Below are 225,832 nucleotides of genomic sequence, written 5' to 3' on the forward strand. Positions count from 1 at the left end.
GCGATGAGTTTATCGACCGCGCGGCCTTCGACGCCTGGTATCAGCAATATCGTCAGCGTTTGCAGCAGGAGCAGGTCAGCGACGCGGAGCGACAACGGGCGATGAAGGCGGTGAACCCGCGGCTGATCCTGCGCAACTACCTGGCCCAGCAAGCGATTGAGGATGCGGAGAAAGACGACGTCGGCCGTTTGCAGCGGTTGCATCAGGCCTTGCTGCGGCCGTTCGACGATGCGCCGGAGTATGACGATCTCGCCGCGCTGCCGCCGGACTGGGGCAAACATCTGGAGATTTCCTGCTCCAGCTGAGATGAAAAAAGGGCGCCTCATGGCGCCCTTGAACGTTTTATTGGCGCAGATAGACCTGCGGCAACGACACTTCGGGATGATGAATCACGCCGAGATCGGCCTGGTACCAGCGGGTGAGGATTTCCGTCTGCAACACTTCCTGCGGTGTGCCGCTCGCCACCAGGCGCCCCTGATGCAACAGCAGGATACGGTCGGCGTACAGCGCCGCCAGATTGAGATCGTGCAGCACACAGCAGACGCCCAGCGGCTGTTGGCGCGTCAACGAGCGCAGCAGGCGCAGGGTATGCTGCTGGTGGTAAAGATCCAGCGCCGAAGTCGGCTCGTCGAGGAACAGCCAGGCGGGGGACGGCTGCGGCTGCCACAGCTGCGCCAATACCCGCGCCAGTTGCACCCGCTGCTGTTCGCCGCCGGACAGCTGACGATAGTCGCGCTGCGCCAGCGCCAGGCAATCGGTCTGCGCCATCACCTGTTGGATCGCCTGGTGCTCGTCGCGTTTGCCGTGCGGCGCGCGTCCCATGCTGACCACTTCTTCCACGCTGAAGGGAAACGCCAGATCGCTGTATTGACGCATCACGGCTCGGACTTTGGCCAACTGCTGCGGCGCCCAGTGTTCCAGCGGGCGGCCAAGCAGCCGGCATTCGCCGCAGTCCGGCGTCAAATAGCCGGTCAGCAAACGCAGCAGCGTCGATTTGCCGGCGCCGTTAGGGCCGATAATCGCCACCATTTCACCGCCGGCGAGGCTGAGCGAAACATCGTTGATCAAGCGGCGCGTACCGAGGCTGTAGCGCAGCTCCCGGGCCGTGAGGTTGGCGGCGTTATCCACCGGTTCGCTCCCGCTGGCGCATCACCAGCCACAAGAAGTAAGGGCCGCCGATCAGGCTGGTCATCAATCCCACCGGCATTTCGGCCGGCGCCACCAGCGTGCGCGCCAGCGTGTCGCTGACCAGTAACAGGCAGGCGCCGCCCAGGGCGGAGCAGGGCAACAGCCAGCGGTGATCCCCGCCGAGGCGCATGCGCACCAGATGCGGCACTACCAGACCGACGAAGCCGATCACGCCGCTCATCGCCACCGCCGCGCCGATCAACAGGGCGCTCAACAGCAGCAGCTGCAGCTTGGCGCGCTGAACGTTCACCCCGAGGTAGTGTGCCTCTTCGTCCCCCAGCTGTAACAGGTTCAGACGACGCGCCTGCAGCAGCGTCAGCAGCACCGTGGGCAGGATCAGCGAGGCGGAAACGGCCAGCGTCGGCCATTGCGACTGGCTGAGGCTGCCCATCATCCACAGCGAGAATTGGCGCAGCTGTTGATCGCTGCTGATGTAGGAGAGCACGCCGATGGCCGCCATGCACAGGGCGTTGATCGCGATGCCCGCCAGCAGCAGCCGCGACAGATTGCCGTGCCCGCTGCGGCTGATGCCGTAGATCAGCAGTGATACCAGCAGGCTGCCGAGGAACGCCGCCAGCATGTGGCCATACAACGCGATCGTCACCGGCAACGCCAGCGGCATCACGATGAACAGCGCGACAAACAGCGCGCCGCCGCTGCTGATGCCCAGCAGGCTCGGATCCGCCAGCGGATTGCGGAACAGCCCCTGCATTACCGCGCCGGATACCGCCAGCGCACAGCCGATCACCACCGCCAACAGCACGCGCGGCAGACGAATGTTGAGCCAGATGTGCCAGGCGGCGTCGCTAAAGGGTTCGCGCCACAGGGTGCCAAACGACAGCGTGAGCGCGCCCAGGTTAGCGGCGACCAGCGCCAGCAGCGTCAGCAGCACCAGCAGGCCGATGATGGCTAACTGAGGTGAGGTGCGACAGCGCATTACTTTTGCTCCGCCGAGTGGCGCAGTTTGGCCAGCGCCGCCGGCGTTTCCAGACCGAAGCCCAGCAGCGTCATGTCATCGACGATCAGCACGCGACGCTGCTTGCCTGCCGGCGTCAACGCCAGACCCGGCAACGTCCACAGTTGCTGTTCGCCGCCGAGGGTGCGTACGCCGTCGGTGGTGACCAGCAACAGATCCGGCGCGCTGGCGATGACGCCTTCCTGCGACAGCGGACGGTAGCGGTCAAAACCCTGCATGGCGTTTTTCAGTCCGGCGGCGGCGATCACCGCGTCGGCGGCGGTGTGTTGCCCGGCCGCCATCGGCGTAATGCCGCCGTGGCTCATCACAAACAGCACCTTGACCGGCAGCGGAGTGGTATCGACCGCCGCCAGCTGCTGTTGATAGCGCTCGCTCAACTGCTTGCCTTGCTCATCACGCTGCAGCGCGGCGGCGATCGCGGCGATTTTTTGCGGCACCGCCTGCAGGGTGGTGTCACCCGGCACGCTGACGACCTTGACACCGCTGTCCGCCAGTTGTTTGAGCACCAGCGCCGGCTGCGCCAGCTCGGTCGTCAGCACCAGCGTCGGTTTCAGCGCCAGAATGCCTTCGGCGTTCAGCTGGCGCATGTAGCCGACGTCCGGCAGCTTTTTCACCGCTTCCGGATGCAGGCTGGTGCTGTCGCGGGCGATCACGTCGTCGCCGGCGCCGAGCGCAAAGGCGATTTCCGTCACGTCGCCGCCGATCGAGACGATGCGCTGTGCGGCGGCGGCGGTGAGCGGCAGCGTCAGCGTCACCATCAACGCCAGGCGGCGGATCAAGGAGGATTTCATGCGGCGATGTCCTTGGCGGCGAGCGCGGCGACCTGCTCGCGCCACTGGGTTTGTTCCGGTTGGCCTTCGGTGCGCTGGCCATACAGCTGCGCGATCTGCGTGCCATCTGCGGCGAACAGCTCCAGGCTGGTGACGATGCCGTCTTTGGTCGGTTTGCGGGTGATCCAGCTTTCGGCGATGGCGTTTTCAATCAGGTGCAGCGTGAAGCGGCGGTTGAACACGTTGATCCAGCCTTCCTGCGGCATCAAGCGTTCGATCTGGCCGGTGAAAATCTGCACGCAGCCACGGTTGCCGACGAAGATCATGATCTCATTTTGCTGTTGCTGCGCCGCCTCCAGCAGTTGCGACAGCGCGCTGTTGTCCACCTGATAGGCCAGATCGTCGCCGACGGCGCGGAAGGCCTGCTGGCGCGTCAGCTTATTGCGGCTCAGTAGCTGGAAGAACTGGTGGACGTCGGTCATCGCGCGCCATTCAGCGTCGATTTTGGCCTGATCCTGCGTGGCTTCATCGGAGGTGGCCGCCTCGGCGGGCTGCAGCGCCAGCGCCGGGTTTTCTTCGCTCAGGTGGCGTTCCACCAGCGCCATCCAGGCCGGCAGATCGGTTTCCTCGGTGGTGTAGACCTTGTGCAGCGCATCGCCCTGCGGGTCAAAGAACTGAATGCTGTGGCGCACGCCGCGTTTGTTGGTTTCGCTCATGGCGAAGACGCTGGTCCAGTGGTTGAGGAACAGGCGCAGATCCAGCTCGCGCGGGTTGAGGATCAGCCCGGCGTGGCCGTTGAGGTGCTGGTTGCGGTAGCGGCCCATCTGCTCATGCACCGCATAGCTGTTGCGGGTGATGGACTTGGTGACGCCCACTTGCTCGAGTTCGGTCAGCAACGTGCGGGCGTCGGCCTGCAGGCGGCGGGCGTCGTGGCCAACGCGGGCGTGCGTCAGTTCCGCTTCGCTGACGCCAAGGATCGCCGCCAGGTCGCGGGCGTATTTGCCGGGATGGTCGATTTTAGCCTGTTGGTAACGTTCGTACAGGGTGTTGCTCATGCGGGATTCTCCTGCGCTGTGATGCGAATGGCGGACACACCGGATGTCCGCCAGATAGTCAAATGATCACCACTGGTAGCTGACCAGCAGTTTGGCGTTGCGGCCATCCTGCGGGACGCCCTGCGGCGAGTAGTACTCTTTGTCGAAGGCGTTGCCCAGCACCACGGTGGTGGTGACGCCCTGCAGACGGTCGCGGCCTTTGTAGCTCAGATAGAAGTCGTTAACCCCGTAGCCGCCTTGCTCCGACGTCCCCGTCTGCACGCGGGTGGCGCGTTCGGCGAAGGTGGCGACCCAACCGGCGGACAGACCGGTTTCGCCCAGCGGCACATCCAGCGAGCTGGTGACGGTGTCCGGATTGATGCTGCTCAACCAGTCACCGGTCGCTTCATTTTTGCCGCGGGTGCGGTTATAAGCCAAATCCCAGCCGAACCAAGAGGTTTTATAGCTGAGCGTAGCGTCCCATCCCCAGATTTTTGCGCGATCGATATTGGTCGAGAAGGTGGTGCAACTGATGCAGTAAGGGCCGCGCGGGCCGCGTCCCAGCTCCATGGTGACGTCGGTTGTGATGTAATCCTTGGCTTTGGTATCGAAATAGCTCGCTTTGAACTGCAAGCTATCATCGGCGAGCAGCAGATCGTCGAAACGCAGGCCAAATCCGTACTCTTGAGTTTCATTGGTTTCCGGTTTCAAATTAGGGTTCGGCACCCAATAGTTGGTGATGGTGGTAGGCCCCATTGGGATGGAGAAGTGTTTGGAGTCGTTGTACATCTCACCCATCGTCGGTGCGCGGAACGCCTGAGAATAGGAGCCGAACAGCATCAGCCAGTCGGTGGGGGTAATGCTGACTGCGCCGCGTGAGGACCATTTGTTCGCATCCACATCGGCATAGCCGTCACTTGAGCCCTTGTAATTGTCATAGCGGGTGCCGGCGAGCAGGGTGACGGGCAGATCGCGCAGCGTGATTTCGTCCTGCAGCCAGCCTGAAGCGAAGTTGATTTTTGCGTGCGGGAAACTTTCGGTCGCTCCGCCCGGCGTTTGCTCCTGTTTGTAAGCCTCGGTGCCGTAGGTCAGCAGGTGCGAAGCGAAAGTATCTGCAAACAGGCGTGTGCGGTTTTCGAGTTTGGCGCCTTTAGTGGTTTGTTTGCGCGCTTCATCTTCGCTGCCGCTGGCGTGCGCGTTAATTTTCACGTCCGAGTAATACACTTTCGCTTCAGCATCCAGCCAATCCTGGCCGACCGGCTTCAGTTTGTAACTCAGAGCCGCGTCGCGTTGGATCGTCGAACGATCGGTCATTAAGTTTCCAGCGGAGCTGGCTGGCGTTTGTGGGTTTTTCGGCTCTTGGGCGCTGTTGTTGTAGTAACGAAGGTTGCCGCCCAGCGACTGGTTGTCGTCGATCTTCCAGGTGCCTTTGGCCAGCACGTTGTTGATGGTTTCGTCGTTGGGGGCATCGAAGCCATTGCCCTGGCGCAGATTGCCGACGTCGCGGGTGCCGAACGACAGCAGGCCGCCGAGGTTATCGGTCTTGCCGTAGGCGCTGGCGCCCATGCCCAAGCTGTGATCGCCGCTGCCGGCGGTGCCGTAGACGCGGAACCCGCTGTCGTGGCCTGGCAACAGCAGGTCGGCGGCGTCGACAGTTTCATAAGACACTACGCCACCCAGCGCGCCGCTGCCGTACAGCAGGGCAGAAGGGCCGCGCACGATTTCGATGCGTTTCACCAACGCAGGATCTAAAAATGTGCCGTTAATATGGCCGGTATCGGTGCCCTGGCGGATGCCGTCGACCAGCGTCAGCACGCCGCGTCGGTCGTAACCGCGCATCATGAGATCCTGCCCATTGCTGCGGCCGGAGCCCGTGACGGTAATACCCGGCACGCGGCGCAGCATATCGGCAGCGGTCCCCGCAGTTTGGCTTTCCGGCGAACTGCCTTCGATGACCGTCACCATCATCGGCGCTTCAAAGCTGCTGCGCTGATTGCCGGTGGCGACCACGGTCATGGTTTCGTCAGCGGCTTTGGCTTTTTTGGCCGGCGTCGCGGGGGAAGAAGAGGGGGTCGTGCTGGTGTTTTGTGCCAAGGCCACCGTAGGCAGAGCGCAGGCAATCGCCAGACTCAACGCGGAAAAACGCAGCCGGGTGGAAAATGTCAGAGGCATGGTGCAACTCTCCGTATGTAATGAAACATATCAATAGATTTGCTGGCTGCCTGGATCACAAGATCGGGGTGGCTGGCGTTTGAGGATTCTGTGGTTATTTGGTCAGGATCAATTTCCCTGCCTTGGTCTGCCGCAGTTGATAGCGCTGGCCCTGATGGGTAATGAACGCGATGCCGTCGGCGCCGAGCAGCTGTGCGCTGTCGTAGCTGGGCGGCGCGTTTGCGCTGTGCTCGGTCGGGGCCGCGGCGGCGGGAGTTGGCGTGTTGGCAGTATCCATCATCTTTGTGCTTATAAAACAGACCATTAAATGGTAATTAATATCAAATTGAGAATCATTATCATGTGATGGAAAGGTTACATCAAGGAAAATTTTCTTACCGATGGAACCTTTTTGCCGAACGGACATCCGGCGACGGGCCGAACGCGCTCGGCCCGTAAAAAAGAGGGGATTATTTCAGCAGGGTTTCGATACGGTCGAACAGACGCTCAGGTTTGGTGATCGGCGCAAAGCGCGTGACACGTTGACCATCGGCGGTGAGCAGGAATTTGGTGAAATTCCATTTGATGCGGCGGCTGCCCAGAATGCCGGGCGCCAGGCGTTTCAGTTCGTTGAACAGCGGATGGGCGCCGGGGCCGTTGACCTCTATTTTGTTGAACAGCGGGAAACTGACGCCGTAGTTGAGGCTGCAAAAATTGGCGATCTCAAGCGGACTGCCCGGCTCCTGAGAACCAAACTGGTTGCAAGGGAAGCCGAGCACCATCAACCCGCGTTCGCGATAGTATTGCCACAAATTTTCCAGCCCGCGGTATTGCGGGGTGAAGCCGCACTTGCTGGCGGTGTTGACCACCAGGTAAGCGCGCGCCGGGAAATCGCCCAGCGTTTTTTGCTCGCCCTGCAGCGTGACGCAGGGGATGGATAACAGAGAGTGAATCATGCCGGGGCTCCCAGTGCGTTGCGGCGGGTATTAAAGGATTGCGATCAGTATAGATGAGCGAAACAGGGGAGATAAAGCCGGGGCGTGGCCCCGGCCTGCGATAGGCTAGAAGCGGCTATCGATGGCATCCGCCAGCATTGCCAGCAGCTGTTCGCTGTCGGACCAGCTCAGGCAAGGATCGGTGATCGACTGGCCATAGGTCAGCGGCTGGCCGGCGACGATTTTCTGCGTGCCTTCCACCAGGAAGCTTTCCGCCATCACGCCGGTAATGGCGGCAGAGCCGGCGCGGATCTGCTGGCAGACATTGTCGGCCACTTCCAACTGACGGCGATGCATCTTCTGGCAGTTGCCATGGCTGAAGTCGATCACCAGGTGCTCCGGCAGATCGAATTCACGCAGGCTGTCACAGGCGGCGGCGATATCGCTGGCGTGGTAGTTCGGCGTTTTGCCGCCGCGCATGATGATGTGGCCGTACGGGTTGCCGCTGGTCTGGTAGATGGTCATCTGACCATGTTTGTCCGGCGACAGGAACATGTGCCCGGCGCGCGCCGCGCGAATGGCGTCGATGGCGATGCGGGTGTTGCCGTCGGTGCCGTTTTTGAAGCCGACCGGGCAGGAGAGCGCCGAGGCCATTTCACGGTGGATCTGGCTTTCGGTGGTGCGCGCGCCGATGGCGCCCCAGCTGATCAGATCGGCGATGTATTGGCCGACGACCATGTCCAGGAATTCGGTGGCGGTCGGCAGGCCGAGCTGGTTCACCTCCAGCAGCAGGCGGCGCGCCATTTCGATGCCGCGGTTGACCTGGAAGGTGCCGTCCAGCGCCGGATCGGAGATCAGGCCTTTCCAGCCGACAACGGTGCGCGGTTTTTCGAAGTAGGTGCGCATCACGATCTCCAGGCGATCCTGGTAGCGTTCGCGCAGGGCGTTCAGCCGGCCGGCGTAATCGACGGCGGCGTCGAGATCGTGGATGGAGCAGGGGCCGATCACCACCAGCAGGCGGCGGTCTTCACCGGTAAGGATTTTTTCAATGCGTTTACGTGACGCTGTCACGTTATCGGCGACGGCCGCCGAGATCGGCAGCTTATCCGCCAACGCTTGCGGCGTGACGAGGCTGTCGATGCGCGCGGTCCGCAGTTCATCTGTTTTGTGCATGTTGTTCCCTGGAAACTGTTCTTCTCTGCGGCAGGAGCGCCGGGAAGTGATGGCGATCACAATAACGCAAAAAGCGCTGAATTCAACCGTAGAGATTGCGTTCTGTTGATCAAAGCCGCGAAAAAAAGCACAAAAAAATCAGCTGCTGCTGAAATAAACGGCAGGCGGCGGGGCGCGATGGCCCCGCGGGGAAAGATCAGAACATGCGGCGGCTCATGCCGAGGATATCGAGGATTTTGGTGGAGATCTCTTCGACCGAATAGTTGGTGGTGTTGAGGTAGCGGATCTGGTTTTTGCGGAACAGCGCCTCGACCTCGGCGATTTCCATGCGGCACTGGCGCAAGGAGGCGTAACGGCTGTTTTCGCGCCGTTCTTCACGGATCGCCGCGAGGCGCTCCGGATCGATGGTCAGGCCGAATAATTTATGCTGAAACGGTTTCAGCGAGGCCGGCAGATGCAAATTGTCCATATCGTCGGCGATAAACGGGTAGTTGGCGGCGCGGATGCCGAACTGCATCGCCAGATAGAGGCTGGTGGGGGTTTTGCCGCAGCGCGAGACGCCGAGCAGGATCACCTGCGCCTGATCGAGGTTGCGCAGCGAAATGCCGTCATCGTGCGCCAGGGTATAGTCGATGGCGGCGATGCGGGCGTCGTACTTGCCGAGATTGCTGGCGGTCAGGCCGTGGGTGCGGTTCGGCACCGGCGTCGGTTCCACATCCAGCTCGCCCTGCAGCGGGCCGACCAGCGCCTGCACGATATCCTGGCAGAAGCCCTGGCTCTGGACGATCACATCGCGCACTTCCGGCGAGATAATGGAGTAAAACACCAACGGGCGCACGCCGGTTTCATGGTAAATATCATCGATTTGCTGGCGAACTGCGCGCGCGCGGGCCTCGGTTTCGACAAACGGCAGGGTATAGGTGGTCGCCGTGACCGGGAACTGCGACAGCACCGCGTGTCCCAGCACTTCGGCGGTGATCGCCGTACCATCCGAAATATAAAAAACGCTTCTTTCCACCCGAGGCTCCTTACCTGAAAACGGTGTTCCTGCTGTCATCACTGTCAATATCATGGGCCGCAGACGATCCGTCGGTAAAGGGGCGAGAGAAAAAATTGTGACGGCGGGGCGATAAACCGCCATGCGGCGGCGCTGGCGGAAAGCGCGATTAGCGGCCATAAAAAGTGCGGCCCAGCGGCGCTTTTCCACCTGAAGCGCGAGTTTGCCGTTATTTTCACCAAAAACGGTAGCGTTTGCGCGGTCATTAAAAAAGAAGTTTAAAAAGAACGTAATTTGTTGATAACTAAGCTTTTCGTGCGTTTGGGAACGGTTCCCAGGCAAATCAGCCGGTTAGGACATTCTCTTAAAAACCACTTTCTTCAGTGGGTTGATCGATTCACCTTTCCATTTTCCCCGGATCAGTGTGCTAGTCTGATTCGGCTCCGCGTTTAGCGGCGCCGTAAAGCAAGCGAATTAAATCCGTCTTTACCCTACTGATAGCAATAAGGATTGTCTCGATGTCCAACAATGGCCCAGACTTGCGTAATGTGCTTTGGTACAACCAGCTTGGCATGCACGACGTTGACCGTGTCGGCGGCAAAAACGCTTCCCTCGGTGAAATGATCACCAATCTTTCCGATTTGGGCGTGGCCGTGCCGAACGGTTTTGCCACCACCGCGCAGGCGTTTAACGATTTCCTCGAACAAAGCGGTGTTAACCAGCGCATCTATCAGTTACTGGATCAGACTGACGTTGACGACGTTGCACAACTGGCCAAGGCCGGTGCCCAGATCCGCCAATGGGTGATCGACACGCCGTTCCACGCCGAGTTCGAGCGTGAAATTCATCAGGCTTACCAACAGCTCGCCGACGGCGAACCGGAAGCCTCCTTTGCGGTGCGCTCCTCCGCCACGGCGGAAGACATGCCGGACGCTTCCTTCGCCGGCCAGCAGGAAACCTTCCTCAACGTGCAGGGCATCGACGCCGTGATGGTGGCGATCAAGCACGTGTTCGCGTCGCTGTTCAATGACCGCGCCATCTCTTATCGCGTGCACCAGGGTTACGACCACCGCGGCGTCGCGCTGTCGGCGGGCGTACAGCGCATGGTGCGCTCCGATCTGGCCTCCTCGGGCGTGATGTTCACCATCGACACCGAGTCCGGCTTTGATCAGGTGGTGTTCATCACCTCCGCCTTCGGTCTGGGTGAGATGGTGGTGCAGGGCGCGGTGAACCCGGATGAGTTCTATGTGCACAAGCCGACGTTGCAAAAAGGCAAGCCGGCGATCGTGCGCCGCAACCTGGGCTCGAAAAAAATCCGCATGGTGTACGCGCCGTCGCAGGATCACGGCAAGCAGGTGCGCATCGAAGACGTGCCGGAAGCGCAGCGCAGCCGGTTCTCGCTGACCGATGACGAAGTGCAGGCGCTGGCGCATCAAGCGATCCTGATCGAAAAACATTACGGCCGCCCGATGGATATCGAGTGGGCGAAAGACGGCCATACCGGCAAACTGCTGATCGTGCAGGCGCGCCCGGAAACTGTTCGCTCCAACGAACAGACCATGGAACGCTATCAGCTGAACGGCTCCAGCCCGGTGCTGGTGGAAGGCCGCGCCATCGGTCATCGCATCGGCGCCGGTCCGGTGAAAGTGATTCACGATATCAGCGAAATGGATCGCATCCAGCCGGGCGACGTGCTGGTGACCGACATGACCGACCCGGACTGGGAGCCGATCATGAAGAAGGCCGCTGCGATCGTCACCAACCGCGGCGGGCGCACCTGCCACGCGGCGATCATCGCCCGTGAGCTGGGCATTCCGGCGGTAGTGGGCTGTGGCCACGCCACCGACGTGCTGAAAGACGGCCAGAAAGTCACCGTATCCTGTGCGGAAGGCGACACCGGCTTCGTTTACAGCGACATGCTGGACTTCAGCGTGCAGAGCTCCGAAGTGACCGAACTGCCGGATCTGCCGCTGAAGATCATGATGAACGTCGGCAACCCGGATCGCGCTTTCGACTTCGCGCGTTTGCCGAACGAAGGCGTGGGCCTGGCGCGGCTGGAATTCATCATCAACCGCATGATCGGCGTGCACCCGCGCGCGCTGCTGGAGTTCGATCAGCAAACGCCGGCGTTGCAAAACGAAATTCGCGCGTTGATGCAGGGCTATGACCACCCGGTCGAGTTCTACGTCGGTCGTTTGACCGAAGGGATCGCGACGCTGGGCGCCGCCTTCTGGCCGAAGCGCGTGATCGTGCGTCTGTCCGACTTCAAATCCAACGAGTACGCCAACCTGGTGGGCGGCGACAAGTATGAACCGCACGAAGAGAACCCGATGCTGGGCTTCCGCGGGGCCGGCCGCTACGTGGCCGACAGCTTCCGCGATTGCTTCGCGCTGGAGTGCGAAGCGGTGAAACGCGTGCGTAACGAAATGGGGCTGACCAACGTCGAAATCATGGTGCCGTTCGTGCGCACCGTGGCGCAGGCGGAAGCGGTGGTGGCCGAGCTGGCGCGTCAGGGGCTGAAGCGTGGCGAAAACGGGCTGAAAGTGATCATGATGTGCGAGATCCCGTCCAATGCGCTGCTCGCGGATCAGTTCCTTGAGCACTTCGACGGCTTCTCCATCGGCTCCAACGACATGACCCAGCTGGCGCTGGGGTTGGATCGCGACTCCGGCGTGGTGTCAGAACTGTTCGACGAACGCAACGACGCGGTGAAAGCGCTGCTGTCGATGGCGATCCAGGCGGCCAAACGCCACGGCAAATACGTCGGTATCTGCGGCCAGGGGCCGTCCGACCATGAAGACTTCGCCGAGTGGTTGATGGAGCAGGGCATCGATAGCCTGTCGCTCAATCCGGATACCGTAGTGCAGACCTGGATCAACTTGTCGAAAAAGAAATAAGGCTTCGGCGCTGCTAAGGCATTAATACCCGGCCGCAGTTTACGCTGCGGCCTTTTTATTTCTGAATGTAAATAACGGCGCGTTAAATAATCAATTTGGTGAAAAAAGAATAAAAAAAAGCCCATCGTAGGAGATGGGCAAAGACTACACACAGCAATTCACATGTATGGCATTACATTGTTCAGAAAGGTTGCTTTAAAATCAGTGATTTGAAGCAATAGATGGCCATAATACTAGATATTTGAACGCGACTAGTCATTAAGAATCATCCTAATCGATAGCGGTATCACCATTTATTTGCGGGCGTTATCTCTTTTTGCATTTTGCAGCAAACACGGATTTACATTGCACCTTTCCATTTGCCGCGCCTTAATCAATAAACAACGGCATTATATTTGGCGAAGATATTACCCGAATGAGGTAGGCGTAGTGAGAGGGGAAACTCTTCCGCCCGGCGATGCGGGCGGAAGGGAGGGCGATTAACGTTTTTCCAGTTCTTCGATCACTTGCTCCGGCGCGGTGGTCGGCTCCGGCGCTTCATCCATCCAGGCGGTCAGCAGGCGATAAGACACCGCCAACACCACCGGGCCGATGAACAGGCCGATCATGCCGAAGGCCAGCAAACCGCCGATAACGCCGGACAGGATCAGCAGCAGCGGCAGATCGGCGCCCATGCGGATCAGCACCGGGCGCAGCACGTTATCCAGCGTGGCCACCACGCAGCTCCAGACCAGCAGCACAGTGCCCCAGGTGGTGTCGCCGTGCCAGTACAGCCAAATGATGGCCGGCACCAGCACCAACAGCGGCCCCAATTGCGCCACACAGCAGATGAAGATCAGCATCGTCAACAGGGTGGCGGCCGGAATGCCGCTTACCGCCAGACCGATGCCGCCCAGCACCGACTGCACCAGCGCCGTCACGACCACGCCCAGCGCGACCGCGCGGATCGCCTGGCCGCCCAGCAGCACCGCCGCATCGCCGCGCGCGGAACCGAGGCGTACCGCAAAGTGACGGATACCCAGCGCGACCTGTTCGCCGCGCGCGTACAACAAGGCGCTGAACAGCAGCATCAGCGCGCAGTGCAGCAGCAGGCGGCCGATATGCGCCGCCTGCGCCACGAACCAGGTGGCGGTCTGGCCGAAGTATGGCTGTACCTTCGCCAGCAGCGCGGCGCCGCCGGCGTTAACCAGCGTATGGTAGCTGGTATAGAGCTTGTCGCCGATCATCGGGACGGATTGCAGCCAGGCGAGATCGGGAATATGCAGCTTGCCTGGCGAGCTGGCCCAGGCGATCAACGGCGCGCTGTTATCCACCACGCTGCTGATCAGCAGGGAGATGGGCAGAATGAACAGCAGGATCAACAGCAGGGTCATGACCAGCACCGCCAGCGAGCGGCGGCCCCACAGCAGCTTTTGCAGTTTGAGCAGCAGCGGCCAGGTGGCGATGACCACCATGCCCGCCCAGGCGAAGCCGAGAATAAACGGTTGGATCACCCAGAAACAGGCGACGATCATGATGGCGATAAACAGCACGCCGAAAATAATTCGCGGTAAGTCGTAACGCGATTGCGGGAGTGGCATCAGTGGGTTCTCATCCTGGTCAATTAAATCCCTGGCACCGGCGAATCGGGGTGCCTGTCTGTCGGTTTATCACCGCCGGGCGGCCGCCTGTGGCGGCGCTCGCAGGGCGGTAATAATGTGAATGCCTTCACTAAACGAGTATGTTAGTTTTTAGTGTCACTAAAAAATAGGGTGGGTCTGAATTAAAGGCCCGATTCAGCGTACATCAGCGCATAAAAAATAGACGGACAGGGTCAAAAAAGCGAATGATCCCACAGATTTCTCAGGCGCCCGGCCTCGTTCAACGGGTGCTCGACTTTTTGGAAGCACTGAAGCAAAACGGATTCAACGGCGATACCGCCACCAGCTACGCCGACCGGCTGACGATGGCCACCGACAACAGCATTTACCAGCTGTTGCCCGATGCGGTGGTGTTTCCCCGTTCCACCGCCGACGTGGCGCTGATCGCCCGCCTGGCGGGGGAAGAGCGTTTCAATACGCTGACCTTCAGCCCGCGCGGCGGCGGCACCGGCACCAACGGTCAGTCGCTCAATACCGGCATCGTGGTCGATATGTCGCGTCATATGAACCGCATTCTGGAGATCAACGTCGAACAGGGCTGGGTGAAAGTCGAAGCCGGGGTCATCAAGGATCAGCTGAATCAATATTTGCGGCCGTTCGGCTACTTCTTCTCGCCGGAACTGTCCACCAGCAACCGCGCCACCTTGGGCGGCATGATCAACACCGACGCCTCCGGCCAGGGCTCGCTGGTATACGGTAAAACCTCCGATCACGTATTGGGCCTGCGGGCGGTGCTGCTGGGCGGCGAGATGATCGACACCCGCGCCATGCCGACGGCGCTGGCGGAAACGATTGCCCTGGAAGAGACCGCTGAAGGGCGCATCTACCGCACGGTGCTGAATCGCTGCCGCGAGCAGCGCGCGCTGATCGTGGAAAAATTCCCCAAACTCAACCGCTTCCTCACCGGTTACGATCTGCGCCACGTGCTGAGCGACGATCTGCAAACCTTTGATCTGACGCGCATCCTCACCGGTGCGGAAGGCACGCTGGCCTTTATCACCGAAGCGCGGCTGGACATTACGCCGCTGCCGAAGGTGCGTCGTCTGGTTAACGTGAAATACGACTCCTTCGACTCGGCGCTGCGCAATGCGCCCTTTATGGTTGAGGCCAAGGCGCTGTCTGTGGAAACCATCGACTCCAAGGTGCTGAATCTGGCGCGTGAAGATATTGTTTGGCATTCGGTAAGCGAACTGATCGCCGACGTGCCGGACAAAGAGATGCTTGGGCTGAACATCGTCGAATTCGCCGGCGACGATCGCGCGCTGATCGACGGCCAGATGGAGACCCTGTGCCAACGGCTGGATGAACTGATCGCCCAGCGGCAGGCCGGCGTGATCGGGTACCAGATCTGCGGCGACCTGGCGGGCATCGAGCGCATTTACAACATGCGCAAGAAGGCGGTCGGGCTGCTGGGCAATGCCAAAGGGCGCGCCAAGCCGATCCCGTTCGCCGAGGATACTTGCGTGCCGCCGCAGCACCTGGCGGACTATATCGTCGAGTTCCGCCAACTGCTCGACGACCACAATCTGAGCTATGGCATGTTCGGCCACGTCGATGCCGGGGTGCTGCACGTGCGTCCGGCGCTCGACATGTGCGACCCCCAGCAGGAAGTGCTGATGAAGCAGATCTCCGATCGGGTGGTGGCGCTCACCGCCAAATACGGCGGCCTGCTGTGGGGCGAGCACGGCAAGGGGTTCCGCGCCGAGTACAGCCCTGAATTCTTCGGGGAAACGCTGTACGAGGAGCTGCGCCGCATCAAGACGGCGTTCGATCCGGATAACCGTCTTAACCCGGGCAAGATCTGTGCGCCGCTGGCGGTGGATGCGCCGATGATGCAGGTGGATGCGGTCAAACGCGGCACCTTCGATCGCCAGATCCCGGTCGAGGTGCGCACCTCGTTCCGCGGCGCGCTGGAGTGTAACGGCAACGGCCTGTGCTTCAACTTCGACGTGCGCAGCCCGATGTGCCCGTCGATGAAGATCAGCGGCAACCGCATTCATTCGCCGAAAGGGCGGGCGACGCTGGTGCGCGAGTGGCTGCGTCTGTTGGCCGAGCAGGGCGTCGATCCGTTGGCGCTGGAGAAACAGCTGCCGCAGCAGCGCCTCAGCTTGCGCGGTCTAATCGAGAAAACCCGCAACAGCTGGCATGCCGGCAAGGGCGAGTACGACTTTTCGCACGAAGTGAAAGAGGCGATGTCCGGCTGTCTGGCCTGCAAGGCCTGTTCCACCCAGTGCCCGATCAAAATTGACGTGCCGGGGTTCCGTTCGCGCTTCCTGCAGCTTTACCATACCCGCTACCTGCGCCCGGTGAGCGACTACATGGTCGCCGGCGTAGAGAGCTATACCCCGTTGATGGCCCGCGCGCCGAAGGTGTTCAACTTCTTCTTCCGCCAGCCGTGGCTGCGGGAGATGAGCCGCAACGCCGTCGGCATGGTCGATCTGCCGCTGTTGTCCAGCCCGACGCTGCGTCAGCAGCTGTCAGGCCACCGGGCGACCACGCTGACGCTGGAACAGTTGGAAGGGTTGAACGCCGAGCAACGTGAAGAACACGTGCTGATTGTTCAGGATCCGTTCACCAGCTATTACGACGCCAAAGTGGTGGCGGATTTCGTCCGGCTGGTGGAAAAGCTCGGTTATAAACCGGTGCTGCTGCCGTTCTCGCCGAACGGCAAGGCGCAGCATGTGAAGGGCTTCCTGACGCGGTTCGCCCGCACCGCGCGCAAAACCGCCGATTTCCTCAACCGCGTGGCGCAGCTCGGCATGCCGCTGGTGGGCGTCGATCCGGCGCTGGTGCTGTGCTATCGCGACGAATACCGCGAGATCCTCGGCGCCGAGCGCGGCGATTTTCAGGTGCAGCTGGTGCATGAATGGTTGCAACAGCGGATCGCGGATCGCGCCGAACAGCCGGCGACCGGCGAACCCTGGTATCTGTTCGGTCACTGCACCGAAACCACCGCGCTGCCGGCCAGCGGCCAACAGTGGGCGGCGATCTTCGCCCGCTTCGGCGCCAAACTGGAGAACGTCAGCGTCGGCTGCTGCGGCATGGCCGGCACTTACGGCCATGAAGCCAAGAACCTGCAAAACTCGCTCGGCATTTATGAGCTATCATGGCATCCGACGCTGCAGCGTTTGCCGCGTCAGCGCTGCCTGGCGACCGGTTATTCCTGCCGCAGCCAGGTGAAACGCATCGAGGGCAATGGCGTGCGCCACCCATTACAGGCACTTCTGGAGATGATTGAGTGAAATTGTGGAAACGTGAAACATCGCTGGAGCAGCTGAACCGCGCCGGCGACGGCTGCATGGTCAGCCATGTGGGCATCGAGTTTACTCAGCTGGGCGAGGATTTCCTGGAGGCCACCATGCCGGTGGACGGCCGCACCCGGCAGCCGTTCGGGCTGTTGCACGGCGGGGCGTCGGTGGTGCTGGCGGAATCGATGGGATCGATGGCCGGCTACCTGTGCAGCGAAGGCGAACAGAAGGTGGTGGGGCTGGAGATCAACGCCAACCACCTGCGGGCGGTGTTCGATGGCCAGGTGCGCGGGGTGTGCCGCGCGCTGCACGTTGGCCGCCGTCATCAGGTGTGGCAGATAGAGATCTTCGACGCGCGCGATCGGCTGTGCTGCACCTCGCGTCTGACCACGGCGGTCATCGACTGATCCCCGCCGGTTTCCGCAGGCGATCGGCCTGCGGAGCGCTTCGTTTTACAGCTGAAACGGCACGCGTTTGACGAAGTCCTTCTGAAACGCGTTCGCCTTCTCCCAGGTGCCTTCCATCGCATATTTTTGGCAGATCAGCGTCAGCGTGTGGCGGGCGAAGTGGTAGCTTTGCACCCGAAACAGCTGGCAGCGCTGCGGATTGTTGATCTCGACGATCAGCCGGTTGTGCAGCTTGCTGAGCGCGTGCAGATAGCTGTCATCATCGCCGTTCTCCAGGCACAGATTGGCCATGGTGAGGCTGACGCTGTTGTACCGCTTCAGATGATCAATATTGCATTCCGGGCGGCGCAGCGCCGCTTCGGCCATATAAAAGTCCACCGTGGCGTCGCGCACGCTGAATTTGTAGTCATCAATCTTGCCCAGCAACCATGCGTTGATCGAAAGAGTCATTGGCTTCGCGCTCAAATTCAAATTGAATGATAATCATTATCATATAAACTGCCGCGTTGCCGATCAATCCCCGTGGCGGCGTTTTTTCATTCCATGGGGGGTAAAAGGCCATCGACGGCCCAACTTAACCCAGAGCGACTAAACTTTAACTTAAAGGCCGCGCCTTGCGCCGCGGCGCAAAATGCCGATAAACGCACATTTACGACAGACAGAATGCAGAAATAGGTATTTTCTATGAATGTTTAGATCGGCAACGCACGGCGGCGCTGTAACGCTGACGGGCCACCGGGGAGTGCGGTACGGTGATGCAGGATAAAGAACAAATTCATAGGGATAGCATGCACGCCTTGCCGCCACACGCCGCAAGCCGCCACGGATGTCCCGCTGGCTTGCCGCACGCCGCAGCGAAAAACCGCGCTCGCGGCGGATACCCCCGCAAAACAAACGGTTGAAGTGATAATCGTTATCACTAACATATAAGTAACCCAGATTGGCTGTGGCCAAACACGAGTGTGAGGTAAACCCTATGCAAACGGAAAATGTCGGCACTTTTTCTTTGGACGAGAATGTCTGGCAAGGCATTTCGCTCAGCGACAGCGCCGTACGACAAATAACGAAACTGATGCAGCAGGATCCGCAGGTGAAAGGGCTGCAGCTAGGGGTAAAACAATCCGGCTGCGCCGGTTTTGCCTATGTGCTGGATCTGACCCGCGAACCCGCCGGTGACGATCTGCTGTTTGAGCGCGACGGCGCCAAACTCTATGTACCGCTGAAGGCGATGCCGTTTATTGACGGCACCACGGTAGATTATGTCCGCGAAGGGCTGAATCAGATATTCAAATTCAATAACCCTAAAGCTCAGCATGCCTGCGGGTGCGGCGAGAGTTTTGGCGTTTGAGCGATGCAATCAACATGACACGAAGCAATGTAGAAATGCCTAATGAAGTGCAGGCTTGGGTCAGCGAAGGTCGCTACAAAGAAGGTTTCTTCACCCAGCTGGCAACCGATGAGTTGGCCAAGGGCATCAACGAAGAGGTGGTGCGCGCCATTTCGGCCAAGCGCAACGAACCCGAGTGGATGCTGGAATTCCGCCTCGAGGCCTACCGCGCCTGGCTGCAGATGGAAGAGCCGCACTGGCTGAAGGCCAATTACGAACGCCTTAACTACCAGGACTACAGTTACTATTCGGCGCCGTCCTGCGGCAGCTGCGACGACGCCTGCGGTTCGCAGCCCGGCGCCGAGCAGCAACCGGGCGCGGCGACGGAAAAAGATTACCTGACCAGCGAAGTGGAGCTGGCGTTTAACCAGCTCGGCGTGCCGGTGCGCGAGGGCAGCGAGGTGGCGGTGGACGCTATCTTCGACTCGGTCTCGGTCGCCACCACTTACCGTGAAAAACTGGCGGAGAGCGGGGTGATCTTCTGCTCGTTCGGCGAAGCGATCCAGGAATACCCGGATCTGGTGCGCCAGTATCTGGGGCGCGTGGTGCCGTCCAACGATAATTTCTTCGCCGCGCTGAACGCCGCGGTGGCCTCCGACGGCACCTTCGTCTACGTGCCGAAGGGCGTGCGCTGCCCGATGGAGCTGTCGACCTATTTCCGTATCAACGCCGCCAAAACCGGCCAGTTCGAGCGCACCATTCTGATCGCCGACGAAGGCAGCTACGTCAGCTACATCGAAGGCTGTTCCGCCCCGGTGCGCGACAGCTATCAGCTGCACGCGGCGGTGGTGGAAGTGATCCTGCATAAAGACGCCGAAGTGAAATACTCGACGGTGCAGAACTGGTTCTCCGGCGGCGAGAGCAAGGGCGGCATCCTCAACTTCGTCACCAAGCGCGCGCTGTGCGAAGGCGCCGGCTCGAAAATGTCCTGGACCCAGTCGGAAACCGGCTCGGCCATCACCTGGAAATACCCGAGCGTGATCCTGCAGGGCGACAATTCGATCGGCGAATTCTTCTCGGTGGCGCTGACCAGCGGCCATCAGCAGGCGGACACCGGCACCAAGATGATCCACATCGGCAAAAACACCAGGTCGACCATCATCGCCAAAGGCATTTCCGCCGGCCACAGCGAGAACACCTATCGCGGCCTGGTGAAAATCCTGCCGGGGGCGGAAAACGCCCGTAACTTTACCCAGTGCGACTCGATGCTGATCGGGCCGGACAGCGGCGCCCACACGTTCCCTTACGTTGAAGCGCGCAACAACAGCGCGCAGCTGGAGCACGAAGCCACCACCTCGAAGATTGGCGACGACCAGCTGTTCTACTGCCTGCAGCGGGGCATCAGCGAGGATGACGCCATTTCGATGATCGTCAACGGTTTCTGCAAGGACGTTTTCTCCGAGCTGCCGCTGGAGTTCGCCGTCGAGGCGCAGAAACTTTTGGCCATCAGCCTGGAACACAGCGTGGGCTAATCGCCGCATTTTTAGCGCCGTCGGCGCTATCTGAGGACACAGCATGTTAAGCATCAAGAATTTGAAAGTCAGCGTGGAAGGCAACGAGATCCTCAAGGGATTGGATCTGGAGATCAAACCGGGCGAAGTGCACGCCATCATGGGGCCGAACGGCTCGGGCAAGAGCACGCTGTCCGCCACGCTGGCCGGGCGTGAAGAGTACGAAGTGACCGAAGGGGAAGTCACCTTCAAGGGCAAGGACCTGCTGGAGTTGGATCCGGAAGATCGCGCGGGCGAAGGCGTGTTCCTGGCGTTCCAGTACCCGGTGGAGATCCCCGGCGTCAGCAACCACTTTTTCCTGCAGACGTCGGTCAACGCGGTGCGCAAATACCGCGAACAGGAGCCGCTGGATCGCTTTGACTTCGCCGATTTCATCGAAGAGAAGATCGCACTGCTGGATATGCCGGCCGATCTGCTGACGCGTTCGGTCAACGTCGGTTTCTCCGGCGGCGAGAAAAAGCGCAACGACATTCTGCAGATGGCGGCGCTGGAGCCGGATCTGTGCATTCTCGATGAAACCGATTCCGGTCTGGATATCGACGCGCTGAAAATCGTCGCCAACGGCGTCAACTCGCTGCGGGACGGCAAGCGCGCCTTTATCATCGTCACGCACTACCAGCGCATTTTGGACTACATCCAGCCGGATTACGTACACGTGCTGTCCCAGGGGCGCATCGTCAAATCCGGCGATTTCTCGCTGGTGAAACAGTTGGAGGAGCAAGGCTATGGCTGGCTTACCGACCAACAGTAACGCCAACGCGTTGCAGCAGCTGTATCGTCTGTTCGAAGGCCGCGGCGGCGAGCGTTCGCCCCATGCGCTGGCGCACTGGCAGCAGGCGCTGAGACTCGGCTGGCCGACGCGCAAACATGAGAACTGGAAATACACGCCGCTCGAGGGGCTGCTGGAGCAGCAATTCCTTGAGCCGCAGCCCGCATCCGTGAACGCCGCGCAGCTCGAGGCGCTGGCGCTCGGTATCGACGCCTGCCGGCTGGTGTTTATCGATGGCCGCTACAGTGCCGCGCTCAGCGATGGCGATCTGGGCGACTACCAGTTCGAGCTGACCGCCTACGGCACGCCGCAGGCGCTGCCGGAGCCCATTCAGCCCGAAGTCTTCCTGCATCTGACCGAAAGCCTGGCGCAGGAAACCAGCCTGATCCGTCTGCCGGCCGGCAAAGCCCCCACACGGCCGCTGTACCTGCTGCATATCAGCAGCGGCCGCGGCGTGACGGGGGAAGTGAATACCGTGCATCATCGTCATCATCTGGAGATCGGGCGCGGGGCCGAGGCGGAAGTGATTGAACACTATGTCAGCCTGGGCGAGGCCGCGCACTTTACCGGCGCGCGCCTGACCGCCAACGTGGCGGACAACGCCGGGCTGTTGCACTGCAAGCTGGCGTTTGAAAGCCGGCCGAGCTACCACTTTGCCCATAACGATCTGGTCATCGGCCGCGACGCGCGGGTGAAAAGCGACAGCTTCCTGTTGGGCGCAGGCCTGACGCGCCACAACACCAGCGCGCAGCTGAACGGCGAAGGCGCCAATCTGGTGATCAACAGCCTGGTGCTGCCGGTGGGCAAGGAGATCTGCGATACCCGCACCTATCTGGAACACAACAAGGGCTACTGCGAAAGCCGCCAGCTGCATAAAACCGTGGTCAGCGATCGCGGCAAAGCGGTGTTCAACGGCATGATCAAAGTGGCCAAACACGCCATCAAAACCGACGGGCAGATGACCAACCACAATCTGTTGTTGGGGAAAGTGGCGGAAGTGGATACCAAGCCGCAGCTGGAGATCTACGCTGACGACGTCAAGTGCAGCCACGGCGCCACCGTGGGGCGTATCGATGAAGAACAGCTGTTTTATCTGCAGTCGCGCGGCATCGACAAACGCGCGGCGCAGCAGATGATTATCTTCGCCTTCGCCGCCGAGCTGACCGAAGGCATCGCCAACGACACCATCCGGGAACGGGTGCTGGCGCGCATCGCCCAGCGCCTGCCGGGGGAGGCTGCATGAGTTATCCGATTGAACGCGTGCGTGGTGACTTCCCGCTGCTGGCGCGCGAGGTGAACGGCCAACCGCTGGCCTACCTCGACAGCGCCGCCAGCGCGCAGAAACCGCAGACGGTGATCGACCGCGAACTGGATTTCTATCGCCACGGCTATGCCGCGGTGCATCGCGGCATCCACACCCTGAGCGCCGAGGCGACTCAGCAGATGGAAGCGGTGCGGGAACAGGCGGCGCGCTTTATCAACGCCGCCTCGGCGGAAGAGATGGTGTTCGTCAAGGGCACCACCGAAGGCATTAACCTGGTGGCCAACAGCTTTGGCCGCCACCGGCTGCAGCCGGGCGACGCGATTCTCATCACCGAGATGGAGCACCACGCCAACATCGTGCCCTGGCAGATGCTGGCGCAGGAGCGCGGTCTGCAGCTGCGGGTTTGGCCGCTGCAGACCGACGGCACGCTGGATCTGGCGCGGTTGCCGGAACTGATCGACGCGTCCTGTAAACTGCTGGCGCTGACCGAGGTCTCCAACGTGCTGGGCACCGTCAACCCGGTGCGCGACATCATCGCCCGCGCCAGAGCCCTGGCGCCGGATCTGACTGTGCTGGTGGACGGCGCGCAGGCGGTGATGCACCAGCGCGTCGATGTTCAGGCGCTGGACTGCGATTTCTACGTGTTTTCCGGCCATAAGCTGTATGGCCCTTCCGGCATCGGCATGCTGTATGGGCGCCAGGCGCTCCTGCAGCAGATGCCGCCGTGGGAAGGGGGCGGTTCGATGATCCGTCAGGTCAGCCTGACGGCGGGCACCACCTTCGCCGATCCGCCCTGGCGCTTCGAGGCCGGTTCGCCGAATACCGCCGGCATCATGGGGCTGGGCGCGGCGTTCGATTACGTCGAAGCCCTGGGGCTGAATGCGATCCGCGATTATGAACAGTCGCTGATGCATTACGCGCTTGAGGCGCTCAAGCAGGTGCCGACGCTGAAAATCTATGGTCCGGCGCATCGGGCCGGGGTGATCGCCTTCAATTTGGGGGAACACCATGCCTATGACGTCGGCAGCTTCCTCGATCAATACGGCATCGCCATTCGCACCGGCCACCATTGCGCCATGCCGCTGATGGCGTTTTATCAGGTGCCGAGCATGTGCCGCGCGTCGCTGGCGTTATATAATACCCGCGAAGAGGTGGACCGGCTGGTGGCCGGGCTGCAACGCATTCATCAGCTGTTAGGCTAGCCGGGGCGCGTCCTCGGCGGTACAAAAGGATCCCCATGGCGAATTTGCCGGACAAAGACAAATTGGTGCGTAATTTCTCCCGCTGTTTGAACTGGGAGGAGAAATACCTGTACGTGATTGAACTCGGCGCCAAATTGCCGCCGCTGGACGAGGCCGAGCGGCAGGCCGAGAACCTGATTTCCGGCTGCCAGAGCCAGGTGTGGATCGTGATGCGCCGCGATGAGCAAGGGCAGGTCGAATTCCATGGCGATAGCGACGCGGCGATCGTCAAAGGGCTGCTGGCGGTGGTGTTTATTCTTTATCGTCAATTAACACCACAGCAAATCGTCGAGCTCGACGTGCGGCCGTTTTTCACCGAGCTGGCGCTCAGCCAACATCTGACGCCTTCGCGCTCACAGGGGCTGGAGGCGATGATCCGCGCCATTCGCAGTAAAGCCGCTCAGCTGGCCTGATCCTTAACGCCACTGCTCTTTAAAGGCTCATTGATATATTCGCTTTGTCAATGAGTCTTTACAATCCGCCGTTTTCCCCAGGAATCACCCCCCAATTCAGTGATATTTCAGCAGCTTACCCATTGACGTTTCGTTGACAATCGACGACGGCGATTACGTTATAACGTGTTGATTTTTAGAGAACTTATTGCCTTTGATGCCAGCGTTGCTAGTATTAATCAGGTATTGTCTGATTTACCCACCGCCAGGCGCTCGTTAGCCTTGGGGGCGAACCGTCATAAAAAATATAGGGATGATAATGAAACGTGCGTTGAGTTTAATGGGCATGGTCTTCGCCACCGTACTGGCCGGCACGCAGGCCGCCAGTGCGACCGAATACCCGCTGCCGCCGCCGGACAGCCGTCTGATCGGCGAAAACACCACTTATACCGTGCCAAACGACGGCCGTCCGCTGGAGGCGATCGCCGCCGACTACAAGATTGGCCTGCTGGGCATGCTGGAAGCCAACCCCGGCACCGATCCGTTCCTGCCTAAGCCGGGTACGGTGCTGACCATTCCGACCCAAATGCTGCTGCCTGACACCAAGCGTGAAGGGATCATCGTCAACCTGGCAGAGCTGCGCCTTTACTACTATCCGAAAGGCGAGAATAAAGTGATCGTCTATCCGATCGGTATCGGCCAGACCGGGATGCACACGCCGCTGGAGGTGACTTCCATCAGCCAAAAGATCCCTAACCCGACCTGGACGCCCACCGCCAACATCCGCAAGCGCTATCAATCCCAGGGCGTGACGCTGCCTGCGGTGGTGCCGGCCGGCCCTGAGAACCCGATGGGGCTGTTCGCCCTGCGTCTGGCGATGGGGCGCGGTGAATACCTGATCCACGGCACCAACGCCAACTTCGGTATCGGCATGCGCGTCAGCTCCGGCTGTATTCGCCTGCGTCCGACGGATATCGAGGCGCTGTTCAACATGGTGCCGCGCGGTACGCGGGTGCAAGTGATCAACGATCCGGTGAAGATTTCGGTCGAGCCGGACGGCAAACGCTATGTGGAAGTGCACCAGCCGCTGTCGCGTGTGGAAAGCGACGATCCGCAGACCATGCCGATCGCGTTGTCTAAAGCGGAGAAAGCCTTTGCTGCCGATGGGCAAACCGATCGCGCCGTGTTCGATAGCGCGGTTGTACGCCGCTCTGGCATGCCGGTGCTGGTCAACGTAGGGGAGAGCCCGTCTGAGGTGAGTTTAACGCCTGCAGCGGCTCCTGCGGCGAATAAGAGCCCATTCAAGGCAGCGCCAATCAGCTCGGTGAACTAAGTTTGCCGGATTGAGCGGTCGAAGAGGGGGTTCAGCGTGCTGAACCTCTTTTTTTTGCCTGCCGCGCTGGAAAGCCCAGGCCGACAAACAGACAAAAAAAACGGCGCACAATGTGCGCCGTTTTCAATAACCAAAGCTATCTTACTTTTTGTAAGCGTGAGCTTGGTTGTCCAGACGCTGGTTAGCGCGTGCTGCGTCGTCTTTAGCCGCTTGAACGTCAGAACGCATTGCGTTCACGTCGTTGCTCAGCTGATCAACTTTAGCGTTCAGAGTCTGAACGTCAGAAGACAGTTGATCGATTTTAGCGTTGCTAGAGCAGCCAGCCAGCAGAGTGGAACCCAGGATTACCGCGCCCAGTACCAGTTTAGTACGATTCATTATAACACCCTCTAGATTGAGTTAATCTCCATGTAGCGTTACAAGTATTACACAAACTTTTTTCGAAAGAGAATAATTTTTTAGTGTTGAGGTGCTTTATTTTGATCGTTCGCTCAAACTTGCATCTGGTTTTACAAATTAGTTAAAAAAACGAGGGAAAACAGCCGGCTTCCATGGGACTACTCCGATTTGTTATTAGCTAAATAATGAGCAGTTCGCGGTTGCGTTTTGAGAAAAATAGTTTACTGCCGATAAAAAAAACGCCGCAAAGCGGCGTTTTGATCAAGATAATTATGTCACGTTTTATATTACAGCACGTGTACCGAGGCGGTATTGGTGGTGCCGCTCGGCACCAGCGCGCCGGAAACCATCACCACGACGTCGCCTTTTTGCGCCAGGCCGCTGGCCAGCGCGGCTTCTTTACCGATGCGGTAGAAGTCATCGGTGGAGGCGATTTCTTTGACCATCTGCGGGATAACGCCCTTGCTCAGCACCAGCTGATGCGCGGTGGTCTGGTTGGTGGTCAGCGCCAGGATCACGGCGTTCGGGAAGTATTTACGCACGGATTTCGCTGACTTGCCGCCGCTGGTGGCGACGACGATCAGCGGCGCGTCCAGTTTTTCGGCGGTTTCAACCGCGCCGCGGCATACCGCTTCGGTGATGCGCAGCTTGCGGCGATCGTTCAGGGTATCGATGCGGCTTGGCATCACGCGATCGGTGCGTTCGCAGATGGTCGCCATGATGTTGACCGCTTCCAGCGGGTATTTGCCCTTGGCGCTTTCGCCGGACAGCATGACGGCGTCGGTGCCGTCCAGAATGGCGTTGGCGACGTCACCGGCTTCCGCACGGGTAGGGCGCGGGTTCTTGATCATGGAATCGAGCATCTGGGTGGCGGTGATCACCACTTTACGCGCACGGTTGCATTTTTCGATCATCATCTTCTGGGCGAAGATCACTTCTTCTACCGGGATTTCAACGCCCAGATCGCCGCGGGCAACCATGATGCCGTCGGACGCTTCGAGAATTTCGTCGAAGTTGTTCAGGCCTTCCTGGTTCTCGATCTTGGAGATGATCTGGATCTGCTCGCCGCCGTGCGCTTTCAGGTGCTCGCGGATCTCCAGCACGTCGGAGCGTTTACGGATAAAGGACGCCGCCACGAAGTCGACGCCTTGCTCGCAGCCGAAGATCAGGTCGCGTTTGTCTTTCTCGGCCAGCGCAGGCAGTTGGATGGACACGCCCGGCAGGTTGACGCCTTTGTTCTCGCCCAGGTCGCCGTTGTTCAGCACCTTGCAAACGACTTCGTTCTCGGTCACGTTGGTGACTTCCATGCCGATCAGGCCGTCGTCAACCAGCACGGTGTTGCCGATCTTCAGGTCGGCGGCGAAGCCGGCGTAGGTCACCGCCACGCGTTCGCTGTTGCCGATCACGCTCTGGTCGGTGGTGAAGGTGAAGGTTTGGCCGGCGACCAGAGAGGCGTCTTTGCCGCCTTCCAGTTTCATGGTGCGAATTTCCGGGCCTTTGGTATCCAGCAGGATGCCGGCGTTGATACCGGTTTTCGCCATCACGGCGCGCATGTTCTTGATGCGGTTGCCGTGCTCTTCATAGTCGCCGTGAGAGAAGTTGAGACGCATCACGTTCATGCCCGCATTGAGCAGGTTGGTCAGCATTTCTTCCGATTCGGTTTTTGGACCGATGGTACAAACAATTTTGGTCTTTTTCATGGCGGAGTTTTCTACAAGTTGTGATGGATAAAAAAACGAATTTGACCGGCGTTGTTTACGCCGATAGGGAATTTGAGCCGTGCCTGGTGGTGAAAAACATAGTTAAGGATAGGTGACGACAGTTGATGTGGGGCGGAAAAATTCAGCCCGCGCGGGGGCGCGGGGATGCTGCGCAACGGGGTGAGATTAAATCGTGTTGTTATTGCGTTTTCGCAGATCAAGGGCTGAAACCATTCAACTGATAGACGTTGCGCATTATAAAGGCTAAGCGGCGGGAAACAAAATAAAAAACCGCGGCGGTGCGGCGGATATGTCAAAACGAGGGCAAATGTGGCGCAAATGCAACGCGTTGCGTACAGCTTGTTGCGCAAATAACCTTGCTGTAAATGCGGCTTAGCGCGTTTGCGGGATTTCCAGCAGCACACCGGCGCTCAGGCAGAAGCAGCCGCTGGCGACGTTGGCCGGCAGGGTCAGGCTCTCGCCGGCCCGCACTGTCCGCGTGTCGCCGCCGAGGGTGAACTCGAATTCACCCGATATCACCCGGGTTTGCAGCGCGTGCGCGGGTTTTTGCAGCTGGCCGAAGGCCCCGGTCTCGAAACGCACTTCCGCTGCCGGCGAACCGTCGCTCATCACGCCTTCACGACGGGCAAGGCCATTGTCGAGCGGTAAAAAGGCGGTGTTGGCGGTGAAGGTGGTCATGTGGCGTTCCTGATGGCTGATGGCGGTAGTTCGGCGCAATCGACATGAAAAATCGAGCGGTCGGGCAGAGACGAAACAGCGAGAATTATAACGCGATAGGGGGAGAGGTGAATCAGCAATATGGTGCGTCCGAGTGGACTCGAACCACCGACCCCCACCATGTCAAGGTGGTGCTCTAACCAACTGAGCTACGGACGCACTGCACTGCTTGTGAAATTTGGTGCGTCCGAGTGGACTCGAACCACCGACCCCCACCATGTCAAGGTGGTGCTCTAACCAACTGAGCTACGGACGCACTGTACTGCTTCTGGAATTTGGTGCGTCCGAGTGGACTCGAACCACCGACCCCCACCATGTCAAGGTGGTGCTCTAACCAACTGAGCTACGGACGCATCTTTTCCTGTCTGTCATGGCTGACAGCGGGGACGAATATTAACGAGCTACCCGCGTGCTGGCAAGGGGAAAAACGCAATTTTATTCGGTATTTCACGCGATTGCTGAGGTTGTGCGCAGACAGGCGTTTTTTTCCGCAACCCGCTGCCCGGCCGGGGAGAAAACCGGCCGGGAAGGGACTCAGCGGGTAGAACGCTGCAGGATGACGGTGGTCGGCTGTTTCTGCAGCCAGCGCATGCGCAGCGCCATCATGATGGCGGCGAAGGTCAGGCCGATGATAAAGCCGATCCAGAAACCGCTCGGCCCCATCGCCGGCACCACCGCATCGGTCAGCGCCAGCAGATAGCCGCTCGGCAGGCCCAACACCCAGTAAGCGATGAAGGTAATGAAGAAGATCGCGCGAGTATCTTTATAACCGCGCAGCACGCCGCTGCCGATCACCTGGATTGAATCCGAGATTTGATACAGCGCCGCCAGCAGCATCAGCTGCGAGGCCATCGCCACCACCGCCGGGCTGTCGTTGTACAGCAGGGCGATCGGTTCGCGGAAGGTGGCGGTAAACAGCGCAGTGCAGACAGCCATGGTGATGCCGACGCCGATGGCGGAGTAAGCGGCGACGCGCGCGCCTTCCACCGACCCTTCTCCCAGACGATAACCGACGCGAATGGTGGCGCCGACGCCCAGCGACAGCGGCAACACGAACATCAGCGCGCTGAAGTTAAGCGCGATCTGGTGGCCGGCGACCGCGACGATCCCGAGCGGCGACACCAGCAGAGCCACCACGGCGAATAGGGTGACTTCGAAGAACAGCGCCAGCGCCACCGGCATGCCGATGCCGATCAGGCGCTTCAGCGCCGCCCAGTCCGGGCCGCCGAGATCGCCTGCCTGGCGCTTGATGTCGCGCTGCGACGGCGCGCGCTTCACGTACCAGCGCATCATCAGGAACATGATCCAGTAGACGCTGCCGGTGGCGACGCCGCAGCCCACGCCGCCCAGCTCCGGCATGCCGAACTTGCCGTAGATGAAGATGTAGTTGATCGGGATATTCACCAGCAGGCCGAGGAAGCCGATCACCATGCCGGGCTTGGTTTTGGACAGCCCTTCGCACTGGTTGCGCATCACCTGGAAGAACAGATAGCCCGGCGCGCCCCACATGATGGCGTGCAGATAACCGACGGCTTTATCCGCCAGCTGCGGATCGATGTTGTGCATCATGTCGATGACGAATTTGCAGTTATACAGCACGACGATCAACAGCACGGAAACGCCGGAGGCCAGCCAGAAGCCCTGACGCACCTGATGGGCGATACGATCGCGACGGCCGGCGCCGTTTAACTGGGCGATCACTGGGGTCAGCGCCAGCAGCAGGCCGTGGCCGAACAGGATGGCCGGCAGCCAGATAGAGGTGCCGACCGCAACCGCCGCCATATCGGTGGCGCTGTAAGCGCCGGCCATGATGGTATCCACCACGCCCATGGCGGTTTGCGAGATTTGCGCGATGATCACCGGGATAGCGAGAGCCAATAAACTACGCGCTTCAATTAAGTACTTCTGCACGCATACACCTTTCTATTTTATATATGTGGGAGGGAGGGCTGCCGCGAGAGGACAACAATTAAAATAGCGGAATTTTGTCAAAAATATTGTACCTGCTCGGCGTCGTTAAGCAAACGCCGCAGATAAATAGTTATTAAATGCGCAGGGACGCGTTTTTTGCCGTCGCGGATTTGGTTTTCAGCGCCAACTGGGGCAAACTGCCGGAAGCGTTTTAATCTATTGAGTAAGAAGAGGCACATATGTTCACCGGTATCGTACAAGGCACCGCGCCGCTGGTCGCCATTGATGAGAAACCCAATTTCCGCACCCATGTGATCGAGATGCCTGCAGAACTGCTGCCGGGGCTGGAGCTGGGCGCGTCGGTGGCCCATAACGGCTGCTGCCTGACCGTCACCGCGGTGGAAGGCAACCGCGTCAGCTTCGATTTGATCAAGGAAACGTTGCGCCTGACCAACCTCGGTGATCTGGCGTTGGGCGACATCGTCAATATCGAGCGCGCGGCGAAATTCAATGATGAAATTGGCGGTCATTTGATGTCCGGCCATATTATCTGCACGGCGGAAGTGGCCAAAATTTATACCTCGGAAAATAACCGTCAGGTATGGCTGCGCATGCCGAATGCGGAATTGATGAAATATGTGCTGCACAAAGGTTTCATCGGCATCGACGGCATTAGCCTGACCATCGGCGAAGTGGTGAATAACCGTTTCTGCGTGCATCTGATCCCGGAAACCCTGGAGCGCACTACGCTGGGTAAAAAACGCCTGGGCGATAAGGTGAACATCGAGATCGATCCGCAGACGCAGGCGGTGGTGGACACCGTCGAACGCGTGCTGGCCATTCGGGAAGCGACGCTGGCGGCGGCGGTGGCGCCGGCGCACAAAGACTGACAGCGATTCGGGCGTTGCCGCCGGAGTCGAATCATAAGCAGAGAGGAGAAACGCGTGAAGTTTTATGGGAAAACGTTGTTGTTAACCGCGTTGCTGGCGCTGAGCGCCTGCAGCAGTTCACCTGAGCAGGGCGGCGGCGCGCAAGTGGCCGATGCGGACGATACCTGCGGCGCTTCGCAGTATCAAAACTACGTCGGCAAGCCGATGACGTCGCTGGAAGGCGTGCGGATCGAATCCAAGGTGCGCGCCATTCCGTACAACTCTGCCGTCACCATGGATTTCAACCTGCGCCGTCTGAACTTCCTCGGCGATAGCAACGATAAAATCATCCGCGTTTACTGCGGCTAAGCCGCCTGGTTCGAAAGAGCAAAAAAAGCCCCGGCGATGAGGTTGCCGGGGCTTTTTTTATTAGGGGAGCGTTCAGCGTGCGACGCGGATGCCGCCTTCAACGCCTTTCGGGCTGAACACCACCTGCCACAGCTGCAGATCGCGCGCCCGAAACGCGCCGGCGCAGGCGTTCAGGTAATAGCTGAACATCCGCTCGAAGCGCTCGGAATAACGTGGAGCAAGCTGCGGCCACGCCTGCTTGAAGCGCTCGAACCAGGCCATCAGCGTGCGATCGTAGTCGGCGCCGATGTTGTGCCAGTCTTCCATCACGAAATGGCCTTCGCTGGCCTCGGCGATATGCCTCACCGAGGGCAGGCAGCCGTTCGGGAAGATATATTTGTTGATCCACGGATCGACGTTCATGTCGGTCTTGTTGGAGCCGATGGTGTGCAGCAGGAACAGGCCGTGCGGCGCCAGATTGCGCTCTACCACGTTGAAATAGGTGCGATAGTTTTTCGGCCCGACGTGCTCGAACATGCCGACCGAGACGATGCGATCGAACTGCTGATGCAGATCACGATAGTCCTGCAGCAGGATCTGCACGTCCAGCCCGGCGCAGCGTGCCTGAGCCAGCTTCTGCTGCTCGGCGGAAATGGTCACGCCGACCACCGACACGCCGTAATTTTTCGCCGCATAGGCGGAGAGGCCGCCCCAGCCGCAGCCGATGTCCAGCAAGCGCATGCCCGGCTGCAGCTGCAGTTTTTCGCAGATCATCCGCAGTTTCGCTTCTTGCGCTTCCTCCAGCGTGGCGGCGTCTTTCCAGTAGCCGCAGGAGTACTGCATGTAAGGATCGAGCATCAGCGTAAACAGATCGTTGCCAAGATCGTAATGCTCTTTGCCGACGATCCAGGCGCGCTTTTTCGATTGCAGATTGGTCAGACGCGCCGCGGCGATACGCAGGGTATCTTTCAGGTGGTGGGGGAGCTTCTTCTCCAGCCCGGCGCTGACCACGCGCTGGAAGAATATATCCAGCCGCTCGCATTCCCACCAACCATCCATATAGCTCTCGCCTAGACCCAGGGAGCCTTGCTGCAAAACGCGTTTAAAGAATTCGGGGTTTTTAACCTGAATATCGAAAGGGCGCGATCCGTTAATTTCGATACCGGCCAGACCGAGCATTTCGTGCGCGATACGGTACCACTGGTTATCCTGGATGCTCAGATCTTCTATACACGATGAACTCATAGCTTCTCCATCACCTTCTTCTGACTGATGACCCGTTAGGAAACAGCTTAGACAATTTCTGCGGGTGCATACGTATACCGACGGGAAATAAGCCCGCGGCGTCTGATATCCGACTATGAACAGAGGAAATTTAAAGAAGCGACCCGACGCAAACGGCGCAGGATAAACGCCTCTTCAAAAAAAGAGTGTGACGCAAGACGCGTACACAACAGCTAATTGAGATATAGAGATTATAAGGTGTTACTTTACAAGGTTGTTTTTGAGTATAGGCGCGCCGAGGCATTGACTCAACTGTAAATCGCACTCGGCACGCATATTCTTTAAGTGATTATTTAGCTTGGCAATTATGACGCTGAGTTAGCATGTTCGCGCGGCGTTTCTTGCGGCGCCTTGGCCGCTTTTCCCCGCTGCATGAAATACCCCAGCGCGGCCAGTATCACCGTGGACACCATCACCGTCACCGTCGCCAACAGCGGCTGCGCAATAAACGTCGATACCAGCATGCTCGCCACGAAACACAGCCCCAGCTGCAGCGTATTTTGCAGCGCGGCGGCTTTGCCGCTGCTGTCCGGGAACGGCATCAGCGCGTTGGCCACCATGATCGGATAGCCGGCGCCGTTGACCAGCGCCATCACGCAGAACGGGATCAGGAGCGTGGTGAGCGTCGGATTGGTCAGGGTTGCCACCAGATACAGGGCCACCATGCTGACAGCATAAGCTACCAGCAGCCACGGCAGCAGGGTTTTGCCATTGATGCGCTTGAGCGCGGCGCGGCACCCGTAACCGCCCAGCAGGAAGGCCAGCGTCTGCGGCACATAGCTCAGGCCGATGTCGCTCGGGCCGTAGCCCATATCACCGAGGATAAACGGCGAGCCGGTCAGCCAGGCGAAGAAACCGGCCGAACAGGCGGCGTACATGGCGACATTGCCGCTGAATACCGGGGATTTCAATAATTGCCAAAAACTGACGCTGCTTTTTGGCGCGTCGACGGCGGGTTTTGGCCTGGCGTTCTCTTTGAGCAGCAGCGTCGGCAGCAGCAACAAGGCGGTGATGGCCAGCAGCACGGCGAAGATCGCGCGCCAGCTGGCGTGGTTCAGCAGCCAGGCGCCCAGCAGCGGCGCCAGCGCCGGCGATAGCGCCACCAGCGGCATGATGGTGGCGAATACGCGGTTGGCCTGGCCTTCACGATAGCGGTCGACCACCAGCGCTTGCCAGATGGCGGCGGCGGAACAGACGCCTACGGCCTGAATAAAGCGCAGTATCCAGAGCTGCGCGGCATTTTCCACCCACAGCATGCCTAGGCAGCCGAGCGCGAACAGCGTCAGGCCAATCAACAATACCGGTTTGCGCCCCAGACGGTCGGAGAGCGGCCCCCACAGCAGCTGCGCGAAGGCGAAGCCGGCCAAAAAGATGCTCAGGCTGGCGCTGACCGCGCCGGCGGAAATTTGCAGTTCCTCCCGCATGGCGCCGAAGGCGGGCAGGTACATATCGGTCGCCAGATAACCCAGCATGCTCAGGCCGGCGAGGTAGAACATAAAACCAAAGGAATTTCGCATGGTATTTCTCGTTAATATTTTAGTGTCGCAGGTTTTTAGCGCCGGCCAGTGTATCCGGCTGGATCTCTGCTTGTGAAACGGTAATATTTGCAAAGTGCTGTTAAAAAAATTGAAGGCAAAGCGATGTGGTCTGAATATTCTCTCGAGGTCGTTGATGCGGTGGCGCGCACCGGCAGTTTCAGCGCGGCGGCGCAGGAGCTGCACCGGGTGCCGTCGGCGGTAAGTTATACCGTGCGGCAGCTGGAGCAATGGCTGGCGGTGCCGCTGTTTGAGCGGCGTCACCGAGATGTGGAACTGACGCCGGCCGGCGCGCTGTTTATCAAGGATGCGCGAGCTGTTATCAAAAAAATGCTCGACACCCGCCGCCACTGTCAACAGGTGGCCAACGGTTGGCGCGGTCAGCTGAATATCGCGGTAGACATCATCGTCAAACCGCAGCGCAGCCGCCAGCTGGTGCTGGATTTCTACCGCCATTTCCCCGACGTCGAGTTGATGCTGCAACCCGAGGTGTTTAACGGCGTGTGGGATGCGTTGGTGGACGGCAGGGCGGACATGGCGATTGGCGCCACCCGCGCGGTGCCGGTCGGCGGCGGCTTCGCTTTCCGCGACATGGGGGATATGAACTGGCTGTGCGTAGTCAGCCCACAGCACCCGTTGGCGCAGCTGGCAGGGCCGTTGAATGACGATCGGTTGAGGCCGTACCCTGCGCTTTGTCTGGAAGACACCTCGCGCAATCTGCCCAAGCGCGTCACCTGGACGCTGGATAACCAGCGGCGGCTGGTGGTGCCGGACTGGACCTCGGCGCTCGACTGTTTGTGCGCCGGATTGTGCGTCGGCATGATGCCGGCGCATCTGGCGCTGCCGCGGGTGCAGCGCGGTGAGCTGAAGGCGTTGCAGTTGCAGCAGCCGTTTCCCGCCAGCCCCTGCTGCCTGACCTGGCAACAGGATAAACCGTCACCGGCGATGAGCTGGCTGCTGGCGTATTTGGGCGATGGCGAGACGCTGAATCAGGAGTGGCTGAGTGAGGCGGCACCGGAAGCCGCGCCGGCTTCCGGTAGGGAGGACGATCAGCGGCGGTAGTCGATGAACGGACCGTCGGCGACCGAACGGCGTTCGACCAGCTTCGGATGCACTTCGATCACCTGCGATTCTTCGCGCTTGCTGATGATGCGATCCAGCAGCATGGTGAAGGCCATTTCGCCCAGACGCTCTTTCGGCTGATGAATGGTGGTCAGCGCCGGGGTGAAGTAGCGGGCGTTGCGCACGTTGTCGTAGCCGATCACGGAAATATCCTGTGGCACCCGCAGCCCCAGTTCGTCGGCGGCGCAGATGGCGCCCATCGCCATGATGTCGCCGCCGCAGAATACCGCGGTCGGTCGCTGTTTCTGCGACAGAATTTGATGCATCGCCTTGTAACCGGACTCCGGCTCGAAGTCACCCTGGACTATCCACTCTTCGCGAATATCGATATGCGCTTCCTGCAGCGCCTTCATGAACCCCTGATGCCGACCGCCGCCGGTGTTGCGCGACAGTTGGCCCGGGATAGCGCCGATATCGCGGTGGCCGCGTTCGATCAGATAACGCCCGGCCAGATAGCCGCCCTCAAACGCGTTATCGATGATGGTGTCGGTGAAGTCGCCGCGCGCGGCGCCCCAGTCCATTACCACCATCGGGATGTTGCGGTAGTCTTCCAGCATGCCCAGCAGCTGATCCGGGTATTCGGAACACATGACCAGCAGGCCGTCGACGCGCTTTTGCGCCAGCATCGCCAGGTAGGCGCGCTGTTTGTCCAGATTGTTGTGCGAGTTGCACAGGATCAGGGTATAGCCTTTGCTGTAGCAGCTGTTTTCCACCGCCTCGATCACTTCGGCAAAGTAGGGCGCTTCGCTCGAGGTGGCCAGCAGACCGATAGACTTGGTGTGATTGACTTTCAGGCTGCGCGCCACGGCGCTCGGCGAGTAGTGCAGCTCTTTGATGGCGGCCCACACGGCCGCTTTGGTCTCTTCGGCGACGAAACGAGTCTTATTGATGACGTGCGAAACGGTGGTGGTGGAAACGCCCGCGCGTTTGGCCACATCTTTAATCGTTGCCATGTAAGGAATGACTCCTGAACTCACATGTTTACAGCATGTAAGTGTGATGTTAATCGTTTGCCTACGTAGATCCTTCTCCAGAGAAGCGAAAACTGAGTTTTTAGTGTTGAAGTCGTCAGCGCTTAATCAGGAGGGGCATGAATGCCGGTACGCAGTTGTGAACTGCGAATTTTGTCGCATATTGAACAAAAGTGGAAGAGGTAATCGAGATTATAAACCGGGAAATGATAACAAGATTTTATCGGCGAACTGTGGGAAAATGATTTGACGTACTAATTGTGCGCCTTTTATCCTTAGGAAAGCCCATTTTAAAGGAGTTGTCATGGATACCGATCTGAAGATGTCGCTGTTCACCACCGTTTGCGCATTGGCGATGATCATCGCTTTCAGCTTTGTCGCCGCGTTGAACTGATTTCCCGCCAGTTTTAAAAAAGGCGCAGCCAAGCTGCGCCTCATCACTCAGGCAAGGCCTGCGCTTACGCCAGGTTTTCCGCCGCGAAGGTCCAGTTGACCAACGCCCAGAAGTTTTCCAGGTATTTTGGACGCGCATTGCGGTAATCGATGTAATACGCGTGTTCCCACACGTCAACGGTCAGCAGCGGTTTGTCTTCGCCGGTCAGCGGGGTTGCCGCGTTGGAAGTGTTGACGATCGCCAGCGCGCCGTCCGGTTTTTTCACCAGCCAGGTCCAGCCGGCACCGAAGTTTTTCACGGCGGCATCGGTGAACTGCTCTTTGAACGCAGCGAAAGAGCCGAAGGATTTGACGATCGCCGCCGCCAGTTCGCCCTGCGGTTCACCGCCGCCCTGTGGCGACAGGCAGTGCCAGTAGAAGGTGTGGTTCCACACCTGCGCGGCGTTGTTGAACACGCCGCCGTTAGAGGTCTTGATGATCTCTTCGAGCGATTTGCCTTCGAACTCGCTGCCTTTCACCAGGTTGTTCAGGTTAACCACGTAGGTGTTGTGGTGCTTGCCGTAGTGGTATTCCAGGGTCTCGGCGGAGATGTGCGGCTCGAGCGCGTTTTTCTCATACGGTAATGCAGGTAATTCAAACGACATTGCTTCCTCCTTTACAGCGCCATTCAGCTTCTCGCCGGGGCGAACGCCGGATGGGCCGTTTTTTATTGTGGTCATTCAATCTTAACAATTTTCATCATAAAAAACAGGAGGAAAAGCGAGAAATGCGCGTGGGGGAGTGCGATGGGCGATAGCTTGAGCAGGCGGTTGCGGCCGAGGCCGCAACCGCGCAGAGCAGGGAATTAACGGATGGTTTTCGGCGTCACTACGCGGCGAGCGCCGATGTAGTGGTTCTGCCAATAGTCGTTGTCGAGCTGGCTGATGCGGATCTCTTCGCCGGTGCGCGGCGACTGGATGAATTTGCCGTTGCCGAGGTAGACGCCGACATGATCCGCCACGCCGCGGTTGTTAATGCGGAAGAACACCAGATCGCCGCTTTCCAGTTCGCTTTTCTTGATCGGCGCCGCGTCGCGCAGGTGATACATTTCGTTGGCGGTGCGCGGCATCTTGATTTTCACCACGTCTTTATAGGCGTAATAGATGAGGCCGCTGCAGTCGAAGCCGGTGCGCGGCGAGCTGCCACCCCAGCGGTAAGGCTTGCCCATCTGATCCATCAACTTGGCCATCGCGGTCTGCTTGGCGTGCTGGTAACGCTTTTTGTGCGCCGGGCTGAGTTTCAACGGTTTTTCATCACGCGCCAGCTTGGCGGTGGCCATACCGGCTTCGCGGTGGCGGCCATAGCCTTTTTTGTAGCCCTTTTTCGGCGGGGTGACTTTAATTTTGGCGGTTTTCTGCGCTTTGGCCTTGGGTTTGGCGCTGACGATCTTTTTCGCGCTTTTCTCGCTTTTGACCTTGGCGGTCTTGGTTTTTTTCTCGGGGGCCGTCACTTTGGCTTTTTTGGCGGCTTTATCCGCTTTCTTTTTTCTGCGGTCATCGGGCCGCGCTTCATTGGCATGGCTTTTACGCTGCTCGGCGGCAACACGCGCCTGTGGCGCAGCGTGCGCCAAATTGAAGAAGAGCTGCGTAAACAGCAGCGCAAAGAGCGTAAGAATTAAACGCATGTCGACGTCACCAACCTTGGCCCCGAAACGGATATCGAAAGAGTTACAGTATTCCCGAATTTCGCCATATAAAACAGCGAAGAACTCATAAATAATAATCCATATTGTGAGAAAACGTTAATGACATTTTTTTTGGTTTAAAATCAGCCTGTTGATGTATAAAAAAGCGCCAGGCGGCGGTAGCGGATATAATTAAGCCGCGCCGTCATCGCGGCGCAATATATTAGTGAAATGGTCGGATTAAAAATGTTATTCTCAACGTATGTTTTGACCGGAATGACGTGGCCGGTGAAACGCGATCGGCGGCGGGCGAATATCCTTGCAAAAGATGGCGTTTTCTTGCGACTGTTCCAGCCGCTACAATAGCCCGCGTGATGCATGTTGTAGCCATGAAATGTGGCTTGAGGAAGCAATAAATGACGACGACACTTGAAAAAATTCAGCACCAGATCGCTGAAAACCCGATTCTGCTGTACATGAAGGGTTCGCCAAAGCTGCCGAGCTGCGGCTTCTCCGCGCAGGCTGTGCAAGCGCTGTCCGCCTGCGGCGAGCGTTTCGCCTATGTGGATATTCTGCAAAACCCGGACATCCGCGCCGAGTTGCCAAAATACGCCAACTGGCCGACTTTCCCGCAGCTGTGGGTAGACGGTGAGCTGGTCGGCGGTTGCGATATCATCATCGAAATGTATCAGCGCGGCGAATTGCAGCAGCTGATCAAAGAAACGGCAGAAAAGTATAAAGCGCAGGAAGACCAGCAGTCTTAATCGACAGACTTGCGGTTATCGCGTAACGGGCGGCGCCAGTGCAAACTGGGCCGCCTTTTTTATTGGGCTTATTCGGCGAGATCGCCGGCGGGCAGCGGCCAGCCGCCGAGACGCTTCCAGCGGTTAACCAGCTCACAAAACAGCAGGGCGGTTTGTTCGGTGTCGTACAGCGCGGAGTGCGCCTGGCTGCTGTCGAACGGCATGCCGGCGGCGATGCAGGCTTTGGCCAGCACCGTTTGCCCCAGCACCAGGCCGCTCAGCGCAGCGGTGTCGAAGGTGGCGAACGGATGGAACGGATTACGCTTCAAACCGGCGCGTTCGGCCGCGGCCATCAGGAAGCTGTGATCGAAGTTGGCGTTGTGCGCGACGATAATGGCCCGGTTGCAACCGCGATCCTTGAGCCCTTTGCGCACCGCTTTGAAAATGGCGTGCAGCGCGTCGTATTCGCTGACCGCACCGCGCAGCGGGTTGTGCGGATCGATGCCGTTAAACGCCAGCGCTTCCGGTTGCAGGTTGGCGCCCTCGAAAGGCTCCACGTGGAAGTGCAGGGTTTCGTCGCGCTGCAGCCAGCCGTCTTCATCCATTTTCAGCGTCACGGCGGCGATTTCCAGCAGCGCATCGGTATTGGCGTTGAAGCCGGCGGTTTCAACATCTATTACTACGGGATAAAACCCACGAAAACGACCACTCAGGGCGTTAAGATCACTTTTTTCGGCCATCAGTTTCTTATCTTCATCGAATGCAGCGCGCATTATGGCAAATTTTGCGCCCGGTTGCAGGCGCTATCGCGCGGAGAATCAGCGGGGCGCAGGCGCGCCCCGAGAGAGGCTTAGTGGCCGAGGCCTTGGCCGGCGTGTTTGTTTTCGATCAGCTCGATTTTATAACCGTCCGGATCTTCGACGAACGCGATCACCGTGGTGCCGCCTTTCACTGGGCCGGCCTCACGGGTGACGTTGCCGCCGGCGCGGCGGATGTTGTCGCAGGTGGCGGCGACGTCGTCCACGCCCAGCGCCAGGTGGCCGAAGGCGGTGCCCATGTCGTAGCTGTCGGTGCCCCAGTTATAGGTCAGTTCGATAACCGCGCCTTCGCTCTCTTCCGTATAGCCGACAAAAGCCAGCGAGTATTTGTACTCCGGGTTTTCGCTGGTGCGCAGCAGGCGCATGCCTAATACCTTGGTATAGAAGTCGATGGAGCGTTGCAGATCACCGACGCGGATCATGGTATGGAGTAAGCGCATAATTCCTCTGAATTGACTGTGCCGTGGCAGACGGCGGGTGGATTGAAGCACAAGCGAGTATAGCCTTGTCCCGCAAGGGAATTCAACGTGACGAGTTGGTGACGATGTCACTTTTTGCCCCCTCGCCATGGGTGTTTAAATATTGATCGAGTGTACCGATCGATACGAAGTAATTGATCTGCACAATCAATTATCAATTCCGCGCGTAACCGTGTAGAAATTGACCTGTAGCAGATAACAACACCAGGGAACGTCGGCCCGCCTTGTGCGGGCCTTTTTGCGTGCATAAAAAAACGGCCAGGCGGTTGCGTGGCCGTTTAGGGTCAGGACGGGTTACTTCGTCAGAAACGGATAGTCGGTATAACCTTCGGCGCCACCGCCGTAGAAGGTTTCCGGCTTAGGTTCGTTGAGCGGGGCGTGCTGACGGAAACGCTCGACCAAATCCGGATTGGCGATGTAGCTGCGGCCGAAGGCCACCGCGTCGATGAAGCCTTTTTCGATCAACGCTTCGGCTTTTTCAGCGGTGTAGGCGCCGGCGCCGACGATCACCCCTTTAAAGTGGGCGCGCACCGAGTCACGGAAGGCGTCGGAATACGGTTTGCCGCCGGCCCAGTCCGGTTCGGAGATGTGCAGATAGGCGATGTTGCGTTTGTTCAGCTCTTCCACCAGGTACAGCGCCGCTTCTTCCTGATCTTCACCGTTGTCCAGGCCGTTGAACGGCCCCAGCGGCGAGATGCGGATGCCGATGTGCTCGGAGCCCCATTCTGCGATGGCGGCGTCGACCACTTCCAGCGTCAGGCGGGTGCGATTCTCGATGCTGCCGCCGTATTGATCGGTACGCTGGTTAGACGCCGGAGACATGAACTGGTGCAGCAGATAGCCGTGAGCCGCATGCAGCTCGATAAAGTCGAAGCCGGCTTCACGCGCGTTGGCGGTCGCCTGGCGGAAATCGTTGACGATGCCCGGGATCTCGCTGGTTTCCAGCGCGCGCGGCGTAGAGGTCGGTACGCGCACCCAGGCGCCGGTTTCGTCACGCACGGTGGTGCGGGTGTCTGCGTTGATCGCTGAAGGGGCGACCGGCGCTTGTCCGCCCGGCTGGAGGCTGGTGTGGGAGATGCGGCCTACGTGCCACAGCTGTACGGCGATGTGGCCGTTTTTGTCGTGTACCGCCTGCGTGATGTGTTTCCAAGCGGCGATCTGCTCCGGGGTATGCAGGCCCGGCGCACCGGCGTAGCCTTTCGCCTGGAAGGAAATCTGCGTCGCTTCGGTCACGATCAGACCGGCGCCGGCGCGCTGCGCATAATACTCCGCCATCAGCGGCGTGGGAATGTCGCCCGGTTCGATGCTGCGCAGACGCGTCAGCGGAGCCATAAACACGCGGTTGGGCAGGGTGACTGCGCCAACTTTCAGCGGAGAGAGCAATTTTTCAGTCTTCATAGTGCATCCTGTATTTAATAGACCGGTCGTCTAGTTATGGGCGATAAAAAAACACGAACTGCATTTTCACGAAAAAAGACGGTGGTGTTACGGCTGCGGCGGGCGCAGCAGCAACTCGATGCTTTCCAGCGCGCTGGTCAACGGGGCCAACGATCGCCGGATCTTGGCGCGCAGCGAGGCGCCGAGCCACAGGGCATACAGCGTCTCTGCGGTTGCCGCCGGGCTCATGGCTACCGACAGCGATCCCTCGGCGATGCCGCGCTCAATGGCCGCCTGCAGGTGGCCGATCACCCGGGCGGTCCCGGTTTCCAGCGCATGGCGCATCGGCTCCGACAGGTCGCTCACCTCGGCGGAGAGTTTCACCGCCAGACAGGCGTTATGACATTCGCTGCGGCAGTGGTAACTGATGGCCTGGGCGTAATACCCCAAGAGCTGGTGGCGGGCATCGGTGTGCTCGTCGGCAAACAGCTTTTGCATTTGCGCATCATAGTGAGCGAAATAGCGTTGCAGCATCGCTTCGCCGAAGGCTTCCTTCGAGCGGAAATAGTGGTAGAACGATCCTTTCGGCACGCCCGCCGTGGCCAGCAGTTCGCTCAGCCCCATGCCGGTAAAGCCCAGGCGCAGGCTGAGGGTTTCGCCGGTGGCGAGCAGATGTTCACGTGTATCCACGTTGCAATGCGTTGATTTGGTCATCATGGCGCCGAGCATAATAGACCGATTGGTCTAGGTCAATGGGAATAAAAAAACCGGCGCACAAAACGCCGGTTGGTCTCAGGCATTGTGCCTCAGCGGCACGCGCAAGTTAAGCGCTTACGCCGCGTTGCGGCAGCGTTGCAGAATATCCAACTGGGATTGATATTCACGCGTCTGCACATTCAGCATGCCCAGCAGGGTGTGGAACAGATTGTCCTGCGACACGTCGTCCTTTTCCGCCAGCGCGCTCAGGCACTGGCGATCAATGCCGAAATTGCGCTGATAGTCGGCCGACATCCACATCAGGAATGGCACGTGAGTTTGCTGGCTCGGCGCGAAGACATAAGGCGTGCCGTGCAGATACATGCCGTTTTCTCCCAGCGATTCGCCGTGATCGGACAGGTAGACCAGCGCGGTATTGAACCGGTCGTCATACTGCTGCAGCAGCTTGATGGTGGCATCGAGCATCGCGTCGGTATACAGGATCGAGTTGTCGTAGGTGTTCACCAGCTGTTCATGGCTGCAATCCTGGATCTGATTGCTGTTGCAGGTCGGCGAAAACGTCTGGAACTGCGGCGTGCTGCGGCGGTAATAAGCCGGGCCGTGGCTGCCCATCTGGTGCAACACGATCACGCCGTCGTCTTTCAGGCTATTGATGTAGTCGTTCAGTTTGTACAACAGCACATTGTCCATGCAAACTTCGCCGTCACAGTCCTGCGGCAGTTTCAGTTTGGTCATGTCGATGTGCGGCACCCGATCGCAGGCGCCTTTGCAGCCGCCGTCGTTATCGCGCCACAGCACGTTGACGCCGGCATGCGCCAGCACGTCGAGCATGCCTTCCTGGTGCGTCGCCTGAGTTGCGTCGTACGCTTTGCGCGGCATGTTGGAGAACATGCAGGGGACGGAGATCGCCGTTTCGGTGCCGCAAGAGCTGGCGTTCTTGAAATAGACCACGTTGTCCTGCTTGAGGCGCGGGTTGGTCTCGCGATCGTAGCCCCCGAGAGAGAAGTTTTCGGCGCGGGCGGTTTCGCCCACCACCAGGATCACCAGCGTTTTCTTGGCCTGTCCGGCGATCAGCGGCCCTTTGCGCGCGTCTTCACCGATCTTCACCAGCGGCAGATTGCGCGTGAAGTAGCGCTGCTCGGTAAACTTGATGGTGCCGGCGACGAAGTTGGAAGGCGTTAACATCTTCACCACGCTTTTATTGTTGCGGATCAGCGAAGCGTAGTCTTTGTAGAACAGCGCGGCGATGATCAGGATCACCACCAATGACAGCATGACGTTGGCGGCGCGCAGCCCAACCATGTACCACCAGGGGCGGGTCTGGCGAATATGGGTGAAGCAAACCGCCGCCGCCGGCAGGACGCCGAGCAGCGCCAGCCACAGCCCCATGCGCGGCGTCAGCAACGCCGTCGCTTCGTGGGTGTTGGTTTCAAAGGCGTTTTGCATCATGTTGCCGTCGATCACCACGCCATAGCTGTACATGAAATAGTTGGCTGCGGCGCTGCCGAGCAAGAAAAAGACGATCAGCGGTTTGCGCAGGTAGGGCACGGTCAACACGCTGAAGATAATATTCAGCGCACAGAAGATCACCACCGGCATGCTGGCGGCGAATATCACGCTGTGGACGCTATCGAAGGTGATATACGACCAGGCGCGATGCAGGAATAACGCGTTTTGGAACAGAGTGAAGAACAGGGCGGTGGCGAGGATAAAACCGAGGCTGTTGCACTGTAAGCGTTGACGTAACCACATTGCCAAATCTGGATCCTGAGAGTAGATAATGCCTTGAAATCTACCTGATGAAACTTAAGAAAACCTTAGAAATTCAGAATACTGGCGGCGGCGAACGCGGGAAAACGCCAGGCCGGTGGCCTGGCGGTGAGGGGAATTAGTAGGCGGCGGTGAATTGGGCGCGAATAAACTGAGGTTTTTCAATCTCATCGACGATAGCCACCGCCAGATCTTCCACCGAAATGCTGGCCGGCGCGTCGCCGTTCATCAGCAGCTGCGTGGTGCCGAGGCGGAACTGGCCGGTGCGTTTGCCCGGTTCCAGCAGGGCGGCCGGAGAGAGATAGGTCCAGTCGAGCGCTGATTCGTTGCGCAGTTTATTGCGCAGATCGCGCACCGCCTGCGCGCCGGGGCGGATATTTTCCGGGAATTGCGGCGTATCCACCAGTTCAACGCCCGGCGCCACTTCCAGGCTGCCTGCGCCGCCCACCACCAACAGGCGCTTGACGCCTGCCTGCTCGACCGCGGTAAGGATCTGCTGGGCGCCGCGCGTAGTCTTCTCATACAGGTTGTCTTCGCCCCAGCCGGGATTGTAGGCGCTGATCACCGCATCCTGACCGTGCAACTGCCCCGCCAGCCAGGCGGTATCGGCGACGTCGCCCAGCGCGACGGTCAGATTGGCGTGGTCCGGCAAATCTTTTTTCTGACGGGCGATCGCCGTTACCTGAATGCCGCGAGCCAGCGCTTCATCCACCACACGGCGGCCAACAAAACCGGTTGCTCCAATAATGGCTACTTTCATCTGTATGCTCCTTCAGGGATGGGTCAGTATCGTAAGGCAGGCCGATGTGCCTGCTGCGTGGGATCTACTCTAGTCCTTAACAATAGCCGTGATTAGTGCCATATTCATGCTTTCTTGATTAAGTAAAACTTCATAATCGTGGATAAACTCAATCGAATGGCGGTGTTCGCCACCGTGGTGGCGGAGGGATCGTTGGCCGGTGCGGCGCGGCGGCTGGGCATGACGCCGTCGGCGGTCAGTCAGCATATGCGCTCGCTGGAGAAGGCGCTCGGGGTGCCGCTGTTGCACCGCTCCACCCGCCGTCTGGCGTTGACCGAGGCGGGGGCGGCGTTTTATCCCGGCTGCGAGGCGATGTTGCAACAGGCGCAGCAGGCGGAGCAGCGGCTGGCGGAACTGCGGGACACGCTGGTGGGCGAGCTGCGCATCGCCACTCCGGTCGGCATCGGCGGCCGCTCGTTGGCGGAGGCGCTGGCGCCGCTGTTGCAGGCGCACCCCAAGCTGACGCTGCGGGTGCTGGCGGACGATCGCATCGTCGACATGATAGAACAGCGGGTCGACATTGCGCTGCGCGCCAATCGTCAACTGGCGGACGCCAATATGATCGCTCACCCGCTGACGGCGTGGCCGATGGTGCTGTGCGCGGCGCCGCGTTACCTCAGCCAGCATGGGGTGCCGGAAAAGCCGCAGGATTTGGTGCAGCACCGCTGGATCTCCAGCGGCTACAGCGGGGCCCATCTGGATTTGCTGCATCAATCCGGCCAGCAGGTCAAGCTGCGGCTGGCGGAGGGGCAGATCGTCAGCGAGAGCATGAACGTGATGCGCGCCTTTACCCGCGCCGGCCTGGGCATTTCCGTTCAGCCGCTGTATGAAATTGGCGACGAGCTGCAGCGCGGCGAGCTGTTGCTGCTGTTGCCGGAGTGGCGGCCGGCGCCGCTGCGGCTGCACGCGCTGACGCTGGAACGCACTATGCCGGAGAAAAGCCGCCAGGCGCTGCGCTATTTGCGCGACTATTTTCGCCGCAATGGCGAAAAGGGACTTGCCAGCGGCGGCGATGACGTCTTCAATTAGCAGGAGAATGCAGGAGGGCCTGTGGCACAGCAGCTTGAATTTTTCGACATCCCCAGCCCGTGTCGCGGCATTTGCCAGGCCGACGATCGCGGTTTCTGCCGTGGCTGCCTGCGCAGCCGCGAGGAGCGGTTCGGCTGGATGAGCATGAGCGACGCGCAAAAGCGCGAAGTGCTGCGTCTGTGTCGCCAACGTTTCCTGCGCCTGCAGCGCGCCAACAAAGCCCCCGACGAGCCGCTGCCGGAACAGCCTTCGCTGTTTTGACCCTTTCCTGATCTGCCGCACGTTCATGCGCCTTTGCGCTTCCCTGCGCCTCACCGGCTTGTGTATGCTGGCTGACAACTAATGTCATGAGGTTTTCGCAATGGTAGAACGCATTCGTCTCGCGCCGCAGGGGCCTGAATTTTCCCGCATGATTTGCGGTTACTGGCGGTTGATGGAGTGGGGCATGTCGCCGCAGCAGCTGCTGACGTTTATCGAACAGCACGTCGAACTGGGCGTCACCACCGTCGATCACGCAGATATCTATGGTGGTTACGCCTGCGAGCAGGCATTCGGCGACGCGCTGCGCCTGAAGCCCGCGTTGCGGCAGTCGCTGGAGCTGGTGAGCAAGTGCGGCATCGCCACCACCGCCAAGCCCGGCAACCCGATCGGCCACTACATCACCGATCGCGATCATATCGTACAGAGCGCGGAACACTCGCTGCGCCATCTGCATACCGACTACCTCGACCTGTTGCTGATCCACCGCCCGGATCCGTTGATGGACGCTGACGACGTGGCCGAAGCCTTTGTCGCGCTGCACAAAAGCGGCAAGGTGCGCCATTTCGGCGTCTCTAACTTTACGCCCGCGCAGTTCCAACTGCTGCAGTCGCGTCTGCCGTTCTCGCTGGTCACCAATCAGGTGGAAATTTCGCCGATTCACCAACCGGCGATCCTGGACGGCACGCTCGACCAGTGCCAGCAGCTGCGCATCAAACCGATGGCCTGGTCCTGCCTGGGCGGCGGCCGCTTGTTCAACGACGCCGAGTTCCAGCCGCTGCGCGACGAGCTGCAGCGGGTGGCGCAAGAGATCGGCGCCGAGACCATTGAACAGGTGGTTTACGCCTGGGTGATGCGCCTGCCGTCTTCGCCGCTGCCGATTATCGGCTCCGGCAAGATCGAGCGGGTGCGTTCGGCGTTGAAGGCGCAGAAACTGGCGCTGAACCGCCAGCAGTGGTTCCGCATTCGCAAGGCGGCGTTGGGGTATGACGTGCCCTGAGACGGGGTAGAAAGAGGAAAGCCGGGCGGCGAAAGCGCCCGGCTTTTTTTACGTCGCTCTTTAGGCCAACACCACCTGATCGGGGTTGAAATGATCGAGCGAGACGCCGATCAGCGTGACCTGGCTGTGGCCGAAGGCCAGCACCAGATCGTCGTTTTGCTGCGTGGCATAGTCGCGGATATTCCCGCTGGCGCCCTCGGTGCCGATAAATACCAGTTTGTCGGTGGCGTTGAAACCATACAGCTGGTCGCGGCCGAAATCGCCGCTGAACAGGAAGGTATTGCCGTTGCCGACCCCCTTCAGGATGTCATCGCCGCTGCCGCCGACGAAGGTCAGGTTGCCGCCGGCATGGCCGATCAGCGTATCGTTGCCGGCATTGCCGAACAGCCAGGCGTCGTGGCTGCGAGCCTGCAGGACGTCATCGCCGTCGCCGCCGGTGGTGGCAGCCGCATAGGCTTTGAGGCCCGAATCCGATTTCAATCCGGCGGCGGTCACCTGATGATCCACCTCTTTGCTGAAAATCAGCCAGGAGGTTTCTTTGCTGCGCAGGGTGCTGATGTCGTCTGCCAGCGTAATGCCGCCTTTGGCGTCGCGCAGGTAAAGCGTATTGCCGTCGTAGGCGACCTCGGTGTTTTTCAACGCCTGCTGGGTATCGAAGATATTGTGGCCTTTGCCGCCGGCGATCAGGTTATAGCCGCCGGCGTCGCGGAAGATATCGTCACCGTCGCGGCCCTCGAGATAGTCGTTGCCTTTGCCGCCCTTGATCAAATCATTGCCGTCGCTGCCGATGATAAACGTCGGCCCGCTGTGCGTTTCCGCGTTGCGGTTTAGATCTTCCACCCAGGTACTGCCGCGCGTGACGTTCGACAAGTTGGAGACGATGATGGTCGAGTCTTTGTCGGTCAGAGAATAAAACTCGGAGTTCAGCACCCGCATCAGGCCATCCTGATAGAAGAACGGCAGGTGGGATAGCCAGGTTGGAATGTTGAGAATGGAGAACGGCAACAGATTCCAGGCGTCCGACGCGTAGTGGTCGTTGAAGTTGACGATATTGTTGGTAGCGGAGGTATGCGGCGCATCGTGAACGCCCAATGACGGCAGGGTCAGCGAGGTGCCGTCGAGCGCGCGAAACACCGGATCGTTCTCATAGCCGATGTTGATCACCTTGCCGCCGGCTTCGTACTGGGTCGGCGAGGCGAAGGCGACATAGTTGGACTGCGCGTAGAAGCCGCCCCAGTTGGCGTCGCTCTGCGCCGCCATGCTGTTGACCGCCAGCCCGCCGAGGCTGTGGCCGCTGATCACCACGTCTTCGCCGCTCAGCCCGTGGGCCTGCGCGAATTTCGCCACGTCCCCCAGCAAATTGCCGAAGGCCTTCAGCGTATAGCCGTCGGCATAGCCTTTCGGCCCGAACCCGGCCAACAGATCGTTAATCACATCGCCGATGGTATCGCCGATCAGCGACTCGCGCGGGCCGCTGGTACCGCGAAATGAGATGCCAATGGCGGTGAGATTGCCTTCGCTGTCATATTTGCCCAGCACCTCGGCCTGAGCGGTGGTGTAACCGGCGGTTTCACCGTAGTAGGTGCCGCGCGCATCGGTTTTGCCGGCGTAACCCAACTGCGCGGCGTCGATCACTGACCAGCCGGCATTGTTCACCGCGTCCTGCGCGGCCTGTTCGGAGTCGGGGTTCCAGGGAAGACCGGGCAGGCCGCCCTGCGACTGGGTGCTGCCGATGAGCGCCGTGATCAGCGTCAGCGGCAGACCGAGGCCGAAACCGGTCTGGTGATAGCCTTCATCGAAGCCGTTATCGATATTGTGGTAAGCGTAGGTAGAGATGGCCAAGGCGTCGGAAAACAGCGCCTTTGACGCGTTTTCGTCCAGGTCCTTATAGCTAAAGATGCCCATATCAGTTCCTTATGAAGTATGCCGCCTGGCCGGGAAGTGAACTCTCGCGCGTCGGCGGTGGAAACAGGGAAACAACGTTAGCCGAACGACAGCTGGTCAGAGGACCAACATCGGTAGAATTATTATTGGTGCTAAATATTAGGCCCGCGAATCAAATTGGCGAGATTGTGCGTTGGTTAACAGTGCTGGCGCTGGCTCTCCTATACTGATAACTCGATATAGTCATTAAGGAGACTGATTGATGAAACGTTATTGGTATGCGGCGCTTGGCCTGATGGCCTGCGGGGCCGCTCAGGCGGCGACGGTTGACGTTGAGATGAACTTGGTGACCGGGCAGGGCATCGGCCAGGATATCGGCAAAGTGGCCATCAGCGAAACGCCTTACGGCTTACTGTTCACGCCGAGCCTGAAAGCCTTGCCGGCTGGGGTGCACGGTTTCCATGTGCATGAGAAAGGCAGCTGCGAGCCGGGCATGAAGGACGGTAAGGCGGTGGCGGCGCTGGCGGCCGGCGGGCATTTTGATCCGCAAAAAACCGGGAAACACCTCGGGCCGTATGCCGACGGGCATCTGGGCGATTTGCCGGCCATCTATGTGACCGCCGACGGCATGGCGAACGACCCGGTGTTGGCGCCGCGGCTGAAAAAAATCAGTGAAATTGAGGGCAAGGCGCTGATGGTGCACGCCGGCGGCGATAATCACTCGGATCATCCGCTGCCGCTCGGCGGCGGTGGTGAGCGCTTCGCCTGCGGCGTGATCAAGTGATCATCTGCCGCTGACGGCCGCTGTGGCGGCGGGCTGGCCAATGGCCTGTTGCAGTTGCTGCAGCGAGCAGTAGAGCCGCCAAATCAGGCCGGCCAGATCGCGCGCCGCCTGTTCCGGGTGGTGCGCCAGGGTGTTGCTCATGCGCAGCAGTTCTTGCAGCGTGGCGTCCAGCGAACTGTGCTGTACGCCTTTCTCCGTCATGATGCCGCGCAGGCAGTGGATACAGACGTTGCGCACCGCCGACAGCGGATCTGAGCGGGTTTGCCAGTCGCGCAGCTGCCAGACGATATGGCTGCAGTTGAGCAGCACCACGCCCCAGCGCAGCAACCAGGTGCGCGCCTCCTGATCCTGACTTTGATTGAGCTGGCTGATGCGATGGTAGATCAGCGATTCAAACTGGCTTTCGCTCTGCTGCGGCTTTTTGCTCAACTGATCGATAAAGTCGCGGCGCAGCGCGCGGATAATACGGCGGCTCTTTCGCTTGTCCGAGCTGGGGCGCAGGATCTGAAACGCCAGCCCGGCCAGCAGCACACCGACAATTTTACCGATGTTGTCATTGATAAAGGACTGGTAGTCATAGCTCGGCGGATTGCTGACGGTCAGAAATGAGCCCATAAAGACGATCAGCTGCCCCCAAAGCGCGGCATAAGGCGGATTCTGCAGCTTGAGCATCTGCATGGTCACCAGGATCGGGAACAGGAAGGCGCAGAACACCCAGAAATCGTCAATCTGGATCATCAAACCGAATTTCACCACGAAGCAGGCGACCGAGAGCAGCAGCACCGCCTTGAGCAAGGTGCTGACGCTGTTGATCGGCGAAGGCGTGGAGGAGTAGAGCACGCAGCTGATGGCGGTGAGCGTCAGCGCCGCGCTGCCGGCGTCCCACTGCGTGTTGATCCAGTAGGCGCAGCCGATCACGATGCATAAAAAGGTGCGCAGGCCGTTATAGGCGGCTTCGTAGCTGTCGGTATGGCGCGCCAGCGAGGTGACGCGCGGCGGCTGGAGATCGCTGACCGCCGTGGCGCTTTCCAATCGCTGCAGCCAGCGGTTGCAGCGCAGATAAAGCCAGCAGAAATCACGCAAACGCAGCCAGAAGGCGCGATGGCGGTAGTCCGCTGCATCTTGCGGGGCGATCTGCTGGAGCAGGCGCGCCAAGCGATATTTATCGGTGGCGGGATCGCGCAATTCATCCAGCAGTTGCGTCAGCACCGGCATCAGATTGGCGGGACGATCCGGCCAGTTCAGCAGCATGCGGCGCAGGCTGGAGATGACGCTGGTAATGCGCAGCTGCTGGTGCAGCAGATAGTTGAGCAGGTTATTTTGCCGCCGCAGGCGGTAGTGGCTCCAAAACGCCTGAATGCGCAGCAGGTTCATGGTCAGGATCTGGCCGATGACCCCTTCGTGCGAGGTGCGCATCTGCGCGGTGACCTCCGGCTGCCACAGCATGGCGGCGTGCTCCAGCAGCCGCTGCTGCATGCGCCGCAGCGAAGTCAGCAAGGCTTCGCCGTCGGAGGTGCTGGGCAGGATCATCATCATCAGCCCGCCGCACAGAATGCCGGTGATCACTTCGCAAACCCGCGCCTGGGCGATATCGAAGATCTGCTGGGTATCGGTGACGTTGACCGTACCGAAGGCGATGATGGCGGCGGTATAGCCCGCCAGCGCGAACGCGTAGGAAACGTTGTTTTGATAATGGTTGGAGATATAGGTGCATAGCCCGATCCAGGCGGCGATGAACAGCGTGAACAGCCAGGGATCGTTCAGGCAGTGGCCGGCGATCGCCACCGAGGCGGCGGCGCCCACCAGGCTGCCGAAGATGCGGCCGATGCTTTTGCTGATCACGCCGCCGATGGTGGGGAAGCTGACCACCGCGGCGGAGGTGAGCGCCCAATAGGGTTCGTCGAGCTCGAGCACGAACGCCACCCACAGCGCCAGACACATCGCCAGCGAGTTGCGCAGCGCATAGCGCCATTGGCCGCCGGTCGCCTTACCCCAGGGGGTACGGCTCCACTCCAGAAAGGGCAGGTTCACACTTTAGTTCCGCTGATGAATCGAAATGGTGCAGGTGGTGCCGGCAACCAGCGTCAAATCGGCGGGCACGTTGAGCAATTTTATCCGCACCGGCACGCGCTGAGCCAAACGCACCCAGGGAACATTGGGCTTAACATCCATTAATAGATCGTTGTTGCTGTCAACGCTCTGATCGTAAATGGCGCGGCCGATACTCTCTACTTCCCCCTGCAGCGGGGTGTTGCCGTTATATAAGACAATATCGGCTTTATTGCCTTCTTTTATATGTTTCAGCTTGGTTTCTTCGAAATAACCGAGTACATAAAACGAATGGACATCCACCAGTGCGACCAAAGGCGTGCCGGCGTTGGCGTAGTTCCCGACCCGCGCCTGCAGATTGGTGATATAACCGTCGGTCGGCGCGTAAATTTTAGTTTTGCTCAAATTCCATTTGGCCTGTTCCAGGTTGGCCAGGGCGGCTTTATAGGCGGCCTTCATTGCCTGAGCGGCTAAATTGGACTCATCCAAATCTTCAGCGGAAATAACGTTGCGCGGCAACCCGCGGCGTCGGGCGGCTTCATGGTCCGCCTTGGCCAGATCCGATTGCGCTTTTGCCACCGCGGCCTCGGCATTGTTCAGCGCGATCTGATAAGGCACCGGGTCGAGGGTAAAAATCAGACTTCCCGCAGGTACGAATTGATTGTCATTCGCACTTATTTTCTCTAATCTTCCAGAAACCTCAGGGGTGATATTGACGAGTTCTGCGCGCACTTTTCCGTCACGGGTCCATGGGGATTGCATATAATAATTCCAGAGCCACCAACCGGCGCAGACGGCAATGGCGCAGACGATCACCGTAGAAAAGTATTTTAATGTTTTATGCTGCATGGGTTACCAACTCGCTAAAATCCATAAGGAACCGCTGACGGTCAGGACGAAAATGGACAGGTCCATCAACATGGGGTGCCAGATTTCACCGGAATACATCCAGTCCCTGAGCAGCTGATGAATCAGCAACCATAAGACCAGTCCTAGCAAAAAAGCTTTAAATATGGGTGGAAAATAAAGCGATGCCCCCAGGACCAAATCGGGTAAGGGCGATGAGGCGTGTAACCATGATGTATTCACATTAACAATCCCTACGGGTGAATATGTTGAATATTTGCATAACGATTAAACAATAGCGGCTAAAAATAGTGGTTATTTCCACAATATACATTATATACATTTGTGTTTTTAATGTGAGTTACCCAAAATAGTCTAAGCTCTGGGAGGTAATGTTAGCATGCTAATTATAAGGAGGGGTAAGTGGAGTCAACATTAGGTTCAGATTTAGCACGATTGGTTCGTGTTTGGCGAGCGCTCATCGATCATCGGCTCAAGCCGTTGGAGCTGACCCAAACGCATTGGGTTACGTTGCACAATATCAATCGCTTGCCGCCGGAGCAGTCGCAAATCCAGCTGGCCAAGGCGATCGGTATCGAGCAACCGTCACTGGTTCGCACGCTGGACCAACTGGAGGAGAAGGGGCTTATCACGCGTCACACCTGTGCCAACGATCGCCGCGCGAAGCGCATCAAGCTGACCGAAGCGGCCGATCCGATCATCAGGGAAGTCGACAGTGTGATCACATCTACGCGCAGTGAGATTTTAAGCGGCATTACCGCCGACGAAGTGCATCTGTTGGTAGGGCTGATTGGCAAGTTAGAACAAAATATCACCGAACTGCAGAACAAATAATAATATTCTTATTTTCTACGATTACAGTTTCACAGCATCAGAAATAAAACCGGAGGCGATTGCCTCCGGTTTGCCGTGTGCCGCCTGCTGACTTACAGCGGAGAGACGGTGATGGTGTCGCCCATGCGCGCCATGCGCACGCGCTGACCCGGGCTGAACTTGGTGTCGCCTGCTTTCTGCACCACGACGATGTTCTCTTTCTGGTCGGTTTTGATTTCCAGCTCGTAGCCTGAGGTACGACCGGCCACTTCACCGATGCTGTTGCCCGCCGCGCCGCCGGCGATAGCGCCCGCCGCGGTAGCCAGCGTACGGCCGGTGCCGCCGCCAACGGTGTTGCCCAACAGCCCACCAATTACCGCGCCGCCGATCATCCCCAAGGCGTTGGAGCCTTCGCCGCCCTGAATTTTAACCGGACGCACGGAAACCAGCGTCCCGTAAGTGACGTTCTGCACCTGCTTGGCCTGCGAGGACGAGTAGACATCGCCGGACATGGATTCATTGGCACACCCAGCCAACGTAACGGCGGCGACGGCAACGACGAGAAGACGCTTGATCATATAAAACTCCTGATGGTAGTAGTCCATAACCTGGCAATGCTCACCAGGCAAGATTCAGTGAAAATGATAGACAAAGTATGGCGGAAAGTTGATACAGCGCCATGCCTCATCGCTGCACGCAGCTTAACTTTTCTCTGTTCAACCAATAATAAACCGCGGTTTACCTTTATGACAGCCTCACCGACATTCCGTTGCCGGTTAACGCACGGTTTAACACATAAAATGTGCCACAGCGACGCACCTGGCTCACGGCGCGTAAAAAAAGCATCATAATTCATGGCGTTAATTCGTCAATTCTGGTTTATTTGTCAGGATAAAATTTGCTTACCGTGCGGGTTAGAGGATGTTGCTATGAAGTCAGGCCGCTATATAGGCGTCATGTCCGGCACCAGTCTGGACGGAATCGATGTGGTATTGGCCGCGATTGACGATCGCATGGTGGCGCAGCAGGCCAGCTATAGCCATCCGATGCCGATCGCGCTGAAAAAAGAGATCCTGGGAATGTGCCAGGGGCAGCAAACCACGCTGGCCGCGGTCGGCCGGTTGGACGCACAGCTGGGCACGCTGTTTGGCGAGGCGGTGCTCGGCCTGCTGAAGCAAACCGGCATCGACGCGGATCATATCACCGCCATCGGCTGCCATGGCCAGACGGTATGGCACGAACCGGAAGGCGACGCGCGTTTCTCCATGCAGCTCGGCGACAACAACCGCATCGCCGCACTGACCAATATCACCACCGTCGGCGATTTCCGCCGGCGCGACATGGCTTACGGCGGGCAGGGCGCGCCGCTGGTGCCGGCGTTTCATCAGGCGCTGCTGGGGCATCCCGTCGAGCGACGTATGGTGCTGAACATCGGCGGCATCGCCAACCTCTCTCTGCTGTTGCCCGGTGCGCCGGTGCGCGGTTTCGACACCGGGCCGGGCAACATGCTGATGGACGCCTGGATCTGGCGCCACCGCGCACAACCTTACGATCAGGACGGCGGCTGGGCCATGCAGGGGCGCGTCTGTTTGCCGCTGTTGCAGCAGATGCTGGCGGACCCTTACTTCGCGCTGCCTGCGCCGAAAAGCACCGGCCGCGAGTATTTCAACATCGCCTGGCTGGAGCGTCAGCTGGCCGGATTACCGGCGATTGCGCCGGTCGACGTGCATGCCACGCTGACGGAGCTGACCGCCGTCAGCATCAGCGAACAGGTGCAGCTGGCCGGCGGGTGTGAGCGCCTGCTGGTCTGCGGCGGCGGGGCGCGCAACACGCTGCTGATGGCGCGCCTGTCGGCGCTGCTGCCGGGCACCGAGGTCGGCCTGACCGACGATTGCGGCGTCAGCGGTGACGACATGGAGGCGCTGGCCTTCGCCTGGCTGGCGTTTCGCACGCTGTCCGGCCAGGCCGGCAACCTGCCTTCGGTGACCGGCGCCAGCCGTGAAACGGTGCTGGGTGGGATTTATCCGGTTTTGCCATTCGGGGGGCGCTAGCTCTGTTAGGATAGCCTGTGAAGGATTTTTCTAAGGAGCAACAGCATGAAAAAAGTCATTTTCGTCGCCGGCGCGCTGGCGCTGTCCGGCTGCAGCTATATCCTGCCGCAGAGCAGCCAGACGATGCACTACCAGTGCGGCACCACGCCGTTGACGGTGGCGCTCGACGGCAAGGCGAGCGAAGTCAGCCTGCTGATGGATGGCGAACAGCTGCATCTCAAGCAGGTGTTGGCGTTGACCGGCGCCAAATACAGCGACGGCAAATACACTTTTTGGTCGAAAGACCGCAATGCCTATCTTGAGCGCAACGGCAAGGTAGTCATGAGCGACTGCGTGTTGACGGAGTGACGGTCAGCGGCGGCGTCGGAGCGATTGAGTTCCTGGCGCCGCAGGCGCAGAATGTAACGACGGATTTTTCAGTTGGTCGATAACCCAGATGATTGAAAAGAATGAGTTTGATGTTGCGGACCTGCGCCGTGAATATACCCGAGGCGGCCTGCGCCGCAACGATCTGACCGCCAATCCGCTCGAGCTGTTCGAGCGCTGGCTGAAACAGGCCTGCGACGCGCGCCTGGCCGATCCGACCGCCATGTGCGTCGCCACCGTCGACGAACGCGGCCAGCCGTATCAGCGCATCGTGCTGCTCAAGCATTTCGATGAGCAGGGGTTGGTGTTTTACACCAACCTCGGCAGCCGCAAGGCGCAGCAGCTGGCGCAAAACCCGCATATCAGCCTGCTGTTCCCCTGGCACATGCTCGATCGTCAGGTGATTTTTCTCGGTCAGGCGGAGCGCCTGTCGACCCTCGAAGTGCTGAAGTATTTCCATAGCCGGCCGAAGGACAGCCAAATCGGCGCCTGGGTGTCGCAGCAGTCGTCACGCATTTCCGCGCGCGGCGTGCTGGAAAGCAAATTCCTCGAGTTGAAGCAGAAGTTCCAGCAGGGCGAGGTGCCGTTGCCGAGTTTCTGGGGCGGATTCCGCGTGAAATTCGACTCCGTCGAGTTCTGGCAGGGCGGCGCCCACCGCCTGCATGACCGTTTCCTGTATCAGCGGGACGGGAATGACTGGAAAATTGACCGACTGGCACCTTGAAGACGTAAAATCCCCCTCTAAGCGCTGGTGCTGACGCCGCCGGCGCTTTATTCTATGCGCTACCCTGAATTTTTATTTCGCCACTGGGCGAAAGGCCGTGTACCGGCAAAGGTGCATTCGTTTATACATGGAGTCATTGATGGCAAGCAGCAACTTGATTAAACAACTGCAAGAGCGGGGCCTCGTTGCCCAGGTTACGGATGAGGAAGCGTTAGCGGAGCGACTGGCGCAAGGGCCAATTGCACTGTATTGCGGTTTCGATCCGACCGCTGACAGCTTGCATTTGGGCCATCTGGTTCCTCTGTTGTGCCTGAAGCGCTTCCAGCTGGCCGGCCACAAACCGGTAGCGCTGGTGGGCGGCGCCACTGGCCTCATCGGCGATCCGAGCTTCAAAGCGGCGGAGCGCAAGCTGAACACCACCGATACGGTGAATGAGTGGGTGGAGAAGATCCGTAAACAGGTTTCCCCGTTCCTCGATTTCGACTGCGGCAGCAACAGCGCTATCGCGGCCAACAACTACGACTGGTTCGGCGGCATGAACGTGCTGACCTTCCTGCGTGATATCGGCAAGCACTTCTCCGTCAACCAGATGATCAACAAGGAAGCGGTCAAGCAGCGCCTGAATCGCGACGACTCCGGCATCTCCTTCACCGAGTTCTCCTACAACCTGCTGCAGGGCTTCGATTTCTCCGAGCTGTACAACCGCCACCAGGTGGAGCTGCAGATCGGCGGTTCCGATCAGTGGGGCAACATCACCTCGGGTATCGATCTGACGCGTCGTCAGCATCAGAAGCAGGTGTTCGGCCTGACCGTGCCATTGATCACCAAGGCAGACGGCACCAAGTTCGGTAAAACCGAAGGCGGCGCGGTCTGGCTGGCGCCGGAAAAAACCAGCCCGTACAAGTTCTACCAGTTCTGGATCAACACCGCCGACGCCGACGTTTACCGCTTCCTGAAGTTCTTCACCTTCATGAGCCTGGAAGAGATCAACGCGCTGGAAGAAGAAGACAAGAACAGCGGCAAGGCGCCGCGCGCCCAGTACGTGCTGGCGGAAGAAGTGACCGGCATGGTGCACGGTGCGGAAGGCCTGGCGGCCGCCAAGCGCATCACCCAGAGCCTGTTCTCCGGCGCGCTGCATGACATGACCGAAGCGGACTTCGCCCAGCTGGCGCAGGACGGCATGCCGACCATCAAACTTGAGCGCGACGCCGATCTGCAGCAGGCGCTGGTGAATGCCGAACTGGTGCCGTCACGTGGCCAGGCGCGCACCATGATCGGTTCCAACGCGGTGACCATCAACGGCGAGAAACAGTCGGATGCCGAATACCGCTTCAGCGATGCGGACCGTCTGTTTGGCCGTTACACGCTGCTGCGCCGCGGCAAGAAACACTACTGCCTGGTGGACTGGCAGTAAGCGTCAGGCTACATGACATGAAAAGCCCGGGGATCTCCCCGGGCTTTTTTTTCGCATGGCGCGGATGAAGATTAGGCAAACGCCTCCGACGGCGAATTTTCGGCCGCAAGACCGTTCACGGTGACGGCCGGCGCATGGTAGTGCAGAGAGACGGCGGCCAGATAGGGATCCTGATTGCCGATCGAGAACACCACATCATCGGCGTCAAACGTCTGGTTATGATTTTTATCCACGATGACATAGACCGACTTATCCAGTTTAAGCAAACCGACTTCCGCCAACTGGTGGGTGCTGGCGCCGTTGGTCATTTTCGCCAAAACCTGCGAGAACAGCGCCTGGGCGTTGTTGGCGCCCGTCAGACCGCTAAACGCCGCCTGCAGTTCGGTGGCGCTGGTCGCGCTGCCATACAGCGTGGCGGTTTTATCGCCGGCCTTGGAGAAGACCCATTGGCTGGCGGCATCACCGACATTGATCACGCTATTCTGATAGCCGACGTTCAAGGTGACCATGTCATCTATTTTACTGTCGCTGAAGGAGAGTGTCCGTGCCGAGTCCACCGTGGTATTACCTTTTACCTGTGCTTTCAACACCGTCAGGCCGGTATCGTCAATGGTCAGTTGATGCCCGTTCAATTCGTTGATGACAGTGCTGAAATCGTCTTTGTTGGCCAAGGAGTTCAATGTGTTGTAGAAGCTGCCGCCACCGGTGCCGCCTTTCTCCGCCACTAACTGCAGCTTCATATCCGAATAAAAGCGGCGATCGATGTAGTCGTTTCCGCGAATGGTTTGCAGATTATCGCTGAAATCCGCCGCGACGGTGAGGTTGAGCACCAGTGCTTGATCGCCGGCATACATCGCACCGGTCAGTAGCAGGTCGGAAATTGAGTTATCCCCGCCGCTGAGCGTCATGGTGCGGTTTTGCACCATTTCTGCGTTGCTGCCCATATAGACTTCCAGCGTTTGTTTATGGTCAGAGGTAAAGCTGAACGTGCCCATATCCAAATCGAAGAACTTGCCGCTGTCTTTGGTGAATTCCAACGTAAAGCGGGTATCGCTTTGCCGGGTATCATGAATATGAATATGGCTGTTGCTTGTCAGACCGCCGGCCAGTTTGAACGAGTCATTGCTGACGTTAAGCAGTGTCAGGTCGCCGGAATAAGCTGAAATAATCCCACCGGCGTGGCCGGTATAACCGTTGCCGTTGCTCAGGGGCAACTCGGCTTGGGTGAGGGAGGATACGTTGGCGTAAGCCGCGTTGTGGATGCCGGCATTTTGGCTGAAAAGACCAAAGTCGAAGACCTTGCTGCCTTCGCTGGCAACCCATTTTCCGTCGAGATAAATGTCGCCGGTTCCTTTGTAGTGAGTCAGATCGATATAGTCAAAATATCTGAATTGGTTGACGTTGCTGACGATACTGCCGTCGAGATTACCGAGCTGATTTGTGGTCAGATAAACTGATTTGGTAATGAAGTTAGCTGACAGCATTGTGATAGTGGACGAACTCGCGGATTTAGCCTCTGCCAAAAAATGGCTGCCGATATGGTTGGCGCCGCCGTTGACGCCATTGCCGGCCCAGAGCAAGTTTTTCGCCATCAGGCTGGTATGGGCATTGTTCAGGCTGCTGCTTCCTTCAACCACGACGTTTAAAAAGCTGATGGGTAAAGCGGCATCCGCATTGGCGATATTGGCATCGTTGAGGCGCAGAGAAACGAATTTATTGCCCAGCGAAGAGAGCACCATGGTGTTCGTAGCATAGAGACCGGACAGCACGATGGAATTAACATTCTTCAAGGCTGTCACATCAAGGTTCGTGGGCGTATTGACGTTGAGGTTGATCTGACTCAACGTGACTATCTCGGCATTGGTGACCTCATGATCCCCTCTGCCATTAATGCTGGCCACCAGTTTACCGCTATCTGACAGGCTGAACGTTCCGTTGAAGTCCCGTTGATAGCCCAATGCATCGCCCAATTTTATATCGAAGTTTTTCAGCAGGCTGGCCTGGGGCGGGTAGGGGTGATTATCCAGTGGGAATTTGCCTTCGCGGAAGGCATCGATAATCAGCGAGGAAGCCTTGATATTGTCGTTGCCGGCCTTCAGCAGGATAGCCTGCGCTGAAGCGCTGTCGAGTGGCTGGCCATAGAGTTTGAGGTAAATCTTTTGATAATCTCCGGCGTTGCGGAATTGGTAGGCGCTTGACAACATTTTAAGCAGATCGCTGTGAGAGGTGCCGCTGGCCAACAAACGGCTAAAGGTATCGAGCGCAGTGGCGTCAGCGGCGGTTCCGGCAACCGTCAGGTACAGCGCCATCACCGCTTCGGTATAAACGGGCGGCGGTAATTCACCTGGTCCATATACATGAGTTGCCGCCGTGAAGTTTTGCTTGGCGGTGGTGGCGGCGGCGTCATTTCTGATGTCATCCATCATGCGCACTATGACATCACCGCGTGTTTCACTGTGATCGTTCAATCCCGTCACGTATTTTTGCAGGTCACTCTCACTGGCGCTTTTACCAAACCCCTTCGAAAATATTTTCCTGACAAAATCGTCGTTGCTGAGTGAATGGATATAGCTTTTCGTGGCGATGAATGCATTGGCGATGTCGACGGTGTTTTTCTTGCCGCTAACCAGCAGGTCGCTCCAGTATTGGACGGCGGCGGAATGGGTCATGCTACCGAGCAGATAATAGAGACCTTGTACATCTGCTGCTGCAGAGAGCTGTGACGGTTGCACCAGCTCTGAAGGATACAGCGTGGTGTTGACGATCGTCTGCAAATGCTGTTGTTGAGCTTGCAGTCCGGCATCGTTGCCCGTGTAGTTTATGACGTTGGCGATCAACTCAGTCGTCAGGTTGCCGAGAGATTTTCCCGCGTTGACCTGCGTGGTGAGCGCGTTCAGCGTCAAGGCATCCGGCTGTGCGCCGGTGGTATTCTGATAGATGTATTGTATTTTTTGGCTGGTGGTCAGGCCATCGTAGCGATGTTGCCCGTCTTGCGAACGAATAAACATATTGGCTAATTCACTTTGCGTGTAATCGCCTTTCTCCAGTTTTTTGGCGAAATAATTCAACGCGTCATCATCGGCTTTTTTGCCCAATGTGGCATAGAACAGCTTGGCTACACCTTGTTGTAAGGTCAGTAGGCTCATGATATTTCCCTGTGTGTTGTTAAAATAAGTGCGAGGCATCGACAAGTACAGCCCAAAACAGCCTGATTGCAATGCGAGTGAACCTAAGGAAATTCTGTATTTGTTGAAAGTGCGGCCACCCACGACGCGAGGCGGCCGCTAATGACCATCAGGCCATGGCTAATTCCGTTGCGGGTGCGGCGGTGTTGCCGGCAAGCGTGATGACTGGCGCCTGATAATGAAGATGGGTCGTGATATCGTGGATGTCTTTATTGCCTAGCGAGAAAATAATATCCTGAGAATCAAGTTTTTGGTTGTTATTATTGTCAATAATAATATAAGCATTATTACCTAGCTTAACCACACCGACGCTTTGCAATAGGGCTTCACCGCTGCCATGCGTTATTTTCGTCAGGGCCTGGTTAAATATGTCCTGCGCGGAATCGCTGGGGCTGACAGCCAGTGAGTCAAACAACGCGTTGACCTGTTCCGTTTGGCTCAGTTCACCGTAAATGACGATCTCGCCTGATGACTTGGCGTTGAAGACCCAAGAACGATGCGGGTCGCCGACGGTGAGGGTATCCGTAGGGGTGAGGGTATTGATGGTGACCATGTCATCGATTGTGCTGTGCTCAAAGTTGATTTTGCTGTCGTGTGCATACTCATTGGCCATGGTCAATGGGTTCAACGTGGTGTTGCCTTTTAGCGTTAATGTCTGGCTGTTGGTATAGTCGATAGTTAGTTGTTCACCGGCTAATGCCTCAATGACGCTGTCGAAGGCGCTGTGATGCGTCAACGAGGTGAGTAGCTTATAGAACTCACCGCCGCCACTACCGCCTTTTTCCATCCTCAGGTCCGCTTCGACACGTGGGATGATTTCATGGCCGGGATTGAATGTCGGTTCAATAACAATACTTTTGAGGCTATTGCCAAAGTCTGCTTTTACCGTCACCTGCAATTTGCTTATGCCGCCTATGCGTATTGTTTCAATCGCGTTTGCGCCTGCCAGAGTGACTGCAGCGAATTTTGAACCGTTGGCATATAATCGAAGTTCTTCCGCTGGTTGCCGACCAAGGAAATGGCTGGTGAAGCTCAATGTCCCGGCTTCCAGGTGCTCGATGGCACGGTTGCCGATACTGACGCCCCAGGGCCCGAAGGGGTCTTCTGTTGGTGCGGCGACCGGCGCCAACTCCAGATGAAGTTTGCTTTGCGCTCCGGCGTTGCCGTTTATGGCGAGAAAGGGCAGCGTGTTGAAGACCGGCAGGTTGATAACATGCACATTATCGGCGAAACCTGAAAGTGTTAATCCCTGGTTGCCCGTCCAGTAATACCCGTCACCGCTTTTCTGGGCATGGGGAGCCTGTTGTAAATAGGCTACAGTTGGGATGCTGTCGTTATAAATACTGGCTGTTTGATTGATTACGCCATAATCGAAAATGTTTGCGCCTTCTGTCGCGATCCATTTCCCATCAAGATAAATATTTCCTGTGCCGCGATAACCCGCAAGATCGATCTGAGGAAAGAATTGAAACTGGTTAATGTTCGTTTTGATTACGCCTTCGGTGTCGCCACTTGCCGTCGAGGTCAGATAAATATCCTTCAAGATCAGGTTGGCGGAAATGACGCCATCCGCATCAAAAGCGTTCTGTGCGGTGAACGTCGTGCTGACCCTGTTGGCACCGTGGTTAACGCCATTGCCATTCCAGAGCAGGCTGGCGCCCCCTGCGCCAAAAAGAAGATCCATTTTGGCATTGGCGAGATCGAATTTATCGGAAATCATTACCGCATCACGTTCGGTACCAAATGCAATCTTTTCTGTCATCTTGAAGTAAGGGTTCTCGTCCAGATTGAGCCGCAAAGAGAATCCCTTATTTTTTAATGAGTTGAGTGCAATGGCGTCAGTGGGCATATTCCCCTGCAAGGTCACTTCCTGCAATTTGATTGAATGGCTGAAATCAACGTCAACCGAGGCATTCACATTCAGAAAGACGTGCGTCAGAACGGCCAACTCCGCCGGGCTTAACGGATGTTGACTGCCGGTGTTCACCGAACCGCTCAATACGCCGTCGGTGGAGAGCGATAATTCGGCGAAGGGTTTGTAATTCAGCGAGTTGGCGATGCTAAATTGATAGGCGGCGACATCTGCCGGAGGAGGTTCACGCGCGCCGTCGAGTGGGGAAATCCCCTGGCGGAATGACTCGATGACCAACACGCTGGCTTGATATTTATCATTGCCGGCCTTCAGCAACAAGGCCTGTGAGAGCGCCGGGCTCAAATTTTCGTGATACAGCGAAGCGTAGATTTTCTCGTAGCTTTCCGCTTCCTGGAATTGGCGGGCGTTGGCCAGCATTTTCAACAGCTCGACGGAAGACGTCCCGCTGGCGAGCAAACGGCTAAAGGTGTCAAGTGCGGTCGCGTCGGCGGAAACGCCGGCCACCGTCAGGTAAAAGGACATCACGGTTTCGCCATAGAGCAAATCGGGGCGCTCGCCAGGTGCATAGACATGGGTGGCAGCCAGAAAATGACTTTTGGCCGTTTCATGCTGAGTGTCTGCTCGAATATCCGTTATCACACGCATGATGACTTCGCCACGGGTTTCGCTGCCGACGTTCAAGCCCGCGACATATTTTTGCACCTCGTCGGCGCTGGCCTGGTTGCCGAACGCTTTAAAAAATATTCTCTTCACGAAGTCTTCATGGCTAAGCGACGTGATATAGGGTTTGATGGTGGTGAAATAGGTCGCTATCTGTGCGGCAGTTTGGTGGCCGCCGGCGAGGACGCTGCCCCAGTAATTTACCGCTGTGGCATCAATCATGCTGCCGAGTACATAATAGATGCCCTGAATGTCCGCCGCCGCCGGGGCATGTTCTGCTGCCAGCACAAAGGCGGGATAGAGAGTGGTCGCTATGGTGTTCTCAATGTGTTGCTGTTGTGCCAGGGTTGTTTTATCCGGCCCGGAATAACCGCTGAGCTGGGTGATGAGTTCTTGCGTCAACTGGCCGAGCGATTTGCCGTCATCGACCTGTTTTACCCACTGCGCCACAGTGTCTGGGCCGGGGGAAATGCCGCTGGCGTTGTGATAGAGAGACTTCACCTTGTCGGCGGTGTTCAGGTTATCATAGAGATGTCGGCCATCCGCAGAACGAATGAAGAGATCCGCCAGTTCGCTTTGATTATAAGTCCCTTTTTCAAGTTGTTTAGCGAAATAGATCAGGGCGTTATCGTCGGCTTTTTTGCCCAGCGTGGCGTAGAATAGAATGGCAACGTCTTGCTGTAGTTTTAATAAACTCATGGCATTCTCCATGGCGTCGTGAAAAAACAACATTGGCAAGTAAGTAAAGTCTATCGTCGTCGAAATGCAATTCAGCGGCCGTGGGAAGATCCCGGATTTTCAGGTCGCAGAGGCCTTGCATGGCGGTTCTCGGCTTTTTTTGAATCGGACTTTTCGCTACAATACGCCGCCGTCGAAAGCATAAAAATTCCTCTCATTTCTTGTTTTTAACAGCGCCGGCATGACGTTTTCGCGTTATGCACCCATTTTCATTTCGCCGCGGGCTGATGCACACGGCATGGCGAGGTCAGTTGTTCCGATGAAAAACATTCTTTCTATCCAGTCGCACGTGGTGTTTGGTCACGCCGGCAACAGTGCGGCGGAGTTTCCGATGCGCCGCATGGGCGTCAACGTCTGGCCGCTGAACACGGTGCAGTTCTCCAACCATACGCAATACGGTCAGTGGACCGGCTGCGTCATGCCGGCCAGCCACCTGAGCGATATCGCGCAGGGCATCGCCAATATCGATCAACTGAAGCGCTGTGATGCGGTGCTGAGCGGTTATATCGGTTCGCCGGAGCAGGGCGACCATATTCTGGCGATCGTGCGTCAGGTTAAGCAGGCGAATCCGAATGCCTGGTATTTCTGCGATCCGGTGATGGGACATCCGGAAAAGGGCTGCATCGTGGCGCCGGGGGTGGCCGAGTTTCACTGCCGTCAGGCGTTGCCGTGCAGCGACATGGTGGCGCCGAACCTGCTGGAGCTGGAAATGCTGAGCCAGATGGCCGTCGCCAACGTGGACGACGCGGTGCAGGCCGCTCGATCGCTGATCGCCAAGGGGCCGCGATTGGTGCTGGTCAAGCACCTGGCCCGTGCCGGCTATCACACCGACTGTTTCGAAATGCTGCTGGTGACGGCGGACGAAGCCTGGCACATCAGCCGGCCGCTGGTGGACTTCGGGGCGCGTCAGCCGGTCGGCGTCGGCGATTTGACCAGTGGTCTGCTGCTGGTGGATCTGCTGAAGGGCGAGGCGCTGGATAAAGCGCTGGAGCACGTGACCGCCGCCGTGTATGAGGTGATGCTGACCACGCAGGCGATGGGCGAGTATGAATTGCAGGTGGTGGCGGCACAGGATCGGATCGTGCAGCCGCGCAGCGCGTTCAGTGCGGTAAAACTGTAAGCGGCATCGGGCCCCGGCGAGAGCCGCCGGGGCTGAACCTTACTTCAATCCTTCGGCGTTCAGCGCCGCATCTACCGCCGGGCGCGCCGCAACGCGATCGAACCAGGCCGCCAGATGGGCGTGCTTGCGCACATCGAACTGCAGGGAGAATGCCCAGCGCAGCACGGTGAACAGGTAGGCGTCGGCCACGCTGAAACGGCTTCCCAACAGGAAGTGCTGCTTCGCCAGTACCGAATCCAGATAGCTGAACTGCTGCTCCAGCCTGGCGCGCGCGATGGTTTTATATTCCTCGGGCGTCTTCGGGTTGAACAGCGGGCTGAACCCTTTGTGCAGCTCGGTGGCGATGTAGTTCAGCCATTCGATCGCGTGGTAGCGCGACAGGGTGCCCGCCGCCGGGATCAGGTTGCGGTCCGGCACGCGGTCCGCCAGGTATTGCACGATCGCCACGCCTTCAGTCAGCAGGCTGCCGTCATCCAGCAGCAGCGCCGGTACCTGTCCCTTGGGGTTGATGGCGAGGTAATCGGCGCCGCTCTCGGTTTTCTTCTGCGCCAGATCGACCTTCTCCGCCGTAAAATCCAGCCCTGCCTCACGCAGCACGATATGCGGGGACAGCGAACAGGCGCCGGCTTTATAGAACAGTTTCATCGGAAGCTCCTTGTTGATGACGAATGACGGGCATGCTTAACCTCTCATCGTAGTCCCACAGCGCCAAAATTACAGCGGCTTAGCTAACAAATTTAACCGACGATCGCCTCGGCGGGCTGCAGCTGCGCCAGCGTCGCGGCGATCTGCTGCTGCAGCGCCTGCGGCGCCACCTGCATCGGCGAGCGCAGTTCGTTGGCGATCAGCCCCTGTTGGGCCAGCACGGTCTTGACCGGCGCCGGATTCGGGAAGCTGAACATCTGGTGGATCATCGGCAACAGCTCATAGAAGTTGCTGCGCGCCGCGGCCAGATCGCCGGCGGCGACTTGCTGCACCAGCTGGACGAAACGTTCCGGGTGAACATGCGCGGCGGCGGAGATGGCGCCGGTGCCGCCGAGGCACAGCGTGGTGAGGATCAGATTGTCTTCCCCGGTCATCACATCGATTTCGCCGTCGGCGATCAGCGCCATGGTGGCGTCAGGGTTGCCGCCGCAATCCTTGATGGCGGTGATGCGCGGGTGACGTGCGAGCCGGCGCAGCGTGGCCAGCTCCATGGCGATGCCGGTGCGCTGCGGAATGTTGTACAGGATCACCGGCACGGTGGAGGCGTCGGCCAACTGGGTGAAATAGTCTATCAGGCCGCATTGCGAAGGGCGGATGTAGTAAGGCGCCGGGATCAGCACGCCGGCGATGTCGCGCAGCTGAATGGCCTGCTGCATCTGCAACGTGGCGGCCATGTTATTGCCGGAAAGGCCCATCACCACCTGATGGGCGGGCGCCACCTCCAGCACGGCGTCGAGCACCGCCAGCTGTTCTTCCTTGCTTAGCGCGGCGGCTTCACCGGTAGAGCCGCAGACCACCAGGCCGTCGATGCCGGCGTCGAGCAGGTGCCGCGCCAGGCGTTTAACCGCCGGCAGATCGACGGCATCTTGATTGAAAGGGGTAACCATCGCCACCCAAATACCCGAAAATGAGGCCATAAAATATTCCTTCTGTGTGACCGACAGAGAAGCCAGATGAGAAAATTGAAGGCGGGGCGTTGCAGGCCATCCAGTCAGCTCATCTGACGGGACAGCTCGCCCCGGTCAAATGAGCGTCTGTTTCTTCGATGTAACCGCCGCCAAACCGCCAACGGGCAACGCCGGGAGAATCGGTGTATTAACGTTGCGCGGATAGGCCATGGCAGTCTCGTGAAAAGAGGATGTGGAGGTGATAATGAATATTCTTCATCAGGCTGTCAATTTACAACAGATTGATAACATTGTTATTCATGATGGGTGAGGGCAGATGAGTTTGGCTAATAAACGACAATCCCCGCGGCGGCGGGGATTGTTTGGCTGATTCAGCGCGGCGGGCGGGTACCGATGGTGGCGGACCAGCTGAAGGTGTCGCCGCTTGGTCGGTAGCGGTTGGCCTTGCGTTCCGCGCGCTCTGCCTTGGCGAGCTTCGCTCTGGCGGCCATGATGCGCGCCACCACTTCATCTTTGACCTTGTGCTGTTCGGCGTTGGTCAGCGGCCGGCCGTGGCTTTTACGCGCTTTGTCCAGCTCGGTTTTGACTTCCCGTTGCTCGCTTTCCGTCATCTCTTTCAACGTCAACTTTTTCATCTTTGCCGCCCGTTCGGTGAAGTTGGCTTTCAGTTTAACGGCGTTATGTGACCGAAAATGTTATGGGCATAACGAAAATGCCCCGTAAGCCCAGGTTACACCTCTTCCAGCAGATCGTCGACAAAGCGCCGCATGCGTTCGGTGCGCTGCTCGGCCATCTGTCGCCCGGCGGCGGTCTGGAAGCCGTCTTGCAGCTTGAAGAGCTTGGTTTCGAAGTGATCCAGGCTGAAACGCTTGTCATCGTATTGACGATGTTCGGCCCGCGGATCCGCAGCGTCATACAGCGCGCTGCGCATGCGGCCGCCGATATAGAAGCAGCGGGCTACGCCAATCAGGCCAATGGCGTCGAGACGATCGGCGTCCTGCAGGATCTTCGCTTCCAGCGTTTGCGGAGGGATGCCGGCGGAAAAACTGTGTGCTTCGATAGCGTGGGCCACCGCCGCGATGTCCGCCGGCGACCATTCGAGCCGGGTCAGCGTCAGCGTGGCTTGCTGCGCCGCCATGCGCGAAGCCAGGTGACGCTGCGGCGAATTCTTTTCCACCGCCACGGCGTCATGTAGCAGCACCGCCGCGCAGAGAATGCGCCGGTCGCCGCCTTCCAGCTTGCTGATGCGCCGGCAGTTCTTCCAGACTCGGTGCAGGTGCGCCACATCGTGCGAGCCATCGTCCGATTCTAGGGTGAGCGGCAGCAGCGTTTGCGCCAGCGTCTGGTAGGGGGAAAAAGGCTGTAACAGCTCTTGCGTCAGCGAGGGTAAAGACACGTTCAGCTCCTGTTGGGGGAAATCGGGCAATCAGCATAGCCGCGTCGGAGGTCGAGAGAATGACAGAAGACGACTATTGTTTACTAAAGTGCAACCTACTATTGTCACAACTGCGGTTTTTGCAGCGAAACAAGCAACCTAGAATAGCCGCATTCCGCCGTCTCCGCCTGGTGAGAGCCTGTGTCCGCGGAGATGGTCGGAATATCCTTATCAGCCATGGGAGAAGAGACATGCCAACCCCTCTTGAGATAGTGCGCGCGACTTACGAAGGCAGTTCCGAAGAAAACGGCCGTAATCTGCTGGCGGCGCTGGCCCCCGATGCCGAGTGGACCGAAGCCGCCGGTTTCCCTTACGCCGGTACTTATATCGGCCCGGAGAATATCATCAAGAACGTGCATCAGCGTTTGGGCAGCGAATGGCAAGGTTACCGCGCCGATGTCGATCACTTTTACGACGCCGGCGACAACGTGATTGCTCAGGGTTTTTATCACGGCACTTACCGGGCCACCGGCAAATCCTTCAGCGCCTCTTTTGCGCATATTTATACGGTGCGCGCCGGCAAGATCGTGAAGTTCGTGCAGATTGTCGACAGCGCTAAAGTGCTGGAAGCGATGCAGCCTTAATTGCCGCTGTGCTTGCCGAATTTGCGATCAAACTCGCGCCGGTAACCCCGAGCCTTGTTGCGATCGCGGATCCACAAATAGCCGCACACCAGCGCAACCGCTCCCGAGAAGGTGACGTTGCGCATATCCCGGTCATACCAAAACACCAACAGCGCATCCAGCGCAGCAATCAGCGCGATCCATTTGTACATATGGGATTGGCGCCGCGTGGCGGCGTTGAGTCGTTTTAACTGTCTGGCTTCGTCCAACACCGGTTTTTGCTGCATAGCGTTTCGTTATCATCAGGCTGTTCACGCTAAATTAGCAGAATCCTCCCAATTGCCGCAAAGATTAACGCACGCCGTCAGGCGGTTTTCAGCGTTCCCCGGAGTACGCTGAAAATTTATGCGCGGACGCTGGTATTGTTTATCGGGTGTGATAGGTTATTTATTCGCTATTTTCGTGTTTTTATTCAATTGGCGCTGTGTCATCAAGCCGTAGCACTGGGCGGTTAACGTGATGGGTTCGACGCATGCGGCGGTTAACTTCGGCAGGAGAACATGATGAACGATAAGACGGCACGCCCGCAGGATGTGGTTCAACAACAGCTTGACGCCTATAACGCCCGCGATATCGAGGCCTTTATGGCCTGCTGGGCGGATGACGCGCAGTATTACGAACACCCCGACACGCTGCTGGCCAGCGGCAAGGCGGCGATCCGCGAACGGCATCTGGCGCGCTTTCGCGAGCCGAGCCTGTACGGCGAACGGATAAAACGCATGGCGGTGGGGAATATGGTGGTCGATCAGGAGGTGGTGACGCGCAACTTCCCGCAGGGGCGCGGCAAAATGGATGTCATCGCCATTTACGAAGTGGAACAGGGGCGGATCGCCAAAGCCTGGTTCAAGATCGGCCCCTGCGTGCCGGACGAAGGCGCGCTCTAGCCGCGCCTTATTGCAACGCCATCACCGCCTCAATTTCCACGCACACTGCGGGTGAGAACAACGCGCTGACCGCCATCAATGAACAGGCCGGCAGCGCGCCGTCGAAATAGTCAAACAGCACCGGGCGCACGCTCGCCAGATCGGCGATGTCGGTCAGGAACACGCTGATTTTAATCAATGCCTTGAGATTGACGCCTTCGCTGGCGGCGATGGTCGCCAACTGCTCAAGGATCTCCTGCGTTTGCTCCGGCGCGCTCAAGCCCTGCGCGTCGGTGGCGAAGGCCGTCAAGCCAGATACGTACAGGCGATCGCCGTGGCGCACGGCGTGCACATAAGGGCCACCCGGCGTAGGCAATTGCGGATAATTAATGCGTTTTAATGATGTCATGGTCAAACCCCGCGCAAGACCGGTTAATAAAATCGACAAACTTGGTTAGGATACTGGAGAAAACGCGGCAAAGCGCCGCACGCCGATGATATCTGAGAGAATCATCCCCCTTTATGTTATACGCCGTCTCTCACGCGAATGTGACAGTGCGGCGCAGATCGGCAACAAGGACGCAGAGACGATGAACCCGCTTTTTACGCCTTACCTGCAGCGCTGGCGGCTGGAGCAGGACGGCAAAGCCTTCGAAACCCACAGCAGTCTATTGATGCCGGTGCGTTACCGGGGCGCGGCGGCCATGCTGAAGATCGCCCGCGAGCAGGAGGAGCGCTTCGGCGGGCAGCTGATGTGCTGGTGGCGTGGAGAAGGCGCCGCGCAGGTGCTGGCGTGGCACGACGACGGCATTTTGCTGGAGCGCGCGCAGGGCGAAGGGTCGTTGGCGCAGCTGGTGCGTGACGGCGACGATGAACAAGCCACGCAGATCCTGTGCCGGGCGATCGCCGCCTTGCATGCGCCGCGGGCGGCGCCGTTGCCTGAGCTTATCCCGTTGCAGGAGTGGTTCAGCTCGCTGTGGCCGGCGGCCCAGGCGCACGGCGGCATGCTGCGTCTCAGCGCCACGGCGGCGGCGGAGCTGTTGAGCAGCCCGCGAGAAGAAAGCGTGTTGCACGGGGATATCCACCATGACAATGTGCTGGACTTTGGCGCACGCGGTTGGCTGGCGATCGATCCCAAGCGTTTGTACGGTGAACGAGGCTTCGATTACGCCAACATCTTCTGCAATCCTAACTACGGCGTCGCCACCGATCCGGCCATTTTCCATCGCCGCGTGGAACAGGTGTGCCGGTTGGCCGGGCTGGATCGCCGGCGTTTGCTGCAATGGATCCTGGCCTGGTCGGGGCTTTCCGCCGCCTGGTTTATGGAAGACGGGCAGGCGGCGGACATCGATTTTCGCGTCGCGGAACTGGCGGCGCGCGCGCTGGATCTCACGTTGCCGGACGGCGATTCAGGGTTCATCCTGCCAGTAATCGAGCGAGGCTGAAGGGCGCTGCAGATAACGCACCTGCTCGCCATCATTGCCGCGCGCCATCGCCTGGTATTTACCTGAGTCCGGATACATCACCACTTCCGGCTGTTCGCGCGTGCTGACGGACAGATACTTAAGCGGCGCATCGGAGGTGTTGATGATATGGTGCGGGTATTCCGGGCCAGGCGGAATGAAAATGACATCTCCGCTGACGATCGGCAGCATTTCTCCGGCTACCCGCAGCGTTCCGCTGCCTTCCAGAATGATGAACATTTCCTCCTGAGCGTAGTGAAAATGATAGGGGCAGGAACGCATGCCCGGCGCCACACAATCGAAGGAGGCGCCCAGCTTGTCGGCGGCGGTGCCGGTGCCGAGACGAGCGCCGACGCTGTCATACAGCGGCGGCCGCCGGTCATGCTTCATCTCTACCTGTTCGACATTGCGTATCAAGCGCTGGGCTAACAGCGCGGCTTTCTCGGTCATAAGCTTCCTTGGTGACGGCGTCACTTATTATGTGAATTGACATTCAGACGACAGAGAAAGTGAAGGCGCCACGGCGCCGCTTGTCAATGTAGACCGCCCCTTACGTCACGGTGGTTCGCCGCGGCAGCGACAGCAGCAGATGCGCGATGGCGCCGCCGACAATGCCCCAGAATGCCGAACCGATGCCGAGCAACGTGACGCCGGAGGCGGTGATGAGGAAGGCGATCAGCGCCGCGTCGCGCTGTTTTTCATCATGCAGCGCGCGTTGCAGGCTGCCGCCAATGGTGCCGAGCAGCGCCAGCCCGGCGATGGTGTGGATCAAGGCGACCGGCAACGCGCTGAACAGCAGGCCGATGGCGCCGCCGAACAACCCGGCCAACAAATAGAAGCCGCCGGCGGCCACCGCGCCCATATAGCGCCGCTGTGGATCGGGATGCACGTCCGGCCCCATGCAAATGGCGGCGGTAATGGCGGCGATGCACACCGAGAAACCGCCGAATGGCGCCAACAGCAGCGCGGTCAGCGCCGTCCAGGCGATCAGCGGTGAGGTGGGGACACGGTAGCCCGCCGCCTGCAGCGTAGCGATCCCGGGGGCGTTCTGTGAAGCCATGGTGACCACGAAGAAGGGCACGCCGATGCCGAGCAGCGTCGGCCAGCTGAAATGCGGCGCGATAAATTCCGGCACGGCGACCGCCGGCGCCTGTTGCGCCAGATGGATATCGCCCTGTAGCGCGGCGATCGCCAGCCCAATCGCCAGCGTCAGTACGATGGCGTAGCGCGGCAGGTAACGGCGGCTGAGCAGATAGGCCAGGCCCATACCGGCGCTGAGGAGGAAATTGAGCTGCAGCGAAGCGAAGGCGTCCAGCCCGAAACGCAGCAGGATCCCCGCCAACATCGCGGCAGAAATCGCCTGCGGAATATAATCCATCAGGCGGGCGAACAGCCCGGTGACGCCGCAGAGCAGGATCAGGCCCGACGCGAAGATGAACACCCCGATCGCCTCATTGATCGGCGTGCCGGGCAGGCTGGTGACCAGCAGCGCCGCTCCTGGCGTCGACCACGCGGTGAGGATCGGGGTGCGATAGTACAGCGAAAGCCCCAGCGAGGTGACGCCCATCGCGATCCCAAGCGTGCTCAGCCAGCCGCCGATCTGCGCCGGCGTGGCGCCTGCGGCGGCGGCGGCCTGGAAAATGATGGCGGCAGAGCTGGTGTAGCCGACCAGAACGGCGACAAAGCCGGCCATGACGGCGGGCAGGGTCAGATGGCGCAAGGAGAGGGCTGGGCGCATGAGGAGCTCCAATCGGTGAGTGTGCGTTATAACGCACGGTAAGAAATCAGCATAGCACCGTGCGCTATAGCGCACAAGCGGGTATAATCGAGCGCGATACGCAGAGGAGAACAGGATGCAGGAACTTGCCGGCCATTTGGCGCACACCCTTCGCACGCTGCGCGCGCAGCGCGGCTGGAGCCTGACGCAGGCGGCGGAATACACCGGCGTCAGCAAGGCGATGCTCGGGCAGATTGAGCGCGGCGAATCCAGCCCGACGGTGGCGACGCTGTGGAAGATCGCCACCGGTTTCAACGTGGCGTTCTCCGCCTTTCTTGAGGCGTCGCCCGCGCAGCAGCAGGCGACGCTGCACCGCTACGGCGAACTGCCGGTGTACGATCAGGACAACGCCGATATGCGCGTGGTGCCGCTGTTTCCCTACGATCGCCAGCTGGGTTTCGACATGTTCGTCATCGATCTCGCGCCGGGCGCGCTCAGCGAATCGTCGCCGCATGAGCCGGGCGTGATTGAGCATGTGATCGTGATCAGCGGCCGGTTGGAATTGGCGATAGACGGCGAGTGGCACAGCCTGGCGGCCGGCGAGGCGATGCGCTTTCAGGCCGATCGGCCGCATGCCTACCGCAACGCCGGTTCACACACGGTGCGCATTCACGATCTGATCCACTATCCTCAATCCTGACTCAACGCGGCGGCCGCGGGCTTTGACTCCGCGCCGCCAAACGCCTACCTTGTTGAAAATGACTCTTATTTCACAGGCTGTCGCCCATGACGGGGCGGCGTTGCAGCCGACTCAAAAGGAGCTTGATTTTGCCGGTCACCAATCGACGTCAGTTTATTAAACTCAGTGCGCAAACCGCAGGAGCCGTATTCGCGATGACTTCATTACCCAACAGTATCCGCCTGGCGATGGCGGCGGAGGGCGGCGCGGCCGCCGGCGATGAATTCCTGTGGCTGGAAGAGCTGCAGGGTAAAAAAGCGCTGCAATGGGTGCAGCAGGAAAATCAGCGCACCGTGGCACGTTTCGGCCAGGGCGAAGACTTTCAGCGCATTGAGCGCGAAGTCCTGGATATCCTCAATAAAGACACCCAGATCCCGTGGGTGAGCAAACGCGGCGAGTACTATTACAACTTCTGGCAGGATCAGGCCAACCCGCGTGGCCTGCTGCGGCGTACCACGCTGGACGAGTACCGCAAGGCCAAACCGGCCTGGGAGACGGTGCTGGATATCGATGCGCTGGGCAAGGCGGAGGGCAAAGATTGGGTTTATCAGGGCTCGCAGCCGCTGGCGCCGGAATACCGTTATTGCCTGATGCAGCTGTCGCCGGACGGCGGTGACGCCACCGAAATCCGCGAATTCGATCTGGTGGCCAAACGCTTCGTCAAAGACGGTTTTAACGTACCGGTGGCGAAAAGCCGGGTTTCCTGGGTCGATCGGGACACGCTGTTCATCGCCACCGATTTCGGCCCCGGCTCGATGACCCAGTCCGGCTACGCGCGCATCGCCAAACGCTGGCGGCGCGGCACGCCGCTGAGCGCCGCGGAAACGTTGTATGAAGCGCAGCCCGAGGACATGGCGGTCTTCGCCTATCACGACCGCACGCCGGGCTTTGAGCGCGATTTCGTCGGCCGCAGCCTGGACTTCTACCGCCGCGACTATTTCTTGCTGACTCAGGACGGCCGGCAGAAAAAAATCGACATCCCCGCCGACGCCGAGCTGGATACGCATCGGGAATGGCTGCTGATCAAGCCGAGCAGCGATTGGGACGTGGGCGGCAAGCGCTATCCGTCCGGCTCGCTGTTGGCGGCCAATTTCGACGACTATCTGGCGGGCAAGCGCGAGCTGCAGCCGCTGTTTACCCCGACGGCGGAGCAGGCGCTGAGCGGCTACAGCGGCACTCGCGATCACCTGATCCTCAGCATCATGGATAACGTGGTCAACCGACTGGAAGTGCTGACGCCGCAGGGCGGCAGCTGGCAACGTCGCCCGCTGGGCAACCCCGGCGCCATCAGCACCCTTTCCGCCGGCGGCATCGACGACGAGAGCAACGCCTATTTCCTGACGGTCAGCGGGTTCCTGCAGCCGACCTCGCTGTATATGGGCAACCTCGACGGCGGGGAAGCGACGCTGCTGAAACAGGCGCCGCAGGACTTTGACGCCGCCGGCTATCAGGTCAGCCAGCATTTCGCGCGCTCCAAGGACGGCACCCGCGTGCCGTATTTCCAGATCGCCGCCAAAGATCTCAAGCTGGACGGCAGCACGCCGACGCTGCTGTACGGCTACGGCGGGTTTGAAGTGCCGCTGCTGCCGGGCTATCTGGGCGGCAAGGCGCCGGCCTGGCTGGAGCGCGGCGGGGTATACGTGGTGGCCAACATTCGGGGCGGCGGTGAATATGGTCCGGCCTGGCATCAGGCGGCGCTCAAGCAGAATCGTCATCGCGCCTATGAGGATTTCGCCGCCGTGGCCGAAGACCTGTTCGCGCGCAAGGTGACTTCCGCGCCGCATCTCGGCGCGCGCGGCGGCAGCAACGGCGGCCTGCTGGTAGGCAATATGCTGACGCTGTATCCGCAGCTGTTCGGCTGCATCGTCTGCGAAGTGCCGCTGTTGGACATGCAGCGCTATACCCAACTCTCCGCCGGCGCGTCGTGGATCGCGGAATACGGCGATCCGAGCAAGCCGGAGCAGTGGGCCTATATCAAAACCTTCTCGCCGTACCACAATATTCAGGCGAAAACGGCCTATCCGCCGGTGCTGTTCTATACCGCCACCAGCGACGATCGTGTCAACCCGGCCCACGCGCGCAAAATGGCGGCGCGCATGCAGGCGATGGGGTATCAGCAGGCTTACTTCTACGAAAATACCGAGGGTGGGCACAGCGCCGCCGCCGACAAGCAACAGGCGGCGTTCCACAGCGCGCTGGTGAGCGAATTCATGTGGGCCAACCTGAGCGGCAAGCGAAAGCCAGCGTAAACACGTTTCTTGCGGGCATAAAAAAACGCCGGGGGTTAACCCCGGCGTTTCTATTTACGCTCAATCCACAGGCGATCAGTGAGCCGCCGTGGCTTCCTGCGCTTTCTGATTCAGGTCTTCGCTGGTGTCCAGCGTCATGCGGTACAGTTTCGGCGCGGTCAGCATCATCAGGATGGCGATGACGGCGGTGGCGATGCCGATTTGCATAAACACATGGCTGTAGATGGCCAGTGAAGCGTGCGCGTCGTTGATATCGCTAGGGACGGCGGTCAGACCGGCGACTTTACCGGCGATCAGCGCCGCGGCGGCGGTGGTCAGGAACCAGGAACCCATGATGAAGCCCATCAGACGCTGCGGCACCAGCTGCGCCACCATCGCCAGACCCAGACCGGAAATCATCAGCTCGCCGATGCTCTGCAGCGCGTAGCTCAGGATCAGCCAGTTGACCGACACGATGCCCTGTTCGTTGGCGAAGCTGGCGCCCCATGGCAGCACCAGGAAGGCGCAGGAACACAGGATCATGCCGAAAGCGAACTTGTGCGGCATCGGCAGGCGATCGCCCATCTTGTTATACAACGCGGCCAGAATCGGGCTGGCGAGCATGATCCAGAACGGGTTCAGCGCCTGGTACTGCTCCGGCTCGAAGGCGACGCCGAAGATGCTGTGCTCCACGTTGTGGATGGCGAAGAAGTTCAGCGACGTCGGCATCTGGCTGTACAGCACGAAGAACACCACCGCTTCCAGCATCAGCAGGAAGGCGACGATCATTTTACGGCGTGCGGCGCCATGCAGGGCGAAGGCTTCCTTGGCGAACACGATCACGATCCCGGCGGAGATGAAGGCCAGCGCCCAGCGCGCGATCACCTGGTTGTGCAGCAGCCAGCTGGACACGGCGACCAGCGCCACGATGCCGACCAGCACCATCAGCAGTTTCGGCAGATGCAGCGGCTTGAAGTCAGGCCTGGAGCCGTTTTTCTTCACCCACTTGTGGCACATCATAAAGTTGACCAGGGTGATCAGCATGCCGACCACGCTCAGGGAGAACGCCACGCTCCAGCCGTACTTCGCCGCCAGCCACGGGGTAGCCAGCATGGAGAAGAAGGAACCGATGTTCACCGACATGTAGTACATGGTGAAGGCGCCGTCGATACGCGGGTCGTCTTTCTCATAGCAGGTGGAGAGCAGGGAGGACGGGTTAGCCTTGAACAGGCCACTGCCCACGGCGATGGTCGCCATGCCCAGGTAGACCCAGAAGATGTCGTGGCCGGAGTAGGCCACCATGGCGTAACCGGCGGCCAGCACCAGCGCGCCGAGCACGATCACGCGTTTGGCGCCCAGCACCTTGTCGCCCAGCCAGCCGCCAATGGCGACGAAGCCGTATACCAGGGCGCTGAAAGAAGAGAACAGGGTGATGGAGTCGGCTTCGCTCAGACCGAGCATCTTGACCAGATAAACCGCCATGATGCCTTGCAGGCCGTAATAGCCGAAGCGCTCCCACAGTTCGATCGAGAAGATCAGATAGAATGCTTTCGGTTGTTTGAACGCGTTAAGGCTCACGCTCTCCTGGTGTTGGTTGTTTGCTGTTGACACTGGTACCTCTGTTTTTTCGCAGCCCGTCTTTAGGGGACGGGAAAGTACAAAAGTTGATGCGGAACGGCATCCTTTTGCGTTGTTATAGGATGGGGACGGCGGTTAATGTTCACTATCTTTGTCAACGTGGCAAGCAGTTTGTCATATTCGGTTACATTTAACGCCAGCAGGATTATGCCGCGATGTTGCAAATGTTATGCAGTATTAACTTTCGGCTTTTAGTGGTTTATCGATTTTTTGTTTTGACTAAAAGCTATACGAATTTTAAACAGGGATATATTCTGCTGAATTGCTATTTTTTAGCGTATCAGTGTACGTGAGGTTATTAATCCGTTGGAATGTTGTGTATATGGCGCGATTTGTAAAATTATAGAAATTCAGGAAAACGGGGCTGGCATTTGTGAACGCCTTGTGATCCCGAAAGCGTGACGTTCACCGCAATTTTCGACTAATTTTTTGCTTGAAAATAACGCAGCGATGGGTTTCTTACTGAAAACCGCGATAACGCCGGGGTTACTGCTGCGCGATATCACATTTTTGATAAAAAGCGGCGTTGGCGAGGGAAGTGGACGCGGCGGGTGCGGTTTACCGCACCCAACGGACTCAGGATTCCGGATAAACCTTTTCTTTATATTCGCACAGGTCTTCGATGATGCAGGAGCCGCAGCGCGGTTTGCGCGCGATGCAGGTGTAGCGTCCGTGTAGGATCAGCCAGTGATGGCAATCGACCTTGAATTCGGCGGGCACCACCTTCAACAGCTTCTCCTCCACCTGATCGACGTTCTTGCCCGGCGCAAAGTGGGTGCGGTTGCACACCCGGAAGATATGGGTGTCCACGGCGATGGTCGCCCAGCCGAAGGCGGTGTTGAGCACCACGTTAGCGGTTTTGCGGCCAACGCCCGGCAGCGCCTCCAGCGCGGCGCGATCTTCCGGCACTTCGCCGCCGTGCAGCTCCAGCAGCATGCGGCAGGTCTTGATCACGTTTTCGGCCTTGCTGTTGAACAGACCGATGGTCTTGATGTACTCCTTGACGCCATCAACCCCCAGCGCCAGCATGGCGGCGGGGGTGTTGGCGACCGGATAGAGTTTGGCGGTCGCCTTGTTGACGCTCACGTCGGTGGCCTGCGCAGACAGCAATACCGCGATCAGCAGCTCAAACGGCGTGGTGTACACCAGCTCGGTGGTCGGATGCGGATTGTTGTCGCGCAGCCGGGTCAGAATTTCCAGTCGCTTCTGCTTGTTCATCAGGCCTTCTCAGCACGTCCTTGTTCCAGCAGCGGTTCCGCCGCCACGGCGCGGGCTTTGCGCGCCTTCATTTTTTCGTCGATCAGATACTTGACCGCCAACAGCAGGCCCAGGCCGATAAAGGCGCCTGGCGGCAGCATGGCCAGCAGGAATGGGCTGTCGAAGTGCACCACTTCGATGCGCAGCGATTTGGCCCAGCCGCCCAGCAGTTGATCGGCGCCGTCGAACAGCGTGCCGTTGCCCAGCAGCTCGCGCATTGAACCCAGCGTCACCATGACGCCGGTGGCGCCGAGGCCGATGGCCATGCCGTCCAGCGCCGAGAGGCCGACCGGTTTCTTGGCGGCCACCGCTTCGGCGCGGCCCACGACGATGCAGTTGGTCACGATCAACGGAATAAAAATGCCGAGCGACTGATACAGACCGAAGGCATAGGCGTTGATCAGCATCTGCACGATGCTTACCACCGCGGCGATGATCATGACGTAGATCGGAATACGCACTTCGCTTGGCACCCAGAGACGCACCGCGGAGATGGAGGCGTTGGTGAGCGTCAGCACCAGCGTGGTGGCCAGCCCCAGCCCCAGCGCGTTGGTGACGGTGGAGGTCACCGCCAGCAGCGGGCACATGCCCAGCAGCTGCACCAGGGCGGAGTTGTTCTTCCACAACCCCTGGACGATCAATTCTTTGGCTTCACTCATTCGCTGGCTCCACACGCAGGTAAGCTTTCAAGTTTAGGCGGCAGCGTTTCCATATACAACGCCGTGCGGCGCACCGCATTGACCACCGCACGCGGGGTGATGGTGGCGCCGGTGAATTGGTCGAACATGCCGCCGTCTTTCTTCACCGCCCAGCGTTTGTCGTCCGGGCCTTCGATTTTCTTGCCGCTGAAGAAGGAAATCCAGTCGGAAATGCGCAGTTCGATCTTGTCGCCCAGCCCCGGGGTTTCATGGTGTTCAATCACCCGGGTGCCGAGTACCGTGCCGTTGAAATCGGCGCCGACCAGCAGCTTGATGGCGCCGGAGTAGCCGTCCGGCGCGGTGGTTTCCAGCGCGGCGGCGGTCGGTTGCCCGTTTTTGCGCGCCAGGTATAAACGGTGTGGCGCGCCGTCGCCCAGCGCCGGATCGCTGACCAGGAAGCATTCGTTCTGCATGACGTTGTCGTAATTTTCCGGCGGCACCACCTGATCGAGCAGGGCTTTTTGCTGCAGCGCCGCCTGATGCGCGATGGTGGTTTTCGTCAGGGCGTAGACCACGGCGGTGAGGCCGGTGGTGACCGCCGCAAACACCGCCAGCGTGGTGCCGTGCTTTCTCATGGAATTCAGCATGGCGGCTCCTTAGCGATGGCCGTACACGCGCGGCTGCGTGTAGTGGTCGATTAACGGGACGGTGATGTTGGCGAGCAGCACAGCGAAGGCCACGCCGTCAGGGTAGCCGCCATAAACGCGGATCAGCCAGACCAGCACGCCGATCAGCGCGCCGTAGATTAAACGGCCCTTCGGCGTGGTGGAGGCGCTGACAGGGTCGGTGGCGATAAAGAACGCGCCCAGCATGCTGGCGCCGGAGAACAGGTGGATCAGCGGCGAAGCCTGATGCGCCGGATCGAGCCACCAGGCCAGACCGGAGCAGAAGGCGATAGCGGCCAACATGCTGAAGGGGATCTGCCAGTGGATTAGGCGGCGCGCCAGCATAAACAGGCCGCCGGCCAGAAAGCCGAGGTTGACCCACTGCCAGCCGATGCCCGCCAGCGCGCCGCCGAACAGCGGCTGCTGCAACACCTGTTCAACGCTGTGGCCGCTGCGCAAACCGGTTTTGAAGCCGTCGAGCGGCGTAGCCTGGCTGATGCCGTCAACGCCCATCTGCAATTCGTGCAGCGTCGCGCCCTGAGCGGTATGGCCGCTGAAAATGGCCAGCAGCGTGTCGTGGAACGACAGCGCGGTGGCGCGCAGCTCATCCGGCGGCAACCAGCTGGTCATCTGCACCGGGAAGGAGATCAGCAGCACCACGTAACCGACCATCGCCGGATTGAACGGGTTCTGCCCAAGGCCGCCGTACAGCTGTTTGGCGATGACGATGGCGAAGAAGGTGCCGATGACGATCATCCACCACGGGGCCAGCGGCGGCAGGCTGATGCCGAGCAGCAGCGCGGTCAGCAGGGCGGAGTTGTCCGCCAGCCGGCTGCGCACCGGCAGCTTGCGCAGCCTGAGGATCGCGCCTTCTGCGGCCAGCGCGACGATCGCCGCCAGCGCCACCTGAATCAGCACGCCATAACCGAAGAACCAAATCTGTGCTGCGATGCCGGGAATGCAGGCCAACATCACCCACAGCATAATGCGGCTGGTGCTTTGCTGGTTGTGGGTGAACGGCGAGCTGGCGATGTGTAAGCCTTTGGCGGCTGTGGGTGATACCGGCCTGAACTTCATAGAGTAACGATACCTTCTGCGCCGCGCCTGCGGCAGTTTCGATGCGCCGAATTGCAGGCGCGGCAAAAATAATAGCCGAGCATTCTACCTGATTCGATGCGAGGGTAATACGCCTTAATGATAGGGGTATTCGGCTTTTCGCACCCGTTGAGATCGGCGTGGCGCGATTTGATTTTTTTTTGGCCGGAAAATGGGCTAACGTGAGGAATTGTCTGTGGAACTTGTGCCGCCATCGCCCCTGAGAAATGGGGTAACCGTATGAATGAAATATCATTTTTGTCCAGATTTCCGCACAAAATAACAACTTTCACATAATACGTGTAGGTTACTATCGCGAACATTATTGAGTCAGTGAATCCATAATAATGACAAATGAAGACATTTTTTTTATTGAAGAGCTAATTGAGTGGGTGGAGATACATCTGGAGAAACGGCCAAACCTGGATGAAGTTGCGCGTATTTCGGGCTATTCCAAGTGGCATCTGCAGCGTAAATTCAAGCGTATTACCGGCATTCAACTCGCCACCTATATCCGTTCGCGCATCCTGACGCGCGCCGCGGTGGCGCTGCGCATCACCCGTCGCTCCATCATCGACATCTCCGATGAGCTGGGCTTCGACTCGCAGCAGACCTTTACTCGCATGTTCAAGCAGCGCTTCGGCACCACGCCCAATCGCTACCGCTCGATGGAGCACTGGGACGTGAAAAACCTGATGCCGCGCTTTAACTTCGAAGCCAGCTACGGCGCGGGATATTATCCGGAAGTGAAGCGGCTGACGCTGCCCGAGATGCAGCTGGTCGGCTTCTCGCGCCGGCTGGATTTCGCCTCCGAACAAGAGCTGGAGTACGCGTCCTGCATGGCGATGAAGGACGAGATTTTCAATGACTTCTTCAAGGGGTTGCACGTCAACTGCCGGCGAATTTACAGCATTTATTGCCCGCAGGCCGGGGAAGGCGACGAGCTGTCGTCCACGCTGGTGATGGCGGTCGATCCTGAACATAAAAAGGACATTCTTTCCAATCATCAGATAGACACCATCCATCTGCCGAGCCGCGAGTTTATCTCCATCAACCATAAGGGCACGGCGAAGGAGTGTCTGCAGTTTTTCGGTTATCTGGTGTCGCATGTGATGCCGGGGCTGAAGGATAAGGTGCGCGGCAGTATGGAAATGGAGATCATTCAAACCAAAGAGTGGAACCCGGAGTCCAAACTGCGTCAGATTGAAGTGGACTACACCTATCTGATCTCTATCGATTAAACGGCGCCCGGCGTAGGCCAGGCGCCGCCGTCATCATTTGTCTTCCGTTTCCGCCGCCAGCGATTCTCTGGCGGCTTTTTTGGCTTTGGCGCGGGCGATAGCCGCCGCAACCGCCGCCTTGCGCGGATCTTCTTCGGCGGCAGCTGGAGCCGGTTCTGTCTCGGCAGGAACGTCCGCCTGCTGCGCCGCTTTCTTGGCTTTGGCGCGGGCGATAGCCGCCGCGACCGCTGCTTTGCGCGGATCTTCTTCGGCGGTAGCCGGAGCCGGTTCTGTCTCGGCCGGAGCGTCCGCCTGCTGCGCCGCTTTCTTGGCTTTGGCGCGGGCGATAGCCGCCGCGACCGCCGCTTTGCGCGGATCTTCTTCGGCGGCAGCCGGAGCCGGTTCTGTCTCGGCCGGAGTGTCCGCCTGCTGCGCCGCTTTCTTGGCCTTCACGCGAGCCAGGGCGGCGACGACTGCCGCTTTACGCGGATCTTCTTCGGCGGTAGCCGGAGCCGGTTCTGTCTCGGCCGGAGCGTCCGCCTGCTGCGCCGCTTTCTTGGCCTTCACGCGAGCCAGGGCGGCGGCGACTGCCGCTTTACGCGGATCTTCTTCGGCGGTAGCCGGAGCCGGTTCTGTCTCAGCGGGAGCGTCCGCCTGCTGCGCCGTTTTCTTGGCCTTCACGCGCGCCAGGGCGGCGGCGACTGCCGCTTTACGCGGATCGTCCTCTGTCGCGGCAGGGGCGGTGATGTCTGCGGCCGGTGCCTCTTTGCGCGCCTTCACGCGGGCCAGCGCCGCGGCCACGGCGGCCTTACGCGCGTCGTCGCCTGAGGTTGCCGGCGAGGCTTGTTCCGCTTCGGCCGCCAACTGGGCGCGCCGTTCACGCGCCTGCGCTTTACGCGCTTCGCGGGCGGCGATCATCTCGCTGTTGTCCGGCTGCTGGCCGTCGACCGGCGTAACCGCCGCTTCGGCATTCTTGCTGCGTACGCGCGCCAGTGCGGCCTGTACCGCCCCCTGATCGTCGTCGGTCAGTTTGACGGCGGCCTTTTTGTGCCGCTCTTCGCGCGCCAGTTTCTCGCGCTCCAGACGCGCCAGCTTGGCCTCGTAACGCGCCTTGGCCTCGGCGGTGCGCGCCGCTTCCAAATCGATAGCCTTGATTTCGGCCTTTTCCTGCCGGTAGTACTGCACCAGCGGAATGTTGCTGGGGCAGACGAACGCGCAGGCGCCGCATTCGATGCAATCGAACAGGTTGTGGTTGCGCGCCTTGTCGTGCTCCTGCCCGCGGCTGAACCAGTACAGCTGTTGCGGCAACAGCCCGGCAGGGCAAGCGTCCACGCACAGGCCGCAGCGGATGCAGGATTGCTCGGGTTCCTGCGGCGTCATTTCATCCACCGTCGGCGCCAGAATGCAGTTACTGATCTTGACGATCGGCACGTTCAGCGCGGGCAGGGTAAAGCCCATCAGCGGGCCGCCCATCACCACCATCTGCTGCGCCTGCGGACGGAAACCGACGAAATCAAGCAGGTGCTGCACCGGCGTGCCGATGCGTGCCCACAGGTTGCCAGGGCGCTCGACCGCCTCGCCGGTCAGGGTCACCACGCGCTCAATCAACGGTTCGCCGTCGACGATCGCCCGCTTGATGGCGAAGGCGGTGCCGACGTTTTGCATCAGCACGCCGATAGCGGAGGAGTGCTTGCCGTGCGGCACTTCCTTGCCGGTCAAAATCTTGGTCAGTTGCTTGGCGCCGCCGGACGGGTATTTGGTGGGGATGACGCGCAAGGCAATGCCGGTCTGGCCGCGCAACGCCTGTTTCAGCGCCGCGATCGCCTCTGGCTTGTTGTCTTCAATGCCGATCAGCGTGACCTTGGGCTGCAGAATGTGTTGCAGGATCTGCGTGCCTTCAACGATCTGATCGGCATGTTCCTGCATCAGGCGATCGTCGGCGGTGATGTAAGGCTCGCACTCGGCGGCGTTGAGGATCAGCGTTTCCACGCCGCTCATGCCGCCTTGCAGTTTACTGGCGGTCGGGAAACCGGCGCCGCCCAGACCGGCGATGCCGGCCTGATGAATACGTTGAATCAGCTCCGCGGCGGGCGATTGGCGGTAATCCGCCACCGGCTCGCGCTCGCACCAGCGGTCTTCGCCGTCTGCCTCGATAATCACGCACAGCTCCGACAGCCCGGAAGGGTGAGCGGTGATGTGCGGCGTGATGGCGCTAACAGTGCCCGAGGTCGGGGCGTGCACCGGCACGGTGCGCCCGCGGCCGACGGTCAGCGGCTGGCCTTTCAACACCCGATCGCCGGCGTTGACGCACAGTTCGCCTTCCGGCCCCAGATGCTGCTGCAGCGGAATGATAAAGGTCTTGGGCAGAGGGGCGACACGCAGCGGCGCGCCGCTCGACTGAGTCTTCATTTCCGGTGGATGGATCCCGCCGTCGAAATCCCAGATCCGGTCTTTTTTAAAGGCGGCGAACAGATTAAGCATGTTGCTCCACGTGGATCACTTGCACCGGGATCGTCTTCATGTCCCACTTCCAGTTGGCGGTGGTGGTGGCGACCGGTCTCATTTCAATACAGTCGGTAGGGCAAGGGGCGACGCACAGATCGCAGCCGGTACAGAGGTCGGTAATGACGGTATGCATGGCGCGGGTGGCACCGACGATGGCGTCAACCGGGCAAGCCTGAATGCACTTGGTGCAGCCGATGCAGTTGGCCTCGTCGATATAGGCCACTTTACGCTCCGGCTCGGCGGCGGCTTCGCTGCCCAGCGGCTGCGGCTCCACGTTGAGCAGCTCCGCCAGTTTCAGCATCACCTGTTCGCCGCCCGGCGCGCATTTGTTGATCATCTCGCCGTTGGCCACCGCCTCGGCATAGGGGCGACAGCCGGGGTAGCCGCACTGGCCGCACTGGCTCTGTGGCAGGATCGCGTCGACCTGCTCGGCGACCGGATCCTCTTCCACCTCAAAACGGCGCGCGGCGTAGCCCAGCACCAGTCCGAACAGCAGCCCGAGCGCGCTCAAAGCCGCGATAGCTATCCACAACGCAGTCATTAGAATTTCACCAGCCCGGTAAAGCCCATAAAGGCCAGCGACATCAGCCCGGCGGTGATCAGTGCGATCGAGGAGCCGCGGAACGGCGCCGGCACGTCGGCCACCGCCAGACGTTCGCGAATGGCGGCGAACAGCACCATCACCAGCGAGAAACCGGCGGCGGCGCTGAAACCGTAAACGGCGGACTGCAGGAAGTTATAACCGAGGTTGACGTTAAGCAACGCCACGCCCAGCACCGCGCAGTTGGTGGTGATCAGCGGCAGGAAGATGCCCAGCAGGCGATAGAGCGCCGGGCTGGTTTTGCGCACCACCATCTCGGTGAACTGCACCACCACGGCGATCACCAAAATGAAGGAGAGCGTGCGCAGGTACACCAGGTCCAGCGGAACCAGAATAAAGGTGTTGATCACCCAGGCGCTGACGGAGGCCAGCGTCATGACGAAGGTGGTGGCCATTCCCATGCCGATGGCGCTTTCCAGCTTCTTGGAAACGCCGAGGAACGGGCACAGGCCAAGAAACTTCACCAGAACGAAGTTGTTCACCAGTACGGTGCCGACAAACAGGAGCAGGTATTCGGTCATTGCGATGCCTAAAAAAATAAAAGCCGCCTATTATCGGGAATCGGCGGCCGGACGACAACATATGAATCGCAGGGGTATTGCCTTTTTTGGTGAAAATTTACACAAATCACCCAATAAAACGTGCTGCAATCGCCTTTAACGTTCGGTAAAGGTCCCTTTGACCCGCTGCGAACGCTTGATGTAAGGCACCAGCAGCGCCGCCATCAGCAGCGGCCAGCCGAGGCTGCGCACCGCCACTTCATCCGGCACCGGCGCGAAGGCGAAGGCTTTCACCGCCAGGATCACCGTGATCAGCAGCCATAACAAGAACAGTTTAGGGAAGCGCTGCGACCGCTGGCAAAACAGAAACACCAGCCACAGGGTGAAGCCCCACATCAAGAGCGTGGTCAACACCGAAAAGTACCATTGCAGGGTAAACGCCTGGGCGTTGGTCAACAGATAGTCGCGCGACTCGGGCATGAAGATCGCCATGGCGTACAGGAGCAGCATCAGGCTGGCGCTGAGCAGGGTGACGATCAGATAGGCCAGCGGGGCCAGCAACCAACCGCCGATACGAGAGTATTCAGCTTGAGACATAAAACGGCTTCCTGATTGAATCGGGGATCACAGGCGGCATAGCTTAGCGGGTAATACCGGCTTCGTCATCCCTATCAACCGGATAGCTCGGCGTCGCGGGGCCGGGCCGCACGTTTGGCTACTCCGACCCCGCTTCGAATTAACATCTCATTTACTTCTTGTTCCAGCCGTCCGCATGGTGTCAAATCGAAAGGGTGTGTCGTGAGCCTGCAAGAGGAAATCCCATGGCTGAGAAAATTCGTGTCGGGCTGGTCGGTTACGGCTACGCCGGCAAAACCTTTCATGCGCCGCTGATCGCCGGTACGCCCGGGCTGGAGCTGGCCGCCGTTTCCAGCAGCGATGCCGGCAAAGTGCGCGCGGACTGGCCGTCGATGACGGTGGTGGGCGATGCGCAGGCGCTGTTCGCCGATCCGGCCCTCGATCTGATCGTGATTCCTACCCCCAACGATACCCATTTCCCGCTGGCGCAACAGGCGCTGGCCGCCGGCAAGCACGTGGTCGTGGACAAACCGTTTACCGTGACATTGTCACAAGCTCAGGCGCTGCAGCAACAGGCGCAGCAGAGCGGTTTGCTGTTGTCGGTGTTCCACAACCGTCGCTGGGACAGCGATTTCCTGACCCTCAAAGCGCTGCTGAACGACGGTTCGCTGGGCGAGGTGGTGTACTTCGAGTCGCACTTCGATCGTTACCGGCCACAGGTGCGTCAGCGCTGGCGCGAACAGGGCGGCGTCGGCAGCGGCATCTGGTTCGATTTGGGGCCGCATCTGCTCGATCAGGCGCTGCAACTCTTCGGCAAACCCGAGCGGCTGTTTGTCGATCTGGGTGAGCTGCGGCCGGGGGCGCAGGCGGTGGACTATTTCCACACGCTGCTGAGCTATGGCGATCGCCGTGTGGTGCTGCACGCCAGCATGCTGGCGGCGGCGGAGAGCCCGCGCTATGTGGTGCACGGCACTCGCGGCAGCTATGTCAAATACGGCCTGGATCCGCAGGAAGACCGGCTGAAGGCCGGCGAACGCTTGCCGCAGGCCGACTGGGGCTATGACATGCGCGAGGGTGTGGTGACGCTGTCACGTGGCGACCTGCTGGCGGAACAGCCGCTGCTCAATATTCCCGGCAACTACCCGGCTTATTACGCGGCGGTGCGCGACGCGATTGCCGGCATAGGCGAAAATCCGGTGCCGGCCGCCGACGCCATCGCGGTGATGGCATTGATCGAACTGGGGCTGGAATCAGCCCGGCTGCAGCAGGCGCTGCCGGTGGTCTGATCCCGCCCACTTTTCTGTGGCCCGGCGCAACGTCGGGCCTTTTTACGACTCTACGTGCAAGGAAATCCGTTTCATGTCCTGGTTGCAGCGTTTGCGCATTGATAAATTTTTGCTGGTTCTGATTTTGGTGGTGATCGTCGCCTCGCTGTTCCCCTGCGAAGGCATCTGGAAAACCTTCTTTGAACACCTGACCACCGCCGCCATCGCGCTGCTGTTCTTTATGCACGGCGCCAAGCTGTCGCGCGAGGCGATCATCGCCGGCATGAGTCACTGGAAGCTGCATCTGCTGGTGTTCCTCAGCACCTTTGCGCTGTTCCCGCTGCTCGGGCTGGCGATGAACCTGTTGGTGCCGGGCATCATGACGCCGACGGTCTATCTCGGCTTCCTCTATCTGTGCGCGCTGCCGGCCACGGTGCAGTCGGCCATCGCCTTTACGTCGGCGGCAGGCGGCAACGTGGCGGCGGCGATTTGCAGCGCCTCGGCGTCGAGCATTCTCGGCGTGTTCCTGTCGCCGCTGCTGGTGGGGGCGTTGATGCATACCCAGGGCGGCAATACCGACGTGCTGCACGCCATCGGTTCGATCATTTTGCAATTGATGGTGCCGTTCGTGATCGGCCACCTGGCGCGGCCATTGATCGGCAAGTGGATCGATCGCCATCGCAAACTGATCAACCTGACCGACCGTTCGTCGATCCTGCTGGTGGTGTATACCGCGTTCAGCGCGGCGGTGGTGGAAGGGATTTGGCATCGCATCGACGGCTGGTCGCTGCTGACCATCCTGGTGATGTCGCTGGTGCTGCTGACGGTGGTGCTGGTGATCAACACCTACGCGGCGCGCTGGCTGGGCTTTAACACCGCCGATGAAATCACCATCGTCTTCTGCGGTTCGAAAAAGAGCCTGGCGAACGGCATCCCGATGGCCAACGTGCTGTTCCCGGCCGCGGCGGTGGGCGCCATGGTGCTGCCGCTGATGATTTTCCACCAGGTGCAACTGATGGTGTGCGCGGTGCTGGCGCAGCGCTATGCGCGTAAAACCGCCAAACAGCGGGCCGAGGCGGAGGCGCTGGCGGCCAAATAGGCCGCAGGCCGCTAACGGCGGCCCAGCGCGTCGAGCAGAAAGTCGGCGCGCTCATCGGGTGAGGCGCGCGGCAGCTCTTGCAGCCGATAGCCATAGCGGCGATAGACGGCCACCATCGCCCGATAGGTTTGCTCGGCTTCGGCGAAAGATTGCTTTCTTTCGCTGTCCTGCGCGTAGATCGCTTGCCACGGCGGGGCGATGAACACCCTTTCGGCATAGCGAAAGGCGCCGATCGCCGCTGTCAAATGCGCGGGGATTGGCAGTCCGCACAGCGTGAGATACCCGGCGATATCCGGCAGCCCGCGATCGAAGAACCAGCATGTTTCCCCCGTTGCTTCGCGCCATGAGCGCAGTTCCCAATCGAGCATCCGCTCGGCGAAGGCCTGGCGATCGCCCCACGGCAGCGCATGGCCGCCGATACTCACCTGATCCTGAATAATCGCCCGGCCGGCCTCCTGCGAGTGCGGAAAGCCGCGGCGATGAAGAACGTCGATGAGCGTGCTTTTGCCCGAGCCGGGGCCGCCGGTCAGCACGATGCGGCGTGTTTTGTCAGACATGCGAAATTCCTCTTTTGCGGCAGAGTCATGGGGTAACACAGCGATAAAGACGAGCAGTCGGAAGAAGACGGCGGGGAGAGGGATGAGAAGAAGGCGCCGTTTGGCGCCTGGGGGGATTTAGCCCTGAACTTTGGCGCGCAGCGCCTGTTTTTCCTGCTCGCTGAGGAAAGCCAGCTTCAGGCCGTTTTCCTGCGCGGTGCGGATTTCTTCCGGCGTCAGCCCGGCCTGCGGCGCGGCGACGCGGTATTCATGCTCGATCTCGATGCCCTGAACCGCCGGATCGTCGGTGTTGATCGACGCCAGCACGCCGTGGCGCAGGAAGGTGGCCAGCGGATGCTGCGCCAGCGACGGCACGGTGCTGGTTTGTATGTTGGAGGTCAGGCAGGATTCGATGCCGATGCCGTGTTCCGCCAGGAAGTCCATCAGCGCCGGGTCTTCGACCGCTTTCACCCCGTGGCCGATACGTTCGGCGCCCAGCTCGCGGATCGCCTGCCAGATGCTTTCCGGGCCGGCGGCTTCGCCCGCGTGCACGGTGATGCGCAGGCCGGCGTCGCGGGCGCGGTTGAAGTGGCTGAGGAACAGGCTGCCGGGGAAGCCCAGCTCATCGCCCGCCAAATCCAGCGCGGTAATGCCGTCGCGGTGCGCCAGCAATCCTTCCAGTTCCTGCAGACAGGCGGCCTCGCCGAAGGTGCGGCTCATGATGCCGATCAGGCGAATGTCGATATCACGATCGCGGCAGCCCGAACGGATCCCGTCGATCACCGCTTCCACCACGCCGGCGACCGGCAGTTGATGCTTCATCGCCATGTAGTAAGGGGAGAAACGCAGCTCGGCATAGTGCAGGCCGGCGTTGGCGGCGTCCTCGACGTTTTCGTATGCCACCCGGCGGCAGGCGTCCAGATCGCCCAGCACCGCCACGCCCCAGTCCAGTTTCTGCAGGAAGCTGACCAGATCCGGTTCGGCATGGGTGATCTGCACGTGCGGGCGCAGGCTCTCCAAATCGTTGGCCGGCAGGGCGAGATTGAACTGGCGGCCGAGGTCGAGAATGGTCTGCGCGCGGATGTTGCCGTCGAGATGGCGGTGAATATCGGTAAGCGGTAGGCGGGGATCGATCATGCTGGGCACTCGCTAATTATCGTAGGTAAAGTGCAGAACAGTATAAAAACAAATGGATGAAACTTGCCATTGCGTTGCATAAAAAAGTGACTTGCATCACAAATAATGCGGGGTGTATCGCATTATCGTCGTGAATCAGGCTTTCAACACGCTGACCCCCGCCTGCTGCAACGGCGCGATCAGCGCGTCATCGGTAGCCCGCTCAACGATGATGGTGTGCGCCAGCGTAATATCGCCGATCGCATACTGCGAGGCGGCATTAAGCTTGGCGGCAGAAGCCAGCACCACGGTTTCCGCCGCACGGGCCGCCAGCGCGCGCTTGATGTAGGCTTCTTCCAGATCGCCGGTGCTCAGCCCCGCGGTGGGGTGCACGCCGGTCACGCCCATGAAATAAATATCGGCGCGGATATGCGACATCGCTTCTACGGCGGCGGCGCCGACGCTGACGATCGAATGCTTATACAGTCGGCCGCCGATCAGGATCACCTCGACCGTGGGGTGATCGACCAGGCCCACGGCGACGCTGGGGCTGTGGGTGACGATGGTGGCGTTGAGGTTGGCCGGCAGTTGCCTGACCAGCTCTGCGGAGGTGGTGCCGCCGTCGATGATCACCACCTGGCCGGGGGCGATCAGCGCCGCCGCCGCTTTGGCGATCGCGCGTTTGGCGCCGGATTCCAATTGATTGCGTTCGGCGAAGCTGGCGATGGCGGAAGAAACCGGCAGGGCGCCGCCATGCACCCGTTGCAGCAACCCCTCGGCGTCCAGTTCACGCAGATCGCGCCGGATCGTATCTTCCGACAGCCCGAACATCTCGCTGAGCTGTTTGGCCAAGACCTGACCCTCCTGGGCCAGTTTTTCCAAAATGATCTTCTTGCGTTGGCTGGTCAACATGGCCATTTCCTCTCAAATTTCCTATGCACGAAATATCTTGATCATACACGAAACTGCACGATAGTATCAATTTCCTTCCTCTGGCGGAGTAAACCGATGATAGCCACCAAAGACAGGGTTCGTATTGTCGAAACCCGGGTGTTGTCCGATGACTGGTACCTGCTGAAAAAAACCACCTTTGATTTTCTGCGGCGCGATGGCGTCTGGCAGCGGCAAAGCCGTGAGACTTACGATCGCGGTGACGGCGCGGTGATTTTGCTGTTCAACCGGCAGGCGCAGACGGTGATCCTGACACGCCAGTTCCGCTTTCCGGTGTTCGTCAACGGTCATGACGGCATGCTGATTGAGGCCGCCGCCGGGCTGTTGGACGACGCGTCGCCGGAGGCGCGCATCCGCGCCGAAGTTGAAGAGGAAACCGGCTACTTCGTGCAGAACGTGGAGAAAGTGTTTGAGGCGTACATGAGCCCTGGTTCGGTCACCGAAAAGCTGCACTTTTTCGTCGGCGAATATCAGGCGAGCGACCGCCTCAACGAGGGCGGCGGGCTGGCGGCGGAGGGGGAAGATCTGGAGGTGATCGAGCTGCCGCTGGCGCAGGCCCTGCAGGCGGTTCGTCAGGGTACGATCGTTGACGCCAAAACCATCATGCTGCTGCAGTTTGTCGCCTTGAATCGGACGTTGGAGGAACAACGATGAAAGCCCAACAAATCTTGATCGCCGGCCCTTATCGCAGCGGCACCGATGGCGATCCGCAGCGTATCGCCGCCAATCTGGCGCGCCTCGAACAGGCGGCGCTGGCGGTCTACCAACGGGGGCACGTGCCGGTGATCGGCGAATGGCTGGCGCTGCCTTTGGCGGCCGCGGCGGGTTCCACTCAGGTTGGCGATGCGGTCAGCGAGGCGTTTCTTTACCCGGTGGCTCACCGACTGATTGCGCAGTGTCAGGCGGTGTATCGCATCGAAGGGGCGTCTGCGGGGGCCGATAACGACGTGCGGTTGGCTAACGAATGGGGATTGACGGTCTATCGTCATCTGGAGGAAATTCCGTCTGTTCAGGCGTAACCGAGGGGCGGGCAGAGGCTCGCCCCCTCGCGTTATTTCTCGTCCAGCACAAACTTCAACCCGGCGATCAGTTTGTCCATGCCGGCTTCCAGCTTGCTGCGCGGGCAGCCGACGTTGAGGCGCAGGAACCCGCGGCCTTCTTCGCCGTAGGTAAAGCCCGGCATGATCGCCACCTTTTCACGCTCGATAAGCACCTGCTGCAGCGCCCGATCGTCCACGGCCAGCGGCCGCAGATCGATCCAGGCCAGATAGGTGGCCTGCGGCGGGCGCCAGCCCAGCGCGGGAAACGCCTCCGCCAGCCGTTCGGCGACGTAGGTCAGGTTATCCTGCAGATAGTCGCGCAGGGCATCCAGCCAGGGTTCACCGCGCCGATAGGCGGCTACGTGCGCCGCCACCGCCAGCACTGCCGGCGAGGAGAGGCCATCGCGGGCTTTGAGCTGCTGGAAATAGGCTTCGCGGCTGGCGTCGTCGCTGATAAAGCCGTAGGCGCCGGTTAACGCCGGAATGTTAAAACTCTTGGAGCCGGAGGTCAGTAAGGCCCAGGGGCCGGTCGCCACCTGGCTCCAGGGCGTATGGCGGTGTTCACCCCAGACCATGTCCATGTGGATCTCATCGCTGATCACCCTCACGTCGTGGCGTTCGCACAGTTCGGCCATCTGCTGCAGCTCTTCGCGGCGCCACACCTTGCCGGTGGGGTTGTGCGGGCTGCACAGCAGCAGGATCTTGGTTTGCGGCCGCGCCAGCAACGCTTCGAGGTGCGCCATGTCGCAGCGCCAGTCATCTGCGGCCTTGTGCAGCGGGCAGGCCAGCAGCTGGCGCTGGTTGGCGAGGATCACCTTATAGAAGGCGTCGTAGGCCGGGGTATGGGTCACCACGTAGTCGCCCGGCACGGACCATTGGCGGATCAGCTGCGCCGCCATGTAGATAACGGAAGGGCCGTACACCGCCGTTGCGGTGTCGATAGCGGTGTTGAAACGTTGCTGATACCAGTGGCGCAGCGCGCCGAGAAAATCCTCATGCTGCCAACGGCTGTAGCCCAGCACGCCGTGCTGCAGGCGCTGTTGCAGCGCCTCGAGAATGCACGGTGCGGTGGCGAAATCCATATCGGAGATGGTGAACGGCAGCAGGTCTGCGCTGCCGAAGCGATCGGCGATGTAATCCCACTGGGTGCACCAGGTGCCGTGGCGGTCGATCGGGGTAGAGAAATCAAACATGGGTGGCTCCCTGCAGCGCCGCGGCAGGGCGCGCCGTGGCTATCAGTGAGTCTAATTCATCCTTCACCGATTGCACCTGCGGGCCGATCACTACCTGCAGATTATGATCGTTGAGATGCACTACGCCGATGGCGCGGTTGGCCTTCAGTGCCGCGTCGTCCACCTGGCTCATGTCGTTGACCGACAGGCGCAGGCGGGTGATGCAGTTGTCCAGCGTAATGATGTTGTCCGGGCCGCCGAGCGCCGCCAAAATCGCCGGCACATTGTAGCCGGATTTGCCCACTGCGCCGCTTGGCGCGCTTTGGGTGACGGCGCCGTCGCTCTCACGGCCCGGCGTTTTGATGTTAAAGCGCCGGATGGCGAAGCGGAAAATGGCGTAATAGCCGACGAACCAGATGGCGGCCACCACCGGCACCAGATACCACTTGGTGGCGGTGCCGTGCAGAATGCCGAACACCACGAAGTCGATAATGTTGCCGTCGGTGTTGCCGATGGTCACGCCCAGCAGCGCCATCACGGTAAAGCCCAACCCGGTGAGCAGCGCGTGGATCAGATAAAGGAACGGCGCGACGAACAGAAACAGAAACTCGATCGGCTCGGTGGTGCCGCCGACGACGCAAGCCACCACGCCGGAAATCAACAGCCCCTTGATTTTATGGCGGTTCTCCGGTTTGGCGCAGTGGTACATCGCCAGCGCCGCGCCCGGCAGGCCGCCGAGGAACGCCGGCATTTTACCCTGCGACAGGAAGCGGGTGGCGCTTTCGGCGAAACCGGTGGTGGTCGGGCAGGAGAGCTGCGCCTGGAAGATGGTCAGGGCGCCGCTGACGCTGTGGCCGCACACCTCCATCGTGCCGCCCGCCTCGGTAAAGCGGATCAGCGCCACCAGTATGTGATGCAGACCGAACGGCAACAGCAGGCGTTCGCCGGTGCCGAAAATCATCGGCCCGAAAATGCCGGCGCCATTGATCATGCGCCCCAGGCCGTTGATGCCGGCGGCGAACCATGGCCAGATCAGGGGGATGAGCAGGCCGCACAGGCCCAGCGTCACGGTGGTGACAATCGGCACGAAACGGGTGCCGCCGAAGAAGGCCAGCGCATCCGGCAGCCGGATGGTGTGGAAACGTTCATGCAGCAGATACACGATGATGCCGACGATCACTGCGCCGAGGATGCCGGTGTCGATCGACTGAATGCCGAGAATGTTTTGGATGTTGTTGGCCTTCAGCACCAACGGATCGCTGGTGGGCAGCACGCCGGCGGCGGTCAGGTAGAAGTTGGTGGCCAGATTCAGCACGGCGAAGCCGACGAAGCCGGAGAAGGCGGCGACGCCCTTGTTGTCGCGCGCCATGCCCAGCGGAATGGCGATGGCGAACATCACCGGCAGGAAGCTGAAGGCGAAGGAGCCTATCTTGCTCATCCAGGTGAAGATCAGCTGGAAGATCGGATGGCCGATAAACGGCATCAGGGTGATCACGTCACGGCTGCTCAGCGAGCTGCCGATCCCCAGCATGATGCCGCAGAAAGAGAGCAAGGCGACGGGCAACATGAATGTTTTGCCCAGGCTCTGGAAGAACTCCCAGAGGGTGATTTTGGGTTTATTGGCTGCTGACATAACCGACTTCTCCTGGCGAAAAGACGAGCAAAAAGGGGACTTCTGATTAGGTAAAAAGAAGATAAAACGTTTTACCTAGCAAAAATGCGCCGCCAATCACAAATCTGTCGCCCGGTTTTTGGCGACAATGCGGCGGGCAGTAAAACGTTTTACTGCGTTGACGGATTCGGTATACCCTTGATCACTACGGCGCGGGTTGCCCAGGAACGGGTTCGCAGAGACTATGAGCATCAAAAAGATCACCATTACCGATGTAGCGCAACAGGCGGGCGTTTCGGTCACCACGGTTTCTCTGGTATTGAGCGGCAAGGGGCGGATTTCGCCGACCACCGTCGAGAAGGTCAATCAGGCGATTGAGCAGTTGGGCTACGTGCGCAATCGCCAGGCGGCGACGCTGCGCGGCGGCGAATCCGGGGTAATCGGCCTGATCCTGCGCGACATTTGCGAACCTTTCTATGCCGAAATGACCGCCGGGCTGAGCGAAGCGCTGGAGGCGCACGACAAACTGCTGTTTTTAACCCAGAGCGGGCGCGATGGTCAGGGGCTGCAGCGGGCGTTTGACGCGCTGCTGGCGCAGGGCGTCGACGGCATCGTGCTGGCGGGCGGCATCCGCGCGGCGGCCGGGCTGAAGGAAAAGGCGGCCGAGCAGGGCGTGCCGCTGGTATGCGTGGCGCGCTCCAGCGGTCTCGAGGGCGTGGACGTGGTGCGGCCGGACAATATGCAGGCCGCCAAGCTGGCCACCGAATTTTTGATCAAACGCGGCCACAGCCAGATTGCTTATCTCGGCGGCCAGAGCGACTCGTTGACGCGCGCCGAAAGGTTGGGCGGATTTTGCGCCACGCTGTTGCAGTACGGCCTGCCGTTTCGCAGCGAATGGATCGTCGAGTGCGATTGCCGGCAGCGTGAGGCGGCGGAAGCGGCGGAACAGCTGCTGCGCCACTACCCGAATATCACCGCTGTCGTTTGCCACAAGGCGTCGGTGGCGCTTGGCGCCTATTTTGGCCTGACGCGCAGCGGCCGCAGCATCGGTTCGGACGGGGTCGACGCCTACTACGGCCGGCAGGTGGCGCTGATCGGTTTCGGCGACGTGCCGGAGGCCGAGCTGACCGAACCGCCGCTGACCTTTGTCTCCAGCTCGGCGCGGGAAGTGGGGCGCAGCGCCGCCGCGCGCCTGCTGCAGCGCATCAATGACGCCGATCTGCCGGCGCAGAACGTCATTTTGCCGCCGACGCTGATCCGGCGCGGCTCCGCTTAGTCCCGCCGCTGTTCCTCTTCCGCTTCGCGGCAAATCCAGCCGATAAAAGCCTTCATCGCCGGCGTCAGATCCCGCGATTTCAAATGGGTCAGCCAGTAGGCGCCGAGCGCAGCCTCGGCGGCGAACGGCCGCTGCAGCGCGCCGGCGGCCAGTTCGCGGCGGAACATGCTGACCGGCGCCAGCGCCACGCCGTCGCACTGGAGCGCGCCTTCCACCATCAGCCTCGATGAGTCGAACACCGGGCCGTTGATTCGCCACGGCGTCACCTGCGCAGCCGTGAACCAGCGTTCCCATTCATCCTGGCGGTAAGTGCGCATCAGCAGTTCGTGCTGCAGATCCTGCGGCGTATGCAGCCGCGCGGCGACCGCCGGCGAGCAGAGCACCGTCAGCGGCGCGTCGAACAGCTTGATATTGCGGGTGGCGGGCCATAAACCTTCGCCGAAACGGATGGCGAAATCCATGCCGTCGGCCGACAGATTGACCAGGTTGTTGTGGGTCAGCACCCGCAGATCGATGAACGGATGCGCCGCGCGGAACGCCGCCAGCCGCGGCATCAGCCAGCCGACCGCGAAGGTTCCGACCACCGCCACCGTCAGCACTTCGTGGAAATGCCCGCCTTCGAACTGCTGCAACACCGCCTCGATGCGATCGAAAGCGTCGCTCAACACCGGCAGCAGCGCCTGGCCCTCTTCGGTCAGATCCAACCCGCGCGGCAGGCGGCGGAACAGCTGAATGCCCAGCTGTTCTTCCAGCATGCGCACCTGCTGGCTGACGGCGGCCTGAGTGACGCGCAGCTCCAGACCGGCGCGGGTGAAGTTCAGGTGGCGGGCGGAGGATTCGAACGCCCGCAGGGCGTTGAGGGGAAGTCGGTTGCGCATTGTTGATAGCCATAAGTTTTTCTTTATGCTGGCTGAAATTATTATCGCTTGTCAACCCGGCGGCAAAAACCGATATTTGGCGCGGCTGCCGCAAGATTGGCGGAGCCCGTAAAGGAATGACATCATCCATCAGGGAGTGCGCCGTGCGCAACGCCAATAAAAACTTTTGGCCGCGGCCGATGCCCTGCAACCGAAGAGCCTCTATCATGACGAAAATGAACCGCCTGGCGGCCGCGCTGATCGCCGCACTGATCTTGCCGACCGCGCACGCCGCGCAGCAGCAGGATATCGACGCCGTTATTCAGCCGCTGATGAAAAAATACGGCGTGCCGGGCATGGCGATCGCCGTATCGGTCGATGGCAAACAGCAGATTTACCCGTATGGCGTCGCCTCGAAACAGACCGGCAAACCGATCACCGAGCAGACGCTGTTCGAAGTGGGGTCGCTGAGCAAAACCTTCACCGCGACGCTGGCGGTCTATGCGCAGCAGCAGGGCAAGCTGTCGTTCAGCGATCCGGCCAGCCATTATCTGCCTGAGCTGCGCGGCAGCGCCTTCGACGGCGTCAGCCTGCTGAATCTGGCGACCCACACATCCGGCCTGCCGCTGTTCGTGCCGGACGACGTGACCGACAACGCCCAACTGATGGCTTACTACCGGGCCTGGCAGCCGAAGCACCCGGCGGGCAGCTACCGCGTCTATTCCAACCTCGGTATCGGCATGCTGGGCATGATCGCCGCCAAGAGCCTCGATCGGCCGTTTATCCAGGCCATGGAGCAGGGCATGCTGCCGGCGCTGGGCATGAGCCACACCTACATTCAGGTGCCGGCGGCGCAGATGGCCAACTATGCCCAGGGTTACAACAAGGACGATAAGCCGGTGCGCGTCAATCCCGGCCCGCTGGACGCCGAATCTTACGGCATCAAATCCAACGCCCGCGATCTGATTCGTTACCTGGACGCCAACCTGCAGCAGGCGAAGGTCGCGCAGCCGTGGCGCGAGGCGCTGGCCGCCACGCACGTCGGCTATTACAAAGCGGGCGTGTTCACGCAGGATCTGATGTGGGAGAACTACCCGTACCCGGTGAAACTGTCGCGGCTGATCGAGGGCAACAACGCCGGGATGATCATGAACGGCACGCCGGCCACCGCCATCACGCCGCCGCAGCCGGAGCTGCGCGCCGGTTGGTATAATAAAACCGGTTCGACCGGCGGTTTCTCCACCTACGCGGTGTTTATCCCGGCGAAAAATATCGCCGTGGTGATGCTGGCCAACAAATGGTTCCCGAACGACGATCGGGTCGAGGCGGCTTACCGCATCGTGCAAGCGCTGGATAAGCGCTGATCGTGGGGGGCGCCGTCGGGGCGCCCTTGTTACCGGTGCTGTCGCTCTCGCCGCTCGCGCATGAAATCGATAAAGGCGCGCAGCTTGAGCGGCAGATGCCTGCCGGCGGGAAAGTAGATGAAAAATCCCGATGCCTCGCTGGCATACTCTGGCAGCACTTCCACCAGATCGCCCTGCGCCAGTTCCTGCACCACCGTGCCCTGAAAACGTTGCGCGATCCCCAGGCCCGCCAACGCCGCATCCTTGATCAGCCGATCTTCGTTAAAGATCAAACTGCCGCTGACGTCCAGCGCCCGCTCATCGCCGTGCCGACTGAAATACCAGGGCTCCAATTTGCCGCTGCCGGGAAAACGGTAGCGCAGGCAATGGTGCGCGAGCAGATCGTCCGGCGTGGCCGGCGCGCCGCAACGCGTCAGATAATCGGGTGAGGCGACCAGCACCCGGCGCTGGCCGTTGTCGATCGGCACGGCGATCATGTCCTTTTGCAGCATGGCGTGCATGCGAATGCCGGCATCAAAACTGCCCAGCACCAGATCGGAAAAGCGGTCTTCGGTAAACAGCTCCAGCTGCACTTCGGGATAGCGCCGCTGAAACTCCGCCAGGTGCGGCATCACCAGCAGCGAAGCAGCCAGTTGCGGCAGCGTGATGCGCAGCAGGCCCGCCGGCTGCGCGCCCAGGGCGCGCACGTCGTCCGCCGCCACGTCGATCTGGTTCATCGCCGGCGAGACCTTCTGGTAAAACAGTCGGCCCTCGTCGCTGAGGCGCACCGAGCGGCTGGTGCGGTGGAATAAGCGCACCCCCAGCTGATTCTCCAGCGCCTGAATGTTTTGCGACACCGCCGGCGGCGTGACGCCCAGTTGGTTGGCCGCGCGGGTGAAGTTGCCAAGCCGCGCGACGGCTTCGAAATAGGGCAGCAGCTGCAGGAGTGAACTCATCTATCAATAACCTGTGCTTAATGATTCATTAAATTATGCCTTATTTTAATTTATGACGAACGTTTTAGACTGATTTTTACTTTCCCTCAGCGAGATAAAAATCATGTCGGCAGAACAACGGGCGTTAACAGAACGGATCGCGGCGATCGATCAACAGGCGATGGCCGAAGGGCGCATCGTGGGCAGCGTGGTGCTGGTGGCGCGGCGGGGTGAAATTTGCTACGCCGGTACGGCCGGTTATGCCGATCGCGAAGCGCGGCAACCGATGCGGCGAGAAACGCAGTTTCGGCTGTCGTCGGTTTCCAAGCCCTACACCACGCTGGCGGCGCTGCGCCTGATTGAACGAGGCAAGCTGAGCCTGGACGATGCGGTCAGCGATTGGCTGCCGTGGTTTACCCCGGCGCTGGCCGACGGCCGGCGCCCGACGATCAAGATTCGTCATTTGCTGAGCCATACCGCCGGGTTGGACTATCGTCTGAATCAGCCGCCGGCGGGGGTGTATCATCGGTTGGGCATTCAGGACGGCGTGGAGCTGTCGACGTTGACGCTGGAGCAAAACCTGCGGCTGTTGGCGCAGGCGCCGTTGCTGTCGGAACCGGGCGCGCGCTTCAACTATTCGCTGGCGATCGACGTGCTCGGCGCGGTGCTGGAGCGAGTGACGGGCATGCCGCTGCCGCAGCTGTTTGTCGAATGGGTGGCGCGGCCGCTGGGGCTCGGCAATACCGCGTTCCATGCGACCCATGCCGCTAACCTGGCGACGCCTTATTACAATACGCCGCAGGGGCCGCGGCGCATGCCGGAAGGCGTGCGGATCGCCTTGCCGGAAGGCATGGCGGGGGGAGAAGTGACGTTCTCGCCGGCGCGCGCGCTTAACGTCGGAGCCTATCCCTCCGGAGGCGCGGGCATGGTCGGTGATGCCGACGACGTGCTGCGGCTGGTGGAGGCGCTGCGCAGCGGCGGGCAGGGCATTTTGCAACCGGATACGGTGGCGTTGCTGCGTCACCCGCACGTCGGCGCCGAGGCGCAAACGCAAGGGCCGGGCTGGGGCTTCGGCTTTGGCGGCGCGCTGCTGGTGGATCCCGACGCTGCGCAGACGGCGCAGCATGCCGGTACCCTGACCTGGGGCGGCGTTTACGGCCACAGCTGGTTCTTTGATCCAGAGGCGCAGCTGAGCGTAGTCGTCTTGACCAATACCGCATTTGAGGGCATGTGCGGCCGCTACCCGCAGCAGATCCGCGATGCGGTTTATGCGGCATAAATAAAAAGGGCCCCACAGGGGGCCCTTGTTCAGGCTTTCAGGCGATTACTGCGCCGGTGCCGGAGCGGGTTCCGCTTCCTGCGCCGGTTCAGCGTCTTCCGCCGGGGCGCCCAGCATGGCGAACTGGCCGATGAACTCCTGCAGCGACATTTTGTTGCCGTTCAGGTCAACCTGATTGTCAGCGTAGTGGAACTTGCTCGCGATCACGCCGTCTTTCTGGGTGGTCAGCTTGAACATCTGACCCATGGCAGCCAGGCCCTGCACTTGCTGCTGCGCCAGTTTCTGCGCGTCTTCCTCATTGTAACCCTGCAACAAGGCGGTCTTCGCGGTCACTTCGGTAGCCATCGCTTCCGGAATGGTCAGGCTGAGATCCAGCTTTTTAACCGCCTGAGCGATCACTTGATCCGGCGACTGTGCCGGGGAGGCGGCCTTGCTCGGATCGGTCATCGCCAGATCCAGCGTGAAGATGCTCTCACCCTTGCTGTTTTTCCAGCTCAGCGGGGCGATGCTGAGGCTTGGGTTGCCTTTCAGCAGCAGCGGCAGGTTCTTTTGCAGCATCTCGGAGGTCTGCTGTTCGTAGACGTCCGGATCCAGGTTCTCGCCCTGCTGCAGCAGCGCCATGGTTTGGCGGTTGTAGCTGTCGGAGAAGTCTTTCAGCGCCTTGCCGTCGACGTTGTCGATTTTCAGCGTCAGTTTACCGGCGCCGAAGTCGTTGCCCTGCACCTTGAGCGCGTCCATGGTGTAATCGATCTGGCCGCCGATATTGCTGCTGCCTTGCTCGCCGAACTTGCTCACCAGATTGAAACCGTCCAACGCCACGGTGTCTTTACCGTCGATCGTCAGTTTGAACTGCTTCAGGGTCATCGTCTGATCGCCGAGCTTCACGCCGAACTTGCTTTCGTTGCTGTTGCCTTTCAGGTTGAAGCCCTGGAAGGTGATCTGCTCGTTTTGGCCGAATTCGTTCGGGCTGGCGAACACGATAGTGTCGCTATTGGCGTCCAGCGCGATTTTTTTCAGATCGCGGGACACGTCGGCGTCAATGGTGGCGCCGCTGAATTTCAGCGAAGATTTATCCTTCTGGTAGTCCAGTGGGATAAAGTCGATGGTGGACGCGGTATCGCCGCTGTACGAGATGCGCGAATCGGCGGTAAACAGCGATTTGCCTTTGGTGGTTTCAAACAGGCCTTTCACCGCCGGGGTGTTTTCCAGCTCGGTATGCACCGACGCCATGCTCGGCAGCAGGTTGAATTTTTTCAGCTGCGCGAACGGGAACGGACCGTGATCGATGGTTTCCAGGAACGCCACTTCTTCACCGGCTTTCAGCGCCGCGTTTTCGCTGGTATCCGTGCCGTCGGAACGCAGCACATAACGCACTTTACTGCTGAACAGGCCGCGCTGGTAATTTTCATAGCTCAGCTTGACGCCGGCTTTCGGCAGGTAGGCTTTCAGTTGGCCGTTGGCGTTGTCGACGACTTCGCCCATGTGCTGCTCGATCTGTTTCCCGGTGTACCAGGATGCCCCGGTCCATGCTGCGCCAAGAACGACAATGACGCTGACAGCGACTAACGATTTTTTCATAGCTCTGTTTCATCCTTTTTTCTTATAACCCTCCGTTGCGAGGGAGGGGGCAAATGTGGGCCGACAAAAAACGCCCGCAGGCGTTTAATTGTGGGGGCAGCTCTCGCTTTCAGCAAGCAATTTGCTGAAATTTATCAACGGTTAGGCCAGTTGGTTATAAACCCGGGCGATGCGGCCGCTGCCGCTGACGTTGACCGGCGATTCGAAGGCGCCGATAAAGCAGGATTCACCCGGTTTGAGCGTCAGGCGCTGCCCGGATTTTTCCAGCGTCGCTTCGCCGCTGACGCAGAACACGATAGCCGCGCTCCGTTGTGCGAGCGCCTGCGGCGCGGCAGTCAAATCGTGCAGCGAGAAGGCGAAATCTTCCACCGGGATCGGGAAGAACAGTTCGTTGCCGCGCCGCTCCGGTTGGGTCAGCAGGCCGGACGCCGGCTGCGGGCGGAACTGCAGGTTGGCCAGCAGCTCGGGCACGTCGATAAATTTCGGCGTCAGGCCGGCGCGCAGCACGTTGTCCGAGTTGGCCATCACCTCCAGCGCCACGCCTTTCAGATAGGCGTGCGGCGTTTCGGCATACAGGAACATCGCCTCGCCCGGCGCGAGCTGCACCACGTTCAGCAGCAGCGGTGAGAACAGACCGCTGTCGTCCGGATAGAAACCGGCGATGAAGCGCACGGTATCCCAGGGTTCACCCTGCTGGTTGTTGAGCGCGGCTTTCAGCACGCCGAGCGCCAACGACTTTTGCTCGCCGCTCATCGTCAGCAGGCTGGCGAACAGGGTAGACAGATGGGCGGTGTCCGGCTGCTGCAGGAAGGTGGCGATATCGTGGTGCGCGCCGGCGATCGGTTGCAGCAGGGAGACGATATCGGCCAGTTCGCGAAAGCCGTTCATCGCCAGGAACGGCGTCAGGGCGAAGACCAGCTCGGGCTTGTGATTGGGATCTTTATAGTTGCGTTCGGCGGCGCTCAGCGGGATGCCGGCGGCGTTCTCTTTCGCGAAGCCGATCTCGGCCGCCGCTTTGCTCGGGTGGACCTGGATCGACAGCGGTTGATCGGCGCAGAGCACTTTAAACAGGAACGGCAACTCGCCAAAGCGGCTGGCGACGTCAGCGCCCAGCTGCTTTGGCTGGTCTTCATCAATAAGAAAGCGCAGCGAACGCAGTGCGCCATCGGCGCCGGGCACGCGGGAAGGGCTCTTGGGATGCGCGCCCATCCACAGTTCGGCCATCGGCTGATTATCCGGGTTGGCGATGCCGTAAAGACGGGTCAGCGCATCGTGGCTGCCCCAGGCGTAATTCTGTACCGCGTTGGTCATTTTTTGCATGTCGATAAACGTCCTTTGCGTCATTGCCGCACTAATGGCAATAACTTACTGATTTTATAAGATTCGCTTCATCTGTGCCGACAACCATCATACGCCCGCGTCGGCAGGAACCCTCATGGGCGCGATCAAAACAACGCCGGATAAGGTTGCGTCCGGCCACGCGGCCAGAGTATAGCGTGATAACGATCGGCGTCTCAAATGGCTCACCGGCCTCAAGAGGGCCCGGCAAATCCGCCAATCGATCGTTGATGGGAGGGAAAGAAATTATTGCCGACAGCGCAGGCTTTCTACGTCATTATTTATTTATCGGCGTGTCAAAGTATGTCGGCGGAATTTATTTTTTACCTTCTGAGCCATTCCCTTATTATTATTTTTGCGCCAAGTCGGGCGATCACACGCCGAGCTTAAACCTGAACGACAGACCGCTTTACCGTAGCCGTTAACGAGTCGATTTAACGAAATGAGAGGTCTGTTGCATGAAAAAATGGTTGCTGTTGTTGGGGCTTTGCACCGGGGCGGCTCAGGGGGCGGTGATCGTCACCTATCCCTACGCGGCCCCGCGCGCCGTGGTGATAACGCCGGCGCCGATCGTCGTTGCGCCCGCACCGGTCGCGCTTCCCGCCGTGACTGCACCCGTGGCGCATCCGCTGGCGCTCACCGCCGGCGCGGTGGCGACCGGGGCGTATCGCCATAATGAACGGCAGGATGCCTACGATGAGATCAATCATTTGCAACAGCAGCGGATCGATGAACTCAATCACTTACAGGCGCAGCGCATCAATAATTTTAATTCGCGTCACGCGCGTTAATTTCATCTCCGCGTTTATTATCCCGGTTCTTTCTTCGTCTTTATTTCGGCACGGGTTAACCGACGGCAAATAACCGCGTCATGAATGGGTAAAAGAGATGAATCGTGCTGTGAGATAACTCTCTTAATGCGAATAGTTATTATGTCACTATACTGGGAATGCGTGCCGACGGGGGGTAGCGCGTCGGTCTAACCCTACAATTTTAGGAATTATGCTAAGGAGACAATGATGGCAGGCGTTCGTATCGAAAAAGACTCCATGGGCCCCATCGAAGTACCGGCCGACAAGCTGTGGGGCGCACAGACCCAGCGCTCATTGGCGCATTTCCGCATTTCCTCCGAAAAGATGCCGACCGCGCTGATCCATGCGCTGGCGTTGACCAAGCGCGCCGCCGCGCAGGTGAACGTGGACCTGGGGCTGCTGCCGGCCGAGCGGGGCGCCGCCATCATCAACGCTGCCGACGAAGTGCTGGCGGGCAGCCATGCCGACCAGTTCCCGCTGTCCATCTGGCAAACCGGCTCCGGCACTCAGACCAACATGAACATGAATGAAGTGTTGGCCAACCGCGCCAGCGAGCTGCTGGGCGGCGTGCGCGGTGAAGAGCGCAAGGTGCATCCGAACGACGACGTCAATAAAAGCCAGAGCTCCAACGACGTGTTTCCCACCGCGATGCACGTGGCGGCGGTGATTGCGCTGCGCGAGCACCTGATCCCCGAGCTGAAAGTGCTGCACAAGACGCTGAGCGACAAGGCCGAAGCCTACCGCGACATCGTCAAAATCGGCCGCACCCACCTGCAGGACGCCACGCCGCTGACCCTGGGCCAGGAAATCTCCGGCTGGGCGGCGATGCTGGCGCACAATCTGAAACACATCGAAGACAGCATCCCGCACATCGCCGAGCTGGCGCTGGGCGGCACGGCGGTCGGCACCGGCCTGAACACCCATCCGGAGTATGCCGTACGCGTCGCTAAAGCGCTGGCGGAGTTGACCCATCAGCCGTTCGTCACCGCGCCGAACAAGTTCGAAGCGTTGGCGACCTGCGATGCGTTGGTGCAGGGGCACGGCGCGCTGAAAGGGCTGGCGGCTTCGCTGATGAAGATCGCCAACGACGTGCGCTGGCTGTCGTCCGGCCCACGCTGCGGCATCGGCGAGATTTCTATCCCGGAGAACGAGCCGGGCAGCTCCATCATGCCGGGCAAGGTCAACCCGACCCAGTGCGAAGCGATGACCATGCTGTGCGCGCAGGTGCTGGGCAACGACGTGGCGGTGAATATCGGCGGCGCTTCCGGCAACTTCGAGCTGAACGTGTTCCGCCCGATGGTGATCCACAACTACCTGCAGTCGATCCGCCTGCTGGCCGACGGTATGCAGGGCTTCAACGAGCACTGCGCGGTGGGCATCGAACCGAACCGCGATCGCATTACCCAGTTGCTGAATGAATCGCTGATGCTGGTGACGGCGCTCAACACCCATATCGGTTATGACAAAGCGGCGCAAATCGCCAAGAAAGCGCACAAGGAAGGGCTGACGTTGAAAGCCGCGGCGCTGAAGCTCGGCTATCTGACCGAAGCGCAGTTCGATGAATGGGTGCGCCCGGAGGCGATGGTCGGCAGCATGCAGAAGTAATTGATCTGTGAGGCAACCGGGGGCTTACTGAGGTAAGCCCCTTTTTTATGGAGAAATTAAGATGTCGCGCGCACAACGTTTACTCGATCTGATGCAGCTGCTGCGCAGCCACCGCTATCCGGTGGCGGGCCATGCGTTGGCGCAGACGCTGGGCATCAGCATGCGTACGCTTTACCGCGATATCGCCACGCTGCAGCAGCAGGGAGCGGAGATCGTCGGCGAAGCGGGGCTCGGCTATGTGCTGCGCCCCGGTTTTATGCTGCCGCCGCTGATGTTCTCGCAAGCGGAAATAGAAGCGCTGGTGCTGGGCATGCGCTGGGTCAGCCGCCGCGGCGACAGCCAGTTGGCGAGCGCCGCGGGCCAGGCGCTCGCCAAGATCGCCGACGTGCTGCCGACGGCGCTGCGGGAGGAGCTGGAGGCCAACACGCTGCTTATCGCACCGGCTCAGTCGCCGCCGGTGGCGGATGAGATGCGGGTGTTAATCCGTGACAGCATCCGCCGCGAGCGCAAGCTGCATATCGACTATCTCGACCTGGCGGGGCAGCGCAGCGAACGCCTGCTGTGGCCCTTTGCGCTGGGCTTTTTCGACCAGTTCCAGATGCTGGTTGCCTGGTGTGAGTTGCGTCAGGCCTTTCGTCATTTTCGCCTCGATCGCATTCAGGCCGCCACGCCGCTTGAACAGCGTTATCCGCATGGCCGGCGGCGACTGTTGAAAGAGTGGCGGTTGAGCGAAGGCATTGCGGAACAATAACGACACGCTGCTGCCATAAACTGTCAGTCGCCTCCTTTAGTCTGTGCCTATCGGGAACCAACCGGTTCCCATCACCCAGAGGACAGACCGATGACCCTTCCCAGCATGACCCTGCTTTACGTCGATAACCCGCTCAACAGCGCCGCCTTTTATCAACGCCTGCTGGGGCAGGCGCCGGTAGAGCTTTCTCCCGGCTTTGCCCTGTTCGTGCTCAACAACGGCTTCAAGCTCGGGATGTGGGCCAAACAGGGGGTAAAACCCGCCGCCACGCTGACCGGCGGCGGCGGTGAACTGGGCTTTTTATGCCAGGATCCGCAAGAGGTGGAGGCGCGCTATAACCAGTGGCGCGAGCTCGGGCTGCCTATCGAGCAAACGCCAACCGAAATGGAATTCGGCTACACCTTTGTGGCGCGGGATCCGGACGGTCATCGCCTGCGGGTATATGCCCTCAGCGAGTAGTGCCGTCGGTATACAGGTGCAGGCGCGGCACCAGCAGCCGCAGCGGCCTGGCGTCGGGTTTGTAGCGATGCTTTACTGCGTCGGCGTCGTAGTTGAGCAGTTCGCCGATCTTCGGCACCGCAGCGCCGCTTTCAACCTGACACAGGGCGATCAGCGGCAGCGGGCAGGGGTGTTGCACCTGCTTTTGCTGCTGCTGATACCACACGCGGGCGATCGGCTGCACTTTGACCGGCCGCTTGATTTTCAACGTCGCATGCTGCGGCAGACGGCTGACATCGTCTATTTCGCGGCTGACCAGGGCGGCCCACTGTTCACGGCTGTGCGGCGGCACCGCGCGGCCGGCTTTCAGACTTTTCTCCAGCTGCGCCAGGATGTCGTCCCGTTTGACGTTTTTGATGATGTGCTTGTTGGCCCAGCCGAAGCGCACCGAGTCGGGATTGGTCAGGGCGGTGAGGGTGCGGTAGGCGCTGAGGGTAATCAGCCCGTGCAAATGGGTGTGCACGAATTCGAAACGCTGCTCCGGCGCCAGGCCGGAATCGACGGTGATAATCTGCTCCAGTTCGCCCTTCAGGCGGTTGATCAGCGCCAGCTGCGCCTGCAGCGCCTGATACTCCGGTTGCTCCACCGCCAGACAGATGACGCCGGGCAGGCGCACGGCGGCCTTGCTGCTGACATTCTCACGGTTATGGTGGATGAAGAGCCGCTGATAGTGTTCCAGCGCCAGATCGCGCGCCGCTTGCCCCACATGCTGCTCGACCGCGATATGCGAAATGGCCTGATGTTCCTGGCCTTTTTCTACCTCCGGCAGGCTGAACACCCGCGCCGCCAGCAGCCGCAGCGGGGTTATCTGCTGCTGCAATGCGCCGAGGGCTTGCTCCAGTTCGGCAAAGCAGGCGTTCATCCGGCCAATCACATCGTATTTGCTCATCATATGCCCCTATTTTAGTTACAACATACTATAGGGGAGTAGCGGACTGGGGGCAACATCGGCAATGGGACAATACTCGGCTTAACTGCCCACCCGGCTTACCAGGGGGAAATAGGGCGGGCAGCAGGGGGAATTCTCTCGCTCGTCTGCTACGCATGCGGGCAAGTGTGATTGTCGAAAATAAACCTGCTCTTCTTATGGTTTTGATTCATTGATGGATTTTTTCCTGTTCGTTTGTCTTCTGTTTAATCCATTTCCCGTTTGCCGTTGTCCAAACGCTGGAACAAACAGAATGGCAGGACGCTATGAGCCCTTGGGGTTATCTTTTCTTCTGTCATTAACGGGTGCTTTAACAGGAGGTTTACTGTGGATATTAAACAGAAAGTCAAAAACATGACGCTGGAAGAGAAGATCGGGCAAAAAATCATGCTGGATTTTCGCTACTGGGATCGGAACGGTAGCAGCAATCAGGATATGACCGTTCCCGATGAAGCCATTGGCAAGCTGATCACCGATAACCATGTGGGCGGGGTGATCCTGTTTGCCAATAATCTGAAAGATAAGCAGCAGATCAATACGTTAACGGCCTGGTATGCCGCGATGAAAACCCACGCCGGCATCCGCCTGTTCATTGGCACGGATAACGAGGGCGGTAACGTTTTCCGGCTGCCGCGCGGCGACTATGCCTCATTCCCCGGCAATATGGCGCTCGCCGCGGCGATTGAGGGCGGCGCGGATAAACAGCTCGCCGTTGAACAGGGCGAACTGATGGCCCAGGATATGCGCGCGTTGCATATCAATACCAACTTTGCACCGGTTGTGGACGTCAACACCAACCCGTTCAACCCGGTGATTAACGTTCGCGCCTTCAGCGATGATAAGAACGCCGTTTCCCACCTGGCCGAGAAAATGGTGGCGGGGATGAAGCACCAGGGGTTGATCACCGCTTACAAACACTTCCCTGGCCATGGCAGCACCTCCACCGACTCGCATACCGGTTTGCCGCGCGTCGACCGTACGCGGGAAGAGGCGTTTGCCATCGATATCGCGCCTTACAAACAGGCCATTGACCGCTGTGCGGCGCCGGACATGGTCATGACCGCGCATATTCAGTACCCCGCGCTGGATAACCGCCAGATCGACACCCGCAGCGGCGAAAAAATCACGGTGCCGGCCACCATGTCGCATGAAATTCAGACCCGCATCCTGCGCGATGAGCTGGGTTATGCCGGCGTAACGATTTCAGATGCGCTGGATATGGGGGCGATTGCTGAGCATTTCAGCCAGCAAGGGGCGGCTGAAAACGTCTTTGCCGCCGGGGTGGATATCGCCCTGATGCCTGTCAGCATCGCTTCGCCGGCCCAGGCTAACCTGCTGCCGGACCTGATTCGTTACCTTGCGGGCCGGGTGAAAACAGGGCATCTCAGCGAGGCCGATATCGATGCTTCGGTCGAGCGCATTTTGCGCCTCAAATTGCGCCATCACCTGATGGGGCATCGCGAAGCCCCTTGTTCCAGCAGCGTTTCGTCCTCAGCGCATGAGCTGGAAAAACGCATCGCCGATCGCTCCATTACCGTGGTCATTAACCGCCACAGCCTGCTGCCGTTGAAAGACAAGGCGCTGCGCTATTTTATCCTGACCCCGTGGGGTGAGCAGGCCAAAGGCATCGCTAACGTGATGGCGCAGGAGGGCTACCAGAACGTCGTTGCCGCGAAGGAAACGGAACTGAGCGATGCCCAAATCAGGGCGCATATTGCCGATTGCGACGTGTTCCTGCTCGGCACGCTTTCGACCCGCTTTACGCCTGCCGAGCAGGATGGCGTCGTTACCGCCGCCACCGGATCGGGTAATGACAGCAGCCCTTACCCGGGCTGGTTGAAATACGCCGCTGAGCAGGGGAAAAAACGCGTTCACCTCTCATTGCGCGCGCCTTACGATATCGTGAACTATGCCGCAGACGTGGATGCTGCCGTCGCCACCTATTCTTACTACGGGTATGACAGCGGCGTATGGCGTGGCCCTTCGATGATCGCTTTGGCGCACGTGCTGACGGGGAAAATCACACCGCACGGCAAACTGCCGGTCAACACCTGGCATGACTACGATGAGGAAACCAATACGGGCAAGGTGGCGTTCCCTCGCGGGACGGGGCTGAGCTGGTAATGGGACAAGTACCGGCGTCGTCAGAAAGGGCGACGCTGGTCGCGGGATAGCGTTGATAAAGCGGGCGGTTTCTTGCTCTGCACGATACGACATGGGATAACCGTCACTCACGGAAGGAGAACATTTATGCCGACAGGCGCAACAAAACTAGGCGGATGGCTGTTGATGGCCGCCATGCTGGGCGTGAGCGGATGCGCCAAACCCCCTGAGCCGGAAAAGCCTCCGCAGCCTGCACCGCCGGTCACACCGATGCGGGGCATCTGGCTGGCCACCGTCATGGGGCTGGACTGGCCGCCGGCGGCCTCCCTGAAAGCGGAAACCGCGCCAGAGCGAATTCGCCTGCAGCAGCAGGCGCTGACGGACGCACTGGACGACATGGTGAAAACCGGGATTAACACGGTGTATTTTCAGGTTAAACCGGACGGAACGGCCCTGTGGCGTTCTGACATCTTGCCCTGGTCGGAGGTATTGACCGGCACCGTGGGCCAGGATCCGGGTTACGATCCGCTGGCCTTTATGCTGAAAGAAGCGCACCGGCGCGGCATCAAAGTGCATGCCTGGCTGAATCCTTATCGGGTTTCCATGAATACCCGGAAGCAAACGATTGATGCCCTTAATCAAACGCTGCAGTCTCCGCCGGCCAGCGTCTATGCGCTGCATCCCGACTGGATACGTACGGCCAACGACCGCTTTGCGCTCGATCCTGGCTTACCCGATGTGCGCAACTGGATCACCGGCGTGGTGGCCGAAGTCGTCAAAAACTATGACGTCGACGGCATTCAATTTGACGATTATTTCTATTATGAGACGCCGCAATCGCCGCTGGATGATGAAAAGACGTATCGCGAATACGGCAAAGGGTTTGCAGACAAGGCCAGTTGGCGAAGAGACAATACGCTGCAATTGATAAAACAGGTTTCAGCCACCGTCAGGGCGCTAAAGCCCGCTGTCGCGTTTGGCGTCAGCCCGGCGGGCGTCTGGCGAAACAAAGCGGACGATCCCGCCGGCTCGGCGACTCAGGCCGGCGCGCCATCGTACGATGCGGCCTATGCCGATACGCGCCAGTGGGTCAAACTGGGGCTGCTCGACTACATCGCACCGCAGCTGTACTGGCCTTTCGATCGTGAAATAGTCCGCTATGACGTGCTGGCCAACTGGTGGGCCGAGGTGGTGAAAGACACGCCGGTTCGGCTTTATGCCGGGGTGGCGATGTATAAAGTGGGCACGCCATCGGCGAGCGAACCGGCATGGACCGTCGACGGCGGCGTTCCCGAGCTGAAAAGGCAGTTGGATCTCAACGAGAGCTTGCCGGGGATGGGGGGAACCATCCTGTTCCGGCAACGTTATCTGACCGAGCCGCAAACGGATAAGGCCGTGGAGTACCTGCGCACCCGCTGGAAAACCGGTCAATAATCACCGGCATTGGCATAGCGAGCCGCGGTAATCCACCGCGGCTTTTTTATTCACAGGCGCGCCGCTTCCGGCAGGCGCTTCAGGTAATGCACCACCAGCAGCGCCAGCAACAGCATCAGGCTGATGAACGCCGCCACGCCATTCCAGCCGAAACTGTGCCAGAACACGCCGCCGAGGGTCCCGGCCACGCTCGAGCCGACGTAATAACAGAACAGATACAGCGACGACGCCTGGCCTTTGGCGCGGCGCGCACGGCGGCCGATCCAGCTGCTGGCCACCGAGTGGGCGGCGAAGAAACCGGCGGTGAACAGCATCATGCCGATAAAGATCGCCGGCACCTGCGGCAATGCGGTAATCAGAATCCCGATCAGCATAATCACGATCGACGCCAGCAGCACCGGGCCGCGCCCGAAGCGCGAGGTGAGCGCCCCGGCCTTGGGCGAGCTGTAGGAGCCGGTGAGGTAGACTACCGACAGCAGGCCGACGATCGCCTGGCTCAGGTGATAAGGATCCGCCAGCAGGCGATAACCGATGTAGTTGAACAGGGTGACGAAGCTGCCCATCAGCAGAAAGCCTTCCGCGAACAGCAGCGGCAGCCCCTTATCGTGCCAATGCAGTTTGAAGTTGATCAGCAGCGTGCGGGGGCGCAGCGAGCTGGCGCGAAAATGCCGCGAAGCGGGCAGAATGCGCCAGAACATGAAGGCGGCGGCGAGGGCGAACAGACCGATGACCCCGAGCGAGACGCGCCAGGAGAAGAAGTCGGTCAACACCCCGGTCACCAGGCGGCCGCTCATGCCGCCGATCGAATTGCCGCTGATGTACAACCCCATCGAGAAGGCGACGAAGCTGGGATGGATCTCTTCGCTGAGATAGGTCATGCCGACCGCCGCCACGCCGCTCAGCGACAGGCCGATCAGCGCGCGCATCAGCAAAATGCCGTGCCAGCTGGTCATAAAGGCGCAAATCAGCGTGCAGACTGCCGCCAGCAACAGCGCCACCACCATCACCGACTTGCGGCCGATGGCGTCGGACAGTGGCCCGGTGAACATCAGGCCGATCGCCAGCAGGCCGGTAGAGACCGAGAGCGACAGGCTGCTTTCGGCCGGCGAGACGCCGAAATCTTGCGACAGCACCGGCAGGATCGGCTGCACGCAGTAAAGCAACGCGAAGGTCGCCAGCCCGGCGGAAAACAGCGCCAGCGTTACGCGCATAAACTGCGGCGTGCCGCGTTCGATATAGGGGAGTTTGTTGTTGAGGGTGGAGCGTTTTACTTTTGGCGCAGCGGCCGCGTCATCGTTGGCGGCCAGCGTCGACGGCATCACGGCCGCAGAACGCACAGGGGTTGTCACAGCGTTTCCTTACCGAACTTCGGGGAGATAAACAGACACTTTGCAGATAACAAAATGATAGGGAGCGGCGATTTTTTTGTCTAATATATTAATAATTACAATTAAGACTTTTTAAATATGAATATCGAGTTAAGACACCTGCGTTACTTTATCGCCGTGGCGGAAGAGCTGCATTTTGGCCGCGCCGCGGAGCGGCTGCGTATCTCCCAGCCGCCGCTCAGCCAGCAAATCCAGGCGCTGGAGGATATGGTCGGCGCACGGCTGTTGGCGCGCAACAACCGCAACGTCAGCTTGACGCAGGCCGGGGAGATGTTCCTCAAAGAAGCCTATCAGGTGCTCGATCAGGTCGGCCGCGCGGCGGAAAAGGCGGCGCGCCTGGATCGCGGCGAACTGGGGGAAATGACCATCGGCTTTACCTCTTCCGCACCGTTTATCGGCGTGGTGGCGCGCAGCCTGCGCGCTTTCCGTCAGCATTCTCCGCAGGTGCATATCAAGATGCGCGAAATCAACACCAAACAGCAGATCGAACCGCTGCTGAACGGTGAGCTGGATCTGGGGGTGATGCGCAACACGCGGCTGCCGGAAGCGCTGCACTATCAGCTGCTGCTGCGCGAACCGCTGCTGGCGGTGGTGCCGGAGGGGCATCCGCTGGCGGAAACGCCCGGCGGCGCGCTGCGTTTTCAACACCTGGCGCAGGAGCCGTTCGTGTTCTTCTCGCGCGAAGTGGGCACGGCGCTGTATGACGAAATTCTGCTGCTGCTCGGCAAGGCCGGCATTACCCCGTATATCACTCAGGAAGTGGGGGAAGCGATGACCATCATCGGTTTGGTCTCCGCCGGATTGGGGGTTTCGATTCTGCCGGCATCTTTCGCCCGGGTGCGGGTGGACGGCGTGCGTTATTTGCCGCTGGCGGAGCCGGACGCCACGACCGAAGTGTGGCTGGTGCATCACCGCCGACGGCCGCTGACCGCCGCGGCACAGGCGCTGATGGCGTTGATGCTGAAATGACGTTGAGATTGGGCAAATAAAAATCAATTCGCGCTGAAATTGCGAGGAATTTGTGCAGCAAATCACATAACGAATCAAATAGTTGACGCTGTATGACAAAAGCCCCACCATAACCCCTAGTCTTTATTTAGAAGCGCGAAAAATAGTAGGAGCCGGTTTGTGATTGCGGTTGGGCAGCCTGGGCATATTGATCAAATCAAACAGACCAATGCGGGGGCGGTTTATCGGCTAATCGATCAACTGGGCCCGATTTCGCGCATCGAACTGTCAAAACGCGCACAGCTGGCGCCCGCCAGCATCACCAAGATCGTGCGCGAACTGCTGGAAGCCCATCTGGTCAAGGAAACCGAGTACCAGGAAATCGGCAGCCGGGGCCGCCCGGCGGTGGGGCTGGTGCTGGACACCGAGGCCTGGCACTACCTGTCCGCCCGCATCAGCCGCGGCAGCATCACGCTGGCGCTGCGCGATCTGAGCAGCAAACTGGTGGTGGAAGAGCTGCTGCCGCTGGCGGCCGAAGATCCCGAACCGCTGCTGAAACTCATCCTGACCGAAGTCGATCAATTCTTTATTCGCCATCAAAGCAAGCTGGAACGGTTGACGGCGATCGCCATTACGCTGCCGGGTATTATCGACGTGCAGTCCGGCGTGGTGCACCGCATGCCGTTTTACGACGTGCTGGAGATGCCGCTCGGCCCGGCGCTGGAAACCCGGACCGGTCTGCCCGTCTATTTGCAACACGACATCAGCGCCTGGACCATGGCCGAGGCGTTGTACGGCGCCTCGCGCGGCAGCCAGAACGTGATTCAGGTGGTGATCGACCACAACGTCGGCGCCGGCGTGATCACCGGCGGCCACGTGCTGCATGCCGGCAGCCACAGCGTGGTGGAGATCGGCCACACCCAGGTCGATCCTTACGGCAAACGCTGCTACTGCGGCAACCACGGCTGCCTCGAGACCGTGGCCAGCATCGAGAACATGCTGGAGATCGCCCAGCAGCGGCTGAGCGGCTCAATGAGCTCCAGCCTGCACGGCGCGCCGCTGACCGTTGAATCGCTGTGCGACGCCGCGCTGGCGGGCGATCAACTGGCGCGGGACATCATCCTCGGCGTCGGCCACAGCGTGGGGCGCATTCTGGCTATCATGGTCAACCTGTTCAATCCGGAGAAGATCCTGGTGGGTTCGCCGCTCAACCGCGCGGCGGAGATCCTGCACCCGGCCATCGCCTCCTGCATTCGCCAGCAGGCGCTGCCGGCCTACAGCGAGCAGGTCAAGGTTGAATCCACGCAGTTCTTCAATCAGGGCACCATGCCCGGCGCGGCGCTGGTGAAAGAGGCGCTGTATAACGGTTCATTGCTGGTGCAGCTGCTGCAAGGCTAACATCAGAACTTCTTATTAATCCCGCAAAAGATTGAGCTACCTCAAGCCCCTACGTGACGGCATCCCCTAGAATTTTTCCGCAAGACTTCTTCGCCGCCGGTGCGGCGATACATTGTTAACGGGGCATTCTGGGGCATTTTATTCATGTTGAAGCGTTTATTTGTGACAGGCACGGATACCGACGTCGGTAAAACCGTGGTTTCCCGCGGGTTGATGCAGGCGCTGGCCGCCGATGGCCGCTCGGTCGCGGGCTACAAGCCGATCGCCGCGCGCTGCCAGGAAACCAGCGAGGGCATCCGCAATAAAGACGCTTTGGTGTTGCAGGCCTCTTCCACCTTGCCGCTGTGCTATGAGGAGATCAATCCCATCACCTGTCTGGATGAGGTGTTTCATGCGCATGCCACCGAGGACATCAACTACGGCCTGATGAGCAGCGGCCTGCGCGATCTGTCCGCCAAAGCCGATACGGTGGTGGTGGAGGGCAGCGGCGGCTGGCGCGTGCTGATGAACGATCTGCGGCCGTACGCCGAATGGGTGGTGCAGGAGCAGCTGCCGGTGGTGTTGGTGGTGGGCATCAAGCTGGGCTGCGTCAGCCACGCGCTGCTGACCGCGCAGTCGATCATCAACGACGGCCTGCCGCTGCTGGGCTGGGTGGCCAACCGCATCAATCCGGGGTTGGCGCACTATGCCGAAACCATCACGGCGCTGCAGCAGCGCATTTCCGCGCCGCTGCTGGGTGAAATTCCGTATCTGCCGCGCGCGGAGCAGCGCGAACTGGCGCACTACCTCGATATTTCCACGTTGCTGTAGCCCATTCAGGCGCAGAACGTCGCCAACAACCGGGCGGCGATCAGCAGGCCCAGCCCATACACAGTATGGGTGATCAAGCTGAGAAGCCGCGCTCTGCGCGGATTGGCGGTTTTCGCCGCCGCCACGCCAAAGCCCAGCGCGGGCTGCATCACCAGAAACGGCGCCGCCAGGCTCAGCCAGCCGCTCAACAGCGCGATGCGCGGTTCCGGCGCCGCATACCACTCGATGCCCGCCAAACCGAGCGGGATAAAGGCGAACGCCAAGCCGATGGCGTAGTGCAGTATCCAGCCGATTTTTCTCTCCCCCTGGCGCGGCGGCGCCGTGACGATGGTGGCGTGAAACCAGCGGCCGTCGAACATGCCGAGAAACCAGCGGCCCACCAGCGCGTAATCGAGGGAAGGGATGCCGAAGCGCCGCTTCAGCAGCAACGCCCACAAATCCATGCAGAGGGTGGCGCCGGCGCCGGTTAACAGAATGCGCAATAACAAATCGGGGGTCATAGGGGTGTCCTTGGCTCAGTGACGTGATAAGGTGCGCACAGTGTGCAACTTAAAGTCGGCTTCAAGTCAATGGCAAAAGAGCTGGATATCGGCGCGGTGGCGCGCCTGAGCGGAGTCGCGCCTTCTGCGCTGCGGCATTACGAGAAAAAGGGGCTGATCGCGTCGATAGGCCGCCACGGTTTGCGCCGTCAATACGCCGCCGGGGTGCTCGATCAACTGCGGTTGATCGCCCTCGCGCGCCTGGCCGGTTTTACGTTGGATGAGATGAGCGCCTTGTTTGACGAACGGGGCAAAATCGCGCTCGATCGCGTGTTGCTGGCGGCGCGGGCGGATGAGTTGGATCGCCATATCCAGCGCCTGATGCAGGTGCGCGACGGGCTGCGGCACATGGTCGATTGCCCTGAACCCGAGCACCTGCAGTGCCCGCAGTTCAGGAAAATATTGCAGCAGGGTGAGTTCTAAACCTCGCGTTTGGGCAGCGGCGCCGTGTGGTACACCGAGATCGGCCGCAGGCCGCGCGACACGGTGGTGGCGATCACGCAGGCGAGCAGAATGCCGGGCAGCAGCGCGTATTCGCCGGTCATTTCAAACACCATCAGCGCCGCCATGATCGGCGCATGGGTGGTGGCGGCCAGCAGGGTGGCCATGCCGGTCAGCGCCAGCAGCAGCGGCACCGCCGCATCCATGCCTGGCCACAGGCCGAACAGCTGACCGATTATCGATCCGAGCGCGGCGCCGACGAACAGCGTCGGGGTGAAGACCCCGCCGGGCGCGCCCGAGCCGCTGCTGGCGAGGATCGCCAACAGTTTACACACCAGGATCGCGCCCAGCAGCAACACCCCCGGCGGCGCGATCAGCAGCGCCTGCACCACGCTGTAGCCATTGCCCCACACCTGCGGGAACAGCAGCGAAAGCAGCCCGACGATCAGGCCGCCCAACGCCAGCTGCAACGGCGGCTTCAGGCGCAGCGATCGGAAGGCGCGGCCGCTGGCGGTCATCAACCACAAAAACAGCGGCCCGCCGGCGCCGGCCACCACGCCGACCAGTGCCATCAGCAGGTATTGCGTCGGCAAGGGGGCGGCGAGCGGCGTCACCAGGTAGAGCGGCGCCTGGCCGCCGTTGAGCAGGTTGGTCATCAGCAGGGCGCTCACTGCGGCGATCACCACCGGGCCGAGCGAGGCCAGCATCAGGGTGCCGAACAGGATCTCGGCGATAAACAGGCTGCCCGCCAACGGCGCATGGTAGGCGCTGGCCATCCCGGCGGCGGCGGCGCAGGCCACCCACAGTTTCCATTCTTTCTCGTGCGTAAAACGCTGGGCGAAGAGCGATCCCACCAGCGCCGCCAGCAGGATCATCGCGCCTTCACGGCCGATGGCGCTGCCGCTCGACACCACCAGCAGCGACGCCAGACACTTCACCAGGCTGGCGCCGGTATCCAGCTTGCCGTTGCCGGTCTCAATCGCTTCCATATAGTCGGTGGGCGCCGCCGGGCGCTGGTGGCGGTAGCGCTGGTGAATATACAGCAGCAGGCCCGCCGCCAGACCGCCCAGCGCGGGCGTCAGCGCGCGTCGCCAGCCGGGCAGCGCGGCGGCGGCGGCCACCAGGCTGCCGTCGGCATTGCCGAGCAGCAGCCACTCGAGGCCAATCATCGAACGGTGAAACAGCCACACCGCCAGGGCGGCGGCGACGCCGATAAACACGGCGATAAACAGGCTGCGCAGCAGGGCGCGATAGTGGTGCAGGTGGACCAATCTTTTCATGCGTGGGCGGCGTCGTGAGAAAAATCAAAGGGTCATCAGCGCATTGTGCTTGGCGCTCCGGCCGATGACCAGTGAATCTTTAGCAAACTGCGGCATGGGCGGGGCGGCGAGCGCCCCAGCGTGGGTTATTGCGGCGTCAACACCCGGCGCGTGCGGCCGGAACTGAGGTAGTCGGCGATATAATCCTGCGAGATTTCGCCGCTGTAGCGGCCGTCTTCATCGACGATCGGCATCCAGGAAGTGTTGTGTTCGTACAGCTTCGACAGCACCACGCGCAGGTTCTCTTCCGCGCGGGCGGTGACGCGGAAACGGTGCAGGCTGTCGGCGCACACCCCCGGCGCGCCGCGCGCCTCACGGCGTTTGACGTAGCCCAGCGGCTTGCCGTCGGCGTCCACTACCGTCACTGAACGGGCGTCGATATCGTCCATCAGCCCGAACGCCTCCACCAGCGGCGTTTCCCGGCGCACCGTCACCGTCTCTTGTTGGCCTGCCACGTCGCCGGCCTGCACCAGCAGCAGGCGCTTCAGCGTGCGATCCTGGCCGACAAAGGAGGCGACGAACTCGTTCGCCGGCCGTGCCAGCAGCTCATCGGCACTGGCGTTCTGCACGATTTTGCCCTGGCGGAACACCGCGATGCGATCGCCGAGCTTCAGCGCTTCGTCGATGTCGTGGCTGACCAGCATCACGGTCTTTTTCAGCTGGCGCTGCATGTCGAGAAACTCGTTCTGGATGGTTTCGCGGTTGATCGGATCCACCGCGCCGAAGGGTTCATCCATCAGCAGCACCGGCGGATCGGCCGCCAGCGCGCGGATCACGCCGATGCGCTGTTGCTGCCCGCCCGACATCTCTTTCGGGTAGCGGTGCAAAAAGCGTTTGGGATCCAGCGCCACCATGCTCATCAGCTCCTCGGCGCGGGCGTGGCAGCGTTTTTTGTCCCAGCCCAGCATGCGCGGCACCACGGTGATGTTCTCCTCGATGGTCATGTTGGGGAACAGACCAATCTGTTGGATGACGTAGCCGATTTTACGGCGCAGGCTGACGGTATCCAGCGCGCTGGTGTCTTCGCCGTTGATCAGAATGGTGCCGCCGGTGGGTTCGATCAGGCGGTTGATCATCTTCAGCGTGGTGGTTTTGCCGCAGCCGGAAGGGCCGAGCAGCACGCAGATTTCACCTTCCGGCACGTCCAGATTGATGTTGTCGACGGCGTTGAACGGCGTGCCGTTCTTTTGCATGAACTGTTTGGTCAGATTTTCCAATTTAATCATGAGCGGATCCCCTTGGGCGTTAGCGCAATTTGCAAGCGGTGCAATAACCAATCGAGGACGATCGCCAGCAGGCTGATCATCACGGCGCCGGTAATCAACTGGCGAATGTCACTGCTGCTGATACCGTTGAGCAGCAGCAGGCCGAGGCCGCCGGCGCCGATCACCGCGGCGATCGCCATCACGCCGATATTCATCACCACGGCGGTGCGGATGCCGCCGAAAATCACCGGCAGCGCCACCGGGATTTCCACCCAGCGCAGGCGTTGCCAGAACGTCATGCCGATGCCGCGGCCGGCTTCGCGCAGCCCGCCGGGCAGATTGTCGAGCGCGGTGTGGGTATTGCGCACGATCGGCAGCAGCGAGTAGAGGAACACCGCGGTGATCGCCGGCACGTAGCCGATGCCGTGGCCAATCAATGAAAACAGCGGGATCATCAGCCCGAACAGGGCGATGGAGGGCACGGTCAGCACCAGCGTGGCCAGGCTCAGCACCGGCGTCGCCAGCCATTTGTGGCGGACGATCAGCACGCCAAGCGGCACGCCGATCAGGATCGCCAGACCCACGGCGACGCCGACCAGCAGCAGGTGTTCCAGCGTCAACCCGGCGATATAGGCCCAGTTTTGCCAGGCGTAGAGTAAGGTATTCATCATGCCTCCTTAAATCAGGCCGCGCTGCTTGAGAAACGCGTCGGCGACCTGTTGCGGCGTCTGGTAGTCGATATCCACCTTGGCGTTAAGCTCGGTGATCACCTGGTTATTGAACTGTTTCGACAGCGTGTTCAGCGCCTCTTCCAGCCCCGGCGTGTTTTGCAATACGTCGGCGCGCACCACCGGCGTGACCGCGTAGCTCGGGAAATAGCCTTTGTCGTCTTCCAGCACCTGCAGATCGAAGCCTTTCACCCGGCCATCGGTGGTGTACACCAGCCCGGCGTCGACGAAGCCGTCGCGAATGGCGTTGTAGACCAGGCCGGGATCCATCTGGCGGATTTGCGGGCGGTCGAGCGGCATGTCGTACAGCGCCTGCATCGGCTTCAGGCCATCCGAGCGGCCGGCAAACTCCAGATCCAACCCCAGCAGCCAGTTGTGTTTCGGGTCGGTTTTACGCACCTGTTCCACTTTGGCCACCAGCTGCGACATCGTGCGGATCTGCTCTTTTTCCGCGCGCCGGCGCTGCATGGCGAAGGCGTAGGTGTTGTTCATGTCTGCCGGCTGCAGCCACACCAGGCCGAGTTTGGCGTCGAGCTTTTTCACCGTGTCGTAGGTTTCCTGCGGCGTCATGCGCTTATTGATGTGGTTAAAGATGATCAGCGAGGTGCCGGTGTATTCCCAGGTCATGTCGATCTGCTTGTTGATCATGGCGTTGCGGGTGATCACCGTGGCCAGGTTGGTCTTGGGTTCGACCTGAAAACCTTTGGCCCGCAGGTATTGCACGGTGATCGCCGACAGAATGCGCTGTTCGGTAAAGTTCTTGCTCGCCAGCGTCAGCGGAGCGGCCCAGGCGGCCGCGCCGGTCATCAGCAAGGAGAACAGCAGCGCGTGGCGGAGGCGTTGTAACCATCGAGTCATCGCGTTTCTCCCATCAGGATGCGGTGTGCGGGCTGAGCCGGCGGCCGAGACCGGCCAGCGCCAGATCGAGCAGCAGGGCGATCAGCGCGGTGGCGGCGGCGCCGAGGATCAGCGTCGGGAAGTCGTTCAGGTAGATGCCGGGGAAAATCAGCTCGCCGTAGCTGCTGGCGCCAATCAAAAACGCCAGCGGCGCGGTGCCGACGTTAATCGCCATCGCGATGCGTATCCCGGCGAAGATCACCGGCAGGGCGTTGGGGAGTTCGACCTGGCGCAGCCGCTGCCCGGCGGTCATGCCAATACCGTTGGCGGCCTCGACCAGCGCCGGCGGCACCGAACGCAGGCCGGCATAGGTATTGCGCACGATGGGCAGCAGCGAGGCGAGGAACAGCGCCACCACCGCCGGCCGATCGCCGATGCCGATGATCACCATCGCCAGCGCCAGCACCGCCAGCGGCGGCAGGGTGTTGCCGACGTTGAAGATTTGCATCACGTGTTCCGCCCAGCGGCGGGCGAAAGGGCGGCTCAGCAAGATACCGCTGGGAATGCCGACCAGCAGCGACAGCAGCATGGAGCAGGCCACCAGGAACATGTGTTGCTGGCCGAGGTAGATCAAATCTTCCCGGCGCGACTTGAGGGTGTCCCAACCGATGCCGTAAACCAGCAGTGCGATGACGGCGATAAACAACAGGCTCCCGAGGAGCAGGCGCCGGTATGGCGCTGACTTGTGCATGATGTTGCGTCCTCCGTTGCGCGGAGCGGCCGACGAGACGGCGCATTCCGCTCTGATTGTTACCCACGGCCCGGCGGGCGTGGCGGTACAAAACGGGCGTTTCGCATGAGGTTAGCGACATTGAGCGAAGGGTGCGTTCGGCACAGCGTGCTGAACGTAGGCTCAATACGTGAGTTAATCAGCATAAGATACTGATATTTAAACCCGAGAAAGCACGAAGCCCAACGACTCCGGCTAGGGAAGGTATAGCACCCTGTCGTTGACCGTGCCAAGTTTTATGAACAAAATCAGGTGATTGAGTTTGCGCCGATCGGCGTCTCAGCCCGCGTCAGCGCTGGGATGGGGGGAAAGTGAAAAAAATCCGCCGCATAACGTTACGCCGTAACAACAAGTCCAAATGGTGCGATCCGCCGTCGGCGAAGACGGGATGTGAGAGCGGATAGACTCGGTGCAGGCGCTTGCTGATATACTCAGGGAAAACAAAAACGCCAGGAAACCTGCATAACGCCATGACAAATAACGTTTCACCCGCACCCATCGCTCACCGCCCGCTGATTCTGATCGCCTGCATGCTGGCGATGTTCATGTCGGCGATCGAAGCCACCATCGTCGCCACCGCCATGCCGACCATCATCGGCGATCTCGGCGGTTTCTCGCTGCTGGGCTGGGTGTTCGCGGTCTATTTGCTGTCGCAGGCGATCACCATTCCCATCTACGGGCGGCTGGCGGATCTCTACGGCCGCAAGCGGGTGTTCTTCTTCGGCGCCACGCTGTTCCTGTTGGGATCGGTACTGTGCGGTTTCGCCCCCGAGATGTATTGGCTGATCGGCTTTCGTCTGCTGCAGGGGCTGGGCGCCGGCGCCATCATGCCGATCGCCTCTACCATCATCGGCGATATCTACAGCGCCACCGAACGGCCGAAGGTGATGGGATACCTGTCGAGCGTGTGGGGCGTGTCGGCGATCATCGGCCCGCTGTTGGGGGCGTTTATCGTGCAGCATTTGCCGTGGGCGTTGGTGTTCTGGGTCAACCTGCCGATCGGCCTGTTGGCGATGTTCTTCCTCTGGCGCTATCTGCCGGCGCATCAACCATTGCGCCAGCACGCGCTGGATCTGGCCGGTACCGCCTGGCTGACGCTGTTCGTTTCGGCGCTGCTGCTGGCGCTGTTGCAGATGGAAAGCCTGGGCTGGTGGGTGGTGCCGCTGTTTGCGCTGGCGGCAGCGGCGCTGGCGCTGCTTGTCCGCCAGGAGCGGCGCGCGGTCGAACCGCTGTTCCCGTTGGCGCTGTGGCAAAGCCGGGTGATCGTCGCCGGCAACATCGGCGGGCTGGTGATCGGCGCGGCGATGATGGGCATCAGCGCCTTTCTGCCGACCTTCATTCAGGGCGTGATGGGGGGCTCGCCGCTGGAGGCGGGCACCACGCTGGCCCTGATGTCGATCGGGTGGCCGCTGGCCAGCACGCTGAGCGGCCGCTTGATGCTGATGACCTCGTACCGCGCCACGGCGCTGCTGGGCGCGCTGTTGTTGGTGGCGGGCGGCCTGATCTTGCTGCTGCTGCAGCCGGAGGGCGGCTTGCTGTGGGGCCGGGTGGCGGCGTTTATGGTCGGCGCCGGCATGGGGCTGTGCAATACCACGTTTCTGGTTTCGGTGCAGAACGCGGCGCATTACAGCATTCGCGGCATCGCCACCGCCTGTACGGTGTTTACCCGCATGGTGGGCTCGGCCATCGGCACCGCGATTTTGGGCGCGACGCTGAATCTCAACCTGCAGTGGCGTTTGCCGGAGATTGACGATCCTGTGCAGCGGCTGATGGAACCGGCAGTGCGCCAGAGCATGGGGAGCGAGGCGTTGGCGCAGCTGACCCAGCAAGTGGCGGCTTCGCTGCATTGGGTGTTTCTGGTTTCGGCGCTGGTGTCGTTGCTGGCGCTGGCGGCGGCGATGCTGATCCCGGCGCGTTGTCGGCCGCAGGGCGAAGAGGAAGAGGCGGAACAGGCGTAAGGAAGAGAAGGAGCGGGCGCTGCTGCAGAGCGCCCTGGTAGCCGGTGCGGCTTACTGCGTGTTGGAGGTATCCTGGCTGGTGCCGGTCTGCGCCGCATCACCGCGATCGTCGCCGTTGTTCAGGCGGGTGTAGACGATCTTCTGGGTGTCGTTTTCGCAGTGGCCGACCACCTGGCCGCCCGCTTGATCGGCCTGATCGTTTGGCACGATCTCCAGTTTGAAGCCGGACTCCGGCACGCCGTTATTGACGATTTTTTGCGAAATGTCCGCTTTCACGCTTTCGCAGGAGGCCAGGGCCGCTATCGGCGCGCCGGCCAGCAACACAGCGGTTAATATCAGCGTTTTTTTCATCACGTCATCCTTTTAGACAATGGACTTCCTGTAACAGGATAGCAGCAACGGCGGCCGGGTTTCACGCTTGCCCGCCCGCCGCAGGCGGATTAAGGATTAATCCGACGCCCGGTCTGGCGATCCAGACATTTACGGGTGTCCGGCTCCCAGTAGGCGTTGACGTTGTTGCTGTCGTTGCAGCGATCTTCGTCATCCGCCGCGCGATCGATCTTGTCGAATTCTTTCTCGACGCGGGTGTTAACCTTGTGGCGCAGGGATTTGGTATCATTCCACTGCTCTTTGCTCTGGCGCGCTTCTTCGGTGCTCATCGCGCCGCTGCCTTTGCCATCGACGGTGACGCAGGTGCTGCCCTGAGCGCAAGAGAGGGCCAGCGCCGGCGCCTGCCAGGCGCCCATTACGGCCAGCATGGCGACCGGCAGCATCCCGCGCAGCAGTCGTTGGGTCGAAAATGTTTTCATCGTTTCATCCTTATGAGTGAGTGCGCCTGATGAAGGCGGCACTGGCGTTACCTCGCCCGCAGGCGTGGTGACAAATATACCACCGCGCTCCTGGAATTCACCAGCCAAGCGCCGATTCGTTTACTTTATCGAGAGAAAACTGCGACCGATGTTAAAAACTACGCTGTTGTTTTTCGCCACTGCGCTCGCTGAAATTATCGGCTGTTTCCTGCCTTACCTGTGGCTCAAGAAGCAGGGCAGCGCCTGGCTGCTGCTGCCGGCGGCCTTGAGCCTGATGCTGTTCGTCTGGCTGTTGACGCTGCATCCTGCGGCCAGCGGGCGGGTCTACGCGGCCTATGGCGGCGTGTATGTGGCGACGGCGCTGCTGTGGCTGCGAGTGGTGGACGGCGTGAAGCTGTCTGCGCTGGATTGGGTCGGCGCCGGGGTGGCGCTGGCGGGCATGCTGATTATTGTTTCCGGCTGGCGCGCGGCCTGAGGAAACACGGCGGGAGTTGCCTCCCGCCGACAGGGCTCAGACGCCGCGGTGGATGTTCAGCCCGGCGAAGGACTGGCTGACCGGCATCATTTCCAGCGTGTTGATGTTGACGCGCGCCGGCAACGTGGCGACCCAGAATACCGACTCGGCGATGTCTTCCGGCGTCAGCGCATCGGCGCCTTCGTAGGTTTTATTGACCTTGCCGTCATCGCCCTTGAAGCGCACGTTGGAGAATTCGGTGCCGCCCACCAGGCCCGGCTCGATATCGGTCACGCGGATGCGCGTGCCGTGCAGATCGGCGCGTAGGCCCAGACTGAACTGCTTGACGAACGCCTTGGTGGCGCCGTACACGTTGCCGCCGGCATAGGGCCAGTTGGCGGCGGTGGAACCGATGTTGATCACGTGGCCGACGTTGCGCTCGACCATGGCGGGCAGCAGCGCGCGTGTCATGTTCACCAGCCCTTTGGCGTTGGTGTCGATCATGGTTTCCCAGTCATCGGCGTTGGCCTTGTGCGCCGGCTCCAGCCCCAGCGCCAGCCCGGCGTTGTTCACCAGCACGTCGATCTGGCGCAGCTCGGCCGGCAGCGCTTCTATCACCTGCTGAATGGCGGCGCGGTTGCACACGTCGAGCCGCACGATGTGCAGCGCTTCCCCCAATTCTTCCTGCAGCGCTTCGAGACGCTCAAGGCGGCGCCCGGCGGCGATCACCTGGTGGCCTTCACGGATAAAACGGCGTGCGATCGCCTCGCCGAAACCGGAGGTGGCGCCGGTAACAAATATAATCATGTTGCTGTTCCTCAACTGTTTTTACCCTACATGCTTCTATCATTAGCACAAACCCGCAGGCAGTGGCAGCGGTTATCACGGCGGAAAGGAAAAAAGGTCACACCGGGCCAGCGGCCCGATGCTGATTAGCGCTGAGGCGGCAGGTGGTAGACCACGGCGTCATACTTGATGTTTTCACGCTTGCCGGCCAGCACGCCGCCCAGCGACTCGACGAGGCGGCGGCTGGCGGTATTCTGCTCGGCCACCGGGTAGAGAAAGTGCGGCGGCTGAAAGCGCTCGCTGGCCCAGCGCGCGATGCCCTGCACGATTTCGCGGCCGTAGCCCTGGCCATGCAGGCTCTCTTTCACCCAGATGCCCAGCTCCGGGGTGGGGCTGCGCAGGTTGTGCGCGCCGCCGACGCCGACGAACTGCCGGTCTTCGCGCCGGCGGGCGACGAAGATCACTTCTTCGCCTTCGCGCATCAGCGGCAGCCAGCTTTGCCAAACGTTGGCGAAATCTTCCGGCGACGCCTCCGGCTCAAAGGTCATAAAGCGCGTCAGCGTGGGGGTGATCGCCTGGTAAACATCGTCGGCGTCTGCTGCGGTAAAGGGGGCAATCAACAAACGGTCGGTGTCAACGCGGCACTGAGAAAGGTCATTGTGATTCATTTTATTTCCTCGCTTTTCAGGCCATAACGGCAAAAAATCCGCGCACATAAATCGGGGCGGATCGTCGATATTACGCGTATTGGCGTCAGAAGCGACTTATTTTTCGCCGCTGCGGCGGCGCGGAGGAACGGTTTTATGTGACGTCGTCACGTTGGCGGGAAAGGCGGCGGGCACGGTTAACCGCGCCCGCCGTTGAGGGTCAGAACTTCACCGAACCTTGCAGATAGATCGTGCGCGGCTGGCCGATGTACAGACCTTTGTTGTTGTCATCATAGGCGCGGGTGAAATACTCGTGGTTGAACAGGTTTTTCACGCCGACGCCCAGATTCAGGCCGGCCATTTCCGGGCCGAAATCATAGGCGGCGCGCACGCCCCACAGCATATAGCCGGGAATGCGGCCGGTGCTGCCGTCGGCGCTTTCCGCCACGGTGTTGGCGTTGTCGGCGAACTGGCTGGATTGGAACTCGCCGTTAAGGTTAAACGCCCAGTTGCCCGGTGTGTAGTCCAGCCCCAGGGTGCCTTTATGCTTCGGCGAGAACGGCACCTGGTTGCCCTTGTAGCCGCCGTCTTCGCGGATGGTGGCGTTGACGTAGGCGTAGCTGGCGTAGGCGGTCAGGTCGTCCAGTTTCGGCGTCAGCTGCGACAGATCGTAACGCAGACTGCCTTCCAGCCCGGCGTGGCGGGTTTTGCCGCGCGCGGTCACGCTGTCGGTCACCTGGTTGGAATCGTACTGGTTGTTGAAGTTGATCAGGAACAGCCCGATCTCGCCGGTCAGCGCATCACCGGCGTAGCGGGTGCCCAGTTCCCAGGTGCGCGCCTTCTCCGGTTCAATCTTGCCGCTGTCGACTGCCTTGCCCATCTGGCTGTATTGCACGGTGCCGAAGGAGCCTTCGGTGTTGGCGTACAGGTTCCAGTATTCGTTCAGGTGATACATCACGTTCAACGCCGGCAGCGGCGCGTTATAGCTGACGTCGAGGCGGTTGTTCTTGATGTAGTTGTTCTGATACGACTTGATGTACTCGTAGCGCATGCCCGGCGTGATGGTCCAGTCGCCGATGTCGATGCGATCGTCGAGATAGAAGGCGTGCGCCTCGGTGCCGGACTGGGTGTCGCGATCGTACGGGCTGGCGGTGGACGGCAGCCTGCCGGTGCTGGCCTTGCTGGTGTAGCGCAGCTCATGGGTGGATTCACTGACGTAACGGTAGCCGACGCCGACCTCATGGGCGGAATCTCCCCAGCGGAAACTCTGGCTGTAGCGCGGTTCTACGCCGCGCACCCAGTATTCGCGCGGCGACAGCGTCAGGTTCTTGCCCTGATCCAGATAGCCGCTGCGCAGGGTGTAGGTGTAGAAGCTCTGCACGTCGAACTTGTGCTGCTGATCAGGCTGATATTGGTAGCCGAAGTTCGCCAACTGGCGGCGGCCCCAGAACTTGTCGTACGGGCGCGTAGACTGGAACGGGTTGGCGTTGTAGTCCGCCCGGCTCAGGCCGCCCGGCATGTTCGCTTCGCCTTCGTAGTATTGCAGCAGGCTGTTGAAGGTGTGCACCTCGTTCGGGGCGTAGCGGCTTTTCAGCATCACGTCGTCTATCTTGGTTGCGCTGTGCTCGCGCCAGTCGCTGCCGCGGGTGCCGGAGTAAAGCAGCGCCGCGCCGAAGCCGTTGTCGGCGGTGCCGCCGATCATCAGGTTGCCGGTGCCTTTCGGGTGATCCTGGCGCGAGGTCGGGCTGAGCTGCCCCTGCATGCCGGCCTCCAGGCCGAAGGTTTTCGGGATGGCGCGGGTAACGAAGTTGACGACGCCGCCGACGCTCTGCGGCCCATAGCGCACCGCGCCGCCGCCGCGCACCACGTCAATCGCATCCATATTGCCGAGCGAGACCGGCGCCAGCGACAGCTGCGGCTGGCCGTAAGGGGCGAAGGGCACCGGGATGCCGTCCATCAGCACGGTGGAGCGGCTGGCGAGGCGCGGGTTGAGGCCGCGTATGCCGAAGTTCAGCGCCATATCGTGGCTGCCGGTGCCGTTGTTTTCCGGGGCCACCACGCCCGGCACGCGGTTCAACGCTTCACGCACGGTGGTGGTGCCGGTTTTGACGAAGTCTTCGCGGCGCACTACGTCGCGCGCGCCGGGGTGTTCGAACACGTCTGCCTGACGGCCTTCCGCCAGCCAGTCGCCGACCACGGTGATGTCCTCTTCTTTCTGCGGCTGCGGCAGTTTGGCCAGCGTGTAGCCGTTGTTGCCGAGCGCTTTAGCCTGCAGGCCGCTGCCCGCCAGTAGGGCGTTCAGGCCGTCATCGACGCCGTAGCTGCCGCTCAGGCCCGGCGAACGTTTACCGGCGGTCAGTGCGCCGTCCACCGAGAGCGCGATGCCGGCGCGCGCGGCGAAAGCGTTCAGCGCGCCGTCCAGCTCACCGGCCGGAATGTGATAGGCGGCAGCGGCGCTGGCGGCGCTCGCCATCTGCGGTGCAGCGAAGACCAGGCCAATGGCCACGGCCAGCGGCGTGGCCCGTTTTCCCCAAAGCGAAGCCGGAGCGACCTTTCCCCAAGCGTTGTTCATACCTTCTCCTGAATCATTTTTTATTTATTGCTGCAGTGTTTTCCTGGGAGTCGGATGAGCAAAGCAAAAGGGACAATCAAGAATGCGATTTTTTATCATTTTCATTTAAAAAATTCAGGCGGGGACGATTTGCAACCAATAGCGGGTAAAGCTTTGCAGGCGTACCGGCAGCGTCTGGCTGAGCAGGGCGAGGGCGCGATCGGTATCGTTGAGCGGGAAACTGCCGCTGACGCGCAGGCCGGCAACGGCCGGATCGCAGCTCAGGTGGCCGCGCCGATAGCGCGCCAGTTCGGCGATCACCCGGTCCAGCTGCCACTGGCTGACGCTCAGCACCCCGTGCAGCCAGCCGTCTTCCGCCGTAGCCGGTTGCTTATCGCTGAAGGCCGCCGCGCTGAAGCTTATCTGTTCGCCGGCGTTCACCCGGCGCTTTTGTTGCGCGTCTTGCGCCAGCTGCGCTTCGACTGCATGCTCCAGCACCGTCAGGCGCGTTTCGCCGCCGCTCTCGCGCACCAAAAAACGGGTGCCGAGCGCGCGCATCGCCCCTTGCGGGCTCTGCACCCACAGCGGCCGGGCATCGCGTCCGGTAACCAGGCTGATTTCCCCGGCGTGCAAGCGGATAAGCCGTTGGCGATCGTCGTAATGCACGTCCACCGCGCTGGCGGTGTTCAGCACCAGCTGGGTGCCGTCGCTTAACACAATGGGTTTGATTTCGCCGGTGGCGGTGCGGTAGTCGGCGCGCAGCTCCTGGCCGAGCGGCGACCGGTAGAAGAAGCCGCCGCCGCCCACGCCGAGCAACAGCAGCAGGCTTTTCAGCAGGGTGCGGCGATCGATCGCCGATTGACGGCCGGCGCGATCGAGCGCGCGATAGCTGAATTTGCCCGGCACGCCCTGCAGCTGGCTCTGCAACGCTTCGACGCGCTGCCAGGCCCAGCGGTGATCGTCATGCTGCTGGTGCCAGGCTTGCCACTGTTGGCGCTGGCGTTCGGTGACGTGCTCGTCGCACAGCAGGGCATACCAGTGTGCGGCCATTTTCAGCGCCTGGCGCTGCTCGGGGGTGATGGCGTTGCTCATGAATAAACGTCGTTTTCGAGGCTGAACAGCAGGCAATGCTCGGTGGCTTTGGCCATGTATTTTTTAACCGAACTGACCGACACGCCGAGGCGCGCGGCGATGTCCGCATAGCCCAGGCCTTCGAGCTGCGACAACAGAAAGGCCTGTTTTACCTTCGGCCCCAGGCCGTCGAGCATGGCGTCGATCTGCTGCAGGCTTTCCAGCAGGCTCTGGCGCTGCTCCGGCGACGGGGCGTAGCCTTCCGGGATCAGCGCCAGCATCTCAAGATAGGCGCGCTCCAGCGTTCTGCGGCGGAACAGATCGACCATCACCCGCTTGGCGACGGTGACCAGAAAATCTTTCGGTTCGCGCAGGGTCGCCGCGGCGTCGCTTTTCAGCAGGCGCATAAAGGTGTCCTGCGCCACATCGTCCGCGTCGAAAGCGCAGCCCAGCCGCCGACGCAACCATCCCTGCAACCAGGCGTGGTGGGTGGCGTAAAGGCGCGACAGCGCGGCGTGCGGGGCAGAGGCGGTGGCGGACATGGTTTTCGCATTGCTGGTCAAAAAGATGCGCGGATGATAATTGAGAATAGTTATCGTTTCAAGTTTGGCCGTTGCCTCCAGGCTGGGGTTCCGCCCCCGGAAGCGGCGTTGAAATAAAGCGGACGGTCGTAAAGAGCGTCGTTTGCCCATTAAAGGTGCAGCGGCGCGGTGTTATTTCGGCAAGCAAACGGTTGCTATTTATCCGCCGTCGAAGACTGAGCGTGGGTCTTATTCTCTTTCGCCGGTCTATGCTTTTAGGTTAATTACTAATTAATTGTTTTTATTTAAAAATGTATTTTATCGCCGCCTGTTGGCATACGGCTTGCTATGCTTAAGCCGGTCTTTGCGTTTGGGCAAAAAAGCCTTGTTTCATCGGCGCAGGTTATTTCGCGGGTGAGCTTGGTCGGTCGTCACAAGGAAGAAAATAATGGCACTGCAATTCACCACGGCTATTCGTGGCAATTTTTTTGATATCGCAGCCTGTGTGGAGTCGCCGCAACAGCTCGAAGAACGCCTGCGGCATGTTCCCGACGGTTTGCTGCTGCTGAACGACGGCGTCATCGTCTGGTTCGGCAGCTGGCGGCAGGGCGAGGCGCTGCTGCCGCCGGGCTTCGCGGTCACGGAGTATCGCGACAAGCTGATCGTGCCGGGTTTTATCGATACCCATATCCACTATCCGCAAACCGAAATGATTGGCGCCTATGGCGATCAACTGCTGGACTGGTTAAACAATTACACCTTCCCGACCGAAAGCCGTTACGACTGTGAGCAGCACACCGACGCGATGTCGGCTTTCTTTCTGCAGCAGTTGCTGAGTAACGGCACCACCACCGCGCTGGTGTTCGGCACCGTGCATCCACAGTCGGTCGATGCGCTGTTCAGCCAGGCGGCAGCGCTGAACATGCGCCTGATCGCCGGCAAGGTCATGATGGATCGCCATGCGCCGGAGGCGCTGCTGGAAACGCCGGAGCAGAGTTATCGCCAGACGCGCGAACTGATCGAACGCTGGCACGGCAAAGGCCGCCTCGGTTACGCCATTACGCCGCGCTTTGCGCCCACCAGTACGCCGGCGCTGCTGGCGCAGGTGCAGCGGCTACGTGAAGAATATCCCGACGTTTGGCTGCAGACGCACCTGAGCGAGAACCCGCAGGAAGTGGCCTGGGTAAAAGCGCTGTTCCCGCAACACCGCAGCTATCTGGATGTTTACCACCGCTACGGCATGACCGGCGATAAAAGCGTATTCGCCCATTGCCTGCATCTGGAGGAGCAGGAGTGGGATTGCCTGTGCGATACCCGCTCGGCGATCGCCTTTTGTCCCACCTCCAACCTGTTTCTCGGCAGCGGGCTGTTTGACCTGCAGCAGGCCTGGCGCAAGCGGGTGAAGCTCGGCATCGGCACCGACGTGGGGGCCGGCACCACCTTCAATATGCTGCGCACGTTAGGCGAGGCGTACAAGGTCGGCCAGCTGCAGCATTACCGGCTCTCGGCCGTAGAAGCGTTCTATCATGCCACCCTGGGCGGCGCGCGCGCGCTGGCGCTGGACGACAAAATCGGCAACTTCAACGTCGGCAAAGAGGCGGATTTCGTGGTGCTCGATCCGGCGGTCACGCCGCTGCAGCAGCTGCGTCACGCCAACAGCGCCACGCTGATGGAGCAAGGGTTTGTGCTGATGACCCTGGGGGACGATCGCAACATTTATCGCACCTATGTGGACGGTAAGGTGGTTTATCAGGCGCCGCGCTGACGCAGCCGCGCCTGCAGCCAAACGCTGAGCGGCGCGACGGCGACGGCGCTCAGTGCGCATAACCACAGCAGGCGTTGCAAACTGCGCGGGGTGAGGCCGCCGCTCAGCAGCGCGGAAGAGAGCAAGAAGGCCACCGTGGCGCTCAGGTGTATCAGGGCGGTTTGCAGCGTGCCGAAGGCGGCGCGTTGCCGATTGTCCGGCCAGCGCATGCTCAGGGAAGAGATCGCCACCAGCCGCGCGTAGGCCGCCGCGAGAAACGTCACCATAAACAGTTCAGCGCGATCGCCACCGCGCGCCGCCAGCCACAGGCTGCCCAGCAGCAACAGCGTGGCGCTCACCGTCAGCGTCACGGCGCCAACGCGTTGCAACCAGCGGCCCGCCAGCACGGTCGCCAGATAGCCGGCCACGCCGCCGATGAGAAACAGCCAGGACAAATGCGCGTCTGCCACCTGTAACCGCTGGGTGAGCAGCGGCGCCAGCACCGGGATCAGCAGCATCGGGCTGAACTGCGTCAGACCGGCGGCGGAGGCGAACAGCAACAGCCGGCGATCGAGCGTGACGGGCGCGGCAGCCTGTGGCTGCGGCGCATCCCTGGGAACGAACAGCGCCACCAACACCGCCGCCAGCAGACACAGCCCGCCGATAGTCACCAGCGCGGCGCGCCAGCTTGCCACCTCGCACAGGTACAGCATGCCCGGCATGCCGACGATGCTCACCAGCGAAAAAGACGCGATCACCGTCGCCAACATTCGGCCGTGCAGCGCGGCCGGCGCGGCGTTGAGCAGCAGTCCGATCCCCACGCCCATCGTGGTGCCGCCCAGCAGACCGGCCAGCAGCCGCAGCGCCAACAGCCAATAAAACTGCTGGGTTGCGGCGATCAGTAAGGTCGTCACCCCCAGCAGCGCGACATTGAGCAGCAGAAAACGCCGCTTTTCAACGCCGCCGATCCAATAGAACGCGCCGATGCCGGAAATCACCGCCGCCAGCGTATAGGCCGCGCTGACATATCCGGCGTAGCTGACGGGCACGGAAAAGTCGGCGGCCATATAGAGAAATATCGGGTTGAACACCATGTATTCCAGGGCATTGGTGAATTGAATAAAGGCGATGACCAGCGCTATCGCCGTCAGCTTTCTCGTGGGTGTCATAAGCATCCATCGGTTGCAGAATCAGGCCGGCAGTGTAGCGCGTGGCGTTGCGCGGGATTAGGTGGTAGAAATGGCATGGTTTGTTATCAAATGTGGGATAATCATGCGCGCCAAATTGGATTTAAACCTGTTACGCATTTTCGTGGCGGTGGTGGAGCAAGGCAGCTTCGTCGGGGCCGCTCGGGCGCTGGCGATGCCGACCTCCAACGTCAGCCGCGCTATCTCGCAGCTGGAGCGCCAGCTCGACCAGCGCTTAATCGAGCGCAGCACCCGCTCAATGCGGCTGACGCCGAACGGCCAACTGTTGCATGAGCGGGCTCAGCCGTTGCTGGCGTCGCTCGATCACACCGCGCAAACGCTCAGCGAACGGCAGCAACAGCTGCGCGGGCCGCTGCGCCTGTGCGTGCCGAATGAAGTGGGGCCATATCTGTTGGGCGATCCGTTGGCGGCCTTCGCCCTGCAGCATCCGCAGATCGAAATCAGCTGCGTCACCAATCTGGCGGGCATGGCGTCGCTGCTTGACGATGTCGATCTGGCGGTCATGGTCAGCCGGGGCCTGTTGGACGACAGCGACTATGTCGCGCAGCCGCTGGCGACCTTTCCCTGCATTGTGGTGGCTGCGCCGGCGCTGGTGGCGCAGTGGCCGCCGACGTTGGAGATTGAGCAATTCACGCAATTGCCCTGTATCAGTACGGTGGATGCGCTGAAGGGCATGCCGTGGCAATTCGTCCGCCCGGACGGCAAGTTCGTTACCGTCCCGGTCAATGCGCGCTATCGCGTCAATAGCGGGGAGATGACGCTGAAGGCGGCCTTGGCCGGCGTGGGGTTCGCCATACTCTCCGAGCTCGGCTGCCGGCCGTTTCTGGCCGACGGACGTTTGGTTGAAATACCGCTGGCCTTGCCGCCGGCGCCGCTGCAGCTGTATGCCGTTTATCCCGGCCGCCGCTATCTGCCGGCCAAAACGCGCGCGCTGCTGACCTTTCTGATACAGCAGATCGGCGAGGCGGCTCACTTCTAATCACTTGTTTTTGCTCAAACTGCCAACTGCGCCTAAGCTAGGAGGTGACTCAGAGGGAGCCATTCCCCGAGACCTTATTCCGTGAACATGGAGGAGTTTCGATTTGATGCGTTTATCCACATTGGTGCTGGCGATCGGCATGGCGCTGGGCTCGCAGGCACAGGCAGCAGAAACCCAACCTCACGCCGACCATAGCGCGCTGCCCAGCGGCCAGGCGAAGGAGGCTACCGTGACCGGTGAAGCCAATCAGCACGACAAGCAAAAGACCCAAAATCCGTTCTTCTATCAAAGCCGTCTGCCGTTCCAGGCGCCGCCGTTCAACCTGATCAAGGAAAGCGACTACGCCCCGGCGATCGAAGCGGGCATCAAGCAAAAGCGGGAAGAGGTGGAGAAGATCGCCAACAACCCGGCCAAGCCTAACTTTAAAAATACCTTCGTGGCGCTGGAGCAGGCCGGTTCGCTGCTGACGCGGGTGATGAACGTGTTCGGCGCCATGACCTCGGCCAATACCAGCGATGCGCTGCAGAAGCTGGATGAAGAAACCTCGCCGAAGCTGGCGGCGCTGAACGACGACATCATGCTCAACGGCAAGCTGTTCGCGCGCATCAAGGCCATCTATCAAGATCGCGATGCGCTGAAGCTGGATCCGGAGTCGCGTCGGCTGGTGGAAGTCACCTATAAGAACTTCGAGCTGGCGGGCGCCAACCTGTCGGACGCCGACAAGGCCAAGCTGAAAGCGCTGAACCAGGAAGCGGCGACGCTGAGCACCCAGTTCACCAACAAACTGCTGGCGGCGAGCAAAAACGGCGCGCTGGCGATAACCGACCAGGCGAAGCTGGACGGTCTGTCCGAAGGTGAGCTGGCCGCGGCAGCGCAGGCGGCCGCCGAGCGCAAGCTGGAGAAACAGTGGCTGTTGGTGCTGCAGAACACCACCCAGCAGCCGCTGCTGCAGAGCCTGAAAGATCGCGATACCCGTAAAGCGCTGTTCGACGCCTCCTGGACGCGGGCGGAGAAAGGCGACGGCAACGATACCCGCCAGACCATTTCCCGACTGGCCAAGGTGCGCGCCGAGCAGGCCAAGCTGCTGGGCTACCAGAACTATGCCGCCTGGAAACTGCAAAACCAGATGGCCAAGACGCCGGATGCCGCGCTGAGCTTTATGCGTAACATCGTGCCGGCGGCCACCGCGCGGGCCGAACGTGAAGCCAAAGACATTCAGGCGGTGATCGACCAGCAGAAAGGCGATTTCAAGGTGCAGGCCTGGGACTGGCAGTTCTACGCCGAACAGGTGCGCAAGGCCAAGTACGATCTGGACGAGTCGCAGATCAAACCTTACTTCGAGCTGAACAACGTGCTGAACAACGGCGTGTTCTACGCCGCCAACCTGCTGTACGGCATCAGCTTCAAAGAGCGCAAGGACATTCCGGTCTACCAGCCGGACGTCAAGGTGTATGAAGTGTTCGACAAGGACGGCAAATCGCTGGCGCTGTTCTATACCGACTACTTCAAGCGCGACAACAAGGGCGGCGGCGCCTGGATGAGCAACTTCGTCGATCAGTCGAAGCTCAATGGCACCAAGCCGGTGATCTACAACGTCGCCAACTTCACCAAACCGGCGCCGGGGCAGCCGGCGCTGCTGTCGTATGACGACGTGATCACCATGTTCCACGAGTTCGGCCACGCGCTGCACGGCATGTTCGCCGATCAGGAATACCCGAGCCTGTCGGGTACCAACACCGCGCGCGACTTCGTCGAGTTCCCGTCGCAGTTCAACGAGCACTGGGTCAGCGATCCGAAAGTGTTCAGCCACTTCGCCAAGCACTACCAGACCGGTGAGGCGATGCCGCAGGAACTGGTCGACAAGATCAAGAAGGCCGACAAGTTCAACAAGGGCTACAGCATGACCGAGCTGCTGTCCGCCGCGCTGCTGGATATGCACTGGCACATGCTGACCGCCGATCAGCCGCAGCAGGACGTGGACAAGTTCGAGGCCGAGTCGCTGCAAAAAGACAAGGTGGATCTCAGCTACGTGCCGCCGCGTTACCGTTCCAGCTACTTCCAGCACATCTGGGGTAACGGCTACGCCGCGGGCTACTATGCCTATCTGTGGACGGAAATGCTGGCGGACGACGCCTTCCAGTGGTTCACCGAACACGGCGGCCTGACCGCCGAAAACGGCCAGCGCTTCCGCGACATGATCCTGTCGCGCGGCAACAGCCAGGATCTGGAGAAGCTGTACATCGACTGGCGCGGCAAAGAGCCGAGCATCGAGCCGATGCTGATCAACCGCGGGCTGAAGGACGAGTAAGTTCGGCCATTCCCGGTAAGCAAACAGAAGGGCGCATTATGCGCCCTTCGTCTTTTGAGGCTTGGCCGACGCTCAGCGGTTCACCACCAGCTCGGAGAAGTTGGGCTGCGATGTGATGTCGCTGAGCGTCACGACAACGCTGAATATGAAACCGCAGGCACAAGATGGCGAGGCTGCGCACTGAGCCGCCTCAGGCTTGGCGCAGGAACGCCACCAGCCGCTGCGCCGGCAGCGGCAGCTGCGCCAGGTCACGCACCGCGATCGACAGGCGCCGGGTCGCCCACTCGTCTGTCAACGTCAGTGCGCTGTGCCGAATTTGCGGATGGCGTTGGGCGCTCTCTTCCGGCACCACTGCCAGCCCGGCGCCGCGCAGCACCATGCGGCAGATGGCGTCGAAATGAGCCGCGCGCGCCCGCAATCGCATCGGGCCGCCGCTGCGTATCGCCAGCTGTTCCAGATGCTGTTGCAGCGCACTCTCTTCCGGCAGGCCGATAAACTCGAAAGGCAGGGCGTCCGCAAAGCTGAGCGTGCGGCGACCGCTGAGCGCATGCCCCGGCGGCAGCGCCAGCACCAGGCGATCCTGGCGAAAAGGGTAGCTTGTCAGCCCGCGCAGATCGGCGTGATCCGCCACGATGCCGATATCCGCCGCCTGTTCAGCGATCGCCTGCGCGATGGCCGGGCTGGGCAGCTCCTCCAGTACGATATCGGTATGCGGGTGCAGCACCAGAAAATCCGCCAACAGCTCCGGCAGAAAAGCGTCGGCGGCGACGGTATTGGCGACGATGCGCAGCCGGCTGCGCTGGCCCGGCGCGAACTCGGCCAGGTCGCCGCGCAACCGCTCACGCTGCTGCAATAGCACTCGCGCGTGATGCAACAGGCGCTCACCGGCGGGCGTCGCCTGGACGCCGCGCGGATTGCGCGTCAGCAGCGCTACGCCGGCCTGTTGCTCCAGCCCGCGCATGCGAGCGCTGGCGGCGGCCAGCGACAGCCCGACGCGCTCGGCGCCGGCGGTGATGCTGCCGGTCTCGAGCACCGCCGCCAACAGTCGCAGATCGATAAAGTCAAAATGCATGCGTTTTCCCTCTGTCTTTGCCGCAGGCAGGCTCTGCCATTGCCGCATTGTGCCGCGCCATACCGCCGGCCACAATCGAGCCGTTGATTCGCCATAAGGATAGACGCATGTCGCTGACGCTACTTGAGATTATCGCCCTGACGGGCATTTTTACGCTGGCCGGCACGGTCAAAGGAGCGATCGGTCTGGGGCTGCCGACCGTGTCGATGGGGTTGCTCAGCCTGATGATGCCGCCGGGTCAGGCCGCCGCGTTGCTGTTGCTGCCTTCGCTGATCACCAACCTGTGGCAGTTGCTGCGCGGGGCGCGGCTGGGGGCGCTGTGCCGCCGGCTCTGGCCGATGATGCTGTGCGTCACGCTGGGCACGTTGTTGAGCGCGGGGGCGCTCACTGCCGGCGACGGCCGCCTGGCGCCGCTGGCGCTGGGCGTGTGTCTGATCGGTTATGCGCTGCTGGGTTTTACCCGTTTCGACTGGCGCGTTTCCGCTGTGGCGGAACCCTGGTTGGGGCCGCTGTGCGGCCTGGTGACCGGTGCGCTGACCGGCGCCACCGGAGTGTTCGTCATTCCGGCGGTGCCTTACCTGAATGCGTTGGGCCTGGCGCGCGACGATCTGGTGCAGGCGCTGGGGCTGTCGTTCAGCGTCTCGACGCTGGCGCTGGCCGCCGGCTTAGCCTGGCATCAGGCGCTGCCCGCCACGCTGCTCGGCGGTTCGCTGTTGGCGCTGTTGCCTGCGTTGGGCGGCATGTGGCTGGGGGAGAGGGTGCGTCGTCATTGTCGCCCGCAGCTGTTCCGCCGCCTCTTCTTTATTGGATTATTAATCTTGGGCGTTGAGATTATTTGGCGATTCAATTAATTGAATCGATAGTACCTACGTGTAATCAGGTTCGGTATATTATTCTCGGTTTTATTCTAATATGATTGTTTTCAATGTTTAAAATGGGCTTTTTTATTGGATTTTTTATGAAATACAGAGTAGTTATGTATTATTAGTGTATTTTACTTTTTCAACTATAACCCTTTAAAAATGGGATAACCCCAGTGAATGCATAGGGGAACATTGATGAAGGAAATTTTAAGCAGCCAATTCGATGCGATGTCGGGTGGATGGCAGGATCGAGATGGGAGTGGAAAAAGAGCGTCTGATAACGGTGATGGGGTATATGATGAATAGATATGTTGTTTTTATAAAGAGTGATGAATCAAAAGTGCTAAGAAAGGAAATGGTTACACGAGAAATAATTAAAGACATGAAGCAGAAGGGGTTTAGAAAGCATCATATCGAAGTAGAGGCTGATAACGAAAGCGATGCCATTAAAAAATTAAATAAGAACAGCAATGATTATTTGGATTCATTGAGAAATTTTTCAGGTGATTTATTGTTCTGTTCTATTTGTGTCATTGTTATGACGATAGTCTATTTTGCCACGATGAAAATGAGTTAGAAGTAGATACTGTAGAGTTTAAAGAATAAAAAGGCTTGTCGAACTGGATCTCTCTGATTTTTTTCTGGATATGATACTGCCATTGGGTGAAACATACGTTCGTAAAATTTATTGGCGCCAGGTTCACTCAGAAGATTTAAAGGTGTTTATTGTAATGGTTTCATATCCTCTCACCAAAATTAACTGACCTTCTGCTTATTTTATTGTCAATACAGTAGCCTGTGAATTTGAATGTTAGCTATCACTAAGGGACGCTGCTCATGTTTCGCCAGGAAGCGATCGATAATCAGAAAATGAAATGGCGTGGCAGGGCGCTTCTGCTACCCGGTATTCCCGTTTGGGGCACGACAGGGTTCTGCCTGTTTTTCTTCATCGCCTTTCTCACCTTCGCGATCGCCGGTACCTATACCCGGCGGGTCAACGTGACCGGCGAGATCAGCACTTATCCGCGCGCCGCCAACGTTTATTCCGCCGTCCAGGGGATAGTGGTCAAGCAATTCGTCACCGAAGGGCAGGTGATTGCCGCTGGTGCCCCCATTTACCAGATCGACGTCAGCAAGAGTACCCGTAGCGGTGTGATCAGCGACAACCAGCGGCGGGATATCGATGGCCAGCTGGCACGCATTGCGCAAATCATCAACCGACTGGAAAGCAGCAAGCAGGCCACGCTTATCATGCTGGAACAACAGAAGGCGCAATACACCGCCGCATTCACCCGTTCCACCGATATCCTCAAACGCGCCCAGGAAGGGATTCGTATCATGAAGGAAAACATGGAGAACTACCGGCACTATCAGACCAAGGGGCTGATCAATAAGGATCAGCTCACCAACCAGGTGGCGCTGTATTACCAGCAGCAGAACAACCTGCTGGGCCTGTCCGGCCAGAACGAACAGAATGCGCTGCAGATCACCGCGCTGGAAAGCCAGATCCATATCCAGGCTGCCGAATTCGACAACCAGATTTACCAGATGGAGCTGCAGCGCTACGAGCTGCAAAAGGAGCGGCAAAACATAGATGCCACTGGCGATATTATCGTTCGCGCGCTGGCCGGCGGCCGTATCGATTCGCTGAGCGTCACGGTTGGCCAAATGGTCAACGTCGGCGACAGTCTGCTGCAGATTATCCCGCAAAACATCGATCGCTATGCCCTGGTACTGTGGGTGCCCAACGACGCTATCCCCTACATCGTCGCCGGCGATAAGGTCAATGTGCGCTATGACGCTTTTCCGGCGGAGAAATTTGGCCAGTTTGCCGGTACGGTGGCCGTCATCTCCAAAGCCCCGGCCTCGCCGCAGGAAATGCTGACCTATCAGGGAGCGCCCAAAGCGGCGCTGACCGCCGCCGTGCCGTACTACAAGGTGATCGTCATGCCGGAGAAACAGGCCGTTGCCTATGACGGTAAACGCCTGAGCCTGGAAAACGGCATGAAAGCGCAAAGCACCCTGTTTCTGGAAAAAAGGAAGATTTATCAATGGATGCTGTCGCCGTTCTACGACATGAAACACAGCGCGACGGGGCCAGTCAATGAGTAGGACCTCATTCAAACAACGGGTCAGCCAACTGGATCTGCGGTTGCGCCACCGGGTTTCGATGGTGCACCAGACCGAGTCGTCGGAATGCGGGCTGGCCTGTCTGGCGATGATCTGCGGTTATTACGGCAAAAATATCGACCTGATCGCGCTGCGCCGGCAGTTCAACCTGTCAACCCGCGGTGCAACGCTGGTTGGACTGACCGGTATCGCCGAGCAATTGGGGTTGAGCACCCGTCCCCTGTCTCTGGATCTGGACGAACTCGGCGCGCTAAAACTGCCCTGCATTCTGCACTGGGAATTCAACCATTTTGTGGTGCTGGTCAGCGTCAAAGGCCACCGCGCAGTGCTGCATGATCCGGCGCGCGGGCGCCGGGCCGTCAGCCTGACGGAACTGTCGCACAGTTTCACCGGCGTAGCGCTTGAGGCCTGGCCCGGCAGCGAATTCACCGCCGACAGCGTCCGCCATCGCATTCATCTTCGCACGCTGATCGGCAGCGTGCATGGCCTCAAGGGGGCGCTCGGCAAAATCTTTTGCCTGTCTCTGGTATTCGAAACCATCAACCTGGTGATGCCCATCGGCACGCAGCTGGTGATGGATCACGCTATTCCTGCCGGAGATCGTGGGTTACTGTCGCTCATTTGCGCCGGATTGATGCTGTTTATCTTGTTGCGGGCTGCCATCGGCATGGTGCGGGCATGGTCAGGATTGGTCATGGCGACGCTTATCAACGTTCAGTGGCAGTCCGGGTTGTTCACCCATCTGCTGCGCCTGCCGCTCGGTTACTTTGAACGTCGTAAGCTGGGGGACATTCAGTCACGTTTCGGTTCACTGGATACGCTGCGCAGCACTTTCACCACCAGCATCGTCGGCGCCATCATGGACGGCATCATGGTGATCGGTGTGCTGGTGATGATGGCGCTGTATGGCGGCTGGCTGACCTGGGTAGTGCTCACTTTCACTGCGCTTTATGTGTTGATGCGACTGCTGACCTACGGCTATTACCGTCAGCTGTCCGAGGAGGCGCTGGTGAGAGAGGCTCGGGCCGGCTCGTATTTTATGGAAACGCTGTACGGTATCGCTACCGTCAAAATGCAGGGCATGGCAGAACGCCGCATCGCTCACTGGCTAAACCTTGAAATCGACACCATCAACACGGGGATCCGCGTCACCCGAATGGACATGCTGTTTGGCGGGATCAACACCTTCATAGCGGCGTGTGACCAGATCGTCATTCTGTGGTTGGGAACCAGCCTGGTGATCGATAACCAGATGACCCTCGGCATGTTCGTGGCGTTCGGCGCCTTTCGGGGGCAGTTCTCCGACCGCATCGGGTCGCTGACGGAATTTTTGCTGCAGCTGCGCATGATGAGCCTGCATAACGAGCGCATTGCCGATATCGCCCTGCATCCGCGGGAGGAGCGTAAACCCGATCACCCTTACACGGCGGGCCTGCAACCTTTGGGATTGACGACCCATGCCCTGAGCTATCGTTACGACAGCCAGTCACCGGCTATCTTTGATGGCCTGGACATCAGCGTTGCGCCGGGCGAAAGCGTGGCCATCGTGGGCCCGTCCGGCGCCGGCAAAACCACGCTGATGAAGGTGTTGTGCGGACTGTTTACCCCGGCTGCAGGGCGGGTTGAGGTGAACGGCGTCGATATCCGGCAGCTCGGCATCAACAACTACCACAAAATGATTGCCTGCGTGATGCAGGACGACAAACTGTTCTCCGGCTCAATCCGCGAAAATATTTGCGGGTTCGCGGACAAGATGGATGATGCCTGGATGGAAGCCTGTGCCCGTGCCAGCTATCTGCATGAGGTGATCATGCGCATGCCGATGGGGTATGAAACCCCGATCGGCGAGTTGGGGGAAGGATTGTCCGGCGGGCAAAAACAACGGCTATTCATAGCCCGGGCAATCTACAAGAAACCGGCTATTTTGTTCCTGGATGAGGCCACCAGTGCACTGGATAAGGAGAGCGAAGCTGCCGTGAATCAGGCAATTAAGAGACTCAATATCACTAAGCTGATCATTGCCCACCGTGAAACGACCATTGCGTCGGCAGATCGGGTTATCCATATTGGATAAGGGGGGATATCACCTGCGCCACAAGCCACTTACATTGCTTTTCTCCCTAAAACCCAATAAGTGGCGATGGGGCAAGGCTATTTTTGCTGCTCGCTTCCGCTTTCAATTTACGGCGCGGCGCATTGCGCGATATTCTGGTTTTCTGATGGGCTAACGGCGGATGAGGGAACCATGACAGACAGCCAGGCATTTGAACAACAAAGCCTCGATAATCTGCTGAGCTATTGGCGGCGCCACCGCCGCCTGCCGGGCGCGCGTTATCCGGCCGGCCCGACCGACACCCTGTGCGACGTGCCGGGCGTCAGCGTCGGGCATCACACGCTGGCCGACGGCGAATGCCAGACCGGCGTCACCGCCATCGTGCCGCCGGGCGATCTGTTCAACCAGCCGCTGCCGTGCGGCAGCGCGGTGCTCAACGGCTTCGCCAAGCCGCTGGGGCTGGTGCAGCTGAACGAACTGGGGGTGCTGCAAACGCCGATCCTGCTGAGCAACACCTTCGCGGTCGGCACGCTGTTCAACGCCATGGTGCGGCGCAGCTGCCGGCGCTACCCGCAGATCGGCCGCGGCAGCGCCACCATCAACCCGCTGGTGCTGGAGTGCAACGACGGCTACCTCAACGATATTCAGGCGATGGCGGTGCGTGAGGAGCACGTCTTCAGCGCGCTGGATAACCATTCCACCCGCTTTGCGCGCGGCAGCGTCGGCGCCGGGCGCGGCATGAGCAGTTTCGGCTTGAAAGGGGGCATCGGCACCGCTTCGCGCTATTGCCCGGGGCTCGGCACCACGCTCGGCGTGCTGGTGCTGGCCAATTTCGGCACCCTCGACTCGCTGACGCTGAGCGGCGTGCGCGTCGGCCAGGCGCTGGGCAAGCTGTTGGCGGATCCGCCGCCGCAGGTGGACGCCGGTTCGGTCATCATCATCATCGCCTGCGATCGGGCGCTGGATAGCCGCCAGCTGAACCGCATCGCCCGCCGCGCGGGCGCGGGCCTGGGGCGGGTGGGCAGCCATTGGGGGCACGGCTCCGGCGACATCGCGCTGGCGTTTTCCACTCGGTTGCTGGGGGCGACGCTGCCGGACGAACGGCTGGAGCCGCTGTTCGCGGCGGCGGCGGACGCCACCGAATACGCGGTGCTGGATGCGTTGCTCAGCGCCGAAGGCGTCAGCGGCTTCGAGCAGCATGCGCGCGTGGCGCTGGGCCCGCTGCTCGATCGGCTGGCGGCAAATTAAATAACGGGAGCCTGATGTGAAAGTCTTTATCTCTGCGGATATCGAGGGGATCGCCGGCGTGATGCGGCCGGAGCAGTGCAACCCGGCCCACGCCGACTATGCGGCGGCGCGCGAGCTGATGGAGCAGGAGGTCAACGCCGCCATCGACGGCGCTTTTGCCGGCGGCGCCACCGAGGTGACGGTGGCCGACAGCCACGCGATGATGCAGAACCTGCGCGCCGACCGCATCGATGCGCGGGCGCGCCTGGTGCAGGGCAAACCGCGCGGGCTGTCGATGGTGGAAGGGCTGCAGCATCAACGTTACGACGGCCTGATGTTTATCGGTTATCACAGCGCCGCCGGCGAGCGTGGCGTGCTGGCGCATACCATCAACGGCCGGGCCTTTTATCGCGTCAGCCTGAACGGCGAGGCGGTAGGCGAAAGCGATCTGTATGCGGCGGCGGCGGCCGAGTTAAACGTGCCGCTGTGGCTGGTGAGCGGTGACGACGAGCTGCAACGCTGGATCGCTGAACGTTATCCGCAATCCGGCTATGTTTGCGTGAAACGCGCCCTCTCGCAAACCGCCGCCGAATCGCTCAGCCCACAGCGGGCGCGCGCCGAGATCCGCGAGCGCGCGATGCAACAGGTGCGCCAGGGCGCCAGACTGCCGGTGGAGCGCCGTTTTATGCCGCCTTACCGGCTGACGCTGATGGCGGCCAAACCGGTGCTGGCGGATCTGTTCAGCCTGGTGCCCGGCGTGGAGCGCCAGGATGCGCTCACCGTGGCCTTCGACAGCGACAACATGGCGGCGCAAATCCGCCTGCTCAGCGTCTTCTCCTATCTGGCGACGACGCAGAGCTGACCCCCGGTGCGGGTTCCCGCCCGCACCGCACGATTCTCCAATAGAAAATCCCTCTTCAACATTAAGCCTACTGGATAATAGGCTACGCTAATTATTGCTCTGTTGTGCTATGTCACCTGACCGGCGCGGCAAGCCATTCCCATAATTAGCGCTGTTTCGCCGAAGGCAGTGACGCCTCCGGTTTTTTTGGAGTCATGAGCAATGAGCATATCCCAAGTTCCGCTTTCGCGGCGGCGGTTTATCGTCGGCGCCGGGGCGTTGGTGATCGGCACCTATCTGCCGTCCACCGGTGCGCTGGCGCGCTCGAACGCCCCGGCCGCCGCCGGCGCGACGGCGTTTGACGCCAACGCCTTCGTCCAGATCGGCGCCGACGGCATCGTCACCGTCATCAGTAAACACACCGAAGTAGGCCAGGGGGTCTATACCGGCATGGCGACGCTGGTCGCCGAAGAGCTCGACGCCAACTGGGCACAGGTGCGGGTCGTGGCCGCGCCTGTGGACACCAATATCTACAAAAACCTGGCGTTCGGCTTCCAGGGCACCGGCGGATCCAGTTCGGTGGCCAACGCCTATGAACAGATGCGGCGCATGGGCGCCATGGCGCGCGCGCTGCTGGTGCAGGCTGCGGCACAGAGTTGGAAAACCTCCGCGCAGGAAATCACCGTGCAGGCGGGCAAGATCCGCCATGCCGCCAGCGGGCGCGAAGCGGGTTTCGGCGAGTTCGCCGAGTTGGCCGCCACGCTGCCGCCGCCCGATCCCGCCAGCCTGGCGCTGAAGGATCCGGCCAATTTCACCCTGATCGGCAAAACGCGCGGTCTGCACCGCGTCGATTCACTGGCGAAAACCAACGGCAGCGCGCAGTTCTCGCAGGATATCCACGAGCCGGACATGCTGACCGTCACCATCAAGAAACCGCCGCGCTTCGGCGGCAAGGTGGCGACGTTTGACGCCGACCGTGCGTTGGCGGTGCCGGGCGTGGTGGCGGTGAAACAGGTTGCCACCGGCGTGGCGGTTTACGCCAAAAATACCTGGGCGGCGATCCAGGGGCGGGATCGGCTTAGGGTCACTTGGGACGATGCGCAGGCGGAGCGACGCAACACCGAGGAGATCTACGCCGAATTCCGCCAGGTGGCGCAGAAAACCGGCGTAGTGGCGAAGAGTCTCGGTAAGCCGGACGAGGTGTTCGACAAGGCCGATAAGGTGATCGAGGCCGAATACACCTTCCCCTACGTCGCTCACGCGCCGATGGAGCCGCTGGACGGCTATCTGTTCTGGGACGGCGAAAGCGTCAAGGCGCGCTACGGCTGCCAAATCCAGACGCTCGACCACAAGCAGCTGTGCGATCTGTTCGAGCTGCCGCCGGAGAAGGTGCAGATTGAAACCATTCTGGCGGGCGGCAGCTTCGGCCGGCGTATCGATCTGGGCAACCCGACGCTGGGGCCGGATCTGGCGGCCGACATGGCGGCGGCGGCCAAGGGCATCGGCCCCGGCCACGGCGTGAAGGTGGTATGGACGCGCGAGGACGACATCCGCAACGGTTGGTATCGCCCGATGATCCTGCATCGCCTGCGCGGCGCCATTCGCGGCGGCAAGGTGGTGGGCTGGACCGATACCGTAGTCGGCCACTCCTGGACGCGCCACAGCGCGATGGATGCGCTGGTGGTCAACGGCCTCGATCAGATGATGGTCGAGGGCGCCAGCGAGGTGCCTTATACCTTTGAGGCCTTCCGCTGCGATGCGCATATCGTGCCCGGCAAGGTGCCGACCACCTCGCTGCGGTCGGTCGCCAGCACCCACACCGGCCACGCGGTGGAGAGCTTTATCGATCAACTGCTGCAGGAAACCGGGCAGGATCCGGTGGAAGGGCGGCTGGCGCTGATGGGCGACGCGCCGCGCGCGGCGGGCGTGCTGCGGGCGGTGGCCAAAGCCGCTGATTGGCAGGGCGCCAAGGTGGTGGACGGACGCGCGCGCGGCGTGGGCGTCGCCAAGGCGTTCGATACCTATGTGGCGCAGGTGGCCGAGGTATCGATCGGCGAAGGCGGTATCCCGAAAGTGCACAAGGTGTGGTGCGCGGTGGACTGCGGCGTGGCGGTGAACCCCGACGTGATCCGCGCGCAGATCGAAGGCGGCATCGGCTACGGCCTGAACCTGGCGCTGTACGGCAATATCACGCTGAAAGACGGCGTGGTCGAACAGTCCAACTTCAATAATTTCCGCCCGCTGCGCATCAATGAGATGCCGGAGGTTGAGGTGATCATCGTGCCTTCGACCGAGAAACCGACCGGCGTAGGCGAACTGGGGGTGCCGACCATCGCTCCGGCGGTCGGCAACGCGCTGGCGCTGCTCGGGCGGCCGCGCGCCTCGCTGAGCCTGCCGCTGCATAATCCCACTGCGAATCCGGCGTCTGACAAGGAGAGAACCTGATGATTCATTTAACCGTAAACGAGCAGCCGCTGACCTTTGAGGGCGATCCGCACATGCCGCTGCTGTGGTTTCTGCGTGACGAAGCCGGCCTGACCGGCACCAAGTTCGGCTGCGGCATCGCCATGTGCGGCGCTTGCACCGTGCATCTGGACGGCGTGCCGGTGCGTTCGTGCATGACGCCGGTCTCCGCCGCCGCCGGCAAGAAAATCACCACCATCGAAGCCGTCGGCGCCACGCCGGAAGGCAAGGCGGTGCAGGAAGCTTGGCTCAACCTGGACGTGGTGCAGTGCGGTTACTGCCAGTCCGGCCAGATCATGAGCGCCAGCGCGCTGCTGGCCCAGAGCAAAAACCCGAGCGATGCGGACATTGACGCGGCGATGGGCGGCAACGTCTGCCGCTGCGCCACCTATGTGCGCATTCGCGCCGCCATCCACCAGGCCGCCAAGGCGTTGGGTTAGGGAGAGACGTGATGAGCAACGCCTTGAAAGGGCTGTTATGGCTGATTATCGCCGTGGTGGTGTTGGCGGGAGGATACGCGCTGTATACCCTGCTGCGGCCTGCCGGCGCGGAGCCTGCGGCGCCGATCGCCGGGGCGCCGGCCGGCATGACCGATAAACTGGCGCGCGGCGAGTACCTGGCGCGCGCCGCCGACTGTGTGGCGTGCCATACCGCGCCGGGCGGCGCGCCTTATGCGGGCGGCTTCGCCTTTAAACTGCCGTTCGGCACCATTTACGGCACCAACATCACCGCCGACAAAGAGACCGGCATCGGCAACTGGAGCGACGATCAGTTCGTGCGCGCGGTGCGTGAGGGCATCGGCCCGCAGGGCAACCTGTATCCGGCGATGCCGTACACCTCGTACACCGGGCTGAGCCGCGACGACGTGCTGGCGATCAAGGATTATCTGTTCAGCCTGCCGCCGGTGAAACAGGCCAACCCGCAAAACGATCTGTCGTTCCCGTTCAACCAGCGTTGGGGCATGAAATTCTGGAACCTGGCGTTCTTCCAGGAGCAGCGCTTCGCGCCGGATCTCAACAAGGATGAACAGTGGAATCGCGGCGCCTATCTGGCGACGGCGCTCGGCCACTGCGGCGAGTGCCATACGCCGCGCAATCTGGGGTTCGGCCTTAACCAGAGCAAGCACCTGAGCGGTGAAGTGGTGCAGGGCTGGTTCGCCGCCAACATCACGCCGGACAAACAGACCGGCATCGGCGGCTGGAGCGACCAGCAGCTGTCGCAATATCTGGCCACCGGTCATGCGCCGGGGCGCAGCAGCGCCGCCGGCCCGATGGCGGAAGCGGTGGAAAACAGCCTGCAGTTCCTGACGCCGGAAGATAATCTGGCGCTGGTGAAATACCTGCGCGATATCGAGCCGATCGCCGGGGACGACGCCGCGGCGGTGAACCTGCAGCCGAAGGGGGCGGGGGCTTCCACGCCGATCCTGCCGGGCAGGCAAGACAGCTCGCTCGGGCGCCGGGTGTTCGCCAACGACTGCAGCGGCTGCCACCAGTGGAACGGGCCGGGCCGCCAGAGCGAGTACGCGTCGCTGGTCGGCAGCACGGCGGTGAACGATCCGCAGGGTCGCAGCGTGGTGCAGGCCATCCTGAAGGGGACAAGCATCAGCGTCGGCGAGCGGCATGAGATGATGCCGGCGTTCGGCAGCGCGTATTCCGACGAGGAAGTGGCGGCGGTCGCCAACTTTGTGGTTGGCCATTTCGGCGACAAGCAGGGCAAGGTCACCGCCAAACAGGTGGCGGAGCAGCGCAAGCAGTAAAGAAAGCGGCGAGGGAGATTCTCCCTCGCCGCGGCGTCAGCGGCTGCGGCGCGACATCACCCGTTTGTCTTTCGGTCTATCCTGCCAGTCCTCAACCTGATTATTGAAGTTGTCCGCCAGCAGGTAGGCCGGGGTTTTCGCCAGCCAGTCGGACAACGAAATATCCTGATAAATGCCGTTGTCCATCACGATCAGTACCTTCAAATCCTCATCGCCGATGTTCTCGATGTAATGGCCGAAGCCCTGCGGCACGTAACCGACGTCCGAAGGGGCGTACTCTTCCGTCTGCGCGTGGCCGTGCGAACTGAACACCGTCATGCGGCCTTTGCCGGCAATATAGTATTGCCATTCGTTGGCATTGGGGTGCCAGTGCAATTCCCGGATTGCGCCGGGTTTCACGATCTCGATGATGCCGGTCATGGTGGTGGAAATGGGAAATTCTTTCGACGACACCAAATGGACGCTGCCGGCGTCATTTTCAAAGAACGGCTTTTGCTTCATTAATTCATAGCGGTGGGTCAGCGGGGCGTTATTTAATCCGCCGTCATTTTTCGGCAATGGCAATGCGGGCGGAACTGCGCCGCCGACAATATAAGCCTCGCCCTGTTTGGCCTTGGAAAATACCGCCGCCGGCATGTCGACGCTTTTTTCCAATGCCTCTTTCGGCATATGCGCCACCCAATCGGTAATGCTGAAAGTGCCGAATTCAGAGAAGTGGCCGTTATCAAACGCCAGAATAAAATGCGCGCCGTCCGCCAGCGCCTGAATGGAATGGCCATAGCCTTTCGGGAAATACCAAACGTCGCCGGGGCCGAAATCTGCCACCTCGCATTTGCCTTCGGGATCGAGGATGGTGATGTGCGCATGGCCTTCGAGCATAAACGCCCATTCGGCGGCGATGGCGTGCCAGTGCAGCTCACGCACGCCGCCCGGCTCCAGCGTCATGTCGACGCCCGCCACGCCTTCGGAGATCGGGAATTGCTCGACGGTGGCTTCGCGCGCCCAGCCGTTGGGCAGGCTGCGCTTTTTGCTGTCGGTGAATTTGTATTTATAGAGATGCTGCGCATCGGCAGGCGGCTGATAGCTGCTGGGAGGCACGATATTGCGATGGTCATCGGCAGCGGCATTTTTGGCGATGCCGCCGATCATGCCGGCGGCGGCCGCGCTGACGGCGGAGACTTTCAATATATCACGACGTGATAGCATAGCGTTTTCTCCAATATAAAACCGTGCGCCTGCAGAAGCAGGCGACAGGGAAGGCGCGATCGCCATTGAAATGATTTTTTGTCATCGGCGGGAATAGGCTGTGACCCTTAAATCCTAGCGGCTGGAATGTATCGCGTAGGCGCTTATTTGTTTGCGTTTGTTACTAAGTGAGAGCGGGTTTAATTAATTAACCGGAAGTTGAATAGTTATGGATTGGAATTAATTTTCACCGCTCACAGGCTTAAATAAATAATAAACGAACGTCATTTTTTATTGGCCGTTCGGGCTTTTTATGACTGCCCCACGGTCTCCAGCACCAGCTGACGAAAGCGCTCGACGATCGGCGAGGCCGGGCTGCGGCGCAGCGCCAGGTAAAGCGGGGCGCTGAGCTGCACTTCTGCGGCGAGAGTGCGGTAGACGATGCCGTCGCCGCCCAGCCGCCGCATGGAACCGGGCACGATTGACACCCCTAATCCGGCGCCCACCAGGCTGAGGGTGGCCGGCAGGCGCGGCGCTTCCTGCACGATGCGCGGGCTGAAGCCGGCGCGGTGGCAGGCGGCCAGGATGGCGTCGTACAGCCCCTGGCCGGCCGGGCGGCGATAGAGAATAAACGCCTCGTGAGCCAGTTCGGCCAACGGCAGCGGTTGCTGCGTTTCTTGCGCCAGCCGGTGGCCCAGCGGCAGGGCGACGATCATCGGCTCGCTGAGCACTGGCTCTACGCTCAGGCCGGGAATGCCGTTGGCCGGCGAGCGTACAAAGGCGGCGTCGAGGCGCTGTTCCAGCAACGCCTCCATCAGTTCGCCGCTGCCGGCTTCTTCCAGTTGAGTGGTGATGCCCGGCAGGATGTCGCGGTAGCGGCGCAGCAGGTTGGGCACGAACGGGTGTAGCGCGGCGGAACTGGTGAAACCGATGGCGATGTGGCCCTGCTCGCCGCGGGCGGCGCGCTGCACCGCTTCGCGCAGGCGTTCGGCGCGCGCCAGCAGGGCGCGGGCTTCTTCGAACAGCACGCCGCCCGCTTCGGTGACGCGCACGCCGCGCGGCAATCGCTGTAACAACTTCACGCCCAATTCGTCTTCCAACCCCTGCAACAGGCGGGTCAGCGGCGGCTGCTGGATAAACAGCCGCTCGGCGGCGCGGGTGATGTTGCCTTCTTCCACCACGGTGACGAACGCCCGCAGGCGACGCAGTTCAATCATAGCCATACCTCAAAGGTATCTTTCGTTGTTCCGGAATGCATTAGACATCATGGCACGGCGACGCGCATGATACCAGACATCAAAACAAGCGATGTGGAACGGCAATGTCATGTCAGATATCAATACGTTAAAACCGCACCCGGCGGCAGCGCCGGGCAACGCGGCGCTGTTTTTGGGCTTTCTGTGGCTGGGGCTGATCGGCTTCGGCGGCGTACTGCCGATGGCGCGCAGCATGTTGGTGGAACGCCGGCGCTGGCTGAACGCGGAACAGTTCACCGAGCTGCTCGGCCTGTGCCAGTTTTTGCCCGGCGGCAATGTGATCAACCTGTCGGTGGCGGTGGGGATGGAATTTCGCGGGCTGCGCGGCGCGCTGTGCGCCTTGCTGGGCCTCATCAGCGCGCCGACGGCGATCGTGGTGGGACTGGGCGTGGTGTACGCCCGCTTCCAAAACGATCCCCATGTGCAGCATGTGTTCGCCGGGCTGGCCGCCGCGGCCGCCGGGCTGCTGCTCTCGACCGGGATCAAGATGCTGCTGCCGCTGCGCGGCAAATGGCCGGCGCTGGCGATCGTCGCGCTGGCGCTGATCGCCATTGCCTGGCTGCGCCTGCCGCTGTTGCCGACCATGCTGGTGCTGGCGCCGCTGAGCATTCTGCTGATGTGGAGGTGGCCGTCATGAGCGGGGTGTTGATGGCGTTGGCGCTGATCTTCACCGAGCTCTCTTTATTGGCGTTCGGCGGTGGCATGACCATTCTGCCGGAGATGCAGCGGCAAGTGGTAGAGGTGCATCAGTGGATGAGCGCCCAGGAGTTCAGCGCGCTGTTCGCCATGGCGCAGGCCGCGCCGGGGCCGAACATGATGATCGTACCGCTGGTCGGTTGGCACGTGGCCGGCTGGGCGGGGCTGCTGGTTTCTTCGATCGCCAAGTTCGGGCCGTCTTCCATCGTTACGCTATTGGTGATGGGCGCCTGGCGGCGCTTTAAGGATCGTCCGTGGCGCCGTATCGTGCAGGCCGGGTTGGTGCCGCTGACCGTGGGGCTGGTGGTGGCCAGCGGCCTTTTGATCGCCGAGGCTTCCGCGCCCCATTGGCGGCTGGCGGCGATCGTGGCGCTGGCGACGGGATTAAGCATGAGCAAGCGCCTCCATCCGCTGTGGGTGCTGGCGGGCGGCGCGCTGCTCGGCCTGCTGTTTGCCTGAAGGGTTAGCGCGGGATCAGCACAAAGCGTGAAGGGCCGTTGCGGTCGATCAGCTCATAGCGCTTCGGCGCGGTCAGGGCCAGAAACGCCACCATGCTCCCTTCGGCGTCGGTCAGCGTCATGCCGTCCGGCGTCGGCCGCCAGGCGACCGGCAACGTTTGCAGCGCCAGCGGCTGCAGGCACTCGGCGGAGGCGCTGAAGCGGAAAGCGTTGGTGTTGGCTACCGCTTCATCGCTCAGCTGCACCTCGCAGACGGCTTTACCGTCGCCGATGGCGGCGAGCTGCCAGTCGCCCTTCAGCGCGGCGGGTTCCAGCAACGGCAGTGAACTGCCCAGGGCACTGCTGCACAATACGCTCATAACGACTCCTGTCAGGCTGGCGCGACGCAAGGCGCGCATAAGGAAATGGGTTGGCATCGGGTCACTCCTTTCGGCTGTCCGTTCACACCTTAGCACGTTCCCGGCGGGATGATGAGGCAAGGATTAGGTTTTTTAATCCTCGATTATTCTGATCTAACCGTCGCTAAAAGGCGCGAAAAGACGAGTGATTAACCTGTTATTGCGCTTATTTTTCTCATTAATATAGTGAGAATACAAATTGTTATGGTTATCTCCTTCTTAACGCCCGGCGCGGTGAAGCCAGGCTGGGCGGGCTCGCGCCGCCGGAGTGAGTCACTATACTGGTCAATCCTAAGCCTCGACTTAGATAAGAACGACTGATGAATGGTCTTACAAATCGAGTGGATTCCTAGTGTGTAAAAGGAGAATGCAATGAGCAGTCGCCACAACGACATTTTGCAAGATGACGATGAGTTCACCAGCCTGGCCGCCACATCCCCCAACGATCATAACTATCAGTTTTACTATCACCAGCCCGGCAGCCCCTATGACGGATTGGGCTACGGCGCGCTGTTCACGCTGGACAACGCTAACCTGTACAGTAACCAGCGCGGCGGGGCGGCGATTAATAATTTGGGTAAAATCCGCGATAACTTCAGCTTCGATCGCGCCGCCGATCAGTTGACGCGGCCGGGCCTGACGCACAACGGCGACCAGGTGTATCACCAGCCGGTCGCGCTGACCTATTCCTTCCTGACGCAAAGCGCGCTGAACCGCATCGGCCAGACCGGTGACGGCGACAAGGGGCTGCAGCCGTTGACCCAGGCGGCGCAGGCTCAGGCGCTGAAATCGATGCAGGCGTGGGCCGACGTGGCGAACGTAACCTTCACCGAGGCGGCGTCCACCGATATCAACCACCGCGCGGATATCACCTTCGCCTACTTCACGCAGCGCGCCGACGGCAGCACCGCAGCCGGCAGCGGCCCGAATGCCATCAACGCTTACGCCTATTACCCGCCGAGTTCCAAATCGGGCAGCGATAACGCCTTTGCGGGCACGGTGTGGTTCAACAAAAATTTCGCCACCCATAAGGCGCCGGTTAGCGGCGACTTCAGCAGCCAGACCTTCACCCACGAACTGGGGCATGCCCTGGGGCTGGCGCATCCGGGATCTTATGACGCATCGTTAGGCAACCCGAGTTACCAGAACGACGCGGCTTATTATCAGGATTCGCTGCAATACTCGATCATGAGCTATTTCAACGCCGGTTACACCGGCGCCGACACCAAAGGGGTGTATGGCTATGGGCCGATGGTGGATGACATCGCCGCGATCCAGAAGCTGTACGGCGCCAACATGAACACCCGCACCGGCGACACGGTGTACGGCTTCAACTCCAACACCGGCCGTGATTTCCTGACCGCCACGGCGGACAACGGCAAACCGGTCAACTTCGCGGTGTGGGACGCCGGCGGCAACGACACGCTGGACTTCTCCGGCTACAGCCAGCAGCAGATGATCAACCTGAACGACGGCGCGTTCTCCAGCGTCGGCGGCGGCACGCAGAACGTCGCCATCGCGCGCGGGGCGATCATCGAGAACGCCATCGGCGGCAGCGGGCGCGATCTGCTCATCGGCAACGATCAGGACAACCTGCTGGCGGGCAACGCCGGTTCCGACATCCTGTACGGCGGGCGGGGGGCGGACCATCTGTGGGGCGGCAAAGACGCCAACAACTTCACCGACTATTTCGTCTATCTCAACGCCAAAGAGTCGACGGTGGCGGCGTTCGACGTGATTGAAGACTTCGAGCACGGCATCGACAAGATCGATCTCTCCGGCCTGCGCTTCAACAATAGCCTGAGCGAGCTGCGCTTTATCGACAGCGGCAGCGCCTTCAGCGGCCAGAAAGGCGAGATCCAGCTCAACTTCGACGCCTTCAACGGCACCACCGATCTGTTGATGAACACCCAGAGCAACAGCTATGCCGCCGACTTCAAGATCCACGTGGTCGGGCAGGTGGAGCAGAGCGATATTTTGTTTGCCTGAGGTGAGGAAGGGAAAGAGAAAAGGGCCGACCGGCCCTTTTTTTACGACTGGGCCGCCGCGGCGCTTTCCGCCACGAAAGAGCCGGTTTTCACCGCGCCGGCGCGGCGGTAGTGAGCCACAATGACGCCGCCGGGCGAGACCACCGAGTGGGTCAGCGTGAAGGCCGCCGGCGCCGCGTTGTCATCGAACAGCCGCTTGCCGCCGCCGAGCAGCACCGGGTAGGTGAGCAAGCGCAGTTCATCCACCAGATCGTTGGCCAGCAGCTGTTGCATCAGCGTGCTGCTGCCCTGCACCAGCAGCACCGGCCCCTGGGTGCGCTTCAGCTCGCGCAGCCGGGCGAGGATGTCTTGCCCCAGCCACTGGCTGTTCTCCCACGTCAGCGTCTCGCCGTGGTGGGTGGCGACGTACTTGGCCGCCTGATTGAACGTGCGGGCGATATCGGCGGAAAACGGGTCGGCCTCGTCGGTGATATGCGGCCAGTAGCCGGCGAAGATATCGTAGGTGCGCCGCCCGAGCAGCAGATCGAAAGGCGCAGAGAAAAGTTCGCCCATCGTTTCCGCGACGGCGTCATCCCAATAGGGGGCGGTCCAGCCGCCGAAGCGAAAGCCGCCGCTGCGGTCTTCGTCCTGCCCGCCGGGCGCCTGCATAACGCCGTCGAGGCTGACGAACGCGCTGGCAATAATCTGTCGCATGGCTGTCTCCTGCAATTGAGTGCCAGCTGAAAGTTTAGCCGCCGCGCGCCGGCTGCGCCAACCGGCCGCTCAGGGTTGCAGCGCCTTGAGCAACGCCTGATGGAAGCGCGCCGGCTCCTCCATTTGCGGCGCATGGCCCAGCCCGGCGAATTCGATCAGCGTGGCGTGCGGGATCAGTTTCGCCGCCTGCTTGCCCAGCACCGCGTAGTGCCCGATCTTGGCCTTGACCGCCGGCGGGGCGATATCGCTGCCGATGGCGGTGGTGTCGGCGGTGCCGATCATCAGCGTGGTGGGCGTTTGCAGATCCTTGAACTCGTAATACACCGGCTGGGTGAAGATCATGTCGTAGATCAGCGCCGAGTTCCACGCCACCAGGCGGTGGCCCGGCCCGTTGTTCAGCCCGGCCAGCATATCCACCCAGCGATCGTACTCCGGCTTCCAGCGGCCGCCGTAGTAGGTGCGCTGCTCATAGTTGCGGATGCCCTCGGCGGTGGTGTTCAGCTCGCGCTCGAACCACCGATCGACGCTGCGCCACGGCACGCCTTTCGCCTTCCAGTCCTCAAGGCCGATCGGGTTGACCATCACCAGCCGTTCCACCGCCTGCGGATACATCAGGCTGTAGCGCGTGGCCAGCATGCCGCCGGTGGAGTGGCCGATGACGATGGCCTTGCTGATGTTCAGATTCTGCAGCAGGCCGTGGGTATTTTGCGCCAGCTGTTGGAAGCTGTACTGGTAATGCGCCGGCTTGGTGGAGGAGCAAAAACCGATTTGATCGGGCGCGATGACGCGGTAACCGGCCTTGCTCAGCGCCTTGATGGTGTCCTGCCAGGTGGCGGCGCAGAAGTTTTTACCGTGCAGCAGCAGCGCGGTGCGGCCGTTGGCGGCGCCTTCCGGCGGCACGTCCATATAGCCCATTTTTAACGGCTGCCCCTGCGAGGTGAAGCTGAATTGTTGCAACGGGTAGGGGTAGTGAAAGCCCTGCAGCTCCGGGCCGAATTTCGGCGTTTCGGCGGCGCCGGCGGTGAACGCGGCCAACGTGGCGCACAACAGCGCGCGGCGGGTTAATCTCAGCATCCTGATCTCCTGAAAAGGGCGATAGCCGAGTATAGCCACAATCGGCGCGCTGGCGCGCCAGTGGTTTCAGATAATTCTGTAATATTACGGTTTGATTCCCGGCAAGATTCCGACAACGGTCTTTTTCACAGTGAACGGGGTCACGCCGTGCAACATTCGCAGTATCTGATGGTTTTATTTCAAGGCTAAGTTATGCGATGCTTAAGCATTATTTATGCAAAAGGATCCTCGCATGTCCGCTTTATCCCGCTGCGCTTTCAGCGAAGGCAGCGTCGCTTTGCCGGAAGGCTATGCCGATCGCACCGTCAACGTGCTGTTGGCCGGCGATGATGTTTCCCCCTCAGTCAATATTTCCCGCGATGCGCTGCAGCCGGCGGAGAACCTGGAAAGCTACGTCACTCGCCAGCTTGATGCGCTGGCGCAGGGGCTGAAAGGTTGGGCGTTCAAAAGCCGCGAGCCGGCGTCGCTGGGCGATGGGCTGGCCGCCGGTGAGTGGGTGCGCGCCAGCTACCTGCGCGACGGCAAACGCATCTGGCAGAACCAGGCGGTGTTCGCGCTGGCGGAAGGCCGGGTGCTGGTGTTCACCCTGGCGATGGCGCGCAAGCTGACGCCGCAAGACGACGCGCTGCTGCAGCAGGTGCTGAACAGCTACCGGGCGGCCTAACGATGAACTTTTTGCGTAAAAGGAACTTACGATGACCGAAGCGGCCCGCGTCGGCGATACCATCGGGCATTCCCATGCCCTGGCCGGCATGATTGCCGGCACCCTTGTCGGCGGCCTGATCGCCGCCGCAGGCGCATTGGCGGCGGGTGCGCTGTTCGTCGCCGGCCTGGCGGCTTCCTGTATCGGCGTCGGCGTGCTGCTCATCGGCGCCAGCCTGGCGGTGGGGTATCTCACCGGGGAGGCGGCCACCGCGGCGCGCGACGGCATTGCCGACGCCGGTGCCGGTAGCCTGACCCCCAAAGGCAATATCGTCACCGGCTCCCCCAACGTCTTCATCAACGGCAAACCCGCCGCGCTCGCCACCAACAGCCAGGTGGCCTGCAGCGACGACGGCCCGAGCATGCAGATGGCGCAGGGCTCCGACAAGGTCAGTATCAACGGCCAGCCCGCCTCGCGCGTGGGGGACAAAACCAACTGCGACGCGCAGGTGATGGAAGGTTCGCCCAACGTGTTTATCGGCGGCGGCACCGTCACCACCTTGCCGATCAAGCCCGAAGTGCCGGATTGGCTGTATAAGGTCTCCGATCTGACGCTGCTGTTCGCCGGGCTGGTGGGCGGCGTGGGCGGCGCCGCCGGCAAGCTGGGGGCGCTCGGCAAACTGCTGGGCAAACTGCCCGGCATCAACAAACTGGCGCGCATCGCCTGCCGAGCCGGCACCCTGATGACCGCGACCGCCGCCGTCGGCATTATCGCCCGGCCGGTGGATATCGTCAGCGGCCAGAAATTCCTCGACGGCGAAGACGATCTCGATTTCGTGCTGCCATCGCGCCTGCCGGTCGCCTGGCAGCGCTATTGGCGCAGCGGTAACCCCGGCGACGGCGTGCTGGGCCGCGGCTGGAACCTGTTCTGGGAGAGCAGCCTGCAGCCGTATCAGGACGGCCTGGTGTGGCGCGCGCCTTCCGGCGACTTCGTCGCTTTCCCCAGGGTGCCGCGCGGCCACAAAACCTATTGCGAAGCCGAAAAATGCTGGCTGATGCACAACGACGACGGCAGCTGGCAGCTGTTTGACGTCGGCGAACAGATTTTCCACTATCCGCCGCTGGCGGGCGATCGGCCGAGCCGGCTCAGCATGATCACCGACGCCATCGGCAACGCCACCTCGCTGTTCTACGACGGCGAGGGGCTGCTGAATGAACTGGTGGACAGCGCCGGGCAGCGCCTGATGTGCCGCTATGCGCAGGGCCGCCTGTGCGAAGTGGCGCTGCAAACCGCCGAAGGCGAACGGACGCTGGCGCGCTACGGTTACGATGAGCAGGGCCAACTGACGACGGTGAGCAACCGCGCCGGTGAGGTGACGCGCCGCTTTGGCTGGCGCGACGGCCTGATGATCAGCCACCAGGACGCCGCCGGACTGCTGAACGAATACCAATGGCAAGAGATCGACGGCGTGCCGCGCGTGACGGCCTATCGCAATAGCGCCGGAGAATCCCTTGAGTTCGGCTATGACTTCGCCGGCGGGCGCCGCAGCGCGGTGCGCGGCGACGGCAAACGGGCGGAGTGGCGGCTGGATGACGACGACAACGTGGCGCAGTACACCGATTTCGACCAGCGCCGCTACGGCTTTATCTACCAACGCGGCGAACTGTGCAGCGTGCTGCTGCCCGGCGGCGCGCAGCGCCGGAGCGAATGGGATCCTTACGGCCGCCTGCTGTCGGAGACCGATCCGCTCGGCCGCGTGACGCGCTATCAATATTCGCGCAACAGCGGCCGGCTGTTCGCCGTCGCCTACCCGGACGGCAGCAGCGAAGCGCAGCACTGGGACACGCTGGGGCGCCCGACGCGCTATGTCGATGCGCTGGGCAATGCCACGCTGTACCGCTATCCGGATGACGAAGAGAGCCTGCCGGCCAGCGTGATCGACGCGCTGGGCGGGGAAGTGAAGCTGGAGTGGGACGCCCGCGGCCAGCTGACGCGCTATACCGACTGTTCCGGCAGCGTCACGGCTTATACCTACGATGCGCTGGGGCAACTGACGACGCAGACCGATGCCGAAGGCCACCAGACGCGCTACCTGTGGGATAACGGCGGCCGCCTGCATACCCTGATCCACCCGGACGGCGGCGAAGAGCGCTTTAACTGGAACGCGCACGGCCAGCTGGCCGAACATCAGGACGCGCTGGGCAGCCTGACCCGCTGGCAGTACAACGCCCTGGGGCTGCCGGTCAGCATCACCGATCGCATCAACCGCACCCGGCGCTATCACTACAGCCCGCAGGGCTGGCTGACGCGGCTGGAGAACGGCAACGGCGGCGAATACCGCTTCAGCTACGATGCGGTGGGCCGCGTGCTGACCGAAGAGCGCCCGGACGACACCCGCCATTATTATCGCTACGGCGCGGCCGGGCTGCTGGAGGAGCACCGTGAGGTCGGATTGCCGGGCAGCGCGGGCGAGCTGACGCAGCGTGAACAGCGCTTCCGCTTCGACGAGGCCGGGCAACTGGTCTGGCGCGGCAACGCCAGCGCGGAATGGCATTACCGTTTCGACGCCATGGGGCGGCTGCGCGAGCTGAACCGCCTGCCGACGGCGAGCGGCGCGGCGCTGGGCATCGAGCCGGACAGCGTGCAGATGCGCTATGACGCTGCCGGGCGGCTGCTCGGCGAGCAGGGCGTGAATGGCGAACTGCAATACCAATGGGATGCGCTGGCCAACCTGCAGGCGCTGACGCTGCCCCAGGGCGATCGCCTGCAGTGGCTGTATTACGGTTCCGGCCACGCCAGCGCCATCAAATTCAACCAGCAGGTGGTGAGCGAGTTCACCCGCGATCGCCTGCACCGGGAAACCGGCCGCAGCCAGGGCGCGCTGCAGCAGCAGCGGCGTTACGACGCCCTGGGCCGCCGCAGCTGGCAGAGCAGCGCCTTTGGCCACGACAAACTGACCCGGCCGGAAGATGGTGTGCTGTGGCGCGCTTATCGCTACACCGGCCGCGGCGAGCTGGCCGGGGTGAGCGACGCGCTGCGCGGCGAAGTGCACTACGGTTACGACGCCGAGGGCCGCCTGCTGCAACACCGCGAACCCAATCAGGGCAAACCGGGCGCGCGGCTGGTGTACGATCTGGCGGATAACCTACTGGGTGAGCGCAGCCCGCAGAACGACATCGACGCGCACCTGCCGCTGGCGCCGATCGCCGACAACCGCCTGACGCACTGGCAAAAACTGTTTTACCGTTATGACGCCTGGGGCAACCTGATCAGCCGGCGCAACGGCCTGTACGAACAGCACTACCGCTACGACGCCGACAATCGGCTGGTGCAGGCGCACGGCCGCGGCCCGCAGGGCGAGTTCGAAGCACAGTATCATTACGACGCGCTGGGTCGCCGCAGTCGCAAAGCGGTGCGCTACAAGGGCAAAACCGAACAGACGACCCGTTTCCTGTGGCAGGGTTATCGGTTGCTGCAGGAGCAGCGCGACGACGGCAGCCGCCGCAGCTGGAGCTACGATCCGGCCAGCCCGTGGAGCCCGCTGGCGGCGCTGGAGCAGGCGGGCGACAGCCGCTCGGCGGATATTTACTGGTATCACACCGATCTGAACAGCGCGCCGCTGGAAGTGACCGACGCGGCGGGCAACCTGTGCTGGTCCGGGCAATACGACACCTTCGGCAAGCTGCAGGGCCAGACGGTGGCCGGCGCGGCGAAGCGGCAGGGCGCGCAATATCAGCAGCCGCTGCGCTACGCCGGGCAATATCAGGACGACGAAAGCGGCCTGCACTACAACCTGTTCCGCTACTACGAACCCGAGGTGGGGCGTTTCACCACGCAGGATCCGATAGGGTTGCGCGGCGGGTTGAACCTGTATCAGTATGCGCCGAACCCGCTGATGTGGGTGGATCCGCTGGGGCTGAGTGTTGAATGGGTTAATCCATCAGATATCAATTTCTCACAGAGAACAATATCTGCAAATGATTATGCCGAGATCATGAAAAAAGGAGAATGGGATTGGGGGCGTTCTCCTCTAAATGTATTAGAGGTTGATGGCCAATTAGTCACATATGATAATAGAAGGTTAGATGCTGCTTTGGAAGCAGGTGTAGAAAAAGTTGCTGTTCAACGAGTTGACCCTAATGCTGTTCATCCTTCATCTACGACAGGAAAAACATGGCAGCAAAAATTCCAAGAGCGTTTCAAAGACCGCAGAAATGTTAAAGCTGGCGGTGTGGTTCCGGATAAAGGGCTCAATAGCCGACCTAAGAGGTGTCCATAAAAAATGAAGAATGTAATTACTGAACTGTGGGAAGCTGGTGAATTACCGATTAAAAATGCTCTGTATTTTTCAGATGGTAGAGCTGAGTTGATCGATATCATATCCTACCCCACGCCTAAAGTATCTAAATCGGGATGTTTCGATTTTTGTGAGTTCTATGAAAAAAATAAAGATGAGATTACTACTATTGATGTAATAAAAAAAATTAACTTGAGTTGTGGTGGATACTTATGTTTAGGGGAGGGGAGCTATGGTTCAGAAGGTTTTATCGCTTATTTGGATCGCGAAGAAAAACTAGTTTGGGTTGTTTACTCGGAAAACTCCAACCCCTTCGTTTCTGCAACCATATTACATGATTCAACGGTTGCTATAGATTCAAGTGCTGGATTCCGACTGAAGGTCAATGTGCTAAAACCTGAGGAAATGGTGATAGTTTGATTGCTGAGTGTGCAGGAATTGAATAAAGAAATAAAGAGCATGGAGGATTGTCATGAGGTTTTTTATCTGTGATGACGGTTATCCGTCTATAGAATCTAATAGTGACTATAGGATACTAACTGACTTTATAAAGGATGATATCCAAAGAGGTTTTTATGGTGTCAATGAGTTTATTGAGGCTTGTAAACTTGTAAGATCTGGAAATCTGCCATTTTGGGAGGGAACGGGAAACTCTCATACTATAACTATTAAACCTAATGGTGTGGAGATTTTTAATGAGTACACCGAGGAGTCTATGATTGTTTCGAGTATAGATGAGTTTGAGGAGTGCCTTGAACAATGGAAGAGTCTGTTTTTTAATATGGGTGATTTTACAAATGAAACTAAATAAAGAGAATGAGAGAATAGTTCTATCTGGCCATGAAGCGATAGATATATTATCTGAGATAGAGTTTATTTTGATATCATTGCGGAACATTGCACGGCATTATTATACCGATGCAAGTGGGGAAGTAAGTCAGAAGGTGAGAAATGCATATTGTGAGGAAACTACGCAGTTTATTGATAAAAATAATGTTACTGGCCGCTTATCAAAAATAAGAGGGGTTATTTCTGAAAGGTTTAGTCATGAATTAGGGATGGATAGCATGGATGATATAGAAAGGGAAATGGAGAAAATAATTTATTGGGAGAAACCCGTTGACGAATGATGTTTAAATCTATTTGAGAAAATACTTTATGAAATTTATTGATGACAATATAATTAATGAGTGGGTTTCCCAGCATTATGCTACGATTAACCTTTCTCTATCTATGGTACTATTTGATAAATTATCCGCTCTACCTTGGGTCGCTGGGCATCTGGATTTTTCAAAATTAAATCACAGATTGATAAGTGCGCAGGAGATACTGGATAACGACTATGAAAATCAATATGTTAGAATGAATGAGTGGTTGAAAGGTAGTACATTTGAAAAGTGTTCACACGTATTGTTTTGGTATGGAAAGGTTAACCCTTGTGTGATCTGTGAAACTAGCTTTGGGTTGAGTAACATTGATACTGCATATTGGGGTGTTCCTGGTTGGAACTACATGTTTAGCTGTGATTTTGAAAATAATGACGTTAAATTGAATTGTGATAATATTTTATCCTTTGATGGAGCTAATCAGTTGGTATTATTAATGCAATAATTTCAACAGAAAAAATCTTTAAAATTAACCTCCGCTAGCTGAACTCACTTTCAGTGAGAGATAATTACTGAGCCTCATTAGGGCAAGCCGAATAGGCAGATAAAACCACTCCCTCCAACCTGTCCCCCCCAAACTAAATACCCAATGTGCCGTTAATCAGGGTGCAGCACTGCCCGCCGATCCAGGGCTCGCCGTCAATAAAGCGCACGCTCACGCGGCCATCTCGCTTCAGTTGGGTGCCCTGGCGCACCAGGTAGCCCTGCGCGGTTCGGTCGCCGTCGGGGAAGTGGTTGGCCTTCAGCAAGCGCGCCAGGCAGGCGTTGGCGCTGCCCGTTACCGGATCTTCGATCAAGGCGCCGCATTCCACCATAAATGCGCGCATTTCGTAATCTGCCGGTTCGGCCGCAGAACAGGCGCCATAAATCACTACGCCATCCACATCACAGGCGGTTTGCAACCGTTCGATCATGGTCTGATCCGGCATCACCGCCAGGCAAGATTGCGCATCCGGCAGGCGCATCATCAGCCAGCGGATGCCCATGTCGACAATAACCGGCAGGGTATCGGCTTCAATCACCGCCGGCTGTAAAGCGGCCATCAGCCGTTCTGTTTCCTCAACCGCCATCGCGCGAAAACTGACTTCGGGCGCGGCGAACGCCAATGCGCCTTCCGGCAGGATGTTGATCGCCACCAGGCCGACGCCGCATTCCTGCATCACCGTTCCGGGGCGTTTAGGCGCCAATCCGGCTTCCAGCAGGGCGTGGGCGGTGCCCAGCGTCGGGTGGCCGGCGAAGGGCAGCTCCTTTTCGGTAGTGAAGATGCGCACCTTATAATCCGCCGCCGGGTGCGTCGGTTTAAGCACAAAGGTGGTTTCCGAAAGGTTGGTCCAACGGGCCAATGCCAGCATCTGCGCGTCGTTCAGCCCTTCGGCTTCCAGCACCACCGCCACGGGATTGCCGAGCAGCGGCGTGGCGGTGAAAACGTCCACCTGTTTGTAGGCGCGGGGTGTCACATCATCGCTTCTGAGCATTGGCCATCATCCGTTATCAACAAAACCTGATGATAACGATATTCGCCAATGGCTTCAAAGGGTTGAATTTTGTTTTGGCATACCTGCCCGTCGCCACCTCAGCCCCGGCTTGGCGAACATCACCAGGTTGCCCAGCAGAATCAGGCACAGCCCCAGCACGGCGTTGAAGTGCCACTGGTAGCCTTCGTAGATCGTCGAGATGGTCAGCGCCACCAGCGGGAACAGCAGGGTGCTGTAAGCCGCCGCGCCGGCGCCGATGCGGCCGAGCAGGCTGAAGTAGGCGGCGAAGGCGATCACCGATCCGAAGACAGCCAGGTACAGCAGGGAGCCGATATAGCGGCTGCTGAATTCGATCTGGAACGATGCGCCCTGCGCCAGGGCGATCAGCGCCATCAGCATCGCGCCGTAGGTCATGGCGTAGGTGTTGGTGGAAAAGATATCCAGCCCGCGGCGCTGATGACGCGCGCTGATCATATTGCCCAGCGAGAAGCCGTAGGTGCCGAGCGCGCTCAGACCGATGCCTTTGAGCAGCTCCGGCGCCATGCGGGTGGCGGCCAGGTCTTGCCAGAACAGCGCCACGATGCCGGTCAACCCCAGCAGCGCCGCCGGCAGCAGGTTGGGGCTGGGGCGCTGGCGGAAAAACAGCAGGCTGTTGAGGGCATTGAACAGCACCGCCATCGAGAAGATCACCGATTCCAGCCCGCTGCTGATATAAGCCGCCGCGTGGTAAAAGCAGAAGAAGTTGAAACCGAACACGCAGCAGCCCTGTAGCACGCAGAACAGATGATCGCGGGGGGCGATGCGGCGCAGACGCCGCAGCAACACCAAGACGACGAACATCACCGCGGCGGAAATGGCGAAGCGGTAAGCGATCGAGACAGGAATGGCCACCGGGCCTTCCTGTTGCAGGGTGATCGCAATCCAGGTGGTGCCCCAAATCAGCACCACGGCGAGGTACAACAGCGCATTCATTCTATTCACTCCGAAAAAACCGATGGCGCAGTATCCGCTTTGGCGTGCGGCCGCGCTTGCAGCGCCTTGCGCCCAGTTGCATATTCTTGCGCTTTTTTTGCCAAAAGCGCGGGGCGGCCGCTGGCATGCCGAGGCGCCACTCTTTACACTGTCGGCATGTCGAACAACGGGGCCGGCGATGTCCAACTATCAGGCGTTTGAAACACTGCGTGAGCATAAAGCGCGGTTGCACGGCAGCGTGCTGCTGGGCACCGGCGTGGAGCTGGCCGCCTGGTCCAACTGCAACGATCGCGTCACGCAGGAGAGCGCCGACCACCATACCCTGAGCCTGTACGTCGCCGACGGCTATGAGTGTTACCAGCAGGTGCCGGGCGGCTGGCGCAACGGCGGTGGGCCGGATCGGTTCTGCATCATGCCGCGCCAGTATGCATCTACCTGGGATGTGCGCAGCGATCTGTCGTTCGTGCATCTGTATTGCACCGACGGGCATTTGCGCCGGCTGGCGGAGCAAACCTGGGATCGCAGCCCGGCGGCGATCAACGTAGAGCCGCGCAGCTTTGGCAAAGATCCGCAAATTACGCTGCTGTATCGCCAGTTTTTGCTTAACTGCGACTGGCGGGACAGCGCCAATCTGCTGGCGCTCAGCAGCGCGTCGAACCTGCTGATGTCGCACCTGATCCAACGCTACAGCCAGCTGCAGTGGACGCTGCCGCAGGCGCGCGGCGGCCTGGCCCCCGCGGTAGCCAGGCGGGTGCGGGAATATATCGCAAGCCATCTCGATCGGCCGCTGCTGCTGGCCGATCTGGCGGCGCAGGCCGGATTGAGCGAGTACCACTTCGCCCGCATGTTCAAGCACGCCACCGGCCTGGCGCCGCACCAGTTCGTGATGCGCGCGCGGCTGCAACGGGCGGAACAGCTGTTGCGGCATAGCCAACAGCCGATCACCGAGATCGCGCTGGCGTGCGGCTTCAGCTCCGCCAGCCATTTCAGCAACCGCTTCAAGGCGGCCTATGGATTTGCTCCGCTGCAGGTGCGGCAGGGGCGCTAACCGGATGGGAGTGTAAGCATGGAACAACAATTTGCGGGCCTGGGCGTGTTGTTTGTCGCCGGATTCGGGCCCATCACGCGTGAGAGCGACGCGAGCAAGGCGTTTTATGTCGAGGCGCTGGGGCTGCCGCTCAAGCCGATGCCGGGCAACGAGAGCTATCTGCTGGCCGAGCAGGGTGCGCTGGACGGGGTGAAACACTTCGCCCTGTGGCCGCTGGCGCAGGCGGCGCAGTCCTGTTTTGGCGACGATCGCTGGCCGGCGGATCTCGCGGCGCCGCAGGCGTGGATCGAGTTTGACGTGGCCGACATGGCGATAGCCACCCAAGGGCTAATCGATCGCGGTTATCGGCTGCTGGTCGCCAACCGTGAAGAGCCGTGGGGGCAAAGCGTTACCCGGTTGCTCAGCCCGGAAGGATTGCTGGTTGGCGTCACCTATACGCCCTGGCTGCGTTAAACGCCGCGCCGCCCGCCACCGTTTCCCTGCGGCGGGCGGCTTAAGAATAAATTCGCATTAGCTTAAAGCTATCTGCGCTATAGACCTACCGAATCCCCGAGCTATCCCTCATCCTGAAAACAGTAATCCCGTTCATTGCGTAAAAACCAAGGGTCAGAATGCGCTATTGCCACGCCATTTCACGGCGATTTTTCACCCTCTTTTGGTGTCGTCAGGTGCCTGATGGGAATAGAGATTATTCTTATATTTCCGCTAACCGTTAAGAAATAATAATGATTCTCGTTTTCAACCACGGAAAGGAGAAGGAACGATGAAAACAGTGAAGCGAACGGGTATCGCGCTGGCGATAGCCCTGACTTTCCCCCTGGCATTGCCTGCCGCTACGGCGGCGCAAACCTCCCTGACAAACAGTAAGGCGGCGACGATGACGGAAAAACACGGGCAGTTTATTGCGGTTGGTAAAGTGGTGCAGGTGACCTTTGGCGATTTCGCCTTCAAGCTGGATTTTACCGATGACAAGACCATGACCTTCACCGGCATCGGCGAGGCGTCGCAGGGCATCACCGATACCGTGCAGTACACCGCGGTGGAAATTCGGCCGAAGGTCTACATGGTCTACTGGCATGAGCCGCAGTCCGGTGACAACGTGACGCATATCGAGGACTTCGAGCGCGGCGAGGTGTACACCAACATCGCCGCCAAGGACGGCAGCTTCACCCATCTGAAAGGGCAGCTGAAAATTGTAGGTCACTCAGGAAACTAAGGAGCAGTTATGAAAAAGGCATTGATCACCTGTGCGATCGTCGGCGGCCTGCTGGCGAGTTACCCGGCGCTGTCAACGGATCAGGCGGCGTCTTACAAATCGGCCGGCAAGGGCGGTTATCATCATGCTCAGCAAAAGCTGAAGGTGGTGGAAGATCTGTACGCGGGCTTCTTCAACCGCCATGACATCGGCGTGGCGCGGAAGCTGATTGTGGAAAACTACAAGCAGCATAACCCGTTCGTCGGCGACGGCATCAAGCCGTTCCTCGATTTCTTCAGCCAGACCTTCAAAGACAACCCGCAGTACAGCGCTAAAATATACCGCAGCGCGGTCAACGGCGATCTGGTCTACGTTCACGTCAAATATCAAAATAACCCGCAGGATCGCGGCACTGCCAGCGTGGATATTTATCGGGTGAACGATCAGGGGAAAATCACCGAGCATTGGGACGTCAATCAGGATGTGCCGGAAAAATCGGCCAACGACAACACCATGTTCTGATGCAAAAGGGCCGCTGCGGCGGCCCTCTACGCGCCTGCAACACTTTATTTACTTACATAAATACCAAACGTTCATCGCGTCGAGTAGGCTACGGCCGCCTTTGGCAGTGGCGGCACGGTTGATGGGCGTCATTGTCCCGCCACTGCTTGAGGCGCTTCCCTCGCATTCCCCGCTATCCCGCGCGTTTAGGCTGCACTTTTTTGAACTGATGGCGCAGCTGCAGCGCATTGAACAGCACCAATACCGCCGTCACGGCGAACACCCAACGGAACCCCATCATCGCCGAAATGCCCGAACCCAGCAGCGGGCCGACCACGTTGCCCAGATACATAAATGACTGGTTATAGCCGAAGATGCGCCCGGTCACCTGATCGGAGGAATACTTCAGCAGCAGCGCCTGCACCGCCGGCATCAGCGCGCCATCGGCGAAGCCCAGCAGAAAGCGCAGAATGCCCAGCTGCAGCGGCGTATTCACCCAGGCCATCACGGCGAACAGGCCGGTGGTGAACAGCAGCGCGGCGATCAGAATGCGCGCGGTGCCGATGCGATCGCCGAGCCGCCCGAGGCGCGGCGCGGAGATCAGCGCCGCGATGCCGGGCACGGCGGCGATCATGCCGCTGACGAAGGCGATATTGCTGACGTTGCCCGACAGTTCGCGAATGAACAGCGTCAGGATCGGGCTGATGGAGGAGTTGGCCAGCTGAATCATCAGGGTGCAAACGAACAGGGTGACGATCAGCGCCGGATAGGGCAACGACCGGAATACCGCCTTGCCGCTCAGCTGATCCGCTTTTTTCACCGTGATGCGCCGTTCTTTAATCAGGAACAGCGTCACCAGGAAGCTGACGAACATCAGCCCGGAAGTGACGAAAAACACCACCCGCAGCCCCAGATGGTCGGCCATCAACCCGCCCAGCAGCGGCCCGGCGATCACGCCGGAGATCTGCCCGGTCGAGAGTGTGCCCAGCGCCCAGCCGCTTTTATCGCGCGGCGCCTGCGAGGCGACCAGCGCCATGGCGTTGGGAATATAGCCGGACGTCAGCCCCATCAGGGCGCGCAGCGCGAACAGCTGCCACACGTTGGTAGCCAGCCCCTGCAGCGCAATGACGATCGCCATGCCCAGCGAAGCGCGCAGCAGCATCAGCTTACGGCCCTTACGGTCGGCCAGGCTGCCCCACAGCGGCGACACCACCGCCGAGACCAAAAAGGTGCCGCTGAATACCAGCCCGGACCACAGGCTGAGGGATTGATGATCGCTGACGCCAAGTTGTTCGACGTACAGCGGCAGAAAAGGGAGGATTTGGCTCATCGCCAGCCCGGTGAAGAAACACCCGAGCCAGACCGAGATCAGATTGACTTTCCACGCTTCCATCGGCTTATCGTACCACGTTGAATGAGGAGGGATTTGTTAAGCAAAATAATAATAACACTGCAAATTAGTCGGCGAGGGGGCAAATGCGTGAGCAAACGTAACCCTGCCGGCTGCAGTGTCTTTTTGCTATATATTAATAGCTATATTATCATAGATAAATGGGTTAAGCCAGAAGCGCGCGGTGGCCGAACGGGGCGCCATTGACTGCGCGATCCGGCGATGTGAAAGTAGGGACAAACTGAACGTTATCGACTGATGCCAATGAAAAAAGATCATCCTGAAGACGTGACGCTGCTGCGCACGCAGTTAATGTCGCTGGTGCGCCGCATGCGGCGCGAGTCGCGCAGCGACGAAAAATCCTGGGCCCAGCTGATGCTGTTGGGGGCTATCGATCGCCATGGCGGCGAGGCGACGCCGTCGTTGCTGGCGGAGTCGGAGCGTATGCGCTCCTCAAACCTGGCGGCCGCGTTGCGCGAGCTGGAAGCCGATGGGCTGCTGGTGCGCACGCCGGATGCCGAAGACAAACGCCGGGTGCGGGTGCGGCTGACGTCCGCCGGGCTGGGTTTGCTGCAGCAAAGCCGCGCCCGACGCGAGGCGTGGTTGCTGGCGGCGATGGAAAGCTGTCTGTCCGAGCGGGAGCAGGCGCTGTTGCTCGAAGCGGGGGCGCTGATGGCGCGGCTGGCGGCGGCGCCGTCTGCGGAAGCGGACTGATTGCAGGGGCGGCCTGAGTTGCCCCCCAGCGGCGAGATTACGGCATCGGCCAATCGACCGGCATGGTGCTGACCACGTCCACGTAGCGATCCCAGGCCGATGACCAGAATTGGGCGAAGGCTTCGAGGGTGAAGTGAATGCCCATCAGGCCCATCACGAACCAGCAGGCGGTAAACAGGCCCAGGCTGCTGAACATGAACGCCATGCCATTGCGGCTGGTTTTACGGCAAACGACGTTTAACTGGCTGGCGAAGAACATCATCACGGCGCTCAGCAACTCCCAGCGCATCATGATTAAACCGGTGGCAATGGTACTCATCGAACTCGATCCTATGTAACAAAAAGCCGCATCCGGCAGGGCGCCGACAGGAAAATGCGGAGGAGAATAACGGTAATAGTGTGATAAGGATCACATTGTAGCATTGAGAGGAACGGCGGCTCAATGGGGCGCGCGGTGAAAAAATCGCCGCCGGTAACATTCCAATATGCTGAAACAGTTATGCCATTTCATTAGCAACCTTTTCATGGGGCGTCGCGCCCGATAACGCTATGCTTGCCGGCTTTTCAGTTCCCTGATTTTGCGGGGAAATGTGACGCAAAAGGTATCGGCTCCGCATGGCCCTGTTAAAAGAAAAAATTCGCGACCACTCCGCGGAAGAGATGCTATTTATCCGCCGGGCGGCCGTGGCGCTGGCGCTGGTGGTGGTCTGTTTCGGCGCGCTGGTCGTCAATCTCTACCGGCTGCAAATTCGCCAGCACGGCTTTTACCAGACGCGCTCCAACCAGAATGACATCAAGATGTTGCCGATCGCCCCGAGCCGCGGGCTGATCTTCGATCGCAACGGCATTCCGCTGGTACGAAACGTGACACTGTATCGCATCGAGATCACGCCCAGCAAAATCACCGACATGGCCGCGCTGCTGCAGGCGTTGACGCCGATCGTCGATCTGACGCCGGAAGATATCAGCGCGTTTCGCGACGACATGCACCACAACAGCCGCTACAAGCCGATAACGCTAAAAGCGGGGCTGAACGACACCGAGGTGGCGCGTTTCGCCGTCAATCAATACCGTTTCGACGGGGTGACTATCGATACTTATCAGCAGCGTGAATATCCTTACGGCGCGCAGCTGGCGCACGTGCTGGGTTACGTGTCGAAGATCAACGACAGCGATCTCAAACGCCTGGACAAGGCCGGGTTGAGCGAGAACTATGCCGCCGATCGCAACATCGGCAAACAGGGCATCGAGGCCTATTACGAGTCCGAGTTGCACGGCACCACCGGCTATCAGGAGGTGGAGGTGGATAACCACGGGCGGGTGATCCGCTTGCTGAAGGAGCAGCCGCCGCAGGCCGGCAAAAACATCTACCTGACGCTGGATCTGCCGCTGCAGCAGTACATCGAATCGGTGCTGAAGGGGCAACGCGCCGCGGTGGTGGTGGAAGATCCGCGCGACGGCGGCATTCTGGCGATGGTCTCCAGCCCCAGTTACGATCCCAATCCCTTCGTCAAAGGCATCGGCTATCAGGCCTATAAGGCGCTGCTCCGCAACCCGGATTTGCCGCTCATCAACCGCGTCACCCAGGGGCTGTACCCGCCGGCGTCGACGGTGAAGCCCTACATGGCGGTTTCGGCGCTGTTTGCCGGGGTGATCACGCCCACCACCACCTTTTTCGGCGCGCCGACCTGGACGCTGCCCGGCACCGAGCGGCGCTATCGCGACTGGCTGAAAACCGGTCACGGCATGCTCAACGTCACCAAAGCGATAGAAGAGTCCGCCGATACCTTCTTTTATCAGGTGGCGTATGAGATGGGCATCGATCGCATTCACCATTGGCTGAGCCAGTTTGGTTACGGCCAGTCGACCGGCATCGATCTGAACGAAGAGTACCGCGGCGTGCTGCCAAGCCGCGACTGGAAGCTGAGGGTGCACAAAAAAGTCTGGTATCAGGGGGATACGGTATCGGTCGGCATCGGTCAGGGATATTGGGTGGCGACGCCTATTCAGATGGTGAAAGCGCTGACTACGCTGATCAACAACGGTAAGGTGAAAACGCCGCACCTGCTGTATTCGCTGCAGCAGGGCAACCGGGTCACGCGTTATCAGCCGCCGACGCAGGCGCTGCAGATTGGCGATCCCCGTTCGCCTTACTGGGGCATTGTGCGCAACGGTATGTATGGCATGGCCAACCTGCCGAACGGCACCGGATACAAGCTGTTCCATACCGCGCCGTACCAGATTGCCGCTAAATCCGGCACCTCGCAGGTGTTCAGCCTGAAGCAAAACCAGACTTACAACGCCAAAATGATTCCGGTGCGGCTGCGCGATCATATCTTTTATACGCTGTTCGCCCCCTACAAGAACCCCCGGGTGGCGATGGCGTTGATCCTGGAAAACGGCGGCGGCGACGGCGTAGTGGCGGGGCCGACCGCGCGCGCGATCCTCGACCACATTTTCGATCCGGCCAACGCGCCGCAGCCCGGCGACGCGGCGCAAACTAAACCGCAGTTAAACGACAGTGCGGATGTGCAACGGTGATGCGGTTTGTTTTTACTTTCTTACAAACTGCAATCTCCTGACCATTTCCGGCAAGGTAGACTGAAATAACACGATAAACCGAATAAAAACGCAGGGTTAACACAACAGTGGCGCCATCGACCAAAAAGAGCGGTAAAACCTATTCCACAGTTCGTTTCGGCTGGATTTGCGCCGGCATGCTGGTCTGTTTTTTTCTGTTGGCGTTCAGGGTCGGTTACCTGCAACTGCTGGAACACCAGCAGTTGGCGAACCAGGCAGATCAGCGCTCGATTCGCACCCAGGTAGTGCCGACCAACCGCGCCATGATCACCGATCGCAACAATGAGGCGCTGGCGGTCAGCGTGTCGTCGAAAGACATCGTGCTGGATCCGAAGCATATTCTCGATACCCAGACCGATACCGGCAACGAACGCTGGCAGAGCATGGCCAACGTGCTGAAGATCCCGCTGGCGGACGTGCAGCATCTGATCCAGAGCAACGGGCACAAACGCTTTGTCTACCTGGCGCGCAAGGTGGAGGACGACAACGCCGCTTATATCAGCAAGCTGCACCTGACCGGCGTCAGCACCGAGCAGGATTTCAGCCGCTTCTATCCGATGGGCCAGGACGCGGCCGGACTGATCGGCATCGTCGGCCAGGACAATCAGGGGCTGGAGGGCATCGAGCTGGGCTTCAACCCGTTGCTGCAGGGTAAAAACGGCCTGCGGGTCTACCAGAAGGACGGCAGCGGTGCGGTGATCGGCGTGATTAAAAGCGTGGATCCGGTTCCACCGCCGAATGTGACGCTCAGCATCGACAAATTTATCCAGTACGTGCTCTATGCGCAGATCCGCGACGGCGTGGTGGCTAACCAGGCCGACTCCGGCTGCGCGGTGCTGGTGAAAATCGACACCGGCGAAATCCTCGGCATGGCCAGCTATCCGTCGTTCAACCCGAACAACTATGGCAGCACGCCGGCGAAAGATATCCGCAACGTGTGCAGCAGCGACAGCTTCGAACCGGGTTCGACGGTGAAGCCGGTCGTGGTGATGGTGGGGCTGGAACATAAGCTGATCCGGCCGGATACCGTGTTGGACACCACGCCGTATCGGGTGAACGGTCACCTGATCAAGGACGTCGGCCACTGGTCGAAGCTGACCATCACCGGCGTGCTGCAAAAATCGAGCGACATCGCGGTATCGCACATTGCGCTGGCGCTGCCGGCCACCGTGCTGCCGGCGGTCTACCGCAGCTTTGGCCTGGGGCGGCCGACCGAGCTTGGCATCGGCAATGAGAGCAGCGGCTACCTGCCGCAGCATCGCGAGCGCTGGGCCGATATCGAACGCGCCACGTTCTCCTTCGGCTATGGGCTGCGCGTGACGCCGCTGCAAATGGCGCGCGAGTATGCCGCGATCGGTTCCTTCGGCATTTATCGGCCGCTGTCGATCACTAAGGTGACGCCGCCGGTGATGGGGCAACGCATTTTGCCGGCCGATACGGTCAGGTCCGTGGTGCATATGATGGAAAGCGACGCCTTGCCGGGCGGCAGCGGGGTGAGCGCTGCGGTGCCCGGCTACCGTTTGGCGATCAAAACCGGTACCGCCGAGAAAATGGGCCCCAGCGGCAAATACGACGGCGGCTATATCAACTATACCGCCGGCGTGGCGCCGGCCAGCGATCCGCAGGTGGCGCTGGTGGTGATGGTCAACAACCCGAAAGCCGGCAAGCACTTCGGCGGCTCGGTAGCCGGGCCGGTGTTCGGCAAGATCATGGCCCAGGTGCTGGAGCACATGAATATCCTGCCGGATGCCCAGCCGCTCAATGTGGTGTCGTCGGTTAAAGGGTGAGGATTTAAGCGGGAAGTGAGTGGGTCAGAAAATGTCTGGCCCACGCTTCAATACAACGAGTTTAACCTACGGCAGTATTTATTATGGATATGCCTTGAGGTATTGATTGATATTCGACTTGAATGAATTTCTCTGTTTCTAAAATAATATTTCTTATTTGGCGATTCGCAGAGAAGCTTATTTTCTCACCAAGACAATTCCCTCTTTCGTTCACGCCTTGACATGATTTCAACGCATTCCGAACCCGGCAACACCCGCCTATGGGAGGCTGTAATCGTCGTGTCATCAATGCTCGTTAGACTCGCGACATCCTGGTATTACCGACTAAAAATTATGAATATAAAACTGACACTTGGCCGCGGGGCAAAACCTGCGCCCGCGCTGCCGCGCGCGTTTGGCTTCGGCAAAAGTATGGGGTTATTAAGCGGCGTAATTTGCGTTATCGCACTATTTTCTCTGCTGCAATTGTTTTCCACCGTATTTATTTCCAATATTCTGCGCGACGCCAAGATTAACCTGGTGACGGGCGACGCCTTGCATCGCCAGCAGGCGGCGATGGATCGCGCCAGGCTGTCGCTGCTGACGGCCAGCGATACCCTGAACCGTGCGGGCATTTACTATCTGCAGGATAAAGCCACCGGTTCCGACGGCAGCTGGCATAGCCTGCTGGATGAATCGCTGGCGGCGCTGCAGGCTTCAGAGCAGGCCTTCGCCCGGTTTGAGCGCCTGAGCGCGACGGCGCCCGAGGCCGCTGACGCCCTGAAAGGCAGTTATCGCCTGTTCTATGACGGTCTGAAGGAGCAGGCGCAAGGGCTGCAACGCAGCGACAGCATCGATGCGTTTTTCGCCGTGCCGATCCAGGCTTTTCAGGCGGATTTCAACGAGAAGTATCTCGCTTATCAGGCGCTGAACGAACGACGCGGCGATGACGTCAACGTGCGGCAATTGGCGGCGCTGGAGCAGGCCAAAACCTATGCGCTCGGCGCGCTCGCGGCGTTGGCGCTGATCGCCTTGGGCGTGTGGTTCGGCGTTGCTCGTTGGGTGATCGTACCGTTGCAAAGGGCGATCGCCCATCTCAACGTGCTGGCCGCCGGCGATCTTTCGCGGCCGTTGCCGCCTGAACGGGCGGTTAACCGCGAAATGCGTCAGTTGCAAACCAGCATTGGCCACATGCAAAACGGCCTGCAGCGGCTGGTGAGTGAGGTGCGCGATGCGGCGAGCGGGATCCTGAACGGCGTCGGGCGGCTGGCGGACGGCAATCGACAGTTGACGGCGCAGTCGGCGAAGCAGGACGGCGAATTGCAGTTGGCGACCGAGCACGTGCAGCAGTTGGCAGCGCGGGTGGAAGAAAACGGCCAATACGCGCAGCTGGCCAATCAACGCACCGAACAGGCCAGGCAGTGCGCCGGCGCCGGTGAAAAGATGATGCAAACCGTCAACGTCTCGATGCAAGGGATCGTCAACCAATCGGCCGAGATGCGCGGCATTGTGGCGCTGATCGACAGCGTGGCGTTTCAGACCAATATTCTGGCGCTGAATGCGGCGATCGAGGCCGCGCACGCCGGCGTTCACGGCCGGGGTTTCGCCATTGTCGCTAAAGAAGTGGGCCTGCTGGCGCAGAAGAGCAGCCATTCTACGCGCGATATTCATCAGCTGATCAACCGCTCGTTGCAGCAAATCGATCAGGGATCGCAAGCGGTAGAGCTGCTGGCGGGCAACTTGCGTCAAATTATCGATCTGGTGAACACGTTTAGCGCACTGATGGGGGAGATCTCGCTGGCGTCGCTCAATCAGGGGGAGAGCATTCAGGACGTGACGGCGCGCATCGCCGGGCTGAATCAGGTGGCGCGGCAAACCGGCGCCGTGGTGAACGCGGTGACCGAGGCCTCGCAGTTGCTGCAGGGCGAATCGGAACGATTGGAAAAAGCGATGGCGCGTTTCAGGCTGCCGGCACAATAAATAACCCTGGCGCAGGTTAATGAATAATAAAGCCGCGCTTAACGTTATTTATTTAGGTTCGCTCCCTGAGGAGTTTCAGCGGAGTAAATAAAAGCAGGCCGGCGCGTGTGGATTAAAAAAGCGTCGGCCTGCGGAGGTTATTTTTGGCGGGAGAATTAACGGCTGGTCTGGTGGCCGATGATGCCGCCCAGCGCTGCGCCACCGAGGGTGCCCAGCGTGCTGCCGTCGGTCAATACCGCGCCGCCCACGGCGCCGACGCCCGCACCGATCGCCGTGTTGCGATCGCGATTGGACATATGCCCACATGCGGTAACGGAAAGCGTCGCCATTACCACCACCAACACACCCGCGGCACGTTTAATATTCATAATGAGTTCCTGGTAAATTGGCTAATTAATGGATTAAAAATAATCCGATTAACTCGCCGGTAGAAGTTGGGATGAATGTATTCCTCCGAAAGAAAATCGAACAGGTAAAAATTCTTAATTTTGGCGCGGTGAAAAGCGATCGCTCGCCGAATGTGCGGCCGTCGGCAAAACCGTTCGGCTATACTGGGAAGACGCCTCATGAGGGGCGGGGCGCACACGCTGGAGGCCGCCATGTCCGAGCTCGTTTCCGCATCCGGCAAACCGGTGAAAATTCCCGGCCCGGACCATCCGATTACGCTGACCCGCCATCCGACGCGGGTCGTGGTGCGCGGCGCCGGCCAAATCCTGGCCGACAGCCGTCATGTACTCATCTTGCAGGAAGCCAACTATCCGCCGGTGTTTTACTTTCCGCGTGAGGATGTGAATATGGCGCTGCTGCATAAAAGCACGCACGTGAGCTACTGCCCTTATAAGGGCGACTGCAGTTATTTCTCCCTCACGCTGAACGGCCCGCAGGGGGACAATGCGGCCTGGAGCTATGAAATGCCTTACAACGCCGTGGTGACGATCAAGGATCATCTGGCATTTTATCCCGACAAAGTCACGGCGATCCGTACCGAAGCCTGAGCCGCCGCCGCCTTCGGGCGGGGGCAGGTTGACATTCCACTTATCCCTACTCATTATGTGTATTACCGGAAATTGATACGCTTTCCTTATGTTTTAATCCGACATAAGCGAAACTCTGAGCAGGTGCCAAGGTGTCTACCTCTACGCGATTTGCCGTTGCCATCCATATTCTGACCAACATCACGCTGTGTCGCGGCCAGACGGTGCGTTCCGAAGATATCGCCCGCAGCGTCAACACCAATCCGACGGTGGTGCGGCGCATTCTCGGGGCGTTGGCGGAGGCGGGGCTGACCTATTCGCAGATGGGGCAAGGCGGCGGGGCGCTGTTGGCGCGGCCGGCGGAAGCGATTTCTTTGCTGGACGTGTATCGCGCGGTGGAGGATCAACCTTATTTCACGCTGCATCGCACCCGGCCTAACGAGGCGTGCTATATCGGCCACGCCATTACCCCGGTGCTGGAGCAAGAGTTTGCGCGCGTCGGCCACGCGCTGGAAGCCAGCCTGGCACAGACCAGCATCGCCGAAATGGCCGGGCAGGTTGAGCTGCGCGCCGGCTATCCCTTCGTCCCTTGTTCACCGCAATATCAAGCAGATACGCAATAAAAAATCACGCCAAACCCCGTTCCGCGCAGAGCATTTTTTGCATTGCGTTAATGTAATTGTGTAAGTTACATTAGCTCGCATCAAGTGTGATGTAGCTCACGTTTTAGACTGCCTCCCCACGATAATCGACCGTTTGGCCGGAAACCTTTTCTTCCGGCGCAGATTCGCTGTGCTTATAAACCAGGAGAGAACGATGTTAGAAATGATTGAAAGCTTGGCCACCGTGGTGGTCCTGGTGCCGGTAATGGTGGCCGTCTTGCTCGGCGCGATTTACGGCCTGGGTGAAGTGTTCAACGTCTTTTCCGCTATCGGCAGAAAAAATAACGGCTGAATTTGAACGTCAGGGGACGCAACGCCCCCTGACGGAGGGTTACAATACCGTCGCCAGGAAGTTGCGCGTCCTCTCATGTCCCGGCGCATCCAGAACCTGCTGCACGCTGCCCGTTTCAACCACCTTTCCCTGATCCATAAAGACAATCTGGTCGGCCACTTCGCGGGCGAAGCCGATTTCGTGCGTGACCACCACCATGGTCATGCCCGAATGCGCCAAATCTTTCATCACCTGCAGCACTTCGCCAACCAATTCAGGATCGAGCGCGGAGGTCGGTTCATCAAACAGTAACACCTGCGGGTTCATCGCCAGCGCGCGGGCGATGGCGACGCGTTGCTGCTGGCCGCCGGACAGTTCACGCGGCCAGGCGTTGATGCGATGTTCAAGCCCGACGCGGGCCAGCAGCAGCTTCGCCCGTTCCTGCACCTCGGCTTTTTTTTCCTTTTTCACCCGCAGCGGCGCGTCGCTGACGTTTTGCAACACGGTGCGGTGCGCAAACAAGTTGAACTGCTGAAATACCATGCCGATGCTTTTACGCTGTTCGGCCACCTCGGCTTCTTTCAGCTCGTACAGATGCCGGCCTTTTTGACGATAGCCGATCAGCTGTTCGCCAACGCGAATGGTGCCGCCGTCCAGCTTTTCCAGGTGGTTGATGCAGCGCAACAGGGTGGATTTGCCGGAGCCGGAAGGGCCGAGGATCACCGTCACCGAACCTGCCGGAATGGTCAGGCTGATGTTTTTCAACACTTCGGTGCCGGAAAAGGATTTCCGCACCCGGTTGATGTGGATGGATGCGCTCATTGTTCACCTCCCTGAGGGGCTTTGCGGTTGAGGAAGAACCGGCCGCTGCGCGTTGCCTGCGTGCCGCGGCCAAAATAGCGCTCCACGTAGTATTGACCAATTGACAGAATCGAAGTCATGGCCAGATACCACAGGGTGGCGACCAGCAACAGCGGGATGACCTCGTAGGTGCGTTGGTAAATGATCTGCGCCGAATACAGCACGTCCTGCAGGGCAATCACCGACACCACCGCGGTGGTTTTCAACTGCCCGATCACTTCATTGCCCGCCGGCGGCAGGATGGTGCGCATCGCCTGCGGCAATACCACGCGCCACAGGATTTGCCCACGACGGTAGCCCAGCGCTTTGGCGGCTTCCAACTGGCCGCTGCTGACGCTTTGGATGCCTGCGCGCACAATTTCCGCCGCATAGGCCGACTGATGCATCACCAGCGCAATCACCGCGGCGCTGAAGGTGCTGATAAGGGTATTGGTCGGCGCGCTGGCGACTTCGCCCAGAAACGGGATCCACAAGCTGATGCGGGGATAAAGCGCGGCGATGTTGTACCACAGGAACAGCTGCACCAGCATCGGCACTGCACGGAAGAACCAGGTGTAGAACCAGCTTACCGCCACCAATACCGGATTGGCCGACAGGCGCATCAGCGCCAGCAGCACGCCGCCGGCGAAGCCGAACACCACCGAAATCACCGTCAGCTTCAGCGTCATGAGCACGCCGTTGAGGATGGACGCCTCGGTGAGGTTTTCCGCCACCACCGACCATTCAAAGCGCGGGTTGTGCAGCATGGAATTGACGATAACGGCGACGATCAGCAGCACAACCAGGGCGCTGAGCCAGCGCCCGTAATGCCGGAGGCCGACGATGCTCAGTTCCGCGTCGTCGACAGGGTATTGCCCACTCATTTTGCGATCTCTTCATTGATGCCGGCGGTTTTCACTGCACCAAAACCGATATCCCAGCCGTCGAGGATTTTCTGGTAGCTGCCGTCGGCGATCAGTGAATTTAGCGCTGCCTGCACCGGTTTCACCAGTTCGGAGCCTTTGGGCAGGGCGATGGCCACCGTGGTGCCGTCGATGTTGATATCACCGGCCAACGTCAGCGGTTTGACGTGGGCGGCCTGGTAGCGCAGCCCTTCATACGGGCCGAAAAACATCGGTACGCGGCCGCTGATCACCGCTTGCACCCCGGCCGGGCGGTCCGGGAAGATCGGCATGGTGATGGCCGGTTTGCCGGCGGCGACGCATTGATCGCTGGCCTGCTGCAGGCGGGTTATTTGCGAGGTGCCTGCGCCGGCGCCGACGGTCTGGCCGCACAATTGGGCCAGCTCGGTGTAAGGGCCAAGCGCAGCGTCTTTGCGGGCGATCAAGGCCAGCTTGGAAGCGTTGTAATAGCCGACGAAGTCCACCTGCTGGAAGCGCTTTTTGTTGGCGTCAATGTTGGCCAGCGCGACGTCATAACGGCCGGACTTCAGGCCGGGGATGATGTTGTCGAAACCGCCGGTGTCCTTCCAGTGGATCGCCACGCCCAGGCGATCGGCAATCGCGCTCATCACGTCGATTTCACGCCCGGCCAGCGTTTTGTTGTCCGCCTGGTAAAAAGTGGTCGGCGGGGTGTTCGGGTTAGTGCCGGCAACGATATAGCCGGCCTTTTTTATTGATTCAGGCAGGCTGTCGTGCAGCGCCGGATCGGCGGCAGCTTTCACCGTCGCCTTGAAGGGAACATCGCCTTCAGCGGCATGACCGGCGGCCAACGGCGCCAGCGTGGAGGAAGCCAACAGCAGGGACAGTACGGTGCGTTTGAATGTGGTTTTCATCATAATTTCCCTGCGGATTAAGCCGATTTTACGTTAGCGAAGTTGATTGCCGGTTCAGGCAGGCCCAGGTTTTCACGCAGGGTTGCATACTGATACTCCTCACGGAACAGGCCACGGCGGCGCAGCTCCGGGATCACCAGCTCGACGAACAGTTCCAGCTGGTTGGGCAACACCGCCGGCATGATGTTGAAGCCGTCTGCGCCTTGCTGTTCCAGCCATAGCTGGAAGTCGTCGGCGATCTCTTCGGCGGTACCTACCACCACGCGGTGGCCGCGCGAACCGGCCGCGACGGCCGCCAGCTCGCGCAGCGTCAGGTTTTCCCGCGCGGCCAGATCGGTCAGCAGTTTCACGCGGCTTTGGCCGCCTTCGGTGGCGCCCACGTTCGGCACCGGGCCGTCCAGCGGGTAATCGCTCAAATCGAAACCAAAGCGCGCCGACAGCTGTTCAATGCCGTTATCGATATCCACCAGTTGATTCAACTGATACCAGGTTTCCTGCGCTTCTTCTTTGGTACGGCCGACAATCGGCATCACACCTGGCAGGATCAGCAGGTGGTCCGGGTTGCGGCCGGCGTCGGCCACGTATTTTTTCTGACTGCGGTAGAAAGCCTGTCCTTCTTCCAGGCTGGCGGCGGCGGTGAACACCACTTCGGCGGTTTCCGCCGCCAGCTGTTGGCCGGCCGGGGACGATCCGGCCTCAATGATCACTGGCCGCCCTTGCGGTGAGCGGGAAATGTTCAGCGGGCCCTGCACCGAGAAATGCTTGCCTTTATGGTTGGCGGCGTGGATTTTCTCGTCTATGGCGTACACGCCATTTTGCTTGTCGCGCACGATGGCGTCTTTTTCCCAGCCGTCCCACAGTTTGTAGCTGGCCTCGAGGAATTCCCGCGCCACTTCATAGCGCTCGGCGTGCGACGGCAGATCTTCACGGCTGAAGTTGCGCGCCGCATCGCTGGAGAAAGAGGTCACCACGTTCCAGGCGGCGCGGCCGTGGCTGATATGGTCGATGGAGGCCATGGCGCGCGCCAGGTGGAAGGGTTGATCGAAAGTGGTGGAGGCGGTCGCCGTCAGCCCGATATGGCGGGTGTTGACCGCCAGCGCCGCGAGCAGCGTCAGTGGCTCCAGGCGTGACATCGTCGAGGGCAGTCGGTGCACGCTGGTCGCTAATGCGTCGCCGACGAAGAACATATCGAAGGTGCCTTCTTCGGCTGTTTTTGCGATCCAGGTGAACCAGTCGATATCGGTCGGCGAACCGCTGGCGCCTTCTGCGCGCCATCCCCCGATATGGTGCCCCAGCGCCTGAACGAACAGGCCGAGACGGAGTTGGCGCGATGGTGTTGAAGGTGAAGTACTCATAATTATTCCTGTTTTATTATTAATTTAACAATGCAATCAGTCGCGGCAGCGCGCCAGGGGACATGAGGGCGCAGTCGCGGATAACGCTTTCGCCTTCGAGGCCCGGAAGCAGCTGCAGAATGGCGCGCAGCTTGGCGTCGAGGTCTGTTGGCCGGGCGGCGGTTTGCTTTCTTGTGACCATGTCGCTTATTTGCCTTCCGTCCTGCAGCGTCAGGGTCAGGCGATGGAAGCGCATCTCCGGATCGAGCGCGTCCGGCGGGGCCGCGGGATCGACATGGCGCTCAACTTTTGCCGCCAGGGCGGCGATAGCCGTATCGACCGGCTGTTCGCCGTAATGCATCAGCGGGACCACGCCGTGGTAGAGCGCATCGGCGATGACGTATTCGAGGCTAAAGCGCGCTTCCACACCGGTGGCCGGTTGGCGAATATAGGGCGCGGTATCTGCACCGGGCGGAAAACTGACCTCAATCTTTGCGATCTCCGCAAGGGCGTCGCCTTGTTCCTGCAGCCGCGCGCGCAGGGCGAGCGCCGCCTCGGCCGCGCTGTGAGTGCCACCGCAGGTCGGATACCGCTTGAACTCCAGCCCCGGCTGCAGGATGCGCCAGGGCGTGCCCCAACCGGCGGTCAGACATTCCGGCTTTTGCCGGCCGCCGCCATGGGATGTCAGCAGGCTGTCCAGCACGCCCTCCGGTTGGCCGATGAAACCGGCCTGAGCCAGCAGGATGGCGTTGACCGCGTTGCGTGCCGCCAGGCCGGCGTGCAGCGGTTTGGCCGCCGAACCGAACTGGCTGCGCAGGCCCGCCGCCTGCGTGGCCGCCAGGCCCAGAGCAATCTGCGTTTGCCGCTGGTCAAGCTGCAGATAACGCGCCACGGCGGCGCAGGCGGCGACCGCGCCCAGGGTGGCGGTGCTGTGAAAACCCAGTACGTAATGTTGCGTGCCAGCGGCCAATCCCAGCCGGCCAGCGGCCTCTACGCCGATGACATAGGCGGTTAACATTTCAGTGACATTGTCACTCTCACCGTTCAGCGCCAGCAGGGCGGAGAGCACTACGGTGCTCGGATGGCCACGCAGCGCAGGATGGTAATCATCGAAGTCCAACGAGTGGCTGACATAGCCATAGCGCAGTGCGCGGTTCTCGCTGCCGTTCGGCGGAAACGTCGTGCCGATCGCTGCCAGACCGGCATCGCTCAACGCCCCGCGGGCAATCGGCAGCGCGCAGGCGAAGTAATCTTTCACGCCGCGGCGAGCGGCTGACAGGGCGGTTTCATCCGGCTGGCTGTTCAATATCAGATGAGCGAATTGGGCGGTTATCGGTAATGACAAGGCGTTAACACCTGAATTTATAGATGGTTATGCACGAGTGCGGGGTGAAAGGTATTGTGTGGCGGTTTTCTTTGTCCCGAAAGAACGAACGGCGCTTCCATATCGCTGAATGAAATATCACGACGGCGCTGCGCCGCCGTCAGGGCTGCTGGTAGGCGCGGCAGGCTGCGCTTTAGCTATTTTTATGCAAAGCAAAGCTGAATTTGTTCTAGCACGGTAGAGGACTTAGGCCGAGAAAAGGCGAACGCTCATGATGTCGATAAATGCCCTGAGACGCGGGGTAAGATGTTTGCTTGAAGGCCAGAGAATTTTGAGACTGCCACTGTGTTGGCAGTGGTCGCCAAGCACCGGTTGGAGCCGCTGCTGCTCCAGCGCCTGTCGCACCGCGAAATCGGGCAGGCAGGCGATGCCCAGGCCCTGTTCCGCCAGGTAAATCAGCGTATCGACGGTGTTGCATACCGTGCGCTTGCCCAGGCCTTCGTCGAGCAGTTTATCTCCGCCCGCCACCGGCCAGGTCTCGACTTTGCCGGTGGTGGGGAATCTGTATAACAGGCAGGCGTGATCGCGTAGTTCTGCCGGCTGGCGGGGTATACCCGCCCGGCGCAGATAGTCCGGCGCCGCCACCAGCTGTAGGTGAAACGTACCCAGTTGGCGGCTCATTAAGCGAGAATCCTCGGTATCGCCCACGCGGATCACCGCATCGAACCCTTCTTCGATCACCGCGACCCGACGGTCGGAAAAATCGGCTTCCAGCTCAATATCGGGATAGTTCCGGACAAATTCCGCCAATACCGGATTTAACAGGCCTCCCACCAGCGGCAGACTGACGCGCAGTTTGCCGCGCGGCGCGCTATGCGTATCACTGATATCCCGTTCCGCCGCCGCCATCTCCTCCAGAATGCGCTGACACCGCAGCAGAAACCGCCGCCCCTCGGCGGTCAGCGTCATGCTGCGCGTGCTGCGGTGAAACAGACGCACGCCCAGTCGGTTCTCCAGGCGGGCGATGCTTTTCCCCACCGCCGAGGCCGAGATGCCGAGCACGCGGCCGGCGTCAACGAAGCTGAGAGTTTCAGCGGCCTGCACGAAGGCGCTCACGCCGGCTAAGTTATCCATCGTTTGTCCTATTGCGGACGTTAATGTCCTTTATGAAGGGAAATCTAGCCTGTTTTTCCGCTAATCGCCAGGCCCTATGCTCGGTGACTACAGCATGGGCTGATTATCTGGAGCAATGACGATGAGTGCATATGGGCATACTGCGGGCGTGATAGACCGGGCGATCGATAACGCGCTGGCGGAAAAACGGCTGGTTGGCGCAGTGGTTTTGGTGGCGCTGGGGGGCGATACGTTTTATCGCCGCGCGGCGGGGCTGGCGGATCGCGAAGCCGGCCGGCCGATGGCGTTCAATACGCTGTTCCGTCTGGCTTCGGTATCCAAACCGATCGTGTCCACGGCGGCGCTGGCATTGATGGCGCAAGGCCGTATGCAGCTGGAAGATCCCATCACCCGTTGGCTGCCGCATTTTCGTCCGCGGCTGGCGGATGGCACCACGCCGTTGATGACGCTACGGCATCTCATGACCCACACCGCCGGACTAAGCTACCGTTTTTTCCAGCCGGAAGGGGGATTCTACGCCCAATCGGCGGTCTCCGACGGCATGGATGAGGCGTCTGTCAGCCTGCAGGAGAACGTGCGGCGTATTGCCTGCGCCCCTTTGTTGGCGCCGCCCGGCGAGGAGTGGCGCTATTCCATCGCGACCGATGTCCTGGGCGCGGCGATCGAACAGGCGAGCGGCTTGCCGCTGGCGCAGGCAGTAAAAAAATGGGTGACCGGGCCGCTGGCGATGACGGATACCGATTTCCTGGCGGTGGATCCTGCACGTTTGGCGGCCGCTTACGTCGATCATCCCGGCGAGCCGCGCCGCCTGCGCCAACCGGATCATTTACCGTTTATCGATGGCAGCGCCGGTTTTCATCTGTCGCCGGCGCGAGCGTTGGATCCGTTGGCTTACGCCTCAGGCGGCGCCGGCATGGTCGGCTCGGCCGAGGATTTTCTGCGCCTGCTGGAAGCGTTGCGCCAGGGAGGAACGCCGGTGCTGCCAACCGATTGGGTGACGGCGTTCACCAGCAACCAGATCGGCGATTTGTCGATGCCGTTTTGGCCGGGGCGCGGTTTCGGCCTCGGCATTACCGTACTGAAAGACCCCATCGCCGCGCAAACGCCGGAGTCCGTGGGGACCTGGCGAATGGGCGGCACCTATGGCCATTCCTGGTTCGTCGATCCTGTCCGGCAGCTCAGCGTCGTCGCGTTTACCAACACGGCGCTGGAGGGCATGTCCGGCGCCTTTGTCGGCGAGATTTGTCAGGCGGTCTATGCCGCGACGGGAGCGATGCAATGCGCCTGATGCCGCCGATTTTCTTTATCGCGCTGGGGTTGTTCGGCGTCTACTGCATCGAGTTCGGCGTGGTGGGCATTTTGCCGCAGATCATCGCACGGTATGGCATCTCTACGGCGCAGGCCGGCTGGCTGGTCGGGATCTTCGCCCTGACCATCGCGCTGCTCGGGCCGCTGTTGGTGCTGCTGGCGTCGCGATTCAATCGCAAACGCATGTTGTTGATCGCGTTGACCGTGTTCGCGGTGGCCAGCGCGCTGTCCGCTCAGACGGACAGTTTCGCCATGCTCATGCTGCTGCGCATTGTGCCGGCGTTGTTTCATCCGATCTATTTTTCGCTGGCCATGGTGGCGGCTGCGGCGCTTTATCCCCCGCATCAGGCCACCAAAGCAACCGCCTATGCGTTCATCGGCACCAGCATGGGCATGGTGCTGGGGATACCGTTGACGCAATGGATCGCCGGGCAGTTCAGCTATGAAGCCTCGTTCCGGTTCTGTGCCTGGGTCAATCTCCTGGCGGCGGCGGGATTGCTGATGCGGTTGCCCGACGTCGCCGTTCAGCGCCTCAGTTATGGCAAACAGCTGACGATCCTGCGCAGCGGGACGCTGTGGCTGAATATTATCACCTGCGTGCTGATCTTTGCCGCCATGTTCGCCGTCTATGCTTACGCGGCTGAATATCTCAGCCGTGAAATCGGCCTCAGCGGCGGCGCCATCGGCTTTCTTCTGGTGGCGTTCGGCGTGGGCGGTGTCGCGGGCAACCTGTTGGCCAGCAAGGGGTTGAGCCGCCATCGAGCGCTGACGGTGCTGCTGCACCCGCTAGCCTTGATTGCGGCTTATGCGCTGCTGTATCACTACGGCAGCGCGAATATCGGTTCGATGACGGCGCTTTGTCTGTATTGGGGAGCGGCGCACACCAGCGGTTTGATCGTGACGCAGATCTGGCTGACATCCGAAGCCCCCCAGGCGCCGGCGTTCGCCACCGGGCTGTATATCGCCTTTATCAATCTGGGCGTGGCGCTGGGCTCGCTGGCGGGCGGCTGGTTCATCACCGCGTGGGGGCTACAGGGCAGCCTGCTGTGCGGAACCTTGTTCGCCGCGCTGGCGGTGATTACGATCGCCGCCAGACTCCGGCTGCAGCGGCAGGCTACCGTTGCGTTGCGTCGATCATCGCCATCACCTGCCGAAACATCGCGCTTTCCGCATCCGCCAGCTCGTTGACCAGCGTAAAGTGATTGCAGTGGCGGTCGGCCAGCAGGTGGACGTCGAGACCGCGCGCCAGGCAGGCGTCATAATAGGCCTGCGTTTGGTTTTTGAAGCCTTGCGTTTCGCGGTGGCCGACGTCGAGCAGGATCTGCGGCGCATGCGCTTTCGCCGGCAGCAAAAACAGCGGGCTGAGAGTTTGCGCCTGTTCGGGCGTCAGGTGCAGCCAGTCGTTGATGTAGATATCGCACAGCGGGCGCAGATCGTAGAGGCCGCTCAGCGCCAGCGCGCCTTTGATCGCATCGGGCGGCAGGCGATAGCGTTGCTGCCAGCCGTCGGCGATCAGCATGCCGCACAGGTGGCCGCCGGCCGAACTGCCGCTGACGAAAATGCGCGCCGGATCGATGCCGAACGGCGCCCCGTGATGATAAAGCCAGGCGACGGCGCTGCGCACCTCATGCACGATCTCCGCCAGCGTCGCTTCCGGCGCCAGCGTATATTCCAGCGTGGCGACCGCCACACCGCGGCGGGCGAACGCGGCGGCCATCGAGCAGGCTTCCTCTTTGCGCTGTGAATGCCAGTAGCCGCCATGTATAAAGATCAGCAGCGGGGCGGGCTGTGCGCTGGCCGGGAACAGATCGAGACGCTCGGCGGCGCTCATGCCGTAGCGCAGATCGTAAATGCCCGGTGTCTGCGCTTTGGCGCGCTGCGCCAGCGCGGCATAGTCCGCCATGCAGGCGTCAAAATCCTCCACCGAAGCGCGGGCGTTGTATTGCGTGGCGCGGGCGCTCAGGTCTTCAAACGTCAGATCGATGTTCATGCGTTTCTCCGGATTGTTATGCGTTATGTCTTCATCATCGTCCCGCAGGGGAAAAGATGTTTGATCTCCGGTGCGCACAATTGCGGCTTCTCCAATGCTGTTATCTGCTGTATATTGCCGTTTTATGCTTTTTTAATGCGGAATAATCCCATGCACAAAGCGGCACGACAGCGCCATTTACTGGATTTGCTCAGCGAACGCGGTCAGGCGGCGGTGGCGGAATTGGCCAGCGCCATCGGTGTTTCGGTCGATACCGTGCGCCGCGACTTGGCCGATCTTGAGCGGCAGGGGTTGGCGCAGAAACATCACGGCGGCGCGATAGCGCTCGAACCGTCCGGCATGCCGCGCCAGGCGCGTGCGGCGCTGTTGCCGCAGGTCAAGCAGCGGCTCGGCCGCGCGGTGGCCGCACAGATCCCCCCCGGTAGCACCCTGATGCTGGATGCGGGCAGTACGCTGTTGGCGGTGGCGCAAGCGTTGCGCGGCCCGGCGACGGTGATCACCGCTTCGCTGGATATCGCGCAGTGCCTGAGCGATAAGCCGGAGATCCAACTGATCCTGCTCGGCGGCCAGTGGGACGCGCGCCAACGGCTGTTCGCCGGCAGCGCGACGCTGGCGTTGCTGGAACGCTACCGCGCGGACATCGCTTTGCTGGGCGCCTGTGCGGTGCATTCTCAGCTGGGGCTGAGCGCCGGCGAAGAGGCCGATGCAGAGGTCAAACGCGCCATGCTGGCCAACAGCGGCGAGCGCTGGCTGGTGGCCGACCATATGAAGCTGGATCGCTGCGAGCCGCATCACGTGGCGGATCTGGCGCAGATCCAACGCCTGTTTACCGATCGCCCGTGGGATAACCTGGACGAGCAATCAATGATTGAACTTTGTGTCGTCGCCGACGACCGCTAGAGGAGAACCCTGATGAACGATAACGCTCAACCGTTGCAGGTGGCGCTGATTGGTTACGGCTTTGTCGGCAAGGCGTTTCATGCGCCGCTGATTAACGCGGTGCCGGGGCTGGCGCTGAGCGTGGTGGCTTCGCGCGATGCCGCCAAAGTCCATGCCGATCTGGCGCACGTGCGCGTGATCGCCGATCCGCTGGAGGCGATCCGCTTGCCGGAAGTGGACCTGGTGGTGATTGCTTCGCCGAACGCCACCCATGCGCCGCTGGCGCTGGCTGCGCTGGAAGCGGGCAAGCACGTGGTGGTGGATAAGCCGTTTACGCTGGATTTGGCGCAGGCGCGCACGCTGATTGCGGCGGCGGAGAAGCACGGCCGTCTGCTGTCGGTATTCCAGAATCGCCGCTGGGACAGCGATTTCCTGGGCGTGAAGCAGGTGATCGAGCAGGGACTGATCGGCAAGGTGACGCACTTTGAGTCGCACATCGATCGTTACCGCCCAGAAGTGCGGGTGCGCTGGCGCGAGCAGAATCTGCCGGGCAGCGGGCTGTGGTTCGATCTGGGGCCGCACATGGTCGATCAGGCGCTGCAGCTGTTCGGTTTGCCGCACAGCGTGCAGGCCAACATCGCCACGCTGCGCGCCAATGCGCAGATCAATGACTGGGCGCATGTGGTGCTGAACTACCCGACGCACCGCGTGATTTTGCATGGCAGCATGCTGGTGGCGGGCGGCGTGTCGCGCTTTACCGTACACGGCGATAAAGGCAGCGTGGTCAAAGCGCGCGCCGACGGGCAGGAGAGCCAACTGCTGGCTGGCGTAACGCCGGGTTCGGCTGAGTGGGGTAAAGACGACGACGCGATGAGCCTGTTTATCGGCACGGAGCCGGTGCGTACGTTGCCGACGCCGGATGGCGATCAGCGCCAATATTACGTCCAGGTGCGTGACGCGCTGCGCGGCGCCGGCGCCAACCCGGTCACCGCATCGCAGGCGTTGGCGGTGATGGCGGTGCTGGAAGCGGCCACCCTGGCGGCGGAAACCGGCGTAACCCAAACGCTGCCGCTCACCGAGGCGGAGATCGCCGCCTGGTAACGCATCGCGCCAGATAAGGCGTCAGATGCATTGATACAGTGCATCGCATGCGTCTTCCGCCATCCCAGCCCCTGACATAGGCTAAGCCTCAGTCTATGTCAGGAGTGCTTATCATGTTATCCCATCCTTCGCCGCAGGGCGTCCGCGGCATACTGGCCGCACTTTCTCTGTGTATGCTGCTGTCATCGCTCGGCATCAGCATCGCCAACGTCGGGCTGCCGGCGCTCGCCACCGCATTCCATGCGTCGTTCCAGGCAGTGCAGTGGGTGCTGCTCTGCTATTTGCTGGCCGTCACCACCTGCATCATCGGCATCGGCCGCTTGGGCGACAGCCTCAATCGTCGCCGCCTGCTGCTGGCGGGCATCGCGCTGTTTACCGCCGCTTCGCTGGCTTGTGCGTTGGCTCCGCAGCTGTGGCTGCTGCTGGCGGCGCGCCTGGCGCAGGGGCTGGGGGGCGCAGTCATGATGTCAATCACCATGGCGCTGGCGGGCGAGGCTCTGGGCACGGAAAAGATCGGCCGCGCGATGGGGCTGCTCGGCACTATGTCGGCCGTGGGCACCGCGCTGGGGCCGTCGTTGGGCGGCGCGCTGATCGCCGGCTTCGGCTGGCGAACGATATTCCTGATCAACCTGCCGCTGGGGCTGCTGGCGCTGTGGCTCGCCTGGCGATACTTGCCGAATGGGGCGCGGGCGGCGACGCGCCCTGAACCGTTCGACCGCGCCGGCACGCTGCTGCTGGGCGGCGCATTGCTTTGCTACTCGCTGGCGATGACTCTGGGACGCGGTGATTTCGGCGCGCTTAACCTGGCGTTGATGTTGGGCGCTCTGTTGGCGGCAGGGGTGTTTATCCGCGTGGAGCGCCGCGCCGTGTCGCCGCTGTTGGCGCCGACGATGTTCCGCCATCCGGCCCTGACGGCGGGGCTGGCGGCCAGCGCGTTGGTCATGACGGTGATGACCGCCACGCTGGTGGTCGGGCCGTTTTATCTGTCGCGCGCGCTGGGGTTAAGCGCCGCGCAGGTGGGGCTGGTGATGTCGGCGGGGCCGGCGGTGGCGATCCTGACCGGTATTCCGGCGGGTTATCTGGTGGATCGCTTTGGATCGCAGCGCATCGCCCAGCTTGGGCTGGCGGCAGTGGCCGCCGGGGCGGGATTGCTGTCGCTGCTGGGCCGCTGGGGCGTACTCGGCTATGTCGCGCCGATCGCGCTGTTGACCGCCGGTTATGCGCTGTTTCAGGTGGCCAATAACACGGTGCTGATGAAGGATCTGTTTCCAGAACGACGCGGGTTGATCGCCGGCATGGTCAATCTGGCGCGCAATCTGGGGGCGATCACCGGCGCGTCGGCGATGGGGGCGCTGTTTTATCTGGCCTCGCAGCGGGTGGCGGGCGCCGCGGCGGCCGCGGCTTACGGCATGCGCGTCACCTACGGCGCGGCGGCGTTGCTGGCGTTGGCGGCATTGCTTATCGCCTTCGGCGGCCGCCGACTGGCGCTGCGTTATGACGCGCGCTGAACGGCGTAGCGTTCTTGCACGAAACCGTTGTCCGACTGGGTGACGGCGAGCAGACGCAGGCGCTGCTCAGGGGCATCGGCGCCGAACAAGGGAATGCCGCCGCCCAGCAGCAGCGGCACGCGCGTAATCGTCAATTCGTCGATCAATCCGGCCTGCAGGAAACGCTGCACGGTCTGGCCGCCGTCGATATACAGGTGACGGCAGCCGGCCTCGGCCAACCGCGCCACGACGCTGGCCGGTTCGCCGCTCATCCAGCGGACAGGCTCTGCGCTCTGCGGTGCGGATTGCGTCGACAGTACCACCACCGGCAGTTCTCCATAGGGCCATTCGGGAAAGGCGCGGACTTTTTCATAGGTATGGCGGCCCATCACCAGCGCGTCGATGTCGGCGATAAACGCTTCAAAACTCAGGCCATTGAGCAACGACACCGCGTACTCGGGCCGCAGCAGCCAATCGATGTCGCCGTTCGGGCCGGCAATGAATCCGTCTACGCTGGTGGCGATGTAAACCGAGCATTTCATCAGGCGAGATCTCCGCGGTAAACCACATGGACCTTGTTGCCGTCGGGATCGCGCAGGTAAGCACCGAAATAGCCTTTGCCATAGTGCGCGCGCTCGCCGGGTTCGCCTTCACTGCTGCCACCCGCCAGCAGGCCGGCGGCGTAGGCGCGTTTAACCGCCAGCTCGTCGGCGGCGAGAAAGGCCAGCATGCTGCCGTTGCCGGCGCTGGCGGGCTGTCTGTCGAAGGGTTGGTAGGCATAAAACCGCGGCAGCGTTTGGCCCGGCATCACCCAGCAGCGGGCGGCGGGGCCGCCGTCCGGCGTCACTTCCCGCCGTTGTAAACCCAATGGCAACAAAATGGCGTCGTAGAACGCGGCGGCGGCGTCCAGATCGCTGACGCCGACGGTAATATGGCTGAACATGGCGCGTTTCCTTTCCCAAGAGAGAATAATGAACGGATAAAACAGTAGCAGCGATAGCGCAGGATGGACAGACCGCCGTGGAGGATTCGGATTAGGGACGCGCGCAGGGGGGCAAAGCGCGCTTCACGGTTTGTGGGGCGGGCCGCCTCAATTGCTCTCGACGCGAGGATTGGCGTGGGTCGGCTGGCTGGGATAATCCACCTGATGCTTGTGCAGATAATCGCGTATCAGCTGGCGCACCACCTGGGAAGGGGTGACGTCCTGCTGCAGGCACAGCTCTTCCAGGGCTTTCTTCTTGTCCGGGTCAATCAGCACCGTTAGCCGCGCCGTTTTCTTTTCCATCAGGATCCTCCAGAGAATGATGACTGAATGATAATACCATGTGAGCGAAGCGGCCAGCCAGACCGCGCCGCCGCTCGTCTTTAGCGGAAATGCAGCCGCTCTATCTTGCGTGACAGGTAGCCGAGTTCGCAGTTGAACAGCTCGCCGCTGCCGGCGGCCAGCGTGCGCAGCGTGCTGAGCGGCAGCGACACCTGGGCCGGCGTAGCATAAATGATCACGTTGCCGCTGGGGGCGACGCAAAACAGCACGGTGGCGAATATCCGGTGCAGGCTGTGGTACAGCAGGCTGTTTTCGTCGGGCAGATCGTGGTAATTCAGCACCAGCCAGCCCCCGTCATTCAGCCGCGCGGCGCAGTTCTCCAGGAATGTCTGGGTGCCTTGCTGCGGATCCATGGCGAACGCCGAATAAAGATCGGAGAAAATCAGATCGTAACGCGTTTCGGCGGGCGGGCGCACGAAGTCCATGGCGTCGGCGGTGCGCAGGCTGATGGTGTCGGTGGCCGGCAGCGTAAAATAGCGGCGCGCGACGGCGATTACCGCGGCGCGCAGCTCGACGACCTCCAGGCGCATAGCCGGATCGAGCGCGTGCAGCGCACGCAGCAGGCTGCCGCCGCCTAACCCCAGGATCAACGCCGACGTCGGCGGCTGCCAGGCCACCGCCATCAGCATCGCTTTGATGTAGTTGTGGATCGGCTGCGCGGGGTTGCTGAGGCTCATCTTGCTTTGCTCGCAGATGCCGTCAAACCGCAGCGTGCGGTAGTCCTTGTGATCGGAAACGATGATTTCGCCCCAGGCGTCGGCTTCGCGAGCGATCACCTGGCCACGCGGGGAGAAATCGAGGGTTCTGAGTAAGCTGTCAACCAGAGACATGGTATTCGCAGGGCTCCTTTGGCAAGCGGCCTGTTTACTTACGGGCGCACATGAAATCGGCGGTGCAAATGCGCCGGCCATCGATGCTGGCACGGCCGGTGAAGCGGGCGATCGCGCCGCGCCGGCGTACAAAGGCGACCTCCATCAACACCTGGTCGCCGGGACGGGCGGCGCGATAAAACCGCGCCCGCTGAATGGAAGCGAAATAGTAATGTTCCCCTTCGTTCAGCGCCCCGAGATAGTAATGCGCCAGCAGACCGGTGCTTTGCGCCAGCGCTTCCACCAACAGCACGCCAGGAAAACCGGCGAAGCGCGCATGGCCGCTCCAGAACGTCGGCTCATTGGCGGTGATGTTCTTGATGGCGCTCAGCCGCCCTTCGGCGATGCAGGTGCCGGCGGGCAGCACGCGATCGACCAACAGACAGGGATAGCGATGAGGCAGAATCGCCTGAATATCGTGGAATTGCAGGGGGTGACCATGTAATGGCATGGGGGAGCGTGATCCTGTCTGCGGCGAATCCGGCGCGATGGCCGGCGTTCGGTCCATAATGAGTGTAATGACATTATAATAAAATTATCATCAGATGTGCCAGATGAAAGACATGACGGCGGCGACGGTTGGGAAACAGCGAAGGAGGGGAAGACACCCGATCCTGACGATCGGGCGTGGCGGCGCGTTTAGTGCTTGGAGCGGGTCACCTTGTCCAAATAACCCATCACGAAGGCGGAGAGCACGAAGGTGAGGTGGATGATCACATACCACATCAGCTTGTTGTCTGGCACGTTCTTGGCGTCCATAAACACCCGCAGCAGATGGATGGACGAGATGGCGACGATAGACGCGGCGACTTTGTTTTTCAGCGAGGTGGCGTCCATTTTGCCCAGCCAGCTCAGCTTTTCTTTTCCTTCGGTGATATCCAACTGCGAGACGAAATTTTCGTACCCGGAGAACATCACCATCACCAGCAGCCCGCCGACCAGCGCCATGTCGACCAACGACAGCAGGGTCAGGATCAGATCGGCTTCAGCGACGGAGAAAATGTTGGGCAGGACGTGCAGGATCTCCTGAAAAAATTTGATAGACAGGGCGACCAGGGCCAGTGAAAGGCCGAAATAAACCGGCGCGAGCAGCCAGCGGGAGGCGTACATCGCGTTTTCTAGCAAGCGTTCCATCATAAAATTGTTTTGAATGCGTAGCAAAAAGGGCGCTCAGTATAGCGCAAGAGGCCTGGGTGAAATCAACCGCTTGCGCCAGTAGAGGGCGATATCAGGCCGCTACGCGTGCCGTTTTGCGCCCGCAGCGGATCCACAGCGCCACGGCCCCCGCCGCGGTTGCCAGCGCCACGACGCCCGGCCAGCCCGCGCTTGCCAGAATGCGGCTGCCGAGGGCGGCGCCGGTCGCCATGCCGATGAATACGCCGGTGAACAAGAGGGCGTTCAAGCGGCTGCGGGCCGCCGGATCAAGACCGTAGACGATGGTCTGGTGTGCGATCAGCGTCGCCTGGATGCCCAGATCGAATCCGACGGTGCTCAGCGCAATGAGCGCCAGCTGCGCCGGGAGCGGCAACAGCGGAAGCAGAAACATCAGGGCGAAGGCGGCCAGGACCAGTGCCGCGCCGATGCGGGTCACGGCGTCAGGGCCGTGCCGATCGGCCAGGCTTCCCGCCAACGGCGCCGCCAGCGCACCCGCCGCCCCTGCCAGACCAAACGCGCCGGCCGCCGCGCTGCCGATCTGGTAGCGCTCCGCCAGCATCAACGCCAGCGTTGACCAGAAAGCGCTGAAGCCCAATGACAGAAAGCCTTGCGCCAGCGTTGCACGCCGCAGCTCGGGATACGCGGCCCACAGATGCCCCAGCGAGCGCAGCAGCGCGGGGTAACTCAGCGCGTTATGGGGGCGAAGACGCGGCAACATGCGCCAGATAGCCAGCGTGATCGGCAAAACGCCCAGCGCCGCTAGCGCGTAAACGCTGCGCCAGCCGGCGAACTCGGCGAGCGCGCCGCTGAACACGCGCGACAGCAGAATACCGGCCAATAGCCCGGTCATCACCGCGCCGACGGTTTTGCCGCGGCTGGCCTCCGGCGCCAGCGTGGCGGCGGCGGGGATAATGTCCTGGGCGACGGTGGCGGTCAGGCCTATCGCCAGGCTGCTGAGCAACAACAGCGGGAATGAGGCGGCAAACGCGCAAAGCAGCAGCGTCAGCGTCAGCAGCGCGCCTTTGATCAGAATGATCCGCCGGCGATCGTACCGGTCGCCCAGCGGCGCCAACAGTAAAATGCCCAACGCATAACCCAACTGGGTCAGCGTCGGCACCATGCCGGCATCGGCGACGCCGGCGTGGAAATCGGCGCCCATCATGCCGAGCATGGGCTGGCTGTAATAGATTGAAGCGACGCTGAGGCCGGCGCCGGCGGCCAGCAGAAACACGACGTTGGCGGACGGGGCGCCGTTGGTGGCGGTGGTGCTCATGGCAAAGATCCCTGCAAAGTGAATGTGCGGCCATTTTTACCGCTTGCTTCATTCCGCTGTAGCCCCCTCGCAGGTAAAACTGTTATACATTTAACGTATGAATAAAATTAATTTACCCAACGGCGACCGCATAACTTTGCTGCATACGCTGGTGCGCATCGTCGAAAGCGGCAGCCTGTCGGCGGCGGCGCAGCAGCTGGGCACCTCACAACCGACGATCAGTCGGCGTCTGCAGGCGTTGGAGCAGCTGCTGGGCGCCAAACTGATCCAGCGGACGACTCACGCCCTCAAACTGACCGACGACGGCGAGCGCTGTTACCGCCAGGCGCGGGGGCTGATCGAGCAATGGCAAAGCCTGGAAGAAGGGCTGGGCGGCGCGCGCGACGAACCGGTCGGGGTGTTGCGCGTGCGGGCGCCGCACGCTTTCGGCCAGGATCAGCTGATCGGTCCGTTGGGCGAGTACTTGCGGCGCTACCCGCAAACTTACGTTGAGTGGACGCTGAACGATCATTCTCCGGACTTTATTCCCGAAGGCGTGGATTGCGCCATTCACGTCGGTGCTGTGACCGATCCGTCGGTCGTGGCGGTATTGCTGGCGGAGGTGCCGCGCAGCACGGTAGCGTCGCCGGCGCTGCTGAAGAGCCGAGAGCCGGTTCGCTGTCTTGACGATTTGGCGCGGTTGCCGTGGCTGGCGTTGAACAGTTTTTATCGCAATGAAGTGGTGCTGACCCATGTTGAGCGCGGCGAGCAGGGGCGGTTCGATATCACGCCGAGGTTGAGCACCGACAGCCTGTACGCGGTACGCAAGGCGGCGCTGGAGGGGCTGGGCGTCGCGATTGTCTCCTCCTGGCTGGTGCGGGACGATGTGGCCGACGGGGCGCTGCAAACCGTGTTGCCGGCCTGGCGCGCCGCGCCGCTGCCTATCTACCTGCTGTATCCCTACGCCAGCTATTACCCGGCTCGCCTGCGCAAGTTCATGGAAATGATGAAAGAAGTGATGCCGCGCATTCTCGGCGCGCGGCCGCCGGCGGCGGGCTGACGCCGTTCAGTGCCGGGCTTTTTTGCCGTCGTTGTGGCCGAGGGAACGCTCGGGAAAGCTGTGATCGCGCAGCCGCTGCTTTAACTGCGCCGCATCGGGGAAGCCGCCGTCAATTTTGCGATCCCAAATCATCACGCCATCGACGCTGATTTGATACACCCCGCCGGTGCCCGGCATCAGGGTGACGGAGGCGAGATCGTCGCCGAAGGTATTGAGCAGCTCTTGCGCCATCCAGCCGGCGCGCAGCAACCAATTGCATTGTGAACAGTAGTGAATCGTAACGGCGGGGGCATTTTTCATCGTTGATCGACCGGTTAGTGGTGACGGCTTGCAATCAGCCTGATGGCTCGCAAGCGATGGTGGCTGTGTATCGCCAAATAGTCAAGCGCCTGCGGAAGCCGCGAGGCGCGGGTAACGATGACGGTCGCTATGGCTTGCTTTTGGCAAACCATTCGACCCCGCGCAACATGCCTGCCCAGTAAAATTTGGGTAAAAACCAGGCCTTCAGCCACCATGCCATACGGCTGGGATGCGTATTGTCGAACAGAGGAAAGGTTGGGAGCAATTTACTGTCGTAACCAAACTCCGCCAGAACAACCTTGCCTTTCTCTACCGTCAATGGGCAGGAGCCATAACCATCATACCGTGCCGCATCAGGAGCGCCGTTAAGCTGCGCCGCAATGTTCTCTGCCACCACCACCACCTGTTTGCGAGCCGCCGCCAGGGTTTTGGCATTTGGCGTGGCGCAACAGTCGCCAACCGCAAAAATCGTCTGCCACTGCTTATGCCGTAGGGTGAATTTATCCACGTCGCACCAACCGGACTCGTCAGACAACCCACTTTGCGAAATGAACGCCGGCGCAGATTGCGGCGGCACTACGTGCAGCATATCGAAGGGCAGTGTCACTTCGCGTTTGCCTTCTTCATCACCGTCCAGAGAAAAGGTCGCTTGCCGACGCTGCCCATCAACGCGAACTAAATTATGCCGGAAGTTGACCTGTGCGCGGTATTTTTTCAAGTAATCGGTCAGCGGAGGAACAAATTGCGGCACGCCGAATACCGCCGCGCCCGCCAGGCAAAAATTGACGTTAATATTATTAAGGACACCTTGTCGCCGCCAGTGATCGCATGAAAGGTATAAGGCTTTTTGCGGCGCGCCGGCGCATTTTATCGGAATTGGTGGTTGAGAAAATATCGCCTCGCCGCCTTGCATTTCACGAACCAGTTTCCAGGTGTATTCCGCAAGATCAAAACGATAATTAGAGGTGACGCCATTCATTCCCAACGTTTCTTCAAGACCCTCTATTTTATCCCAACGTAAAACGAGTCCGCAGGCAACAATAAGGAAGTCGTAGTTTATTTTCTGCCCTTGGCGAGTCTCGACATATTTTTGGCCGGGCTCCACTCTCACCACGCTATCCTGAATCCATGCGGTTCCTGGGGGGATGACGGCGCGCATGGAACGCCGCGTTTCATTGATATCAAAAAGCCCGCCGCCCACCAAGGTCCATGCCGGTTGATAATAATGACAGTCGCCAGGTTCAATTACCGTTATATCAATGCCTTTAACTCGCTTCCTTATGCTTGCCACGACGCTTATTCCAGATGAACCACCGCCAATAACAACAATTTTTTTCTGGGTGTTTATTTTTTCCGGTTTCATGCAGGCCTCCTTTCATAAGAAAGTAGGGGGTTAATGCCCAGATTAAAAGGGAATTCATAGAACTTATGGTTATATTAAAAATTACATATTCGATTTAGCTATATGTAATAACTAAATGTAATAAGTTATTTGACAATCAATGCGAACTGATCGTTAATAAATGCCACAAACACCGTTCAGGAATTAGCGCATTGGATTTTTTCCATTTTACTTTTTATACCCTGATGTTATTGGTGATAACCGGAGGAATAGTCGGATTTCTCTTGGCCCTGACAGGCGGAGGCGGCTCCATCGTTTGTGTGCCGCTGCTGCTGTATATGGTGCAAATCCCGGATACGCATTTGGTGATAGGCACCAGCGCCATGGCCGTCGCCGTCAGCGCGCTGCTCAACCTTTTTGCGCACGCCGCCAAAGGAAACGTCCGGTGGCGAACCGGCATTGTCGTGTCGCTGGTCGCGGTGGCAGGAACGCTGGCAGGTTCACAGATGGGAAAAATCACGGACGGGCGCTATCTAACCCTGCCTTTCGCTTTGCTGATGCTGATTGTCGCCGGATTAACGCTGAAAAAAAATCACCGGGCCGGCAACGGGTTGGCTTCCCCGGATGCAACCTTTCATCCCGCCATCGTGTGGCTCAGCGTGTTGGCGCTCGGCGCGGTGGCCGGCTTTCTGGGTATCGGCGGCGGATTTTTAGTGGTGCCGGCGCTGCTCTGGTTTTTCCGCTTTTCGCTGCTTGAAGCGGTGGCCACCTCGCTGGTGGTGGTTTCTGCCATGGGTTTATCGACGAGCGCAAGCTATGCCTTGTCCGGCAAGGTGTCGCTCGTCATCACGTGCTGGCTGATCGTCGGCGGTGTTCTGGGGGGCGTCGTGGGGGTTGCGCTCACCGAACGCCTGAAGAAACGCGAGGACATTATCCGTGTGCTCTACGCCGCCATGCTCTTGGTGCTGGCCCTTTATATGCTTTTTAAAAGCTTATAAGACAGAAGGAAAAAATATGCGCATCCGTACATACCATCATCAGCTCTCCTTTTCGGGGGCGCCCGCAGCGAGTGATTTCGCTACCCTGCATCAACAAGGTTACCGGCTTATCGTCAACAACCGGCCAGATGAAGAACCGGGGGAGCATCTATCCCATCAGCAAGAGAAAATGCTGGCTGAAGGCATGGGCATAGACTACGTCTATCTTCCTTACACGTTCGACACGCTGACCTGGGAGACCGTTTATACCTTCCATTACCTGTTGCGGCGAGGCAAGAAGACCCTGGCGCACTGCCGGAGCGGGGCGCGCTCAGCCTGCCTTGCTCTGCTGCATGCGCTGCGCGAAGGGCGGATCGATGAAGCGCGATTCCGCAGCCAATGCGAAGAATATGGCGCGGATGCCGATAAGGCGCTCAGCTGGTATCGCCGGCATCAGTCCGTTCAGTCTCATGCGCAAGTGCACGCATTTTATGAGCCGGAAAGCGGCAGCCTGCAGTATGTCGTCGCCGATCCCGAGGCGCGTCGCTGCGCCATCATCGATCCGGTACTGGATTTTGACCGCCGATCGGGCACGGTATCGCATCAGCAGGCGCACACCATTTTGAGCTTTATCCGGCAGCAAGGGTGGGGCGTGGCCTGGGTGCTGGATACGCACCCGCATGCCGACCATTTTTCTGCCGCAACCTGGCTGGCGCAGAAAACCGGCGCCCTCAGCGGCATAGGCGAAAAAATTACCGCCGTGCAGGGGCTGTGGCAAGACATCTATAATTTGAAGGAACTGCCTCCCGCCGAGACCGTGTGGGATGCGCTGTTTGCGGATGGGGACGTCTTTTTTATCGGCAACCTGCGCGCTGAAGTCTTGCTGTCTCCTGGCCACACCCTGGCTTCCGTCACGTATCACATTGCCGATGCGGCGTTTATTCACGATACGTTTTTCATGCCGGACAGCGGCACCGCAAGGGCTGATTTCCCCGGCGGAAATGCGGAAGCCCTGTGGGATTCGTTGCAGCGGATCTTGAGCCTGCCAGCGGATACCCGCCTGTTTACCGGCCACGATTATCGCCCGGCGGGGCGTGAGGCCCGCTGGGAAAGCACCGTGCGAGAGCAGCGCGAGAACAACCCCTGGGTGGCCAACATGGATAAAGCCCAATTTATCGCGCAAAGGAAGCAGCGAGACGCCACGTTGCCGCATCCGGAATTGATGCTGATGGCGCTGCAGGTCAACATTCGCGGCGGCGTTCTGCCTGATTGCGAAGATGATGGGCGGCACTACCTCAAAATCCCTGTTAATCGCTTCAAGGGGTAAATCAAGCCAGAGAGGCGCGATCGTTCACGGCTGCCAATCTCAAGGCGATCGCGCCGTCTGTTAATGGTTTTTTATGAAATAATCAGACTGATTCATATTTAATTATTTGTTTTTACACAAAACACGCGGCGCTTGCCCTCGCCGAATACAGTCACTACATTAACAACTGTACTTCCCACACTGCTAAGGAAAACACCATGAAAGCTGCCGTAGTGACGAAAAACCATACCGTAGACATTCAGGATAAAGTGCTGCGCCCGCTGAAGCACGGCGAAGCGGCGTTGAAAATGGAGTGTTGCGGGGTGTGCCACACCGATTTGCACGTGAAAAACGGCGATTTCGGCGAGGTGCCGGGCATTACGTTGGGGCATGAGGGCATCGGCGTGGTCTCCGCCGTCGGTGAGGGCGTCACCTCGTTAAAAGTGGGTGACCGCGCCAGCGTCGCCTGGTTTTACCAGGGTTGCGGCCACTGCGAATACTGCGTCAGCGGCAACGAGACCCTGTGCCGCTCGGTGAAAAACGCCGGCTACAGCGTTGACGGCGGCATGGCGGAAGAGTGCATCGTGGTGGCGGACTACGCGGTGAAAGTGCCGGACGGGCTCGATTCTTTCGCCGCCAGCAGCATCACCTGCGCCGGCGTCACCACCTACAAGGCGGTGAAGATTTCCGATATCAAGCCGGGGCAGTGGATCGCCATCTATGGCCTGGGCGGGCTGGGCAACCTGGCCTTGCAGTACGCCAAGAACGTGTTTAACGCCAAAGTGATCGCCATCGACGTCAATGATGGCCAGCTGGAGTTCGCCAAACAGATCGGCGCCGATCTGACTATCAACTCCAAAACGCAAAACGCGGAGGAGATCATTCAGCAGCAAACCGGCGGCGCTCACGCGGCGGTGGTGACGGCGGTGGCGAAAGCCGCCTTCAACTCGGCGGTCAATGCGGTGCGCGCCGGCGGTAAAGTGGTGGCCGTGGGGCTGCCGCCGGAGAGTATGGATCTGAGCATTCCGCGTCTGGTGCTGGACGGCATTCAGGTGGTGGGTTCGCTGGTGGGCACGCGCGAAGATCTGAAAGAGGCGTTCCAGTTCGCCGCCGAAGGCAAAGTGACGCCGAAAGTGACCAAACGGCCATTGGGCGATATCAACGCCATCTTCGAGGAGATGAAGGCGGGCACCATTCGCGGTCGCATGGTGATCGATCTCGGCATGGCGAAGTAGGCCACGCGAAAAAAGAAGGCCACCTGCGGGTGGCCTTCTTGTTATCTCATTACGCCGGCTTCAGAACAGGCCCAGCGGTTTGGCGTCGTAGCTGACCAGCAGGTTTTTCACCTGCTGATAGTGCGACAGCGCCGCCTTGTGGGTCTCGCGCCCGATGCCGGAGTTTTTGTAGCCGCCGAACGCGGCGTGCGCCGGGTACAGGTGGTAGCAGTTGGTCCATACGCGGCCGGCCTTGATCGCGCGTCCCATGCGGTAGGCGCGGTTGATGTCGCGGGTCCACAGCCCGGCGCCCAGCCCGAACTCGGTGTCGTTGGCCAGCGCCAGGGCTTCGGCCTCATCCTTGAAGGTGGTGACGCCAATCACCGGCCCGAAGATCTCCTCGCGGAAGAAACGCATGCTGTTGTCGCCGGTGATCAGCGTCGGCTGCAGGTAGAAACCGTTTTGCACTTCGTCGCCGCGCTGAGCGGGCTCGCCGCCCGCAACGATTTTGCCGCCCTCGTTTTTAGCGATGTCGATGTAGGACAGGATCTTGTCGTACTGCTGTTTTGACGCCTGGGCGCCGATCATGGTCTCAGTGTCGAAGGGATCGCCCTGGCGGATGGTGGCGATACGCGCCAGCACTTTCTCCATGAACTGCGGGTAGATGGACTCCTGGATCAGCGCGCGTGAAGGGCAGGTGCAAACCTCTCCCTGGTTGAAAAAGCCCAGCACCAACCCCTCAACCGCCTTGTCGATAAACGCCGGCTCCGCCTGCATGATGTCTTCAAAATAAATGTTCGGCGATTTGCCGCCCAGCTCGACGGTGCTGGGGATGATGTTCTCCGCCGCACAGGCGAGAATGTGGCGGCCGACCGGCGTGGAGCCGGTGAAGGCGATTTTTTCGATGCGTTTGCTGCGCGCCAGCGCTTCGCCGGCCTCGGCGCCGAAACCTTGCACCACGTTGAGCCCCCCCGGCGGCAGCAGATCGCCGATCTCTTCCATCAGCACGCTGATGCCGAGCGGCGTCTGTTCCGCCGGTTTCAGCACCACGCAGTTACCGCCCGCCAGCGCCGGCGCCAGTTTCCAGGCGGCCATCAGCAGCGGGAAGTTCCACGGGATAATCTGGCCGACCACGCCCAGCGGTTCATAGATATGGTAGGCCACGGTATTTTGGTCGATCTCCGCCGCGGTGCCTTCCTGCGCGCGCAGGCAGCCGGCGAAGTAGCGGAAATGGTCGACCGCCAGCGGCAGATCGGCATTCAGGGTTTCGCGGATCGGTTTGCCGTTGTCCCAGGTTTCGGTCAGCGCCAGCATCTCCAGCCGCGACTCGATGCGATCGGCGATCGCCAACAGCACATTGGCGCGTTCCTGCACGCTGGTTTTACCCCAGGCGCCCGCCGCCGCATGCGCCGCGTCAAGCGCCAGTTCGATGTCTTTGGCGTCGGAACGCGGGAATTCGGCGATCGGCTGGCCGGTCACCGGCGAGGTGTTGGTGAAGTAGTTGCCGGATACCGGTTCGACAAATTTGCCGCCAATGTAGTTGCCATAGCGTGGACGGAACGAAACCAGCGAGCCAGGCAAACCGGGGTGAACATATTTCATGTGAAGCACCTCTCTGCAGATGATAACCGGCGCTATTGCGCTGCGCCTGTGAGTGCGGCCTGTCGCCGCAGCACAGAGAAGCACGCCCCGTGCCAGATTAGCGAAGGACGTAGTATTCGTAAAAAAATGGCTATTTATTAAAACGTTAAGCACTGATGTGGGTAAGCCAATCGAGCGGTTCCGCTGCCGCCGATGATTTTTTGTGTTCCGTGTCGCAACGCCTGATACACATCCATGATACATATTTGCAACACTTGCAGCCGGGGGAGAAACGCATGTTGCCTGACGATCGCTTGCTCACTGAGAGCGCCAGTTTGCTGACCCACCCGCTGGCGGAATCCTGGCAGCGCAGCCGCAGTTACGGCCTGACGCGCGCCGATCAACATATCCCGTTTATCAAAGCCGGTCTGCTCGAAGAACTGCGCAGCCGCAACGACTGGGTGCCGCAACGGGTACAGCCGCTGATCGAACAGTTGGGCGCGCAAATTACGCGTCAACCGGCCATCGTGGTGATCGCCGACGCCGACGGGCTGGTGTTGGAAACCCGTGGCAATCACGATTTTCTGCACAAGGCGTCGCGCTTTGCGCTGGCGCCGGGCAACCAGTGGGGAGAAGCGGAGCGGGGCACCAACGCCATCGGCACTGCGCTGGCGCTGGGCGCTTTCTGCGAAGTGCGCGGCGATCAGCATTTTCTCAACCAAAACGCCGGATTGAACTGCACCGCCGCGCCGATCTACCGGCCGGATGGCCATATTGCCGGCATACTGGATCTCTCTGCCCCGGCCCAGCGCCCGTATCCTGATGCGCAGCGTCTGATCATGCAGGCGGTGCGCCATATCGAACACCGCTGGGTCAGAAGCGCGATCGCCGATCGTCACTGGACGCTGCGCCTGCACGCCGACGCTGGCCGCCTGGGCAGCGCGCAGGAACTGCTGCTGGTGTTTCACGACGAAGTGCTGATCGCCGCCAATCGGCTGGCGATGGTCGAGTTCCAACTCTCGCCGGCCGCATTCGGCTCGCTTGAATTCGCTCAGCTGTTCCCCGATCTGTTGCGGCAACCCTCCGGCGCGCCGCGCCAGACGCTGGCCGGCAATCAACGGCACTATTATTCGCTGCTCGAGGCGCCCCAGCGTCGCGTTAGCGCTCTGCGTTCGACGCCGCCGGCGGAACGGCACGACGAGCAGCATCAGAAAGCGTTGCGCATTCTCAACGCCGGCCTTTCTCTGTGCGTGACCGGCGAAACCGGCTGCGGCAAGGAGCACTTCAGCCGCCGCCTGTTTCAGGAAAGTCGCTGGCACAACGGCAACTTCGTGGCGATCAACTGCGCGGCGCTGCCGGAACCGCTGATCGAGTCCGAACTGTTCGGCTATGCGCCGGGGGCGTTTACCGGCGCCAACCCCAAAGGCTATATCGGCAAGATCCGTGAGGCGGACGGCGGCGTGCTGTTCCTCGATGAAATCGGCGACATGCCGGCGGGCCTGCAAACGCGCCTGCTGCGGGTGTTGCAGGAGAAAACGGTCACGCCGCTCGGCAGCCGCAGCGCCTATGCGGTCGATTTCGCGCTGGTTTGCGCGACGCACCACGATCTGCATCGGCAGGTGCAAACGGGGGCGTTTCGCGAAGATTTATTGTATCGCATACAGGAATACAGCCTGCGCATCCCGCCGCTCAGAGAGCGGGCGCAATTGGAGGCGTTCATTCTGCAGCTGTGGCGGGAGCTGGGCGGCGAACGGCGCGACATTCGCCTGTTGCCGGAGGCGCTGGCGATGCTGGCGCGCTATCCGTGGCCCGGCAACGTGCGGCAATTGTTAAGTACGCTCAAGGTGCTGCTGGCGCTGGCGGACGATCGCGCGGTGATCACCCTGGACGATCTGCCGCAGTCGATCGCGGTACTGTCGCCGCGCCAGGCATGCGCCGACGCCGGCGGCGAGGATCTGCAGGCGGCGATCGACAGGGCGGGCGGCAATCTCAGTCGGGCGGCGAAGGCGCTCGGCGTTTCGCGCAGCACGCTGTACCGCAAGCTGGGGAGGCGAAGAGCGGTATAAAATGACGATGAAATATATTTTTATAATGTTAATTATTATATTTTATTATCTTTATCATGATTTTATATAATAGATTAATATGGCCATGCGTTTCAATTCATGGCCAGTATTTTTATTGCTAGCTGATTAACTTGTTTGCCTCTTTTGCTAATATAATGCTTCGTGCCTTTATAAAGTCCTTGTATGGTAGACTTAATCCATCTTTAGGGATGTAAGATGAGCTTAATATTTTTTCTTTTTTATCAGGATCAATTCTTTTCTCATATTCAGATGGCGATGAATTCTGAATTGATGCATTATCTCTTTTTGATAAGAACGAGAAATTTGCCAATGGATATATATCTACTTTATTTTTTAGCTTGAGCTTCTTCTCAAGATGGTCTTTCGGGAATATATGATGGTATTCTCTTTTATTACATGCTAACAATACTTTCTCTAAATCTACTTTTGAACCTGAAAGGAACGAAAGAGGTTTCCTATTGGCAAGGAAAAGTATGAATGTCTTGGTATTTACTGAGGTCATTTGGAATATGTTTTTTGTGAAAAAATCAGGCGTCACAGTATATGTCCTAGACTCCAGATCGGCTAAGTCGTTTTTTAGAAGTTTATCCATAGCTAGCACGTCTAGTTTTACAGCCGTATCGACACTGTTTGAGTAGCGACGAGAAAAACAACTGTGCCAGAACCATTTCACTAAAGCTTGCCTTTGCTTTGAAGATGGATGGAAATCTGATCTTTTTTCAGTTGAAAAACAACGAGATAATGGTATTAGCATTGATTTGTAAGGTAAGTTTTTAAATGAGGCGACTTTACAGTCTTTTTTTAAGAATTCAACAGCCCCTAAAATACCTGTCTGAAACTTCTTAAATTTATTCCTAACTTCTGTCCCATTAAGCTCAACAACAGATTTAGCTGAAGCATCGCCTTTTATTACTGCGGCACAGCATTTTAATAATAAATCTGCTTCATCGCCGAGTTCTTTATAACCATGATCATCTAAGTCGTCCCCCAGCTCCTCAAACTTTGCCCTTAAATCAAAATCACCACTCCACGTCCAAGCCGAAAGCAGTTGATATGTATCTAAAGGCATTCCCCCTCTGTTCACTCTTTCAAATATGATCGCTATTTTTGAGTGATCATCTATTTCAACAGTTTCAACAGGGATTTGCACATCAAGAAAAGCAGCTTGTAGTTCGTCAATTTCTCGAATCCTATTTTGGTCGTAAAACTCTCTGACATATTTACCGAAATTCTGTATGTCAAAAAGTAGATTTAGAGGGACATGATTTTTTTTACATCAGTTTTTTCTAAGGCAATAAACTGAGAGTCTTGAACATCACTCTTTGCATCAATATCAAAATATATATCTAGCCAATTTCCAAAACTCTTATCTTTTTCCAATTCAGTTTGAAATGTGGCAAATATTGAGGTTATTCTTTGTTGTCCGTCAAGGACATAATCAATTGGATAATCTTTTTTTGGAGCTGGCAAGTTAAATGGCCCTAACATTTTATCATGTTCAAGCTTCTCTTTTGTCTTCCACAACAGCAAGGTTCCTACTGGGTATTTTTTAAAAAGACTATCCATTAGAAATTGTACTCTATCGGGTTCCCAAACAAAATCTCGTTGAAATGCAGGGATCCGGATTTCGCCGTCAGATACTGCTTGTAGTAATTTACGGATAGTAATAGTACTTACGCTCATTTTCTTCCCTTTCAAAACGCTGAATGTTTGTGGTTCATATAATATCAAAGTTAAATTCACATTCAACCAGATAGTCTGTTGAATGTAAATTAATGTCATATTCTGTCTGTCAAAATTACAGCTGCATTGTTATTGACCTTGTTTATATGCTTTCATTTAATTTATTCAAACTGGATTAATTATCATGATTTGCATTCTAAGGTGCGCTCATAGAAAAAGTCAGCTGAAGTTTTTCATATGTCGATCTAATGACCCTTCTCATTGAATTTTGCAGCTAGTTGAATCTGAGGCTATGTACTAATCAATAATACAGTCGTGTGATAAGAAGGCCCCGCTGCGCGGGGCCTGTTTGTTGCTCTCTCAATCCCCCAGTCCCGGCGGGTTAATCTCGGAATGGGCAATCTTCTCGTCGCTCTCCGCCCAGCGATCCAACACCTGCAGATAACTGCCGTTGGCGATGGCGCTGTTGAGCGAAGCCTGCACCGCGTCCACCAGGCCGTTGCCTTTCTTCAGCGTGACGGCGATGTTGGCGGTCTTCGGCCAGCCGCCGGGCACGATGCCCACCAGCCGGGTTTTACCGGTCAGCCGCGCCTGATAAGCGCCGGAGACGTTGGGCCCGAAGGTGGCGTCGGCGCGGCCCGACTGAATGGCCAGCGTGGAGGCGGCCTTATCGGTGACGTACACCGGCTGCAGCGGCGCTAATCCCTTGGCGCGGTTCTCCTTGTCCCAGGCCAGCAGCACCGCTTCCTGATTGGTGCCGGAATCGACGATGATCTTTTTACCGGCGATATCCGGCGCCGTTTTGATCTGGGTGATTTTACTGTCGGACTTGACGTAGAAGCCCAGCGTATCCTGCCGATAGGTGGCGAAATCGAATTTGGTTTTGCGTTCGTTGGTCACGGTGATGTTGTAAACCGCGGCGTCATATTTGCCGGAGGCCACCCCCAGCGGCCAGTCTTCCCACGACGTGGGCACCAGCCTGAGTTTCAACCCCAAACCGTCGGCCACCAGGCGCGCGATGTCCGCCTCGCTGCCGATCACCGTTTTATTGTCGCGGGCGTACAGGCCGAACGGCGGGCCGCTGCCCAGCAGGGAAATGGCCACCGTCAGCGTGCCGGGTTCCACGAACCGGAAGCCGGCGGGGATTTTGGCCACGGCTTCGGCGCTCTTCACCGTGTGGATCGGCGTTTCGTTGGCGACGAGATCCACGCCCGGTGCGGCGGCGGCGGAAAAACTCAGCAGCGCCGCAATCACTATCATCTTTTTGCTATATATCATTATGTTAATTACCTTCATTATTATGGGTGTCACACGGTCGTTGCACTATCTCTAAAGGCTGCAGATCTGTGAACGAACAAAATCAACTAACCAATCTTGGAAAAATCATGAGGCGCCTCTGGCGGCGCTGAATCGATCGAGGATGAACCATGTCGTCGCGTTTCGCTACGTTGGGCCGCATACCGCGCGGCGTGTGGGTATTGGGTGGCGTGAGCCTGCTGATGGACGTTTCCTCGGAAATGATCCATAGCCTGTTGCCGCTGTTTATGGCGACGACGCTCGGCGCCAGCGTGATTGTCATCGGTCTGATCGAAGGGCTGGCGGAGGCGACGGCGTTGATCGTCAAGGTGTTCTCCGGCGTGCTCAGCGATTACCTCGGCAAACGTAAAGGGCTGGCGCTGCTGGGCTATGGGTTGGGCGCCATCAGCAAACCGTTTTTCGCCATCGCGTCGTCGTCCGGCATGGTGATGAGCGCGCGCCTGCTGGATCGCGTGGGCAAAGGCATTCGCGGGGCGCCGCGTGATGCCCTGGTGGCCGACGTGACGCCGCCGGAAATTCGCGGCGCGGCTTTCGGGCTGCGCCAGTCGCTGGATACCGTCGGCGCCTTTTTAGGGCCGCTGCTGGCCGTCGGTCTGATGCTGCTGTGGCACAACGATTTTCGCGCCATCTTCTGGGTGGCGGCGATCCCGGCGGCGCTGGCGATTGCGCTGCTGTTTTTCGGCCTGAAAGAGCCGGCCGCCGCGATAACCCACAAGCGCACCAACCCGATCACTCGCGCCAACCTGCGGCTGCTGGGGCGCAGCTATTGGTGGGTGGTGAGCATCGGCGCGATCTTCACGCTGGCGCGCTTCAGTGAAGCGTTCCTGGTGTTGAAGGCGCAGCAGGGCGGCACGCCGCTGGCGCTGATCCCGCTGGTGATGGTCGCCATGAATCTGGTCTACGCCTGCTCGGCCTATCCGTTCGGAAAACTGTCCGACCGCATGAGCCATGAAGGATTGCTGAAAGCCGGGTTGCTGGTACTGATCGCCGCCGACCTGGTATTGGCGCTGAGCGATCATTGGGGCGGGGTGCTTTTTGGCGTCGCGCTGTGGGGCGTGCACATGGGCATGACCCAGGGGCTATTGGCGGCGATGGTGGCACATACCGCGCCGGCGCACCTGCGCGGCACCGCGTTCGGCATGTTCAATCTGATCAGCGGCGTGGCGCTGCTGCTGGCGAGTCTCGGGGCCGGAACCCTGTGGGAGCTGTTCGGTTCCGCCTCCACCTTCTACGCCGGGGCGCTCATCTGCGTGGTGACGCTTATCGGCATGAAGCTGGCGCCGTTCGGCGAACGGCGGCCGTGAAAGCGGCGGCGCTCAACGCCGCCGCGCGGTTTACGCCGGATGGGCGTCATTCTCGTTGCCGCCAATCGCCAGGTAATCCGTGTAGATTTGCGGCGCGCCGGAGAACGACGCCAGTGTTTTCCACTCGTCGTACATGCGTTCGGTGTCCTGATGCTCGGCCACGAACCTGAGCGCTTGCTCGGTTGAGACGTCGAGCTCCGGATGGAACGCGTTGAGCGACGCCAGACTTTCAATGATCAGCATCACCGCGTATTGGTCCAGCCGGTTGCCGCTCTGGCCCTTCAGCAGGTGAAACTTCCAGCCCGGGTAGTCTTCCACGCGGTGGATGTTGTCGGTAATGAACCGTTCAAACTGCTCGGGCGAGACGCCCGCTTTAAGCGCCAGGTTATGAATGCCGATGACACGCTGAATGCTTTCCTTCCCTGGTTCGCTGCGGTAATTGGGGCCGGGCGGCAATGAACTGCGGCTATTCTCGGCCACCAGACGGTAACAGGTGTAAAGGGTCGGCAGTTCGGCGAAGGTCGCGAAGGTTTTCCACTCCCCAATCAGCGCAGCGGCCTCCGGACGCTGCCGCCAAAAGGCGTGCGCCTCGTCGGTCAGCTCGCCGTTGCCGTCGATATAGCGCGCGTAGGTGGCGGCGTCTTTAGCCTGATAAACCATAAGGTACTGATTTTCACGCTCGCCGCGCAGGCCGCGCAGCAGCGTCCATCGCCAGCCGGGATAGGCCGGGATGGCGACGCCTTTATGGCGAACGAACGCTTCGAAACGATCTGAGGCGACGCCCCGTTTCAGGTTGATTCCCACGTAGTGCAGGGAGAAAACCGGCGTGGTTGATGCATGCATTAAACGATCCTCGCAAGTTAAGTTAGTGAGATGTGTTCGTCACGGCTTTGGCGCTGATGCTGACGAGCAACAGGCACAGCAACGTGCAGCCGAAAGCCAGGGCCAGGCTGGTGTAATTGGCGATAAAACCGATCAGCGCCGGGCCGGTTAATAAGCCGAGATAGCCGACCAGCGTCACGGCCGGAAACGCCTGGCCAGGCGGCACCTGTTTTTGATTGCCGACGGCGTTGAACAGAATGGGAACGATGTTGGCGATGCCCAGGCCGGCGAGCATCAACCCGCCAAAGGCGGCCGATGCCAGAGGGACGGTGACGGTCAACAGCACGCCTGCCGCGGCGCACAGGCTGCCGAGCAGCAGAGTGCGGTAGCGCCCGATTGCGCCGATCAGCCTGTCGCCATACAGCCGCCCGCAGGCCACGGCGACGGCGTACAGCGTGAACCCGATCCCCGCCTGCGATTTGGCCACGCCGCGCTCGGCATGCAGGAATAATGCCGACCAGTCGAGCATCGCCCCCTCGGTCAGGAACACGAAGAAACAGAGCAGGGCGATAAACAGGATCTTGCCGTGGGCCAGCGCCCACCGCGCGCCGCCCCGTCGCCGCTCGCCGATGCCGCCGTGCGCCAGTAAATCGCCGGCGACGATCAGCAGCAGGATCGCGATGAGGAGGGCGATCAGGCCGATGGCCTGGGCCGGGGCGAGGCCCGCCAGCAGCAACAGACTGACGCCGCCGGCGCCGGCAATGCCGCCAAGGCTGTAGAAGCCATGAAAGCCGGACATTTTCGCCTGGCCGCTCTCCCGCTCGACGATTATCGCCTGTGAGTTCATCGCCACATCCATGATGCCGTTGACGGCGCCAAATACCCCCAATGCCGCCCCCATCAACAGCGGAGCATCGAGTAACGCCAACAGCGGCAAGTCGATGCACAGCAAGGCGCCAGCGCCCAGCAACACGGCGCGGCACCCCAGTTTGGCGATCAGATACCCGGCGAAGGGCATGATCGCCATGGAGCCGGCGGCGAGGCAAAACAGCAGCAAACCGAGCGCGCCGTCATCGATGCCCAATCGCGCTTTCACGAAAGGGATCAACGGCGCCCAGGCGGCCATGCCCAACCCGGCGAGGAAGAAGATCGCTCGGGTGGCGATTTGCCGGCGCTGATTCTCTGCGGCCTCGCCGGTTAGCCAAGGCAGCATCATGACGATCGGCTCTGTGCGACGGACAGATAATCGGTATAAATCTGCGGTGAACCGGAAAATGACGCCAGTTGCTTCCACTCTTCATACATTTGCTTGGTGTCGCGATGCGCTTTGGCGAAGGTTGCCGCTTCGGCGGTGGCGATATCGGGCTCCGGATAGAACACGTCCAGCGCCGCCAGGCTGACGATTTCCATCATCACCGCGTACTGATCGAGCCGATTGCCGCGCTCTCCCTTCAGCAAGTGAAACTTCCAGCCCGGATAATCCTCAATGCGATGGTGATTTTCGGCGATAAAGCGTTCGAATTGCGCCGGGGTCACGCCTTCGCGCAGCGCCAGATTGTGGATGCCGATAATGCGCGCCTCGGGCGGTTCGCCCGGCCGTTCCCGGTAGCGCGGGCCGGGCGGCACGTCGCTTTTTCTGTTCTCAGCCAGCAGGCGATAATCGCTGAACAGCGTCGGCAGCAGGCTGTAGGTGCCCAGTTTTCGCCACTCGGCGAGGATTTCCTGCGCGGCGGCATGCCGCCGCCAGAATTCGTGCGCGTGCGCCGTTCGCTGCCCGGTGGCGGTGACGTAACGATCGCGCTGCTCGGCGCTGTCAATCTCGTACAACATCAGGTATTGCCCGACGCGTTCGCCGCGCAGGCCGCGCAGCAACGTCCAGCGCCAGCCGGGATAACAGGGGATATACACGCCTTGTTCGCGCACGAAGGTTTCAAACTGTTGTGGCGTGACGCCGGCTTCGGTATCGATGCCGATGTAATAAAAGCTGAATACCGGTTTGGGATCGGAGACTATCGTCGTCATCTTTCACTCCTGATTGGCGAATGCGGCGGAAAATTGGGTATTGATAATGGCTTCGACCAGCGTGACGCCGATGGGCGTGAGCGTCACGCACGGGCCATCGACAGTGACCAGCGCTTTATCCACCAGGGTTTTCAATGTGCGGCGGATGACCGGGTTAGCAAACAGGCTGTTGCCGTCAAAGCGCCGTTTAAACACCCGATCGTCCACCGGCAGCAAGGTGGAGAGCGCCATTTTGAAGGCGTTCACTTCACGCTGGATCGGGGAGAAACCGCGGCTTTCCTCGATGGGCAGGCGGTCTTGGTTGAGCGCCTCCTTGTACTTCTTGTAACCGGTGATGTTGATGGCTTCGGATCGCGTCGATTTGGAGCTGCCGCCCAAACCGATCGCCACTTCCGGATACTGCTTGTCGAGATCGGTGATGAGCGCTTTCCACTTTTCCGGCTGTTGATCATTGCGGTGAAAGTACATGGTGGGGTGTTCGGTATAGCCGCCATTCAGGTAGTTCTCGACCAGCTCGCGCATTTGGTACTGTTTGCCCAGGCCAGGGAAGCGCAGGTTGTTGATGCTGATCAGCCCCTTTTTCTGCCACAGGCTTTCGCGCTCGCCCGAGACGCCGGTGCGATTTTTAATAAACTCATCCATGTGCAGCTTGGTGCAGACGACGTGCGACAGATTCAGCTCGAGGGTTTTTTCCATGTCGTATTTCACGTCGTCCACGCTTTGGCCCAGCATGCCGTAAATGAGATCCACGCTGACCCAATCAATGCCGAGCGCGCGCGCATGATGAATGGTCTCCACGCACTCTTCGGCCGAGTGCATGCGCCCGCAGGCGGTGATGATGTCGTCATTGAAGGATTGGGTGCCGAAACTGATTTTGCTGAAGCCGAGCTCTTTCAGCAGTGCCAGATAGGCTTTGTTCAGGGTGCCGGGCTCCCCTTCGAAGCGCAGGGTGGCGTTGGTGAAGTTAAAGTGGCTGAAGTAGAAGGCCATCATGCGGCGCAGTTCCGGCTCCGGCAGCAAGGACGGCGTGCCGCCAAAGACGTTGAATTCACCGATTTCCACTTCGGCCAGGCTGGGCACGCGCGCCAGCCACATTTGCGCCTCCTTGATGTTGAAATCGACCAAATCGCGGAATACCGCCTGAGAGGCGGGCGCCTTGGGATTGAGGATCACCGTGGGGTACTGACAAAAATGGCAGCGATAGCGGCAGGTCGGGATATAGGCCCAGAGGTGGATTTTGCCCGCCTGGCGAATGTCGGCCTCCATATCGGCAAAAAACGCGGCCAGCGGGTAATCGACGAGATCGCCGGGGAACACGTGACAGCCGAACGGATCCTTATGGACGTACTCCAGAAAGGCCCGGTTTTCCGGTTGCGCCAGGAACGCGTTCACCCGCGGCGTGGGATAGTTTTCATCGATATCCAGCAATGAGTGCAAGGCTTCGTCGTTCATCAGAAGACCCCTCCGTTGCCGAAATAGTTGTGGGCTTCGCCGGACTCGCGGTCTTCACAGAAGTAATAAACAAAGCGGGTGAAATCCTCGTCTTTGACCGTATCGAAGCAGGCCGGCAATGCGGGCGGGAAGCCGATATCGTCACCGACGGCGCGCCGCATGGCGGCAAACAGCGCATCGCGAAATTCGAGGTAGAGCCGATAGGCGGGGGTTTTGTAGGCATGGATCGGTTTGAAATCGATGAGGCGCATCTCGTGTTTCAGCTCGTGAATGCGGCGGTAGAGGCTGTCGGCCAGCGGGCCGGAGAAGAAATCGCGCACTTCGCTGTTTTCCAACAGCAGATACGGATTGAGCAGCACCGGCAGTAAGATATTCTTTGGCGTGTAGTCCTTGACCGAGTAGTCCCAGGCCAGTTTCGCCTCCGCCGGCGTGGCGTCCGCCAGCGCGGTTTTCTGTCGCTCAACGTCCGGCCGGACGTCCTTCATGATAATGATGCCGTCCTTGCCGTAGGCGATGCCGTTGATCACCTCATCGAGAATGGTGTCCACCCGGCGGCTGTTGATCTCAACGTAAGCATGGCGAGCGTAAACCGGCTTGCCGCCGTAGGCGATGACCTTAATGCCGAAGTCCCAGTCGTCGGACAGGTGTTCGACAAAGCGGCCATGGTTGAGCTGGTAGAAGATTTCGATGCCGCCTACCGCGTCATACAGGCTGCGCTCCACCCCGAACCCTTTGCCGTCGGGGAAGCCGCCGAACAGGGAGAACGAAAATTCGCGCAGACGCAGCGTTTTTTGGATCTCGCGGAACAGGTTAGGGCGGTGCTCAAACTCTGCGGGAGGGTAGTAATAGTTGCAGGTGCCCAGGTCGCCTTGTTGCTCGATCATGGTATTCACCAGCTCGTAAAGCCAAAATGCATCCACGGTGCAATCGGCATCGGCGGAAACGATATAGTGCTTGCGTTTATTTCCCAGCCGGCTGTCGCGGGCTTTAGAACGCAGCGACGCATAGTCCATGCCGCGTTTTCTGGCCGAGGAGACACCCTGCACCGTTTCGGCGATAACATGAATGGCCATAGCCGGATGCCTTTCACTAAACGCGTTTATTTTAGCGACGGAATCATCGGTGGAGTTGTTATCAACGACAATCAGTTCGTAAGTGTCGTGGGTGATTAATTCATTCTTGGTGTGCTGATTGAACAGCGAAAGTAAAACCGCCTCAATACGGTCGCTTTCATTATAAACGGGCAGTACGACAGACACAAAAACAGTATCACGCATAGATCCTCCAAGGGCTAATGAAAGTCCACAGTTAGAAATGGCTTGTCTGAAAATGAAATGTCACGTCATTCGATGATTAGCTGATATTTAAGAACTCCATGACGTTGTTGGATAAAATCCGCTTGCCCAGCGCGTAATTCTTTTCCGCCACGCGCTTCATCTTCTCCTTGTTATTAATGAACCGGTAGACGTCCTGGATGAATTCGTCGTTCGGCGGCCCATCCTGTAACTCGGAGATCGGCATGACGGGCGCTTCAAACCCATGCCGGCCGTAGACTTCGTGATAATATTCGTAGCGAGTGGTGATATAGCAACGGCGGCAACTGATCGCTTCGCCGATAGGATTGCCATAGCTATCATAATCATACGAGGTGAGAAAAGAGACCAGGTCGCAAGAGTGATAGAGGTCCTCTATGCAAAACGCGTCGTTTTCCGAGCGCATATCGACATGAGGAAGCATGCCGACGAATTTGACATAGGGGAGAACATTCAGTTCCTGCGCCAATTTTGCGAGTTGCAGATAACATGACGGATTTTCATATTCATTGCCTGCGATCGCCAAATAGGCGCGTCGCGTGTTGTGGTCGCGGATAAATAAATCGTTCAGCCGGCTGATCAGAATAATATCGCGGTCCAATCTTTTCTGAGGGATGATGCGGGTGGTTCTGGCAATGAGAAGATCATTGTCGCGAATATTCATCTGCTTTCTGACATTCGTTCTTTCGTGACTGTCCGAGAAGTCATAGGTATTTTTCTTTACCTCGACATGGACATCATGATTGCACCAGGCCTCCAGCTTTTGCTTCAGATCGTGATTGAGCGTGACATAGGTAATGTATTTTGAAGGGATAGGTTTGATGGCGTGAGAATAAGGTGGCGGGCCGTATTTGAGCACCTTTTTTTCGCTGTTCCACATCAGGTCATGATCGCGCCAGATGACGAAACGCGTCAGTCGATAACGTCGGCCATAATCTTCGATCGCCAGATACAGCGCTTTGGTATAGATGATGTTTTCCGGCAGCGTGCCGTTTTCCACCACCACATGGCTGATTGCGAGCGCTTCCCATTGGGCGATGAGGCGATCCGCCAGCTGCCGCGCCGTCAACGCGATGGTATGCAACAAAGCGGCTTTTTCTTGCTCGTCAATGGGCGTTTTCTGGCCGATCAACGCCGCGTGCGCGTACTCGAGAAAGGCGGGGTGGTAATCTGGAATCGACGTGATGTCGTCCAGGCGGACCAGCGTAAAGACATCGCGGTAGATGTCATGCTCATGCTGATAGGGTTTATTAAAGTTTCCCTTATCAATCTTGATGTCGTATCCCAAATCAAGATAAGAGCGAAATCCACAGGCTTGCAGTCGTTTGGCAATCTTCATTGCTTCCACCGTGATCCCCGAGACCGAGACGGCATCGAACGAAATGAACATTGCATTCTTCTCTTGCCTTTCGTGCATCGCAGTACCTCCTGCTATTATTTGTAGTGCATTGATTTAAATTAACTATTTCTTAACAAGTCTCCGGTAACGTTCCCAATTGAGTGGAAAAAGAATCGTTTTGACGCTCTGGAATACACTCAAATCTGACAGAACGGAAGCTTAACCGTTCAAAAATGTAAAGATACGTTTATGCTTTGTGAGGGCTCTCACAAATATTCCGGTGCGGGAGGCGTGAAACAAGCAGAGGAAAAGAGGGGGGATCAAGCCCCCCGAATGTGGGGCATGCGATGCCGATTTAACGATTCGCCGTGCCGCCTTCGGCAGGCTGAAGTATCGCCTGCAGCAGCGTCGGCACCTGCTGGGATCCCACCGCCGGGCTGAACAAAAACCCCTGGCCGATATGGAAACCGGCTTCGCACAGCGTTTGGCGCTGCTGCTCGGTTTCCACGCCTTCGGCGATGATATCGATCGACAGCTTTTGACCGAGAATGCCGATGCTTTCCACGATCGCCAGGATCGCCGGTTCGGTGTTCATGCGTTGAATGAAGTCGCAGTCCAGCTTAATGCAGTCCAGCGGGTAGTCCATGATATGGCTGAACGAGGAGTGGCCGGTGCCGAAGTCGTCCAGCGCGATACGGATACCCATCTCTTTGAGCATGTGCAGCGCGCGCAGTACGTATTTCGAACCGTGCTTGTTGAACGCGTGTTCGGTCACTTCCAGTTCGATCAGGTGGTGGGGAATGTGGAACTTCAGCAGGCGTTGCAGGAAGGTTTCGGCGTAGTTGTCGCGTAAAAACTCGATCGGCGACACGTTCAGCGAAACGGGCCGCACCGCCACGCCGGCCGCGCGCCAGCGGGCGATATCGGCGAAGACTTTCAGCTGCATGGCTTCGCTGATTTTGGTCGCCAGTTCATAGTCGTTGAAGGCCTCGCTGACCGTCGCCGGCAGCTGTATGCCGTTTTGCGGGCAATGCCAGCGCAGCAGCGCTTCGAAGCCGACGATGCTGCCGTCGGCGAGGCTGACCTTCGGCTGGTAGTTGGGGCGAATGCAATTATCGCGCACGATCTGGCGCGCGTAGTTGAGCTGACTGGCGCGGGCGCGGGCTTTGTCCATCATCTTGCTGTCGAACATGTAGACGCCGCCGCGGCCGCCTTCTTTCAGTTCATACAGCGCGGTATCGGCGCACTTCATCAGCTCTGACGCATCGCGGGCATCTTTGGGATAGATGGCGCCACCGATGCTCATGCCGCAATGCAACGTCTTGCCGCCGTGGGTGATCGGCGTCTCCAGCTGCAGCAGAAACTTGTTGGCGATGCGGAAAATATCCTGCTCGTTTTCAACGTCGCTGATCACGACGGCGAACTCGTCGCCGCCGAGGCGAGAGACGAACGAATGGGTATTCATGCAGGCGCTCAGCCTTTTGCCCAGTACCCGCAGCAGATGATCGCCCGCCGCGTGGCCCAGCGTATCGTTCACCAGTTTGAAATGGTCAAGATCCAGCAGCATCAGCCCGAGCGACTTGTTGCCATGCAGGGCGCGCTTCATCTCTTGCTTCAGCTTTTTCTTGAAGAGGCGCCGGTTGGGCAGGCCGGTCAGTTCGTCATACTCGCTGGCAAGCAGCAGGCGTTGCTCCATCACGCGCTGCGACGTCACATCCCGTGAGACGCACAAGATCTCGGCCACGGCCCCGTGCTCATCGCTGACGGGAGAGAGGATGTTGTCCCAATGCTGTTTTTTGCCCTGCGGCGTCACGCTCAATCCCGCGAAGCGCGCATTCTTACCGGCTTTGACGCTGCGCAACGCTTTGCTGCCGCGGCGGCGAACTTCGGGCGACAACAGCCCCAGCCAGGGCATGCCAAACTCTTTTTGCGCCGGATCGAGGCCGAGCGCCAGGCTGCCGGAGCGGTTCATGTGGCGCAGCGTGCCGTCGCGATTGATCACTTTGATGCAGTCAACGCTGGCGTCCAGCATGTCTTGCTGGATAGAGAGCGCCTGAACGTTTTGCTGGCGTTGCAGCATTTGCGGATGGATGTCGGTAGCGGTGAGGTACCAGCTGGGCTCCAGCGCCTTGCCGTCCTGGCGGGCGTTAAACGCCAGCATAAACCACCGGTAGGCGCCGCTGCGCTCGCGCAGACGGGCTTCGCCGGCGAACGAGGAGAGGGCAACGATGGCCTGGCGCCATTGCGCGGCCAGGCGTTCGCGATCGTCAGGGTGCAGGGCCTCGAGCCAGTCTGCGGCGCCGTGCTCACCGGCGATTGCGCCGGTATAGTCGCGCCACTGCTTGTTGAAGTAACCGCCAAGGCGGTTGCCGAAGCAGATCAGACCCGGCAAGTCGTCTACGATTTCGCTGTAGAGGTCGATCGGATTTTTGTTATTGGTCTGCTCGGGCAACAGGCTCATGCGGTATTTCCTCGGAAAATTACCCATATTCTTGCTCTATAGCAGAGCCTCTTTCAATATAGTCTTGCCAATGAAAATGGGAATAGCCAGCGGGCGCGGCTAAAAATCGGCCTGGTAGCATGAAATAGATTACGCAAGAACGCATTAGGAATACTCCTGTTATTTATAAGCCCCTCTTATATTGCATCGAAAAATAAGTGCTCCGACCAGGCGGTTTAATAACCGCAAAAAAGTAATCAAACCTGATGTTTCTTTTTGAGGAAATGTTCAGTCTTTCTGCTGTTCTTTCACTCGTCATACCGCCTCTCTTATGCATCATGACTGACAAAATCCGCATGCCGGGCGGTAAAAAGCGCCATGTTATGCCCGGTTCAGCGGTAGCCGACGCACCTGTCGCCGACGTTTGCGGTGAAAGTTATGATGCAAATCAAGAAATGTTTTGTTTCATCTGTTGATACTTTGCTTACGTATAAGATAGCCTCGCGAATGAAAATCATTAACAAAACTGGATGATTTAGCGGGATGCACTCACAGCCTGATTCTCGCGCTTCGGCCGGATGGCCGAGCCGTGCCGGTATAACGGCGCCGGGTTTATCGCCGGCAAACGTACATTCGCCACCTGTCTGCACTTCTGCGCCCTAAGCGTATGGGGTGGTGACATCTTCATGTCCGCACGCCCGAATTTTTATCACTCAGCCTGTTTTATGCGGCCCGCGTCGGGCAGGCATGCGTTATCTGTCGTTTCACGATCATAGGAGGTTTCAGCGCGGTTAAAACGTCAGTTTTCTTCTGGGTATAAATAAACATGGAGCGTAAAATGATACTTAATAAAAAATTGAAGTTAGCGTATTGCGTGTTTCTGGGTTGTTATGGCTTGTCTCTTCATTCATCTCTTGCCGCTTATCGGGAACCAGGACAATTAGGTTCACCCGACAGTTGGAAAACCGCAGAATTTAATCGCCAATGGGGGATTGAGGCTATTTCCGCCGAGTTCGCCTATGCCAGAGGCTATACCGGAAAAGGCGTGACGATTGGCGTTATTGATGATGCCATTCTCTCTCATCCGGAATTCGCCGGTAAACTGACGCGGCTGGATAACGGCAGCTATAATTTCTCGTATGATAAACAAGATAATATGTCATTCGGCACGCATGGCACGCATGTCGCCGGTATTGCAGCCGCCAAAAGAGACGGCTCCGGTATGCATGGCGTCGCCTACGACGCGGACATTATCGGCGCCAAGTTGAACGACTTCGGCAATCGCAACGGCCGCGAAGAACTGATCCAGAGCCCAGCCCGGGTTATCAATAACAGCTGGGGGATCCCACCGGCGGTCAGAAAGGATGCCAATGGCAACACCATTTGGCTGCCGAACGGGAGGCCTGACTATGTGGCGTGGGTGAAAACCGACGTCATCAATGAAGTGATGCGCAATAAGTCCAACCTGGAATGGGGCAGCGAGCAACCCGTGCCCACCGGCGGGCACAGCGCCATGGCGACGCTGCTGCGCGCCGCCAAGCATGGCAAACTGATCGTTTTCTCGGCAGGCAATTACAATAACTACAATATTCCTGAGGCGCAAAAGTCACTTCCCTATGCTTTCCCTGAGGTATTAAACAATTATCTGATCGTGACCAATCTGAGTAATAACGATAATTTAAGCGTTTCCTCAACCAGCTGCGGACATACGGCCAGTTTTTGCGTGTCAGCGCCAGGCAGCAGTATTTACAGCAGCGTAGGGGAGCTGGTTTCCAATACCGGCGGGGCGGTGAACCGCGAAGCCTATAATAAGGGCGAGCTGACGGTTAAACCCGATTACGGAAATATGTCGGGCACCTCAATGGCGGCGCCGCACGTCACCGGATTTGCCGCCGTATTGATGCAGCGCTTCCCTTATATGAGCGCCGCTCAAATATCCGCGGTCATCAAAACCACCGCCACCGATTTAGGCGAGGCCGGCATTGATCATTTATTCGGCTGGGGCCGCGTCAATTTACGCGATGCGATCAACGGGCCGAAGATGTTTATCACCCAAGAGGATATTCCGCAGGAATTCTATGTGCCGGGTTCCTACAGTGAAAAACAGTTTGTGGTGAATATCCCCGGTCTGGGGAATATCGTCGAAGCCGGAACCCCGGTTGAGCGGCGTTGCACGTCGGCCGAATGCGACTTCGATTCGTGGAGCAATGACATCCGCGGCCACGGCGGGTTGACCAAAACGGGCGCCGGTACGCTGGCGCTGTTGGGCAATAATACTTACAGCGGTGACACCTGGGTGAAACAGGGCGTACTGGCGATCAACGGTTCGGTGGCGTCCAATGTCTATATCGAAAATAGCGGCACGCTGGCCGGCGACGGCACGGTGGGGGCGTTCAGAGCGGTTCGGGGCGGCAGCGTGACGCCGGGAAATGGCATCGGTACGCTGCACGTGTTGCATGACGCCGTGTTTGATCGCGGCTCGCAGTATAACGTGGAGGTCGCAGACAATGGCCGCAGCGATAAAATCGAAGCGCGGCGCGCTTTCCTCTACGGCGGCAGTGTGAACGTCAGCCTGGAGCACAGCAAAAACCTGCTGTCGCAAAATGAGGCGCAAAGCCTGCTGGGCAACAAATACACCATCCTGACGACGACGGATGGCGTGACCGGCCGCTTCGAAAACGCCAATCCTTCGTATCCGTTTGTCAATGTGACGCTGGACTATCAGGGCAATGACGTCGGCCTTGGGATCACGCGCACCGCCGCCCGTTTTGACAGCCTGGCCAGCACCGAAAACGAGAAAGCGGTCGCCCGCGCGGTGGAAACGCTCAACGCCACGGAACCGGTCACGGAAACGGCCAAACGCAGCGTCGCGGCGCCTACCGCTGAAGCGCTAACCGCACTGCAGGGCGTTGAAGGCGAGGCGACAGCCGTTACCGAAGCGACGAGCCCCGTGGCCGGCCATCCGGTTTATGAAAGCTTCCTCGGCTTCACTTCGGCCAGAGAATTGCAGCAGGCGACACGTCAACTGTCCGGCCAGATCCACGCGGATATGGCTTCCGCCCAGATCAACGAAAGCCGTAATCTGCGCGATACCGCCACCGAACGCTTGCGCCAGGCTGAAGGCCGCCGCACCGCTTCCGATATCAAAGCGGATGATAATGGCGCCTGGGCGAAACTGCTGGGCAATTGGGGGCATGCTTCCGGCAACGACAACGCCACCGGTTACCAGACATCCACCTATGGCGTGCTGTTGGGTCTGGACAGCGAACTGTTTGACGACGGCCGGCTGGGCGTGATGACCGGGTATACCCGCACGTCGCTGGATGGCGGCTATCAGTCAGATGCTCACAGCGACAACTACCATCTGGGGCTGTACGGCGACAAACGTTTCGGCGCGTTGGCGCTGCGAGCGGGCGGCACCTATACCTGGCATCGCATCGACACGTCGCGCTCGGTAAACTACGGCGCGCAGGCGGATCGCGAAAAGGCCCGCTATAACGCGCGCACCGGTCAGCTGTTTATCGAAAGCGGTTACGATTGGAGCAACGACGTGGTCAATCTTGAGCCGTTCGCCAACCTGGCGTACACCCACTATCGCAACGAGGGGATCAACGAGCAAGGCGGGGCGGCGGCGCTGCGCGGCGATAAGCAAAGTCAGTCCGCCACCGCTTCGACGCTGGGCTTGCGCGCCGATACGCAATGGCAGACCGACAGCGTGGCGATCGCGCTGCGCGGCGAGCTGGGTTGGCAACATCAGTACGGCAAGCTGGAGCGTAAAACACAGCTGATGTTCAAACGCAGCGATGCGGCGTTCGACGTGAACAGCGTCCCCGTTTCCCGTGACGGGGCGGTTCTGAAGGCGGGCGTCGATGTTTGGGTTAACAAAAACGCCGTGTTGTCCCTCGGTTACGGCGGGCAATTGTCGTCCAACCATCAGGACAACAGCGTCAATGCCGGTCTGACCTGGCGCTTCTGATAGCCGTTGATCCGTTTCACGCTACTCAGCCCCCATCGCAACGATGGGGGTTTTTTATGGGGCGCGCGGAAGCGACAGGCCGGGCGGCGGTGTCTTCACAGGATAAAGGCGCGTTAGAACAGGATGTTTCTAATTCTTTTGGTTAGAAAAATTGATGATAATCATCTGAAATGACTAAAAGGATTTAGGCCGAAACATGGAATTTCTCTTCATTTTATTATTTTTTACCTTATACATATCAATTGCCTGTGAGTATCACCGGCGCCGGTGGCGCGCGCTGTATCGCCGTAAGAGAAATAAAAGAAAAGGCATGAAAATGAAACGGATGGTTAATATTCTGCTGTTCAGGCAATAAACCCAAAAAAAGGAGACGTCATGCAACGTCTCCCTCTAAATGCCCATTGAGCGCGGTGCGCCGCTTTATTTAACCGGCGTTCCGGCGATTATTTATCCAGCGCGTAGGCGATGACGTAATCACCGCGATCCGGCGACTGACGTGCGCCGCCGGCGGAAATGACGACATACTGCTTACCGGTGGTCGGCGAGACGTAACTCATCGGCGTGCCGCCGCTGCCGACCGGCAAGCGCGCTTTCCACAGCTCTTGCCCGGT

210 protein-coding genes, 3 tRNA genes and 1 other RNA gene (2 of these 214 only partly in view) are annotated in these 225,832 nt (G+C 59.9%); 96 read left to right on the plus strand and 118 right to left on the minus strand.

The window, feature by feature from the left end; translation table 11 throughout:
* Nucleotides 1–305, plus strand: the 3' end of a protein-coding gene (locus tag ACJ8IP_RS02515) for a protein adenylyltransferase SelO (RefSeq protein WP_033642892.1). 1,138 nt of this gene lie to the left of the window's left edge; 305 of the gene's 1,443 nt are visible here — the last part of the coding sequence; its start codon lies off the left edge, out of view; the stop codon is at nt 303–305.
* 37 nt (nt 306–342) lie between these two features.
* Here the strand turns inward: ACJ8IP_RS02515 and ACJ8IP_RS02520 are convergent, their stop codons facing one another.
* The 9 genes from ACJ8IP_RS02520 to ppsR all read right to left on the minus strand — a co-directional run bounded on the left by ACJ8IP_RS02520 (nt 343) and on the right by ppsR (nt 9,284).
* Nucleotides 343–1,128: a heme ABC transporter ATP-binding protein gene (locus ACJ8IP_RS02520; RefSeq protein ID WP_033642893.1), complete on the minus strand. Its 786-nt coding sequence runs from the start codon at nt 1,126–1,128 to the stop codon at nt 343–345.
* Nucleotides 1,121–2,125 (minus strand): FecCD family ABC transporter permease, encoded by a 1,005-nt coding sequence (locus ACJ8IP_RS02525; RefSeq protein ID WP_042784355.1) that lies wholly within the window; start codon nt 2,123–2,125, stop codon nt 1,121–1,123. The genes ACJ8IP_RS02520 and ACJ8IP_RS02525 overlap by 8 nt, the downstream gene beginning before the upstream one ends.
* Complete coding sequence (locus tag ACJ8IP_RS02530) at nt 2,125–2,955, minus strand: heme/hemin ABC transporter substrate-binding protein (protein ID WP_442524293.1); 831 nt, start codon at nt 2,953–2,955, stop codon at nt 2,125–2,127. Before ACJ8IP_RS02530 ends, ACJ8IP_RS02525 begins: the two co-directional genes overlap by 1 nt.
* Nucleotides 2,952–3,989: a hemin-degrading factor gene (locus ACJ8IP_RS02535; RefSeq protein WP_033642896.1), complete on the minus strand. Its 1,038-nt coding sequence runs from the start codon at nt 3,987–3,989 to the stop codon at nt 2,952–2,954. The genes ACJ8IP_RS02530 and ACJ8IP_RS02535 overlap by 4 nt, the downstream gene beginning before the upstream one ends.
* 66 nt (nt 3,990–4,055) lie before the next feature.
* A complete protein-coding gene (locus ACJ8IP_RS02540) occupies nt 4,056–6,140 on the minus strand; it encodes a TonB-dependent hemoglobin/transferrin/lactoferrin family receptor (RefSeq protein ID WP_442524294.1) in 2,085 nt (694 codons plus the stop codon).
* 94 nt (nt 6,141–6,234) lie between these two features.
* Nucleotides 6,235–6,417 (minus strand): hemin uptake protein HemP, encoded by a 183-nt coding sequence (hemP, locus tag ACJ8IP_RS02545; RefSeq protein ID WP_016927944.1) that lies wholly within the window; start codon nt 6,415–6,417, stop codon nt 6,235–6,237.
* Nucleotides 6,418–6,589: 172 nt separating this feature from the next.
* Nucleotides 6,590–7,075 (minus strand): glutathione peroxidase, encoded by a 486-nt coding sequence (locus ACJ8IP_RS02550; RefSeq protein ID WP_033642898.1) that lies wholly within the window; start codon nt 7,073–7,075, stop codon nt 6,590–6,592.
* A 105-nt stretch (nt 7,076–7,180) separates the two neighbouring features.
* On the minus strand, nt 7,181–8,227 hold the full coding sequence (locus ACJ8IP_RS02555) for a 3-deoxy-7-phosphoheptulonate synthase (RefSeq protein WP_033642899.1): 1,047 nt from the start codon (nt 8,225–8,227) through the stop codon (nt 7,181–7,183).
* 196 nt (nt 8,228–8,423) lie between these two features.
* Nucleotides 8,424–9,284, minus strand: a complete 861-nt coding sequence (gene ppsR, locus ACJ8IP_RS02560) for a posphoenolpyruvate synthetase regulatory kinase/phosphorylase PpsR (RefSeq protein ID WP_160880175.1) — start codon at nt 9,282–9,284, stop codon at nt 8,424–8,426.
* A 458-nt stretch (nt 9,285–9,742) separates the two neighbouring features.
* On the opposite strand from ppsR, the gene ppsA reads away from it, so the two are divergent.
* Nucleotides 9,743–12,121, plus strand: coding sequence for a phosphoenolpyruvate synthase (gene ppsA / locus ACJ8IP_RS02565; protein ID WP_033642901.1), 2,379 nt, complete (start codon nt 9,743–9,745; stop codon nt 12,119–12,121).
* 109 nt (nt 12,122–12,230) lie between these two features.
* On the opposite strand, the gene rprA is transcribed toward ppsA, so the two are convergent.
* Both rprA and ydiK read right to left on the minus strand, forming a co-directional pair.
* An RNA gene (gene rprA / locus ACJ8IP_RS02570) (antisense sRNA RprA) lies at nt 12,231–12,340 on the minus strand.
* A 260-nt stretch (nt 12,341–12,600) separates the two neighbouring features.
* Entirely contained in the window at nt 12,601–13,701 is a 1,101-nt protein-coding gene (ydiK, locus tag ACJ8IP_RS02575) for an AI-2E family transporter YdiK (protein WP_042784360.1), read from the minus strand.
* A 245-nt stretch (nt 13,702–13,946) separates the two neighbouring features.
* On the opposite strand from ydiK, the gene ydiJ reads away from it, so the two are divergent.
* Together ydiJ and menI are read left to right on the plus strand one after the other, a co-directional pair.
* Nucleotides 13,947–17,003 carry a D-2-hydroxyglutarate dehydrogenase YdiJ gene (gene ydiJ, locus ACJ8IP_RS02580; RefSeq protein ID WP_442524295.1) on the plus strand — a complete coding sequence of 1,019 codons (3,057 nt, stop codon included), beginning with the start codon at nt 13,947–13,949 and terminating at the stop codon, nt 17,001–17,003.
* Nucleotides 17,000–17,416 (plus strand): 1,4-dihydroxy-2-naphthoyl-CoA hydrolase, encoded by a 417-nt coding sequence (menI, locus tag ACJ8IP_RS02585; protein ID WP_016927938.1) that lies wholly within the window; start codon nt 17,000–17,002, stop codon nt 17,414–17,416. Before ydiJ ends, menI begins: the two co-directional genes overlap by 4 nt.
* 45 nt (nt 17,417–17,461) lie before the next feature.
* Here the strand turns inward: menI and ACJ8IP_RS02590 are convergent, their stop codons facing one another.
* Entirely contained in the window at nt 17,462–17,866 is a 405-nt protein-coding gene (locus tag ACJ8IP_RS02590; RefSeq protein WP_004931369.1) for a hypothetical protein, read from the minus strand.
* A gap of 526 nt (nt 17,867–18,392) precedes the next feature.
* On the opposite strand from ACJ8IP_RS02590, the gene sufA reads away from it, so the two are divergent.
* The 7 genes from sufA to ACJ8IP_RS02625 all read left to right on the plus strand — a co-directional run bounded on the left by sufA (nt 18,393) and on the right by ACJ8IP_RS02625 (nt 25,313).
* Nucleotides 18,393–18,764, plus strand: a complete 372-nt coding sequence (gene sufA / locus ACJ8IP_RS02595; RefSeq protein ID WP_047575995.1) for a Fe-S cluster assembly scaffold SufA — start codon at nt 18,393–18,395, stop codon at nt 18,762–18,764.
* A gap of 14 nt (nt 18,765–18,778) precedes the next feature.
* The gene (gene sufB, locus ACJ8IP_RS02600) at nt 18,779–20,275 is read left to right on the plus strand and encodes a Fe-S cluster assembly protein SufB (RefSeq protein ID WP_004931367.1); all 1,497 of its coding nucleotides are present in this window, start codon (nt 18,779–18,781) and stop codon (nt 20,273–20,275) included.
* A 43-nt stretch (nt 20,276–20,318) separates the two neighbouring features.
* Nucleotides 20,319–21,065: a Fe-S cluster assembly ATPase SufC gene (gene sufC / locus ACJ8IP_RS02605; RefSeq protein ID WP_016927936.1), complete on the plus strand. Its 747-nt coding sequence runs from the start codon at nt 20,319–20,321 to the stop codon at nt 21,063–21,065.
* Complete coding sequence (sufD, locus tag ACJ8IP_RS02610; protein WP_099782859.1) at nt 21,040–22,326, plus strand: Fe-S cluster assembly protein SufD; 1,287 nt, start codon at nt 21,040–21,042, stop codon at nt 22,324–22,326. The genes sufC and sufD overlap by 26 nt, the downstream gene beginning before the upstream one ends.
* Nucleotides 22,323–23,549, plus strand: coding sequence for a cysteine desulfurase SufS (gene sufS / locus ACJ8IP_RS02615; protein ID WP_164057526.1), 1,227 nt, complete (start codon nt 22,323–22,325; stop codon nt 23,547–23,549). Before sufD ends, sufS begins: the two co-directional genes overlap by 4 nt.
* Nucleotides 23,550–23,584: 35 nt before the next feature.
* Nucleotides 23,585–24,001, plus strand: coding sequence for a cysteine desulfuration protein SufE (sufE, locus tag ACJ8IP_RS02620; protein WP_047026200.1), 417 nt, complete (start codon nt 23,585–23,587; stop codon nt 23,999–24,001).
* 298 nt (nt 24,002–24,299) lie between these two features.
* Nucleotides 24,300–25,313 carry a L,D-transpeptidase family protein gene (locus tag ACJ8IP_RS02625; protein WP_033652724.1) on the plus strand — a complete coding sequence of 338 codons (1,014 nt, stop codon included), beginning with the start codon at nt 24,300–24,302 and terminating at the stop codon, nt 25,311–25,313.
* A gap of 141 nt (nt 25,314–25,454) precedes the next feature.
* Here the strand turns inward: ACJ8IP_RS02625 and ACJ8IP_RS02630 are convergent, their stop codons facing one another.
* The 7 genes from ACJ8IP_RS02630 to ACJ8IP_RS02660 form a co-directional block, all read right to left on the minus strand.
* On the minus strand, nt 25,455–25,691 hold the full coding sequence (locus tag ACJ8IP_RS02630; protein ID WP_004931354.1) for a major outer membrane lipoprotein: 237 nt from the start codon (nt 25,689–25,691) through the stop codon (nt 25,455–25,457).
* A 308-nt stretch (nt 25,692–25,999) separates the two neighbouring features.
* Nucleotides 26,000–27,412, minus strand: coding sequence for a pyruvate kinase PykF (gene pykF, locus ACJ8IP_RS02635; RefSeq protein WP_033642909.1), 1,413 nt, complete (start codon nt 27,410–27,412; stop codon nt 26,000–26,002).
* 393 nt (nt 27,413–27,805) lie between these two features.
* Complete coding sequence (locus tag ACJ8IP_RS02640) at nt 27,806–28,111, minus strand: cupin (protein ID WP_033652725.1); 306 nt, start codon at nt 28,109–28,111, stop codon at nt 27,806–27,808.
* 121 nt (nt 28,112–28,232) lie between these two features.
* Nucleotides 28,233–28,309 (minus strand) — tRNA-Val (locus ACJ8IP_RS02645).
* A 20-nt stretch (nt 28,310–28,329) separates the two neighbouring features.
* Nucleotides 28,330–28,406, minus strand: a tRNA-Val gene (locus ACJ8IP_RS02650).
* A gap of 20 nt (nt 28,407–28,426) precedes the next feature.
* Nucleotides 28,427–28,503, minus strand: a tRNA-Val gene (locus tag ACJ8IP_RS02655).
* A gap of 181 nt (nt 28,504–28,684) precedes the next feature.
* The gene (locus ACJ8IP_RS02660; protein ID WP_033652604.1) at nt 28,685–30,061 is read right to left on the minus strand and encodes an MATE family efflux transporter; all 1,377 of its coding nucleotides are present in this window, start codon (nt 30,059–30,061) and stop codon (nt 28,685–28,687) included.
* A gap of 239 nt (nt 30,062–30,300) precedes the next feature.
* On the opposite strand from ACJ8IP_RS02660, the gene ACJ8IP_RS02665 reads away from it, so the two are divergent.
* Entirely contained in the window at nt 30,301–30,951 is a 651-nt protein-coding gene (locus ACJ8IP_RS02665; protein WP_089196995.1) for a riboflavin synthase subunit alpha, read from the plus strand.
* Nucleotides 30,952–31,005: 54 nt separating this feature from the next.
* Nucleotides 31,006–31,299, plus strand: a complete 294-nt coding sequence (locus ACJ8IP_RS02670) for an I78 family peptidase inhibitor (protein ID WP_033642913.1) — start codon at nt 31,006–31,008, stop codon at nt 31,297–31,299.
* A 72-nt stretch (nt 31,300–31,371) separates the two neighbouring features.
* Here ACJ8IP_RS02670 and cfa read toward each other — a convergent pair whose 3' ends face one another.
* A complete protein-coding gene (cfa, locus tag ACJ8IP_RS02675) occupies nt 31,372–32,523 on the minus strand; it encodes a cyclopropane fatty acyl phospholipid synthase (protein WP_033642914.1) in 1,152 nt (383 codons plus the stop codon).
* A gap of 344 nt (nt 32,524–32,867) precedes the next feature.
* Nucleotides 32,868–34,079, minus strand: coding sequence for a purine nucleoside transporter PunC (gene punC, locus ACJ8IP_RS02680; RefSeq protein WP_147838590.1), 1,212 nt, complete (start codon nt 34,077–34,079; stop codon nt 32,868–32,870).
* 123 nt (nt 34,080–34,202) lie between these two features.
* Between punC and punR the strand changes: the two genes are divergently transcribed.
* A complete protein-coding gene (punR, locus tag ACJ8IP_RS02685) occupies nt 34,203–35,159 on the plus strand; it encodes a DNA-binding transcriptional activator PunR (protein WP_033642916.1) in 957 nt (318 codons plus the stop codon).
* Here punR and purR read toward each other — a convergent pair.
* A complete protein-coding gene (purR, locus tag ACJ8IP_RS02690) occupies nt 35,147–36,172 on the minus strand; it encodes an HTH-type transcriptional repressor PurR (RefSeq protein ID WP_004931336.1) in 1,026 nt (341 codons plus the stop codon). The genes punR and purR overlap by 13 nt on opposite strands.
* Nucleotides 36,173–36,494: 322 nt before the next feature.
* Here purR and cydH point away from each other — a divergent pair, with 322 nt between their 5' ends.
* On the plus strand, nt 36,495–36,584 hold the full coding sequence (cydH, locus tag ACJ8IP_RS02695; protein ID WP_094143265.1) for a cytochrome bd-I oxidase subunit CydH: 90 nt from the start codon (nt 36,495–36,497) through the stop codon (nt 36,582–36,584).
* A gap of 64 nt (nt 36,585–36,648) precedes the next feature.
* On the opposite strand, the gene sodB is transcribed toward cydH, so the two are convergent.
* Together sodB and ACJ8IP_RS02705 are read right to left on the minus strand one after the other, a co-directional pair.
* Nucleotides 36,649–37,227 carry a superoxide dismutase [Fe] gene (gene sodB, locus ACJ8IP_RS02700; protein WP_004931333.1) on the minus strand — a complete coding sequence of 193 codons (579 nt, stop codon included), beginning with the start codon at nt 37,225–37,227 and terminating at the stop codon, nt 36,649–36,651.
* Between the two features lie 200 nt (nt 37,228–37,427).
* Nucleotides 37,428–38,246: a C40 family peptidase gene (locus tag ACJ8IP_RS02705; RefSeq protein WP_042784370.1), complete on the minus strand. Its 819-nt coding sequence runs from the start codon at nt 38,244–38,246 to the stop codon at nt 37,428–37,430.
* 416 nt (nt 38,247–38,662) lie between these two features.
* Between ACJ8IP_RS02705 and ACJ8IP_RS02710 the strand changes: the two genes are divergently transcribed.
* Nucleotides 38,663–39,010, plus strand: a complete 348-nt coding sequence (locus tag ACJ8IP_RS02710) for a Grx4 family monothiol glutaredoxin (protein ID WP_004931329.1) — start codon at nt 38,663–38,665, stop codon at nt 39,008–39,010.
* Between the two features lie 68 nt (nt 39,011–39,078).
* Here the strand turns inward: ACJ8IP_RS02710 and rnt are convergent, their stop codons facing one another.
* The 6 genes from rnt to ACJ8IP_RS02740 form a co-directional block, all read right to left on the minus strand.
* On the minus strand, nt 39,079–39,762 hold the full coding sequence (gene rnt, locus ACJ8IP_RS02715) for a ribonuclease T (RefSeq protein ID WP_016927925.1): 684 nt from the start codon (nt 39,760–39,762) through the stop codon (nt 39,079–39,081).
* A gap of 77 nt (nt 39,763–39,839) precedes the next feature.
* Nucleotides 39,840–40,247, minus strand: a complete 408-nt coding sequence (gene gloA, locus ACJ8IP_RS02720; protein ID WP_033652600.1) for a lactoylglutathione lyase — start codon at nt 40,245–40,247, stop codon at nt 39,840–39,842.
* Between the two features lie 333 nt (nt 40,248–40,580).
* Nucleotides 40,581–41,684, minus strand: a complete 1,104-nt coding sequence (locus ACJ8IP_RS02725) for an alkene reductase (RefSeq protein WP_033642920.1) — start codon at nt 41,682–41,684, stop codon at nt 40,581–40,583.
* A gap of 87 nt (nt 41,685–41,771) precedes the next feature.
* The gene (locus ACJ8IP_RS02730; protein WP_033642921.1) at nt 41,772–42,392 is read right to left on the minus strand and encodes a TetR/AcrR family transcriptional regulator; all 621 of its coding nucleotides are present in this window, start codon (nt 42,390–42,392) and stop codon (nt 41,772–41,774) included.
* A gap of 102 nt (nt 42,393–42,494) precedes the next feature.
* Nucleotides 42,495–44,132, minus strand: a complete 1,638-nt coding sequence (gene eptA, locus ACJ8IP_RS02735) for a phosphoethanolamine transferase EptA (RefSeq protein ID WP_046898485.1) — start codon at nt 44,130–44,132, stop codon at nt 42,495–42,497.
* Between the two features lie 136 nt (nt 44,133–44,268).
* On the minus strand, nt 44,269–44,910 hold the full coding sequence (locus ACJ8IP_RS02740; RefSeq protein WP_046686966.1) for an NAD(P)-dependent oxidoreductase: 642 nt from the start codon (nt 44,908–44,910) through the stop codon (nt 44,269–44,271).
* Between the two features lie 138 nt (nt 44,911–45,048).
* On the opposite strand from ACJ8IP_RS02740, the gene ACJ8IP_RS02745 reads away from it, so the two are divergent.
* The 3 genes from ACJ8IP_RS02745 (at nt 45,049) to ACJ8IP_RS02755 (ending at nt 47,236) form a co-directional block, all read left to right on the plus strand.
* Nucleotides 45,049–45,978, plus strand: coding sequence for a LysR substrate-binding domain-containing protein (locus ACJ8IP_RS02745; protein ID WP_187174031.1), 930 nt, complete (start codon nt 45,049–45,051; stop codon nt 45,976–45,978).
* 21 nt (nt 45,979–45,999) lie between these two features.
* Entirely contained in the window at nt 46,000–46,239 is a 240-nt protein-coding gene (locus ACJ8IP_RS02750; protein WP_019455980.1) for a DUF1289 domain-containing protein, read from the plus strand.
* A 100-nt stretch (nt 46,240–46,339) separates the two neighbouring features.
* Nucleotides 46,340–47,236 carry an aldo/keto reductase gene (locus ACJ8IP_RS02755; protein WP_033652596.1) on the plus strand — a complete coding sequence of 299 codons (897 nt, stop codon included), beginning with the start codon at nt 46,340–46,342 and terminating at the stop codon, nt 47,234–47,236.
* A gap of 60 nt (nt 47,237–47,296) precedes the next feature.
* On the opposite strand, the gene ACJ8IP_RS02760 is transcribed toward ACJ8IP_RS02755, so the two are convergent.
* Nucleotides 47,297–49,141: a polyurethane esterase gene (locus ACJ8IP_RS02760; protein ID WP_033652595.1), complete on the minus strand. Its 1,845-nt coding sequence runs from the start codon at nt 49,139–49,141 to the stop codon at nt 47,297–47,299.
* Nucleotides 49,142–49,382: 241 nt separating this feature from the next.
* On the opposite strand from ACJ8IP_RS02760, the gene sodC reads away from it, so the two are divergent.
* The gene (gene sodC / locus ACJ8IP_RS02765; protein ID WP_033642927.1) at nt 49,383–49,904 is read left to right on the plus strand and encodes a superoxide dismutase family protein; all 522 of its coding nucleotides are present in this window, start codon (nt 49,383–49,385) and stop codon (nt 49,902–49,904) included.
* Here the strand turns inward: sodC and ACJ8IP_RS02770 are convergent, their stop codons facing one another.
* Genes ACJ8IP_RS02770 through ACJ8IP_RS02780 form a run of 3 tightly spaced genes read right to left on the minus strand, consistent with a single transcriptional unit; the run spans nt 49,905 to nt 53,042 of the window.
* Nucleotides 49,905–51,935, minus strand: coding sequence for an FUSC family protein (locus ACJ8IP_RS02770; protein WP_197849654.1), 2,031 nt, complete (start codon nt 51,933–51,935; stop codon nt 49,905–49,907). It abuts the gene before it with no gap.
* A 3-nt stretch (nt 51,936–51,938) separates the two neighbouring features.
* Nucleotides 51,939–52,802 carry an efflux RND transporter periplasmic adaptor subunit gene (locus ACJ8IP_RS02775; RefSeq protein ID WP_160204252.1) on the minus strand — a complete coding sequence of 288 codons (864 nt, stop codon included), beginning with the start codon at nt 52,800–52,802 and terminating at the stop codon, nt 51,939–51,941.
* 3 nt (nt 52,803–52,805) lie between these two features.
* Complete coding sequence (locus tag ACJ8IP_RS02780) at nt 52,806–53,042, minus strand: DUF1656 domain-containing protein (protein ID WP_025159708.1); 237 nt, start codon at nt 53,040–53,042, stop codon at nt 52,806–52,808.
* A gap of 180 nt (nt 53,043–53,222) precedes the next feature.
* Between ACJ8IP_RS02780 and slyA the strand changes: the two genes are divergently transcribed.
* Nucleotides 53,223–53,654, plus strand: coding sequence for a transcriptional regulator SlyA (gene slyA / locus ACJ8IP_RS02785; RefSeq protein ID WP_004931301.1), 432 nt, complete (start codon nt 53,223–53,225; stop codon nt 53,652–53,654).
* Nucleotides 53,655–53,746: 92 nt separating this feature from the next.
* Here slyA and ACJ8IP_RS02790 read toward each other — a convergent pair whose 3' ends face one another.
* The gene (locus ACJ8IP_RS02790; protein ID WP_025159710.1) at nt 53,747–54,211 is read right to left on the minus strand and encodes a glycine zipper 2TM domain-containing protein; all 465 of its coding nucleotides are present in this window, start codon (nt 54,209–54,211) and stop codon (nt 53,747–53,749) included.
* A gap of 351 nt (nt 54,212–54,562) precedes the next feature.
* Between ACJ8IP_RS02790 and anmK the strand changes: the two genes are divergently transcribed.
* The 4 genes from anmK (at nt 54,563) to tyrS (ending at nt 58,188) form a co-directional block, all read left to right on the plus strand.
* Entirely contained in the window at nt 54,563–55,684 is a 1,122-nt protein-coding gene (gene anmK, locus ACJ8IP_RS02795; RefSeq protein ID WP_442524296.1) for an anhydro-N-acetylmuramic acid kinase, read from the plus strand.
* Nucleotides 55,685–55,729: 45 nt separating this feature from the next.
* Nucleotides 55,730–56,032, plus strand: a complete 303-nt coding sequence (locus ACJ8IP_RS02800; protein ID WP_004931294.1) for an MliC family protein — start codon at nt 55,730–55,732, stop codon at nt 56,030–56,032.
* Between the two features lie 88 nt (nt 56,033–56,120).
* Complete coding sequence (gene pdxH / locus ACJ8IP_RS02805; RefSeq protein WP_033642930.1) at nt 56,121–56,774, plus strand: pyridoxamine 5'-phosphate oxidase; 654 nt, start codon at nt 56,121–56,123, stop codon at nt 56,772–56,774.
* Nucleotides 56,775–56,913: 139 nt separating this feature from the next.
* The gene (gene tyrS, locus ACJ8IP_RS02810; protein WP_033642931.1) at nt 56,914–58,188 is read left to right on the plus strand and encodes a tyrosine--tRNA ligase; all 1,275 of its coding nucleotides are present in this window, start codon (nt 56,914–56,916) and stop codon (nt 58,186–58,188) included.
* 71 nt (nt 58,189–58,259) lie between these two features.
* Here tyrS and ACJ8IP_RS02815 read toward each other — a convergent pair whose 3' ends face one another.
* The gene (locus ACJ8IP_RS02815; RefSeq protein ID WP_262825578.1) at nt 58,260–61,334 is read right to left on the minus strand and encodes a DUF4214 domain-containing protein; all 3,075 of its coding nucleotides are present in this window, start codon (nt 61,332–61,334) and stop codon (nt 58,260–58,262) included.
* Between the two features lie 148 nt (nt 61,335–61,482).
* Entirely contained in the window at nt 61,483–64,605 is a 3,123-nt protein-coding gene (locus tag ACJ8IP_RS02820; protein WP_442524297.1) for a hypothetical protein, read from the minus strand.
* Nucleotides 64,606–64,903: 298 nt separating this feature from the next.
* On the opposite strand from ACJ8IP_RS02820, the gene pdxY reads away from it, so the two are divergent.
* A complete protein-coding gene (gene pdxY / locus ACJ8IP_RS02825; protein WP_164106355.1) occupies nt 64,904–65,764 on the plus strand; it encodes a pyridoxal kinase PdxY in 861 nt (286 codons plus the stop codon).
* Nucleotides 65,765–65,803: 39 nt separating this feature from the next.
* Here the strand turns inward: pdxY and gstA are convergent, their stop codons facing one another.
* The 4 genes from gstA to ACJ8IP_RS02845 form a co-directional block, all read right to left on the minus strand.
* Entirely contained in the window at nt 65,804–66,409 is a 606-nt protein-coding gene (gstA, locus tag ACJ8IP_RS02830; RefSeq protein WP_164106353.1) for a glutathione transferase GstA, read from the minus strand.
* A gap of 92 nt (nt 66,410–66,501) precedes the next feature.
* On the minus strand, nt 66,502–67,386 hold the full coding sequence (gene dapA / locus ACJ8IP_RS02835) for a 4-hydroxy-tetrahydrodipicolinate synthase (protein WP_042784387.1): 885 nt from the start codon (nt 67,384–67,386) through the stop codon (nt 66,502–66,504).
* 362 nt (nt 67,387–67,748) lie between these two features.
* Nucleotides 67,749–68,012: a DUF3811 domain-containing protein gene (locus ACJ8IP_RS02840; protein ID WP_033642935.1), complete on the minus strand. Its 264-nt coding sequence runs from the start codon at nt 68,010–68,012 to the stop codon at nt 67,749–67,751.
* 95 nt (nt 68,013–68,107) lie between these two features.
* The gene (locus tag ACJ8IP_RS02845; protein ID WP_080376477.1) at nt 68,108–68,803 is read right to left on the minus strand and encodes an HD domain-containing protein; all 696 of its coding nucleotides are present in this window, start codon (nt 68,801–68,803) and stop codon (nt 68,108–68,110) included.
* Between the two features lie 200 nt (nt 68,804–69,003).
* Between ACJ8IP_RS02845 and ACJ8IP_RS02850 the strand changes: the two genes are divergently transcribed.
* Nucleotides 69,004–69,396, plus strand: a complete 393-nt coding sequence (locus ACJ8IP_RS02850) for a nuclear transport factor 2 family protein (RefSeq protein WP_072627681.1) — start codon at nt 69,004–69,006, stop codon at nt 69,394–69,396.
* Here ACJ8IP_RS02850 and ACJ8IP_RS02855 read toward each other — a convergent pair.
* Nucleotides 69,393–69,662 carry a hypothetical protein gene (locus ACJ8IP_RS02855; protein ID WP_072627680.1) on the minus strand — a complete coding sequence of 90 codons (270 nt, stop codon included), beginning with the start codon at nt 69,660–69,662 and terminating at the stop codon, nt 69,393–69,395. The genes ACJ8IP_RS02850 and ACJ8IP_RS02855 overlap by 4 nt on opposite strands.
* A gap of 276 nt (nt 69,663–69,938) precedes the next feature.
* Between ACJ8IP_RS02855 and ACJ8IP_RS02860 the strand changes: the two genes are divergently transcribed.
* Nucleotides 69,939–70,319, plus strand: coding sequence for a nuclear transport factor 2 family protein (locus ACJ8IP_RS02860; protein WP_033642939.1), 381 nt, complete (start codon nt 69,939–69,941; stop codon nt 70,317–70,319).
* A 7-nt stretch (nt 70,320–70,326) separates the two neighbouring features.
* Here the strand turns inward: ACJ8IP_RS02860 and ACJ8IP_RS02865 are convergent, their stop codons facing one another.
* Complete coding sequence (locus tag ACJ8IP_RS02865; protein WP_033652605.1) at nt 70,327–70,707, minus strand: RidA family protein; 381 nt, start codon at nt 70,705–70,707, stop codon at nt 70,327–70,329.
* 181 nt (nt 70,708–70,888) lie between these two features.
* Between ACJ8IP_RS02865 and ACJ8IP_RS02870 the strand changes: the two genes are divergently transcribed.
* Entirely contained in the window at nt 70,889–71,743 is an 855-nt protein-coding gene (locus tag ACJ8IP_RS02870; RefSeq protein WP_033642940.1) for an aminoglycoside phosphotransferase family protein, read from the plus strand.
* Here the strand turns inward: ACJ8IP_RS02870 and ACJ8IP_RS02875 are convergent.
* Together ACJ8IP_RS02875 and ACJ8IP_RS02880 are read right to left on the minus strand one after the other, a co-directional pair.
* Entirely contained in the window at nt 71,708–72,211 is a 504-nt protein-coding gene (locus tag ACJ8IP_RS02875) for a cupin domain-containing protein (protein ID WP_164106348.1), read from the minus strand. The two genes, ACJ8IP_RS02870 and ACJ8IP_RS02875, sit on opposite strands and share 36 nt — an antisense overlap.
* A 100-nt stretch (nt 72,212–72,311) precedes the next feature.
* Entirely contained in the window at nt 72,312–73,499 is a 1,188-nt protein-coding gene (locus tag ACJ8IP_RS02880; protein WP_033642942.1) for a benzoate/H(+) symporter BenE family transporter, read from the minus strand.
* Between the two features lie 115 nt (nt 73,500–73,614).
* Between ACJ8IP_RS02880 and ACJ8IP_RS02885 the strand changes: the two genes are divergently transcribed.
* Both ACJ8IP_RS02885 and ACJ8IP_RS02890 read left to right on the plus strand, forming a co-directional pair.
* Nucleotides 73,615–74,178, plus strand: coding sequence for a helix-turn-helix domain-containing protein (locus ACJ8IP_RS02885; RefSeq protein ID WP_033642943.1), 564 nt, complete (start codon nt 73,615–73,617; stop codon nt 74,176–74,178).
* Nucleotides 74,179–74,372: 194 nt separating this feature from the next.
* Nucleotides 74,373–76,466 (plus strand): prolyl oligopeptidase family serine peptidase, encoded by a 2,094-nt coding sequence (locus ACJ8IP_RS02890; protein WP_060660769.1) that lies wholly within the window; start codon nt 74,373–74,375, stop codon nt 76,464–76,466.
* Nucleotides 76,467–76,541: 75 nt separating this feature from the next.
* On the opposite strand, the gene dtpA is transcribed toward ACJ8IP_RS02890, so the two are convergent.
* From dtpA to rsxD, 5 genes are all read right to left on the minus strand, one after another.
* Nucleotides 76,542–78,056, minus strand: a complete 1,515-nt coding sequence (gene dtpA / locus ACJ8IP_RS02895) for a dipeptide/tripeptide permease DtpA (protein WP_033642946.1) — start codon at nt 78,054–78,056, stop codon at nt 76,542–76,544.
* A gap of 603 nt (nt 78,057–78,659) precedes the next feature.
* Nucleotides 78,660–79,301 (minus strand): endonuclease III, encoded by a 642-nt coding sequence (nth, locus tag ACJ8IP_RS02900; protein WP_019455952.1) that lies wholly within the window; start codon nt 79,299–79,301, stop codon nt 78,660–78,662.
* Complete coding sequence (locus tag ACJ8IP_RS02905; RefSeq protein ID WP_033652584.1) at nt 79,301–79,999, minus strand: electron transport complex subunit E; 699 nt, start codon at nt 79,997–79,999, stop codon at nt 79,301–79,303. Before ACJ8IP_RS02905 ends, nth begins: the two co-directional genes overlap by 1 nt.
* Nucleotides 79,996–80,625: an electron transport complex subunit RsxG gene (rsxG, locus tag ACJ8IP_RS02910; RefSeq protein ID WP_033652583.1), complete on the minus strand. Its 630-nt coding sequence runs from the start codon at nt 80,623–80,625 to the stop codon at nt 79,996–79,998. Before rsxG ends, ACJ8IP_RS02905 begins: the two co-directional genes overlap by 4 nt.
* 9 nt (nt 80,626–80,634) lie before the next feature.
* On the minus strand, nt 80,635–81,720 hold the full coding sequence (gene rsxD, locus ACJ8IP_RS02915) for an electron transport complex subunit RsxD (RefSeq protein ID WP_033652582.1): 1,086 nt from the start codon (nt 81,718–81,720) through the stop codon (nt 80,635–80,637).
* 365 nt (nt 81,721–82,085) lie between these two features.
* On the opposite strand from rsxD, the gene ACJ8IP_RS02920 reads away from it, so the two are divergent.
* Complete coding sequence (locus ACJ8IP_RS02920; protein WP_442524298.1) at nt 82,086–82,979, plus strand: helix-turn-helix domain-containing protein; 894 nt, start codon at nt 82,086–82,088, stop codon at nt 82,977–82,979.
* Between the two features lie 33 nt (nt 82,980–83,012).
* Here the strand turns inward: ACJ8IP_RS02920 and rsxC are convergent, their stop codons facing one another.
* The 4 genes from rsxC to ACJ8IP_RS02940 all read right to left on the minus strand — a co-directional run bounded on the left by rsxC (nt 83,013) and on the right by ACJ8IP_RS02940 (nt 87,161).
* Nucleotides 83,013–85,439, minus strand: coding sequence for an electron transport complex subunit RsxC (gene rsxC, locus ACJ8IP_RS02925; protein ID WP_197801295.1), 2,427 nt, complete (start codon nt 85,437–85,439; stop codon nt 83,013–83,015).
* A complete protein-coding gene (gene rsxB / locus ACJ8IP_RS02930; protein WP_004938428.1) occupies nt 85,432–86,004 on the minus strand; it encodes an electron transport complex subunit RsxB in 573 nt (190 codons plus the stop codon). Before rsxB ends, rsxC begins: the two co-directional genes overlap by 8 nt.
* On the minus strand, nt 86,004–86,585 hold the full coding sequence (gene rsxA, locus ACJ8IP_RS02935; protein WP_004938443.1) for an electron transport complex subunit RsxA: 582 nt from the start codon (nt 86,583–86,585) through the stop codon (nt 86,004–86,006). The genes rsxB and rsxA overlap by 1 nt, the downstream gene beginning before the upstream one ends.
* A 135-nt stretch (nt 86,586–86,720) precedes the next feature.
* A complete protein-coding gene (locus ACJ8IP_RS02940; RefSeq protein ID WP_004938446.1) occupies nt 86,721–87,161 on the minus strand; it encodes a DUF2569 domain-containing protein in 441 nt (146 codons plus the stop codon).
* A 224-nt stretch (nt 87,162–87,385) separates the two neighbouring features.
* Between ACJ8IP_RS02940 and ACJ8IP_RS02945 the strand changes: the two genes are divergently transcribed.
* Both ACJ8IP_RS02945 and ACJ8IP_RS02950 read left to right on the plus strand, forming a co-directional pair.
* Nucleotides 87,386–88,426 (plus strand): oxidoreductase, encoded by a 1,041-nt coding sequence (locus ACJ8IP_RS02945; protein WP_147880565.1) that lies wholly within the window; start codon nt 87,386–87,388, stop codon nt 88,424–88,426.
* A 73-nt stretch (nt 88,427–88,499) separates the two neighbouring features.
* A complete protein-coding gene (locus tag ACJ8IP_RS02950) occupies nt 88,500–89,504 on the plus strand; it encodes a bile acid:sodium symporter family protein (RefSeq protein ID WP_033640474.1) in 1,005 nt (334 codons plus the stop codon).
* Nucleotides 89,505–89,515: 11 nt separating this feature from the next.
* Here the strand turns inward: ACJ8IP_RS02950 and ACJ8IP_RS02955 are convergent, their stop codons facing one another.
* From ACJ8IP_RS02955 to ACJ8IP_RS02965, 3 genes are all read right to left on the minus strand, one after another.
* Complete coding sequence (locus ACJ8IP_RS02955) at nt 89,516–90,061, minus strand: AAA family ATPase (protein ID WP_147838601.1); 546 nt, start codon at nt 90,059–90,061, stop codon at nt 89,516–89,518.
* A gap of 117 nt (nt 90,062–90,178) precedes the next feature.
* A complete protein-coding gene (add, locus tag ACJ8IP_RS02960) occupies nt 90,179–91,177 on the minus strand; it encodes an adenosine deaminase (RefSeq protein WP_016927887.1) in 999 nt (332 codons plus the stop codon).
* Nucleotides 91,178–91,312: 135 nt separating this feature from the next.
* Complete coding sequence (locus ACJ8IP_RS02965; RefSeq protein WP_033650520.1) at nt 91,313–92,068, minus strand: DeoR/GlpR family DNA-binding transcription regulator; 756 nt, start codon at nt 92,066–92,068, stop codon at nt 91,313–91,315.
* A 96-nt stretch (nt 92,069–92,164) separates the two neighbouring features.
* Between ACJ8IP_RS02965 and ACJ8IP_RS02970 the strand changes: the two genes are divergently transcribed.
* Nucleotides 92,165–92,761: an NUDIX domain-containing protein gene (locus ACJ8IP_RS02970; RefSeq protein WP_016927885.1), complete on the plus strand. Its 597-nt coding sequence runs from the start codon at nt 92,165–92,167 to the stop codon at nt 92,759–92,761.
* Nucleotides 92,758–93,126, plus strand: a complete 369-nt coding sequence (locus ACJ8IP_RS02975) for a hypothetical protein (RefSeq protein WP_033640470.1) — start codon at nt 92,758–92,760, stop codon at nt 93,124–93,126. The genes ACJ8IP_RS02970 and ACJ8IP_RS02975 overlap by 4 nt, the downstream gene beginning before the upstream one ends.
* Nucleotides 93,127–93,158: 32 nt before the next feature.
* On the opposite strand, the gene ACJ8IP_RS02980 is transcribed toward ACJ8IP_RS02975, so the two are convergent.
* The gene (locus ACJ8IP_RS02980; protein WP_099782904.1) at nt 93,159–94,340 is read right to left on the minus strand and encodes a MalY/PatB family protein; all 1,182 of its coding nucleotides are present in this window, start codon (nt 94,338–94,340) and stop codon (nt 93,159–93,161) included.
* Nucleotides 94,333–95,952, minus strand: a complete 1,620-nt coding sequence (gene malX, locus ACJ8IP_RS02985) for a maltose/glucose-specific PTS transporter subunit IIBC (protein ID WP_069100786.1) — start codon at nt 95,950–95,952, stop codon at nt 94,333–94,335. Before malX ends, ACJ8IP_RS02980 begins: the two co-directional genes overlap by 8 nt.
* Nucleotides 95,953–96,175: 223 nt before the next feature.
* On the opposite strand from malX, the gene ACJ8IP_RS02990 reads away from it, so the two are divergent.
* Nucleotides 96,176–97,207: a Mal regulon transcriptional regulator MalI gene (locus ACJ8IP_RS02990; RefSeq protein WP_033650494.1), complete on the plus strand. Its 1,032-nt coding sequence runs from the start codon at nt 96,176–96,178 to the stop codon at nt 97,205–97,207.
* Here the strand turns inward: ACJ8IP_RS02990 and ACJ8IP_RS02995 are convergent.
* A complete protein-coding gene (locus ACJ8IP_RS02995; protein WP_033650493.1) occupies nt 97,204–98,085 on the minus strand; it encodes a LysR family transcriptional regulator in 882 nt (293 codons plus the stop codon). The two genes, ACJ8IP_RS02990 and ACJ8IP_RS02995, sit on opposite strands and share 4 nt — an antisense overlap.
* A 206-nt stretch (nt 98,086–98,291) precedes the next feature.
* On the opposite strand from ACJ8IP_RS02995, the gene ACJ8IP_RS03000 reads away from it, so the two are divergent.
* Nucleotides 98,292–99,428: a class C beta-lactamase SRT-3 gene (locus tag ACJ8IP_RS03000; RefSeq protein WP_033642964.1), complete on the plus strand. Its 1,137-nt coding sequence runs from the start codon at nt 98,292–98,294 to the stop codon at nt 99,426–99,428.
* 29 nt (nt 99,429–99,457) lie between these two features.
* On the opposite strand, the gene ACJ8IP_RS03005 is transcribed toward ACJ8IP_RS03000, so the two are convergent.
* Nucleotides 99,458–100,363 (minus strand): LysR family transcriptional regulator, encoded by a 906-nt coding sequence (locus ACJ8IP_RS03005; RefSeq protein WP_033650491.1) that lies wholly within the window; start codon nt 100,361–100,363, stop codon nt 99,458–99,460.
* Nucleotides 100,364–100,466: 103 nt separating this feature from the next.
* On the opposite strand from ACJ8IP_RS03005, the gene ACJ8IP_RS03010 reads away from it, so the two are divergent.
* The gene (locus ACJ8IP_RS03010) at nt 100,467–101,621 is read left to right on the plus strand and encodes a serine hydrolase domain-containing protein (protein ID WP_164106343.1); all 1,155 of its coding nucleotides are present in this window, start codon (nt 100,467–100,469) and stop codon (nt 101,619–101,621) included.
* Between the two features lie 45 nt (nt 101,622–101,666).
* On the opposite strand, the gene ACJ8IP_RS03015 is transcribed toward ACJ8IP_RS03010, so the two are convergent.
* Nucleotides 101,667–103,199 carry a YdgA family protein gene (locus ACJ8IP_RS03015; protein WP_072627185.1) on the minus strand — a complete coding sequence of 511 codons (1,533 nt, stop codon included), beginning with the start codon at nt 103,197–103,199 and terminating at the stop codon, nt 101,667–101,669.
* 141 nt (nt 103,200–103,340) lie between these two features.
* Nucleotides 103,341–104,519, minus strand: coding sequence for a mannose-6-phosphate isomerase (gene manA, locus ACJ8IP_RS03020; protein WP_046898452.1), 1,179 nt, complete (start codon nt 104,517–104,519; stop codon nt 103,341–103,343).
* A gap of 176 nt (nt 104,520–104,695) precedes the next feature.
* Between manA and ACJ8IP_RS03025 the strand changes: the two genes are divergently transcribed.
* From ACJ8IP_RS03025 to ACJ8IP_RS03045, 5 genes are all read left to right on the plus strand, one after another.
* Nucleotides 104,696–104,962: a hypothetical protein gene (locus ACJ8IP_RS03025; protein ID WP_164106341.1), complete on the plus strand. Its 267-nt coding sequence runs from the start codon at nt 104,696–104,698 to the stop codon at nt 104,960–104,962.
* A gap of 33 nt (nt 104,963–104,995) precedes the next feature.
* Nucleotides 104,996–105,328 carry a hypothetical protein gene (locus ACJ8IP_RS03030; protein ID WP_042784419.1) on the plus strand — a complete coding sequence of 111 codons (333 nt, stop codon included), beginning with the start codon at nt 104,996–104,998 and terminating at the stop codon, nt 105,326–105,328.
* A 228-nt stretch (nt 105,329–105,556) separates the two neighbouring features.
* The gene (fumC, locus tag ACJ8IP_RS03035; RefSeq protein WP_047575931.1) at nt 105,557–106,954 is read left to right on the plus strand and encodes a class II fumarate hydratase; all 1,398 of its coding nucleotides are present in this window, start codon (nt 105,557–105,559) and stop codon (nt 106,952–106,954) included.
* A gap of 61 nt (nt 106,955–107,015) precedes the next feature.
* Nucleotides 107,016–107,705 (plus strand): helix-turn-helix transcriptional regulator, encoded by a 690-nt coding sequence (locus tag ACJ8IP_RS03040; RefSeq protein ID WP_042784422.1) that lies wholly within the window; start codon nt 107,016–107,018, stop codon nt 107,703–107,705.
* A gap of 90 nt (nt 107,706–107,795) precedes the next feature.
* The gene (locus ACJ8IP_RS03045; RefSeq protein ID WP_028128189.1) at nt 107,796–108,164 is read left to right on the plus strand and encodes a VOC family protein; all 369 of its coding nucleotides are present in this window, start codon (nt 107,796–107,798) and stop codon (nt 108,162–108,164) included.
* Here ACJ8IP_RS03045 and tus read toward each other — a convergent pair.
* Nucleotides 108,154–109,092, minus strand: coding sequence for a DNA replication terminus site-binding protein (gene tus / locus ACJ8IP_RS03050; protein ID WP_033642973.1), 939 nt, complete (start codon nt 109,090–109,092; stop codon nt 108,154–108,156). The genes ACJ8IP_RS03045 and tus overlap by 11 nt on opposite strands.
* A gap of 366 nt (nt 109,093–109,458) precedes the next feature.
* Between tus and ACJ8IP_RS03055 the strand changes: the two genes are divergently transcribed.
* Both ACJ8IP_RS03055 and ACJ8IP_RS03060 read left to right on the plus strand, forming a co-directional pair.
* Nucleotides 109,459–111,255 (plus strand): glycoside hydrolase family 3 protein, encoded by a 1,797-nt coding sequence (locus ACJ8IP_RS03055; RefSeq protein ID WP_164106340.1) that lies wholly within the window; start codon nt 109,459–109,461, stop codon nt 111,253–111,255.
* A 126-nt stretch (nt 111,256–111,381) separates the two neighbouring features.
* Nucleotides 111,382–112,668 carry a glycoside hydrolase family 10 protein gene (locus ACJ8IP_RS03060; protein ID WP_164106338.1) on the plus strand — a complete coding sequence of 429 codons (1,287 nt, stop codon included), beginning with the start codon at nt 111,382–111,384 and terminating at the stop codon, nt 112,666–112,668.
* Nucleotides 112,669–112,718: 50 nt separating this feature from the next.
* On the opposite strand, the gene ACJ8IP_RS03065 is transcribed toward ACJ8IP_RS03060, so the two are convergent.
* A complete protein-coding gene (locus ACJ8IP_RS03065; protein WP_169539675.1) occupies nt 112,719–113,987 on the minus strand; it encodes an MFS transporter in 1,269 nt (422 codons plus the stop codon).
* A gap of 147 nt (nt 113,988–114,134) precedes the next feature.
* On the opposite strand from ACJ8IP_RS03065, the gene ACJ8IP_RS03070 reads away from it, so the two are divergent.
* The 3 genes from ACJ8IP_RS03070 to bioD all read left to right on the plus strand — a co-directional run bounded on the left by ACJ8IP_RS03070 (nt 114,135) and on the right by bioD (nt 117,212).
* Complete coding sequence (locus ACJ8IP_RS03070; RefSeq protein WP_033642977.1) at nt 114,135–115,025, plus strand: LysR substrate-binding domain-containing protein; 891 nt, start codon at nt 114,135–114,137, stop codon at nt 115,023–115,025.
* A 159-nt stretch (nt 115,026–115,184) separates the two neighbouring features.
* Nucleotides 115,185–116,402, plus strand: a complete 1,218-nt coding sequence (gene mlc / locus ACJ8IP_RS03075) for a sugar metabolism global transcriptional regulator Mlc (protein ID WP_164106336.1) — start codon at nt 115,185–115,187, stop codon at nt 116,400–116,402.
* A 144-nt stretch (nt 116,403–116,546) separates the two neighbouring features.
* Nucleotides 116,547–117,212: a dethiobiotin synthase gene (bioD, locus tag ACJ8IP_RS03080; RefSeq protein WP_033642979.1), complete on the plus strand. Its 666-nt coding sequence runs from the start codon at nt 116,547–116,549 to the stop codon at nt 117,210–117,212.
* A 5-nt stretch (nt 117,213–117,217) separates the two neighbouring features.
* On the opposite strand, the gene ACJ8IP_RS03085 is transcribed toward bioD, so the two are convergent.
* Nucleotides 117,218–117,712, minus strand: coding sequence for a DUF2938 family protein (locus ACJ8IP_RS03085; RefSeq protein WP_072627189.1), 495 nt, complete (start codon nt 117,710–117,712; stop codon nt 117,218–117,220).
* Nucleotides 117,713–117,781: 69 nt separating this feature from the next.
* On the opposite strand from ACJ8IP_RS03085, the gene ACJ8IP_RS03090 reads away from it, so the two are divergent.
* On the plus strand, nt 117,782–118,174 hold the full coding sequence (locus ACJ8IP_RS03090) for a helix-turn-helix domain-containing protein (protein ID WP_072627190.1): 393 nt from the start codon (nt 117,782–117,784) through the stop codon (nt 118,172–118,174).
* Here ACJ8IP_RS03090 and clcB read toward each other — a convergent pair.
* The 5 genes from clcB to ACJ8IP_RS03115 all read right to left on the minus strand — a co-directional run bounded on the left by clcB (nt 118,171) and on the right by ACJ8IP_RS03115 (nt 123,032).
* Entirely contained in the window at nt 118,171–119,472 is a 1,302-nt protein-coding gene (gene clcB / locus ACJ8IP_RS03095; RefSeq protein WP_047026177.1) for a voltage-gated ClC-type chloride channel ClcB, read from the minus strand. The two genes, ACJ8IP_RS03090 and clcB, sit on opposite strands and share 4 nt — an antisense overlap.
* Before the next feature lie 125 nt (nt 119,473–119,597).
* Entirely contained in the window at nt 119,598–120,737 is a 1,140-nt protein-coding gene (osmV, locus tag ACJ8IP_RS03100; protein ID WP_033642984.1) for an osmoprotectant ABC transporter ATP-binding protein OsmV, read from the minus strand.
* Entirely contained in the window at nt 120,734–121,384 is a 651-nt protein-coding gene (gene osmW, locus ACJ8IP_RS03105) for an osmoprotectant ABC transporter permease OsmW (protein ID WP_015377782.1), read from the minus strand. Before osmW ends, osmV begins: the two co-directional genes overlap by 4 nt.
* Before the next feature lie 9 nt (nt 121,385–121,393).
* Nucleotides 121,394–122,251 carry a glycine betaine ABC transporter substrate-binding protein gene (locus ACJ8IP_RS03110; protein ID WP_227711513.1) on the minus strand — a complete coding sequence of 286 codons (858 nt, stop codon included), beginning with the start codon at nt 122,249–122,251 and terminating at the stop codon, nt 121,394–121,396.
* A 64-nt stretch (nt 122,252–122,315) separates the two neighbouring features.
* The gene (locus ACJ8IP_RS03115; RefSeq protein WP_033642986.1) at nt 122,316–123,032 is read right to left on the minus strand and encodes an ABC transporter permease; all 717 of its coding nucleotides are present in this window, start codon (nt 123,030–123,032) and stop codon (nt 122,316–122,318) included.
* A gap of 509 nt (nt 123,033–123,541) precedes the next feature.
* On the opposite strand from ACJ8IP_RS03115, the gene ACJ8IP_RS03120 reads away from it, so the two are divergent.
* Entirely contained in the window at nt 123,542–125,029 is a 1,488-nt protein-coding gene (locus tag ACJ8IP_RS03120; protein WP_072627192.1) for an MDR family MFS transporter, read from the plus strand.
* Nucleotides 125,030–125,080: 51 nt separating this feature from the next.
* On the opposite strand, the gene ACJ8IP_RS03125 is transcribed toward ACJ8IP_RS03120, so the two are convergent.
* On the minus strand, nt 125,081–125,380 hold the full coding sequence (locus ACJ8IP_RS03125; RefSeq protein WP_033642988.1) for a DUF1161 domain-containing protein: 300 nt from the start codon (nt 125,378–125,380) through the stop codon (nt 125,081–125,083).
* 89 nt (nt 125,381–125,469) lie between these two features.
* A complete protein-coding gene (locus ACJ8IP_RS03130; protein ID WP_089191705.1) occupies nt 125,470–125,838 on the minus strand; it encodes a DUF1283 family protein in 369 nt (122 codons plus the stop codon).
* Between the two features lie 148 nt (nt 125,839–125,986).
* On the opposite strand from ACJ8IP_RS03130, the gene ACJ8IP_RS03135 reads away from it, so the two are divergent.
* Entirely contained in the window at nt 125,987–126,313 is a 327-nt protein-coding gene (locus ACJ8IP_RS03135) for a YnfA family protein (protein WP_004938563.1), read from the plus strand.
* Between the two features lie 36 nt (nt 126,314–126,349).
* Here ACJ8IP_RS03135 and ydfG read toward each other — a convergent pair whose 3' ends face one another.
* The 5 genes from ydfG to fecI all read right to left on the minus strand — a co-directional run bounded on the left by ydfG (nt 126,350) and on the right by fecI (nt 131,889).
* On the minus strand, nt 126,350–127,099 hold the full coding sequence (gene ydfG / locus ACJ8IP_RS03140) for a bifunctional NADP-dependent 3-hydroxy acid dehydrogenase/3-hydroxypropionate dehydrogenase YdfG (RefSeq protein WP_164106332.1): 750 nt from the start codon (nt 127,097–127,099) through the stop codon (nt 126,350–126,352).
* Between the two features lie 125 nt (nt 127,100–127,224).
* Nucleotides 127,225–127,746, minus strand: a complete 522-nt coding sequence (locus tag ACJ8IP_RS03145) for a GNAT family N-acetyltransferase (protein ID WP_033650472.1) — start codon at nt 127,744–127,746, stop codon at nt 127,225–127,227.
* Nucleotides 127,747–127,945: 199 nt separating this feature from the next.
* A complete protein-coding gene (fecA, locus tag ACJ8IP_RS03150; RefSeq protein ID WP_042784430.1) occupies nt 127,946–130,297 on the minus strand; it encodes a TonB-dependent Fe(3+) dicitrate receptor FecA in 2,352 nt (783 codons plus the stop codon).
* Nucleotides 130,298–130,411: 114 nt separating this feature from the next.
* Nucleotides 130,412–131,368: a ferric citrate uptake sigma factor regulator FecR gene (fecR, locus tag ACJ8IP_RS03155; RefSeq protein WP_198793167.1), complete on the minus strand. Its 957-nt coding sequence runs from the start codon at nt 131,366–131,368 to the stop codon at nt 130,412–130,414.
* Nucleotides 131,365–131,889: a ferric citrate uptake sigma factor FecI gene (fecI, locus tag ACJ8IP_RS03160; RefSeq protein ID WP_033650469.1), complete on the minus strand. Its 525-nt coding sequence runs from the start codon at nt 131,887–131,889 to the stop codon at nt 131,365–131,367. Before fecI ends, fecR begins: the two co-directional genes overlap by 4 nt.
* Before the next feature lie 427 nt (nt 131,890–132,316).
* Here fecI and guaD point away from each other — a divergent pair, with 427 nt between their 5' ends.
* On the plus strand, nt 132,317–133,633 hold the full coding sequence (gene guaD, locus ACJ8IP_RS03165; protein ID WP_147880550.1) for a guanine deaminase: 1,317 nt from the start codon (nt 132,317–132,319) through the stop codon (nt 133,631–133,633).
* Here guaD and ACJ8IP_RS03170 read toward each other — a convergent pair.
* On the minus strand, nt 133,618–134,781 hold the full coding sequence (locus tag ACJ8IP_RS03170; RefSeq protein WP_164106327.1) for an MFS transporter: 1,164 nt from the start codon (nt 134,779–134,781) through the stop codon (nt 133,618–133,620). The two genes, guaD and ACJ8IP_RS03170, sit on opposite strands and share 16 nt — an antisense overlap.
* A 103-nt stretch (nt 134,782–134,884) precedes the next feature.
* Between ACJ8IP_RS03170 and ACJ8IP_RS03175 the strand changes: the two genes are divergently transcribed.
* Together ACJ8IP_RS03175 and dcp are read left to right on the plus strand one after the other, a co-directional pair.
* Nucleotides 134,885–135,799 (plus strand): LysR family transcriptional regulator, encoded by a 915-nt coding sequence (locus tag ACJ8IP_RS03175; protein WP_442524299.1) that lies wholly within the window; start codon nt 134,885–134,887, stop codon nt 135,797–135,799.
* A 106-nt stretch (nt 135,800–135,905) separates the two neighbouring features.
* Complete coding sequence (gene dcp, locus ACJ8IP_RS03180) at nt 135,906–138,107, plus strand: peptidyl-dipeptidase Dcp (RefSeq protein WP_164106325.1); 2,202 nt, start codon at nt 135,906–135,908, stop codon at nt 138,105–138,107.
* Nucleotides 138,108–138,297: 190 nt separating this feature from the next.
* Here the strand turns inward: dcp and ACJ8IP_RS03185 are convergent, their stop codons facing one another.
* Nucleotides 138,298–139,179, minus strand: coding sequence for a LysR family transcriptional regulator (locus ACJ8IP_RS03185; protein ID WP_108680670.1), 882 nt, complete (start codon nt 139,177–139,179; stop codon nt 138,298–138,300).
* 107 nt (nt 139,180–139,286) lie between these two features.
* Between ACJ8IP_RS03185 and ACJ8IP_RS03190 the strand changes: the two genes are divergently transcribed.
* The 9 genes from ACJ8IP_RS03190 to ACJ8IP_RS03230 all read left to right on the plus strand — a co-directional run bounded on the left by ACJ8IP_RS03190 (nt 139,287) and on the right by ACJ8IP_RS03230 (nt 150,512).
* Nucleotides 139,287–140,030 carry a sulfite exporter TauE/SafE family protein gene (locus ACJ8IP_RS03190; protein ID WP_164106322.1) on the plus strand — a complete coding sequence of 248 codons (744 nt, stop codon included), beginning with the start codon at nt 139,287–139,289 and terminating at the stop codon, nt 140,028–140,030.
* Nucleotides 140,031–140,295: 265 nt separating this feature from the next.
* Nucleotides 140,296–140,619 carry a hypothetical protein gene (locus tag ACJ8IP_RS03195; protein WP_108682301.1) on the plus strand — a complete coding sequence of 108 codons (324 nt, stop codon included), beginning with the start codon at nt 140,296–140,298 and terminating at the stop codon, nt 140,617–140,619.
* A gap of 260 nt (nt 140,620–140,879) precedes the next feature.
* Nucleotides 140,880–142,154 carry an HlyD family secretion protein gene (locus ACJ8IP_RS03200; RefSeq protein ID WP_108680675.1) on the plus strand — a complete coding sequence of 425 codons (1,275 nt, stop codon included), beginning with the start codon at nt 140,880–140,882 and terminating at the stop codon, nt 142,152–142,154.
* Nucleotides 142,147–144,246, plus strand: coding sequence for a peptidase domain-containing ABC transporter (locus ACJ8IP_RS03205; RefSeq protein WP_164106320.1), 2,100 nt, complete (start codon nt 142,147–142,149; stop codon nt 144,244–144,246). Before ACJ8IP_RS03200 ends, ACJ8IP_RS03205 begins: the two co-directional genes overlap by 8 nt.
* 171 nt (nt 144,247–144,417) lie before the next feature.
* A complete protein-coding gene (locus ACJ8IP_RS03210; protein WP_033650461.1) occupies nt 144,418–145,473 on the plus strand; it encodes a P1 family peptidase in 1,056 nt (351 codons plus the stop codon).
* Between the two features lie 16 nt (nt 145,474–145,489).
* Entirely contained in the window at nt 145,490–146,314 is an 825-nt protein-coding gene (locus ACJ8IP_RS03215; RefSeq protein ID WP_033650460.1) for a M55 family metallopeptidase, read from the plus strand.
* Nucleotides 146,315–146,515: 201 nt separating this feature from the next.
* On the plus strand, nt 146,516–148,738 hold the full coding sequence (locus ACJ8IP_RS03220; protein ID WP_033650459.1) for a xanthine dehydrogenase family protein molybdopterin-binding subunit: 2,223 nt from the start codon (nt 146,516–146,518) through the stop codon (nt 148,736–148,738).
* Nucleotides 148,738–149,196: a (2Fe-2S)-binding protein gene (locus ACJ8IP_RS03225; RefSeq protein ID WP_033650458.1), complete on the plus strand. Its 459-nt coding sequence runs from the start codon at nt 148,738–148,740 to the stop codon at nt 149,194–149,196. The genes ACJ8IP_RS03220 and ACJ8IP_RS03225 overlap by 1 nt, the downstream gene beginning before the upstream one ends.
* An 11-nt stretch (nt 149,197–149,207) precedes the next feature.
* Nucleotides 149,208–150,512: a c-type cytochrome gene (locus ACJ8IP_RS03230; RefSeq protein ID WP_164106318.1), complete on the plus strand. Its 1,305-nt coding sequence runs from the start codon at nt 149,208–149,210 to the stop codon at nt 150,510–150,512.
* Between the two features lie 36 nt (nt 150,513–150,548).
* On the opposite strand, the gene ACJ8IP_RS03235 is transcribed toward ACJ8IP_RS03230, so the two are convergent.
* Nucleotides 150,549–151,718 (minus strand): cupin domain-containing protein, encoded by a 1,170-nt coding sequence (locus tag ACJ8IP_RS03235; protein WP_164106316.1) that lies wholly within the window; start codon nt 151,716–151,718, stop codon nt 150,549–150,551.
* A gap of 290 nt (nt 151,719–152,008) precedes the next feature.
* On the minus strand, nt 152,009–152,920 hold the full coding sequence (locus ACJ8IP_RS03240) for a LysR family transcriptional regulator (RefSeq protein WP_164106313.1): 912 nt from the start codon (nt 152,918–152,920) through the stop codon (nt 152,009–152,011).
* Between the two features lie 103 nt (nt 152,921–153,023).
* On the opposite strand from ACJ8IP_RS03240, the gene ACJ8IP_RS03245 reads away from it, so the two are divergent.
* Together ACJ8IP_RS03245 and ACJ8IP_RS03250 are read left to right on the plus strand one after the other, a co-directional pair.
* Complete coding sequence (locus ACJ8IP_RS03245; protein ID WP_042785697.1) at nt 153,024–153,590, plus strand: chromate transporter; 567 nt, start codon at nt 153,024–153,026, stop codon at nt 153,588–153,590.
* Complete coding sequence (locus tag ACJ8IP_RS03250) at nt 153,587–154,108, plus strand: chromate transporter (RefSeq protein WP_033644268.1); 522 nt, start codon at nt 153,587–153,589, stop codon at nt 154,106–154,108. Before ACJ8IP_RS03245 ends, ACJ8IP_RS03250 begins: the two co-directional genes overlap by 4 nt.
* Nucleotides 154,109–154,112: 4 nt before the next feature.
* Here ACJ8IP_RS03250 and ACJ8IP_RS03255 read toward each other — a convergent pair whose 3' ends face one another.
* A complete protein-coding gene (locus ACJ8IP_RS03255; RefSeq protein ID WP_123061673.1) occupies nt 154,113–154,466 on the minus strand; it encodes an AprI/Inh family metalloprotease inhibitor in 354 nt (117 codons plus the stop codon).
* Between the two features lie 411 nt (nt 154,467–154,877).
* Between ACJ8IP_RS03255 and ACJ8IP_RS03260 the strand changes: the two genes are divergently transcribed.
* Nucleotides 154,878–156,494, plus strand: coding sequence for a serralysin family metalloprotease (locus ACJ8IP_RS03260; RefSeq protein WP_042784449.1), 1,617 nt, complete (start codon nt 154,878–154,880; stop codon nt 156,492–156,494).
* A 41-nt stretch (nt 156,495–156,535) separates the two neighbouring features.
* On the opposite strand, the gene ACJ8IP_RS03265 is transcribed toward ACJ8IP_RS03260, so the two are convergent.
* Together ACJ8IP_RS03265 and ACJ8IP_RS03270 are read right to left on the minus strand one after the other, a co-directional pair.
* The gene (locus tag ACJ8IP_RS03265; RefSeq protein ID WP_042784450.1) at nt 156,536–157,186 is read right to left on the minus strand and encodes a dihydrofolate reductase family protein; all 651 of its coding nucleotides are present in this window, start codon (nt 157,184–157,186) and stop codon (nt 156,536–156,538) included.
* A gap of 69 nt (nt 157,187–157,255) precedes the next feature.
* Nucleotides 157,256–158,260, minus strand: coding sequence for an alpha/beta fold hydrolase (locus ACJ8IP_RS03270; protein ID WP_033650452.1), 1,005 nt, complete (start codon nt 158,258–158,260; stop codon nt 157,256–157,258).
* Nucleotides 158,261–158,492: 232 nt separating this feature from the next.
* Here ACJ8IP_RS03270 and ACJ8IP_RS03275 point away from each other — a divergent pair, with 232 nt between their 5' ends.
* Genes ACJ8IP_RS03275 through ACJ8IP_RS03300 form a run of 6 tightly spaced genes read left to right on the plus strand, consistent with a single transcriptional unit; the run spans nt 158,493 to nt 164,811 of the window.
* Nucleotides 158,493–158,924, plus strand: coding sequence for a DcrB-related protein (locus ACJ8IP_RS03275; RefSeq protein ID WP_033643010.1), 432 nt, complete (start codon nt 158,493–158,495; stop codon nt 158,922–158,924).
* A gap of 31 nt (nt 158,925–158,955) precedes the next feature.
* On the plus strand, nt 158,956–163,182 hold the full coding sequence (locus ACJ8IP_RS03280) for an RHS repeat-associated core domain-containing protein (protein WP_233092536.1): 4,227 nt from the start codon (nt 158,956–158,958) through the stop codon (nt 163,180–163,182).
* A gap of 3 nt (nt 163,183–163,185) precedes the next feature.
* Nucleotides 163,186–163,620 (plus strand): hypothetical protein, encoded by a 435-nt coding sequence (locus ACJ8IP_RS03285; protein ID WP_074181205.1) that lies wholly within the window; start codon nt 163,186–163,188, stop codon nt 163,618–163,620.
* Between the two features lie 52 nt (nt 163,621–163,672).
* Nucleotides 163,673–164,011 (plus strand): hypothetical protein, encoded by a 339-nt coding sequence (locus ACJ8IP_RS03290; protein ID WP_103101441.1) that lies wholly within the window; start codon nt 163,673–163,675, stop codon nt 164,009–164,011.
* Nucleotides 163,998–164,330 (plus strand): hypothetical protein, encoded by a 333-nt coding sequence (locus ACJ8IP_RS03295; protein ID WP_108680692.1) that lies wholly within the window; start codon nt 163,998–164,000, stop codon nt 164,328–164,330. Before ACJ8IP_RS03290 ends, ACJ8IP_RS03295 begins: the two co-directional genes overlap by 14 nt.
* Before the next feature lie 28 nt (nt 164,331–164,358).
* Nucleotides 164,359–164,811 (plus strand): hypothetical protein, encoded by a 453-nt coding sequence (locus ACJ8IP_RS03300; protein ID WP_159085276.1) that lies wholly within the window; start codon nt 164,359–164,361, stop codon nt 164,809–164,811.
* Between the two features lie 133 nt (nt 164,812–164,944).
* On the opposite strand, the gene ACJ8IP_RS03305 is transcribed toward ACJ8IP_RS03300, so the two are convergent.
* Complete coding sequence (locus ACJ8IP_RS03305) at nt 164,945–165,841, minus strand: PhzF family phenazine biosynthesis protein (RefSeq protein WP_164106308.1); 897 nt, start codon at nt 165,839–165,841, stop codon at nt 164,945–164,947.
* Between the two features lie 54 nt (nt 165,842–165,895).
* Nucleotides 165,896–166,813 carry a DMT family transporter gene (locus tag ACJ8IP_RS03310; protein ID WP_046687012.1) on the minus strand — a complete coding sequence of 306 codons (918 nt, stop codon included), beginning with the start codon at nt 166,811–166,813 and terminating at the stop codon, nt 165,896–165,898.
* A 178-nt stretch (nt 166,814–166,991) separates the two neighbouring features.
* On the opposite strand from ACJ8IP_RS03310, the gene ACJ8IP_RS03315 reads away from it, so the two are divergent.
* From ACJ8IP_RS03315 to ACJ8IP_RS03330, 4 genes are all read left to right on the plus strand, one after another.
* Nucleotides 166,992–167,861, plus strand: coding sequence for a helix-turn-helix domain-containing protein (locus ACJ8IP_RS03315; protein WP_206357545.1), 870 nt, complete (start codon nt 166,992–166,994; stop codon nt 167,859–167,861).
* A gap of 18 nt (nt 167,862–167,879) precedes the next feature.
* Nucleotides 167,880–168,314 carry a glyoxalase gene (locus ACJ8IP_RS03320; RefSeq protein ID WP_170853044.1) on the plus strand — a complete coding sequence of 145 codons (435 nt, stop codon included), beginning with the start codon at nt 167,880–167,882 and terminating at the stop codon, nt 168,312–168,314.
* A gap of 310 nt (nt 168,315–168,624) precedes the next feature.
* The gene (locus ACJ8IP_RS03325) at nt 168,625–169,077 is read left to right on the plus strand and encodes a MoaF-related domain-containing protein (RefSeq protein WP_099783007.1); all 453 of its coding nucleotides are present in this window, start codon (nt 168,625–168,627) and stop codon (nt 169,075–169,077) included.
* A 9-nt stretch (nt 169,078–169,086) separates the two neighbouring features.
* A complete protein-coding gene (locus tag ACJ8IP_RS03330) occupies nt 169,087–169,578 on the plus strand; it encodes a nuclear transport factor 2 family protein (RefSeq protein ID WP_033643018.1) in 492 nt (163 codons plus the stop codon).
* Nucleotides 169,579–169,750: 172 nt separating this feature from the next.
* Here ACJ8IP_RS03330 and ACJ8IP_RS03335 read toward each other — a convergent pair whose 3' ends face one another.
* Nucleotides 169,751–170,950 (minus strand): multidrug efflux MFS transporter, encoded by a 1,200-nt coding sequence (locus tag ACJ8IP_RS03335; protein ID WP_033650443.1) that lies wholly within the window; start codon nt 170,948–170,950, stop codon nt 169,751–169,753.
* A gap of 261 nt (nt 170,951–171,211) precedes the next feature.
* On the opposite strand from ACJ8IP_RS03335, the gene ACJ8IP_RS03340 reads away from it, so the two are divergent.
* The gene (locus tag ACJ8IP_RS03340; RefSeq protein WP_033643020.1) at nt 171,212–171,661 is read left to right on the plus strand and encodes a MarR family winged helix-turn-helix transcriptional regulator; all 450 of its coding nucleotides are present in this window, start codon (nt 171,212–171,214) and stop codon (nt 171,659–171,661) included.
* Nucleotides 171,662–171,698: 37 nt separating this feature from the next.
* Here the strand turns inward: ACJ8IP_RS03340 and ACJ8IP_RS03345 are convergent, their stop codons facing one another.
* The gene (locus tag ACJ8IP_RS03345) at nt 171,699–171,980 is read right to left on the minus strand and encodes a YjcB family protein (protein WP_046898399.1); all 282 of its coding nucleotides are present in this window, start codon (nt 171,978–171,980) and stop codon (nt 171,699–171,701) included.
* Between the two features lie 296 nt (nt 171,981–172,276).
* On the opposite strand from ACJ8IP_RS03345, the gene mrdA reads away from it, so the two are divergent.
* From mrdA to ACJ8IP_RS03360, 3 genes are all read left to right on the plus strand, one after another.
* Nucleotides 172,277–174,202, plus strand: coding sequence for a penicillin-binding protein 2 (gene mrdA, locus ACJ8IP_RS03350; protein ID WP_033650441.1), 1,926 nt, complete (start codon nt 172,277–172,279; stop codon nt 174,200–174,202).
* Between the two features lie 107 nt (nt 174,203–174,309).
* Nucleotides 174,310–176,028, plus strand: coding sequence for a penicillin-binding transpeptidase domain-containing protein (locus ACJ8IP_RS03355; protein WP_047026142.1), 1,719 nt, complete (start codon nt 174,310–174,312; stop codon nt 176,026–176,028).
* Nucleotides 176,029–176,439: 411 nt separating this feature from the next.
* Nucleotides 176,440–177,987, plus strand: a complete 1,548-nt coding sequence (locus ACJ8IP_RS03360; RefSeq protein ID WP_273974315.1) for a methyl-accepting chemotaxis protein — start codon at nt 176,440–176,442, stop codon at nt 177,985–177,987.
* Between the two features lie 155 nt (nt 177,988–178,142).
* Here the strand turns inward: ACJ8IP_RS03360 and osmB are convergent, their stop codons facing one another.
* A complete protein-coding gene (gene osmB / locus ACJ8IP_RS03365; RefSeq protein WP_004940700.1) occupies nt 178,143–178,355 on the minus strand; it encodes an osmotically-inducible lipoprotein OsmB in 213 nt (70 codons plus the stop codon).
* 231 nt (nt 178,356–178,586) lie between these two features.
* Here osmB and ACJ8IP_RS03370 point away from each other — a divergent pair, with 231 nt between their 5' ends.
* The 3 genes from ACJ8IP_RS03370 (at nt 178,587) to ACJ8IP_RS03380 (ending at nt 179,915) form a co-directional block, all read left to right on the plus strand.
* Nucleotides 178,587–178,982, plus strand: coding sequence for a DUF427 domain-containing protein (locus ACJ8IP_RS03370; protein WP_164057757.1), 396 nt, complete (start codon nt 178,587–178,589; stop codon nt 178,980–178,982).
* Nucleotides 178,983–179,113: 131 nt separating this feature from the next.
* Nucleotides 179,114–179,584 (plus strand): Rrf2 family transcriptional regulator, encoded by a 471-nt coding sequence (locus ACJ8IP_RS03375; protein WP_033650438.1) that lies wholly within the window; start codon nt 179,114–179,116, stop codon nt 179,582–179,584.
* Nucleotides 179,585–179,777: 193 nt separating this feature from the next.
* A complete protein-coding gene (locus ACJ8IP_RS03380) occupies nt 179,778–179,915 on the plus strand; it encodes an AcrZ family multidrug efflux pump-associated protein (protein ID WP_016927779.1) in 138 nt (45 codons plus the stop codon).
* Nucleotides 179,916–179,954: 39 nt separating this feature from the next.
* Here the strand turns inward: ACJ8IP_RS03380 and ACJ8IP_RS03385 are convergent, their stop codons facing one another.
* The 6 genes from ACJ8IP_RS03385 to ACJ8IP_RS03410 all read right to left on the minus strand — a co-directional run bounded on the left by ACJ8IP_RS03385 (nt 179,955) and on the right by ACJ8IP_RS03410 (nt 186,321).
* Nucleotides 179,955–180,716 (minus strand): amino acid ABC transporter ATP-binding protein, encoded by a 762-nt coding sequence (locus ACJ8IP_RS03385; RefSeq protein WP_273974314.1) that lies wholly within the window; start codon nt 180,714–180,716, stop codon nt 179,955–179,957.
* The gene (locus tag ACJ8IP_RS03390) at nt 180,713–181,618 is read right to left on the minus strand and encodes an amino acid ABC transporter permease (protein WP_273974313.1); all 906 of its coding nucleotides are present in this window, start codon (nt 181,616–181,618) and stop codon (nt 180,713–180,715) included. The genes ACJ8IP_RS03385 and ACJ8IP_RS03390 overlap by 4 nt, the downstream gene beginning before the upstream one ends.
* Nucleotides 181,615–182,529, minus strand: coding sequence for an ABC transporter substrate-binding protein (locus ACJ8IP_RS03395; protein WP_273974312.1), 915 nt, complete (start codon nt 182,527–182,529; stop codon nt 181,615–181,617). The genes ACJ8IP_RS03390 and ACJ8IP_RS03395 overlap by 4 nt, the downstream gene beginning before the upstream one ends.
* Before the next feature lie 17 nt (nt 182,530–182,546).
* Nucleotides 182,547–183,884 carry an LLM class flavin-dependent oxidoreductase gene (locus tag ACJ8IP_RS03400; RefSeq protein WP_273974311.1) on the minus strand — a complete coding sequence of 446 codons (1,338 nt, stop codon included), beginning with the start codon at nt 183,882–183,884 and terminating at the stop codon, nt 182,547–182,549.
* 19 nt (nt 183,885–183,903) lie between these two features.
* Complete coding sequence (locus ACJ8IP_RS03405; RefSeq protein ID WP_273974310.1) at nt 183,904–185,208, minus strand: MmgE/PrpD family protein; 1,305 nt, start codon at nt 185,206–185,208, stop codon at nt 183,904–183,906.
* 225 nt (nt 185,209–185,433) lie between these two features.
* A complete protein-coding gene (locus ACJ8IP_RS03410; protein ID WP_197760539.1) occupies nt 185,434–186,321 on the minus strand; it encodes a LysR family transcriptional regulator in 888 nt (295 codons plus the stop codon).
* A 121-nt stretch (nt 186,322–186,442) separates the two neighbouring features.
* On the opposite strand from ACJ8IP_RS03410, the gene ACJ8IP_RS03415 reads away from it, so the two are divergent.
* On the plus strand, nt 186,443–187,609 hold the full coding sequence (locus ACJ8IP_RS03415; protein WP_273974309.1) for a serine hydrolase domain-containing protein: 1,167 nt from the start codon (nt 186,443–186,445) through the stop codon (nt 187,607–187,609).
* Nucleotides 187,600–188,817: an MFS transporter gene (locus ACJ8IP_RS03420; RefSeq protein ID WP_273974308.1), complete on the plus strand. Its 1,218-nt coding sequence runs from the start codon at nt 187,600–187,602 to the stop codon at nt 188,815–188,817. Before ACJ8IP_RS03415 ends, ACJ8IP_RS03420 begins: the two co-directional genes overlap by 10 nt.
* Here ACJ8IP_RS03420 and ACJ8IP_RS03425 read toward each other — a convergent pair.
* Nucleotides 188,744–189,619 (minus strand): alpha/beta hydrolase, encoded by an 876-nt coding sequence (locus tag ACJ8IP_RS03425; RefSeq protein ID WP_147880530.1) that lies wholly within the window; start codon nt 189,617–189,619, stop codon nt 188,744–188,746. The two genes, ACJ8IP_RS03420 and ACJ8IP_RS03425, sit on opposite strands and share 74 nt — an antisense overlap.
* Nucleotides 189,620–189,769: 150 nt before the next feature.
* On the opposite strand from ACJ8IP_RS03425, the gene ACJ8IP_RS03430 reads away from it, so the two are divergent.
* From ACJ8IP_RS03430 to ACJ8IP_RS03440, 3 genes are all read left to right on the plus strand, one after another.
* A complete protein-coding gene (locus ACJ8IP_RS03430; protein WP_033650433.1) occupies nt 189,770–190,519 on the plus strand; it encodes a DeoR/GlpR family DNA-binding transcription regulator in 750 nt (249 codons plus the stop codon).
* A gap of 12 nt (nt 190,520–190,531) precedes the next feature.
* Nucleotides 190,532–191,599, plus strand: coding sequence for an oxidoreductase (locus tag ACJ8IP_RS03435; RefSeq protein ID WP_164057755.1), 1,068 nt, complete (start codon nt 190,532–190,534; stop codon nt 191,597–191,599).
* 113 nt (nt 191,600–191,712) lie between these two features.
* Nucleotides 191,713–193,107 (plus strand): MFS transporter, encoded by a 1,395-nt coding sequence (locus ACJ8IP_RS03440; protein ID WP_206357541.1) that lies wholly within the window; start codon nt 191,713–191,715, stop codon nt 193,105–193,107.
* Here the strand turns inward: ACJ8IP_RS03440 and ACJ8IP_RS03445 are convergent.
* From ACJ8IP_RS03445 to ACJ8IP_RS03475, 7 genes are all read right to left on the minus strand, one after another.
* Nucleotides 193,092–193,628 carry a dihydrofolate reductase family protein gene (locus tag ACJ8IP_RS03445; RefSeq protein WP_273974307.1) on the minus strand — a complete coding sequence of 179 codons (537 nt, stop codon included), beginning with the start codon at nt 193,626–193,628 and terminating at the stop codon, nt 193,092–193,094. The two genes, ACJ8IP_RS03440 and ACJ8IP_RS03445, sit on opposite strands and share 16 nt — an antisense overlap.
* Complete coding sequence (locus ACJ8IP_RS03450) at nt 193,628–194,029, minus strand: VOC family protein (protein ID WP_015377846.1); 402 nt, start codon at nt 194,027–194,029, stop codon at nt 193,628–193,630. Before ACJ8IP_RS03450 ends, ACJ8IP_RS03445 begins: the two co-directional genes overlap by 1 nt.
* 147 nt (nt 194,030–194,176) lie before the next feature.
* Nucleotides 194,177–194,371: a ribbon-helix-helix protein, CopG family gene (locus ACJ8IP_RS03455; protein ID WP_004928567.1), complete on the minus strand. Its 195-nt coding sequence runs from the start codon at nt 194,369–194,371 to the stop codon at nt 194,177–194,179.
* 80 nt (nt 194,372–194,451) lie between these two features.
* Nucleotides 194,452–195,240 carry a spermidine synthase gene (locus ACJ8IP_RS03460; RefSeq protein ID WP_047026131.1) on the minus strand — a complete coding sequence of 263 codons (789 nt, stop codon included), beginning with the start codon at nt 195,238–195,240 and terminating at the stop codon, nt 194,452–194,454.
* A gap of 34 nt (nt 195,241–195,274) precedes the next feature.
* Complete coding sequence (gene fabZ / locus ACJ8IP_RS03465) at nt 195,275–195,730, minus strand: 3-hydroxyacyl-ACP dehydratase FabZ (protein ID WP_033643035.1); 456 nt, start codon at nt 195,728–195,730, stop codon at nt 195,275–195,277.
* A 188-nt stretch (nt 195,731–195,918) separates the two neighbouring features.
* Entirely contained in the window at nt 195,919–196,413 is a 495-nt protein-coding gene (locus ACJ8IP_RS03470; RefSeq protein WP_025302805.1) for a TIGR00645 family protein, read from the minus strand.
* Between the two features lie 94 nt (nt 196,414–196,507).
* A complete protein-coding gene (locus tag ACJ8IP_RS03475; protein WP_108680707.1) occupies nt 196,508–197,707 on the minus strand; it encodes an MFS transporter in 1,200 nt (399 codons plus the stop codon).
* 97 nt (nt 197,708–197,804) lie between these two features.
* On the opposite strand from ACJ8IP_RS03475, the gene ACJ8IP_RS03480 reads away from it, so the two are divergent.
* On the plus strand, nt 197,805–198,746 hold the full coding sequence (locus tag ACJ8IP_RS03480; protein ID WP_033650428.1) for a LysR family transcriptional regulator: 942 nt from the start codon (nt 197,805–197,807) through the stop codon (nt 198,744–198,746).
* A 6-nt stretch (nt 198,747–198,752) separates the two neighbouring features.
* Here ACJ8IP_RS03480 and ACJ8IP_RS03485 read toward each other — a convergent pair whose 3' ends face one another.
* Nucleotides 198,753–199,046, minus strand: coding sequence for a SelT/SelW/SelH family protein (locus tag ACJ8IP_RS03485; protein WP_033643038.1), 294 nt, complete (start codon nt 199,044–199,046; stop codon nt 198,753–198,755).
* 127 nt (nt 199,047–199,173) lie between these two features.
* Complete coding sequence (locus ACJ8IP_RS03490) at nt 199,174–200,409, minus strand: NAD(P)/FAD-dependent oxidoreductase (protein ID WP_198793164.1); 1,236 nt, start codon at nt 200,407–200,409, stop codon at nt 199,174–199,176.
* Nucleotides 200,410–200,600: 191 nt separating this feature from the next.
* On the opposite strand from ACJ8IP_RS03490, the gene ACJ8IP_RS03495 reads away from it, so the two are divergent.
* The 3 genes from ACJ8IP_RS03495 to adhP all read left to right on the plus strand — a co-directional run bounded on the left by ACJ8IP_RS03495 (nt 200,601) and on the right by adhP (nt 203,906).
* Nucleotides 200,601–201,386, plus strand: coding sequence for a sulfite exporter TauE/SafE family protein (locus ACJ8IP_RS03495; RefSeq protein ID WP_033650426.1), 786 nt, complete (start codon nt 200,601–200,603; stop codon nt 201,384–201,386).
* A gap of 16 nt (nt 201,387–201,402) precedes the next feature.
* Nucleotides 201,403–202,692, plus strand: a complete 1,290-nt coding sequence (blh, locus tag ACJ8IP_RS03500) for a bifunctional sulfur transferase/dioxygenase Blh (protein ID WP_442524300.1) — start codon at nt 201,403–201,405, stop codon at nt 202,690–202,692.
* 197 nt (nt 202,693–202,889) lie between these two features.
* Entirely contained in the window at nt 202,890–203,906 is a 1,017-nt protein-coding gene (gene adhP, locus ACJ8IP_RS03505) for an alcohol dehydrogenase AdhP (RefSeq protein WP_033643042.1), read from the plus strand.
* A gap of 60 nt (nt 203,907–203,966) precedes the next feature.
* Here the strand turns inward: adhP and exaC are convergent, their stop codons facing one another.
* Nucleotides 203,967–205,487 (minus strand): acetaldehyde dehydrogenase ExaC, encoded by a 1,521-nt coding sequence (exaC, locus tag ACJ8IP_RS03510; RefSeq protein ID WP_442524301.1) that lies wholly within the window; start codon nt 205,485–205,487, stop codon nt 203,967–203,969.
* Nucleotides 205,488–205,762: 275 nt separating this feature from the next.
* On the opposite strand from exaC, the gene ACJ8IP_RS03515 reads away from it, so the two are divergent.
* Nucleotides 205,763–207,532, plus strand: coding sequence for a sigma-54-dependent Fis family transcriptional regulator (locus tag ACJ8IP_RS03515; RefSeq protein WP_273974303.1), 1,770 nt, complete (start codon nt 205,763–205,765; stop codon nt 207,530–207,532).
* A 118-nt stretch (nt 207,533–207,650) separates the two neighbouring features.
* Here ACJ8IP_RS03515 and ACJ8IP_RS03520 read toward each other — a convergent pair whose 3' ends face one another.
* The 3 genes from ACJ8IP_RS03520 to ACJ8IP_RS03530 form a co-directional block, all read right to left on the minus strand.
* Entirely contained in the window at nt 207,651–208,703 is a 1,053-nt protein-coding gene (locus tag ACJ8IP_RS03520) for a hypothetical protein (protein WP_442524302.1), read from the minus strand.
* Between the two features lie 101 nt (nt 208,704–208,804).
* Nucleotides 208,805–209,236, minus strand: a complete 432-nt coding sequence (locus ACJ8IP_RS03525) for a DUF262 domain-containing protein (protein ID WP_198772372.1) — start codon at nt 209,234–209,236, stop codon at nt 208,805–208,807.
* A 360-nt stretch (nt 209,237–209,596) separates the two neighbouring features.
* The gene (locus ACJ8IP_RS03530; RefSeq protein ID WP_089191740.1) at nt 209,597–210,514 is read right to left on the minus strand and encodes an ABC transporter substrate-binding protein; all 918 of its coding nucleotides are present in this window, start codon (nt 210,512–210,514) and stop codon (nt 209,597–209,599) included.
* Nucleotides 210,515–210,663: 149 nt separating this feature from the next.
* On the opposite strand from ACJ8IP_RS03530, the gene ACJ8IP_RS03535 reads away from it, so the two are divergent.
* Nucleotides 210,664–211,857 (plus strand): MFS transporter, encoded by a 1,194-nt coding sequence (locus ACJ8IP_RS03535; protein ID WP_072627657.1) that lies wholly within the window; start codon nt 210,664–210,666, stop codon nt 211,855–211,857.
* Between the two features lie 30 nt (nt 211,858–211,887).
* On the opposite strand, the gene ACJ8IP_RS03540 is transcribed toward ACJ8IP_RS03535, so the two are convergent.
* The 7 genes from ACJ8IP_RS03540 to ACJ8IP_RS03570 form a co-directional block, all read right to left on the minus strand.
* Nucleotides 211,888–212,700, minus strand: coding sequence for a hypothetical protein (locus ACJ8IP_RS03540; RefSeq protein WP_273974300.1), 813 nt, complete (start codon nt 212,698–212,700; stop codon nt 211,888–211,890).
* A gap of 22 nt (nt 212,701–212,722) precedes the next feature.
* Complete coding sequence (locus tag ACJ8IP_RS03545; protein ID WP_197781752.1) at nt 212,723–213,895, minus strand: MFS transporter; 1,173 nt, start codon at nt 213,893–213,895, stop codon at nt 212,723–212,725.
* A complete protein-coding gene (locus ACJ8IP_RS03550) occupies nt 213,892–214,701 on the minus strand; it encodes a hypothetical protein (RefSeq protein WP_273974299.1) in 810 nt (269 codons plus the stop codon). Before ACJ8IP_RS03550 ends, ACJ8IP_RS03545 begins: the two co-directional genes overlap by 4 nt.
* Nucleotides 214,702–214,704: 3 nt before the next feature.
* Nucleotides 214,705–216,153 carry a radical SAM protein gene (locus tag ACJ8IP_RS03555; protein ID WP_033643048.1) on the minus strand — a complete coding sequence of 483 codons (1,449 nt, stop codon included), beginning with the start codon at nt 216,151–216,153 and terminating at the stop codon, nt 214,705–214,707.
* Nucleotides 216,153–217,430 carry a glycosyltransferase family 2 protein gene (locus ACJ8IP_RS03560; protein WP_033650419.1) on the minus strand — a complete coding sequence of 426 codons (1,278 nt, stop codon included), beginning with the start codon at nt 217,428–217,430 and terminating at the stop codon, nt 216,153–216,155. Before ACJ8IP_RS03560 ends, ACJ8IP_RS03555 begins: the two co-directional genes overlap by 1 nt.
* A 76-nt stretch (nt 217,431–217,506) precedes the next feature.
* Entirely contained in the window at nt 217,507–218,883 is a 1,377-nt protein-coding gene (locus ACJ8IP_RS03565) for a glycosyl transferase family 2 (protein WP_096242236.1), read from the minus strand.
* 277 nt (nt 218,884–219,160) lie between these two features.
* A complete protein-coding gene (locus ACJ8IP_RS03570; RefSeq protein WP_033650416.1) occupies nt 219,161–221,266 on the minus strand; it encodes a putative bifunctional diguanylate cyclase/phosphodiesterase in 2,106 nt (701 codons plus the stop codon).
* 1,024 nt (nt 221,267–222,290) lie between these two features.
* On the opposite strand from ACJ8IP_RS03570, the gene ACJ8IP_RS03575 reads away from it, so the two are divergent.
* Nucleotides 222,291–225,221: an autotransporter domain-containing protein gene (locus ACJ8IP_RS03575; protein ID WP_273974297.1), complete on the plus strand. Its 2,931-nt coding sequence runs from the start codon at nt 222,291–222,293 to the stop codon at nt 225,219–225,221.
* Between the two features lie 443 nt (nt 225,222–225,664).
* Here ACJ8IP_RS03575 and ACJ8IP_RS03580 read toward each other — a convergent pair whose 3' ends face one another.
* Nucleotides 225,665–225,832: the 3' end of a glucose/quinate/shikimate family membrane-bound PQQ-dependent dehydrogenase gene (locus ACJ8IP_RS03580; protein WP_223084770.1), read on the minus strand. 2,268 nt of this gene lie beyond the right edge of the window; only the last 168 of its 2,436 coding nucleotides appear in the window; its start codon lies beyond the right edge, outside the window; its stop codon occupies nt 225,665–225,667.

The organism is Serratia sp. CY52157 (genome assembly GCF_052168495.1).
GTDB classification, from domain to species: domain Bacteria; phylum Pseudomonadota; class Gammaproteobacteria; order Enterobacterales; family Enterobacteriaceae; genus Serratia; species Serratia ureilytica.

Coding starts and splice junctions, on each gene's coding strand:
- ACJ8IP_RS02525 (WP_042784355.1), bottom strand. CDS start 2,125: ATGCGCTGTCGCACCTCACCTCAGTTAGCCATCATCGGCCTGCTGGTG.
- ACJ8IP_RS02530 (WP_442524293.1), bottom strand. CDS start 2,955: ATGAAATCCTCCTTGATCCGCCGCCTGGCGTTGATGGTGACGCTGACG.
- ACJ8IP_RS02535 (WP_033642896.1), bottom strand. CDS start 3,989: ATGAGCAACACCCTGTACGAACGTTACCAACAGGCTAAAATCGACCAT.
- ACJ8IP_RS02540 (WP_442524294.1), bottom strand. CDS start 6,140: ATGCCTCTGACATTTTCCACCCGGCTGCGTTTTTCCGCGTTGAGTCTG.
- hemP (WP_016927944.1), bottom strand. CDS start 6,417: ATGGATACTGCCAACACGCCAACTCCCGCCGCCGCGGCCCCGACCGAG.
- ACJ8IP_RS02550 (WP_033642898.1), bottom strand. CDS start 7,075: ATGATTCACTCTCTGTTATCCATCCCCTGCGTCACGCTGCAGGGCGAG.
- ACJ8IP_RS02555 (WP_033642899.1), bottom strand. CDS start 8,227: ATGCACAAAACAGATGAACTGCGGACCGCGCGCATCGACAGCCTCGTC.
- ppsR (WP_160880175.1), bottom strand. CDS start 9,284: ATGACAGCAGGAACACCGTTTTCAGGTAAGGAGCCTCGGGTGGAAAGA.
- ppsA (WP_033642901.1), top strand. CDS start 9,743: ATGTCCAACAATGGCCCAGACTTGCGTAATGTGCTTTGGTACAACCAG.
- ydiK (WP_042784360.1), bottom strand. CDS start 13,701: ATGCCACTCCCGCAATCGCGTTACGACTTACCGCGAATTATTTTCGGC.
- ydiJ (WP_442524295.1), top strand. CDS start 13,947: ATGATCCCACAGATTTCTCAGGCGCCCGGCCTCGTTCAACGGGTGCTC.
- ACJ8IP_RS02590 (WP_004931369.1), bottom strand. CDS start 17,866: ATGACTCTTTCGATCAACGCATGGTTGCTGGGCAAGATTGATGACTAC.
- sufA (WP_047575995.1), top strand. CDS start 18,393: ATGCAAACGGAAAATGTCGGCACTTTTTCTTTGGACGAGAATGTCTGG.
- sufB (WP_004931367.1), top strand. CDS start 18,779: ATGACACGAAGCAATGTAGAAATGCCTAATGAAGTGCAGGCTTGGGTC.
- sufC (WP_016927936.1), top strand. CDS start 20,319: ATGTTAAGCATCAAGAATTTGAAAGTCAGCGTGGAAGGCAACGAGATC.
- sufD (WP_099782859.1), top strand. CDS start 21,040: ATGGCTGGCTTACCGACCAACAGTAACGCCAACGCGTTGCAGCAGCTG.
- sufS (WP_164057526.1), top strand. CDS start 22,323: ATGAGTTATCCGATTGAACGCGTGCGTGGTGACTTCCCGCTGCTGGCG.
- sufE (WP_047026200.1), top strand. CDS start 23,585: ATGGCGAATTTGCCGGACAAAGACAAATTGGTGCGTAATTTCTCCCGC.
- ACJ8IP_RS02625 (WP_033652724.1), top strand. CDS start 24,300: ATGAAACGTGCGTTGAGTTTAATGGGCATGGTCTTCGCCACCGTACTG.
- ACJ8IP_RS02630 (WP_004931354.1), bottom strand. CDS start 25,691: ATGAATCGTACTAAACTGGTACTGGGCGCGGTAATCCTGGGTTCCACT.
- pykF (WP_033642909.1), bottom strand. CDS start 27,412: ATGAAAAAGACCAAAATTGTTTGTACCATCGGTCCAAAAACCGAATCG.
- ACJ8IP_RS02640 (WP_033652725.1), bottom strand. CDS start 28,111: ATGACCACCTTCACCGCCAACACCGCCTTTTTACCGCTCGACAATGGC.
- ACJ8IP_RS02665 (WP_089196995.1), top strand. CDS start 30,301: ATGTTCACCGGTATCGTACAAGGCACCGCGCCGCTGGTCGCCATTGAT.
- cfa (WP_033642914.1), bottom strand. CDS start 32,523: ATGAGTTCATCGTGTATAGAAGATCTGAGCATCCAGGATAACCAGTGG.
- punC (WP_147838590.1), bottom strand. CDS start 34,079: ATGCGAAATTCCTTTGGTTTTATGTTCTACCTCGCCGGCCTGAGCATG.
- punR (WP_033642916.1), top strand. CDS start 34,203: ATGTGGTCTGAATATTCTCTCGAGGTCGTTGATGCGGTGGCGCGCACC.
- purR (WP_004931336.1), bottom strand. CDS start 36,172: ATGGCAACGATTAAAGATGTGGCCAAACGCGCGGGCGTTTCCACCACC.
- cydH (WP_094143265.1), top strand. CDS start 36,495: ATGGATACCGATCTGAAGATGTCGCTGTTCACCACCGTTTGCGCATTG.
- sodB (WP_004931333.1), bottom strand. CDS start 37,227: ATGTCGTTTGAATTACCTGCATTACCGTATGAGAAAAACGCGCTCGAG.
- ACJ8IP_RS02705 (WP_042784370.1), bottom strand. CDS start 38,246: ATGCGTTTAATTCTTACGCTCTTTGCGCTGCTGTTTACGCAGCTCTTC.
- ACJ8IP_RS02710 (WP_004931329.1), top strand. CDS start 38,663: ATGACGACGACACTTGAAAAAATTCAGCACCAGATCGCTGAAAACCCG.
- rnt (WP_016927925.1), bottom strand. CDS start 39,762: ATGCGCGCTGCATTCGATGAAGATAAGAAACTGATGGCCGAAAAAAGT.
- gloA (WP_033652600.1), bottom strand. CDS start 40,247: ATGCGCTTACTCCATACCATGATCCGCGTCGGTGATCTGCAACGCTCC.
- ACJ8IP_RS02725 (WP_033642920.1), bottom strand. CDS start 41,684: ATGAAGACTGAAAAATTGCTCTCTCCGCTGAAAGTTGGCGCAGTCACC.
- ACJ8IP_RS02730 (WP_033642921.1), bottom strand. CDS start 42,392: ATGCTCGGCGCCATGATGACCAAATCAACGCATTGCAACGTGGATACA.
- eptA (WP_046898485.1), bottom strand. CDS start 44,132: ATGTGGTTACGTCAACGCTTACAGTGCAACAGCCTCGGTTTTATCCTC.
- ACJ8IP_RS02740 (WP_046686966.1), bottom strand. CDS start 44,910: ATGAAAGTAGCCATTATTGGAGCAACCGGTTTTGTTGGCCGCCGTGTG.
- ACJ8IP_RS02755 (WP_033652596.1), top strand. CDS start 46,340: ATGGTAGAACGCATTCGTCTCGCGCCGCAGGGGCCTGAATTTTCCCGC.
- ACJ8IP_RS02760 (WP_033652595.1), bottom strand. CDS start 49,141: ATGGGCATCTTTAGCTATAAGGACCTGGACGAAAACGCGTCAAAGGCG.
- sodC (WP_033642927.1), top strand. CDS start 49,383: ATGAAACGTTATTGGTATGCGGCGCTTGGCCTGATGGCCTGCGGGGCC.
- ACJ8IP_RS02775 (WP_160204252.1), bottom strand. CDS start 52,802: ATGCAGCATAAAACATTAAAATACTTTTCTACGGTGATCGTCTGCGCC.
- ACJ8IP_RS02790 (WP_025159710.1), bottom strand. CDS start 54,211: ATGATCAAGCGTCTTCTCGTCGTTGCCGTCGCCGCCGTTACGTTGGCT.
- anmK (WP_442524296.1), top strand. CDS start 54,563: ATGAAGTCAGGCCGCTATATAGGCGTCATGTCCGGCACCAGTCTGGAC.
- ACJ8IP_RS02800 (WP_004931294.1), top strand. CDS start 55,730: ATGAAAAAAGTCATTTTCGTCGCCGGCGCGCTGGCGCTGTCCGGCTGC.
- pdxH (WP_033642930.1), top strand. CDS start 56,121: ATGATTGAAAAGAATGAGTTTGATGTTGCGGACCTGCGCCGTGAATAT.
- tyrS (WP_033642931.1), top strand. CDS start 56,914: ATGGCAAGCAGCAACTTGATTAAACAACTGCAAGAGCGGGGCCTCGTT.
- ACJ8IP_RS02815 (WP_262825578.1), bottom strand. CDS start 61,334: ATGAGCCTACTGACCTTACAACAAGGTGTAGCCAAGCTGTTCTATGCC.
- ACJ8IP_RS02820 (WP_442524297.1), bottom strand. CDS start 64,605: ATGAGTTTATTAAAACTACAGCAAGACGTTGCCATTCTATTCTACGCC.
- pdxY (WP_164106355.1), top strand. CDS start 64,904: ATGAAAAACATTCTTTCTATCCAGTCGCACGTGGTGTTTGGTCACGCC.
- gstA (WP_164106353.1), bottom strand. CDS start 66,409: ATGAAACTGTTCTATAAAGCCGGCGCCTGTTCGCTGTCCCCGCATATC.
- dapA (WP_042784387.1), bottom strand. CDS start 67,386: ATGGCCTCATTTTCGGGTATTTGGGTGGCGATGGTTACCCCTTTCAAT.
- ACJ8IP_RS02840 (WP_033642935.1), bottom strand. CDS start 68,012: ATGAAAAAGTTGACGTTGAAAGAGATGACGGAAAGCGAGCAACGGGAA.
- ACJ8IP_RS02850 (WP_072627681.1), top strand. CDS start 69,004: ATGCCAACCCCTCTTGAGATAGTGCGCGCGACTTACGAAGGCAGTTCC.
- ACJ8IP_RS02855 (WP_072627680.1), bottom strand. CDS start 69,662: ATGCAGCAAAAACCGGTGTTGGACGAAGCCAGACAGTTAAAACGACTC.
- ACJ8IP_RS02860 (WP_033642939.1), top strand. CDS start 69,939: ATGAACGATAAGACGGCACGCCCGCAGGATGTGGTTCAACAACAGCTT.
- ACJ8IP_RS02865 (WP_033652605.1), bottom strand. CDS start 70,707: ATGACATCATTAAAACGCATTAATTATCCGCAATTGCCTACGCCGGGT.
- ACJ8IP_RS02870 (WP_033642940.1), top strand. CDS start 70,889: ATGAACCCGCTTTTTACGCCTTACCTGCAGCGCTGGCGGCTGGAGCAG.
- ACJ8IP_RS02875 (WP_164106348.1), bottom strand. CDS start 72,211: ATGACCGAGAAAGCCGCGCTGTTAGCCCAGCGCTTGATACGCAATGTC.
- ACJ8IP_RS02880 (WP_033642942.1), bottom strand. CDS start 73,499: ATGCGCCCAGCCCTCTCCTTGCGCCATCTGACCCTGCCCGCCGTCATG.
- ACJ8IP_RS02885 (WP_033642943.1), top strand. CDS start 73,615: ATGCAGGAACTTGCCGGCCATTTGGCGCACACCCTTCGCACGCTGCGC.
- ACJ8IP_RS02890 (WP_060660769.1), top strand. CDS start 74,373: ATGACTTCATTACCCAACAGTATCCGCCTGGCGATGGCGGCGGAGGGC.
- nth (WP_019455952.1), bottom strand. CDS start 79,301: ATGAACAAGCAGAAGCGACTGGAAATTCTGACCCGGCTGCGCGACAAC.
- ACJ8IP_RS02905 (WP_033652584.1), bottom strand. CDS start 79,999: ATGAGTGAAGCCAAAGAATTGATCGTCCAGGGGTTGTGGAAGAACAAC.
- rsxG (WP_033652583.1), bottom strand. CDS start 80,625: ATGCTGAATTCCATGAGAAAGCACGGCACCACGCTGGCGGTGTTTGCG.
- rsxD (WP_033652582.1), bottom strand. CDS start 81,720: ATGAAGTTCAGGCCGGTATCACCCACAGCCGCCAAAGGCTTACACATC.
- ACJ8IP_RS02920 (WP_442524298.1), top strand. CDS start 82,086: ATGACAAATGAAGACATTTTTTTTATTGAAGAGCTAATTGAGTGGGTG.
- rsxC (WP_197801295.1), bottom strand. CDS start 85,439: ATGCTTAATCTGTTCGCCGCCTTTAAAAAAGACCGGATCTGGGATTTC.
- rsxB (WP_004938428.1), bottom strand. CDS start 86,004: ATGACTGCGTTGTGGATAGCTATCGCGGCTTTGAGCGCGCTCGGGCTG.
- rsxA (WP_004938443.1), bottom strand. CDS start 86,585: ATGACCGAATACCTGCTCCTGTTTGTCGGCACCGTACTGGTGAACAAC.
- ACJ8IP_RS02940 (WP_004938446.1), bottom strand. CDS start 87,161: ATGTCTCAAGCTGAATACTCTCGTATCGGCGGTTGGTTGCTGGCCCCG.
- ACJ8IP_RS02945 (WP_147880565.1), top strand. CDS start 87,386: ATGGCTGAGAAAATTCGTGTCGGGCTGGTCGGTTACGGCTACGCCGGC.
- ACJ8IP_RS02950 (WP_033640474.1), top strand. CDS start 88,500: ATGTCCTGGTTGCAGCGTTTGCGCATTGATAAATTTTTGCTGGTTCTG.
- ACJ8IP_RS02955 (WP_147838601.1), bottom strand. CDS start 90,061: ATGTCTGACAAAACACGCCGCATCGTGCTGACCGGCGGCCCCGGCTCG.
- add (WP_016927887.1), bottom strand. CDS start 91,177: ATGATCGATCCCCGCCTACCGCTTACCGATATTCACCGCCATCTCGAC.
- ACJ8IP_RS02965 (WP_033650520.1), bottom strand. CDS start 92,068: ATGTTGACCAGCCAACGCAAGAAGATCATTTTGGAAAAACTGGCCCAG.
- ACJ8IP_RS02970 (WP_016927885.1), top strand. CDS start 92,165: ATGATAGCCACCAAAGACAGGGTTCGTATTGTCGAAACCCGGGTGTTG.
- ACJ8IP_RS02975 (WP_033640470.1), top strand. CDS start 92,758: ATGAAAGCCCAACAAATCTTGATCGCCGGCCCTTATCGCAGCGGCACC.
- ACJ8IP_RS02980 (WP_099782904.1), bottom strand. CDS start 94,340: ATGTTTGATTTCTCTACCCCGATCGACCGCCACGGCACCTGGTGCACC.
- malX (WP_069100786.1), bottom strand. CDS start 95,952: ATGTCAGCAGCCAATAAACCCAAAATCACCCTCTGGGAGTTCTTCCAG.
- ACJ8IP_RS02990 (WP_033650494.1), top strand. CDS start 96,176: ATGAGCATCAAAAAGATCACCATTACCGATGTAGCGCAACAGGCGGGC.
- ACJ8IP_RS02995 (WP_033650493.1), bottom strand. CDS start 98,085: ATGCGCAACCGACTTCCCCTCAACGCCCTGCGGGCGTTCGAATCCTCC.
- ACJ8IP_RS03000 (WP_033642964.1), top strand. CDS start 98,292: ATGACGAAAATGAACCGCCTGGCGGCCGCGCTGATCGCCGCACTGATC.
- ACJ8IP_RS03005 (WP_033650491.1), bottom strand. CDS start 100,363: ATGAGTTCACTCCTGCAGCTGCTGCCCTATTTCGAAGCCGTCGCGCGG.
- ACJ8IP_RS03010 (WP_164106343.1), top strand. CDS start 100,467: ATGTCGGCAGAACAACGGGCGTTAACAGAACGGATCGCGGCGATCGAT.
- ACJ8IP_RS03015 (WP_072627185.1), bottom strand. CDS start 103,199: ATGAAAAAATCGTTAGTCGCTGTCAGCGTCATTGTCGTTCTTGGCGCA.
- manA (WP_046898452.1), bottom strand. CDS start 104,519: ATGCAAAAAATGACCAACGCGGTACAGAATTACGCCTGGGGCAGCCAC.
- ACJ8IP_RS03030 (WP_042784419.1), top strand. CDS start 104,996: ATGAAAAAATGGTTGCTGTTGTTGGGGCTTTGCACCGGGGCGGCTCAG.
- fumC (WP_047575931.1), top strand. CDS start 105,557: ATGGCAGGCGTTCGTATCGAAAAAGACTCCATGGGCCCCATCGAAGTA.
- ACJ8IP_RS03040 (WP_042784422.1), top strand. CDS start 107,016: ATGTCGCGCGCACAACGTTTACTCGATCTGATGCAGCTGCTGCGCAGC.
- ACJ8IP_RS03045 (WP_028128189.1), top strand. CDS start 107,796: ATGACCCTTCCCAGCATGACCCTGCTTTACGTCGATAACCCGCTCAAC.
- tus (WP_033642973.1), bottom strand. CDS start 109,092: ATGAGCAAATACGATGTGATTGGCCGGATGAACGCCTGCTTTGCCGAA.
- ACJ8IP_RS03060 (WP_164106338.1), top strand. CDS start 111,382: ATGCCGACAGGCGCAACAAAACTAGGCGGATGGCTGTTGATGGCCGCC.
- ACJ8IP_RS03065 (WP_169539675.1), bottom strand. CDS start 113,987: ATGCCGTCGACGCTGGCCGCCAACGATGACGCGGCCGCTGCGCCAAAA.
- ACJ8IP_RS03070 (WP_033642977.1), top strand. CDS start 114,135: ATGAATATCGAGTTAAGACACCTGCGTTACTTTATCGCCGTGGCGGAA.
- bioD (WP_033642979.1), top strand. CDS start 116,547: ATGTTGAAGCGTTTATTTGTGACAGGCACGGATACCGACGTCGGTAAA.
- ACJ8IP_RS03085 (WP_072627189.1), bottom strand. CDS start 117,712: ATGACCCCCGATTTGTTATTGCGCATTCTGTTAACCGGCGCCGGCGCC.
- ACJ8IP_RS03090 (WP_072627190.1), top strand. CDS start 117,782: ATGGCAAAAGAGCTGGATATCGGCGCGGTGGCGCGCCTGAGCGGAGTC.
- clcB (WP_047026177.1), bottom strand. CDS start 119,472: ATGAAAAGATTGGTCCACCTGCACCACTATCGCGCCCTGCTGCGCAGC.
- osmV (WP_033642984.1), bottom strand. CDS start 120,737: ATGATTAAATTGGAAAATCTGACCAAACAGTTCATGCAAAAGAACGGC.
- osmW (WP_015377782.1), bottom strand. CDS start 121,384: ATGAATACCTTACTCTACGCCTGGCAAAACTGGGCCTATATCGCCGGG.
- ACJ8IP_RS03110 (WP_227711513.1), bottom strand. CDS start 122,251: ATGACCGGCGCGGCCGCCTGGGCCGCTCCGCTGACGCTGGCGAGCAAG.
- ACJ8IP_RS03115 (WP_033642986.1), bottom strand. CDS start 123,032: ATGCACAAGTCAGCGCCATACCGGCGCCTGCTCCTCGGGAGCCTGTTG.
- ACJ8IP_RS03120 (WP_072627192.1), top strand. CDS start 123,542: ATGACAAATAACGTTTCACCCGCACCCATCGCTCACCGCCCGCTGATT.
- ACJ8IP_RS03125 (WP_033642988.1), bottom strand. CDS start 125,380: ATGAAAAAAACGCTGATATTAACCGCTGTGTTGCTGGCCGGCGCGCCG.
- ACJ8IP_RS03130 (WP_089191705.1), bottom strand. CDS start 125,838: ATGAAAACATTTTCGACCCAACGACTGCTGCGCGGGATGCTGCCGGTC.
- ACJ8IP_RS03135 (WP_004938563.1), top strand. CDS start 125,987: ATGTTAAAAACTACGCTGTTGTTTTTCGCCACTGCGCTCGCTGAAATT.
- ydfG (WP_164106332.1), bottom strand. CDS start 127,099: ATGATTATATTTGTTACCGGCGCCACCTCCGGTTTCGGCGAGGCGATC.
- ACJ8IP_RS03145 (WP_033650472.1), bottom strand. CDS start 127,746: ATGAATCACAATGACCTTTCTCAGTGCCGCGTTGACACCGACCGTTTG.
- fecA (WP_042784430.1), bottom strand. CDS start 130,297: ATGAACAACGCTTGGGGAAAGGTCGCTCCGGCTTCGCTTTGGGGAAAA.
- fecR (WP_198793167.1), bottom strand. CDS start 131,368: ATGAGCAACGCCATCACCCCCGAGCAGCGCCAGGCGCTGAAAATGGCC.
- fecI (WP_033650469.1), bottom strand. CDS start 131,889: ATGTCCGCCACCGCCTCTGCCCCGCACGCCGCGCTGTCGCGCCTTTAC.
- guaD (WP_147880550.1), top strand. CDS start 132,317: ATGGCACTGCAATTCACCACGGCTATTCGTGGCAATTTTTTTGATATC.
- ACJ8IP_RS03170 (WP_164106327.1), bottom strand. CDS start 134,781: ATGACACCCACGAGAAAGCTGACGGCGATAGCGCTGGTCATCGCCTTT.
- ACJ8IP_RS03175 (WP_442524299.1), top strand. CDS start 134,885: ATGCGCGCCAAATTGGATTTAAACCTGTTACGCATTTTCGTGGCGGTG.
- dcp (WP_164106325.1), top strand. CDS start 135,906: ATGCGTTTATCCACATTGGTGCTGGCGATCGGCATGGCGCTGGGCTCG.
- ACJ8IP_RS03185 (WP_108680670.1), bottom strand. CDS start 139,179: ATGCATTTTGACTTTATCGATCTGCGACTGTTGGCGGCGGTGCTCGAG.
- ACJ8IP_RS03190 (WP_164106322.1), top strand. CDS start 139,287: ATGTCGCTGACGCTACTTGAGATTATCGCCCTGACGGGCATTTTTACG.
- ACJ8IP_RS03195 (WP_108682301.1), top strand. CDS start 140,296: ATGGGAGTGGAAAAAGAGCGTCTGATAACGGTGATGGGGTATATGATG.
- ACJ8IP_RS03200 (WP_108680675.1), top strand. CDS start 140,880: ATGTTTCGCCAGGAAGCGATCGATAATCAGAAAATGAAATGGCGTGGC.
- ACJ8IP_RS03205 (WP_164106320.1), top strand. CDS start 142,147: ATGAGTAGGACCTCATTCAAACAACGGGTCAGCCAACTGGATCTGCGG.
- ACJ8IP_RS03210 (WP_033650461.1), top strand. CDS start 144,418: ATGACAGACAGCCAGGCATTTGAACAACAAAGCCTCGATAATCTGCTG.
- ACJ8IP_RS03220 (WP_033650459.1), top strand. CDS start 146,516: ATGAGCATATCCCAAGTTCCGCTTTCGCGGCGGCGGTTTATCGTCGGC.
- ACJ8IP_RS03225 (WP_033650458.1), top strand. CDS start 148,738: ATGATTCATTTAACCGTAAACGAGCAGCCGCTGACCTTTGAGGGCGAT.
- ACJ8IP_RS03230 (WP_164106318.1), top strand. CDS start 149,208: ATGAGCAACGCCTTGAAAGGGCTGTTATGGCTGATTATCGCCGTGGTG.
- ACJ8IP_RS03235 (WP_164106316.1), bottom strand. CDS start 151,718: ATGCTATCACGTCGTGATATATTGAAAGTCTCCGCCGTCAGCGCGGCC.
- ACJ8IP_RS03240 (WP_164106313.1), bottom strand. CDS start 152,920: ATGGCTATGATTGAACTGCGTCGCCTGCGGGCGTTCGTCACCGTGGTG.
- ACJ8IP_RS03245 (WP_042785697.1), top strand. CDS start 153,024: ATGTCAGATATCAATACGTTAAAACCGCACCCGGCGGCAGCGCCGGGC.
- ACJ8IP_RS03250 (WP_033644268.1), top strand. CDS start 153,587: ATGAGCGGGGTGTTGATGGCGTTGGCGCTGATCTTCACCGAGCTCTCT.
- ACJ8IP_RS03255 (WP_123061673.1), bottom strand. CDS start 154,466: ATGAGCGTATTGTGCAGCAGTGCCCTGGGCAGTTCACTGCCGTTGCTG.
- ACJ8IP_RS03260 (WP_042784449.1), top strand. CDS start 154,878: ATGAGCAGTCGCCACAACGACATTTTGCAAGATGACGATGAGTTCACC.
- ACJ8IP_RS03265 (WP_042784450.1), bottom strand. CDS start 157,186: ATGCGACAGATTATTGCCAGCGCGTTCGTCAGCCTCGACGGCGTTATG.
- ACJ8IP_RS03270 (WP_033650452.1), bottom strand. CDS start 158,260: ATGCTGAGATTAACCCGCCGCGCGCTGTTGTGCGCCACGTTGGCCGCG.
- ACJ8IP_RS03275 (WP_033643010.1), top strand. CDS start 158,493: ATGTCCGCTTTATCCCGCTGCGCTTTCAGCGAAGGCAGCGTCGCTTTG.
- ACJ8IP_RS03280 (WP_233092536.1), top strand. CDS start 158,956: ATGACCGAAGCGGCCCGCGTCGGCGATACCATCGGGCATTCCCATGCC.
- ACJ8IP_RS03285 (WP_074181205.1), top strand. CDS start 163,186: ATGAAGAATGTAATTACTGAACTGTGGGAAGCTGGTGAATTACCGATT.
- ACJ8IP_RS03290 (WP_103101441.1), top strand. CDS start 163,673: ATGAGGTTTTTTATCTGTGATGACGGTTATCCGTCTATAGAATCTAAT.
- ACJ8IP_RS03295 (WP_108680692.1), top strand. CDS start 163,998: ATGAAACTAAATAAAGAGAATGAGAGAATAGTTCTATCTGGCCATGAA.
- ACJ8IP_RS03300 (WP_159085276.1), top strand. CDS start 164,359: ATGAAATTTATTGATGACAATATAATTAATGAGTGGGTTTCCCAGCAT.
- ACJ8IP_RS03305 (WP_164106308.1), bottom strand. CDS start 165,841: ATGCTCAGAAGCGATGATGTGACACCCCGCGCCTACAAACAGGTGGAC.
- ACJ8IP_RS03310 (WP_046687012.1), bottom strand. CDS start 166,813: ATGAATGCGCTGTTGTACCTCGCCGTGGTGCTGATTTGGGGCACCACC.
- ACJ8IP_RS03315 (WP_206357545.1), top strand. CDS start 166,992: ATGTCCAACTATCAGGCGTTTGAAACACTGCGTGAGCATAAAGCGCGG.
- ACJ8IP_RS03320 (WP_170853044.1), top strand. CDS start 167,880: ATGGAACAACAATTTGCGGGCCTGGGCGTGTTGTTTGTCGCCGGATTC.
- ACJ8IP_RS03325 (WP_099783007.1), top strand. CDS start 168,625: ATGAAAACAGTGAAGCGAACGGGTATCGCGCTGGCGATAGCCCTGACT.
- ACJ8IP_RS03330 (WP_033643018.1), top strand. CDS start 169,087: ATGAAAAAGGCATTGATCACCTGTGCGATCGTCGGCGGCCTGCTGGCG.
- ACJ8IP_RS03335 (WP_033650443.1), bottom strand. CDS start 170,950: ATGGAAGCGTGGAAAGTCAATCTGATCTCGGTCTGGCTCGGGTGTTTC.
- ACJ8IP_RS03340 (WP_033643020.1), top strand. CDS start 171,212: ATGAAAAAAGATCATCCTGAAGACGTGACGCTGCTGCGCACGCAGTTA.
- ACJ8IP_RS03345 (WP_046898399.1), bottom strand. CDS start 171,980: ATGAGTACCATTGCCACCGGTTTAATCATGATGCGCTGGGAGTTGCTG.
- mrdA (WP_033650441.1), top strand. CDS start 172,277: ATGGCCCTGTTAAAAGAAAAAATTCGCGACCACTCCGCGGAAGAGATG.
- ACJ8IP_RS03360 (WP_273974315.1), top strand. CDS start 176,440: ATGGGGTTATTAAGCGGCGTAATTTGCGTTATCGCACTATTTTCTCTG.
- osmB (WP_004940700.1), bottom strand. CDS start 178,355: ATGAATATTAAACGTGCCGCGGGTGTGTTGGTGGTGGTAATGGCGACG.
- ACJ8IP_RS03370 (WP_164057757.1), top strand. CDS start 178,587: ATGTCCGAGCTCGTTTCCGCATCCGGCAAACCGGTGAAAATTCCCGGC.
- ACJ8IP_RS03380 (WP_016927779.1), top strand. CDS start 179,778: ATGTTAGAAATGATTGAAAGCTTGGCCACCGTGGTGGTCCTGGTGCCG.
- ACJ8IP_RS03385 (WP_273974314.1), bottom strand. CDS start 180,716: ATGAGCGCATCCATCCACATCAACCGGGTGCGGAAATCCTTTTCCGGC.
- ACJ8IP_RS03390 (WP_273974313.1), bottom strand. CDS start 181,618: ATGAGTGGGCAATACCCTGTCGACGACGCGGAACTGAGCATCGTCGGC.
- ACJ8IP_RS03395 (WP_273974312.1), bottom strand. CDS start 182,529: ATGAAAACCACATTCAAACGCACCGTACTGTCCCTGCTGTTGGCTTCC.
- ACJ8IP_RS03400 (WP_273974311.1), bottom strand. CDS start 183,884: ATGAGTACTTCACCTTCAACACCATCGCGCCAACTCCGTCTCGGCCTG.
- ACJ8IP_RS03410 (WP_197760539.1), bottom strand. CDS start 186,321: ATGGATAACTTAGCCGGCGTGAGCGCCTTCGTGCAGGCCGCTGAAACT.
- ACJ8IP_RS03415 (WP_273974309.1), top strand. CDS start 186,443: ATGAGTGCATATGGGCATACTGCGGGCGTGATAGACCGGGCGATCGAT.
- ACJ8IP_RS03420 (WP_273974308.1), top strand. CDS start 187,600: ATGCGCCTGATGCCGCCGATTTTCTTTATCGCGCTGGGGTTGTTCGGC.
- ACJ8IP_RS03425 (WP_147880530.1), bottom strand. CDS start 189,619: ATGAACATCGATCTGACGTTTGAAGACCTGAGCGCCCGCGCCACGCAA.
- ACJ8IP_RS03430 (WP_033650433.1), top strand. CDS start 189,770: ATGCACAAAGCGGCACGACAGCGCCATTTACTGGATTTGCTCAGCGAA.
- ACJ8IP_RS03435 (WP_164057755.1), top strand. CDS start 190,532: ATGAACGATAACGCTCAACCGTTGCAGGTGGCGCTGATTGGTTACGGC.
- ACJ8IP_RS03440 (WP_206357541.1), top strand. CDS start 191,713: ATGTTATCCCATCCTTCGCCGCAGGGCGTCCGCGGCATACTGGCCGCA.
- ACJ8IP_RS03445 (WP_273974307.1), bottom strand. CDS start 193,628: ATGAAATGCTCGGTTTACATCGCCACCAGCGTAGACGGATTCATTGCC.
- ACJ8IP_RS03450 (WP_015377846.1), bottom strand. CDS start 194,029: ATGTTCAGCCATATTACCGTCGGCGTCAGCGATCTGGACGCCGCCGCC.
- ACJ8IP_RS03455 (WP_004928567.1), bottom strand. CDS start 194,371: ATGGAAAAGAAAACGGCGCGGCTAACGGTGCTGATTGACCCGGACAAG.
- ACJ8IP_RS03460 (WP_047026131.1), bottom strand. CDS start 195,240: ATGTCTCTGGTTGACAGCTTACTCAGAACCCTCGATTTCTCCCCGCGT.
- fabZ (WP_033643035.1), bottom strand. CDS start 195,730: ATGCCATTACATGGTCACCCCCTGCAATTCCACGATATTCAGGCGATT.
- ACJ8IP_RS03470 (WP_025302805.1), bottom strand. CDS start 196,413: ATGGAACGCTTGCTAGAAAACGCGATGTACGCCTCCCGCTGGCTGCTC.
- ACJ8IP_RS03475 (WP_108680707.1), bottom strand. CDS start 197,707: ATGAGCACCACCGCCACCAACGGCGCCCCGTCCGCCAACGTCGTGTTT.
- ACJ8IP_RS03480 (WP_033650428.1), top strand. CDS start 197,805: ATGAATAAAATTAATTTACCCAACGGCGACCGCATAACTTTGCTGCAT.
- ACJ8IP_RS03485 (WP_033643038.1), bottom strand. CDS start 199,046: ATGAAAAATGCCCCCGCCGTTACGATTCACTACTGTTCACAATGCAAT.
- ACJ8IP_RS03490 (WP_198793164.1), bottom strand. CDS start 200,409: ATGAAACCGGAAAAAATAAACACCCAGAAAAAAATTGTTGTTATTGGC.
- blh (WP_442524300.1), top strand. CDS start 201,403: ATGCGCATCCGTACATACCATCATCAGCTCTCCTTTTCGGGGGCGCCC.
- adhP (WP_033643042.1), top strand. CDS start 202,890: ATGAAAGCTGCCGTAGTGACGAAAAACCATACCGTAGACATTCAGGAT.
- exaC (WP_442524301.1), bottom strand. CDS start 205,487: ATGAAATATGTTCACCCCGGTTTGCCTGGCTCGCTGGTTTCGTTCCGT.
- ACJ8IP_RS03515 (WP_273974303.1), top strand. CDS start 205,763: ATGTTGCCTGACGATCGCTTGCTCACTGAGAGCGCCAGTTTGCTGACC.
- ACJ8IP_RS03525 (WP_198772372.1), bottom strand. CDS start 209,236: ATGAGCGTAAGTACTATTACTATCCGTAAATTACTACAAGCAGTATCT.
- ACJ8IP_RS03530 (WP_089191740.1), bottom strand. CDS start 210,514: ATGATATATAGCAAAAAGATGATAGTGATTGCGGCGCTGCTGAGTTTT.
- ACJ8IP_RS03535 (WP_072627657.1), top strand. CDS start 210,664: ATGTCGTCGCGTTTCGCTACGTTGGGCCGCATACCGCGCGGCGTGTGG.
- ACJ8IP_RS03540 (WP_273974300.1), bottom strand. CDS start 212,700: ATGCATGCATCAACCACGCCGGTTTTCTCCCTGCACTACGTGGGAATC.
- ACJ8IP_RS03545 (WP_197781752.1), bottom strand. CDS start 213,895: ATGATGCTGCCTTGGCTAACCGGCGAGGCCGCAGAGAATCAGCGCCGG.
- ACJ8IP_RS03550 (WP_273974299.1), bottom strand. CDS start 214,701: ATGACGACGATAGTCTCCGATCCCAAACCGGTATTCAGCTTTTATTAC.
- ACJ8IP_RS03555 (WP_033643048.1), bottom strand. CDS start 216,153: ATGAACGACGAAGCCTTGCACTCATTGCTGGATATCGATGAAAACTAT.
- ACJ8IP_RS03560 (WP_033650419.1), bottom strand. CDS start 217,430: ATGCGTGATACTGTTTTTGTGTCTGTCGTACTGCCCGTTTATAATGAA.
- ACJ8IP_RS03565 (WP_096242236.1), bottom strand. CDS start 218,883: ATGCACGAAAGGCAAGAGAAGAATGCAATGTTCATTTCGTTCGATGCC.
- ACJ8IP_RS03570 (WP_033650416.1), bottom strand. CDS start 221,266: ATGAGCCTGTTGCCCGAGCAGACCAATAACAAAAATCCGATCGACCTC.